The sequence below is a fragment of the Pseudomonas sp. GW821-FHT07F05 genome, assembly GCF_059418765.1.
Map to the genome: position 1 here is coordinate 115,344 of NZ_JBWKQL010000003.1, position 227,602 is coordinate 342,945.

211 protein-coding genes, 3 tRNA genes and 2 pseudogenes (2 of these 216 only partly in view) are annotated in these 227,602 nt (G+C 60.6%); 146 read left to right on the forward strand and 70 right to left on the reverse strand.

What is annotated here, in order from left to right:
• Positions 1-412, reverse strand: the 5' portion of a protein-coding gene (locus AC07RO_RS08275) for an efflux RND transporter periplasmic adaptor subunit (protein ID WP_495085804.1). Its footprint begins 749 nt before the window's first position; the window shows 412 of its 1,161 coding nt (coding positions 1-412); its start codon is at positions 410-412; its stop codon lies off the left edge, out of view.
• Between the two features lie 296 nt (positions 413-708).
• Between AC07RO_RS08275 and AC07RO_RS08280 the strand changes: the two genes are divergently transcribed.
• From AC07RO_RS08280 to AC07RO_RS08310, 7 genes are all read left to right on the forward strand, one after another.
• Positions 709-1,038: a hypothetical protein gene (locus AC07RO_RS08280; protein WP_192170711.1), complete on the forward strand. Its 330-nt coding sequence runs from the start codon at positions 709-711 to the stop codon at positions 1,036-1,038.
• Between the two features lie 341 nt (positions 1,039-1,379).
• A complete protein-coding gene (locus tag AC07RO_RS08285; RefSeq protein WP_282370418.1) occupies positions 1,380-1,964 on the forward strand; it encodes a fimbrial protein in 585 nt (194 codons plus the stop codon).
• Positions 1,965-2,037: 73 nt separating this feature from the next.
• A complete protein-coding gene (locus AC07RO_RS08290) occupies positions 2,038-2,781 on the forward strand; it encodes a fimbrial biogenesis chaperone (protein ID WP_495085805.1) in 744 nt (247 codons plus the stop codon).
• A 285-nt stretch (positions 2,782-3,066) separates the two neighbouring features.
• Entirely contained in the window at positions 3,067-5,487 is a 2,421-nt protein-coding gene (locus AC07RO_RS08295) for a fimbria/pilus outer membrane usher protein (RefSeq protein WP_495085806.1), read from the forward strand.
• Positions 5,484-6,272 carry a fimbrial biogenesis chaperone gene (locus AC07RO_RS08300; RefSeq protein WP_495085807.1) on the forward strand — a complete coding sequence of 263 codons (789 nt, stop codon included), beginning with the start codon at positions 5,484-5,486 and terminating at the stop codon, positions 6,270-6,272. Before AC07RO_RS08295 ends, AC07RO_RS08300 begins: the two co-directional genes overlap by 4 nt.
• Position 6,273: 1 nt before the next feature.
• The gene (locus AC07RO_RS08305; RefSeq protein ID WP_495085808.1) at positions 6,274-7,266 is read left to right on the forward strand and encodes a fimbrial protein; all 993 of its coding nucleotides are present in this window, start codon (positions 6,274-6,276) and stop codon (positions 7,264-7,266) included.
• 110 nt (positions 7,267-7,376) lie between these two features.
• Positions 7,377-7,619, forward strand: a complete 243-nt coding sequence (locus AC07RO_RS08310) for a hypothetical protein (RefSeq protein ID WP_282370408.1) — start codon at positions 7,377-7,379, stop codon at positions 7,617-7,619.
• A gap of 52 nt (positions 7,620-7,671) precedes the next feature.
• On the opposite strand, the gene AC07RO_RS08315 is transcribed toward AC07RO_RS08310, so the two are convergent.
• From AC07RO_RS08315 to AC07RO_RS08330, 4 genes are read right to left on the reverse strand one after another with little or no spacing between them, the layout of a single operon-like run.
• Positions 7,672-8,634, reverse strand: coding sequence for a GlxA family transcriptional regulator (locus AC07RO_RS08315; protein ID WP_495085809.1), 963 nt, complete (start codon positions 8,632-8,634; stop codon positions 7,672-7,674).
• Position 8,635: 1 nt separating this feature from the next.
• Positions 8,636-8,962, reverse strand: a complete 327-nt coding sequence (locus AC07RO_RS08320; RefSeq protein WP_163023052.1) for a hypothetical protein — start codon at positions 8,960-8,962, stop codon at positions 8,636-8,638.
• Positions 8,963-9,011: 49 nt separating this feature from the next.
• Positions 9,012-9,473, reverse strand: coding sequence for a GNAT family N-acetyltransferase (locus AC07RO_RS08325; protein WP_495085810.1), 462 nt, complete (start codon positions 9,471-9,473; stop codon positions 9,012-9,014).
• A 41-nt stretch (positions 9,474-9,514) separates the two neighbouring features.
• Positions 9,515-10,411: a chemotaxis protein CheV gene (locus AC07RO_RS08330; RefSeq protein ID WP_192170719.1), complete on the reverse strand. Its 897-nt coding sequence runs from the start codon at positions 10,409-10,411 to the stop codon at positions 9,515-9,517.
• A 288-nt stretch (positions 10,412-10,699) separates the two neighbouring features.
• On the opposite strand from AC07RO_RS08330, the gene hmpA reads away from it, so the two are divergent.
• The 7 genes from hmpA to cyoE all read left to right on the forward strand — a co-directional run bounded on the left by hmpA (position 10,700) and on the right by cyoE (position 18,037).
• Positions 10,700-11,881, forward strand: a complete 1,182-nt coding sequence (gene hmpA, locus AC07RO_RS08335; RefSeq protein WP_495085811.1) for an NO-inducible flavohemoprotein — start codon at positions 10,700-10,702, stop codon at positions 11,879-11,881.
• Positions 11,882-12,215: 334 nt separating this feature from the next.
• The gene (locus AC07RO_RS08340; protein WP_192170721.1) at positions 12,216-12,725 is read left to right on the forward strand and encodes a disulfide bond formation protein B; all 510 of its coding nucleotides are present in this window, start codon (positions 12,216-12,218) and stop codon (positions 12,723-12,725) included.
• Between the two features lie 469 nt (positions 12,726-13,194).
• On the forward strand, positions 13,195-14,130 hold the full coding sequence (cyoA, locus tag AC07RO_RS08345) for a ubiquinol oxidase subunit II (RefSeq protein WP_192170722.1): 936 nt from the start codon (positions 13,195-13,197) through the stop codon (positions 14,128-14,130).
• Between the two features lie 3 nt (positions 14,131-14,133).
• Positions 14,134-16,152 (forward strand): cytochrome o ubiquinol oxidase subunit I, encoded by a 2,019-nt coding sequence (cyoB, locus tag AC07RO_RS08350; protein ID WP_192170723.1) that lies wholly within the window; start codon positions 14,134-14,136, stop codon positions 16,150-16,152.
• A gap of 3 nt (positions 16,153-16,155) precedes the next feature.
• Positions 16,156-16,788 carry a cytochrome o ubiquinol oxidase subunit III gene (locus tag AC07RO_RS08355; protein WP_074886388.1) on the forward strand — a complete coding sequence of 211 codons (633 nt, stop codon included), beginning with the start codon at positions 16,156-16,158 and terminating at the stop codon, positions 16,786-16,788.
• Complete coding sequence (cyoD, locus tag AC07RO_RS08360; protein ID WP_192170724.1) at positions 16,789-17,136, forward strand: cytochrome o ubiquinol oxidase subunit IV; 348 nt, start codon at positions 16,789-16,791, stop codon at positions 17,134-17,136.
• 10 nt (positions 17,137-17,146) lie between these two features.
• Entirely contained in the window at positions 17,147-18,037 is an 891-nt protein-coding gene (cyoE, locus tag AC07RO_RS08365; RefSeq protein WP_074886382.1) for a heme o synthase, read from the forward strand.
• Positions 18,038-18,116: 79 nt separating this feature from the next.
• Here cyoE and AC07RO_RS08370 read toward each other — a convergent pair whose 3' ends face one another.
• The 4 genes from AC07RO_RS08370 to AC07RO_RS08385 form a co-directional block, all read right to left on the reverse strand.
• Positions 18,117-19,103, reverse strand: a complete 987-nt coding sequence (locus AC07RO_RS08370) for an ATPase (protein ID WP_495085812.1) — start codon at positions 19,101-19,103, stop codon at positions 18,117-18,119.
• 49 nt (positions 19,104-19,152) lie between these two features.
• The gene (locus AC07RO_RS08375) at positions 19,153-19,938 is read right to left on the reverse strand and encodes a transporter substrate-binding domain-containing protein (protein ID WP_495085813.1); all 786 of its coding nucleotides are present in this window, start codon (positions 19,936-19,938) and stop codon (positions 19,153-19,155) included.
• A gap of 67 nt (positions 19,939-20,005) precedes the next feature.
• A complete protein-coding gene (locus AC07RO_RS08380; protein WP_346625599.1) occupies positions 20,006-20,629 on the reverse strand; it encodes a DedA family protein in 624 nt (207 codons plus the stop codon).
• Between the two features lie 143 nt (positions 20,630-20,772).
• Complete coding sequence (locus AC07RO_RS08385) at positions 20,773-21,660, reverse strand: LysR family transcriptional regulator (RefSeq protein WP_495085814.1); 888 nt, start codon at positions 21,658-21,660, stop codon at positions 20,773-20,775.
• Positions 21,661-21,793: 133 nt separating this feature from the next.
• Here AC07RO_RS08385 and AC07RO_RS08390 point away from each other — a divergent pair, with 133 nt between their 5' ends.
• Positions 21,794-22,537, forward strand: a complete 744-nt coding sequence (locus AC07RO_RS08390; RefSeq protein WP_346625597.1) for an SDR family oxidoreductase — start codon at positions 21,794-21,796, stop codon at positions 22,535-22,537.
• Between the two features lie 27 nt (positions 22,538-22,564).
• Here AC07RO_RS08390 and AC07RO_RS08395 read toward each other — a convergent pair whose 3' ends face one another.
• The 3 genes from AC07RO_RS08395 to AC07RO_RS08405 all read right to left on the reverse strand — a co-directional run bounded on the left by AC07RO_RS08395 (position 22,565) and on the right by AC07RO_RS08405 (position 24,234).
• Positions 22,565-22,867 (reverse strand): chorismate mutase, encoded by a 303-nt coding sequence (locus AC07RO_RS08395; protein WP_346630004.1) that lies wholly within the window; start codon positions 22,865-22,867, stop codon positions 22,565-22,567.
• Positions 22,868-22,869: 2 nt separating this feature from the next.
• Positions 22,870-23,709, reverse strand: a complete 840-nt coding sequence (locus AC07RO_RS08400; RefSeq protein ID WP_346625595.1) for a hypothetical protein — start codon at positions 23,707-23,709, stop codon at positions 22,870-22,872.
• A gap of 440 nt (positions 23,710-24,149) precedes the next feature.
• Positions 24,150-24,234, reverse strand: a tRNA-Leu gene (locus AC07RO_RS08405).
• 108 nt (positions 24,235-24,342) lie between these two features.
• On the opposite strand from AC07RO_RS08405, the gene queA reads away from it, so the two are divergent.
• The 6 genes from queA (at position 24,343) to AC07RO_RS08435 (ending at position 30,460) form a co-directional block, all read left to right on the forward strand.
• Complete coding sequence (queA, locus tag AC07RO_RS08410; protein ID WP_495085815.1) at positions 24,343-25,422, forward strand: tRNA preQ1(34) S-adenosylmethionine ribosyltransferase-isomerase QueA; 1,080 nt, start codon at positions 24,343-24,345, stop codon at positions 25,420-25,422.
• 14 nt (positions 25,423-25,436) lie between these two features.
• Positions 25,437-26,552 (forward strand): tRNA guanosine(34) transglycosylase Tgt, encoded by a 1,116-nt coding sequence (gene tgt / locus AC07RO_RS08415; RefSeq protein WP_495086029.1) that lies wholly within the window; start codon positions 25,437-25,439, stop codon positions 26,550-26,552.
• Positions 26,553-26,605: 53 nt separating this feature from the next.
• On the forward strand, positions 26,606-26,944 hold the full coding sequence (yajC, locus tag AC07RO_RS08420; RefSeq protein WP_037012510.1) for a preprotein translocase subunit YajC: 339 nt from the start codon (positions 26,606-26,608) through the stop codon (positions 26,942-26,944).
• Positions 26,945-27,006: 62 nt separating this feature from the next.
• Positions 27,007-28,875, forward strand: coding sequence for a protein translocase subunit SecD (gene secD, locus AC07RO_RS08425; protein WP_346625592.1), 1,869 nt, complete (start codon positions 27,007-27,009; stop codon positions 28,873-28,875).
• Between the two features lie 9 nt (positions 28,876-28,884).
• A complete protein-coding gene (secF, locus tag AC07RO_RS08430) occupies positions 28,885-29,796 on the forward strand; it encodes a protein translocase subunit SecF (RefSeq protein ID WP_192170736.1) in 912 nt (303 codons plus the stop codon).
• 118 nt (positions 29,797-29,914) lie between these two features.
• Positions 29,915-30,460, forward strand: coding sequence for a glycine zipper 2TM domain-containing protein (locus tag AC07RO_RS08435; protein WP_133776208.1), 546 nt, complete (start codon positions 29,915-29,917; stop codon positions 30,458-30,460).
• A 117-nt stretch (positions 30,461-30,577) separates the two neighbouring features.
• Here AC07RO_RS08435 and suhB read toward each other — a convergent pair whose 3' ends face one another.
• A complete protein-coding gene (suhB, locus tag AC07RO_RS08440; RefSeq protein WP_074886357.1) occupies positions 30,578-31,393 on the reverse strand; it encodes a type III secretion system regulator SuhB in 816 nt (271 codons plus the stop codon).
• Positions 31,394-31,628: 235 nt separating this feature from the next.
• Between suhB and trmJ the strand changes: the two genes are divergently transcribed.
• The 23 genes from trmJ to AC07RO_RS08555 all read left to right on the forward strand — a co-directional run bounded on the left by trmJ (position 31,629) and on the right by AC07RO_RS08555 (position 51,411).
• Positions 31,629-32,402 (forward strand): tRNA (cytosine(32)/uridine(32)-2'-O)-methyltransferase TrmJ, encoded by a 774-nt coding sequence (trmJ, locus tag AC07RO_RS08445; protein WP_495085816.1) that lies wholly within the window; start codon positions 31,629-31,631, stop codon positions 32,400-32,402.
• Entirely contained in the window at positions 32,402-33,184 is a 783-nt protein-coding gene (gene cysE / locus AC07RO_RS08450; RefSeq protein ID WP_495085817.1) for a serine O-acetyltransferase, read from the forward strand. Before trmJ ends, cysE begins: the two co-directional genes overlap by 1 nt.
• 168 nt (positions 33,185-33,352) lie before the next feature.
• Positions 33,353-33,844: a Fe-S cluster assembly transcriptional regulator IscR gene (iscR, locus tag AC07RO_RS08455; RefSeq protein WP_172610826.1), complete on the forward strand. Its 492-nt coding sequence runs from the start codon at positions 33,353-33,355 to the stop codon at positions 33,842-33,844.
• Positions 33,845-33,888: 44 nt separating this feature from the next.
• Positions 33,889-35,103: an IscS subfamily cysteine desulfurase gene (locus tag AC07RO_RS08460; RefSeq protein WP_172610828.1), complete on the forward strand. Its 1,215-nt coding sequence runs from the start codon at positions 33,889-33,891 to the stop codon at positions 35,101-35,103.
• A gap of 89 nt (positions 35,104-35,192) precedes the next feature.
• Positions 35,193-35,579 (forward strand): Fe-S cluster assembly scaffold IscU, encoded by a 387-nt coding sequence (gene iscU, locus AC07RO_RS08465; RefSeq protein WP_062383507.1) that lies wholly within the window; start codon positions 35,193-35,195, stop codon positions 35,577-35,579.
• Between the two features lie 51 nt (positions 35,580-35,630).
• Positions 35,631-35,954, forward strand: a complete 324-nt coding sequence (gene iscA / locus AC07RO_RS08470) for an iron-sulfur cluster assembly protein IscA (protein WP_065990022.1) — start codon at positions 35,631-35,633, stop codon at positions 35,952-35,954.
• 8 nt (positions 35,955-35,962) lie between these two features.
• Positions 35,963-36,481 carry a co-chaperone HscB gene (gene hscB, locus AC07RO_RS08475; protein WP_172610830.1) on the forward strand — a complete coding sequence of 173 codons (519 nt, stop codon included), beginning with the start codon at positions 35,963-35,965 and terminating at the stop codon, positions 36,479-36,481.
• A 48-nt stretch (positions 36,482-36,529) separates the two neighbouring features.
• On the forward strand, positions 36,530-38,392 hold the full coding sequence (gene hscA / locus AC07RO_RS08480; RefSeq protein ID WP_495085818.1) for a Fe-S protein assembly chaperone HscA: 1,863 nt from the start codon (positions 36,530-36,532) through the stop codon (positions 38,390-38,392).
• Positions 38,393-38,395: 3 nt separating this feature from the next.
• Complete coding sequence (gene fdx, locus AC07RO_RS08485; RefSeq protein WP_192170739.1) at positions 38,396-38,737, forward strand: ISC system 2Fe-2S type ferredoxin; 342 nt, start codon at positions 38,396-38,398, stop codon at positions 38,735-38,737.
• Between the two features lie 13 nt (positions 38,738-38,750).
• The gene (gene iscX, locus AC07RO_RS08490; protein ID WP_074886338.1) at positions 38,751-38,951 is read left to right on the forward strand and encodes a Fe-S cluster assembly protein IscX; all 201 of its coding nucleotides are present in this window, start codon (positions 38,751-38,753) and stop codon (positions 38,949-38,951) included.
• A gap of 90 nt (positions 38,952-39,041) precedes the next feature.
• Positions 39,042-39,467 carry a nucleoside-diphosphate kinase gene (gene ndk, locus AC07RO_RS08495; protein ID WP_007916882.1) on the forward strand — a complete coding sequence of 142 codons (426 nt, stop codon included), beginning with the start codon at positions 39,042-39,044 and terminating at the stop codon, positions 39,465-39,467.
• 27 nt (positions 39,468-39,494) lie between these two features.
• Positions 39,495-40,643: a dual-specificity RNA methyltransferase RlmN gene (gene rlmN, locus AC07RO_RS08500; protein WP_192170740.1), complete on the forward strand. Its 1,149-nt coding sequence runs from the start codon at positions 39,495-39,497 to the stop codon at positions 40,641-40,643.
• Between the two features lie 26 nt (positions 40,644-40,669).
• Positions 40,670-41,428, forward strand: coding sequence for a type IV pilus biogenesis/stability protein PilW (gene pilW, locus AC07RO_RS08505; protein WP_192170741.1), 759 nt, complete (start codon positions 40,670-40,672; stop codon positions 41,426-41,428).
• On the forward strand, positions 41,428-42,462 hold the full coding sequence (locus tag AC07RO_RS08510) for a RodZ domain-containing protein (protein ID WP_423571733.1): 1,035 nt from the start codon (positions 41,428-41,430) through the stop codon (positions 42,460-42,462). The genes pilW and AC07RO_RS08510 overlap by 1 nt, the downstream gene beginning before the upstream one ends.
• A gap of 3 nt (positions 42,463-42,465) precedes the next feature.
• Complete coding sequence (gene ispG, locus AC07RO_RS08515; protein ID WP_065990008.1) at positions 42,466-43,575, forward strand: flavodoxin-dependent (E)-4-hydroxy-3-methylbut-2-enyl-diphosphate synthase; 1,110 nt, start codon at positions 42,466-42,468, stop codon at positions 43,573-43,575.
• Positions 43,576-43,596: 21 nt separating this feature from the next.
• A complete protein-coding gene (hisS, locus tag AC07RO_RS08520; RefSeq protein ID WP_495085819.1) occupies positions 43,597-44,886 on the forward strand; it encodes a histidine--tRNA ligase in 1,290 nt (429 codons plus the stop codon).
• A gap of 38 nt (positions 44,887-44,924) precedes the next feature.
• Positions 44,925-45,566 (forward strand): tetratricopeptide repeat protein, encoded by a 642-nt coding sequence (locus tag AC07RO_RS08525; RefSeq protein ID WP_192170744.1) that lies wholly within the window; start codon positions 44,925-44,927, stop codon positions 45,564-45,566.
• On the forward strand, positions 45,559-46,710 hold the full coding sequence (bamB, locus tag AC07RO_RS08530) for an outer membrane protein assembly factor BamB (protein WP_495085820.1): 1,152 nt from the start codon (positions 45,559-45,561) through the stop codon (positions 46,708-46,710). The genes AC07RO_RS08525 and bamB overlap by 8 nt, the downstream gene beginning before the upstream one ends.
• Positions 46,711-46,859: 149 nt before the next feature.
• Positions 46,860-48,332: a ribosome biogenesis GTPase Der gene (gene der, locus AC07RO_RS08535; protein WP_065990003.1), complete on the forward strand. Its 1,473-nt coding sequence runs from the start codon at positions 46,860-46,862 to the stop codon at positions 48,330-48,332.
• Between the two features lie 118 nt (positions 48,333-48,450).
• Positions 48,451-49,599 (forward strand): pyridoxal phosphate-dependent aminotransferase, encoded by a 1,149-nt coding sequence (locus AC07RO_RS08540; protein ID WP_495085821.1) that lies wholly within the window; start codon positions 48,451-48,453, stop codon positions 49,597-49,599.
• Complete coding sequence (locus tag AC07RO_RS08545) at positions 49,587-50,378, forward strand: amidohydrolase (RefSeq protein WP_495085822.1); 792 nt, start codon at positions 49,587-49,589, stop codon at positions 50,376-50,378. The genes AC07RO_RS08540 and AC07RO_RS08545 overlap by 13 nt, the downstream gene beginning before the upstream one ends.
• A 58-nt stretch (positions 50,379-50,436) precedes the next feature.
• Positions 50,437-50,877: a hypothetical protein gene (locus tag AC07RO_RS08550; protein WP_495085823.1), complete on the forward strand. Its 441-nt coding sequence runs from the start codon at positions 50,437-50,439 to the stop codon at positions 50,875-50,877.
• A gap of 126 nt (positions 50,878-51,003) precedes the next feature.
• A complete protein-coding gene (locus tag AC07RO_RS08555) occupies positions 51,004-51,411 on the forward strand; it encodes a hypothetical protein (protein ID WP_192170748.1) in 408 nt (135 codons plus the stop codon).
• Positions 51,412-51,492: 81 nt separating this feature from the next.
• Here the strand turns inward: AC07RO_RS08555 and leuA are convergent, their stop codons facing one another.
• Positions 51,493-53,175: a 2-isopropylmalate synthase gene (gene leuA / locus AC07RO_RS08560; protein WP_495085824.1), complete on the reverse strand. Its 1,683-nt coding sequence runs from the start codon at positions 53,173-53,175 to the stop codon at positions 51,493-51,495.
• Between the two features lie 382 nt (positions 53,176-53,557).
• On the opposite strand from leuA, the gene AC07RO_RS08565 reads away from it, so the two are divergent.
• A complete protein-coding gene (locus AC07RO_RS08565; protein ID WP_495085825.1) occupies positions 53,558-53,878 on the forward strand; it encodes a hypothetical protein in 321 nt (106 codons plus the stop codon).
• 83 nt (positions 53,879-53,961) lie between these two features.
• Here the strand turns inward: AC07RO_RS08565 and AC07RO_RS08570 are convergent, their stop codons facing one another.
• The gene (locus AC07RO_RS08570; protein ID WP_495086030.1) at positions 53,962-54,759 is read right to left on the reverse strand and encodes a peptidoglycan DD-metalloendopeptidase family protein; all 798 of its coding nucleotides are present in this window, start codon (positions 54,757-54,759) and stop codon (positions 53,962-53,964) included.
• Between the two features lie 48 nt (positions 54,760-54,807).
• A complete protein-coding gene (gene xseA, locus AC07RO_RS08575; protein ID WP_495085826.1) occupies positions 54,808-56,187 on the reverse strand; it encodes an exodeoxyribonuclease VII large subunit in 1,380 nt (459 codons plus the stop codon).
• Positions 56,188-56,323: 136 nt separating this feature from the next.
• On the opposite strand from xseA, the gene AC07RO_RS08580 reads away from it, so the two are divergent.
• The 3 genes from AC07RO_RS08580 (at position 56,324) to guaA (ending at position 60,144) form a co-directional block, all read left to right on the forward strand.
• Positions 56,324-56,872, forward strand: a complete 549-nt coding sequence (locus AC07RO_RS08580; protein ID WP_346630040.1) for a sugar ABC transporter ATPase — start codon at positions 56,324-56,326, stop codon at positions 56,870-56,872.
• 126 nt (positions 56,873-56,998) lie between these two features.
• On the forward strand, positions 56,999-58,468 hold the full coding sequence (gene guaB / locus AC07RO_RS08585; protein WP_172610855.1) for an IMP dehydrogenase: 1,470 nt from the start codon (positions 56,999-57,001) through the stop codon (positions 58,466-58,468).
• A 98-nt stretch (positions 58,469-58,566) separates the two neighbouring features.
• Positions 58,567-60,144: a glutamine-hydrolyzing GMP synthase gene (guaA, locus tag AC07RO_RS08590; protein WP_122535040.1), complete on the forward strand. Its 1,578-nt coding sequence runs from the start codon at positions 58,567-58,569 to the stop codon at positions 60,142-60,144.
• Between the two features lie 96 nt (positions 60,145-60,240).
• On the opposite strand, the gene AC07RO_RS08595 is transcribed toward guaA, so the two are convergent.
• Complete coding sequence (locus AC07RO_RS08595) at positions 60,241-63,171, reverse strand: membrane-targeted effector domain-containing toxin (protein ID WP_495085827.1); 2,931 nt, start codon at positions 63,169-63,171, stop codon at positions 60,241-60,243.
• A gap of 171 nt (positions 63,172-63,342) precedes the next feature.
• Between AC07RO_RS08595 and AC07RO_RS08600 the strand changes: the two genes are divergently transcribed.
• Together AC07RO_RS08600 and tadA are read left to right on the forward strand one after the other, a co-directional pair.
• A complete protein-coding gene (locus AC07RO_RS08600) occupies positions 63,343-64,716 on the forward strand; it encodes a multicopper oxidase family protein (protein ID WP_346625579.1) in 1,374 nt (457 codons plus the stop codon).
• Entirely contained in the window at positions 64,716-65,198 is a 483-nt protein-coding gene (tadA, locus tag AC07RO_RS08605) for a tRNA adenosine(34) deaminase TadA (protein ID WP_346625578.1), read from the forward strand. Before AC07RO_RS08600 ends, tadA begins: the two co-directional genes overlap by 1 nt.
• Positions 65,199-65,334: 136 nt before the next feature.
• On the opposite strand, the gene mltF is transcribed toward tadA, so the two are convergent.
• Complete coding sequence (gene mltF, locus AC07RO_RS08610; RefSeq protein WP_282370268.1) at positions 65,335-66,795, reverse strand: membrane-bound lytic murein transglycosylase MltF; 1,461 nt, start codon at positions 66,793-66,795, stop codon at positions 65,335-65,337.
• Positions 66,796-67,008: 213 nt separating this feature from the next.
• Here mltF and purL point away from each other — a divergent pair, with 213 nt between their 5' ends.
• Both purL and AC07RO_RS08620 read left to right on the forward strand, forming a co-directional pair.
• Positions 67,009-70,908, forward strand: a complete 3,900-nt coding sequence (gene purL, locus AC07RO_RS08615; RefSeq protein ID WP_495085828.1) for a phosphoribosylformylglycinamidine synthase — start codon at positions 67,009-67,011, stop codon at positions 70,906-70,908.
• Positions 70,909-70,914: 6 nt separating this feature from the next.
• Entirely contained in the window at positions 70,915-71,226 is a 312-nt protein-coding gene (locus tag AC07RO_RS08620; RefSeq protein ID WP_495085829.1) for an NGG1p interacting factor NIF3, read from the forward strand.
• 55 nt (positions 71,227-71,281) lie between these two features.
• On the opposite strand, the gene AC07RO_RS08625 is transcribed toward AC07RO_RS08620, so the two are convergent.
• Complete coding sequence (locus tag AC07RO_RS08625; protein ID WP_495085830.1) at positions 71,282-71,845, reverse strand: L,D-transpeptidase family protein; 564 nt, start codon at positions 71,843-71,845, stop codon at positions 71,282-71,284.
• 50 nt (positions 71,846-71,895) lie between these two features.
• The gene (locus AC07RO_RS08630; protein WP_495085831.1) at positions 71,896-72,447 is read right to left on the reverse strand and encodes an NUDIX hydrolase; all 552 of its coding nucleotides are present in this window, start codon (positions 72,445-72,447) and stop codon (positions 71,896-71,898) included.
• Positions 72,448-72,600: 153 nt separating this feature from the next.
• Between AC07RO_RS08630 and AC07RO_RS08635 the strand changes: the two genes are divergently transcribed.
• The 4 genes from AC07RO_RS08635 to purT all read left to right on the forward strand — a co-directional run bounded on the left by AC07RO_RS08635 (position 72,601) and on the right by purT (position 75,360).
• Entirely contained in the window at positions 72,601-73,212 is a 612-nt protein-coding gene (locus tag AC07RO_RS08635) for a CoA pyrophosphatase (protein ID WP_192170764.1), read from the forward strand.
• A gap of 61 nt (positions 73,213-73,273) precedes the next feature.
• Positions 73,274-73,798, forward strand: a complete 525-nt coding sequence (locus AC07RO_RS08640; protein WP_495085832.1) for a gamma carbonic anhydrase family protein — start codon at positions 73,274-73,276, stop codon at positions 73,796-73,798.
• Positions 73,798-74,061, forward strand: coding sequence for a DUF1289 domain-containing protein (locus AC07RO_RS08645; RefSeq protein WP_495085833.1), 264 nt, complete (start codon positions 73,798-73,800; stop codon positions 74,059-74,061). The genes AC07RO_RS08640 and AC07RO_RS08645 overlap by 1 nt, the downstream gene beginning before the upstream one ends.
• Before the next feature lie 117 nt (positions 74,062-74,178).
• Entirely contained in the window at positions 74,179-75,360 is a 1,182-nt protein-coding gene (purT, locus tag AC07RO_RS08650; RefSeq protein WP_172610874.1) for a formate-dependent phosphoribosylglycinamide formyltransferase, read from the forward strand.
• 83 nt (positions 75,361-75,443) lie between these two features.
• On the opposite strand, the gene AC07RO_RS08655 is transcribed toward purT, so the two are convergent.
• The 3 genes from AC07RO_RS08655 to AC07RO_RS08665 all read right to left on the reverse strand — a co-directional run bounded on the left by AC07RO_RS08655 (position 75,444) and on the right by AC07RO_RS08665 (position 79,146).
• Positions 75,444-76,760, reverse strand: coding sequence for an MFS transporter (locus AC07RO_RS08655; protein ID WP_192171048.1), 1,317 nt, complete (start codon positions 76,758-76,760; stop codon positions 75,444-75,446).
• 322 nt (positions 76,761-77,082) lie between these two features.
• Complete coding sequence (locus AC07RO_RS08660; RefSeq protein WP_192170767.1) at positions 77,083-78,321, reverse strand: transporter associated domain-containing protein; 1,239 nt, start codon at positions 78,319-78,321, stop codon at positions 77,083-77,085.
• Positions 78,322-78,333: 12 nt separating this feature from the next.
• A complete protein-coding gene (locus AC07RO_RS08665; RefSeq protein ID WP_495085834.1) occupies positions 78,334-79,146 on the reverse strand; it encodes a cytochrome C assembly family protein in 813 nt (270 codons plus the stop codon).
• A gap of 291 nt (positions 79,147-79,437) precedes the next feature.
• On the opposite strand from AC07RO_RS08665, the gene ffh reads away from it, so the two are divergent.
• The 11 genes and pseudogenes from ffh to AC07RO_RS08720 all read left to right on the forward strand — a co-directional run bounded on the left by ffh (position 79,438) and on the right by AC07RO_RS08720 (position 90,706).
• The gene (gene ffh / locus AC07RO_RS08670) at positions 79,438-80,817 is read left to right on the forward strand and encodes a signal recognition particle protein (RefSeq protein WP_122535068.1); all 1,380 of its coding nucleotides are present in this window, start codon (positions 79,438-79,440) and stop codon (positions 80,815-80,817) included.
• A gap of 246 nt (positions 80,818-81,063) precedes the next feature.
• A complete protein-coding gene (gene rpsP, locus AC07RO_RS08675) occupies positions 81,064-81,315 on the forward strand; it encodes a 30S ribosomal protein S16 (protein WP_037012442.1) in 252 nt (83 codons plus the stop codon).
• A gap of 5 nt (positions 81,316-81,320) precedes the next feature.
• Positions 81,321-81,857 carry a ribosome maturation factor RimM gene (gene rimM, locus AC07RO_RS08680; protein ID WP_037012440.1) on the forward strand — a complete coding sequence of 179 codons (537 nt, stop codon included), beginning with the start codon at positions 81,321-81,323 and terminating at the stop codon, positions 81,855-81,857.
• Positions 81,858-81,860: 3 nt separating this feature from the next.
• Positions 81,861-82,613 (forward strand): tRNA (guanosine(37)-N1)-methyltransferase TrmD, encoded by a 753-nt coding sequence (trmD, locus tag AC07RO_RS08685; RefSeq protein WP_192170770.1) that lies wholly within the window; start codon positions 81,861-81,863, stop codon positions 82,611-82,613.
• Between the two features lie 43 nt (positions 82,614-82,656).
• Positions 82,657-83,007 carry a 50S ribosomal protein L19 gene (rplS, locus tag AC07RO_RS08690; protein WP_037012438.1) on the forward strand — a complete coding sequence of 117 codons (351 nt, stop codon included), beginning with the start codon at positions 82,657-82,659 and terminating at the stop codon, positions 83,005-83,007.
• Between the two features lie 131 nt (positions 83,008-83,138).
• Positions 83,139-84,035 carry a site-specific tyrosine recombinase XerD gene (gene xerD, locus AC07RO_RS08695; RefSeq protein ID WP_108120893.1) on the forward strand — a complete coding sequence of 299 codons (897 nt, stop codon included), beginning with the start codon at positions 83,139-83,141 and terminating at the stop codon, positions 84,033-84,035.
• A 167-nt stretch (positions 84,036-84,202) separates the two neighbouring features.
• On the forward strand, positions 84,203-84,943 hold the full coding sequence (locus AC07RO_RS08700) for a thioredoxin fold domain-containing protein (protein WP_495085835.1): 741 nt from the start codon (positions 84,203-84,205) through the stop codon (positions 84,941-84,943).
• 132 nt (positions 84,944-85,075) lie between these two features.
• Positions 85,076-86,380, forward strand: coding sequence for a homoserine dehydrogenase (locus AC07RO_RS08705; protein WP_108120894.1), 1,305 nt, complete (start codon positions 85,076-85,078; stop codon positions 86,378-86,380).
• Positions 86,381-86,537: 157 nt separating this feature from the next.
• Positions 86,538-87,947, forward strand: coding sequence for a threonine synthase (thrC, locus tag AC07RO_RS08710; RefSeq protein WP_192170776.1), 1,410 nt, complete (start codon positions 86,538-86,540; stop codon positions 87,945-87,947).
• A gap of 176 nt (positions 87,948-88,123) precedes the next feature.
• Positions 88,124-90,190 (forward strand): annotated as a pseudogene (locus tag AC07RO_RS08715) (transporter substrate-binding domain-containing protein); the annotation flags it as partial.
• 219 nt (positions 90,191-90,409) lie between these two features.
• A complete protein-coding gene (locus tag AC07RO_RS08720) occupies positions 90,410-90,706 on the forward strand; it encodes a DUF3509 domain-containing protein (RefSeq protein WP_282373300.1) in 297 nt (98 codons plus the stop codon).
• A gap of 194 nt (positions 90,707-90,900) precedes the next feature.
• Here AC07RO_RS08720 and AC07RO_RS08725 read toward each other — a convergent pair whose 3' ends face one another.
• On the reverse strand, positions 90,901-91,746 hold the full coding sequence (locus tag AC07RO_RS08725) for a TIGR02285 family protein (RefSeq protein WP_495086031.1): 846 nt from the start codon (positions 91,744-91,746) through the stop codon (positions 90,901-90,903).
• A 251-nt stretch (positions 91,747-91,997) separates the two neighbouring features.
• Between AC07RO_RS08725 and AC07RO_RS08730 the strand changes: the two genes are divergently transcribed.
• The 3 genes from AC07RO_RS08730 to AC07RO_RS08740 all read left to right on the forward strand — a co-directional run bounded on the left by AC07RO_RS08730 (position 91,998) and on the right by AC07RO_RS08740 (position 95,633).
• Positions 91,998-92,540 (forward strand): YaeQ family protein, encoded by a 543-nt coding sequence (locus AC07RO_RS08730; protein ID WP_192170779.1) that lies wholly within the window; start codon positions 91,998-92,000, stop codon positions 92,538-92,540.
• Positions 92,541-92,630: 90 nt separating this feature from the next.
• Entirely contained in the window at positions 92,631-94,340 is a 1,710-nt protein-coding gene (gene recJ / locus AC07RO_RS08735) for a single-stranded-DNA-specific exonuclease RecJ (RefSeq protein ID WP_495085836.1), read from the forward strand.
• Between the two features lie 186 nt (positions 94,341-94,526).
• Positions 94,527-95,633: an NADH:flavin oxidoreductase/NADH oxidase gene (locus tag AC07RO_RS08740; RefSeq protein ID WP_495085837.1), complete on the forward strand. Its 1,107-nt coding sequence runs from the start codon at positions 94,527-94,529 to the stop codon at positions 95,631-95,633.
• A 49-nt stretch (positions 95,634-95,682) separates the two neighbouring features.
• Here the strand turns inward: AC07RO_RS08740 and AC07RO_RS08745 are convergent, their stop codons facing one another.
• The 6 genes from AC07RO_RS08745 to ydcS all read right to left on the reverse strand — a co-directional run bounded on the left by AC07RO_RS08745 (position 95,683) and on the right by ydcS (position 100,369).
• Complete coding sequence (locus tag AC07RO_RS08745; protein WP_192170782.1) at positions 95,683-96,009, reverse strand: type II toxin-antitoxin system HicB family antitoxin; 327 nt, start codon at positions 96,007-96,009, stop codon at positions 95,683-95,685.
• Positions 96,006-96,260, reverse strand: coding sequence for a type II toxin-antitoxin system HicA family toxin (locus AC07RO_RS08750; RefSeq protein ID WP_346625565.1), 255 nt, complete (start codon positions 96,258-96,260; stop codon positions 96,006-96,008). The genes AC07RO_RS08745 and AC07RO_RS08750 overlap by 4 nt, the downstream gene beginning before the upstream one ends.
• A gap of 141 nt (positions 96,261-96,401) precedes the next feature.
• Positions 96,402-97,211 carry an ABC transporter permease gene (locus AC07RO_RS08755; protein WP_495085838.1) on the reverse strand — a complete coding sequence of 270 codons (810 nt, stop codon included), beginning with the start codon at positions 97,209-97,211 and terminating at the stop codon, positions 96,402-96,404.
• Complete coding sequence (locus AC07RO_RS08760) at positions 97,201-98,121, reverse strand: ABC transporter permease (protein WP_495086032.1); 921 nt, start codon at positions 98,119-98,121, stop codon at positions 97,201-97,203. The genes AC07RO_RS08755 and AC07RO_RS08760 overlap by 11 nt, the downstream gene beginning before the upstream one ends.
• Before the next feature lie 31 nt (positions 98,122-98,152).
• Positions 98,153-99,214: an ABC transporter ATP-binding protein gene (locus tag AC07RO_RS08765; protein ID WP_495085839.1), complete on the reverse strand. Its 1,062-nt coding sequence runs from the start codon at positions 99,212-99,214 to the stop codon at positions 98,153-98,155.
• Positions 99,215-99,217: 3 nt separating this feature from the next.
• Entirely contained in the window at positions 99,218-100,369 is a 1,152-nt protein-coding gene (gene ydcS, locus AC07RO_RS08770; protein ID WP_495085840.1) for a putative ABC transporter substrate-binding protein YdcS, read from the reverse strand.
• A 255-nt stretch (positions 100,370-100,624) separates the two neighbouring features.
• Here ydcS and AC07RO_RS08775 point away from each other — a divergent pair, with 255 nt between their 5' ends.
• The 14 genes from AC07RO_RS08775 to AC07RO_RS08840 all read left to right on the forward strand — a co-directional run bounded on the left by AC07RO_RS08775 (position 100,625) and on the right by AC07RO_RS08840 (position 116,998).
• Positions 100,625-101,383, forward strand: a complete 759-nt coding sequence (locus AC07RO_RS08775) for a tellurite resistance TerB family protein (RefSeq protein WP_495085841.1) — start codon at positions 100,625-100,627, stop codon at positions 101,381-101,383.
• A gap of 404 nt (positions 101,384-101,787) precedes the next feature.
• Positions 101,788-103,350, forward strand: coding sequence for a methyl-accepting chemotaxis protein (locus AC07RO_RS08780; protein WP_244655837.1), 1,563 nt, complete (start codon positions 101,788-101,790; stop codon positions 103,348-103,350).
• 9 nt (positions 103,351-103,359) lie between these two features.
• A complete protein-coding gene (locus tag AC07RO_RS08785; protein ID WP_495085842.1) occupies positions 103,360-103,896 on the forward strand; it encodes a chemotaxis protein CheW in 537 nt (178 codons plus the stop codon).
• Entirely contained in the window at positions 103,893-105,248 is a 1,356-nt protein-coding gene (locus tag AC07RO_RS08790; RefSeq protein ID WP_495085843.1) for a CheR family methyltransferase, read from the forward strand. Before AC07RO_RS08785 ends, AC07RO_RS08790 begins: the two co-directional genes overlap by 4 nt.
• Complete coding sequence (locus AC07RO_RS08795) at positions 105,245-105,928, forward strand: chemotaxis protein CheW (protein WP_495085844.1); 684 nt, start codon at positions 105,245-105,247, stop codon at positions 105,926-105,928. Before AC07RO_RS08790 ends, AC07RO_RS08795 begins: the two co-directional genes overlap by 4 nt.
• A complete protein-coding gene (locus AC07RO_RS08800) occupies positions 105,925-108,261 on the forward strand; it encodes a hybrid sensor histidine kinase/response regulator (RefSeq protein WP_192170791.1) in 2,337 nt (778 codons plus the stop codon). The genes AC07RO_RS08795 and AC07RO_RS08800 overlap by 4 nt, the downstream gene beginning before the upstream one ends.
• The gene (locus AC07RO_RS08805) at positions 108,258-109,268 is read left to right on the forward strand and encodes a chemotaxis response regulator protein-glutamate methylesterase (RefSeq protein ID WP_192170792.1); all 1,011 of its coding nucleotides are present in this window, start codon (positions 108,258-108,260) and stop codon (positions 109,266-109,268) included. Before AC07RO_RS08800 ends, AC07RO_RS08805 begins: the two co-directional genes overlap by 4 nt.
• Before the next feature lie 45 nt (positions 109,269-109,313).
• Positions 109,314-110,318 (forward strand): response regulator, encoded by a 1,005-nt coding sequence (locus AC07RO_RS08810; protein ID WP_192170793.1) that lies wholly within the window; start codon positions 109,314-109,316, stop codon positions 110,316-110,318.
• A 159-nt stretch (positions 110,319-110,477) separates the two neighbouring features.
• Positions 110,478-111,573, forward strand: a protein-coding gene (gene prfB, locus AC07RO_RS08815; protein ID WP_108120905.1) for a peptide chain release factor 2 whose coding sequence is annotated in 2 segments (ribosomal slippage) — positions 110,478-110,549 and positions 110,551-111,573 — 1,095 coding nt in all. Because the reading frame shifts where the segments join, the coding sequence is not laid out codon by codon here.
• A gap of 114 nt (positions 111,574-111,687) precedes the next feature.
• Positions 111,688-113,190: a lysine--tRNA ligase gene (gene lysS / locus AC07RO_RS08820; protein WP_065990265.1), complete on the forward strand. Its 1,503-nt coding sequence runs from the start codon at positions 111,688-111,690 to the stop codon at positions 113,188-113,190.
• A 211-nt stretch (positions 113,191-113,401) separates the two neighbouring features.
• Entirely contained in the window at positions 113,402-114,133 is a 732-nt protein-coding gene (locus tag AC07RO_RS08825) for a TetR/AcrR family transcriptional regulator (RefSeq protein ID WP_463583754.1), read from the forward strand.
• A gap of 18 nt (positions 114,134-114,151) precedes the next feature.
• A complete protein-coding gene (locus AC07RO_RS08830; protein ID WP_495085845.1) occupies positions 114,152-114,709 on the forward strand; it encodes a hypothetical protein in 558 nt (185 codons plus the stop codon).
• A gap of 27 nt (positions 114,710-114,736) precedes the next feature.
• Positions 114,737-116,014 carry a flavohemoglobin expression-modulating QEGLA motif protein gene (locus tag AC07RO_RS08835; RefSeq protein ID WP_074892251.1) on the forward strand — a complete coding sequence of 426 codons (1,278 nt, stop codon included), beginning with the start codon at positions 114,737-114,739 and terminating at the stop codon, positions 116,012-116,014.
• Between the two features lie 75 nt (positions 116,015-116,089).
• On the forward strand, positions 116,090-116,998 hold the full coding sequence (locus tag AC07RO_RS08840) for an alpha/beta hydrolase (RefSeq protein WP_495085846.1): 909 nt from the start codon (positions 116,090-116,092) through the stop codon (positions 116,996-116,998).
• A 114-nt stretch (positions 116,999-117,112) separates the two neighbouring features.
• On the opposite strand, the gene lptF is transcribed toward AC07RO_RS08840, so the two are convergent.
• From lptF to AC07RO_RS08855, 3 genes are all read right to left on the reverse strand, one after another.
• Positions 117,113-117,895: a lipotoxin F family OmpA-related lipoprotein LptF gene (lptF, locus tag AC07RO_RS08845; protein WP_192170798.1), complete on the reverse strand. Its 783-nt coding sequence runs from the start codon at positions 117,893-117,895 to the stop codon at positions 117,113-117,115.
• 48 nt (positions 117,896-117,943) lie between these two features.
• Positions 117,944-118,369 (reverse strand): DUF4398 domain-containing protein, encoded by a 426-nt coding sequence (locus AC07RO_RS08850; protein WP_074893253.1) that lies wholly within the window; start codon positions 118,367-118,369, stop codon positions 117,944-117,946.
• A 286-nt stretch (positions 118,370-118,655) separates the two neighbouring features.
• A complete protein-coding gene (locus tag AC07RO_RS08855; protein WP_495085847.1) occupies positions 118,656-118,991 on the reverse strand; it encodes a pilin assembly protein in 336 nt (111 codons plus the stop codon).
• Positions 118,992-119,234: 243 nt separating this feature from the next.
• Between AC07RO_RS08855 and ppc the strand changes: the two genes are divergently transcribed.
• The 6 genes from ppc to AC07RO_RS08885 all read left to right on the forward strand — a co-directional run bounded on the left by ppc (position 119,235) and on the right by AC07RO_RS08885 (position 125,693).
• Positions 119,235-121,871: a phosphoenolpyruvate carboxylase gene (gene ppc, locus AC07RO_RS08860; protein ID WP_495085848.1), complete on the forward strand. Its 2,637-nt coding sequence runs from the start codon at positions 119,235-119,237 to the stop codon at positions 121,869-121,871.
• Between the two features lie 283 nt (positions 121,872-122,154).
• The gene (adk, locus tag AC07RO_RS08865) at positions 122,155-122,802 is read left to right on the forward strand and encodes an adenylate kinase (protein ID WP_346625552.1); all 648 of its coding nucleotides are present in this window, start codon (positions 122,155-122,157) and stop codon (positions 122,800-122,802) included.
• Positions 122,803-122,892: 90 nt separating this feature from the next.
• The gene (tsaB, locus tag AC07RO_RS08870; RefSeq protein ID WP_423571781.1) at positions 122,893-123,567 is read left to right on the forward strand and encodes a tRNA (adenosine(37)-N6)-threonylcarbamoyltransferase complex dimerization subunit type 1 TsaB; all 675 of its coding nucleotides are present in this window, start codon (positions 122,893-122,895) and stop codon (positions 123,565-123,567) included.
• A gap of 218 nt (positions 123,568-123,785) precedes the next feature.
• On the forward strand, positions 123,786-124,076 hold the full coding sequence (locus AC07RO_RS08875; protein WP_192171051.1) for a hypothetical protein: 291 nt from the start codon (positions 123,786-123,788) through the stop codon (positions 124,074-124,076).
• Positions 124,073-124,945, forward strand: a complete 873-nt coding sequence (locus tag AC07RO_RS08880; protein ID WP_495085849.1) for a DUF72 domain-containing protein — start codon at positions 124,073-124,075, stop codon at positions 124,943-124,945. The genes AC07RO_RS08875 and AC07RO_RS08880 overlap by 4 nt, the downstream gene beginning before the upstream one ends.
• A gap of 49 nt (positions 124,946-124,994) precedes the next feature.
• Positions 124,995-125,693 (forward strand): extensin-like domain-containing protein, encoded by a 699-nt coding sequence (locus AC07RO_RS08885; RefSeq protein WP_495085850.1) that lies wholly within the window; start codon positions 124,995-124,997, stop codon positions 125,691-125,693.
• Between the two features lie 24 nt (positions 125,694-125,717).
• Here AC07RO_RS08885 and AC07RO_RS08890 read toward each other — a convergent pair whose 3' ends face one another.
• A complete protein-coding gene (locus AC07RO_RS08890; RefSeq protein WP_495085851.1) occupies positions 125,718-126,347 on the reverse strand; it encodes an energy transducer TonB in 630 nt (209 codons plus the stop codon).
• Positions 126,348-126,445: 98 nt separating this feature from the next.
• Here AC07RO_RS08890 and AC07RO_RS08895 point away from each other — a divergent pair, with 98 nt between their 5' ends.
• The gene (locus AC07RO_RS08895) at positions 126,446-127,237 is read left to right on the forward strand and encodes a class I SAM-dependent methyltransferase (protein WP_423571785.1); all 792 of its coding nucleotides are present in this window, start codon (positions 126,446-126,448) and stop codon (positions 127,235-127,237) included.
• Positions 127,238-127,365: 128 nt separating this feature from the next.
• The gene (locus tag AC07RO_RS08900; protein WP_495085852.1) at positions 127,366-128,454 is read left to right on the forward strand and encodes a catalase family protein; all 1,089 of its coding nucleotides are present in this window, start codon (positions 127,366-127,368) and stop codon (positions 128,452-128,454) included.
• A 310-nt stretch (positions 128,455-128,764) separates the two neighbouring features.
• Here AC07RO_RS08900 and AC07RO_RS08905 read toward each other — a convergent pair whose 3' ends face one another.
• On the reverse strand, positions 128,765-129,397 hold the full coding sequence (locus AC07RO_RS08905; RefSeq protein ID WP_495085853.1) for a TetR/AcrR family transcriptional regulator: 633 nt from the start codon (positions 129,395-129,397) through the stop codon (positions 128,765-128,767).
• 106 nt (positions 129,398-129,503) lie between these two features.
• On the opposite strand from AC07RO_RS08905, the gene AC07RO_RS08910 reads away from it, so the two are divergent.
• Positions 129,504-130,616 carry an efflux RND transporter periplasmic adaptor subunit gene (locus AC07RO_RS08910; RefSeq protein ID WP_495085854.1) on the forward strand — a complete coding sequence of 371 codons (1,113 nt, stop codon included), beginning with the start codon at positions 129,504-129,506 and terminating at the stop codon, positions 130,614-130,616.
• Between the two features lie 4 nt (positions 130,617-130,620).
• Positions 130,621-133,701 carry an efflux RND transporter permease subunit gene (locus AC07RO_RS08915; RefSeq protein WP_495085855.1) on the forward strand — a complete coding sequence of 1,027 codons (3,081 nt, stop codon included), beginning with the start codon at positions 130,621-130,623 and terminating at the stop codon, positions 133,699-133,701.
• 24 nt (positions 133,702-133,725) lie between these two features.
• Here AC07RO_RS08915 and AC07RO_RS08920 read toward each other — a convergent pair whose 3' ends face one another.
• The 7 genes from AC07RO_RS08920 to AC07RO_RS08950 form a co-directional block, all read right to left on the reverse strand.
• The gene (locus AC07RO_RS08920; protein WP_192170810.1) at positions 133,726-134,415 is read right to left on the reverse strand and encodes a DUF4197 domain-containing protein; all 690 of its coding nucleotides are present in this window, start codon (positions 134,413-134,415) and stop codon (positions 133,726-133,728) included.
• A gap of 39 nt (positions 134,416-134,454) precedes the next feature.
• Positions 134,455-134,853 (reverse strand): YbaY family lipoprotein, encoded by a 399-nt coding sequence (locus tag AC07RO_RS08925; protein ID WP_282369274.1) that lies wholly within the window; start codon positions 134,851-134,853, stop codon positions 134,455-134,457.
• A 48-nt stretch (positions 134,854-134,901) separates the two neighbouring features.
• A complete protein-coding gene (gene plsB / locus AC07RO_RS08930; RefSeq protein ID WP_495085856.1) occupies positions 134,902-137,394 on the reverse strand; it encodes a glycerol-3-phosphate 1-O-acyltransferase PlsB in 2,493 nt (830 codons plus the stop codon).
• 97 nt (positions 137,395-137,491) lie between these two features.
• Positions 137,492-137,869, reverse strand: a complete 378-nt coding sequence (locus tag AC07RO_RS08935; RefSeq protein WP_495085857.1) for a hypothetical protein — start codon at positions 137,867-137,869, stop codon at positions 137,492-137,494.
• A 65-nt stretch (positions 137,870-137,934) separates the two neighbouring features.
• On the reverse strand, positions 137,935-138,744 hold the full coding sequence (locus tag AC07RO_RS08940) for a putative RNA methyltransferase (protein WP_495085858.1): 810 nt from the start codon (positions 138,742-138,744) through the stop codon (positions 137,935-137,937).
• Complete coding sequence (dapE, locus tag AC07RO_RS08945; RefSeq protein WP_192170815.1) at positions 138,744-139,895, reverse strand: succinyl-diaminopimelate desuccinylase; 1,152 nt, start codon at positions 139,893-139,895, stop codon at positions 138,744-138,746. The genes AC07RO_RS08940 and dapE overlap by 1 nt, the downstream gene beginning before the upstream one ends.
• Before the next feature lie 103 nt (positions 139,896-139,998).
• On the reverse strand, positions 139,999-142,587 hold the full coding sequence (locus AC07RO_RS08950) for a glycosyltransferase family 2 protein (protein ID WP_346630073.1): 2,589 nt from the start codon (positions 142,585-142,587) through the stop codon (positions 139,999-140,001).
• Positions 142,588-142,819: 232 nt separating this feature from the next.
• On the opposite strand from AC07RO_RS08950, the gene tcdA reads away from it, so the two are divergent.
• Positions 142,820-143,638 carry a tRNA cyclic N6-threonylcarbamoyladenosine(37) synthase TcdA gene (tcdA, locus tag AC07RO_RS08955; protein WP_495085859.1) on the forward strand — a complete coding sequence of 273 codons (819 nt, stop codon included), beginning with the start codon at positions 142,820-142,822 and terminating at the stop codon, positions 143,636-143,638.
• 216 nt (positions 143,639-143,854) lie between these two features.
• Here tcdA and AC07RO_RS08960 read toward each other — a convergent pair whose 3' ends face one another.
• The 4 genes from AC07RO_RS08960 to AC07RO_RS08975 form a co-directional block, all read right to left on the reverse strand.
• Positions 143,855-144,259 (reverse strand): SufE family protein, encoded by a 405-nt coding sequence (locus AC07RO_RS08960; RefSeq protein WP_495085860.1) that lies wholly within the window; start codon positions 144,257-144,259, stop codon positions 143,855-143,857.
• Complete coding sequence (locus AC07RO_RS08965; protein ID WP_495085861.1) at positions 144,256-145,461, reverse strand: aminotransferase class V-fold PLP-dependent enzyme; 1,206 nt, start codon at positions 145,459-145,461, stop codon at positions 144,256-144,258. Before AC07RO_RS08965 ends, AC07RO_RS08960 begins: the two co-directional genes overlap by 4 nt.
• Positions 145,462-145,526: 65 nt before the next feature.
• Positions 145,527-146,561, reverse strand: a complete 1,035-nt coding sequence (dapD, locus tag AC07RO_RS08970; RefSeq protein ID WP_369304386.1) for a 2,3,4,5-tetrahydropyridine-2,6-dicarboxylate N-succinyltransferase — start codon at positions 146,559-146,561, stop codon at positions 145,527-145,529.
• A 31-nt stretch (positions 146,562-146,592) separates the two neighbouring features.
• Complete coding sequence (locus tag AC07RO_RS08975; protein ID WP_133772712.1) at positions 146,593-146,955, reverse strand: ArsC family reductase; 363 nt, start codon at positions 146,953-146,955, stop codon at positions 146,593-146,595.
• Positions 146,956-147,208: 253 nt separating this feature from the next.
• Between AC07RO_RS08975 and AC07RO_RS08980 the strand changes: the two genes are divergently transcribed.
• Complete coding sequence (locus AC07RO_RS08980; protein ID WP_495007856.1) at positions 147,209-148,855, forward strand: Na+/H+ antiporter; 1,647 nt, start codon at positions 147,209-147,211, stop codon at positions 148,853-148,855.
• Between the two features lie 30 nt (positions 148,856-148,885).
• Here AC07RO_RS08980 and dapC read toward each other — a convergent pair whose 3' ends face one another.
• From dapC to map, 3 genes are all read right to left on the reverse strand, one after another.
• Complete coding sequence (gene dapC / locus AC07RO_RS08985) at positions 148,886-150,082, reverse strand: succinyldiaminopimelate transaminase (protein ID WP_495085862.1); 1,197 nt, start codon at positions 150,080-150,082, stop codon at positions 148,886-148,888.
• 96 nt (positions 150,083-150,178) lie between these two features.
• Positions 150,179-152,878 (reverse strand): [protein-PII] uridylyltransferase, encoded by a 2,700-nt coding sequence (locus AC07RO_RS08990; RefSeq protein ID WP_282369294.1) that lies wholly within the window; start codon positions 152,876-152,878, stop codon positions 150,179-150,181.
• An 84-nt stretch (positions 152,879-152,962) separates the two neighbouring features.
• Complete coding sequence (gene map / locus AC07RO_RS08995) at positions 152,963-153,745, reverse strand: type I methionyl aminopeptidase (RefSeq protein ID WP_192170825.1); 783 nt, start codon at positions 153,743-153,745, stop codon at positions 152,963-152,965.
• A 339-nt stretch (positions 153,746-154,084) separates the two neighbouring features.
• Here map and rpsB point away from each other — a divergent pair, with 339 nt between their 5' ends.
• From rpsB to ispD, 23 genes are all read left to right on the forward strand, one after another.
• Positions 154,085-154,825 (forward strand): 30S ribosomal protein S2, encoded by a 741-nt coding sequence (gene rpsB / locus AC07RO_RS09000; RefSeq protein ID WP_037014262.1) that lies wholly within the window; start codon positions 154,085-154,087, stop codon positions 154,823-154,825.
• A 187-nt stretch (positions 154,826-155,012) separates the two neighbouring features.
• Positions 155,013-155,876 carry a translation elongation factor Ts gene (gene tsf, locus AC07RO_RS09005; protein WP_122537362.1) on the forward strand — a complete coding sequence of 288 codons (864 nt, stop codon included), beginning with the start codon at positions 155,013-155,015 and terminating at the stop codon, positions 155,874-155,876.
• A gap of 222 nt (positions 155,877-156,098) precedes the next feature.
• Positions 156,099-156,842 carry a UMP kinase gene (pyrH, locus tag AC07RO_RS09010; RefSeq protein WP_037014256.1) on the forward strand — a complete coding sequence of 248 codons (744 nt, stop codon included), beginning with the start codon at positions 156,099-156,101 and terminating at the stop codon, positions 156,840-156,842.
• Positions 156,839-157,396, forward strand: a complete 558-nt coding sequence (gene frr, locus AC07RO_RS09015; RefSeq protein WP_065989845.1) for a ribosome recycling factor — start codon at positions 156,839-156,841, stop codon at positions 157,394-157,396. The genes pyrH and frr overlap by 4 nt, the downstream gene beginning before the upstream one ends.
• Before the next feature lie 16 nt (positions 157,397-157,412).
• Complete coding sequence (uppS, locus tag AC07RO_RS09020; protein ID WP_074891303.1) at positions 157,413-158,168, forward strand: polyprenyl diphosphate synthase; 756 nt, start codon at positions 157,413-157,415, stop codon at positions 158,166-158,168.
• The gene (locus tag AC07RO_RS09025; protein WP_495085863.1) at positions 158,168-158,986 is read left to right on the forward strand and encodes a phosphatidate cytidylyltransferase; all 819 of its coding nucleotides are present in this window, start codon (positions 158,168-158,170) and stop codon (positions 158,984-158,986) included. Before uppS ends, AC07RO_RS09025 begins: the two co-directional genes overlap by 1 nt.
• Positions 158,983-160,173: a 1-deoxy-D-xylulose-5-phosphate reductoisomerase gene (ispC, locus tag AC07RO_RS09030; RefSeq protein ID WP_265386918.1), complete on the forward strand. Its 1,191-nt coding sequence runs from the start codon at positions 158,983-158,985 to the stop codon at positions 160,171-160,173. The genes AC07RO_RS09025 and ispC overlap by 4 nt, the downstream gene beginning before the upstream one ends.
• Before the next feature lie 87 nt (positions 160,174-160,260).
• Positions 160,261-161,613, forward strand: a complete 1,353-nt coding sequence (rseP, locus tag AC07RO_RS09035) for an RIP metalloprotease RseP (RefSeq protein WP_192170828.1) — start codon at positions 160,261-160,263, stop codon at positions 161,611-161,613.
• 75 nt (positions 161,614-161,688) lie between these two features.
• Positions 161,689-164,076, forward strand: coding sequence for an outer membrane protein assembly factor BamA (gene bamA / locus AC07RO_RS09040; protein ID WP_495085864.1), 2,388 nt, complete (start codon positions 161,689-161,691; stop codon positions 164,074-164,076).
• A gap of 46 nt (positions 164,077-164,122) precedes the next feature.
• Positions 164,123-164,626 carry an OmpH/Skp family outer membrane protein gene (locus tag AC07RO_RS09045; RefSeq protein ID WP_037014235.1) on the forward strand — a complete coding sequence of 168 codons (504 nt, stop codon included), beginning with the start codon at positions 164,123-164,125 and terminating at the stop codon, positions 164,624-164,626.
• Between the two features lie 4 nt (positions 164,627-164,630).
• Positions 164,631-165,686, forward strand: coding sequence for a UDP-3-O-(3-hydroxymyristoyl)glucosamine N-acyltransferase (lpxD, locus tag AC07RO_RS09050; protein ID WP_495085865.1), 1,056 nt, complete (start codon positions 164,631-164,633; stop codon positions 165,684-165,686).
• A 112-nt stretch (positions 165,687-165,798) separates the two neighbouring features.
• Complete coding sequence (fabZ, locus tag AC07RO_RS09055; RefSeq protein ID WP_037014232.1) at positions 165,799-166,239, forward strand: 3-hydroxyacyl-ACP dehydratase FabZ; 441 nt, start codon at positions 165,799-165,801, stop codon at positions 166,237-166,239.
• Positions 166,236-167,012, forward strand: coding sequence for an acyl-ACP--UDP-N-acetylglucosamine O-acyltransferase (gene lpxA, locus AC07RO_RS09060; RefSeq protein WP_192170831.1), 777 nt, complete (start codon positions 166,236-166,238; stop codon positions 167,010-167,012). The genes fabZ and lpxA overlap by 4 nt, the downstream gene beginning before the upstream one ends.
• A 2-nt stretch (positions 167,013-167,014) precedes the next feature.
• Positions 167,015-168,151, forward strand: a complete 1,137-nt coding sequence (gene lpxB / locus AC07RO_RS09065; RefSeq protein WP_495085866.1) for a lipid-A-disaccharide synthase — start codon at positions 167,015-167,017, stop codon at positions 168,149-168,151.
• An 11-nt stretch (positions 168,152-168,162) separates the two neighbouring features.
• Positions 168,163-168,804 (forward strand): ribonuclease HII, encoded by a 642-nt coding sequence (gene rnhB, locus AC07RO_RS09070; protein ID WP_122622967.1) that lies wholly within the window; start codon positions 168,163-168,165, stop codon positions 168,802-168,804.
• A gap of 71 nt (positions 168,805-168,875) precedes the next feature.
• Positions 168,876-172,397 (forward strand): DNA polymerase III subunit alpha, encoded by a 3,522-nt coding sequence (dnaE, locus tag AC07RO_RS09075; RefSeq protein WP_495085867.1) that lies wholly within the window; start codon positions 168,876-168,878, stop codon positions 172,395-172,397.
• 127 nt (positions 172,398-172,524) lie between these two features.
• Positions 172,525-173,472 (forward strand): acetyl-CoA carboxylase carboxyltransferase subunit alpha, encoded by a 948-nt coding sequence (locus AC07RO_RS09080; RefSeq protein ID WP_172610979.1) that lies wholly within the window; start codon positions 172,525-172,527, stop codon positions 173,470-173,472.
• 80 nt (positions 173,473-173,552) lie between these two features.
• Positions 173,553-174,890, forward strand: a complete 1,338-nt coding sequence (gene tilS, locus AC07RO_RS09085) for a tRNA lysidine(34) synthetase TilS (protein WP_495085868.1) — start codon at positions 173,553-173,555, stop codon at positions 174,888-174,890.
• 272 nt (positions 174,891-175,162) lie between these two features.
• Positions 175,163-176,794 carry a CTP synthase gene (gene pyrG / locus AC07RO_RS09090; RefSeq protein WP_192132158.1) on the forward strand — a complete coding sequence of 544 codons (1,632 nt, stop codon included), beginning with the start codon at positions 175,163-175,165 and terminating at the stop codon, positions 176,792-176,794.
• Positions 176,795-176,808: 14 nt separating this feature from the next.
• Positions 176,809-177,654, forward strand: a complete 846-nt coding sequence (gene kdsA / locus AC07RO_RS09095; protein WP_122622970.1) for a 3-deoxy-8-phosphooctulonate synthase — start codon at positions 176,809-176,811, stop codon at positions 177,652-177,654.
• Between the two features lie 170 nt (positions 177,655-177,824).
• Positions 177,825-179,111: a phosphopyruvate hydratase gene (eno, locus tag AC07RO_RS09100; RefSeq protein WP_122537377.1), complete on the forward strand. Its 1,287-nt coding sequence runs from the start codon at positions 177,825-177,827 to the stop codon at positions 179,109-179,111.
• Between the two features lie 159 nt (positions 179,112-179,270).
• Positions 179,271-179,549 (forward strand): cell division protein FtsB, encoded by a 279-nt coding sequence (gene ftsB, locus AC07RO_RS09105; RefSeq protein WP_037014212.1) that lies wholly within the window; start codon positions 179,271-179,273, stop codon positions 179,547-179,549.
• 10 nt (positions 179,550-179,559) lie between these two features.
• A complete protein-coding gene (ispD, locus tag AC07RO_RS09110; RefSeq protein ID WP_495085869.1) occupies positions 179,560-180,270 on the forward strand; it encodes a 2-C-methyl-D-erythritol 4-phosphate cytidylyltransferase in 711 nt (236 codons plus the stop codon).
• A 5-nt stretch (positions 180,271-180,275) separates the two neighbouring features.
• Here ispD and AC07RO_RS09115 read toward each other — a convergent pair whose 3' ends face one another.
• Entirely contained in the window at positions 180,276-181,172 is an 897-nt protein-coding gene (locus AC07RO_RS09115) for a LysR substrate-binding domain-containing protein (RefSeq protein WP_495085870.1), read from the reverse strand.
• A 103-nt stretch (positions 181,173-181,275) separates the two neighbouring features.
• Between AC07RO_RS09115 and AC07RO_RS09120 the strand changes: the two genes are divergently transcribed.
• The 8 genes from AC07RO_RS09120 (at position 181,276) to rpoS (ending at position 188,558) form a co-directional block, all read left to right on the forward strand.
• Positions 181,276-182,388, forward strand: a complete 1,113-nt coding sequence (locus AC07RO_RS09120) for an S-(hydroxymethyl)glutathione dehydrogenase/class III alcohol dehydrogenase (RefSeq protein WP_495085871.1) — start codon at positions 181,276-181,278, stop codon at positions 182,386-182,388.
• A 94-nt stretch (positions 182,389-182,482) separates the two neighbouring features.
• Positions 182,483-183,328: an S-formylglutathione hydrolase gene (fghA, locus tag AC07RO_RS09125; protein WP_122537381.1), complete on the forward strand. Its 846-nt coding sequence runs from the start codon at positions 182,483-182,485 to the stop codon at positions 183,326-183,328.
• A gap of 106 nt (positions 183,329-183,434) precedes the next feature.
• Positions 183,435-183,908 carry a 2-C-methyl-D-erythritol 2,4-cyclodiphosphate synthase gene (ispF, locus tag AC07RO_RS09130; protein ID WP_495085872.1) on the forward strand — a complete coding sequence of 158 codons (474 nt, stop codon included), beginning with the start codon at positions 183,435-183,437 and terminating at the stop codon, positions 183,906-183,908.
• Positions 183,905-184,963, forward strand: a complete 1,059-nt coding sequence (gene truD, locus AC07RO_RS09135) for a tRNA pseudouridine(13) synthase TruD (protein WP_495085873.1) — start codon at positions 183,905-183,907, stop codon at positions 184,961-184,963. Before ispF ends, truD begins: the two co-directional genes overlap by 4 nt.
• On the forward strand, positions 184,951-185,700 hold the full coding sequence (gene surE / locus AC07RO_RS09140) for a 5'/3'-nucleotidase SurE (RefSeq protein WP_495085874.1): 750 nt from the start codon (positions 184,951-184,953) through the stop codon (positions 185,698-185,700). The genes truD and surE overlap by 13 nt, the downstream gene beginning before the upstream one ends.
• 41 nt (positions 185,701-185,741) lie before the next feature.
• Positions 185,742-186,377, forward strand: coding sequence for a protein-L-isoaspartate(D-aspartate) O-methyltransferase (locus AC07RO_RS09145; RefSeq protein ID WP_172610991.1), 636 nt, complete (start codon positions 185,742-185,744; stop codon positions 186,375-186,377).
• A 179-nt stretch (positions 186,378-186,556) separates the two neighbouring features.
• Positions 186,557-187,450: a peptidoglycan DD-metalloendopeptidase family protein gene (locus AC07RO_RS09150; RefSeq protein ID WP_192170840.1), complete on the forward strand. Its 894-nt coding sequence runs from the start codon at positions 186,557-186,559 to the stop codon at positions 187,448-187,450.
• Between the two features lie 103 nt (positions 187,451-187,553).
• Positions 187,554-188,558 carry an RNA polymerase sigma factor RpoS gene (gene rpoS / locus AC07RO_RS09155; protein WP_065989798.1) on the forward strand — a complete coding sequence of 335 codons (1,005 nt, stop codon included), beginning with the start codon at positions 187,554-187,556 and terminating at the stop codon, positions 188,556-188,558.
• A 559-nt stretch (positions 188,559-189,117) separates the two neighbouring features.
• Here rpoS and fdxA read toward each other — a convergent pair.
• Both fdxA and mutS read right to left on the reverse strand, forming a co-directional pair.
• The gene (gene fdxA / locus AC07RO_RS09160) at positions 189,118-189,441 is read right to left on the reverse strand and encodes a ferredoxin FdxA (RefSeq protein ID WP_065989796.1); all 324 of its coding nucleotides are present in this window, start codon (positions 189,439-189,441) and stop codon (positions 189,118-189,120) included.
• 239 nt (positions 189,442-189,680) lie between these two features.
• On the reverse strand, positions 189,681-192,248 hold the full coding sequence (gene mutS / locus AC07RO_RS09165) for a DNA mismatch repair protein MutS (protein WP_346625680.1): 2,568 nt from the start codon (positions 192,246-192,248) through the stop codon (positions 189,681-189,683).
• A gap of 260 nt (positions 192,249-192,508) precedes the next feature.
• Between mutS and AC07RO_RS09170 the strand changes: the two genes are divergently transcribed.
• The 4 genes from AC07RO_RS09170 to recX all read left to right on the forward strand — a co-directional run bounded on the left by AC07RO_RS09170 (position 192,509) and on the right by recX (position 194,869).
• Positions 192,509-192,640: a hypothetical protein gene (locus AC07RO_RS09170; protein WP_265386899.1), complete on the forward strand. Its 132-nt coding sequence runs from the start codon at positions 192,509-192,511 to the stop codon at positions 192,638-192,640.
• Positions 192,641-192,742: 102 nt separating this feature from the next.
• Positions 192,743-193,243 (forward strand): CinA family protein, encoded by a 501-nt coding sequence (locus AC07RO_RS09175; protein ID WP_423571820.1) that lies wholly within the window; start codon positions 192,743-192,745, stop codon positions 193,241-193,243.
• An 85-nt stretch (positions 193,244-193,328) separates the two neighbouring features.
• Positions 193,329-194,393: a recombinase RecA gene (recA, locus tag AC07RO_RS09180; RefSeq protein WP_065989790.1), complete on the forward strand. Its 1,065-nt coding sequence runs from the start codon at positions 193,329-193,331 to the stop codon at positions 194,391-194,393.
• Between the two features lie 8 nt (positions 194,394-194,401).
• Positions 194,402-194,869: a recombination regulator RecX gene (recX, locus tag AC07RO_RS09185; protein WP_122537389.1), complete on the forward strand. Its 468-nt coding sequence runs from the start codon at positions 194,402-194,404 to the stop codon at positions 194,867-194,869.
• Between the two features lie 48 nt (positions 194,870-194,917).
• On the opposite strand, the gene AC07RO_RS09190 is transcribed toward recX, so the two are convergent.
• Together AC07RO_RS09190 and AC07RO_RS09195 are read right to left on the reverse strand one after the other, a co-directional pair.
• Entirely contained in the window at positions 194,918-196,024 is a 1,107-nt protein-coding gene (locus AC07RO_RS09190; protein ID WP_495085875.1) for an LOG family protein, read from the reverse strand.
• Between the two features lie 378 nt (positions 196,025-196,402).
• On the reverse strand, positions 196,403-196,828 hold the full coding sequence (locus AC07RO_RS09195; protein WP_065989783.1) for a quorum-sensing-regulated virulence factor family protein: 426 nt from the start codon (positions 196,826-196,828) through the stop codon (positions 196,403-196,405).
• A gap of 218 nt (positions 196,829-197,046) precedes the next feature.
• Here AC07RO_RS09195 and AC07RO_RS09200 point away from each other — a divergent pair, with 218 nt between their 5' ends.
• Positions 197,047-197,778, forward strand: a complete 732-nt coding sequence (locus AC07RO_RS09200) for a tRNA-uridine aminocarboxypropyltransferase (protein ID WP_346625679.1) — start codon at positions 197,047-197,049, stop codon at positions 197,776-197,778.
• 58 nt (positions 197,779-197,836) lie between these two features.
• On the opposite strand, the gene AC07RO_RS09205 is transcribed toward AC07RO_RS09200, so the two are convergent.
• Positions 197,837-198,721 (reverse strand): DMT family transporter, encoded by an 885-nt coding sequence (locus AC07RO_RS09205; protein WP_495085876.1) that lies wholly within the window; start codon positions 198,719-198,721, stop codon positions 197,837-197,839.
• Positions 198,722-198,896: 175 nt separating this feature from the next.
• On the opposite strand from AC07RO_RS09205, the gene erdR reads away from it, so the two are divergent.
• Both erdR and AC07RO_RS09215 read left to right on the forward strand, forming a co-directional pair.
• Positions 198,897-199,544, forward strand: coding sequence for a response regulator transcription factor ErdR (gene erdR, locus AC07RO_RS09210; RefSeq protein ID WP_065989781.1), 648 nt, complete (start codon positions 198,897-198,899; stop codon positions 199,542-199,544).
• 105 nt (positions 199,545-199,649) lie between these two features.
• Positions 199,650-200,018: a diacylglycerol kinase gene (locus AC07RO_RS09215; protein WP_192170844.1), complete on the forward strand. Its 369-nt coding sequence runs from the start codon at positions 199,650-199,652 to the stop codon at positions 200,016-200,018.
• Between the two features lie 29 nt (positions 200,019-200,047).
• On the opposite strand, the gene AC07RO_RS09220 is transcribed toward AC07RO_RS09215, so the two are convergent.
• A complete protein-coding gene (locus AC07RO_RS09220) occupies positions 200,048-200,974 on the reverse strand; it encodes a LysR family transcriptional regulator (protein WP_192170845.1) in 927 nt (308 codons plus the stop codon).
• Positions 200,975-201,095: 121 nt separating this feature from the next.
• On the opposite strand from AC07RO_RS09220, the gene fpr reads away from it, so the two are divergent.
• Complete coding sequence (gene fpr, locus AC07RO_RS09225) at positions 201,096-201,875, forward strand: ferredoxin-NADP reductase (RefSeq protein WP_065989778.1); 780 nt, start codon at positions 201,096-201,098, stop codon at positions 201,873-201,875.
• Positions 201,876-202,043: 168 nt separating this feature from the next.
• Here the strand turns inward: fpr and tsaA are convergent, their stop codons facing one another.
• The 3 genes from tsaA to AC07RO_RS09240 all read right to left on the reverse strand — a co-directional run bounded on the left by tsaA (position 202,044) and on the right by AC07RO_RS09240 (position 204,009).
• Complete coding sequence (gene tsaA, locus AC07RO_RS09230; protein ID WP_495085877.1) at positions 202,044-202,748, reverse strand: tRNA (N6-threonylcarbamoyladenosine(37)-N6)-methyltransferase TrmO; 705 nt, start codon at positions 202,746-202,748, stop codon at positions 202,044-202,046.
• A 17-nt stretch (positions 202,749-202,765) separates the two neighbouring features.
• Positions 202,766-203,227, reverse strand: a complete 462-nt coding sequence (locus tag AC07RO_RS09235) for a YehS family protein (RefSeq protein ID WP_074891250.1) — start codon at positions 203,225-203,227, stop codon at positions 202,766-202,768.
• 71 nt (positions 203,228-203,298) lie between these two features.
• Complete coding sequence (locus AC07RO_RS09240) at positions 203,299-204,009, reverse strand: rRNA pseudouridine synthase (RefSeq protein WP_122537396.1); 711 nt, start codon at positions 204,007-204,009, stop codon at positions 203,299-203,301.
• A 162-nt stretch (positions 204,010-204,171) separates the two neighbouring features.
• Here AC07RO_RS09240 and AC07RO_RS09245 point away from each other — a divergent pair, with 162 nt between their 5' ends.
• Positions 204,172-205,167: an alpha/beta fold hydrolase gene (locus AC07RO_RS09245; protein WP_495085878.1), complete on the forward strand. Its 996-nt coding sequence runs from the start codon at positions 204,172-204,174 to the stop codon at positions 205,165-205,167.
• A 12-nt stretch (positions 205,168-205,179) separates the two neighbouring features.
• On the opposite strand, the gene AC07RO_RS09250 is transcribed toward AC07RO_RS09245, so the two are convergent.
• Positions 205,180-205,632: a GNAT family N-acetyltransferase gene (locus AC07RO_RS09250; protein ID WP_495085879.1), complete on the reverse strand. Its 453-nt coding sequence runs from the start codon at positions 205,630-205,632 to the stop codon at positions 205,180-205,182.
• Positions 205,633-205,753: 121 nt separating this feature from the next.
• The gene (gene rimO, locus AC07RO_RS09255) at positions 205,754-207,091 is read right to left on the reverse strand and encodes a 30S ribosomal protein S12 methylthiotransferase RimO (protein WP_495085880.1); all 1,338 of its coding nucleotides are present in this window, start codon (positions 207,089-207,091) and stop codon (positions 205,754-205,756) included.
• A gap of 270 nt (positions 207,092-207,361) precedes the next feature.
• On the opposite strand from rimO, the gene AC07RO_RS09260 reads away from it, so the two are divergent.
• Positions 207,362-209,260, forward strand: coding sequence for a potassium transporter Kup (locus tag AC07RO_RS09260; RefSeq protein WP_192170849.1), 1,899 nt, complete (start codon positions 207,362-207,364; stop codon positions 209,258-209,260).
• Between the two features lie 187 nt (positions 209,261-209,447).
• Here AC07RO_RS09260 and AC07RO_RS09265 read toward each other — a convergent pair whose 3' ends face one another.
• The 4 genes from AC07RO_RS09265 to AC07RO_RS09280 all read right to left on the reverse strand — a co-directional run bounded on the left by AC07RO_RS09265 (position 209,448) and on the right by AC07RO_RS09280 (position 214,131).
• Positions 209,448-210,737 carry a virulence factor family protein gene (locus AC07RO_RS09265; protein ID WP_192170850.1) on the reverse strand — a complete coding sequence of 430 codons (1,290 nt, stop codon included), beginning with the start codon at positions 210,735-210,737 and terminating at the stop codon, positions 209,448-209,450.
• Complete coding sequence (gene mprF, locus AC07RO_RS09270; RefSeq protein WP_495085881.1) at positions 210,737-213,379, reverse strand: bifunctional lysylphosphatidylglycerol flippase/synthetase MprF; 2,643 nt, start codon at positions 213,377-213,379, stop codon at positions 210,737-210,739. Before mprF ends, AC07RO_RS09265 begins: the two co-directional genes overlap by 1 nt.
• 330 nt (positions 213,380-213,709) lie before the next feature.
• Positions 213,710-213,786, reverse strand: a tRNA-Met gene (locus AC07RO_RS09275).
• 268 nt (positions 213,787-214,054) lie between these two features.
• A tRNA-Met gene (locus AC07RO_RS09280) sits at positions 214,055-214,131 on the reverse strand.
• A 240-nt stretch (positions 214,132-214,371) separates the two neighbouring features.
• Here AC07RO_RS09280 and dinB point away from each other — a divergent pair.
• The gene (gene dinB, locus AC07RO_RS09285) at positions 214,372-215,430 is read left to right on the forward strand and encodes a DNA polymerase IV (protein ID WP_192170852.1); all 1,059 of its coding nucleotides are present in this window, start codon (positions 214,372-214,374) and stop codon (positions 215,428-215,430) included.
• A 17-nt stretch (positions 215,431-215,447) separates the two neighbouring features.
• On the opposite strand, the gene AC07RO_RS09290 is transcribed toward dinB, so the two are convergent.
• The 3 genes from AC07RO_RS09290 to AC07RO_RS09300 all read right to left on the reverse strand — a co-directional run bounded on the left by AC07RO_RS09290 (position 215,448) and on the right by AC07RO_RS09300 (position 219,699).
• Complete coding sequence (locus AC07RO_RS09290) at positions 215,448-216,404, reverse strand: hypothetical protein (RefSeq protein WP_423571829.1); 957 nt, start codon at positions 216,402-216,404, stop codon at positions 215,448-215,450.
• A gap of 83 nt (positions 216,405-216,487) precedes the next feature.
• Positions 216,488-218,203 (reverse strand): proline--tRNA ligase, encoded by a 1,716-nt coding sequence (locus AC07RO_RS09295; RefSeq protein WP_495085882.1) that lies wholly within the window; start codon positions 218,201-218,203, stop codon positions 216,488-216,490.
• Positions 218,204-218,376: 173 nt separating this feature from the next.
• On the reverse strand, positions 218,377-219,699 hold the full coding sequence (locus AC07RO_RS09300) for an OprD family porin (RefSeq protein WP_122623039.1): 1,323 nt from the start codon (positions 219,697-219,699) through the stop codon (positions 218,377-218,379).
• 987 nt (positions 219,700-220,686) lie between these two features.
• Between AC07RO_RS09300 and AC07RO_RS09305 the strand changes: the two genes are divergently transcribed.
• Both AC07RO_RS09305 and AC07RO_RS09310 read left to right on the forward strand, forming a co-directional pair.
• Positions 220,687-221,112 carry an HIT domain-containing protein gene (locus AC07RO_RS09305; protein ID WP_495085883.1) on the forward strand — a complete coding sequence of 142 codons (426 nt, stop codon included), beginning with the start codon at positions 220,687-220,689 and terminating at the stop codon, positions 221,110-221,112.
• Positions 221,113-221,114: 2 nt separating this feature from the next.
• Positions 221,115-221,321 (forward strand): SlyX family protein, encoded by a 207-nt coding sequence (locus AC07RO_RS09310; RefSeq protein WP_133772807.1) that lies wholly within the window; start codon positions 221,115-221,117, stop codon positions 221,319-221,321.
• Positions 221,322-221,397: 76 nt separating this feature from the next.
• Here AC07RO_RS09310 and AC07RO_RS09315 read toward each other — a convergent pair whose 3' ends face one another.
• Entirely contained in the window at positions 221,398-221,619 is a 222-nt protein-coding gene (locus tag AC07RO_RS09315) for a cold shock domain-containing protein (RefSeq protein ID WP_004667445.1), read from the reverse strand.
• Between the two features lie 108 nt (positions 221,620-221,727).
• Positions 221,728-222,003 (reverse strand): annotated as a pseudogene (locus tag AC07RO_RS09320) (cold shock domain-containing protein membrane protein); the annotation flags it as partial.
• Between the two features lie 424 nt (positions 222,004-222,427).
• On the opposite strand from AC07RO_RS09320, the gene AC07RO_RS09325 reads away from it, so the two are divergent.
• From AC07RO_RS09325 to ruvA, 6 genes are all read left to right on the forward strand, one after another.
• Positions 222,428-222,901, forward strand: a complete 474-nt coding sequence (locus AC07RO_RS09325) for a Dps family protein (protein WP_037014103.1) — start codon at positions 222,428-222,430, stop codon at positions 222,899-222,901.
• A gap of 438 nt (positions 222,902-223,339) precedes the next feature.
• Positions 223,340-223,687 carry a ribbon-helix-helix domain-containing protein gene (locus AC07RO_RS09330; protein WP_192170857.1) on the forward strand — a complete coding sequence of 116 codons (348 nt, stop codon included), beginning with the start codon at positions 223,340-223,342 and terminating at the stop codon, positions 223,685-223,687.
• A 261-nt stretch (positions 223,688-223,948) separates the two neighbouring features.
• On the forward strand, positions 223,949-225,724 hold the full coding sequence (gene aspS / locus AC07RO_RS09335; protein ID WP_495085884.1) for an aspartate--tRNA ligase: 1,776 nt from the start codon (positions 223,949-223,951) through the stop codon (positions 225,722-225,724).
• Between the two features lie 149 nt (positions 225,725-225,873).
• Entirely contained in the window at positions 225,874-226,620 is a 747-nt protein-coding gene (locus tag AC07RO_RS09340; protein WP_282369205.1) for a YebC/PmpR family DNA-binding transcriptional regulator, read from the forward strand.
• 125 nt (positions 226,621-226,745) lie between these two features.
• Positions 226,746-227,270 carry a crossover junction endodeoxyribonuclease RuvC gene (ruvC, locus tag AC07RO_RS09345; protein WP_065989739.1) on the forward strand — a complete coding sequence of 175 codons (525 nt, stop codon included), beginning with the start codon at positions 226,746-226,748 and terminating at the stop codon, positions 227,268-227,270.
• A 61-nt stretch (positions 227,271-227,331) separates the two neighbouring features.
• On the forward strand, positions 227,332-227,602 hold the start of the coding sequence (gene ruvA, locus AC07RO_RS09350) for a Holliday junction branch migration protein RuvA (protein WP_065989737.1). It continues 338 nt past the right edge of the window; only the first 271 of its 609 coding nucleotides appear in the window; the start codon lies at positions 227,332-227,334; its stop codon lies off the right edge, out of view.

Genomic DNA, 227,602 nt, shown 5'->3' on the forward strand with positions numbered 1-227,602 from the left:
TGTTGTCGACGGTCAGCAGCTTGTAGCGCTTGAGGTCGACATTGGCCACGTTCAGCTGCGCCTGGCTCTGGGTCAACAGCGCTTTGGCCTGATCGAGGGCAGCGCGGATCGAACGATCATCGATGGTTGCCAGCAGATCCCCCGCCTTCACCAGCTGCCCTTCCTTTACCAGCACTTTGGTCAGAATGCCGTCCACCTGAGGGCGAATCACCACGCTTTGCAGCGACAGCACCGAGCCGATCCCGGTGACATAACGCGGCACGTCTTCCTGAGTCACGGTGATCACGCGCACCGGTACGGCAACGGGGGCGCTGACTTTTTTCGCTGCGGGGCGAGTCAATGCCCAGACGCCTGTCACTACGAGCACGACCAACAGGGTCGCGAGCATCACGATTTTGTTCTTCTTCTGCATACAGGGACAGGCCAACCAGTGAATGAGGGGCGTAACCGGGAGCGTCCTTTATAACCCTTTGACCCGGTCAGCAAAATGACTGCTGCCTGTCAATATTGTCAGGTGAATAAGGGCAGACGATGAACGTGGGTAAAGAAACAAGGCCGCAGGGCGATACCCAAATAGAAGCCACGAGTTTCGATGAACGAGTTCTACTGTGACGGGGAAAATTCTTACATAAACTTCGTGAGTTCTGAATGCTTGTTCACAGGGCTCTGACTTACGTCGGTAAGCGGCTCTACTCCGGAGTGTGTGTCATGAAAAGCCTCATGGCTGTTTCGTTGTTGTTCTCGGTCGCAGTTCTCGGCGCTGACGCCATAGCGGGGTCCACCGCGTGGGCCGCCCAAGGTGGCCTGATGTTTCATGGCAGCGTGGTGAATGCCGCGTGCGACGCCCAGGTCTTGAGCGCTCCGTCGGCGGCATTACTTCCGACGACCTTGCAGGCCGACCCTGACGTCACCGTGGGCCTGAGTCGCCACAACGACGCCTGCGGCAAAGGCGTTGTGCCCGTGCAGGCACGTTACACCGAACTGGTTTCCGACCCGCAGAGCCCCCGCGCGGGAATTGTCACGCTGACCTACCAGTAGGCACTGTTCCCCCTCGATTCCCGATCCCCGCTGACGACCCCGGTTCCATTGAGCCGGGGTTTTTCGTGGGTGAGACTTTTACATGGGCGCGTTTTTCAGGTCGGCGTTTAGGTGCCAGGCGCGAAGGTTGGTGAAGGTTCTTCGCGAGCGTTACTCCGCAAACCCCCGGTCGGCGAGGGCTCTGAAACAATAGCGTCATCTCCTACCGAAAAGTCCGACGCGCGCCACTGTCCTTTCAATCCACAGGATGTAGAACGCCTGACAGCCGATCCTGGAAGCGCTGCTTATAGTTCCTCTCGTCCTTTTGGGCACACACGAATCGACACAAGGAACGTCGTTATATGAAAAAGCTTTCTCTTACCCTGGCTATCGTGGCCGCAATGGGGCTTGGCATTTCCGGGACCGCGAATGCTGCGAACAACGGCAAACTTGTTTTCACCGGCACCCTGACCAATATCACGTGTGACATCGGCGCCGGGACTGGCGCCACCCCTGGCAACAACCCCGGCGAGATCAATGTCGACCTGGGCAACGTCTCGTTTTCCGACATCGGTCTCTTCGCCGACAACAAACTTGAAACTGCATCGCCCATCCAGCTGCTGGTCAATTGCACAGGCGGCGCCGCTCAATACAACACCGTGAACATGCGCTTCGTCGCCCGTCAGGGCAGCGGTCTGGATAACCTCGACCAGAAACTGCTGCGGGCTACCGGCGCGGCGGACGGCGTGGGCATCGGCCTGCTCAATGCGTCCAACCAGTTGATGGACCTGAGCGGCAACGAAACCATCGACACGCCGCTGGTCAAGGACGGCGCCGATGGTGCTACCGCCGAGATCAACTTCGGCGCCGTTTATGTCCTCAATGGCGCGACGACCAACCCGGGTAATGCCGACGGCTTCCTGCCGTTCGTGATGGATTACGAGTGATGTAGCAGGCGAGCGGGCAATGGCTCGCTCGCCTTCCTGGCTTATCCGCCTCACAGCCCAAGACGGTCTCACCATGTTTCCTGAATTCCTTCGCGGCTCCGCCCTCTGGCTGGGGTTGCTTCTGGCTGCCCCGGCGCAGGCGGGCATCGTGCTCAACACCACGCGTGTCATCTACCAGGCCACGGACAAGGAGGTCAGTTTCGTTGTGAACAACAGCGGCACGGCTGACATCCTCGCCCAGTCATGGCTTGAAGCGCAGAGCGACACCGAGAATCTGCCCTTCGTCGTCACCCCGCCGCTGGCGCGGATGGCAGGCAGTGCCCCGCAAATGATTCGGGTGATCTACGCCGGCGAAGGTTTGCCCAACGACCGCGAGTCGGTGTTCTGGCTCAACGTCCAGGAGATCCCGCAATCGGCGAAGGACAACCAGCTGCAGATCGCGATTCGCCAGCGCATCAAGCTCTTCTACCGGCCCACCGGGTTGAATGGCGATCCCCTCGATGCGGCAAAAAGCCTGGAGTGGCGCGTATACGACGGCCAGCTGGAAGTCAGTAATCCGACGCCTTATCACGTGTCGATGATCCAGATCGACGCCCGGCAGCAGGGCAAGACGCTGTTCAAGGCGGACAGCAGGATGCTGGCGCCAAAGCAGACCGTCCAATTGCCGCTCACCAAACTGGCCAGCGGTCACGCGGTGGACCTGCGGTTCATCAGCATCAACGATTTCGGCGCGCAGGAGCCGTACAGCGCGAAGGTCTCCGGTGGCCAGACGACTCAAGCCATCAATGTCGCCAACGTCATCACCGGCGCCGAGTAGCCACTCAGTCGGGAAGGCTTTCGCCCAGGTTTTCTTCGGTCGCCGTCATGCGGCTCCAGCGTCTTGCGCCTGCCAAACGTGGTTTGCCAGCGCCCTCGGAATCGAGAACACGAGTGAAACCCGCCAATGGAACCCCGAGATCACCAAAAGGGATATGCACGGATGGCAGCATGCTCTTCACACCTCGACCGCAGGCATCCGGCGCATGAGCCGTTTCGGATCAGCCCGGTGGCGAGGATTATCCTTGCATCGGCAGGGCTGGCACTGGCCTCGCCTGCGACTGCAATGACTGATCAAAACAGCGCCGCGACCCATGTGAAATTCAATACCTCGTTCATTCAGGGCACCGATCAGCCCGCCGATCTCGCGACGTTTTTGCAAGGCAACAGCGTGGTCCCCGGAAGCTATCGGGTGGATGTCTACGTCAACCGTGTGTTGAGCGGGCGGCGTGACATCAACTTCGTCTCCAATGCCGCGAAAGGCACTGTTGAAGCCTGTCTCACCCTGGACATGCTCCGCCAGTTCGGCATGAACACCGACGCCGTGCAGGCCGGTGACGCTTCGCCAACAGCCTGTTTCGATCTCCCGGCGCGGGTCGAATTTGCCCGCGTCGATTATCAGCCGGCGAGCCTGCGCCTGAACATCAGCATCCCTCAGGCGATGATGTCGCGCAGCGCTCGCGGTTACGTGCCGCCGGAGTTATGGGACGAGGGCGAGACGGTCGGTTTCGTGAATTACAACTTCAGCGGCGCGCGTCGCTCCCGCAGCGGCCAGGCTCAAGATCAGGATCAGTATTACTTGAGTGTTCGCAACGGCGTGAACCTCGGTGCCTGGCGACTGCGCAACGAGTCTTCGCTGACCTACGGCAATGACCAGCCCTACCGCTTTCGCAGCAACCGGACGTTCATCCAGCGTGACATCACCTCGCTGAAAAGCCAGCTGACCCTGGGCGAGACTTTTACCGATTCGCAGGTGTTCGACAGCGTTCGGTTCCTCGGCGCGATGATGATGTCCGATGAGGGCATGCTGCCTGACAGTGAGCGGATTTTCGCGCCGGTCATTCGTGGTATTGCCGACACCAACGCATTGGTGGAAGTGCGGCAGAACGGTTTCATGCTGTACAGCGGCAACGTCTCGCCGGGCCCGTTCGAAATCACCGACATCTACCCCAGCGGGTCGAACGGCGATCTGGAAGTGACGGTGGTCGAAGCCGATGGCAGCAAGCGCGTCTTCGTCCAGGCCTACGCGTCACTGCCGATCATGGTGCCGAAAGGCGCGTTGCGCTACAGCCTCGCCGCCGGCCAATACGACAGCAACACGGAAGACGCTTTTTCACCCTCGTTCGCCAGCGGCACACTGGTGTATGGCCTGACCGAACGGTTGACGGCAGCGGGCGGCGTGCAAATCGCCGAGGATTACCAGGCCGGGAACATCGGCGCGGGGGTCAACACCGGGCTCGGCGCGGTGTCGCTGGACCTGACCCAGTCCCTCAGCCGCCAGCGCGAGCAACGCTACAGTGGGCAAAGCCTGCGCCTGCGCTACGCCAATACGCTGGACCTGACCAACACCACCCTCGCCGTGGCTGGTTATCGCTATTCAACGGATCAATACCTGACGTTCGACGATCACGTGGATGCGTTGCAAGAACGTGATGGATCAGCCAGCGGGCGCGCCAAAGATCGCATCGAAATCAGCCTGACTCAGGCGCTGCCGGAGCAGTCTGCGTCGCTGAGCTTTACCGGGTCGGAGCAGCGCTACTGGGACCGTGGCAGTAAGACCCGCCAGCTGTATCTGTCGTGGAACTCGGCGTGGCGCAGCCTTAGCTACAACGTGTCGGTCGAGCGTAACCAGACCTTCGCGCGCAGCGGAGAAAGCCAGTCCGACAACCGCATTGCGCTGACATTGAGCCTGCCGCTGGGAAGCGATTCCGGCTCGTCGCGGCTGTTTGCCAATGCCGTTCGTGACAGCTCCGGCGCGTCCAGCCTGCAGTCCGGCTTGAACGGTCAACTGTTCGACGACCGCAACAGCTTCTACTCGCTGCAGGCCGGCCACGACAGTGCGTCGGGCTCATCGGGCTTCGGCAAACTCAGCACCACCACGGCCTACGGGCGTTTCGATGCGGGCTATGGGCAGGGCAGGGATTATCAGGCGCTGAGCATGGGCGCGTCGGGTTCGGTGGTCGCCCACGCGGGCGGGGTGAATTTCGGTCAGCCCTTGGGCGAGACCTTCGCGCTGGTGCAGGTAAAAGGTGTCAGCGGCGCGCGGCTGAACAATTTCAGCAACGTCGAAACGGCCGATAACGGTTACGCCATCCTGCCTTACGCCCAGCCGTATCGAACCAATTGGGTCAACCTCGACACCCGCCAGTTGGGGGCCGATGTCGAGCTGGAGAATGCCGTGGATCAAGTCGTGCCCCGACGCGGCGCGGCGCCCTTGGTCAGCTTTCGCACGGCAATCGGTCGGCGTGTGCAATTCGAACTGGTGCGAGCCGATGGCAGCCGTTTGCCCATGGGCGCAGCGGTGGAAGACGAGCAGGGCAAGCCGCTGGCGACTGTCGACCCCAGCGGGCGAGCGCTGGTGCTGAGCGAGCGGGACAGCGGCGAGCTCATCGTCAAATGGACCGATCAACAATGCCGTGCATCCTTCGCGCTGCCGCCGAAAGAAGCCCATCGCAGCTACGATCGCCTGAAGGTGCAGTGCCAATGAAGCGCGCCTGTCTGTCAGGGCTTTTTCTGGCCGTCATCAGCGGCATGGCCCAAGGCGCCGTCTCACTGTCAGGCACCCGGTTGATCTTCGACGGCCGTTACAACGAGGCGACGATCGAGGTCAGCAACCGCGGTGATTCCGAGGCCCTGATTCAAGCCTGGCTCGATGCACCGCGCGCAGATGATCCACCGGGCCGTGATAAACCCGGCAATGCGCGCGCAGCCGATCTGCCGTTTGCGTTGACCCCGCCCCTGGCGCGCCTGCCAGCCAAGGGCAAGCAGACCTTGCGCCTGCTCTATGAAGGCGTCGGCATGCCCCAGGACCGGGAGTCGATGCTGCACCTGTACATGCTGGAAATTCCTCGGCGCAGCCCGGCGGTTCAGCAGTTGAGCATTGCCATCCGCCAACGCATCAACGTCTTCTATCGGCCAGCAGCGCTGGCCGGCGACCCGGCCGATGCGGCGCAAACGCTGATCTGGCAACGCGCTCCATCAACCGATGCCACGCTTTCCGTGCGCAACCCGACGCCGTATCACGTTTCGCTGCAGGACCTGCGCATCAATGGCATCGAAGTAGCAGACCACCGGTTGCTGCCACCTTTTTCGGACGCCTCACTGACGCTGCCTGTCATTGGTTTGAAGGGATCAGTGGCTGAAACCCTGAGCTTCAAGGCCATGACCGATTACGGCGGACAGCGCGATTACTGCGCGCCGCTTCAGGGTGGGCAGCCGTTCGCAGTGCCGCTGCGCACGTCGGATTCACACTCACTCATAGGGAAATGCTGACATGAAAAGATCCATCATCCGCGGGTGGCTGACGCTGCCGATCACGTTGCTGATGACGCTATTGATGCCCGGTCTCGCCATGGCGCTGACCTGCAAGACCCAGGGCGCAGGCGCGTCGGTGGTTCGTGCGGACCTGAGCAGCACCGTCGCCATTCCCGCTAACCTGCCTGATGGCAGCGCGGTCTGGCGTTCGGAGCGGCTGAACCTTGCGGTCGAGTGCGCCAGGGACGAACCGGGTGGCCCTGAAGAAGTGTTCCTGTATCTGAACCCGGACAACCTGCAGATCGGACAGGGGATTCGCGCCGGACTCACGTTGAGTGGCATTGATTTCGTGCAGACCAGCGGGCGGGTTCCCACGCAACAGCAAGCGCCGGCCTGCACGGACGCAGGTTCGGCCTGTCCGAGCGTCACGTTCAACCTGCCGTTTTCGGTGTTCATCCAGAAATACGGCCCGACCCCGCCTTCCGGCGTCGCGAGCGATTTGCACGACTATCGGATGTTCCAGCTTGATGGCGGCAGCGGGCAAAATCCCGGGCCTGACGCCACGCTCAGCTACGTCATCAACAACCTTGAGGGCCTGCGGTTCGTCGCCTGTGACGCTGAATTGCGGGTCATGCCCGAGACCGTGGATTTCGGTGACGTGGCCATCCGCAACGTGCGAGTAGGGGAGCCGGCCACTTTTCAGCGCTTCGCGCTGGCTACCAGCCGCACCTGCGAATCGCCGTTCAGCCTCAATGCGCGCATCACACCGGTGTCCGGGATACTCAAGGGTGATGTACTGGTGCCGGTCGACAATGACAGCATCGGCATTCGGATTACCCGTGCCCGCGATGACTCGACCGTGCCGTTCCACGAGCCCTTTCACCTGACCGATCTGCTGGAGGGTGATTACTCCGAGACGGCTGACTTCAACGCCCAGTTGCTGTGGCAAACCAGTACGCCGACCGCGGGGCCGTTTTCAGCGGAAGTCATGGTGGATCTGTTCTACAAATAGGCGCGCGCAGTCGGTCTGTTCACAGCAGCGATCCGCCAGCGATTCAGGTATGCTGCGCGGCCCTCGGGCGCCGCCCGTATTCCTCGACTGTCTGCCATTCCGGAGCTTTCATGACCACCCCCGAACACACCCCCGCTCCTGATGCTCGTGAATCGCACGCTTCGGTCGACGCCGACGCTGCCCCGGCGGATACAAAACCTGCGATTCCGGCGTTCAGCTTCCCGTTCAAGCCGGGCGAGCTGTTGCAGGCGAAGAAGGATCAGCAGCACTACAAAGGCTCGGGTAAATCGAACCACGACAAGCGTCCGGGCGTTGCGCCATCAGGCACCCGTCGGTCGATGGGCAAGCGCTGATTACACCGTCGCAGGCGAGGACGCTGCCGGGGGAATCACCCGCCCGCCATGCTCACACTTCTTTGCGAAAGCTGTCCCGATACTGAGTCGGCGTCACCCCCAGACGCTGACTGAAGATCAGCCGCATGCGCGCAGCGCTGCCAAATCCGCAGTGATACGCCACCGCCTTGATCGCCATTTCGCTGCCTTCCAGCAAATGGCGAGCGGCGTCGATGCGCGCACGCTGCACGAACTCCGCCGGTGTGACCTTGGCGTCGCGGGCAAATACCCGAGCGAACGTCCGGGGGCTCATCGCCACCACGTCGGCCAGTCGCTCCACTGAAAAGGGCTCGCCGATGTGCTCCATCACATAGCGCTGTACCTTGGCCACGGGCGAGTCGTCATCTGCCGACGCCGTGAGGTACGGGCTGAATTGCGACTGCCCGCCCTGACGCTGGGCCACCACCAGCAGACGTCTGGCCACCGCCAGGGATATCGCCGGGCCGTGGTCCTCCGCCACCAATGCCAGCGCCATGTCGATGCCCGCCGTGACCCCGGCTGATGTCATCAGCGCACCGTCGCGAACATAGATGCGATCGGGCTCGACCCTCGCGTGGGGGAACTGATCGGCGAGCTGCTCAGCGTGGCTCCAATGGGTAGCGGCCTGCTTGCCATCCAGCAAACCGGCGTGGCCGAGGATGAACGCCCCTGTGCAGATCGAGCCGTAGCGTTGCGCCTGGGGCACGGCTTCCAGCAGCCAGTGAGTGATGGCGGGCATTTCCGCGCCGTTTGGCAATGAGGGACCGCCGGGAATCAGAAGGATGTCGAACTGCTTCGGCGCGTCCGCCAGGGAATACTGCGCACCCAGTGGCATGCCGTTGGACGCAATGATCGGGTAGGGCGCCGCGCCGAGGGTGATGATCTCGTAGCCATCACCGTCGGGCAGGAAACGGTTGGCTTCGGCGAAGACGTCGAGCGGGCCGGCCACGTCCAGGGCCTGCACGTTGGGAAACAGCACAATCGCGACGCGCTTCATCCTACTTCTTTGGCAATGTGGTGACGTTATCCCACTCGGTAATCAGCGCTTTCTTGTTCTTGCGGTCGTAGAGGCACAGCTCGGTGCCGGTCTTGTTCTTCATGAACGCCTGTTTGTACTGACCTTTGATCAACAGTGCGTTGAAGCCGACGCTGTCATCGAAGGCCGCATCGGCGCCGGCCGGCTTGGCGTTTTTCAGGGAACTGGCGCTGACACAACTGTCGACCAGGGTTTTGTTGAAGGCGGTCCAGGCGTCCGGGCTGGAGGCATTGGCCTGGCCGGCAGCGGCAGCGGTGAGAACGAGCAACAGCGCGGTGTGCATCTTCACGGGTACGCATCTCCATGGCGTGAGCGGGTGAACGAGGCTCGGCGCAGATTCAGCGCGGTTCCAGTTCGTGGCGCTGAATATATTGCATACCGGCGCGCTCATACAGCCGGCGTGCGACCAGATTGCTTTCCATCACCTTGAGGTCGACATGGCCTTCATTGCGCTGGCGGAAGGCTATAAACACCTGATTGAGCAGCGTGAGACCCAGGCCTTGACGGTGCGCACGGGGGTGAACCACAAGATTACGGATGAACGCGCTGGTCCAGCATTGCGCAACGGCCACCACACCTTCAGCGTCCTCAAGAACGAAACACAGCGCCGGATCAAACTCGGGATCAGTCTCGAAGGCATCGAGCCAAGTGGCATAGTCTGCAACACGACCGCCGCCGTGCTCGCGACCCAGCACCAGCAACTGGTGAACGGCCGGGGCGTTCTGCCCGGTGAATTCAACCTGACGCACGGCGGCGGGCCAGCACGGATCATGGAGTGCCGGGCCGAGGTCGCGGCGCATCAACCAGTAATGCGCGGTGGAGGCATCGCCTGCGGCCGGTCTCAGATTCCCTGAGCTTCGACCGTGCGGGCGGCTTCGATCAAGCATCGTGTCAGCTCGGGCGAGGAAAACTTGGTCAGAACAGCGTTGGCGCCGGCAGCATCGGCTTTTTCGGCATTCATCGCGCTGTCCAGCGAAGTGTGCAGCAGCACGTACAGTTCCTGAAAGTCCGGCGTCTCCCGAAGCGTGCGGGTGAGCGCGTAGCCGTCCATCTCCGACATCTCGATGTCGGACACCACCACGTTGATCTGCTGTGCGGTGCCTTGCAAATCGAGTAACTGATCAATGGCTTCCCGCGCACTGCGGGCGGTGTGGCATTCGATGCCCAGATTGCGCAGGGTAATCACCGATTGTTGCAGCGCAACCTGACTGTCATCGACCACCAGGATGCGCGCCTTCGCCAGCACTTTGGCGTCATCGGCGCTGAGCTCGGCGCGTTCGGCGACGATCCGTGCGGGCGCGATGCCGTGAATGACCTTCTCGATGTCCAGCACCTGAACCAGCGTCCCGTCCACCTGCGTCACGCCGGTGATGAACGACTTGTTGCCGGAGCCAAAGGGCGGCGGACGAATGTCGGTGGTCAGGCAGTGAACGATCTTGCTGACGGCCTGAACATGCAACCCCTGCTTCGACCGGCTGACATCGGTGACGATCAGGCAGCCGCCATCGGGGTCCACCAACGGGCGCTCGCCGATGGCACGACTCAGGTCAATCACCGACAGCGGGTTGCCACGCAAAGTCGCGACCCCTTTGACGTGTGGGTGGGATTCCGGCAAACGCGTAAGGGGAGGGCAGGGGATGATTTCACTGACCTTGAGCAGGTTGATCGCCATCAGCTTTCCGCTGCGTAACGTGAACAGCAGAAGCGAGAGTGAATCTGCGCGGACGTTCTTGGACATATAAACCTTCTGTGATGCGTTGCCTGGCCGCGTGGGATCGGCCAACAGCTTTCGATGACGGTTTATCGACCTGACGAAGTCAGGCTTTAGCCCTTTCGATTTTACCCGGCCGGCTGGCCTGTCAGCATTGCAGTCAATTTGACCGTAGTCAGGTCATTTTGACCCGCGATTCGACGAGGTCATATTGACTGTGCGTTGGCCAGGCCCTTGATTTCAGGCTTTGGGGTCGCTGGCACGATTCCTGAACAACCGAGGTAACGCTTACTCATCACCTCTCGGGAGTTACTTATGTTGTCCGCATCGGATCGTGCCATCGTCAAGTCAACAGTGCCACTGCTGGAAAGCGGCGGAGAGGCGCTGATTACCCATTTCTACCAAATGCTCCTCGATCGATACCCGCAAGTGCGTCCACTGTTCAACAAGGCGCATCAGGCCAGTGGTGAACAGCCTCGCGCCCTGGCGAACGGGGTGTTGATGTACGCCCGCCACATCGATCAGCTTGATCAACTGGGCGATCTGGTCGCCAAGATCATCAACAAACACGTGGCGCTGCAGATCCTTCCCGAGCACTACCCGCTCGTTGGCGAGTGCCTGCTTGAGTCGATTCGCGAAGTGCTGGGGAAGGAAGTCGCCACTGGCGAGGTCATCACTGCGTGGGGCAACGCCTACGGGCAACTGGCCGACATTTTGATCGGCGCGGAAAAAGCCATCTACGACGAGAAAGCCCAGGCAGCAGGCGGCTGGCGTGGTGAGCGTGAATTCAAAGTGGTCGCCAGAACGCCGGAGAGCGCGGAAATCACCTCGTTCCACTTTGCGCCGGCAGATGACCAGCCGATCCTGCAATTCACCGCCGGCCAGTACATCGGCATGCAACTGCATGTGAACGGCGAAGAGATCCGCCGCAATTACTCGTTATCGGCCCTGGCCGGGAACAATCAATACCGCATCAGCGTGAAACGCGAGCCTGATGGAGTCGCTTCCAATTATCTGCACGATCAGCTGCAGGTCGGCGACAGCATCAATCTGTACCCGCCCTCCGGAGAATTCACCCTGAACGACAGCGACAAACCGCTGGTGCTCATCAGCGGTGGCGTCGGCATCACGCCAACCCTGACCATGCTCGAAGCGGCATTGCCGACTCAGCGGCCGATTTACTTCATCCACTGCGCGCGCAACGGCTCGGTCCATGCTTTTCGCGACTGGATCGAAAGCCTGGCGAGCAAGCATCCTCAGCTCAAACGTTTCTACTGCTACGCCGAAGATGACGGCGTCAGCCCGGCGGCCCATGCGACGGGTCTGCTCGATCAGGCGCGCCTGGAGCAATGGCTGCCGGAGACTCGCGACGTCGATGCGTACTTCCTGGGGCCTAAAGGCTTCATGGCGGCGATCAAGCGTCAACTGAAAGCGGCCGGCGTGCCCGATGCACAGGCGCGGTATGAATTCTTCGGTCCTGCGTCAGCATTGGAATAATCGCTGCGACAATTAGACGCATCCTACATATATAGAAGAATTCCGGGTCGCGACCCATCGCTGCGACAAAAAGCCGCACGCTTCTATATATAGGCAGGAACCAGGAGAGCTCACACTAGCGTTTGAATTGGAATGTTAACGCTCGGCTAATGCAGCCGTGTTCACCATTGCGCGGGTTACGGCGGTGGACCGGAAGACGGCCACGTTCGGTCGCGAATGGCACTGCGTGAACGGGGTGTCGTGACGGTGATAGAATCGCCGCCTTTGCGGGGCGTCCGGGCCGCAACGCTCCACATCCGTCGATCCGGATGACTCCAATTCAAAGGGCATGTGAATGACTGAAGAGATGTTGTACCTGCGGCGTGAAAAGCAGTTTCTGGTGTTGCTGGGCATCATCTGCCTGGCGTTGATCGGCGGCGCCTTGTACATGCAGGTGGTGCTGGGTGAAGCGCCTTGCCCGCTGTGCATCCTGCAGCGGTATGCGCTGTTGTTCATCGCGGTGTTCGCGTTCATCGGCGCGGCAATGCCGGGCCGTCTGAGCCTGACCATCTGCGAAGCGCTGGTGGTGTTGAGTGCCGTGGGCGGGCTGGTTACCGCCGGGCGTCACGTGTACATCCAGACCCACCCGACCGAGAGCTGCGGCATCGATGTGCTGCAGCCGATTGTCGACGGTCTGCCCCTGGCGTCTCTATTTCCGCTAGGCTTTCAGGTAGGTGGTTTCTGCGAGACGCCATATCCGCCAGTTCTCGGTTTGTCTTTGGCGCAATGGGCGTTAGTGGCGTTTGTGCTGACTGTTGTGCTGGTTCCGGCGGGAATTATTCGTAACCGGATGAAAGCACGCTGATTACAAAGTGTTGCGTAACAAAGCCCCGGAAATCCTTCAACAGAACCGGGGCTTTGCCCAGTTTCAGGGTGCGGCATAACACCGCATTTTTACCGAACGTGAAATTAACTGTTGCGCAGAAACTTATAGTCAATAAAACTTTACGTATCTACAATCGCCCCCAATTCACGCCCCCCCTCATTTGCGGGACGGTGTAAATCGAGGTTATGGAGCGTCTTTTCGCTCTAGTAGACGCGGTTCGAATGGCCTCCCGAGTCACGTTCTGAATGTCTGCGCCAAGGGATAGGGTCCGCATTAGCGGGTGCCACCATTCGAATAAGAAACCAAAGCTCAACCCGGATTTGTTGTGAGGCCCCATGCTTCCTGACAGGCCCCTTTTCAATCCAAGCATTTGCCAGCACCTGGCAGGGTGAAGTGTTGGCGGTCGAAACCCAACTGCGATGCGAAAGCTGCTTTTAGAGGTCGTGAGATGAGTAAAAAAAGGTACCCCAGGTTTTTTGGCTTCTTGGCCCTTTTCAGCATGCTCCTGCTCAGCGGGTGCGATTACACCCTGCTGGATCCCAAAGGCCATGTGGGCGTTCAAGAGCGTGACCTGATCATCACTGCTACCTTGCTGATGCTGCTGGTGGTGGTGCCGGTCATTTTCATGACCATCATCTTCGCCTGGAAGTATCGCGCTACCAACAAGAGCGCGACGTACACGCCTGACTGGGCGCATTCGACCCGGATTGAGCTGGTGGTCTGGCTGGTTCCATTGGCCATCATCATCGTGCTCGGCTATGTGACCTACAAGTCGACCCACGCGCTGGACCCTTACCGTCCGCTCGAGTCAGACGTCAAGCCGCTGACCATTGAAGTGGTCGCACTGGACTGGAAATGGCTGTTCATCTATCCGGAACAGGGCATCGCCACCGTCAACAAGATCGTGTTCCCGGCCAACACGCCGATCAATTTCCGCATCACTTCCGATTCGGTCATGAACTCGTTCTTCATCCCTGCACTGGGCGGCCAGATCTACGCGATGGCCGGCATGCAGACCAAGCTGCACCTGATCGCCAATGAAAACGGCGAGTTCGATGGTATCTCCGCCAACTACAGCGGCGCAGGTTTCACCGGCATGAAATTCAAGGCGACTGCCACCTCACAGGCTGATTTCGACGCTTGGGTTGCCGACGTCAAGAATTCACCTAAAACACTGGCAACGGCCGAATACGCCGCGCTGGCCAAGCCTAGCGAACGTAACCCCGTTGAACTCTACTCCTCGGTCACTCCGAACCTGTTCCAGATCATCATCGACAAGTATGAAGGTATGAAGCCGGGCAAGATTGTCCATGAGAAGAAAGAAGTAGCAGGTACGGAAGGGATGGACATGGGTAAGCATTCAGCTGCGCAGGCAGAGGAGTAAACGATGTTTGGTAAATTAAGTCTGGACGCGATTCCGTTCCACGAGCCGATAGTCATGATCACGGTCGCCATGATCGCGATCGGTGGTGCGGCATTGCTGGGTCTGATCACGTACTTCAAGAAGTGGACTTACCTCTACACCGAGTGGCTGACGTCTGTCGACCACAAGAAAATCGGTGTCATGTACATCATCATTGCAATGGTCATGCTGCTGCGCGGCTTTGCCGACGCCGTACTGATGCGTTCGCAATTGGCCATGGCCACTGAAGGCTCACCCGGCTACCTGCCGCCTGAGCACTATGACCAGATCTTCACCGCTCACGGTGTGATCATGATCATCTTCATGGCGATGCCGTTCTTCACCGGCCTGATGAACATCGTCGTGCCTCTGCAGATTGGCGCTCGCGACGTTGCCTTCCCGTTCCTGAACTCCTTGAGCCTCTATCTGCTGATCTCCGGCGTGATTCTGGTCAACGTGTCTCTGGGCGTCGGCGAGTTCGCACGTACCGGTTGGGTGGCCTATCCACCGCTGTCGGAACTGGGCTATAGCCCGGGCGTGGGTGTGGATTACTACATCTGGGCACTGCAGCTGTCAGGACTGGGGACAACGTTAACCGGGGTCAACTTCCTGGTTACCGTGCTGAAGATGCGTACCCCTGGCATGAAACTGATGGACATGCCGATCTTCACCTGGACCTGCACCTGGGCCAACGTCCTGATCGTGGCTTCGTTCCCGATCCTGACCGGCACCCTGGCGTTCCTGACCCTCGACCGTTACCTGGACTTCCACATCTTCACGAACGAGTTGGGTGGTAACCCGATGATGTACGTGAACCTGTTCTGGGCGTGGGGTCACCCCGAGGTTTACATCCTGATTCTGCCGGCGTTCGGGGTCTTCTCCGAAGTCATCTCGACGTTCACCGGCAAGCGTCTGTTCGGCCACCACTCGATGATCTACGCCTCCGGCGCGATCTCGATCCTGGGCTTCATGGTCTGGCTGCACCACTTCTTCACCATGGGTTCGGGTGCGAGCGTCAACGCCTTCTTCGGTCTGGCGACGATGCTGATTTCCATCCCGACGGGTGTGAAGCTGTTCAACTGGCTGTTCACGATCTACCAGGGACGTCTGCGCTTCACCGCGCCAGTCTTGTGGACCCTGGGCTTCATGGTCACCTTCTCAATCGGTGGCATGACCGGCGTACTGCTGGCTATCCCAGGTGCTGACTTCGTTCTGCACAACAGCCTGTTCGTGATCGCGCACTTCCATAACGTGATCATCGGTGGTGCTGTGTTCGGTTACATCGCCGGCTTCGCGTTCTGGTTCCCTAAAGCGTTCGGCTTCAAGCTGAACGAGAAGTGGGGCAAGGCAGCGTTCTGGTTCTGGATATCGGGTTTCTACGTCGCCTTCATGCCGCTGTACGCATTGGGCTTCATGGGCATGACCCGTCGTCTGAACACCACTGACAACCCGGACTGGACGCCATACCTGCACGTCGCGTTCGTCGGTGCGTTGCTGATCGCTGTCGGTATCGCCTGCCAGCTGATCCAGATCTTCGTGAGTATCCGTGACCGCGAGCAGAACCGCGATCTGACCGGTGACCCATGGAATGGCCACACCCTAGAATGGTCCACCTCGTCGCCACCGCCTTTCTACAACTTTGCAGAAATGCCGAAAGCCAACGAGATCGACCCGTGGTATGCCGCCAAGCGTGATGGCGAGGCCTACAAGGTTCCGGCCAAGTACTCCGACATCCACATGCCGAACAACACGGCAACGGGCATGGTGATGGGCCTCCTGCTGACCGTCTTCGGTTTCGCGATGATCTGGCACATCTTCTGGCTGGCGGGCGTCAGCCTGATTGGCACGATCGTTTACTTCGTGATTCACGCGGCACGTGACGATCAGGGCTACATGGTTCCTGCATCCGAAGTGGCACGCATTGAAGGCGAGCAACACGCGATCCTGGCTCGTGTTCGCAATGGTCAGACAAACACTCCTGTCAACAAGCTGGAGCAGGCATAAACAATGTCGAACTTAGTATTTGATGGTGCGAAGGGTCACGACCACGGTCATGACCACGAGCACGACCATGGTCACCATGACGCCGGCGAGATGAAGATCTACGGTTTCTGGATCTACCTGATGACCGACTGCATTCTGTTTGCGTCGATCTTCGCCATTTACGCGGTACTGGTTAACAACGTAGCGGGTGGCCCTGCGGGCCACGACATCTTCGAACTGCCTTACGTGCTCGGCGAAACCGCCTGCCTGTTGCTCAGCTCGATCACCTACGGCTTCGCCATGCTGGCGATGCACAAGGGCAACAAGTCGGGCGTTCTGGGTTGGTTGTTCGTGACCTTCCTGTTCGGCCTGGGCTTCATCGGCATGGAGATCAACGAGTTCCACCTGCTGATCTCCGAAGGTTACGGCCCTAACCGCAGCGGCTTCCTGTCGGCGTTCTTCACGCTGGTCGGCACCCACGGTCTGCACGTGACCAGCGGCCTGATCTGGATGGCGATCATGATGTATCAGGTCTCCAAGCACGGCCTGACCGGGACCAACCAGACTCGCCTGAGCATGCTCAGCCTGTTCTGGCACTTCCTGGACGTTGTCTGGATCTGCGTGTTCACCGTTGTCTATCTGATGGGGACCATTTAAATGGCGAATTCACATCACTCCCATGACGCCGCCAGCCATGAACCTGCCGCCCACGGCAGCTTCAAGTCGTACATGGTCGGTTTCGTACTGTCGATCATCCTGACCGCGGTTCCTTTCGGTCTGGTGATGTTCCCGACGATCTCGAAAGTGGCCACGCTGTGGGTCGTTCTGATCTTCGCAGTCGTGCAGGTTCTGGTTCACCTGGTGTACTTCCTGCACCTTGACCGCTCGGCGGCACAGCGCAACAACGTCATCGCGTTTGCCTTCGCTGGCCTTGTGATCGTGCTGCTGGTTGGTTTGAGCACCTGGATCATGTTCAGCATTCACACCGCCATGATGGCGAAGTGAGGAAAACCTGATGTCACTGAAGCACTTTATCCAAATCACCAAACCGGGGATCATTTTCGGTAACGTGCTTTCGGTGGCAGGTGGCTTTTTTCTGGCTTCCAAGGGGCATGTCGATATCGGCTTGTTCCTGGCAGCCGTGATCGGGACTTCACTGGTAGTAGCTTCTGGCTGCGTGTTCAACAACTGCATCGATCGCGATATCGATGTGAAGATGGAGCGCACCAAGAATCGGGTGCTGGTGCAAGGGTTGGTGTCAGTGAAACTGGCACTGATCTACGCCACTGTGCTGGGTGTTGTCGGCGTCGGTCTGCTGTACACAAAGGCCAACGCACTGGCGGCACTGTTCGCCGTAATCGGCTTCGTGATCTACGTCGGCTTTTACAGCCTGTACCTGAAGCGCAGGTCGGTTCATGGCACGTTGGTCGGCAGCCTGTCGGGCGCGATGCCTCCGGTCATTGGTTACGTCGCGGTCAGCAACACCTTCGACCTCGCGGCGCTGACCTTGCTGGTGATGTTCAGCCTTTGGCAGATGCCTCACTCGTACGCTATCGCGATTTTCCGCTTCAACGACTATCGGGCTGCTTCGATTCCGGTCCTGCCGGTCAAGCGCGGTATCCGGGTCGCCAAGCGGCACATCCTGATCTACATCCTGGCTTTCCTGCTGGCGACCTTGATGCTGACCTTCGGCGGCTACGCCGGGCTCAATTATCTGGCCGTCGCAGCGGCAATGGGCATGTACTGGTTGTACATGGCCTGGACCGGCTACAAAGCCAAAGACGACACTGTTTGGGCACGCAAGCTGTTCGTGTTCTCCATCTTCACGATCACAGCCTTGAGCGTGGCGATGTCGCTGGATTTTCAGGTAACTAAGGAACTGTTGGTGACATACGCAGCGCCTTAGTCGCCTGAAGGAAACGCAAAAAACCCGGTTGCTCGCGAGAGAAACCGGGTTTTTTTTCGAACTGAATAAAGTCTTTGGCTTAGCGGGTTGACCCTTTGGCAGAGGCCTCTTCGGCATCCTTTGCCGGCCCGAGGACAACGGCCAGATGGCGCAAGTCTTCGATCTGCACGCTGACGCTTTTCCCTGAAGGGCTGGCGACCAGTGTGCCCAGGGCAAAGACCGTGAAGAAACGCACCTCATCGGCGTGACTCAGCAGCTCACTGAGGTAGCGGCTGGAGCGGTAGGCCTGCATCTGCGCGGGGGATACGTACAATGTCACCAGCTTGCCTTGCAGGCGATCGAAGAATTTGAATTTGAAGCCGATCCCGTAGCGCTCGACCAGTCCGCCGCCATACAGCACCCGACGCTCGTCATTCAGCTGAGCAAACTTGATATGGCGGAAATAGGCGCGCAAGGACACCTCGCCCTGACCCGGAACGCGAAGGGTCAACAGCGCGAGTTCTTCCTTGGTCAACGAGGCCTGGGCCTGACGGAAGCTGTCGACCAGCCGCTCCAGATCGCTGGTTCGGTTCTGCTTGTCCTGTTTGGCCTTCAACGCGTCAGCTGGGAGCGTGGCGTCTTCGGGCTTATCGGTCGGCTCGGCGTCAGGCTTGTCTGTCGGCGATGCCGGCTTAGCGCGCTCCTTCGGGGTGGGATCAAAGACGTCAATGTAATCATCCAGCTTGCGCTTGACCCTGCGCAGCTCGCTATCGGCCCCGGTTTCGGCTTCCTGGCCAGCCGGCGTTTCGACGGATTCATCCACCCATTCGCAATCGGCGTGATGTTCGTATTTCGGGTTGGCCCGGTAGTGCGCGGCGACGAAGGTCGGATGCTCCTGAGGCTTCACGTCATAGCGAACCCCAGTGATTTTGACACCCAGAGCGCGGCACGACTCGGACGAACACAGAAAGCTGAAGCGCGCACGGGGTAGCTCTTGAGAAAAATACTCGCGTCGCGCCGCCACGATGGACAGCTCTTGCTGCAGCTCGACGCAGAACGCGCGGGTAATGGTTCTGTTGGTTTTCATGGATACGGCGGGGTCCTGTGCCGAAGTCTTCCGGATGTGCTGCGCACTGTCATTCCGTTGGCATCGCCAGCCATTCGCCGACCACTTTCTTGTAAGCCCCGGTGGCTTTGGAGAGGTGCAGCCACTGATCGATATAGGCCTTCCAGGCCACGTCATCCCGGGGCAGCAGATAGGCCTTTTCGCCGTACTGCATGTAGTGCGACGGATTGACCGTGCACAAGCCGGGCATGCGTTTCTGCTGATACAGCGCTTCGGACGCGTCGGTGATCATCACGTCGGCTTGCTTGTCGAGCAGCTGTTGGAAAATGGTTTTGTTGTCGTGGAAGGCCAGGCTGGCATTGGGCAGATAAGCGTGGGCGAAGGCTTCGTTGGTGCCGCCTTGTGGTTCGATCAATCGAACGCCGGGCTGATTGATCTGCTCGAGGGTCTGGTACTTCGACTCGTCTTCGCAGCGCACCAACGGCACTTTGCCGTCGATGTCCAGCGTGCTGCTGAACGCCGCCTTCTTCTGCCGCTCCAGAGTGACCGAGATGCCACCGACGGCGATGTCGCATTTGCCGGCGGTGAAGTCGGGCATCAGGGTTTTCCACGTGGTCGGGACCCACTCAATCTTCACGCCCAGGCTCTGCGCCAGAGACTGAGCCAGCTCGATGTCGATTCCTTCGTACTGGCCGTCGGGCTTGAGAAACGTGTACGGCTTGTAATCGCCGGTCGTGCAAACGGCCAGTTGGCCCTTCTGCATGACGGTGTCCAAATGGGACGGCGCCTCAGCGGCCTGAGCCTGGATGCTGCCGACCATGCTCAACAGCAAACCGGCGGTAATGCGTGTGTTCATCGAGTCGATCCCTCTGCTTCAAATGCCTGTCTGCCGTTATAGAGGCGGTCAGCGCAGATGGGAAGCGTTATCCCGCAGAGGAGGGCGGGACGTCCTTTGCCCGCTTGGCCGCCTGCCTGGCAGGCCGTGTTTTTGCGCGACGATGCCGATACAGCGCGACGGCCGCGCCCACCACGACCACGCCCAGGAAGATCGGCAGCCGATAAGGCTTCAAGTTGCCGAACATAGTCTCAAGAAAGCCCCCCGCCCAGTAGCCGGCCGCGAGAAACAGACTTGCCCAGACTGCGGCGCCAAGCAGGTTGATGATTGCAAAACGAATGGGCGACAAGCGACTCGCGCCGATAACCAGAGGCCCGATCAGACGCATGCCGTAGAGAAAGCGCACCGAGAAAATGGACGCCGTGGGGTAGCGCTTGATCAGGTCGGACACGCGGTCGATGGTCGCTTGCTGGCGGTGCAGGCGCGGCAGCAGGCGTGGCCCGAAGTAGCGCCCGGTCCAGAACAGAATCTGATCGCCGAGCATCCCGCCCAACGTGGCGTAGATGAGCACTTGCTGCCATTGCAGGACGTGCTGGTGCGCCGCCAGCCCGCCGAGGATCAGGATGGTCTCCCCCTCGAGCAGGCAGCCGATGAACACGGCCCAGTACCCGTAGTTTGAAAGCAGATAGTTGAAGTCGATGTGTTCGAACATGGAAGGCCGTGGTTTTCGGTGAATGGGTGCCTGCTGAAACATCCAGCAGCGTGCGCGCCCAGGAGGCGTATCGCTCGGCGTTCGACCGAAGCCGGTCGTCATCGGTTCGGTCGCTTTAGGTCGAATCTTCCTGCGCCATGCCGTCAGGGGAAGGTCTGTAGATCGCTCAGGCAGTGGATCAGGTGATCGTAGACAAGACGTACCCTGCTCGGCACCGGCCCTGACTGCGTCCGGTACACGGAAAGGTCCATGGGCGGCGGCGCGGCATTCGGCAACACCTCGATCAGACGCCCGTTGCGCAGGTAAGCCTCGGCCAGGTAATGGGGCATCTGCGCAAACGTGACGCCCGCCAGTACGAATTCCAGTTCGGTCTCCGGGTCATCACAACTGAATGCGGGGGAGGGTGGCGAGTAGCTTTGGCCTCCGGACAGAAACCACGGCCAGGGTCGTCCATTGTTGCGATCAATCAGCGTCGACAGCGGCAGCTGTTTAAGGTCTTCCAGCGCGGATGGCATGCCCACTGCCGCGATCAAGTCCGGCGACGCGACGATCTTCAACGGCACTTGCGCCACCACTCGCGCGATGTAGCGCCGGTCCCGGACCGTGCCAATGCGAATGCCGATATCGATCCTCGAACCGACGGCATCGGTAAGTTGGTCATCCAGGCTCAACTCGATCCGCAGTCCGGGATGTTGCTGCATCAATGGCTGGAGGAAACCGGCCAGATACAGCTTGCCGATCGAGTGAGGCGCGGTGATGCCTACGCGGCCCACCACATCCGCCGCGGGATTTTTCGTGTGGGCCGCGAACAGTCGATCGAACTGGTCCAGGGTTTCGCGTGCCTGTCGCGCTACTTCGGCGCCGTACGCCGTGACTTGGGCCTGTCGCGTGCTGCGATGAAACAACGGCTCGGCGAAGGTTCGCTCGAGTTCCTTGACTGCACGCGTGACCTTTTGTGGCGAGGTGCCGAGGCGCGTTGCGGCTTCCCGAAACGTGGGCGCGTCCACGGCTACCAAAAAGATACGCAGCATTTCCATTCGGTTAAGCATGTGAGGGCCCGCGTTCCAGAAAGTGGAATTCTCAAAGCCTAACTCTTCCATTTTCTGACAGGAATATCCATCGCAAACTGGCCCTATCAACTTCCCACGCTTCAGGAGAACTGCAATGAGCAATGGCATCCAAGGCAAAGTCGTCGTCATCACTGGCGCCAGCAGCGGACTCGGCGAGGCCACCGCGCGGCACCTGGCAAAACTGGGCGCCAAGGTCGTCCTCGGCGCACGCCGTCAGGAGCGTATGGACGTCATCGTCCGCGACATCAAGGCTACCGGCGGCGAGGCATCGGCCTACACCGTTGACGTCACTCGCCGAGACGACCTGTCGGCGCTCGTCGAAAATGCTGTTCGCGACTTCGGCCGCATCGACGTCATGATCAACAACGCCGGCCTCATGGCCATCGCGCCGATCGCCGAACTGCGGGTCGACGAATGGGACCGCATGATCGACATCAACATCAAAGGCGTCCTTTACGGCATCGCCGCCGCGCTGCCGAAGTTTGAAGCCCAAGGCTCCGGCCACTTCATCAACATCTCATCAGTGGCCGGCATCAAAGTCTTCAGCCCGGGCGGCTCCGTCTACAGTGGCACCAAGTACGCCGTCCGCGCGATCTCCGACGGCCTGCGCCACGAGGTCGGCGGCAAGATCCGCACCACCACCATTGAGCCCGGTGCCGTGGATTCCGAGTTGAAATTGGGCAGCGGCCATCAGCCGAGCGCGGATGTGGTCAAGGAGTTCTACAAACAAGCGATCCCGGCCGAATCCGTCGCCCGCGCCATTGCCTACGCGATCGAACAGCCGGGTGATGTGGATATTAACGAGATCGTGCTGCGGCCTACTTCGCAGGATTTTTGATGGGGGCAGGTATTGCGGCTGGGGTGGTTAGGTCGCAGTACCGCTTCTCAATGCAGCATGAGCTGCCAATTCTTCTTCGATGAACGCTGCAATCATCGCCCGGTATACCTTTTCTACTACCTCGGCAGAGGCCCCGCAGTCCTCTGCGACGGCCCGGACTTTCGCAATCACATCCTCAACCCGTGAGGTAGCCTTAACCTCTGTCGTCGTCTTTTTGAACGCTGCGGCCTGATTAACCAGATTTCCACGACGGGCAAGCAGTGATACAAGATCACGGTCAATGCGGTCGATGTGCTGCCGGACTTCTTCAATCGATGTGCAGGTGACCATAGTCAGTCCTCGTCCTTGATTCGGTATTTCACAAAAGCGATATATTTGGCGAATGCGAAGTTCAGGATCTTCTTTTTTGCAGACCCTGACAGGTGCCCAACCATGATAAATCGTGCACCTGCGAGATCGGTAAGGTCGCTGAGCTTGAATGCTGAAAGCATGTCATCTTCCAAGTCCTTATCCCGAATGAGGATGCTTGGCTCACTCAGATAGTCGCCGCAGTTGAGCCATGCTGAACCGTCCTTTCGGTTGACGTTATTAATTTGTCCCCAGAACAGACGCACGGAGCCCAGCTCAATGTTCGAAAGTTGATATTGGGAGGACAGTAAGCGGCGAATGCTCCCTTCAAGTACTACCCGCCCGTTGTCGGCGGTTATCCTGATGTTGGTTTCATCTTCGGGATACTCAGGGTTACGCATCAGCCTCGACAGGATTTGTCTCAGCGACTTATTGACTGGATAGTCGGCTGCGTTCGCGTATTGCTTTTGGATACTGCCCCACGGTGATCCTGCGGGAGGTGTCGTGGGTGGGGCCGGTGTCAGAATGGTCTGGGGTGTTCGCTTGTCGAGATCCACGACAATGTGCGCAGTATTTTCACCATCGACAATGCCAGGCTCTTCGCCGTCTACGACGAGTACCACCGTTTTGATTTGGCAGCCTTCTTTGTGATGCGCTGCGAAACATGCAGCCCTCTCGCGCAGTCCACCCGTTGAGCCGCGGACAAACCAGGCGCCTGCCTCGCACTCGACACATCTGATATTGCCCGCGTATTTATCCACATCCTGCTGAAACTCGGCCAGCGAGCACAGGCTTAGGTCCACGCGGTAAATGACTGATTGCATCTCTTATCCTTAAGCGCAGCCGATGGTTGAAAACTGGCTAAGTGCCGTCCTGGTTCGATCATACTTAATGTTCGTCGTTATGCTAGCTGAGAGGCTTCTGAGCTGGTTGTCGGACGTTGCCTACAGATAAAACGGCTAAGTGCGAAAGCGGTTATGTGCAGCAGTGGGACAGGTGGGTTTGAACGCCGTTAGAGTTGCGGCGTGACAAGTGGCGGTTTACCGGCTAAAGCCAGTCCTACGAAGTGCGCAAGTTGCGTCAGTGGGACTGGCTTCGATCGGGAGGGGGGCGGTTTGAACATCAGCAGTTTTGCGCCGTGGCGCTCGCCGTCTTTCCGTCCCCTTCACAGCACTCACCAAATCCCGCCCACAAAAAAACCGGCTCAAATCTGGCCGGTTTTTTTGTGCTTCAAGTCACGTAACCACTTGAAGGTGTTGCTGTTTGGTGCCCCGAGGGAGAATCGAACTCCCACTTCTTTCGAAAACGGATTTTGAATCCGCCGCGTCTACCAATTCCGCCATCAGGGCTCAATGGCGGCGAAGTATAGAGATGAGCCTACCGTTGGTCAATCATGTTTCATGGTCAATTTTCACTTATTCGGCTAAACTTCCCGGCCCTGCTAGACGAACCCCATCATGCGTGTCGCTGACTTTACCTTCGAGCTCCCGGATTCATTGATCGCTCGCCATCCTTTGGCGGAGCGACGCAGCAGCCGTTTGCTGACCCTCGACGGGCCAAGCGGCGCGCTGGGACACCGCCAATTCACTGATTTGCTGGAGCATTTGCGCCCTGGCGATCTGATGGTCTTCAACAATACCCGGGTGATTCCGGCGCGGCTGTTCGGGCAGAAAGCCTCGGGCGGCAAGCTGGAAATTTTGGTCGAGCGCGTTCTCGATCAGCACCGTGTGCTGGCCCATGTGCGCTCCAGCAAGTCGCCCAAGCCGGGCTCGACGATCCTCATCGATGGGGGTGGTGAGGCCGAAATGGTCGCGCGCCATGATGCGTTGTTCGAACTGCGCTTTGCCGAGCTGGTACTGCCGCTGCTCGAGCGCGTCGGGCACATGCCATTGCCTCCTTATATAGATCGCCCGGATGACGATGCCGACCGCGAGCGTTATCAGACCGTGTATGCCCAGCGCGCCGGTGCGGTAGCAGCACCGACGGCAGGTCTGCATTTCGATCAGACCATGATGGGCGCGATTGCCGAGAAGGGCGTCGAGACCGCATTCGTGACGCTGCACGTCGGCGCGGGCACCTTCCAGCCGGTGCGTGTCGAGCGCATCGAAGACCACCACATGCACAACGAGTGGCTTGAAGTTACTCAGGAAGTGGTCGACGCCGTGGCGGCGTGTCGCGCACGCGGCGGTCGGGTCATCGCCGTGGGCACGACCAGCGTGCGTTCGCTGGAAAGTGCCGCACGCGATGGCGTGCTCAAGCCCTTCAGCGGTGACACCGATATCTTTATCTACCCGGGCCGACCTTTTCACGTGGTCGACGCGCTGGTCACCAACTTCCATTTGCCGGAATCGACGCTGTTGATGCTGGTCTCGGCATTCGCCGGTTATCCCGAAACCATGGCGGCCTACGCGGCTGCGGTGGAGCACGGTTACCGCTTCTTCAGTTACGGGGATGCCATGTTCATCACCCGCAATCCCGCGCCGACCGCTCCCGGGGAATCCACCCCGACGGACTCGGCCCCAGAGGATCACGCATGAGTCGCACCTGTCGTATGTCTTTCGAGCTGCTGGCCACTGATGGCAAAGCACGTCGCGGTCGTTTGACCTTTCCTCGCGGCGTTGTCGAAACGCCTGCGTTCATGCCGGTCGGCACCTACGGCACGGTCAAGGGCATGCTGCCTCGGGACATCGAGGCCACCGGCGCTCAGATGATCCTCGGCAACACCTTCCACCTGTGGCTGCGTCCGGGCACTGAAGTCATCAAGGGCCACGGCGACCTTCACGATTTCATGCAGTGGAAAGGCCCGATTCTGACCGACTCCGGCGGTTTTCAGGTGTTCAGCCTGGGCGCGATGCGCAAGATCAAGGAGGAAGGCGTGACCTTCGCCTCTCCGGTCGACGGCGCGAAAGTGTTCATGGGGCCTGAGGAATCAATGCAGGTTCAGCGCGACCTCGGTTCCGACGTCGTGATGATCTTTGACGAATGCACGCCGTATCCTGCGGACGAAGAGGTTGCGCGCACCTCCATGGAGTTGTCGCTGCGCTGGGCCAAGCGCTCCAAGATCGCTCACGGCGAGAACACCGCGGCGCTGTTCGGCATCGTTCAGGGCGGCATGCATGAGAGCCTGCGCATGCGCTCCCTCGAAGGCCTGAACGAACTCGACTTTGACGGCCTGGCGATTGGCGGCCTGTCGGTCGGCGAGCCCAAGGACGAGATGATCAAGGTGCTGGACTATCTGCCGGGCCGCATGCCGGCTGACAAACCTCGTTACCTTATGGGTGTAGGCAAGCCCGAGGACCTGGTTGAAGGTGTCCGCCGCGGCGTCGACATGTTCGACTGCGTGATGCCTACGCGCAATGCGCGCAACGGTCATCTGTTCATCGACACCGGTGTGCTGAAAATCCGTAATGCGTTTCATCGTTACGATGAGTCGCCGCTGGATCCGACCTGCGATTGCTACACCTGCAAAAACTTCTCCCGCGCCTATCTGCATCACCTGGACAAGTGCGGCGAAATGCTGGGTAGCATGCTTAATACGATCCACAATTTGCGCCATTACCAGCTGCTTATGACTGGTTTGCGCGAGGCTATTCAACAAGGTACATTGGCCGCCTTTGTCGACACGTTCTATGCCAAACGCGGGCTTGTGACGCCGTTACTGGACTGAGCGACATCCGGTCTTTCGCTTCCTATTATTAAAATATGCAACTGGAGTGTTAAATGAGCTTTTTCATCTCTTCCGCTTTCGCGGATGCGGCTGCCCCTGCTGCTGCAGGCCCTATGGGCGGCGGCTTCGAGTGGATTTTCCTGGTCGGCTTCCTGGTCATCTTCTATCTGATGATCTGGCGTCCACAGGCCAAGCGCGCCAAAGAGCAAAAGAACTTGCTGGGCAACTTGCAGAAGGGCGATGAAGTCGTCACTACCGGCGGTATCGCGGGCAAGATCAATAAAGTGACTGATGACTTCGTTGTTATCGAAGTGTCCGACACCGTAGAGCTGAAGATCCAGAAGGGCGCAATCGCTGCCACCCTGCCCAAGGGCACTCTGAAAGCCATCTGATTCCAGTCTTTTACCAATCGACGGGGCGCGCAAGGCGCCCCGCGTTATAAGCAGGCGGCGTGATGTTGAACAAATACCCTCTGTGGAAATACATCCTGATCCTGGCAGTGCTGGTGATCGGTTTTATTTATTCCGCACCCAATCTCTACCCTGATGACCCGGCTATCCAAGTCAGCGGCGCAAGCACTGCGCTGCAGGTCAACCAGGCTGATCTGGATCGCGTAAGCAAGGCGCTTACCGATGCTGGCATCGCGGTCAAGGGCGCGTCTCTGGCCGAGAATGGCAAGGGCGGTTTGTTGCGTCTGACCAAACAGGAAGACCAGCTGCCAGCCAAAGATGTCGCACGCAAGGCGCTGGGCGATGACTACGTTGTTGCGCTCAACCTGGCTCAGACCACGCCGAAATGGCTTCGCAGCATTGGCGCTACGCCGATGAAGCTGGGTCTCGACCTGTCCGGTGGCGTGCACTTCCTGCTCGAAGTCGACATGGACAAGGCGCTCAGTGCGCGCCTAAATGTCTACGAAGGCGAAGTGAAGAGCCTGCTGCGCAAGGAAAAAGTGCGTTATCGCAGCCTTCCGCAAGATAACGGCGCCATCCAGCTGGGCTTCAGCGATGCTGATACCCGCGAACAGGCCCGTGCGCTGATCCGTAAGGACTACACCGATTTCGATATCACCACAAGCGATCGCGGCGAGATGCCGATCCTGCGCCTGGCCATGACCCCAGCCAAGATCGCTGAAATCCGCGAATACTCGATCAAGCAAAACCTGACCACCGTGCGTAACCGGGTCAACGAGCTGGGCGTCGCCGAACCGCTGGTTCAGCGTCAGGGCGCCAACCGCATCGTGGTTGAGCTGCCAGGTGTTCAAGACACCGCCGAAGCCAAGCGTATTCTCGGCAAGACCGCCAACCTTGAGTTCCGTCTGGGCGCAGGTCCCGACGACAACAAAGCCACTACCGAGATGTTCGAGTTCCGCGAAGGCGGTCGTCCTGCGGCGCCGGTCGAGCGTGGTCTGATCATCACCGGTGACCAAGTGACTGACGCCAAGGCCGGCTTTGACGAGCACGGCCGTCCTCAGGTGAACATCAAGCTGGACGGCCATGGTGGTGATCTGATGAGCCGCGCCACCCGCGCGAATGTCGGTCGCAGCATGGCGGTGATCTTCATCGAGCAGAAGCCGACCACCACCTACACCAAGCAAGTGGTCAACGGCGTTGAAAAAGACGTGCCGGTTCAGACCTTCAAGGAAGAGAAGAAGATCATCAGCCTGGCGACCATTCAGTCGCCGCTGGGTGCTCAATTCCGTATCACCGGCCTGAATGGCGCGGGTGAGTCTTCCGAGCTGGCGCTGTTGCTGCGTGCCGGTGGTCTGGCTGCACCAATGTACTTCGCTGAAGAGCGCACCATTGGCCCGAGCCTGGGTGCCGACAACATCACCAAGGGTATTGATGCATCCTTGTGGGGCATGCTGTTCGTCTCGCTGTTCATCCTCGCCATCTACCGTTTCTTCGGTCTGATCGCGACCGTGGCGCTGGCCTTCAACATGGTCATGTTGCTGGCACTGATGTCGCTGCTGGGTGCAACGCTGACCCTGCCAGGCATCGCCGGTATCGTCTTGACGATGGGTATGGCGGTCGATGCGAACGTGCTGATCTTCTCGCGGATTCGTGAAGAGATCGCCAACGGCATGACGGTCCAGCGTGCGATCAACGAAGGCTTCGACCGCGCGTATACCGCGATCCTCGACGCCAACCTGACGACGCTGCTGGTCGGCGGCATTCTCTTCGCGATGGGCACAGGCCCGGTGAAGGGTTTTGCGGTCACCATGTCCCTCGGGATCTTTACCTCGATGTTCACAGCCATCATGGTGACCCGCGCAATGGTCAACCTGATCTTTGGCGGTCGTGACTTCAAGAAGTTGTGGATTTAAGGGGCTGCCATGAAACGTACGATCAACTTCATGGGCGTTCGCAACATTGCGTTCGCCATTACCATGCTTCTTACCGTTCTGGCGTTGTTCAGCTGGTTCTATAAAGGGCTGAACTTCGGTCTGGATTTCACTGGCGGCACGCTGATCGAGCTGACCTACGAGCGTCCGGCCGACCTGCACAAAGTGCGCGAAGAGCTGGTTGCGTCGGGTTACACCGAAGCCGTCGTGCAAAGCTTCGGTGCGACCACCGATCTGCTCGTTCGTATGCCGGGTGAAGATCCGCAGCTGGGCAGCCAGGTTGCCGAAGCGCTGCGCAAGACAGGTGCCGATAACCCGGTTACCGTCAAGCGCGTCGAGTTCGTCGGTCCGCAAGTGGGTGAAGAGCTTCGCGACCAGGGCGGCCTCGGCATGCTGCTGGCGCTGGGCGGCGTTCTCATCTACCTCGCCTTCCGCTTCCAGTGGAAGTTCGCAGTGGGCGCCATCGTCTCGCTGATTCACGACGTGGTGGTGACGATGGGTATCCTGTCGTTCTTCCAGGTGACCTTCGATCTGACTGTACTGGCTGCAGTGCTGGCGATCATCGGTTACTCGCTCAATGACACCATCGTGGTATTCGACCGGGTTCGCGAGAACTTCCGTCTGCTGCGCAAGGCTTCTCTGATCGAGAACATCAACATCTCCACCACGCAGACGCTGCTGCGGACCATGGCCACCTCGATCTCCACCTTGCTGGCGATCGTCGCGCTGTGGATCTTCGGCGGCGATAGCCTGCACGGGTTCTCGGTGGCGCTGTTCATTGGTGTTCTGGCGGGTACTTACTCGTCTATCTACATCGCCAACGTGGTGCTGATCTGGCTGAACCTGCGTAGCGAAGACTTGCTGCCACCGGTCACCGTCGACAAGGTGGATGACCGTCCGTAACCGATACTGGTAACCGGCCATCACCTAAAAAGGCGCGAGTGTGAACTCGCGCCTTTTTTTATGCTCCAAGGCTGGGAGTAGCGCGAGCAATCGCGCTGAATATCGTCAGGAGGTTCACGTGAACAAGTCGTTGCTTATTGGTGCAGTATTGGGTGCTGTCGGTGTAACCGCCGGTGGTGCTTTGGCCACCTATAGCCTCGTAAAACAAAGCGGCCCAGAGTACGCAGACGTACTTGCCGTCGAGCCTGTGAAAGAACAAATCAAAACCCCGCGCCAAGTCTGCAAGGACGTTGCCGTCACTCACCGCGCCCCGGTGAAGGACGAGCATCAGATCGTGGGGAGTGTCATCGGTGCCGTAGCGGGTGGCCTGCTCGGCAACCAGGTCGGCGGCGGTACTGGCAAGAAGATCGCCACGGTCGCCGGTGCGGTCGGTGGTGGTTACGCCGGTAACAAGGTTCAGGAAGGCATGCAGAACCGCGATACCTACACAACGACCGAGTCGCGCTGCAACACCGTCAACGACATCAGCGACAAGGTGGTTGGCTACAACGTGAAGTACAAGCTCAACGACAAAGTTGGGCAGGTTCGTATGGACCGTGATCCAGGTAGCCAGATCCCCGTCAACAAGGACGGTCAGCTGGAGCTGAGTCAAGCGGGCCAGTAATAGCCTATAGAGCTAATCAAAAAAAGCACCTTCGGGTGCTTTTTTGTTGCCCAGAGCACAGGCGTTCGGGCACAAAAAAACCGGCACATGGCCGGTTTTTTGTACAGCGTGCTCGGCTTAGCGCTTCAGCGAAGCCGGCACGAACGGAGCGATCGAGGTGAGGACCGCTTTGAAGCATTTGGTGTTGCCGGCAACGATGTGGCCTTTTTCAAGGAAGTCGTGACCGCCGTTGAAATCGCTGACCAGACCGCCTGCTTCCTGAATGAGCAGGGCGCCTGCGGCCATGTCCCACTCCGACAGACCCGATTCCCAGAACGCATCGAAACGGCCTGCAGCCACGTAGGCCAGATCCAGGCTCGCAGCGCCGGCGCGACGGATACCGGCAGTCTGGCCCACCAGCGAACGGAACATGTTCATGTAGTTGTCGAGGTTATCGAGCTGGTTCTCGCGGAACGGGAAACCAGTGCCGAGCAGTGCGCCTTCAAGGCTCTTGCGCGGGCTGACACGCAGACGACGGCCGTTCAGGGCAGCGCCACGACCGCGGCTTGCGGTGAACTCTTCCTGGCGGACCGGATCCAGAACAACAGCGTGTTCAAGGCGGCCGCGGTATTTGCACGCGATGCTGACGGCAAAGTGAGGAACGCCACGCACGAAGTTAGTGGTGCCGTCGAGCGGATCGATGATCCAGAGGTAGTCGGTGCCTTCGCCGCTGCCTTCATGCAGGCCGCTTTCTTCGCCAAGGATGCCGTGGGTTGGATACGCCTTGCGCAATGCAGTGATGATGCTCTGCTCGGCGGCGCGATCGATTTCGGTTACGTAATCTTTCGCGTCTTTTTCGTCGACCTTGATGGTATCCAGGCGCTCGATGGAGCGGAAAATCAATTCGCTGGCGCTGCGGGCGGCGCGCAGCGCGATATTCAGCATGGGCTGCATGGATGGATCACCTAGGTCGTTAAAGAGAGCCGGCCATTCTATTGGTTCTCTTGGATGATTTCCAGCGCGAGTGCAGACTTTGCCGCGCGTCCGGTCGGCTTGGCGTGTGCAGGTCAGCGGTGCCCTGTCACCTTTTGGCGGCGCATCCCGTGCGTGAGGCGCAAGGTTCGTGGCGCCGATGGAAGCGCTTCTGTAACATTCGTCCCCCTTTTCACCTGCTAGCGAGACTTCACCAGTGCTGCAAAATATTCGTGTCGTCCTGGTCGGTACCAGTCATCCCGGAAATATCGGTGGCGCCGCGCGTGCCATGAAAAACATGGGCCTTTCGCGTCTGGTGCTGGTTGATCCCGCCATGTTTCCCCACCATGAAGCCGATGCAAGGGCGTCTGGCGCGGGCGACATCCTGGAAGGCGCGCAGGTCGTGGCGACGCTGGAAGATGCGTTGGTAGGCTGCAACCTGGTATTGGGCACCAGCGCCCGAGATCGCCGCATTCCCTGGCCGCTGCTCGACCCTCGCGAAGCGGGCGTCAAGACCGTGGAGCACGCCGCCCTGGGCGAAGAGATCGCACTGGTGTTCGGCCGTGAATACGCCGGCCTCACCAATGAAGAGCTGCAGCGCTGCCATTACCACGTACACATTCCTTCGGACCCGGAATTCAGTTCGTTGAATCTGGCTGCCGCCGTGCAGGTATTGAGTTACGAAACCCGCATGGCCTGGCTCGCGGCGGATGGCCAGGCAAGCAAGGTGGAGAAGTTCGAGGTCAACTCGGTGCGCAGTACCGAGCTGGCCACCATGGATGAGATGGAGAAATTCTATGAGCATCTTCAGTTCACGCTGGTCACCATCGGCTTCCTTGATCCCGAGAAGCCGCGCCATCTGATGGCCCGGCTGCGTCGTTTGTACGGGCGCTCTGCGGTCAATCGATCCGAGATGAGCATCTTGCGCGGCATCCTCACCGAGACCCAGAAAGCGGCCAACGGCGAACCCTACAAGCGGAAGGATCAGTGATGTTCGAGCGTCTGCGGGAAGACATCCAAAGCGTGTTCCATCGTGACCCGGCGGCACGAAATGCCTTTGAAGTGCTCACCTGCTATCCCGGCATGCACGCGATCTGGCTGCATCGGCTGTCCGGCTGGCTGTGGCGCAACGATCTGAAGTGGCCAGCGCGCATGGTTTCCAACTTCGGTCGCTGGCTGACCGGCATCGAAATCCATCCCGGCGCTAAAGTCGGCCGGCGTTTTTTCATCGATCACGGTATGGGCATCGTCATCGGCGAGACCGCCGAGATCGGCGATGACGTGACCCTTTATCAGGGCGTAACGCTGGGCGGCACCAGCTGGAACAAAGGCAAACGCCATCCGACTCTGGAGTCCGGTGTTGTGGTGGGCGCGGGTGCGAAGGTACTCGGGCCATTCACAGTGGGTGCCGGGGCGAAGGTCGGTTCCAACGCGGTGGTGACCAAGCCCGTGCCGGCGGGTGCGACTGTGGTGGGCATTCCCGGACGAATCATCGTCAAGTCTGACGACGAGGCTGAAGCCAAGCGCAAGGCGATCGCCGAAAAGCTCGGCTTCGATGCCTATGGCGTCAGCGAGGACATGCCTGATCCAGTGGCGCGCGCGATAGGGCAGTTGCTCGATCACCTGCAAGCGATGGACGTTCGTGTGGAAGACATGGGCAAGGCATTGAAGAGCCTGGGCGGCGAATATCGCGAGAAGGAATTGCCGGAGTTGCGTCAGGAAGTCTTCGACTGCATGAAAGAGCCTTGTCAGGCTGACGCGCCTCCGAAATGAAGCAGCAGCGCGGCTGCAGACGGCACATGTGCCAATCCCCGCCGCGTTTTGCTATGATGCGGCCGCGATTTTGCGGGTAATCCCGACTGTTCCACTAGGTCTTATAGTTGACTTAAATACTCGGGAATAGCATACTCGCCCTCATTCCGAACCTCCGCGGTACATGCCATGCGACTGACTACAAAAGGCCGATACGCTGTCACTGCCATGCTCGATCTGGCATTGCATGCGCAGCATGGGCCAGTGTCCCTGGCCGATATCTCCGAGCGGCAAGGGATTTCCCTTTCCTACCTCGAGCAACTGTTCGCCAAGCTGCGCCGCGGCAACCTTGTTTCCAGCGTACGCGGTCCCGGCGGCGGTTATCAGTTGTCCCGCGACATGCAGGGCATTCAGGTGGCCCAGGTGATCGACGCGGTCAACGAATCGGTTGACGCGACGCGCTGCCAGGGGCTCGGTGATTGCCATGCTGGCGACACCTGTCTGACCCACCACTTGTGGTGCGACCTCAGTCAGCAGATTCACGAATTTCTAAGCGGTATCAGCCTGGCCGACCTCGTCACTCGCCGTGAAGTGCAAGAAGTCGCCCAACGTCAGGATCTGCGCCGTTGCGGTAGCAAGACGCAGCCACTGGACAAGATTGAAACATCCGCCGTTGAGTGAACGCAGATGAACGCGCGGCGCGCCTGCCCGATAGGAGATATTCAATGAGATTGCCGATTTACCTCGATTATTCCGCAACCACCCCGGTCGATCCGCGTGTTGCGCAGAAAATGAGCGACTGTTTGCTGGTGGATGGCAACTTCGGTAACCCGGCGTCGCGCTCCCACGTCTTTGGCTGGAAGGCTGAAGAGGCGGTAGAGAACGCGCGTCGTCAGGTCGCTGATCTGGTCAACGCCGACCCGCGCGAAATCGTCTGGACTTCCGGTGCCACCGAGTCCAACAACCTCGCGATCAAGGGCGCTGCGCATTTCTATGCCTCCAAAGGCAAGCACCTGATCACCAGCAAAATCGAACACAAAGCCGTGCTCGACACCATGCGTCAGCTTGAGCGTGAAGGCTTTGAAGTCACCTACCTCGAGCCGACCGAAGATGGCCTGATCACTCCGGCCATGATCGAAGCTGTCCTGCGCGACGACACCGTTCTGGTCTCGATCATGCACGTCAACAACGAGATCGGTACGGTCAACGACATCGCAGCGATTGGCGAGATGACCCGTTCCCGCGGTGTGCTCTTTCACGTCGACGCAGCGCAGGCCACCGGCAAGGTTGAAATCGACCTCGCCAACCTCAAAGTTGATCTGATGTCGTTCTCGGCCCACAAGACCTACGGTCCTAAAGGCATTGGCGCACTGTGGGTCAGCCGCAAGCCACGTGTTCGCATCGAAGCCGAAATGCACGGTGGCGGTCACGAGCGTGGCATGCGTTCCGGTACGCTGGCGACGCACCAGATCGTTGGCATGGGCGAAGCGTTCCGTGTTGCCAAGGAAGACATGGCTGCCGAGAACGTTCGCATCAAAGCCTTGAGTGATCGCTTCTATCAGCAGGTTGCGCATCTGGAAGAGTTGTATGTCAACGGCAGCATGACTGCCCGTGTGCCGCACAATCTCAACCTGAGCTTCAACTATGTGGAAGGCGAGTCGCTGATCATGGCGCTCAAGGACCTGGCGGTATCGTCCGGCTCCGCATGCACCTCGGCTTCGCTCGAACCTTCCTACGTGCTGCGCGCCCTGGGTCGTAACGATGAGCTGGCACACAGCTCGATCCGTTTCACTTTCGGTCGCTTCACCACTGAAGAAGAGATCGACTACGCCGCGCAGAAAGTCTGCGAGGCTGTCACCAAGCTGCGCGCCTTGTCGCCGCTGTGGGACATGTTCAAAGACGGCGTCGACATCTCCAAGATCGAGTGGGCGGCGCACTAATTCAAAGTCGCCATTTCATGCGGCACTTTGAAAACCGGGTTTTCCAAGTGTCGTGAGAGCGACGTGTTGTATCTGATGAGGATTGCACCATGGCTTACAGCGAAAAGGTCATCGACCACTACGAAAATCCCCGCAACGTCGGCAAGATGAATGCGGAAGACCCTGATGTCGGCACCGGCATGGTCGGCGCGCCGGCATGCGGCGACGTCATGCGTCTGCAGATCAAGGTCAACGAACAAGGCATCATTGAAGACGCCAAGTTCAAGACCTACGGCTGCGGCTCTGCCATCGCGTCGAGCTCCCTGGCCACCGAGTGGATGAAGGGCAAGACTCTGGATGAAGCAGAGACCATCAAGAACACTCAGCTGGCTGAAGAACTGGCCCTGCCGCCAGTGAAAATCCACTGCTCCGTGCTCGCTGAAGACGCCATCAAGGCTGCCGTTCGCGACTACAAGCAGAAGAAAGGCCTGCTCTAAGCAGAGTCTGTTCCGCTGCGTTAAGTAACTTGCGTGAGGTAAGGAGTTCCGATGGCTATCAGCATGACCGAAGCGGCCGCCAACCATGTACGCCGCTCCCTCGATGGGCGTGGCAAGGGTGACGGCATTCGTCTGGGCGTTCGCACGACCGGTTGTTCAGGCCTTGCCTACGTGCTCGAGTTCGTCGATGAGCCGGAAAGCGAAGACACGGTGTTCGAGTACCACGGCGTCAAGGTGATCATCGATCCCAAGAGCCTGGTCTATCTTGACGGCACCGAGCTCGATTTCGTCAAGGAAGGGTTGAACGAAGGCTTCAAGTTCAACAATCCCAACTCGCGCGGTGAATGTGGCTGCGGCGAAAGCTTCAACGTCTGAGGCTTATTGTGGGTACTCCTTGTCACTTTGCTTTATTCGACCTGCAGCCGGGCTTCAATCTGGATCTCGACCTGCTGGCGACGCGTTACCGTGAGCTTGCCCGGAGCGTGCACCCCGACCGTTTTGCCGACGCCCCCGAGGCTGAGCAACGGGTTGCGCTGGAGCGCTCTGCCAGTCTGAACGACGCCTACCAAACGCTGAAGAATGCGCCCAAAAGGGCGCGTTACCTGCTGGCGCTGAAGGGCGAAGTTCCGCTGGAAGTCACCGTCCAGGATCCCGAGTTTCTGATGCAGCAGATGCAGTGGCGCGAAGAGCTCGAAGATCTTCAGGACGACGCGGATCTGGCGGGTGTCGCGGTATTCAAGCGTCGGCTCAAGGTTGCCCAGGAAGAACTGAACGAAAGCTTCGCGGCTTGTTGGGACGATGCTGCACAGCGAGAGCAGGCCGAAAGGCTGATGCGTCGCATGCAGTTCCTCGACAAGCTCTCCTACGAAGTGCGCCAGCTCGAAGAGCGCCTCGACGATTAACCCCGCGCCGTCCTTTTGGGGCGGCACGCCAGTGATATCAGAAAAGCAATGGCTCTACTGCAGATCGCCGAACCCGGCCAAGCTCCAAAACCTCATCAGCGTCGCCTGGCTGTCGGGATTGACCTCGGCACCACCAATTCGCTGGTGGCTGCCCTGCGCAGCGGCATCAGTGAGCCGCTTCCCGACGTGAACGGTCAGGTCATCCTGCCGTCTGCCGTTCGCTATCACGCCGAGCGCGTCGAAGTGGGCCAGTCGGCCAAGGACGCTGCGGCGACCGATCCGCTGAACACCATCATTTCCGTCAAACGCCTCATGGGTCGCGGGATCTCCGATGTGAAGCATTTGGGTGGGCAGTTGCCCTACCGTTTCACCGGTGGCGAGTCGCATATGCCGTTCATTGAGACGGTGCAGGGCCCGAAGAGCCCGGTTGAAGTGTCGGCTGACATCCTCAAGGTGCTGCGTCAGCGCGCTGAAGAAACACTGGGTGGCGAGCTGGTCGGCGCGGTCATCACCGTTCCCGCCTATTTCGATGACGCTCAGCGTCAGGCCACCAAAGACGCCGCGAAGCTGGCGGGTCTGACCGTCCTGCGCCTGCTCAACGAGCCCACTGCAGCTGCCGTGGCGTATGGCCTGGATCAGAACGCCGAAGGCGTGGTCGCCATTTACGATCTGGGCGGCGGCACATTCGACATCTCGATCCTGCGCCTGACCGGCGGCGTGTTTGAAGTCATGGCCACCGGCGGCGACAGCGCGCTGGGCGGTGATGATTTCGACCACGCCATCGCGACCTGGATCATTGCTGAAGCCGGTCTGTCCGATGACCTCGATCCGGCTGCCCAGCGCCGTTTGATGCAGGCGGCGTGCGCGGCGAAAGAATCCCTGACTGACGCCGACTCGGTCGAAGTCGTCCATGGCGACTGGCAGGGCGTACTGACCCGCGCCGCATTCGATGCCCTTATCGAGCCGATGATCGCCCGCAGTCTCAAAGCGTGCCGTCGTGCCGTTCGTGATTGCGGCATCGAGCTGGATGAAGTCGAAGCCGTGGTCATGGTGGGCGGTTCCACCCGTGTCCCGCGTGTTCGCGAAGCCGTTGCCGAGCTGTTCGGCCGTCAGCCGTTGACCGAGATCGACCCGGATCAGGTAGTCGCCATCGGCGCTGCGATCCAGGCCGATACGCTGGCAGGCAACAAGCGTGATGGCGGCGAGTTGCTGCTGCTCGACGTGATCCCGTTGTCCCTGGGGCTGGAGACCATGGGCGGCCTGATGGAGAAGGTCATTCCGCGCAACACCACGATCCCGGTGGCCCGCGCCCAGGAATTCACCACTTACAAAGACGGCCAGTCGGCCATGATGATCCACGTGCTGCAAGGCGAGCGTGAACTGATCAGCGACTGCCGTTCTCTGGCACGCTTCGACCTGCGTGGCATTCCCGCGATGGTCGCCGGCGCTGCGAAAATCCGCGTCACCTTCCAGGTCGACGCCGACGGCTTGCTCAGTGTGTCCGCCCGCGAGCTGGCCTCGGGCGTGGAATCGAGCATTCAGGTCAAGCCTTCGTATGGCCTGACTGATGGCGAAATCACCCGCATGCTCAAGGATTCGTTCCAGTACGCCAGCGATGACATGGTGGCTCGCGCCCTGCGTGAACAGCAGGTCGACGCTCAGCGTTTGCTCGAGGCGGTCGAAGGCGCGTTGCAGGCTGATGGCGAGCGCTTGCTCGATGCCGAAGAGCGCATGGTCATCGACCTGCAGATGGAAGAACTTCGTGAATTGATGAAGGGCAATGACGGCCCGGCCATCGAGCAGCAGACCAAGCGTCTGTCGCAGGTGACCGATGCGTTCGCCGCCCGCCGCCTTGACTCGACGGTGAAAGCCGCGCTGTCAGGGCGCAACCTGAATGAGATTGAGGAATAACTGATGCCGCAGGTTACATTTCTGCCACACGCCGAGCATTGCCCGGACGGGATGGTTGTCGAGGCTGAAGTCGGCAAGTCGATTCTGGAACTCGCCCACGATCACCACATCGAGATCGAAAGCGCGTGCGGCGGCGTCTGCGCCTGCACCACCTGTCATTGCATCATTCGTGTGGGGTTCAACTCCCTCGAGGAAGCGGACGAGCTAGAAGAGGACTATCTTGATCGTGCGTGGGGTCTGGAAGCGCAGTCTCGCCTGGCGTGCCAGGCCAAGGTCGGTACGGAAGACCTGACTGTCGAGATCCCGAAATATTCGCTTAACCACGCTGCCGAAGCGCCGCACTGATCGAGAAGCTGTCATGAGTTACGGTTGGAATGACGTACAACGCATCGCTGAAGAACTCGCCGAGGCTCATCCCGGTGTTGACCCGTATTCAGTAGGGTTTACCAAGCTGCAACTGATGATCAAGCAACTGCCGGATTTCGACGACACCTCTGGCCGCGTCGGCGAGAAAGTGCTCGAGGCGGTCCAGACGCTCTGGGCCGACGAAATCGACTGAGCAGATTTGCACGTTAGGCAATAACATCAAACCCGCGTATAATTCGCGGGTTTAATTTTTCGCAATAATCACTGCTTCTGGAGTTACACCATGGCTGTTCAACGTACTTTCTCGATCATCAAGCCTGATGCTGTTGCCAAAAACGTCATCGGCGAGATCACCACCCGTTTCGAAAAAGCCGGTCTGCGCGTTGTCGCTTCGAAACTGAAGCAACTGTCCAAAGCCGAAGCAGAAGGTTTCTACGCTGAGCACAGCGCTCGTGGTTTCTTCGGTGATCTGGTTGCATTCATGATCTCCGGCCCGGTTGTCGTGCAGGTTCTGGAAGGCGAAAACGCTATCGCTCTGAACCGCGAACTGATGGGCGCTACCAACCCTAAAGAAGCAGCTGCCGGCACCATCCGTGCTGACTTCGCTGATTCCATCGACGCCAACGCTGTTCACGGCTCCGACTCCGAAGCCGCTGCTGCTCGTGAAATCTCGTACTTCTTCGCTGCTACCGAGGTAACCACTCGCTAAGCTATTGCTGCGAGTGAGGGTGAATCCATGACTGAATCAACTGGCAAAATCAACCTGTTGGGTCTGACCCGGCTGGAAATGGAAAAATTCTTCGAGTCTATCGGGGAGAAACGCTTCCGCGCCGGTCAGGTCATGAAGTGGATTCACCACTTTGGCGTCGATAACTTCGACGCCATGACGAACGTCGGCAAGGCCCTGCGCGAAAAGCTGCAGAGCCGTGCCGAAATTCGCGGTCCTGAAGTCGTCAGCGAGGACATCTCCACCGACGGCACCCGCAAATGGGTCGTCCGTGTCGAGTCCGGCAGCTGCGTCGAGACCGTTTACATTCCGCAAGGCAAGCGCGGCACCCTGTGTGTCTCGTCCCAGGCGGGTTGTGCGCTGGATTGCAGTTTCTGCTCCACCGGCAAACAAGGCTTCAACAGCAACCTCACCGCCGCCGAAGTCATCGGTCAGGTGTGGATTGCCAACAAATCTTTCGGCAGTGTCCCGGCTACCGTCGACCGTGCCATCACCAACGTGGTGATGATGGGGATGGGCGAGCCATTGCTGAACTTCGACAATGTCGTTGCCGCCATGCATCTGATGATGGATGACCTGGGGTACGGCATTTCCAAGCGCCGGGTGACGCTGTCCACCTCCGGCGTGGTACCGATGATCGATGAGCTGTCCAAGCATATCGACGTCTCGCTGGCCCTTTCGCTGCACGCGCCCAATGACGCGCTGCGCAACCAGCTGGTGCCGATCAATAAAAAGTACCCCCTGAAAATGCTCCTCGAGTCCTGCCGCAACTACATGTCTGCGTTGGGCGAAAAGCGTGTGCTGACCATCGAGTACACGCTGCTCAAGGACATCAACGACAAGCCTGAGCACGCCATCGAGATGATCGAGCTGCTCAAGGACACGCCCTGCAAGGTCAACCTGATCCCGTTCAATCCGTTTCCGCATTCGGGCTATGAACGCCCCAGCAACAACGCGATCCGTCGTTTCCAGGATCTGCTGCATCAAGCCGGCTTCAACGTCACTGTGCGTACCACGCGCGGTGAAGACATCGATGCTGCCTGCGGCCAGTTGGTCGGGCAGGTCATGGACCGCACCCGTCGCAGCGAGCGCTATATCGCCGTGCGGGAGCTCAGTGCCGATGCCGACGTGGTGCAGGTCGCTTCCGCTCGCAATTGAATGCGAATTTGACTGAGAGGATCTCTATGTCCCTGCGCGTTGCGCTGCTGCTCTGTTTTGCCACGCTGCTGGTCGGTTGTGTGTCCACCGGCAACGTCGATCCGCTGAGTACCAGCAAGGGACGTGACGAGGCTCGTCAAGCTTATGTGCAGTTGGGGTTGGGCTATCTTCAGCAAGGCCAGATGGAACGAGCCAAGGCGCCTCTGAAAAAGGCGCTCGAGCTAAACGGCTCCGATGCGGACGCCAATGCCGCGCTGGCTCTGGTGTTTCAGGCCGAGATGGAACCGGAACTGGCGAACCAGTATTACGAAAAAGCGTTGTCGGCACGTTCCAAAGACGCGCGAATCCTCAACAATTACGGCAGTTTTCTCTACCAGCAAAAGCGTTACAAGGAAGCTTACGAGCGCTTCGAGCAGGCCGCTGAGGATAACCTCTACGCCGAGCGCGCCCGGGTGTTCGAAAACCTCGGCATGACGGCTGTGATGCTCGGCAATCGCGACGCTGCCCGTGAGCATTTCGACAAAGCGCTGCGCCTGGATCGTCAGCAGCCACGCGCGTTGCTGGAAATGGCTGAGTTGTCGTACGAAGACAGGCATTATGTGCCGGCGCGCGATTACTACGAGCGCTTCAGCCAGTTGAGCGAGCAGAATGCGCGAAGCCTCTTGCTCGGCACGCGGCTGGCGAAGGTGTTTGATGATCGCAACAAGGCAGCCAGTTACGGCTTGCTTCTAAAAAGACTCTATCCCGGTACGCCGGAATATCAGCAATACCTGTCGGAGCAATGATGAAAGCGGCGCATCCCGAAGTTGTAGCAGCCACTCGCACGAACCCAGGCGAAACATTGCGACAGGCCCGCGAGAGCAAGAACTGGTCGCTGCCAGATGTGGCGTTGAGGCTCAACCTCACCGTGACTTCCCTGACTCATCTGGAAGCAGGCGATTTCGACAAGCTCCCCGGTCATACCTTCGCCCGCGGCTATGTCCGTGCCTACGCCAAGCTGCTGGACCTTGATCAAGCTGCATTGGTCAGTGCGTTCGATCAGTACACCGGCACCGACGGCAAGGGCAGCAGCGTTCATGCGCTGGGCCGAATCGAAGAGCCGGTGCGCCTGTCCCACAATATCCTGCGCATCGTCAGCCTCTTGCTGCTCATCGCGTTGATCGGCGGCGGCTTCGTATGGTGGCAGGATCAAGCCACCCTGCGCGGCAAGGAGCCGACCAATCTGGGCATGGAGCACGTCGAAGTCGAAAGCGCCGACGGCACCACCCAGATCCATCCGCTTGACGAGCCGGAAGATCAAGCTGTGGCTCAAGGTCAGACCGCGCTGCCGTTGAATAACGCCGAGCCTGCGTCCGCGCCTGAAGCGCCTGCTTCATCCAGCAGCGCGTCCAGCAGCACGGGCACCGTTGCAGGCGCTGTTGTTCCCCACAGCACATCTACCACCGCTCCGGTAACGCCTGCGCATACCGCGTCGACGCCAACCGCGCCGGTCACGACCGTAGCGCCAACGCCTGCGACAACCGCGCCCGTCAACAGCGCCCCGAGCGCAACCGCTGACGCCGCGACAGTACCGGCAGGTGCCGGCCGCGTGCAGGTTCAGTTTGTGAATGATTGCTGGACCCAGGTCACCGACGGCAATGGCAAAGTGCTGATGAGCGGTCTCAAGAAAAAAGGCGACAGCCTTGACGTCAATGGCAAGCCGCCGCTGACCCTGCGCCTGGGCTTCGCTCGCGGCGCGCAAGTGAGCTACAACGGTCAGCCGGTTGATGTGGCACCTTTCACCAGTGGCGAAACTGCTCGCCTGAAGCTAGGGCAATAAGTCATGCACGGCGAATCTCCGATCAAACGTCGCGAATCTCGTAAAATCTGGGTCGGCTCGGTGCCGGTCGGTGGCGATGCCCCGATCGCAGTGCAGAGCATGACCAACAGCGACACCAATGACGTCGCGGCCACGGTGGCGCAGATCAACCGTCTGGAAGCCGCCGGCGTGGACATCGTCCGCGTCTCGGTGCCGGACATGGACGCTGCCGAGGCCTTTGGCCGTATCAAGCAGTTGGTCAAGGTCCCGCTGGTCGCGGACATCCACTTCGATTATCGAATCGCCCTGCGCGTTGCCGAGCTGGGCGTCGATTGCCTGCGGATCAACCCGGGCAACATCGGCCGCGAAGACCGCGTCCGCGCGGTGGTTGAAGCGGCCCGTGATCGCGGTATTCCGATCCGCATCGGCGTCAACGCCGGTTCGCTGGAGAAAGACCTGCAGAAGAAGTACGGCGAGCCAACGCCGGCTGCCTTGGTCGAGTCCGCGCTGCGGCACGTCGAGCATCTGGACCGTCTGGATTTCCAGGACTTCAAGGTCAGCGTCAAGGCCTCCGATGTGTTCATGGCGGTCGAGGCTTATCGGCTTCTTGCCAAGCAAATCATCCAGCCGTTGCACCTGGGTATCACTGAAGCGGGCGGTTTGCGCTCAGGCACAGTGAAATCGGCCGTCGGCCTAGGTATGCTGCTGGCCGAAGGGATCGGCGATACCATTCGGATTTCGCTGGCTGCCGATCCGGTTGAAGAAGTGAAGGTCGGTTACGACATCCTCAAGTCGCTGCGTCTGCGTTCCCGTGGCATCAACTTCATCGCCTGCCCGAGCTGCTCGCGGCAGAACTTCGATGTGGTCAAGACCATGAACGAGCTGGAAGGGCGCCTTGAAGATTTGCTGGTCCCGCTGGATGTTGCGGTGATCGGTTGCGTGGTGAACGGTCCCGGCGAGGCGAAAGAAGCCCACGTTGGTCTGACCGGAGGCACGCCGAACCTGATCTACATCGATGGCAAGCCGGCGCAAAAGCTGACAAATGACAATCTGGTGGAACAGCTTGAACGCTTGATCCGCCAGAGAGCGGCCGAAAAGGTCGAGGCCGACGCAGCGCTGATCGCGCGCGGCTAACCCAGTTTCCAAGGAATATTTGTGAGTAAGTCTCTGCAAGCCATTCGTGGCATGAACGACATCCTGCCGGATCAAACGCCGCTGTGGCGCTACTTCGAAGGCACCGTATCGCGTTTGCTGGATAACTACGGTTATCGCCAGATCCGCATGCCGATCGTCGAGTTCACCGACCTGTTCAAACGCTCCATCGGCGAAGTCACCGACATCGTCGAAAAAGAGATGTACACCTTCGCCGACCGCAATGGCGATTCGCTGACCCTGCGCCCTGAAGGCACGGCGGCCTGCGTGCGTGCGGTCCTCGAACACGGCATCACCGGCGGCGGTCAGGTGCAGAAGCTTTGGTACATCGGCCCGATGTTCCGCCACGAGCGTCCGCAGAAAGGCCGCTATCGTCAGTTTCACCAGATCGGCGTCGAGGTGTTCAACCTCGATGGTCCGGACATCGACGCCGAGCTGATCGTCCTGACCTGGCGCCTGTGGGGCCTGTTGGGTATCCGCAATGCGGTCAAACTGGAGCTCAACAGCCTGGGTACCATTGAAGCCCGCGGCCGTTATCGTGAAGCGCTGGTCGAGTATCTCTCGGCGCGTCACGAGCAATTGGACGAAGACAGCCAACGCCGTCTGAAAACCAACCCGCTGCGTGTGCTCGATACCAAACATCCTGAAACCCAGGCTGTGCTGGTCGATGCACCCAAGCTGGCCGATTATCTTGACGACGAATCCCGGGTTCACTTCGAAGGCCTGAAGGCGCGTCTCGACGCGGCGGGCATTCCGTACGTGATCAACCCGAAGCTGGTTCGCGGCCTGGATTACTACAGTAAAACCGTATTCGAGTGGGTCACTGACCAGCTCGGCGCTCAGGGCACTGTCTGCGCGGGCGGCCGTTACGACGGACTGGTTGAGCAGATGGGCGGCAAACCGACGTCGGGCGTGGGCTTTGCCATGGGCATCGAACGTCTGGTACTGCTGCTGGAAACCCTTGAGCAGATTCCCGAAGAGATCGCCCGTACGGTCGACGTTTACGTCTGCGCATTCGGCGAGGCCGCCGAGCTGGCAGCGCTGACGCTGTCCGAGCGCTTGCGTGATCTGGCGCCGAACCTGCGTCTGCAAGTCAATGCCGGGGCTGGCAGTTTCAAGAGTCAGTTCAAGAAGGCCGACAAGAGCGGCGCGTTGTACGCGCTGATCCTTGGTGACGAAGAGCTGGCCCGCAAGGAAGTGGGCGTCAAACCGCTGCGTGGCCAGGGCGAGCAACAAAATATTGCCTGGGATGCTCTGTCCGAGCACCTGGCCACCTGCATCTCGCAGGGTTGAAGCAGATAAAAGCCGATTTAGCGAATAGGAGTATTGGGGTGTCGAGTACCGATGATGATGAGCTGGTTGCCGTAAAGGACTGGTGGCAGCGTAACGGCAAGCCTCTGGTGACCGGCGGCCTGCTGGCGGTGATCGTGGTGTTGGGCTGGCAAGGCTGGCAGCGCTATCAGAACAACCAGGCGCAAGGTGCTTCGGCGCTGTATCAGCAATTGCTGGAAACCGCACTGACGCCAAGCGGCCAGGCTGACGCAGGCCGTGTGGCCGAGATCGCCGGCAAGCTGAAAAGCGATTTCGGCGGCACCGCGTATGCGCAGTACGGCAGTCTGTTCGTGGCCAAAGTGGCTGTGGACACCGGCAAGCTGGATGACGCCGCGAACGAGCTCAAATCCGTGACCGACAAGCCGGCCAACGCGACCCTGGGTGAAATCGCCCGTCAGCGTCTGGCTCGTGTGCTCGCTGCACAGAACAAGGCCGAAGACGCGCTGAAGCTGCTCGACGGTCAGGCCGACACGTCGTTCGCGGCCAGCCGAGAAGAGCTGCGCGGTGACCTGCTGGTTCAGCTGGGTCGCACCGATGATGCCTACGCTGCATACAAGAAGGCCAAGGCGGCGCTTTCCGAAGAAGCGGCTGTTGGCGGTCTGCAAATGAAGCTCGACGATCTGGCGAAAGGGGATGCGTGACGTGATTCGTTGGAAACATGCAGCATTGCTGGCTCTGGCCATTCTGGCCGCGGGTTGCAGCAGCAACAGCAAAAAAGAGCTGCCTCCGGCAGAGCTCGTCGACTTCAAACAGGAAGTGACCCTGCAGAAGTTGTGGAGCCGTTCCGTCGGTGACGGTCAGGGCGACATCTACAACATGCTGGTTCCGGCCATCGACGGCGAGAACATCTACGCTGCCGATGCGGACGGTCTGGTCATGGCGATCAATCGCAGCAACGGCGACGTCGTCTGGAAAAAAGAGCTTGAACAACCAGTTTCCGGCGCCGTCGGCGTAGGTTTCGGTCTGGTCATGCTCGGCACGTTGCGTGGCGAAGTCATCGTCCTCGATGAGGCCACCGGCGAGCAGAAGTGGAAAGCCAAGGCGACCAGCGAAGTGCTGTCCGCTCCGGCCACCAACGGCAGTGTCGTGGTTGCCCAGACTCAGGATGACCGGGTTATCGGTTATGACGCCATCACTGGCGATCAGCGCTGGATCTACGAAAGCAGCCCGGCTGTTCTGACGCTGCGTGGCACCGGTGCGCCGATCGCGACCTCGTCGCTGGCCATCGCAGGCTTGTCCACCGGCAAGGTTGTGGCGCTGGACATCAACAACGGCGTCCCGGCCTGGGAGCAGCGCGTTGCCGTTCCGACAGGTCGTTCCGAGCTGGATCGCGTGGTCGACATCGACGGTGGCTTGCTGCTGTCCGGCAACACGCTTTACGTCGCAACCTACCAGGGTCGTGTAGCCGGTCTGGAACTGCAGAGCGGCCGCGTGCTGTGGCAGCGTGATGCCTCGAGCTATTCGGGTGTGGCGCAAGGCTTCGGCAGCGTTTACGTCTCGCTGGCCAACGGCACCGTGGAAGGCATCGATGAGCGCTCTTCCACCGGTCTGTGGAGCAACGACTCGCTGGCCCGTCGCCAACTCGGCGCGCCGGAAGTGTTCTCCAGCTACGTCGCGGTCGGTGACATGGAAGGTTATCTGCACCTGCTGAGCCAGGTCGATGGCCATTTCGTCGCCCGTGAAAAGATTGACAGCGATGGCTTGCGTGCACGCCCGCTGGTCTCCGGCAGCACCATTTACGTCTTTGGCAACAGCGGCAAGCTGGAAGCCCTGACGATCAAGTAGTGGCTGCCTATGCTTGAGGAGGTCGTTTTTCGGCTTCCCCAGGCGGCCCCGGTTTAATGGGGCCTGCGACGCTTCGGTGTCGCTCCGAACTCCGGCCGCTGCCTTGCAGCGGCTTTTGTATTTTCTGAAATAACGAAGTGGAGAGCCGCATGGTTCCCGTAATCGCCCTGGTGGGTCGACCGAACGTCGGCAAGTCTACCTTGTTCAACCGCCTGACCAGGACTCGCGACGCCATCGTCGGCGACTTGTCCGGTCTGACCCGTGATCGCCAATACGGTGAGGCCAAGTGGCAAGGGCGCTCCTACATCCTGATCGACACCGGCGGTATCTCCGGTGATGAACACGGCATGGACGAAAAGATGGCCGAGCAGTCGCTGCTGGCCATCGAAGAAGCCGATGTCGTGTTGTTCCTCGTTGACGCCAAAGCAGGCTTTACTGCCGCCGACCAGATGATTGGCGAGCACCTGCGCAAGCGCAACAAGACCTCTTACGTCGTTGCCAACAAGGTCGACAACATCGACCCTGACATGGCCCGGGCGGAGTTTGCACCGCTGGGTATGGGTGACGCGATTCCGGTTGCCGGCGCTCACGGTCGCGGCATCACGCAGATGCTCGAAATCGCCCTGCGCGATTTCCCGAAAGACGCTGACGAAGTCGAAGAAGGCGAAGAAGAGGAAGTCGTCGCTGAGGGTCAGGAAGCCAAGCGCATTCCTGGACCGAGCGAGAAGGATGGCATCAAGATCGCCATCATCGGTCGTCCGAACGTCGGCAAATCGACGCTGGTCAATCGCATGCTCGGTGAAGACCGCGTTATCGTCTACGACGAGCCCGGCACTACCCGCGACAGCATTTACATCCCGTTCGAACGCAACGAAGAAAAGTACACGCTGATCGACACCGCCGGTGTCCGCAAGCGCGGCAAGATCCACGAAGAAGTCGAAAAGTTCTCCGTGGTGAAAACCCTGCAGGCAATCAAAGACGCCAACGTGGTGATCTTCGTGATGGACGCCCGCGAAGGCGTCGTCGACCACGACCTCAACCTGCTGGGCTTTGCCCTTGAATCCGGTCGGGCCCTGGTCATCGCGCTGAACAAGTGGGATGGCATGGTGCCGAGCGAGCGCGACTACGTGAAGGTCGAGCTGGAGCGTCGGTTGTTCTTCGTCGACTTCGCCGACATCCACTTCATCTCGGCGCTGCATGGCACGGGGGTGGGTAACCTGTATCAGTCGGTGCAGAACTCGTTCAAATCCGCTGTGACCCGTTGGCCAACCAGCCGCCTGACCCAGATTCTCGAAGACGCGGTCAGCGAGCACGCACCGCCAATGGTGGGCAGCCGCCGCATCAAGCTGCGTTATGCCCACCTGGGTGGCGCGAACCCGCCGTTGATCGTGATCCACGGCAACCAAGTCGAGAAAGTGCCGAAGTCGTACGTCCGGTACCTTGAGAACACCTATCGCCGTGTGCTCAAGCTGGTCGGTACGCCTATCCGCATCGAGTTCAAGGGCGGCGAGAACCCGTACGAAGGCAACAAGAACACGCTGACCGACCGCCAGGTCAACAAGAAGCGTCGGATGATGTCGCACCACAAGAAAGCCGACAAGAAGCGCCGCGACAAGCGCTGATCGTGTAACGGTCTTTCTCGGAAAAGGCGCCAGCGGCGCCTTTTTTTGTGCGCGACATCTGGGCTATCCTGCGAGTCCCCGAGCCCTTCAGGTGTCGGGAGTGGAGCAGGAAAACCCCATGATCACCAGCAAACTGCCGAACGTTGGCACCACCATTTTTACTGTGATGTCTCAGCTTGCCGCCGAAACCGGGGCGATCAATCTGTCTCAGGGTTTTCCCGATTTCGATGGGCCTGACGCACTGCGTGAAGCCCTCTGCCGCCGCGTCATGGACGGCAACAACCAATACGCGCCGATGGCCGGCCTGCCTGTGTTGCGCGAGCAAGTCGCGGCCAAGATCGCTCGCTGCTACGGCCGTCAGGTCGGCGTCGACAGCGAAATCACCATCACGCCCGGCGCCACCCACGCCATCTTCTGCGCGATCCAGACCGTTGTGAGCGCCGGCGATGAAGTGATCGTCTTCGACCCGTGCTACGACAGTTATGCGCCGTCGGTGGAACTGGCCGGCGGGCGCACCGTGCATGTGCAGCTCAAAGACGGCGACTTCGCCATCGACTGGGAAAAGCTCGGCGCAGCGTTGAGCCCTCGCACCCGGATGATCGTCATCAACACGCCGCACAATCCCAGCGGCGCGCTCATCACCCGCGACGAACTGGATCGCCTTGCGGCATTGATCCGTGACCGGGACATTTACGTGCTCAGCGACGAGGTCTACGAGCATCTGGTGTTCGACGGCCTGCAACACGCCAGCGTACTGGCCCATGACGAACTGTATCAGCGCGCGTTTGTGGTCAGTTCGTTCGGCAAGACCTACCACGTCACCGGCTGGAAAACCGGCTACCTCGTTGCGCCGCCTGCACTGACCGCCGAAGCACGGAAGATCCATCAGTTCGTCGCATTCTGTGGCGTCACGCCGTTGCAGTGGGCGTTGGCCGATTTCATGGCAGCGCACCCCGAGCACGTCGACGAACTGCCGGCGTTTTATCAGGCCAAACGCGACTATTTCTGCGATCGCCTGGAAGCCTCGCGCTTCACCTTCACACGCGCCAGCGGCACGTACTTTCAGCTCGTTGATTATTCGCAGATCCGTCCGGACCTCAACGATGTGGACATGTCGCTGTGGATGACCCGCGAGCACGGCGTGGCAAGCATCCCCATTTCGGTTTTCTATCAGAATCCGCCTGAAGGCCAGCGCCTGATCCGGCTGTGTTTTCCCAAGCGCGAGGAGACGCTGCGTCTGGCAGCGGAAAAACTATGCGCGATCTGACCACCCTGCCCAATTTGAATATCGCGCTGGTTCAGACCACGCTGGTCTGGCACGACGCCCCGGCGAACCATGCGCATTTTGAAGAACTGCTGGCCCAGGCCAGGGGCGCAGATCTGGTGATCCTGCCGGAGATGTTCACCACCGGGTTTTCCATGGAATCCGAGACGCTGGCCGAGCCCGAAGACGGCCCGACCGCTCAGTGGATACTGGCCCAGGCTAGGCAACTGAATGCGGTGGTGACCGGCAGCGTGATCATTCGCGCCGCTGACGGCAGCCATCGCAACCGCCTGCTGTGGGCGCGGCCGGACGGCGAGCTGCTGCATTACGACAAGCGCCATCTCTTCAGAATGGCCGGCGAGCACGAGCACTACAGCCCGGGCGAGCGTCAGGTGCAGTTCGAACTCAACGGATGGCGAATTCGTCCGCTGATCTGCTACGACCTGCGTTTTCCGGTGTGTAGCCGTGATGCGCACAACACAGATCTGTTGCTCTATACCGCCAACTGGCCGGGCGCGCGCCGTCTGCACTGGAACCGTCTGCTGCCGGCGCGGGCGATCGAGAACTTGTGTTACGTCGCTGCGGTGAATCGCGTGGGAATCGATGGCAAGGGCTTTGCCTACACCGGCGACAGTCAGGTGCTGGATTTCCAGGGCGAGAGCCTGCTCAACATCGGCGAGGCGGATGGCGTGTTCCAGGTCAGCCTGTCAGCGCAGAGTCTGGCGGCGTACCGCGAGAAATTCCCGGCGTGTCTCGACGCTGATACATTCGAGATACAGTAACGTCATAGAGTTAACGGACGGGTGGTCGATAGCGGTTGTACCCAGACAGGAGATCGGTATGACCACCATCAGCACATCCTCATTGAATTCGTATTCCACCAGTTTCACCGTTGCGGTCAAAAAAGACGCCACAACAACGGCGGCTGACAGCGACGCCTCCACCACCACAGATGCCACGTCGGCGTCTGCATCGACCACAGCCACTGCGGCAGGTGGCGCTGGCGGTGCTGGCGGTGCGGGTGGGGCGTCTGATTCTTCCAGCACCAGCGAGCAGGCCATCGCGAAGCTGGAAGAGCAGATCAAGGAAACCCAGAAGCGCTTGCAGGAACAGCAACAGCAACTCGCTGCCGCCCAGGCCAGCTCTGGCACCGACGAGGAGAAGTCGGCGCGGGTGATGGCCATTCAGGGACAGATCTCGTCGACGACCGCCAGCCTGTCGACGGAACAGGCGGCACTCTTGCAACTGCAGAAGTCCGGCAGCATTAACACCACCGCCTGATTCACTGATTCAGAGACAAAACCGCTCCATGACCTCGGTCGTGGGGCGTTTTTGCGTCTGCAATAAATTGGACTTCAGATGTTTGTACGCTGGCCGATACAAAGTGCACCTCATAAGGAGTTCATCATGACCACCATCAACACCAGTTCGTTGGGTGCTTACTCCAGCGTGTTCACGGCCGCCGTCAAAACCGACGACTCCACCAAGAGCGATGCCAAGACCGCCAGCGTCGAGCTGCGTGGCAATGTGTACGGCGACTCCAAGGCGGCAGGCGCCAGTGAGTCAGCCGAAGCGCCGAGCATGAAGGAGGAGATGATCAAACAGTTGCAGGAGCAGATTGAGCAAACCCAGAAAATGCTCCAGCAGCAGCAAGCTCAGTTAGCCGCTGTCCAGGCCAGCAAGACGCCCGATGAGTTGAAGGCCACGCAGGTCATGGCGATTCAGCAGCAGATTTCCGGGACCATGGCTCAGTTGGGCGCACTGCAGGCGTCCCTGTTGAACTTGATGAAAGTCAAAGTCGACACCACGGCCTGATTATCCAGCGCTAAAACGAAAGGCCCTGAAGTGTGCACTTCAGGGCCTTTTGTATCGGGCGCAGCTTTCTATCCCGAAGCGTTAAGCCGCTTTCGTCGCATCAGCCTGGAGCAGGCCACGATTGAGGGCGCTGAACAGTGCCTTGAAGCTGGCCGTGGTGATGTTCTCATCGATGCCGACGCCGTGTACCGCGCGATCGCCATCCACCCGCAGCTCGATGTAGGCAGCGGCTTTGGCCGTGGTGCCTGCGCCAATGGCGTGTTCGTTGTAGTCCATGATTTCAGCGGACACCGGGAGGCCAGCCACCAACGCTTCCAGTGCGCCGTTACCGGTGCCTTTCCAGCGCAGATTGCTCTCGCTGTCGCCCATGCCGGTCACGACTACTTCGACAGCGCTGTTGCCGTTCTCTTCCTGCAAGCGATGGCTGACCAGTGCATACGGCTTGTTGGCCTGCAGGTATTCACGCTTGAACAGCGAGTAGATCTGCTGCGCGGTCATCTCCAGGCCGAGACGATCGGTCTCGCCCTGAACGACCTGGCTGAACTCGATCTGCATGCGACGCGGCAGGGAGATGCCATATTCCTGTTCCAGCAGGTAAGTAATCCCGCCTTTGCCGGACTGGCTGTTGACGCGGATAACCGCCTCGTAGCTGCGGCCGATGTCGGCTGGATCGATTGGCAGGTACGGCACTTCCCACAGCGTGCCTTCCTTCTGCTGAGTGAAGCCCTTGCGGATCGCGTCCTGGTGAGAGCCGGAAAACGCGGTGTGTACCAGGTCGCCGACGTACGGGTGACGCGGGTGCACCGGAATCTGGTTGCACTCCTCGACCACCTTGCGCACACCGTCGATGTCCGAGAAGTCCAGTTGCGGATTCAGGCCCTGGGTGTACATGTTCAGCGCGACGGTCACGAGGTCGACGTTGCCGGTGCGCTCGCCGTTGCCGAACAGGCAGCCTTCAACACGATCCGCGCCCGCCATCAGGCCCAGTTCGGTCGCCGCGACGCCGGTGCCACGGTCGTTGTGGGTGTGCAGGCTGATGATCACGCTGTCACGACGGGAAATGTTGCGGCAGAACCATTCGATCTGGTCAGCGTAAATGTTCGGGGTGGCGACTTCGACGGTGGCTGGCAGATTGAGGATCACCTTGTTCTGCGGCGTCGCGTTCCACACTTCGATGACGGCGTCGCAGACTTCCTTGGCGAACTCCAGCTCGGTGGCGCTGAACGTCTCAGGCGAGTACTCGAACTGCCACTGAGTTTCTGGCTGCAGGGCGGCGTATTTGACGAACAGCTGAGCGGCATTCACAGCGATGGCTTTCACGCCCGCTTTGTCCTGGTTGAAGACGATGCGGCGGAAGGACGGGCAGGTGGCGTTGTAAAGATGGACGATGGCTTTTTTCGCCCCGCGCAGGGACTCGAACGTCCGCGCGATCAGGTCTTTGCGGGCCTGAGTCAGCACCTGAATGGTGGTGTCGTCGGGGATGTGGCCGTCTTCGATGAGCGTGCGCACGAAGTCGAAATCGGTTTGCGAGGCGGAAGGGAAGGAGGCTTCGATTTCCTTCACGCCGACTTGAACGAGGGTCTTCCAGAAACGCAGCTTTTTGACCGCATCCATGGGCTCGATCAGCGACTGGTTACCGTCACGCAAGTCGGAACTGCACCAGATCGGCGCCGCAGTGATGGTCTTGGAAGGCCAGGTGCGGTCAGGCAGGTCGATGACAGGAAAGGCGCGGTACTTGGTCGAGGGATCTTTGAGCATGGTCATGTGAATAATCCTTGTTGTACTCAGGGCCGAAAGAAGGCGGCCAGCCGGTTGATGCGAGAGTAGCACTGCGGGTGAGCGTCGAGGCACCGCGTTCAGCTTTGCAGTCGTGCACTGACGAGGCAGAGGCAGCGATGTTGACGCATCAGAATGAGGGTGTGAGAGGTTTTCATGTCGCCAAACGTAACCAATGGGGTGAAAGCTGGCAAGCGGTTGCGGAAAATTGATGAATAATCTCGCGTAACTGCATTAGCCGGGTTTTAATCGCGATTTTCTCCAGTTTGTCGCTGGTCCGTTGCTCATGCCGTTGACTCCACGCAACGCGTAGCTCCCAATTGCACTCCCACACTCGATCACCACAACAACCCGTGTAGAGGGCCATCCCATGAAAGAAGCAGACTGGAAAATTCTCAGCCGACTAAGACCTCTAGCCGTGGAGCGCCTTTACGAGCGTATCTGGCAGGACATTCTGAAAAAAACAGCGCTAACGGACAAAGATGCTCGAGACCGCGTCCAAGGTGTCAGGGATGTGGCTAACAAGGGCGATAAACTTGTGGCCAAAGTGTTCGATTCCACCAACTTTTCAAGAGGTAATTTCAGTTTTCACCTCTATGCGCTGGTCGCGGAGGATCTGATTACTGATGAGGAGCTGCGGCAGTTCAGCGATGAAGTCCAGGATCGGCTAAAACTGTGGCGCGAGGGGTGAAGCAGAGCTGACTTCATCCCTGTTCGCATGCGGTTCGGTTTGCGTACCTGATGGCACGCCGCTAAGAGTCCCGTCAAAAGGTGTTACGGCTGAAACGCATTGATGAAAATCGCCGGATCTACCCGCGCGTCATTCAGGCTGACGTTCCAGTGCATGTGCGGCCCCGTTGCGCGACCGGTCGAACCCACGCGCCCGACCACACCACCGCGCGGCACAGCATCGCCGACCTTCACGTCGATCTTCGACATATGGCAGAACATGCTGATGAAGCCCTGCCCGTGATCGACGAACACCGTGTTGCCGTTGAAGAAATAGTTGCCGATCAGAATCACCTTGCCCGCAGCCGGGGACTTGATAGGCGTACCGGCCGGAACCGCGAAATCCAGTCCGGCGTGAGGATTCCGCTCCTCACCGTTGAAGAAGCGTCGCACGCCGAACTTGCTGGAGAGCGGCCCGTCCACCGGCTTGTCCAACAGAAGGTTGCTCGGCGTCACGGGACTGAACGTACGGTAGGCGCGAACCTGCACGTCGAGTTCCTGCTCGATGCGCTTGAGGTCGTCCGGGTTCGGATTGACCTGACGCTGGTTCTTCAGGGTGATGCGCTGTTCAGGGTACTTCTTGTTGCCCACCACGAAAGGCAGGTTGCGGCCGCCGCTGCTGACCTGCTGCGCAGTGCCTGGCTTGACGCTCAGCGGAATGCCGACGATGGCCAGCCAGCGCGCGTCCTGATCCTTGACCACCAGCACCGGTTTGCCCTGCCACGTGGCTTTGGGCGCTTGCGGGGCAGGGCCGAGATCGACCACCGCTACGCCGCCCGGTACGGGCTTGTTGAGCAGGCGGGAAATGTAGCTGTCAGCGTAGGCGGGCAGGGCAGCACACATGACCAATGCAGCAGTTGCCAACGAACGGGTTAGAAAAGAAGGCATTGATCAATCCAGAAGTGAAAGGGTGACAGGCGTCAGATGGTTGTCTTCAACGCGCACTTGCAGCTCGCCGTCTGCCAGCTTTGCCGTCAGGCGCTGACCCTGATGCGTCTGCTCGGCAGCGCGAACGGCCCTGCCGCGTTCATCCAGCAAAATACTGTAACCACGGCCAAGGGTCGCCAGCGGGCTGACCACATTGAGCGTCTGCACCTGACTTTGCAGCTGCAAGCGACGGCTCTTGAGGTTCTCCTTGATCGCACGGGGCAGCCGCTCGGCCAATACCGCCAGGCGCTGCCGCAGAAACATCAGCGTGCGTCCCGGATGTTGCGCGGCCAGGCGACTTTCCAGATGGCTCATGCGCACTTGGCGCTTGTGCATCTGCTGCTCGAAGGCCCGGCGCATGCGCATGTCCAGATCGTCGAGGCGCTGGGCGCGCTGGCGTAACCGTTCACCGGGGTGACGCAAGCGGCGGGAAATCCCGTCCAGACGCAATTGCTCGCGCATCAACCGGTCCTGCATGCGGCTGATCAGTCGGCGCTCCAGGCTGTCGACCCGACGATGCAGATCGCTTGAATCCGGCGCCAGCAGTTCAGCGGCGGCGGAGGGCGTCGGCGCGCGCACGTCGGCGACGAAGTCACTGATCGACACATCCGTCTCATGACCGACTGCGCTGACGATCGGCGTCACGCACGCATCAATGGCGCGGGCGACGGCTTCTTCGTTGAAGCACCAGAGGTCCTCCAGCGAGCCGCCGCCCCGGGCGAGGATCAACGCATCAAAACCACGGCCATCCGCGAGTTTCAGGGCGCGGACGATCTGGCCGATGGCTTCGCGGCCCTGCACGGCAGTGGGGATCAGGGTGAGTTCAACTTGGGGCGCGCGACGGCGAAACACGCTGATGATGTCGCGAATCACCGCGCCGGTCGGGGAACTGATGATGCCGATGCGCTTGGGGTGCAGCGGCAGGGCGACCTTATGCTCGGCGCTGAACATGCCTTCGGCGCTGAGCTTTTCCTTCAACGCATCGAAGGCCAGACGCAGCGCGCCATCGCCAGCAGGCTCAACGGTGTCGAGAATCAGCTGATAGTCGCCGCGACCTTCAAACAGCGAGACCTTGCCGCGTACCTTGACCGCCAGGCCGTCCTTCAACGCCTGACGTACCCGCGCTGCGTTGCTGCGAAACAACGCGCAACGCACTTGGGCGCCGGAGTCCTTCAGCGTGAAGTAAACGTGCCCTGAGGCGGGACGCGAGAGGTTGGAAATCTCGCCCTCGACCCAGATGCTGGAAAACACATCCTCCAGCAGCACGCGTGCGCGGCCGTTGAGCTGGCTGACAGTGAGGACGTCCCGGTCAAGGCCGAGTCTTGCGAAGGGGTCTTTGATCATGGCGGCATCATAAAGGCATTGGGGCACGGGTCACCAGATGAGATCGCCGACGGCGCGCGCCCCGACGGCCGTACTTGACGTCACCGACAGCGCGATTAAGCTGCCGCCCCCCGATTACTCGTCAGACAGGCCCTTCATGGACACCCAAAGCATCATCGTCCCGCAAATCTCCAGCTTTCCTGCGCACGAAGCGAAGGCGCGGGCGATCCTGCGCTGGCTGGTGAAGCTGAACGTCGTCGAAGAATCACTGACCACCTGCGGCCGCAGCTTCAATCGCATGGCTTACGCGATTGCGCCCGGCGCGCGACGCTTCGTTGAAAACCCTGACGCCTTGCCGTTCGGTCAGCCGGTCAACGGTCTGGAAATCGTCCTCAAGCGCTGCATCTATACGCCGCAGCAGGGCTTCAAGGAGGAGGCCGGTTGCCCTGAATGCCGGCGCGAGATCGGCGAAGCCCTGTTCGACAGTCTGGAAGACTGGATGCCGGGCCACACCGACAACTTCATGTGCCCCGAATGCCGCCATGAGGACGACATCAACGGATTCCTGTTTCTGGAGCCGTGCGGGTTCTCGAATCTAGGATTCATATTCAATAACTGGCTGGACGCCGGCTTTAAAAGCAGCTTTATCGAGGCGTTTGCCGAGCGCATGGACCGTCCGGTGTCCTATGTCAAAGTCAGGATGTAGATCTTCGCCACCGTGATTGGGCGCATTAATCCGGTTCATTAGTAAATAGCCTGATCTTTACATTGAGATACTGCAGGTGTCTGGGTACAATGGCGCGCTTCCATTTTCCCGCTCGGGAGCCCAGCGATGCTGCGTATCAGCCAAGAAGCCCTTACATTCGACGACATTCTCCTTGTGCCCGGTTATTCCGAGGTGCTTCCCAACGAAGTCAGTCTGAAAACACGATTGACCCGTGGCATCGAACTCAACATCCCCCTCGTTTCCGCCGCTATGGACACCGTCACTGAAGCCCGTCTGGCAATCGCCATGGCTCAGGAAGGCGGCATCGGCATCATCCACAAGAACATGACCGTCGAGCAGCAAGCTGCCGAAGTGCGCAAGGTCAAGAAGTTCGAAGCGGGTGTGGTCAAGGATCCGATCACCATCGAGGCTGACGCCACCGTTCGCGACCTGTTCGAACTGACCCGTCAACACAACATCTCCGGCGTTCCGGTCCTGCATGACGGCGAGCTCGTCGGCATCGTTACTTCCCGCGACGTCCGCTTTGAAACCCGCCTCGATATCCCTGTCCGCGAAGTGATGACGCCGAAAGAGCGTCTTGTCACCGTCCGTGAAGGCGCCGACAAGTACGAAGTGCGCGATCTGCTGCACAAGCACCGTCTGGAAAAAGTCCTGATCGTCGACGACAAGTTCGCGCTCAAGGGCATGATGACCGTCAAGGACATCGAGAAATCCAAAGCCTGGCCTCTGGCGAGCAAGGACGACCAAGGTCGTCTGCGTGTCGGCGCTGCAGTCGGCACCGGTAAAGACACCGGCGAACGCGTCAGCGCACTGGTTGCTGCGGGCGTGGACGTCATCGTTGTCGATACCGCACATGGCCACTCCAAAGGCGTGATCGACCGCGTTCGCTGGGTCAAACAGAACTTTCCTGACGTGCAAGTCATCGGCGGCAACATCGCCACCGGCGCCGCTGCACGCGCACTTGTTGAAGCAGGCGCTGACGGCGTCAAGGTCGGCATCGGTCCTGGCTCCATCTGCACCACCCGTATCGTCGCTGGCGTGGGCGTCCCGCAGATCAGCGCCATTGCCAACGTGGCCTCGGCACTGGAAGGCACAGACGTTCCCCTGATCGCCGACGGCGGCATCCGTTTCTCGGGTGACCTGTCCAAGGCCATCGTTGCCGGTGCGTACTGCGTGATGATGGGTTCGATGTTTGCCGGTACTGAAGAAGCGCCGGGCGAGATCGAGCTGTTCCAGGGTCGTTCGTACAAGGCGTATCGCGGCATGGGTTCGCTGGGCGCAATGTCCCAGGCCCAGGGCTCGTCGGACCGCTACTTCCAGGACTCGTCCGATGGCGCGGAAAAACTCGTACCGGAAGGTATCGAAGGCCGCGTTGCGTACAAGGGTTCGCTGACTGCCATCGTTCACCAGTTGATGGGCGGCCTGCGCTCGTCGATGGGTTACACCGGCAGCGCCGACATCCACGAAATGCGCACCAAGCCTGAATTCGTGCGCATCACCGGTGCCGGCATGGCCGAGTCTCACGTTCACGACGTGCAGATCACCAAGGAAGCGCCGAACTACCGCGTAGGTTGATCGGAACGCGCCTGATGACTCAGGCGCGCTTCACGAATTGTTTACCGGGGCTGTTCATGACAGCCCCGTCTTGTTTCTGATTTTCGACGAGAATGACTATGGCCCTCGACATTCACGCCCACCGCATCCTGATCCTGGACTTCGGTTCCCAGTACACCCAGCTGATCGCCCGTCGCGTTCGCGAAATCGGCGTGTACTGCGAGCTGCACCCGTTCGACATGTCGGACGAAGCGATCCGCGAATTCGCCCCGAAAGGCATCATCCTCGCCGGCGGCCCCGAGTCCGTCCACGTTGCCGACAGCCCGCGCGCGCCCCAGGCCGTGTTCGACCTGAACGTGCCGATCTTCGGGATCTGTTACGGCATGCAGACCATGGCCGAGCAGCTCGGTGGCCGCGTCGCCGGTTCCGAATTGCGTGAATTCGGTTACGCCCGTGTCGACATCGTCGGCAAGAGCCGCGTGCTGGATGGCATCGAAGACCACGTCGACGCCGATGGCGTTTTCGGTCTCGACGTGTGGATGAGCCACGGCGACAAAGTCACTGAAATCCCGGAAGGCTTCCACGTACTGGCCAGCACCCCGAGCTGCCCGATCGCCGGCATGGCCGACGACACCCGCGGCTACTACGGCGTGCAGTTCCACCCGGAAGTGACCCACACCAAGCAGGGCGGTCGCATCCTGTCGCGCTTCATCCTCGACATCTGCGGCTGCGAAGCGCTGTGGACCCCGTCGAAGATCGCTGAAGACGCCATCGCCCAGGTTCGCGCCCAAGTCGGCACCGACAACGTACTGCTCGGCCTGTCTGGCGGAGTTGACTCCTCGGTGGTCGCAGCGCTGCTGCACAAAGCCATCGGCGACCAACTGACCTGCGTCTTCGTCGACAACGGCCTGCTGCGTCTGCACGAAGGCGAGCAAGTCATGGCCATGTTTGCCGAGAACATGGGCGTCAAGGTCATCCGCGCCAACGCTGAAGACCAGTTCCTCAACAACCTGGCCGGCGAAAGCGATCCAGAGAAGAAGCGCAAGATCATCGGGCGCACCTTCATCGACGTCTTCGACGCAGAGTCGACCAAGCTCGACAACATCAAGTACCTGGCCCAGGGCACCATCTACCCTGACGTGATCGAGTCCGCTGGCGCCAAAAGCGGCAAGGCCCACGTCATCAAGTCGCACCACAACGTGGGCGGCCTGCCGGAAGAGATGAACCTGAAACTGGTCGAGCCACTGCGCGAACTGTTCAAGGACGAAGTCCGTCGTTTGGGTCTCGAACTCGGCCTGCCGTACGACATGGTCTACCGCCACCCATTCCCGGGCCCGGGCCTGGGCGTGCGCATCCTCGGTGAAGTGAAGAAGGAATACGCCGACCTGCTGCGTCGCGCCGACCATATCTTCATTGAAGAACTGCGCAAAGCCGACTGGTACCACAAAGTCAGCCAGGCCTTCGTCGTGTTCCAGCCGGTGAAATCGGTTGGCGTCGTCGGCGACGGCCGTCGTTACGCCTGGGTCGTCGCCCTGCGTGCGGTAGAGACTATCGACTTCATGACCGCACGGTGGGCACACCTGCCTTACGAGCTGCTGGAAACGGTGAGCGGCCGGATCATCAATGAGATCGAAGGCATTTCGCGCGTGACGTATGACGTGTCGAGCAAGCCGCCTGCGACGATTGAGTGGGAATGATCAAATTCTGATCTGAACTCGTTATAACGTCGTAGCCTAAAGGCCGGGGGGCATCAACGCATCCCCCGGCTTTTTTGCATTCAAAGCTTCAAAGCCTCACCGCACCAACGTCATCCCCATCAGCTCCAGCGCTGACGTCAAATCCCCCAACGTCTCAAACCGACGTCCGCTCACTCGCTGCCACTTCGGCCGGTCGATAAAGACGCGCTTGCCCTCCCGTTTGATCTCGGTACGAACAGCCAAGCCTTCATTGCTGCGGTGAACGAGGGTCAACTGACCGTCACTGTCATCGAGGGTGAACATGCCCGCTCGAAGCAGTTTGTTCTCCAGGCTGAGCTCAATCCGGGGCGCGGCGACCAGAACCTGCAGACGCAGATCACTCTGCACTCGTCCCGCACGACGGCCCACCGTGTCGGTCGTTTCAATACCGGGGTCTGACGTTATTCCCGCTGACTCTGCCAAACGAACGTCCTCAATGCGCAGCCCTACAACCCCTTCCAGTTCCGCGATACCGGGAACACCCTGGTACGTATTGGCGTGGGAGTTACCCACAAGTGCCACCCAGTTGCCGTCGCTTCTCGCCCCTTGGTCCGCGTCGATGACGCCCTTGGCGTAGTAGTTCATCACCTTCTGCCGCAGCGTTTGCTCCGCGCCTTCCATGCCGTCGACGCGGTAGCTCGCCATGCAGTCGATTGCCCGAATGCGCACGCGGTTTTCTTGCGCGGATTTGAGCACGGCCATGAAGGTGTACTTTCCGGTTGGGTCAGTTCGATGGCCTTTGTCCAGCGTCTTGATGTACTCCTCGAGCTGAGACGACAAAGTGCCGGTTCTCGAAAAAGCATCCAGATCAGCCTGATGGAAGTCGGTGAGCATGTGCTCCATGTAGAGGGTTTTCACCTTGAGCTTGGCGAGTAACGGCATCTGTTCAATGAGAAATTGCTTGCTGCCGATCCCGGCATGACTCTCGCCGATGACCAGGCCCGACGAGCGTTTGAATAGGCTCTTGAGAACGCTTTTGAGCGGCGCGTTGGCAGGCAGTTCGGGAATCTCTGGACGCTTTGGCTGTTCTAGCGTGTTGAAGAATGCGTTGGCGTCGTCTCGCAGATTGCGACGGATGCGCTTGAACTCGTCGTACGGGTCGGGCTTGTCGAAATCGGGACTGCGATAGCGATCGTCGACAAAGCGACCGCCATACTGCGCGCCATCCATGACCTCCGGTTTCAGCGCGTCGGGGATTTCGTATGGGCTGGGAGGGGTGGTCGTCTGCGGAGAAACGCCGACACCACGACCGGGCCACATCCTGCCGAGCACCTTCCCGCCGCCTGACAGGCCCAGGGGTGTGACAGGCTCCCACGTGCCGGCGCTGTTAAGTCGCACAGGCAAGTTTCGGTAAAACGAGAAGGGATTTTCCGGATCAATGATGGCCCAGGATTTGAGCTCGTTGATGTAGCGAACGGCGTAGGCGAAGCCATCGACCTCGATAAACGTCTCGCCCTGATCAGTCAGGTAGATGCCTTTCATACGGCCTTCGCGTATGGGTTCGAAGGCGTCCAGCAGCATGTTGGTCTCGAAGGAGGCCAGCCCATCGTTGCGTTCAAAGGGGTAAACGGATTCTGGTTCGAAGCCCGGCGTTTCCACGAATTGATCAATAGGCTCATCGACTTCGGGTACTGGTTCCCCCTCGGGTTTAGGCCGCAGCAACTCGCCTTCCGATATCGCTTCCCCGCCGACAAGAAAGGTGCTGTTGAACAGGACGTCGATGCTGGCCGTCACAGCGCCGACAACCCCCGCCTTGCGTTGCGCCGTGCTTGCGCCGTTCAGGGCCTGATCGATATTCAGGCCCATGTCGGCGATGCCCGCGCCGACGGCTGCCAGCGCAATCGGCCAGTCAATCGCTGCCAGCGCACCGGAAAGCTGAGAGAACGACCGCAGATAACCAATCCACATCTGTTTGCGCAGATCGCCGTTGGAGTGCAGCGCCAGGTCTGCGTCGGCCAACATCCGCGTGCGGATTGAGTCGCGCAGATGAGTGAACGGGTCGCCCGACACGTGCTGGCTGTGTTGATTGATCACGCCGGGATGCGCCCCGCCCCATGTGGTGTAAAGCACGTCCAGGCCGTGAAACAACCCGATGTTGTCGTCAGCCTCGCCGTAGGCTGACAGCGGGAAGTGACCCATGAAACGCGCGCGTCGCTCCGGGCGGTTGTTTTGCGACAGCAGCCACCAGTGCAGTTCTTCCGGCGTCGCAAAAGCATGAAACGCCTGCACTTCGCCGGGGGTGTAGAGAATCTGTCGGCCGCCGGCGGTCACGATGCGCAGGATATCGCTGGCCTCGTAGCCGATCACGTCGAAGGTCCAGACGCTCGCTTCGGCGCTGGCCGGAGCGCTGGCTTGAAGGGTTTCCAGGCTCGGTGACTCGTACGGTTCAACGTTCGCCGCACATAGAACGCTTCGCAGGTCTTCGTCGCTGAGCCATCCCGCGTGACGGTCTTCAAGGGCGTTGGCGATGAAGTTGGCCTTCGCCATGGTGCGGAAGTGATCGGCGAAGTCGCGCCAGAACGCCTTTAGCTTCTCGTGATAGCGGGATTTGAAATCCACTGACCAAAACTCACCCATGACCTGAGCGGGCAACATCCTGACCTCGTTTCGCTCATCGAAGGCTTCCGCATCGGCGTCTGCGGTGTAGAACCCGCTAAGCATCTGCAGGGTGTCAGCGTTGTCCTGGTCGTGGGGATTGAAACGGTGCATGACCAGCTGCGGGAGGGTCATCGACTGATAGGGCGCGTCGCGGTGCTGCCAGCCATTGAATGATCGCGGACTGCTGACCGCCGTGTGGAAGCGGTGCCAGTAAACCGTGTCGGGTTCGGCGTCGTGACCGGTCTGACGCAGGAGGATTTCCCGGGCGATGCTGCGGGCCATTTCACGCATGTCCGGGCAGGCCTCGACCAGACGCTCACTTATTCTGATGAGGGCGGTTCGATCCTGGTCCAGGGTTGCAGAGGACAGGTGATTAGCTGCGGTGGTCATATTCGTCTTCCTTGATGAACGGGAAGACAAGCTTGGCGGGATTGCCGATTGATTTGGCACTAAATATGTATTGCGTACGCGGTCTTCTTAAATTTCTGTAAGTGCAGGTGTATCGTGTCCGCCCCTCGCATCGTTCAAGGATGCGACCCGTCGTTTGAGGTTTTTTCGTACATGTCTTTTACCCGTCGACAGATACTCGGAGGTCTGGCCGGTCTTGCCGTGGTCGGGCTTGGCGCGGGCGGTGCCTCAAGGTATTGGCTGGGCAAGCGCGGGCCGGGCGAAGGGCACGATTACGAACTGATTGCCGCGCCGCTGGACGTCGAGCTGGTTGCGGGACACCAGACGCCCGCCTGGGCATTCGGCGGTTCGGCGCCGGGCACTGAATTGCGGGTCAGGCAGGGCGAGTGGCTACGGGTGCGCTTCATCAATCACTTGCCTGTAGAAACCACGATTCACTGGCACGGCATCCGGCTGCCGCTGGAAATGGACGGCGTGCCGTACGTCTCGCAATTGCCGGTCAAGCCGGGCGAGTATTTCGACTATAAATTCCGCGTGCCGGACGCCGGCAGTTATTGGTATCACCCCCACGTCAGCAGCAGCGAGGAGCTCGGTCGCGGGCTGGTCGGGCCGCTGATCGTCGAGGAGCGCGAGCCCACCGGGTTTGCCCACGAACGCGTGGTCAGCCTGAAGAGCTGGCACGTTGACGAGGAGGGCGCTTTCACCGATTTCAGCGTCATTCGCGAGGCCGCACGCGAAGGTACGGCGGGGCGATTGTCCACGATTAATGGCGTGCCACAAGGCGTCGTCGAGCTGCCTGCCGGGCAGATCACCCGGGTGCGTATTCTCAACCTGGACAACACGGTGACCTATCGTCTGAACCTGCCGGGCGCTGAGGCGATGATCTACGCCCTGGACGGCAACCCGGTCAAACCGCGCGCGCTGGGCAAGGATTACTGGCTGGGGCCGGGCATGCGCATCTGTCTGGCTATCAAGGCGCCTGCCGTCGGTGAAGAGATATCCCTGCGCAACGGCCCCGTGCGGCTGGGCACCTTTCGCTCGGTCCCCAACAGCGATGCGCCGGGCGAATGGCCGCCTGAGCTGCCGGCGAATCCGGTCGCCGAGCCTGATCTGGCCACTGCCGAGAAGCTCAATTTCAATTTCGAGTGGGTCGGTTCAGTGTCGGTGAATGTCGACAACGGCAAACCGCCCAGCTTGTGGCAGATCAATGGGCAGGCCTGGGACATCACCGACAAGACCTGTGCCGACCGGCCGATCGCCAGGCTTGAGCGAGGCAAGAGTTACATCTTCGAGCTGAAGAACATGACGCAGTATCAGCATCCCATTCACTTGCACGGCATGAGCTTCAAAGTCATCGCCTCCAATCGCAAGGACGTGATTCCGTACTTCACCGACACCTACCTGCTGGGGCGCAATGAGCGCGCGCGCGTCGCTTTGGTGGCGGATAATCCCGGCGTATGGATGTTTCACTGCCATGTGATCGATCACATGGAAACCGGTCTCATGGCCGCTATCGAGGTCTCCTGATGCGTCAGCCGCCTATCATCGATCGCAGCCGCGATCAGCACTTCATGCGTGCAGCCCTGGCGCTGGCAGCGGAGGGTGCGTTGCTGGGCGAGGTGCCGGTCGGCGCGGTGGTGGTGCAGGACGGTGAAATCGTGGGCCGCGGTTTCAACTGCCCCATCAGCGGCAGCGACCCCAGCGCCCACGCCGAGATGGTCGCCATTCGTGCGGCGGCGCAGTCGCTCAGCAATTACCGCTTGCCGGGCAGCACGCTGTACGTGACCTTGGAACCCTGCAGCATGTGCGCCGGTTTGATCGTCCACTCGCGCATCACCCGCGTGGTATATGGCGCGACTGAGCCGAAAGCGGGGGTGGTGCAGAGTCAGGGCCAGTTCTTCACACAGCCTTTCCTGAATCATCGCGTGCTGTTTGAAGGCGGGGTGCTGGGGGAGGAGTGCGGGACGATGCTGAGCGAGTTTTTCAGGATGAGGCGAGCGAAGGGGTAGCTGGAGCTGGGTTTGCTGTCAGGCCGTGTGAGTGAAATCACTACACCTCCAGCGCCTCGGAATCAGTCTTCGTGAGCAAGCTCACTCTCACAAGTCCTGTGTTTTTGAGGCCATCCCGGACAGTTTCTGGCGCTGACTAAAGCGGCGCTTTCTCTTCCGACGGCTTGGTCTTGTCTACCCCGGGCACATGCAACGAGCCCTCCGCGACCTGACCGCCCTCCATCTGTGGCTGCGTCACCCACGTCAGGATGTCGTAATAACGACGGATGTTGGCGACGAAACTGACCGGTTCGCCCCCCCGGGCATAACCGTAGCGGGTTTTGCTGTACCACTTCTTCTGCGACAGACGCGGCAGCATCTTCTTTACGTCCAGCCACTTGTTCGGGTTCAGGCCTTCGCTTTCCGCCAGCTTGCGCGCGTCATCCAGATGGCCTGTGCCAATGTTGTAGGACGCCAGCGCCAGCCAGGTACGATCGGGCTCCTGAATCGAGTCGTCGAGCTGTTCCTTGACGTAGGCAAAATACTTGGCGCCGCCCTGAATACTCTGTTTGGCGTCGAGCCGATTGGACACGCCCATGGCCTGGGCCGTGCTCTGGGTGAGCATCATCAAGCCGCGCACGCCGGTCTTCGACGTCACGCCCGGCTGCCACAAGGATTCCTGATAACCGATTGCCGCCAGCAAACGCCAGTCGACCTGTTCAGCCTTGGCGGCGGTCTGGAAGTGCTTTTCGTACTTGGGCAGGCGTTCCTGCAAGTGCTGGGCGAAGGTGTAGGCGCCAACGTAACCGAGCACGTCGACATGCCCGTAATAGCGGTCTTTGAGCCGCTGCAGCATGCCGTTTTTCTGCATTTTGTCGAGATAGGCGTTGATCTCATTGAGCAGGCTGTTGTCATCGCCTAACGCCACTGCCCAACGCTGATCGCGGCCATCGCCGAGGTCGAAGCCAACGCGCACGTTGGGGAAATACACCTGGTTCATCGCCAGTTCGTTGGAGTCCACCAGGGTCAGATCGATCTGGCCCTCGTCCACCATGCGCAACAGGTCGACGACTTCGACCTGATCGGACTCTTCGTAGTTGATGCCGGGGTACTTGACCTTCAGCGCTGCCAGTTGCTCGGCGTGGCTGCTGCCTTTAAGCACGAGGATGCGCTTGCCGACCAGATCGCCCGGATCGGTGGGGCGCGACTGACCGTTGCGGTAAACGACCTGAGGGGTGACTTCAAGATAGGAGTGGGAAAAACGTACCTGCTTCGCGCGGTTTTCGCTGCTGACCAGACCCGCTGCCGCCAGCACCGGCCCGCCGGGTTTGCCCATCTGATCGAACAGGTCGTCGAGGTTGTCGGCGGCTTCGATTTTCAGTTCAACGCCCAGATCGTCGGCGAAGCGCTTCACCAGTTCGTACTCAAAACCGGTTTCACCGTTGCGGTCCTGAAAATAGGTCGCCGGGCTGTTGCGGGTGACGACGCGCAAAACGCCATCCTCCTTGACTCGTTCCAGCGTGTTGGGTTTCTCCACACACGCGCCGAGCAGCAGGAAGATTCCGGTTGCGATGAGCCACTTGGCACAGCGTGGGCGGAAATCTGATTGGGAAAACATCGGTGCAGTATACGCAAAGCAGCCATACCGCCATATCTCGACAGCGCGGGTCGCGTCTGATAGAGCAGAGGATTTTTTACCTTCCGACGCAGGCAAGCGCCCGGAGCCGACATTCGGGTGCATCCCATGCCGTGGTTTCGGGTGCCGACGGTGAGCGATTAGGCTAGAATGCACGGCCTCAAAGCACACCCCCTTCCCGAGGCTGTCCCGACGATGTTGATCCTGCGTGGTGCTCCCGCCCTTTCCGCCTTCCGCCACAAGAAATTACTTGCGCAGCTGAACGATAAAGTTCCGGCTGTCAGTGGCCTGTACGCTGAATTCGCCCACTTCGCTGAGGTCAATGGCGTCCTGACCGAAGACGAGCAGCAAGTGCTTGCCCGCCTGCTGAAATACGGTCCGAGCGTACCGGTGCAGGAGCCCGCGGGCCGTCTGTTCCTGGTCCTCCCGCGTTTCGGCACCATTTCGCCATGGTCGAGCAAGGCCACCGACATCGCGCGCAATTGCAGCCTGACTAAGATCCAGCGTCTTGAGCGCGGTATTGCCTTTTATGTAGAAGGTCAGTTCAGCGACGCCGACGCACAGCTGATCGCCGACGCGCTGCACGACCGCATGACCCAGATCGTACTGGGCGCGCTGGAAGAGGCCGCCAGCCTGTTCAGCCACGCCGAGCCCAAGCCGCTGATCGCCATCGACGTACTGGGTGGCGGCCGCGCGGCGCTGGAAAAAGCCAACGTCGAACTGGGCCTGGCCCTCGCCGAAGACGAAATCGATTATCTGGTGAACGCGTTCACCGGCCTCAAGCGCAACCCCCACGACATCGAACTGATGATGTTCGCGCAGGCGAACTCCGAGCACTGCCGTCACAAGATCTTCAACGCCAGTTGGGACATCGACGGCCAGAGCCAGGAAAAAAGCCTGTTCGGCATGATCAAGAACACCTATCAGATGCACAACGAAGGCGTGCTGTCCGCTTACAAGGACAACGCTTCGGTGATCGTCGGCAGCGTTGCCGGCCGCTTTTTCCCGAATCCTGAAAGCCGCGAGTACGGTGCGGTTCAGGAGCCGGTGCACATTCTGATGAAGGTCGAAACCCACAACCACCCGACGGCGATTGCTCCGTTTCCGGGCGCAGCCACTGGTTCCGGCGGCGAGATCCGCGACGAGGGCGCAACCGGCCGTGGTGCCAAGCCGAAAGCCGGCCTGACCGGTTTCACGGTGTCCAACCTGAACATTCCGGGTTTCGAGCAGCCTTGGGAAAAGCCGTACGGCAAGCCCGAGCGCATCGTGACGCCGCTGGACATCATGATCGAAGGCCCGCTGGGTGGCGCGGCGTTCAACAATGAGTTCGGTCGTCCGGCCCTGACCGGTTATTTCCGTACCTTCGAGCAGTCGATCAGCACGCCACACGGCGATGAAGTTCGCGGCTACCACAAGCCAATCATGCTCGCAGGCGGCATGGGCAACATTCGCGAAGGGCACGTGCAGAAAGCCGAAATCACCGTCGGCGCCAAGCTGATCGTGCTCGGCGGCCCGGCGATGCTGATCGGTCTGGGTGGCGGCGCAGCTTCCTCCATGGCTACCGGCACCAGCTCGGCTGACCTGGACTTCGCCTCGGTACAGCGTGAAAACCCGGAAATGGAACGCCGTTGTCAGGAGGTCATCGACCGCTGCTGGCAGCTGGGTGAGGCCAACCCGATCGCGTTCATCCATGACGTCGGCGCGGGCGGTCTGTCCAACGCCTTCCCGGAACTGGTCAACGACGGCGGACGCGGCGGCCGCTTCGAGCTGCGCAACGTGCCGAACGACGAGCCAGGCATGGCGCCGCTGGAAATCTGGAGCAACGAGTCCCAGGAACGTTATGTTCTGGCGGTCAGCGCCCCTGATTTCGAACGCTTCAAAGCCATCTGTGAACGTGAGCGTTGCCCGTTTGCGGTGGTAGGCGAGGCGACTGAAGAGCCGCAACTGACCGTCACCGACAGCCACTTCGGCAACAACCCTGTCGACATGCCGCTGGAAGTGCTGCTGGGCAAGGCCCCGCGCATGCACCGTTCGGCCGAGCGTGAAACCGAGCTGGGCGACGACTTCGACCCAAGCGCCCTCGACATCGAAGAAAGCGTGCAGCGCGTGTTGCATCATCCGGCCGTGGCGAGCAAGAGCTTCCTTATTACCATTGGCGACCGCAGCATCACCGGTATGGTCAATCGCGACCAGATGGTCGGCCCGTGGCAAGTGCCCGTGGCGGACGTCGCCGTCACCGCAACCAGCTTTGACGTGTACACAGGCGAAGCGATGGCGATGGGCGAGCGCACTCCGCTGGCCTTGCTGGATGCTCCGGCGTCCGGTCGCATGGCGATTGGCGAGACCCTGACCAACATCGCGGCGTCGAGCATCGGCAAGATCTCCGACATCAAGCTGTCCGCCAACTGGATGTCCGCCGCCGGCCACCCGGGCGAAGACGCGCGTCTGTACGACACCGTGAAAGCGGTCGGCATGGAGCTGTGCCCCGAGCTGGGCATTACCATTCCGGTGGGCAAGGACTCGATGTCCATGAAGACCCGCTGGAGCGACGAAGGCGCCGAGAAAACCGTGACCTCGCCGCTGTCGCTGATCGTTACCGGTTTCGCACCGGTCACCGACATCCGCAAGACCCTGACCCCGCAACTGCGCATGGACAAGGGCCTGACCGATCTGATCCTGATCGACCTCGGCCGTGGCCAGAACCGTATGGGCGCGTCGATTCTCGCCCAGACCCACGGCAAGCTCGGCAGCGTCGCGCCGGACGTCGATGACGCCGAAGACCTCAAAGCCTTCTTCGCCGTCATTCAGGGCCTCAACGCCGATGGCCACCTGCTGGCCTATCACGACCGTTCCGACGGTGGCTTGATGGCGACCGTGCTGGAAATGGCGTTTGCAGGCCATTGTGGCCTGAACCTCGAGCTCGATACGCTGACCGGCAAGCGCGAAAAAGTCGCGGCCATTCTGTTCAACGAAGAGTTGGGTGCAGTGATCCAGGTTCGCCAGGACGCCACGCCGCTCGTGCTTGCACAGTTCAGCGCTGCCGGCCTGGGCGAAGATTGCGTCGCCGTGATCGGCAAGCCGATCAACAACAGTGACGTGATCATCAGCCTGAGCGGCGACACCGTGTTCAAAGGTGATCGCCGCCTGCTGCAGCGCCAGTGGAGCGAAACCAGCTATCAGATCCAGCGCCTGCGTGATAACGCCGATTGCGCCGATCAGGAATTCGATGCGCTGCTGGAAGAAGACAACCCGGGCCTGAACGTCAAGCTGGGCTATGACGTCAACGACGACATCGCTGCGCCTTACATCAAGAAGGGCGTTCGCCCACAGGTGGCAGTGCTGCGTGAGCAGGGCGTCAACGGTCAGGTTGAAATGGCGGCTGCCTTCGACCGCGCCGGTTTCGCCTCGGTTGATGTGCACATGAGCGACATCCTTGCCGGTCGCGTCGACCTCAATGACTTCAAAGGTCTGGTCGCGTGCGGTGGTTTCTCCTACGGCGACGTACTGGGCGCCGGCGAAGGCTGGGCCAAGTCCGCGCTGTTCAACAGCCGTGCACGGGATGCGTTCCAGGGCTTCTTCGCCCGCAGCGACAGCTTCGCGCTGGGTGTCTGCAACGGTTGCCAGATGATGTCCAACCTCAGCGAACTGATCCCGGGCAGCGAGTTCTGGCCGCACTTCGTGCGCAACCGCTCGGAGCAGTTCGAAGCGCGCGTGGCGATGGTCGAAATCCAGAAGTCGGCGTCGATCTTCTTGCAAGGCATGGCCGGCTCGCACATGCCGATCGCCATCGCGCACGGTGAGGGTCACGCCGAGTTCAAGACCCCTGAAGCGCTGATTGAAACCGATCTGTCCGGCACCGTTGCCGTGCGTTTCGTCGACAATCACGGCAAGGTCACTGAAACCTATCCCGCCAACCCGAATGGCTCGCCCCGTGGTATCGCGGGTCTGACCACGCTCGACGGTCGCGTCACCATCATGATGCCGCACCCTGAGCGTGTGTTCCGCGCCGTGACCAACTCGTGGCGTCCGGATGAGTGGGCTGAAGATGGCGCGTGGATGCGCATGTTCCGTAACGCGCGCGTCTGGGTTAACTGACCGCTGATGTACAAGCTGGCCTTCTTTGTGCCACCGAGCCATGTGGAGCAGGTCAAAAGCGCGTTGTTCGCCGCCGGTGCGGGGCGAATCGGCGCGTATGACCGCTGCTCATGGCAGGTGCTCGGGCAAGGCCAGTTTCGCCCGCTGGACGGCAGTCAGCCATTCATCGGGCACGCCGGCGAGGTCGAGCAGGTTCAGGAATGGAAGGTCGAGCTTGTCGTGTCAGATGAGCTGATCGGGCAGGCGGTTGCTGCGTTGAAGGCCAGTCATCCTTACGAAGTACCGGCTTATGACGTGTGGAAACTGGAAGATATCTAGCTTTCCCCGCAGCCTTGCTTTAGACAGATGCGTTCTGCATGACCCCCGCAGCTACTTACGGCCTGATCTCGATCATCGTGCCGTCTTTCACCAGATCCCACACCTCACGAATATCGCTGTTGCGCATCGCGATGCAGCCGTTCGTCCAGTCGAGCGTGTGGAAATACCACTCCGGGTAATCGTCATTGATCGGCGTACCGTGGATCATGATCATGCTGCCGGGCTTCAGGCCTTCGCGACGGGCGCGTGCGGCATCGGAAATGTTGGGGTAGGAAATGTGCATCGACAGGTTGTAGGCGTCGCTGGTCTTGCGCCAGTCGAGCCAGTAGAAACCTTCCGGTGTGCGCTGGTCTCCCTCTTGCAGTTTCGGTCCGATGGGCGCTTTGCCCAGTGAGATTCGATAGGTCTTCAGCGCCTCGCCACGGCTGATCAGCTGCAGCTGATGCGCGGATTTGAGCACCAGCACCTTATCGATGGTCCGGTCCGCGATGTTCTGGGTGTCGACAACCTTACCGCCGACGAACTTCTGTTCGCTGCCTTTGGGCACGATGGTCTGAGTGAACGCAGCCTGGGACATCGGCACAACCGACAGGCATAAAACGGCAAGCAACCAACGCATGAAAAGGGTATCCCTGAAGCCTGCGCGGCAATCGCGCGCCGTCGTCTTGATCAAGTGGTTTTATGAGGAGGTGTGACGGACAGGCAATCGGTGTGCACCTGGAAATCCTGCTGCCGCCGGTCGCGGAAAAAGCATTCTAGGGTACGTCTGACGGTCTGGAAAGCCAGCTCCGACCACGGGATATCGGCTTCGTCGAACAACTTCACTTCCAGGCTTTCGATGCCGGCCGCGAACTCCGGTCTGACCAGCTTCGAGCGGTAGAAGATGTGCACCTGGTTGATGTGCGGCACATCGATCATTGAATACAGCTGCAGGTCCTCGACCTCCGCGCAGGCTTCTTCAAGTGTCTCGCGGCGCGCGGCCTGCTCGACACTTTCGCCGTTTTCCATGAAACCGGCGGGTAACGTCCAGTAACCCAGTCGTGGTTCGATGGCGCGACGGCACAGCAACACTTTCTCGCCCCACACCGGCACGACGCCGGCCACGATGTTGGGGTTCTGGTAGTGAATGGTGTCGCAATGTTCACACACGTAACGCGGGCGGCTGTCGCCCTCGGGGATACGCTGGATGACCTGTTCGCCGCAGTTGCTGCAGAATTTCATGATCGAATCGGGTTCCTGTTGGCAGCGGCTATCTTGAGCTGTAGCGCGGGTGGACGGCAAGAGGCGTCTTGCGCGGGCGGGTTGTCCTACAAGACTTGGGCGCATCGTCGCTTTGGTGCATGATGCCGGGCAGGCAACCGATCGAGAATTCCCATGCTGGATGAGCTACTTCACCGTATGAGCAGCCACACGCCGGTGATGCTGGAAACGGACGCGCGCTTTCCCGAGGCCGCCGTGCTTCTGCCCATCACTCGCAGCGCAGAGCCCGAACTGGTGCTGACCCTGCGCGCCAGCGGCCTGTCGACCCACGGCGGCGAAGTGGCCTTTCCGGGCGGACGGCGTGATCCGGAAGACCCTGACCTGATCTTCACGGCGCTGCGCGAAGCCCAAGAGGAAATCGGTTTGCCACCGGGTCTCGTGGAGGTGATCGGCCCGCTGAGTCCGTTGATCTCCAAGCACGGCATCAAAGTGACGCCCTACGTCGGCGTTATTCCCGACTTCGTTGAATACACCCCTAATGATGGCGAGATCGCGGCGGTCTTCAGCGTGCCGCTGGATTTCTTCCGCCAGGATGCGCGCGAACACACCCACCGCATCGACTATCAAGGGCGCAGCTGGTACGTGCCGAGTTACCGCTTCGGCGAGTACAAGATCTGGGGCCTGACCGCGATCATGATCGTCGAGCTGATGAACCTGTTGTTCGACAGCGGCATCGACCTCAACGAACCGCCCAAACGATCAATCATCCACACGCTGAAATCCTGAGCCACGGCCGCGCCGAGCGATGAGAACCGAGCCATGAGAACCGAGCCATGAGGAGCAGACCATGAAGTACCGCCTGGGCGATGCCCGCGTCGACGCGCACGTCAGCAGCTGGATCGCGCCGACAGCGACTGTCATCGGCAATGTGCGCTTGCAGGCCAACGCCAGCGTCTGGTTTGGCGCCGTGCTGCGCGGCGACAACGAGCTGATCGACATCGGCGAAAACAGTAACGTGCAGGACGGCACCGTCATGCACACCGACATGGGCTCGCCGCTGACCATCGGCCGCAACGTGACCATCGGCCACAACGCGATGCTGCATGGTTGCAGCGTGGGTGACAGCACGCTCATCGGCATTAACTCGGTCATCCTCAACGGCGCGAAGATCGGCAAACACTGCATCATCGGCGCGAATTCACTGATCGGCGAAGGCAAAGTCATTCCTGACGGTTCACTGGTCATGGGCTCGCCGGGCAAGATTGTCCGCGAGCTGACTGACGCACAGAAGCAGATGCTCGACGCCAGCGCCGCCCACTACGTCCACAACGCCCAGCGCTACGCGCGTGACCTGGCCCCGCAGGAAGATTGATGTCCAGCGCCGAACCCCCCATCCATGCAGCACCCGTCGATGAACAGCCGATCCGTGAAAAGCCGGTCCGCTCGCCCTGTGTGAGCATTTGCGCACTGGACGACGCCGACATCTGCACCGGTTGCCAGCGCACCGTGGCCGAGATCACCGGCTGGAGCCGAATGGACAACCAGGCGCGCCATGCCGTGTTGCTCGCCTGCGATGAGCGGGCGAGGGCGAGTGGGATGATGTTTCAGGTGAGTGGCAACAGCCCTCGACGTTGAATCAACCCTGCGCCGCTGCATCCCATTCCCCGGCCTTCATGGTAAATTGCGCGCCTTTCTACCTGCGGTTGCTTGCACACGGCGAGCAACCCTCGACCTGCTCCACGAGGACCTGAGATGACTCAAATCGGAACTCCACTGTCGCCGACCGCGACCCGCGTTTTGCTCTGCGGTTGCGGCGAGCTTGGCAAGGAAGTGGTGATCGAGCTGCAACGCCTGGGCGTTGAAGTGATCGCCGTCGACCGTTACGCCAACGCTCCGGCGATGCAGGTCGCGCACCGCAGCCACGTGATCAATATGCTCGACGGCGCCGCCTTGCGTGCGGTCATCGAATCCGAGAAGCCCCATTACATCGTCCCGGAAATCGAAGCCATCGCCACCGCGACCCTGGTGGAGCTGGAGTCCGAAGGCTTCACGGTCATTCCGACGGCCCGCGCTGCGCAGCTGACCATGAACCGCGAAGGTATTCGTCGTCTGGCCGCTGAAGAGCTGGACCTGCCGACCTCGCCGTATCACTTCGCCGACACCTTCGAAGACTACAAAAAAGCCGTCGAAGACCTGGGCTTCCCGTGCGTGGTCAAGCCGGTGATGAGTTCGTCGGGCAAAGGCCAGAGCCTGCTGAAAACCGACGCTGACATCCAGAAGGCCTGGGACTACGCCCAAGAAGGCGGTCGTGCCGGCAAAGGCCGGGTGATCATCGAAGGCTTCATTGATTTCGATTACGAAATCACTTTGCTGACCGTGCGTCACGTCGGCGGCACCACCTTCTGCGCGCCGGTCGGGCATCGTCAGGAGAAGGGAGACTATCAGGAATCGTGGCAGCCCCAGGCCATGAGCCCGGTCGCATTGGCCGAGTCCGAGCGCGTCGCCAAAGCGGTAACCGAAGCGCTGGGTGGCCGTGGCCTGTTTGGCGTCGAGCTGTTCATCAAAGGCGATCAGGTCTGGTTCAGCGAAGTCTCGCCGCGTCCCCACGACACCGGTCTGGTCACGCTGATTTCCCAGGACCTGTCGCAGTTCGCGCTGCACGCCCGGGCCATTCTCGGTCTGCCGATCCCGCTGATTCGCCAGTTCGGGCCATCGGCGTCGGCGGTGATTCTGGTGGAAGGTCAATCGACCCAGACGGCGTTCGCCAACCTGGAACAAGCCCTGAGCGAACCGGACACCGCGCTGCGCCTGTTCGGCAAGCCCGAGGTCAATGGTCAGCGCCGCATGGGCGTGGCTCTGGCCCGTGACGAGTCGATCGAAGCGGCCCGTCGCAAGGCCACTCGCGCTTCGATGGCGGTGAAGGTCCAGTTGTAAGCTTTACGCTGAATAGAAACGGCGCCCTCAGGGGCGCCGTTTTTGTTTGGCTGTTGCGTCGCTAAAAAAGAGATCCGGTGTGATCAGGCAATCGTATCCAGGTCTGCGTGCCGGGTTTCTTTCAGGCACAGCACGGCGATCACGCTGATCAACGCCGCCGCCGAGACATACCCACCGACCCAGCTCAGGCCGCCCATTTCCACCAGCTTCTGTGCGAAGAACGGCGCGACCGAGGCACCGACAATGCCACCGATGTTGTAGGCCGCCGACGCGCCGGTATAACGCACCCGCGTAGGAAACAGCTCCGGCAACATCGCCCCCATCGGCGCGAACGTAACGCCCATCAGAAACAGCTCGATCGACAGGAACAGCGTCACCGCCCAAGTCGTGCCGTGGGTCAGCAAGGGCTCCATCAGAAAGCCCGACAGGATCGCCAGCACGCCGCCGATCACCAGCACCGGCTTGCGACCAAATCGATCACTCGCCAATGCCGAAAGCGGCGTCGCCAGGGCCATGAACAGCACCGCAAAACACAGCATGGCGAGAAACGACTCGCGGCTGTAACCCAAGGTTTTCACCCCGTAGCTTAGCGAGAAGACGGTGGAAATGTAGAACAGCGCGTAGCACACCACCATTGACGCTGCCCCCAGCAGCATCGGCTTCCAGTACTGACCGAACAGTTCGGCAATTGGCAGTTTCACACGCTCATGGCGGGCGATGGCCTTGGCGAAAACAGGCGTTTCCTCAAGCTTCAGCCGCACGTACAGCCCGATGATGACCAGCACGGCGCTGAGCAGAAACGGCACGCGCCAGCCCCAGGAGCGGAATTGCTCGTCGTCCAGCGTCATCGCCAGCGTCAGAAACAGCCCGTTTGCTGCAAGGAAACCGATGGAAGGACCCAACTGCGGAAACATGCCGAACCACGCACGTTTGCCCTTGGGCGCATTCTCGGTGGCCAGCAGCGCCGCGCCGCCCCATTCGCCGCCCAGTCCGAGGCCTTGGCCGAAGCGCAGCACGCAGAGCAGAATCGGCGCCCATGAGCCGATGGCGTCGTAACCCGGCAACACGCCGATCAGCGTGGTGCAGACACCCATGAGCAACAGGGAGGCGACCAACGTCGATTTGCGGCCGACACGGTCACCGAAGTGGCCGAACAGCGCCGAGCCCAGCGGACGTGCGAGAAAGGCGATCCCGAACGTTAGAAACGCCGACAGCATCTGTGCGGTGCTGGAAGTTTGCGGAAAGAACACCGGGCCGATCACCAGCGCGGCGGCTGTGGCGTACACGTAGAAATCGTAGAATTCGATCGCGGTGCCGATGAAGCTGGCGGTGGCGACGCGGGCCGCAGAGTTGGCGGGGCGGGTTTCGCTTTCGTCGCGGGTTGGACAGGCAGAAGTCATGGTCATGCGGATATCCCTGGCAGTCGTATCGCCTGTCAGCGGGAGACGAAATTTCGTGCGCGCGCTGCGGCAATCGTAATTGTTGTTTTGGGTCCAGCGCTGAACAGATTAGCCCGGATGCGGGCAAAGGCGCGTGGCGTGCTCGGGATGGGAGCGAAGGCCAGGGTGTCGCGTGAGCGGTCAGGCTGTGTGACTGGCCGGATCGCGCGTTGTGCGGGTAGCACGCGGATCGGCGGGGCTGGGTAAGCGGATCGATTATAGGAAGGGGATTGGCGCGGAAACAAGTGTTTCAGGGCGCCGCCTGCCTGTTTATATCACGTCTTCAGATCACGTCTTTGGTGCGGGTGTTCAGCCACATCAGCACCCGGCTCACCCGGTTGTCCTCGGTCTCGAGGATTTCCAGGCGGTAGGGCCCGATCTTCAGGCAGACCGCGCTGTTGGGGATCGTCTCCAGCGCTTCGGTGATCAGCCCGTTGAGGGTTTTGGGGCCATCGGAGGGCAGATGCCAGGCGAGGCTTTTATTCAAATCGCGAATCGAAGCCGCCCCATCAATCACCAGACGCCCGTCAGGCTGCGGCTGTATGTGCGGGTTATCGAGGGCTTGCTCGCTTTCGAATTCACCGACGATCTCTTCGAGAATGTCTTCGAGGCTGACGATGCCCAGCACCTCGCCGTATTCATCGACGACCACGCCCATGCGCCGCTGCTGCTTATGGAAGTTGAGCAGTTGCATCTGCAGTGGCGTGCTTTCCGGCACAAAGTACGGCTCGTAGCAGGCGGCTTGCAGTGCCTCTTTGGTCAGTTCGTTGCGCGGCAGCAGGTGGCTGATCATCCGCGTGTTGAGCACGCCTTCCACCTGATTGATGTCGTTGTGGTAGACCGGCAGACGGGTGTGCCGGGAGATGATCAGCTTGTCGATGATCTCTTCGATGGTGTCGTCGAGGTTGATGCCGTCGACTTCGCTGCGCGGCACCAGGATGTCGTTCACGGTCATGCGGTCCAGCGCGTGGATTCCGGAGATCACGTGGGCGCGGCCATACTGGCTTTCGTTGTCCTGATAGACCGTCGGGTGCGCGTCGTCATCGTCATCGACGCTGTCTGGCCGACGCTTCGACAGAAAAGGGCGCAACAGCGTTTTAGCGATGTTCTTATAGATCCAGGTCAGCGGCTGCAACAGGCGAACCGGGATGCGCAGCACGTTGTTGCCCAGCAGCAGAATGGATTCGGGGCGACGCGCCGCCAGCTTTCGCGGAATGAATTCGGTCACCACCACCAGCACGCTGGCGACGCCCAGCCAGGCAATCAGCGGACCGTGGAAATACCAGTGGCCGATGGCAAGTAACGTGGCGAGGACGGTAATCAGCGCCTTGAGCAGCGTGTTGCCGAGGATGAGGCTGTTGAGGTTGAACGCCAGAACAGGCTTCGGTGGTTCGTTGGAGCGGGGGTTGACCGGCATTGCCCTGAGATTGTGGTGCGCAGCCTCGACCGCACTGAATAGCCCGGACCACAGGGTGAGCAGGGCAAGCAGCGTGAGCATTGTGCCGACCGGCAGATTATCCATGATCAACGCCCGTCAGATGTGCAGGATGTATTCACGAACGAGCTTGCTGCCGAAATAGGCGAGCATCAGGAGCAGGAACCCGCCCAGGGTCCAGCGGATCGCCTTGTGGCCGCGCCAGCCCAGATGATGGCGTCCCCACAGCAGCACACTGAAGACGATCCACGCCAGGATCGACAGCAGGGTTTTGTGCACCAGATGCTGGGCAAACAGGTTTTCGACGAACAGCCAGCCGGAAATCAGCGACATCGATAGCAACACCCAGCCGGCCCAGAGGAAGCCGAAGAGCAGGCTTTCCATGGTTTGCAGCGGCGGGAAGCTTTTGATCAGGCCAAGGGGGTGTTTGTTTTTCAGTTGATGATCCTGCAACAACAGGAGCAGCGACTGGAACACCGCAATGGTAAACATCCCGTAAGCGAGGATCGACAGCAGGATATGGCTGATGATGCCGTGTTCTTCAATGATCGGCTGCAGCGTACCGGAGGGCGCAAACTGCGCCATCAGGGTCGTCAGCAGCCCCAGCGGGAACAGGAGGATCAGCAGGATTTCCACCGGGAGACGAATGCACGCGAGCATGGTCACGATGATCACGGACACAGCGATCAGGCTGGCGGCACTGAAAAAGTCCAGACCCAGGCCGATAGGGCGCACCAGTTGGCCGAACAGGGCACTGGCCTGGCAGGCAACGGCAAGGGTGCCGATCAGGCACAGCAGCCATTTGTCGGCGTTTTGGCCCTGACGCAGGCGCATACCCTGGTAGACGGTCGCAGCGGCGTAAAAGACAGCGGCGGCGAGGCTGAAGAGCAAACTCGGTGACAAGGGGGACATAGATCCTGTTGGGCGTGCCCGAAAGCGGGTGAGTTTGGCATATAACGCGCATTCCACGAAAGACCAGAGAAGCAGACGCCGTGGTGTCCGTGCGCCGGAGTCTTCGCTATAATCCGCGACCTGCTCAAGCCACAGGCTCGCCGATCGCTGTTTCAGCCGCCTTTATAGCGTCGCTATTATTAGTAGCCATCCTGTAAAGCGCAGGCGTCGCGATGTCGGCAGCCGACTGAAAAGGCCGCTACGGGCCGGGCCGCATCAATCGGGGTTCAGCACGAACCTAAAGGATCACGCATGTTTGAAAATCTGACAGATCGTCTCTCGCAGACGCTGCGCCAGGTCACTGGCAAGGCCAAGCTGACCGAGGACAACATCAAGGACACACTGCGTGAAGTGCGTATGGCGCTGCTTGAAGCCGACGTCGCCTTGCCGGTTGTCAAAGACTTCGTCAATCGCATCAAGGAGCGCGCCGTCGGCACCGAGGTGTCGCGCAGCCTGACGCCGGGCCAGGCGTTCGTGAAGATCGTCCAGGCCGAGCTGGAAGAGATGATGGGGGCGGCCAACGAAGAGCTGACCCTCAACGTCACGCCGCCGGCGGTCATCCTGATGGCCGGTCTGCAAGGTGCGGGCAAGACCACTACTGCCGGCAAGCTCGCCCGCTTCCTGAAAGAACGCAAAAAGAAAACCGTGATGCTGGTGTCGGCGGACGTTTACCGTCCCGCCGCGATCAAGCAGCTGGAAACCCTGGCCAACGACATCGGCGTGACGTTCTTCCCGTCCGACATCAGCCAGAAGCCGGTCGACATCGCCGAAGCGGCTATTAAAGAAGCCAAGCTCAAGTTCATCGATGTCGTGATCCTCGACACCGCCGGTCGTCTGCACATCGACGCGGAAATGATGGGCGAGATCCAGGCGCTGCACGCGGCGGTCAAGCCGGCCGAGACGCTGTTCGTGGTCGACGCCATGACCGGCCAGGATGCCGCCAACACCGCCAAGGCCTTCGGTGACGCGCTGCCGCTGACCGGCGTGATCCTGACCAAGGTCGACGGTGACGCCCGTGGCGGTGCTGCGCTGTCGGTGCGCGCCATCACCGGCAAGCCGATCAAGTTCATCGGTATGGGCGAGAAGAGCGAGGCGCTGGAGCCGTTCCATCCCGACCGTATCGCATCGCGCATCCTGGGCATGGGCGACGTGCTCAGTCTGATCGAGCAGGCCGAACAGACCCTCGACAAGGACAAGGCCGACAAACTGGCCAAGAAGCTGAAGAAGGGCAAGGGCTTCGACCTCGAAGACTTCCGCGATCAGTTGCAACAGATGAAGAACATGGGCGGCCTGGGCGGGCTCATGGACAAACTGCCAAGCATCGGCGGCGTTAATCTGTCGCAGATGGGCAACGCGCAAAGCGCCGCCGAGAAGCAGTTCAAGCAGATGGAAGCCATCATCAACTCGATGACCCCGGCCGAGCGTCGCGACCCTGAGTTGATCAGCGGTTCACGCAAACGCCGTATCGCCATGGGTTCCGGCACCCAGGTGCAGGACATCGGTCGTCTGATCAAGCAGCACAAACAGATGCAGAAGATGATGAAAAAGTTTTCGACCAAGGGCGGCATGGCCAAGATGATGCGCGGCATGGGCGGAATGCTGCCCGGCGGCGGCGGTATGCCCAAAATGTAAATTGCATCGCGCGGGCGTTATTCCCGCGCGTTCTTCATTGGGGCAACCGTCCCGGTGGCCTGCTCAGGCAGGCACTCACTGCCGTCATACCTGACGGCTCCATGGCAGATCTAGGTGGCCCGACGGCGTACGCCGGAAAAAGTCATTTGCAAAAATCCGGATATTCCTTAGAATATGCGGCCTTTCGGGCACCCATGCCCGCTGTGCATCTTAGATTTGCAGCACCGACTACAGGAAAATTGTTCAATGCTAACAATCCGTCTTGCCCTTGGCGGCTCTAAAAAGCGCCCGTTCTACCACCTGACTGTCACCGACAGCCGCAACCCACGTGACGGTTCCCACAAGGAACAAATCGGTTTCTTCAACCCGGTTGCCCGTGGTCAGGAAATCCGTCTGTCCGTGAACCAAGAGCGTCTGGCCTACTGGCTGAGCGTTGGTGCACAACCTTCTGAGCGTGTTGCTTCGCTGTTGAAGGAATCTGCTAAGGCTGCGGCCTGAGCAATATGAACGCGACGCCAGCTTCCGCCGACGATCTGATCGTCATCGGCAAGATTTACTCGGTACACGGCGTTCGCGGCGAAGTGAAGGTGTATTCCTTTACTGATCCAACCGAAAACCTGTTGCAGTACAAAACCTGGACGCTCAAGCGCGAAGGCAATGTGAAACAGGTCGAGCTGGTCAGTGGACGCGGGAACGACAAGTTCCTGGTCGCTAAGCTCAAGGGTCTTGATGATCGTGAAGAAGCTCGTCTTCTGGCCGGTTACGAGATCTGCGTGCCACGCAACCTGTTCCCTGAATTGACCGACGGCGAGTACTACTGGTACCAGCTTGAAGGTCTGAAGGTCATTGACGGTCTTGGGCAATTGCTCGGGAAGGTCGATCATCTTCTGGAAACCGGCGCCAACGATGTAATGGTGGTCAAACCCTGCGCAGGCAGTCTGGACGATCGCGAACGCCTTTTGCCCTATACGGAGCAATGCGTGTTGGCAGTTGATCTGGTTGCAGGCGAGATGAAGGTGGAATGGGACGCGGATTTCTAAGCAATGGCCAGCCTGCGCATAGAAGTCATCACGCTGTTTCCCGAGATGTTTTCCGCCATCAGCGAATACGGCATTACCAGCCGTGCGGTGAAACAGGAGCTGTTGCAGCTCACCTGTTGGAATCCGCGGGATTACACCACTGATCGACATCACACTGTGGACGATCGCCCGTTTGGCGGTGGCCCTGGCATGGTGATGAAGATCAAGCCCCTCGAAGATGCTCTGGTTCAGGCCAGGCAGGCGGCGGGGGATGCGGCGAAGGTAATTTACCTGTCGCCACAAGGCCGCAAGCTGGATCAGTCTGCGGTACGCGAACTGGCGCAGGAAGAAGCACTTATCCTGATTGCCGGTCGTTACGAAGGCGTCGACGAGCGTTTCATTGAAGCTCATGTCGATGAAGAGTGGTCGATTGGCGACTATGTGTTATCTGGCGGTGAGCTGCCGGCCATGGTCCTGATAGATGCGGTTACGCGACTGCTGCCTGGAGCTTTAGGGCATGTAGATTCCGCGGAGGAAGATTCCTTCACGGATGGTCTGCTGGATTGCCCGCACTACACCCGACCGGAGGTGTATGCGGATCAGCGTGTTCCCGACGTATTGCTTAGTGGCAATCACGCACACATCCGGCGTTGGCGTTTACAGCAGTCCCTCGGGCGGACCTATGAACGACGCGCCGATCTTCTGGAAAGCCGCTCGCTTTCTGGAGAAGAGAAGAAGCTGCTGGCGGAATACCTCCGCGAGCGGGACGATAGTTAACGTATCGATGGTAAATCAGACCGGTTTACCTTAGGAGCACAGCATGACTAACAAAATCATCCTTGCACTCGAAGCAGAGCAGATGACCAAAGAGATCCCTCCCTTTGCCCCGGGCGACACCATTGTCGTTCAGGTGAAAGTGAAGGAAGGCGACCGCGCTCGTCTGCAGGCGTTCGAAGGCGTTGTTATCGCCAAGCGTAACCGTGGTGTGAACAGTGCTTTCACTGTTCGTAAAATCTCCAACGGTGTTGGCGTTGAACGTACTTTCCAGACCTACAGCCCGCAAATCGACAGCATGGCTGTGAAACGTCGCGGCGACGTTCGCAAGGCCAAGCTGTACTACCTGCGTGACCTGTCCGGTAAAGCAGCTCGCATCAAGGAAAAACTGGTTTAATCCCAGTCTTCCCATGCGAATGAAGAAGCAGCCTACGGGCTGCTTTTTTGCTTTCTGGCATTTGGTTTTGTCCCGCCTGTGCAGGTATGAAAAACTGCCCCCCCCGCTTTTCACCACACAAGTCAGAACCCATGCCCGCCATTGACCATCCCATGATCGACCGCTTTCTCGACGCCCTGTGGCTTGAGAAAGGGCTGTCGGACAACACGCGCGATGCCTATCGCAGCGACCTCGCGCTGTTCAACGGTTGGTTGCAGGAAAAGGGCGTGGACCTGATGAGTGTCAGTCGGGAAGCGATTCTCGACCACCTGGGGTGGCGGGTCGACAACGGCTACAAGCCTCGCTCCACGGCGCGTCTGCTTTCCGGCGTGCGCGGCTTCTATCGTTACTTGCTCAGAGAAAAGCTGATCGCGGTCGACCCGACGTTGCAGGTCGATATGCCGCAGCTGGGTAAGCCACTTCCCAAATCCTTGTCCGAAGCCGATGTCGAAGCGTTGCTCGCCGCGCCCGACCTGAGCGACGCCATTGGTCAACGCGACCGGGCCATGCTTGAAGTGCTCTATGCCTGCGGCCTGCGGGTGACCGAGCTGATCAGCCTGACGCTTGAGCAGGTCAACTTGCGCCAGGGCGTGTTGCGCATCATGGGCAAGGGCAGCAAGGAACGTCTGGTGCCGATGGGGGAGGAAGCCATCGTCTGGGTCGAGCGTTACATGCGCGACGCTCGCCACGAATTGCTCAACGGTCGGCCCAGCGACGTGCTGTTTCCCAGTCAGCGCGGTGAACAGATGACCCGCCAGACCTTCTGGCACCGCATCAAGCACCAGGCCAAAGTCGCCGGCATCGGCAAATCGCTGTCGCCCCATACTCTGCGTCACGCCTTCGCCACCCACCTGCTCAACCACGGCGCCGACCTGCGCGTCGTGCAGATGCTCCTCGGCCACAGTGACCTGTCTACGACGCAAATCTACACCCACGTCGCCCGCGCGCGGTTGCAGGAAATGCACACGAAGCACCATCCTAGGGGATAGAGGACTTCAGTAATTTACGATGTGTCGTACATCAGCGGGCGTCGGCCTCGCGAGCCTTATGTGATAGGCTTTGCCGGTTTCGCAGATCAAGGCCCTGAAAACATCCCGGTGCTTTTCCGCCACCCGTTTTCAGCCCGGCCCGTCTGCTCACCGCTCGAGGAGTTTTCATGCGCGTCACTCGTTTTCTCGGTGCTGCCGTTGTAGCGCTGGCCAGCTCTTTCAGCCTGTTTGCCCACGCCGAAGAGGCGTCCGACAAAGCCATTCGCAAGACCCTGGAATCGCTGAATCTGGAGATTCCCGTCGAGAGCATTTCCAGCAGTCCGTTGAACGGCCTCTACGAAGTGAATCTGAAGGGCGGTCGAGTGCTGTATGCCAGCGGCGACGGCCAGTTCGTTATGCAGGGCAACCTTTATCAGATGCAGGCCGGCAAGCCGGTCAACCTTACCGAGAAGGTCGAGCGTCAGGCGATTTCCAAGACCATTAATGGCATTCCTGCTGCTGAAATGGTCGTCTACCCAGCCGTGGGCGAGACCAAATCCCACATCACGGTGTTCACCGACACCACTTGCCCGTACTGCCACAAACTGCACGCCGAAGTGCCGGAGCTGAACAAGCGCGGCATCGAAGTGCGTTATGTGGCGTTCCCGCGTCAGGGTCTGGGCTCGCCGGGTGACGAACAACTTCAGGCCGTCTGGTGCTCCAAGGACCGCCGCGGTGCAATGGACCGCATGGTCGATGGCAAGAATATCCAGGCGCCCAAGTGCGACAACCCGGTCACCAAGCAGTTTGAAATCGGCCAGTCCATCGGCGTGAACGGCACACCGGCCATCGTGTTGGCCGACGGTCAGCTGATTCCGGGCTACCAGCCGGCGCCACAAGTGGCCAAACTCGCGCTGAGTGCCAAGTAATTTCGTTTATCGCAGCCTCCTGCGGTAAACATTGAAGCGGCCTGTCCGTAGCGCTTCATCAATAGCGAGCCGTGCTGAATGCGGCTGATTCCACGGCCGGCCTCGCGTCGGCCGTTTTATGGGGAGTTCATAGTGAAACCGGTCAAAGTAGGCATCTGTGGGCTGGGTACTGTCGGTGGCGGTACCTTCAATGTGCTAAAGCGTAACGCCGAGGAAATTGCCCGCCGTGCCGGGCGTGGAATCGAAGTGGCGCAAATTGCCATGCGTACACCAAACCCCAATTGCCAGATTACCGGTACCCCGACCACGACCGACGTGTTCGACGTGGCAAGCAACCCTGAAATCGACATCGTCATCGAGCTGATCGGTGGCTACACCATCGCCCGCGAGCTGGTGCTCAAGGCCATCGAAAACGGCAAGCACGTGGTCACCGCCAACAAGGCGCTGATCGCCGTGCACGGCAACGAGATTTTCGCCAAGGCCCGGGAGAAGGGCGTCATCGTGGCTTTCGAAGCGGCGGTGGCGGGCGGTATCCCGGTGATCAAGGCCATTCGTGAAGGCCTGTCGGCCAACCGCATCAATTGGGTCGCCGGCATCATCAACGGCACCGGCAACTTCATCCTCACCGAGATGCGTGAAAAGGGCCGTACCTTCCCGGACGTCCTCGCTGAAGCGCAGGCGCTGGGCTATGCAGAAGCCGATCCGACCTTCGACGTCGAAGGCATCGACGCGGCGCACAAGCTGACCATTCTGGCGTCCATCGCCTTTGGCATCCCGCTGCAATTCGACAAGGCCTACACCGAAGGCATCACCAAGCTGACCACCGCCGACGTGAATTACGCCGAAGCGCTGGGCTACCGCATCAAGCACCTGGGCGTCGCCCGCAGCACGCCGAGTGGTATCGAGCTGCGCGTTCACCCGACCCTGATCCCGGCGGACCGTCTGATCGCCAACGTCAATGGCGTGATGAACGCCGTGATGGTCAACGGCGACGCCGCCGGCTCGACATTGTTCTACGGCGCAGGTGCCGGCATGGAGCCGACCGCTTCATCCGTCGTGGCGGATCTGGTCGATGTGGTCCGTGCCCTGACCACCGACCCTGAAAACCGCGTTCCGCATCTGGCCTTTCAGCCCGATTCGCTGTCCGCCCACCCGATCCTGCCGATCGACGCGTGCGAAAGCGCCTACTACCTGCGCATCCAGGCCAAGGATCATCCCGGTGTGCTGGCCCAAGTGGCAAGCATTCTGTCCGAGCGCGGCATCAACATCGAATCGATCATGCAGAAAGAAGTCGAAGAACATGACGGCCTGGTGCCGATGATTCTGCTGACCCACCGCGTGGTCGAGAAACGCATGAACGATGCGATCGAAGCGCTGGAAGCGCTGGAAGACGTTGCCGGACCGGTTGTGCGCATCCGCGTCGAGCATCTGAACTGAGACGAGCCGCAAGCGTTAAGCGGCAAGCTGCAAGCTGCAAGTAACAGCAAACTTATATCGCGGTGAGCTTCGGGCCCCGGGCTGCAGGTCAAAGACAAAGCGTTTTGACTTGCAGCTGGCCTCTTTGAGCTTGCCGCCCAAACCGAAGGTTTGAAAAATGCGCTATATCAGTACCCGCGGCCAGGCACCGGCCCTGAATTTCGAAGATGTGCTGCTGACCGGTCTGGCAAGCGATGGCGGTCTGTATGTGCCGGAAAACCTGCCGCGCTTTACGCAGGAAGAGATCGCGTCCTGGGCCGGCCTGCCTTACCACGAGCTGGCTTTTCGCGTGATGCGTCCGTTCGTGACGGGCAGCATTCCCGACGCGGATTTCAAGAAGATTCTCGAAGAAACCTACGGCGTGTTTTCCCACGCTGCGGTTGCGCCGCTGCGTCAGCTGAACGGCAACGAGTGGGTATTGGAGCTGTTTCACGGGCCGACCTTGGCGTTCAAGGATTTCGCCCTGCAACTGCTGGGTCGTCTTCTGGATTATGTGCTCGAGAAGCGCGGCGAACGCGTGGTCATCATCGGCGCCACCTCGGGTGACACCGGCTCGGCCGCCATCGAAGGCTGCCGTCGTTGCGATAACGTCGACATCTTCATTCTGCACCCGAACAACCGCGTGTCCGATGTTCAGCGCCGCCAGATGACCACCATCTTCGGCGAGAACATCCATAACATCGCGATCGAAGGCAACTTCGACGACTGCCAGGAAATGGTCAAGAACAGCTTCGCCGACCAGAGCTTCCTCAAGGGCACGCGTCTGGTGGCGGTGAACTCGATCAACTGGGCGCGGATCATGGCCCAGATCGTTTACTACTTCCACGCGGCGCTGCAGTTGGGCGGCCCGGCGCGTTCGGTGGCGTTCTCCGTGCCGACCGGCAACTTCGGCGACATCTTCGCCGGTTACCTCGCTCGCAACATGGGCTTGCCGATCAGCCAGCTGGTGGTTGCCACCAACCGCAACGACATCCTGCACCGCTTCATGAGCGGCAATCAGTACGTCAAGGAAACCCTGCACGCCACGTTGTCGCCGTCGATGGACATCATGGTGTCGTCCAACTTCGAGCGTCTGCTGTTTGACATGCACGGTCGCAACGGCGGCGCAATTGCTGAACTCATGGCCAACTTCAGGCAGGGCGGCGGTTTCAGCGTTCAGGAAGAGCGCTGGACCGAGACCCGCAAGCTGTTTGACTCGCTGGCGGTCAGCGACGAAGACACCTGCAAAACCATCGCTGAAGTGTTCGCCAGCACCGGCGAGCTGCTCGATCCGCACACCGCGATCGGCGTGAAAGCCGCGCGGGACTGCCGCCGCAGCCTGGACACGCCAATGGTGATCCTGGGAACGGCGCATCCGGTCAAGTTCCCGGACGCGGTGCTGAAAGCCGGTGTAGGAAAAGCGCTTGAGCTGCCTGCACATTTGTCTGATTTGTTCGAGCGAGACGAGCGCTGCACTGTTCTGCCAAATGACCTCAAAGCCATGCAGGCCTTTGTCAGCCAGCACGGTAATCGTGGCAAACCTCTCTGACCGTATCGCCGTGTAACAACTAAGGCCCGCCTCGCAGCGGGCCTTGTTTTTTCTGCGTGCCACACTTCCGAAGAATTTTCTTTTTTCGGTATAAGCCCGTGGTTGTTAAACATTTTTACTCAGCGGCATTTTGCAGCCGCATCCCGAATCTCCAACCGGCGCTGTGGGCGTTGCTGATGCTCATGTGCATCTGCAGTCGCGCAGGCCATGCAGCTGAGAACTTGCGGTTCGGCCTGAGCGCGCCCTTCGTGGCGCAGCAGCCGCTTGTTCTTGACGAGGCGGACCGCCAGTGGCTGAACGCACGGAAGGTGCTGAGAGTCGGCATTTCCGTTGCTGACCATGAGCCCATCGACATCACCACCGACCATAATCGCTATCAGGGCATCAGCGCGGATTACCTGAGCCTGATCAGTGCGCGGCTTTCCATGCCCGTGCAGATACGCGGGTTCGCAAAGCGCGCCCAAGCGGTCAACGCATTGCTGGCCGGAGAAATCGACTTGCTGACCAGCGCCAACGGTTTCGAGCGAGAAACGTCCGGACTGGCATTCAGCCGGGACTACATTCCTGACCGAACAGTGGTATTTGGCAGAGGCAACGACGCTGACCTGCACCCTTCGCTGAGAGGAAAGCGCGTGTTGCTGCTGGACGGTTATGCGGACGAAGCGCAGGTTCAGCGGCTCTATCCGGACAGCGAGATCGTCGTCGCGCCCACGCTGTACAGCGCGATGGAGGCACTGGCGAACGACTCCGCCGACGCATTCATTGCCAATGAGCTGACGGTGCGGTCTTACAGCCTGTTGCGGCCTTACCTCGGTTTACAGACCAAGTTCGACAGCCTGCTGCCATCCACAGGCTTTTCATTTGCATTCCGGGAGCAAGACTCGACGCTGCGGGCGCTCTTCGACCGAGCGCTGGAAGGCGTGGACGACGCTGTCATCCGTGAAATCCAGGGGCGCTGGACCCTCGGGTTGGGCGCCGATCTTGCCCGACGGCAGGTGAACATCAACGCGATCGAACGGCGGTGGATTCGCAGACATCCGCAGGTCATCGTCGCCTCCACCCAGCACCCTCCCTACGTCTACAAGGATGCTCAAGGTCGCTGGGTGGGTTTGAACGTGGATGTGCTCGCGCGTATTTCGCGAATGACCGGTTTGCAGTTCGTGTATCAGGAATCGGCCTCGACCGAAGATTTGCTGGAGACGTTGACGGACGGCAGTGCACACATGAACACCACGCTGGCCGAAAACCCGGAACGCAAAGGGCTGTTGAATTTCACCTACGCATTTGGCGGCAACAACTGGGTCTTTCTCGTGCACGCTGACAGTAACCCGTCCTTCCAGCTGTCGGACATGACCGGCAAGGTGCTGGCGCTTCCCGCACGACACGCGTTGCTCGGGTTCATTCAGCAACGCTATCCGCATATCCAGCTCAAGCTTGTGGCGACCTATGAGGATGCCCGCCGACTAGTGGAGAAGGGCGACGCCGACGCGACCATCCAGAACGAGGCCGGCGCGTGGTTGTATCCATTGGGCGAGCTGAAGGTCGGACGCAGCGTCGAGGGCATGTGGTCGCCGGACAAATTTTCGGTCGTCAGAAGCCAGCCCGAATTGCTCGGCATACTCAACAAGGCTCTGGAGGAATTCCCGGTGGCTGAAATGCGTGCGATCCGCCTGAAATGGCTCGGCGCGGCGAATCCTCACCCCTCGGTCTGGAACCGCATTCCCGCCTGGATATACTGGCTCACTGGCGCTTCCTTACTGCTGGGGCTGGTGTCACTGGCCTGGAGCAGCCGCCTGAAGTTTCAGATTCACCAGCGGCAGCGCGCCGAGGCGCAACTGGGTGACCAGCTTGCCTTCAAGCGGATACTGCTCGACGGCATCCCCAATCCGATTTACGTGCGTGATCTTCAGGGCCGTCTTGTCGCCTGCAACCGCAGTTATGAGGAAATTTTCGGCATCAGTTACGAGCAATTGCAGGGTCGTCGCCTGATCGATGTTGACCTCATTCCCGGCGACCTCGCCCAGCAGATGCACGCTGACTACATGAAAATGCTGGAGACGCGGGAGCGTGTGTTTACCGAGAGGGTACTGCGGCTGGGCGGACGCCAGATCGACGTCTCGGAATGGACTGCCCCTTACCACCGCGCGGACGGTCAGCTGCAGGGCTTGCTCGGCGGATGGATGGACATCAGCGAACGCAAGCGTCTTGAAGGTGAGTTGCACGATGCCCGTCTAGCGGCCGAGCAGGCGGCAGGCCAGTTGAAGGCGCTGCTCGACGACCTGGAGCAGGCGAAGACGTCAGGGGCGTGAATTCTGCCTGTCACATTCGGCAGGCATGCTCCGGAATCAAACTGCGGCAGGCAGTGCGCATGTGTCAACTCGCCACAGTGCGCAGAACTTTCCGCTGCTGCCAATGGTCATTGGTTAGCACCTTTGCATTCAAATTGTTGAGTGGTGATCCGGATGGAAAATATCAGCTTGCTACTGAGCGAAGCGCTGTCCCCTTATCAGGTGAGCATTGGCCCTGCCGGTATTCTGGGCGAGCGTCTGGTGACGCTGAAAAATCCAGCGGGTGCGATAGTGATCGAGCGTGTTTTTTCTGCGTCGCAACTGGGCGACAAGCGCCAGCTGACTGACGTGGTAGATGGTCTTCACCGTGATTTGATGGTGGCAGAAGGGCGCATTGAGCCTTGTGTCATCGCAGCCATGCGCAATGTGTCCCAGTCCGTTGCTTACGCTGCAGCTCGACCTTTCGTCTGAGCTGCGGGGAACCTTCTCGATTCAGTAGGCTCCTATCAGTTACGGCAGGCGCAGGCATTGTGCTCCGATGTTCATGCTGCCTGCCGTACGGGTCCAAGATGGACCACGGTTGACCCCGAGTAGTCTCCCCGCTGCTCGGGGTTTCTTTTGTCTCAAATTCGGCTTTTCGCTCCAGGCCGCGGGTCTATGCCGGGTCAGTTCGGCGGCTCCTCAAAGAATGTCTGGGCGTCGCGCAGATACTCCTCCTTCTTGACCATCCACTCCGCATAAAACCCGATCAGCCGCGTCACCCGCAGCACACGCATTTCCCGGTTGATGATCTCCATCGCCGCGCGTCCCTTCTCGGTCTTCGAACAGGCAATGTGAGCAAACTGGTATTTGGGCACGCCCTTGACCGGGAGAAATTCCAGCGCATTCAGGGGAATGCCTTGTTGCTGAGCGTGAAATCGGGCTTCCGGCCAGTAACTGATAATCGCTTGAAAGCGATCAAGCCGCTCCATCTCCAGCATGCTGCCCACCGCCGTGTTGCCGTAGTGCAGGATCAGACGTTTGGGGCGAGTGGTCTCGCGCAACACTTTATCGATGACCGGGCCGTAGCTGCGTTCGCCGACGATGCCGACATCAACGCTGTCGCTGGCCAGCAGGGCGGCGAGGTCGAGGCGGCCGTCGGCGTCGATGAAAGGTGCGAACAGCGCATGGCGGCTGCGCTCGATCGTCACGCCATTACTGGGCGTGGCATAGGAGGGGATGGAAAACAACATGGTTTTGTCGCGCTCGGGCGTCCACAGCAGGGTCGGGTCGCAAGCGAACACGTCAGGGTCATTGAGCATCTGCGTTCCGCGCGCGCGATTGACGTGCATGATCTGGTGATCGTATTCCGGCATCCGGGCGGTCAGCTCAGGCATCAGCTTGTCGATGGCGCCCTGGCCCGCCAATGGGCCCGAAAATATAGTCAGGGGCGGGAAGTCGCGCAGCAGCCAGATCAGCGTTTCACGTGCCGACGCGGTACCGGGCAGGCTAATGAGCAGAGCAGCGAGCAGCACGGCGCGCATTCGGGAACCGGTGACATGCATGGAAGCGTTGACCCTCATCGACAGCGTCTCGCAGCAAGGAATCGGTGATGTGCCTCATTTATTTAACACATGTCATGGGGGCATGAGTAACGCCTCGCGAACGTTGTGCCCCAGCTCCGATCTGAAGGGCGAGCCGCATCGCTCATCGAGTTCGGTCGTTCAACGGGGCTGCATCGGGTAGACTTGCCGCCTTTCCCGTCTCTACTAGAAGCCCGTTCATGGCCCAACCGTCCACGACCTACAAGTTCGAACTCAATCTCACCGACCTTGATCGCGGGGTCTACGAAACCGTCAAGCAGACCATCGCGCGTCACCCTTCGGAGACCGAAGAGCGCATGACCGTGCGCCTGCTGGCCTACGCCTTCTGGTACAACGAGCATCTGTCGTTTGGCCGTGGTCTGTCGGACGTCGACGAGCCTGCGTTGTGGGAAAAGAGTCTGGACGATCGCGTGCTGCACTGGATCGAAGTGGGCCAGCCCGACGCCGACCGCCTGACGTGGTGCTCGCGCCGCACCGAACGCACCAGCCTGCTGGCCTACGGCAGTCTGCGGGTGTGGGAAGGCAAGGTCATACCGGCGATCAAGACGCTGAAGAACGTCAATATCGCCTCGGTCCCCCAAGAGGCACTGGAGATCCTGGCCAAGGACATGCCCCGGGTGATCAAGTGGGACGTGATGATCAGCGAAGGCACGATCTTCGTCACCGATGATCGCGGCCAGCACGAAGTGCAACTGCAGTGGCTGGCAGGCGAGCGGGGCTGATTCAGTCCTGCATTGCGACGCTACAACAGCGGCATCGCGTTGACATCGCAACACCCAACCGGCCCCAACGAGAACACCAGCGGAACCCGAATGCGCATCGAACCACGCGAGTTACCTGACACCCTGCCTTTTCTCGGCGATCTGCCGCCTTTGCTCACCCGGTTATACGCAGCGCGCGGTGTGGCCTCGGAGGAAGAGCTCGACAAGGGCCTCGCCCGGCTGATTCCCTACCAACAGCTCAAGGGCATCGAGGCCGCCGTCGATTTGCTGGTGACTGCATTGCAGCAGCGTCAGCGTATCCTCATCGTCGGCGACTTCGATGCCGATGGCGCGACGGCCAGTACGGTGGGTGTACTGGGGCTGCGTCTACTCGGTGCGGCGCATGTGGACTATCTGGTGCCGAACCGTTTCGAATTCGGCTACGGCCTGACACCGGAAATCGTCCAGGTCGCCCTTGAGCGCCAGCCTGATTTGCTCATGACCGTGGACAACGGCATTTCCAGCGTTGAAGGCGTCGCAGCAGCGAAGGCGGCGGGCTTGCAGGTATTGGTCACCGATCACCACTTGCCCGGCCACGAATTGCCGGCGGCCGATGCCATCGTCAACCCGAACCAGCCCGGTTGCACCTTCCCGAGCAAGTCGCTGGCCGGCGTTGGCGTGATTTTTTATGTGTTGATGGCCTTGCGCGCACGACTGCGGGACATCGGCTGGTTCGAGGGCCGCGCTCAACCCAATCTGGGCGAGTTGCTGGATCTGGTGGCGTTGGGCAGTGTCGCCGACGTCGTGCCGCTGGACGCCAATAACCGGATTCTGGTGCACCAGGGGCTGATGCGCATCCGCGCCGGTCGTGCCCGTCCGGGGTTGCGCGCCATTCTCGATGTCGCCCGTCGCGAGGCCTCGCGCATCACCTCCACCGACCTGGGGTTCATCATCGGCCCGCGTTTGAATGCGGCGGGGCGTTTAGATGATATGAGCCTGGGCATCGAATGCCTGCTCTGCGATGACGAGACCGAGGCTCGGGAAATGGCCGTGCGTCTGGACGAGCTCAATCAGGACCGCAAATCCATCGAGCAGGGCATGCAGCGCGAGGCGCTCGCCCAGCTCAAGGACCTGCCGCTGGAGTCGATGCCGTTTGGTCTGTGTCTGTTCGAACCCGAATGGCACCAGGGCGTGATCGGCATTCTGGCCTCGCGTTTGAAAGAGCGTTATCACCGCCCGACCATTGCCTTCGCCAGCGCAGGCGAGGGGGTGCTGAAGGGGTCGGCGCGTTCGGTGCCGGGCTTTCACATCCGCGACGCGCTCGATGCCGTGGCGGCTAAACATCCGGAGCTGATCAGCAAGTTCGGCGGTCATGCGATGGCGGCCGGGCTGTCGCTGCCGGAAGGCAACTTCCCGGCATTCGCCGAGGCCTTCGATGCTGAAGTGCGCCGCCAGCTCAAGGAAGAAGACCTGACCGGCCGGCTGCTGTCCGACGGCACACTGGCCGTCGAAGAGTTTCACCTGGAACTGGCCCGTGCGCTGCGCAACGCCGGCCCGTGGGGGCAGCACTTTCCCGAGCCGTTGTTCCATGGTGTGTTCCAGCTGGTGGAGCAGCGAGTGGTCGGCGAGCGCCATCTGAAGATGGTACTCAAGACTGAATGCGGCAGCGTCAAGCTCGAAGGCATCGCCTTCAGCGTTGATCGCGACGTATGGCCCAACCCGACCGTGCGCTGGGTCGAGCTGGCGTACAAGCTGGACCTGAACGAATTCCGCGGCAACGAAACCGTGCAACTGATGGTGGTTCATCTTTCACCGCGCTGAACTGTGATCAGCGTGCGGTGTGGCCACTGACGCCTTCCCGGCTAAAGCCAGTCCTACAGGTGAACGCGTTGTTTCAGGATGTCTGGCTTACGCCGGGAAATGAGTGAACCCTCACTTAGCTCGGGTTGTCGACTAGGCTCAAGGTTCGCAACGTATGGAACCTGCCACACGACCTGAGAGGTGCCCATGAGCCTGCTGCTTGAACCCTACACCCTTCGCCAGCTGACCCTGCGCAATCGCATTGTGGTTTCGCCGATGTGTCAGTACAGCTGCGCCGACGGCCTGGCCAATGACTGGCATCTGGTCCATCTGGGCAGTCGCGCGGTCGGCGGCGCCGGGCTGATTTTCACCGAAGCGGCGGCGGTAACCCGGGACGGGCGCATCACCCCGGAAGATCTCGGCCTCTGGAACGACGAGCAAATCGAGCCGCTCCAGCGCATCACTCGATTCATCAACGCCCAAGGCGCGGTGGCCGGCATTCAGCTGTCCCATGCCGGACGCAAGGCCAGTACATGGCGGCCGTGGGTGAGCCAGAGTGGCGCCATTCCTGCCGACCAAGGCGGCTGGGCGACCTGGGGCCCCTCGAAGATCGCTTTCGACCCGACCTACACCGTGCCTACGGCGCTGGATGAAGCCCAGATTCAGGACATCATCAAGGCCTTCGTCGATGCTGCCAAACGTGCTTTGACCGCAGGTTTCAAAGTGGTCGAAATCCACGCTGCCCACGGTTATCTGCTGCATCAGTTCCTGTCGCCGCTGAGCAACCAGCGTCAGGATCAATACGGTGGCTCTTTCGAAAACCGCATCCGCCTGACCCTCGAAATCACCAAGGCCGTGCGTGAAGTCTGGCCCGCAGACCTGCCGTTGTTCGTGCGCGTCTCGGCCACCGACTGGGTGGAAGGCGGCTGGAACGCGGACGAAACCGTCGAGCTGGGCAAACGCTTGAAAGAGCTGAGCGTCGACCTGGTTGATGTGTCTTCCGGCGGCACTGCGGCCAAAGCCGAGATTCCGGTGGGCCCGGGCTATCAAACCGAATTCGCCGCTCGAGTGCGCAGCGAATCCGGCATTGCCACCGGCACCGTGGGCATGATCACCGAACCCACCCAGGCCGACACCATTCTGCGGACGGGCCAGGCTGACCTGATCTTCCTCGCCCGCGAACTGCTGCGCGATCCGTACTGGCCGCTGCGTGCCGATGAACATCTGGGCGGACGCCAAGCCACATGGCCCGCGCAATACCAGCGGGCAACGCACCGCGACCAGCCGATTCATGAGTCGGATTTACGGGATTGAGGCGCAGGCGCGGAACGCCTGTATAGGCTATTCGCTTATAAATATGGGGTCAGATGGCTTGCCGAAGCAGGTCACTGACCCATTGGTTGATGCTTTTATGCGCCAACTCCGCTTGTGACGCCACGCTTGCATGCAACTCAGGTTCCAGCCGTAAGCTCAGTTTTCCGGAATAGGTTTTCTGTGGCTCACGGCCCAAGCGTTCGCAGACTTCAAGATAGTCGTCCACCGCCTCTTCAAACGCCGATCGTAGCTCTTGTACCGACTGGCCATGAAAGCCAATCACGTCTTTGATCCCCGCGACATGCCCTACGAAGAGGCCGTCTTCATCGCTGTAGTTGATCCGGGCTGAGTAGCCTTTGTAGTTCATGATGTTCATGGAGTAACTCCTGCGTGCTCAAGGAACGCTCGCGCGTCACGAACCTGGTACGGCTTCGCACCCTTGTCCGGGTGCGGCCGGTGAAAGGTCGCCACTACGCCATTGAGTTCGAACCTGACCCTTGAGCCACTGCCTTCTATGGTTTTTGCGCCTAACGCCGCGAAGAGCGACTCCAGTCGACTCCATTCCAGGTTATGGGGGACGGGTTTGGAGAACACGATTTTTAAGGTGCCAGCTTGTCGATTATTCATGGTATCAAAATATGATACTGACAAGCCCGAGCCTAGTGCGATGTTGTAGGAAAAGGAGACACGTCAGGGCTCCTGCGTCTTAATCCTCCCCAGCTCGCCCTATCTGCCTCCCGTCGTGGGAAGCACGCTGCCCCAACCCGCTCACTTCCCCCCACTCCCCGCCACGCTTTCCCCGCCCCGCGTCAGGTAGTACGCGCCGAGGATCGGCAGCATGGTCACTATCATCACGAGCATCGCCACGACATTGGTTACCGGCACGTCCCGTGGGCGGCTGAGTTGGTTGAGCAGCCAGATGGGCAATGTGCGCTCATGCCCGGCGGTGAAGGTGGTGACGATGATTTCGTCGAACGACAGGGCAAACGCCAGCATGCCGCCGGCCAGCAGCGCCGAGCCCAGGTTGGGCATGATGATGTAGCGGAAGGTCTGCCAGCCATCGGCGCCGAGGTCCATCGAGGCTTCGATCAAGCTGTGGGATGTGCGGCGCAGGCGGGCGATAACGTTGTTGTAGACGATCACCACGCAGAAGGTCGCGTGGCCGACGATGATGGTGAACATGCCCGGCTCGATCCCCAGGGTCTTGAACGCCGACAACAAGGCCAGCCCGGTGATGATGCCGGGCAGGGCGATGGGCAGAATCAGCATCAGCGAGATGCCGTCCTTGCCGAAGAAGTCCCGCCTGTACAACGCTGCCGAGGCCAGCGTCCCGAGCACCAGTGCGATCAGCGTGGCGACGCAGGCGATTTGCAGCGAAAGCTTGATCGACTCCAGCACGTCAGGCCGCGCGAATGCCACGCCGATCCACCTCAGGGTGAAGCCTTTCGGCGGGAAGCTGAAGGCGGCGTCTTCGGTGTTGAAGGCGTAGACGAAGATGATCAGGATCGGAAAGTGCAGAAACACCAGACCGCCCCAGGCTGCGATCTTCAGGGCCCACGACGCTTTATCAGAGTGCATCGAAAGCCCCCAGTCGTTTGACGATGGCGAGATAAACCGCGATCAGCACGATCGGCACCAGCGTGAATGCCGCCGCCATGGGCATATTGCCGATGGCGCCTTGCTGGGCGTAGACCATGCTGCCGATGAAGTAGCCCGGCGGGCCGATCAGTTGCGGCACGATGAAATCCCCCAGGGTCAGCGAAAACGTGAAGATCGAGCCCGCTGCAATGCCCGGCACCGACAGCGGCAGAATCACCTGCATGAACGTCTGCCGGGGCGTGGCGCCCAGGTCGGCGGAGGCGTGCAGCAGTGAGGGCGGCAAGCGCTCGAGGGAGGCCTGAATCGGCAGGATCATGAACGGCAGCCAGATGTAGACGAACACCATGAATCGCCCCAGGTGGGAGGTCGACAAGGTGCTGCCACCGATGCCAGGCACGCTCAACAGCCCCTGCAACACCGGCGCCAATCCCAGATGCTGAACGAACCATTGCGCGACGCCGCCCTTGGCCAGCAGCAGCGTCCACGCGTAGGCCTTGACGATGTAACTGGCCCACATCGGCATCATCACCGCGATGTAAAAGAACGCCTTGGTTTTGCCGGTGGTGTAGCGCGCCATGTAATACGCGATGGGGAAGGCGATGATGGCGCTGGCGATGGAAACTGCGAACGCCATGGTCAGGGTGCGGCGGATGACGTCGAAGTTGGCCGGGTTGAACAGCGCGCCGAAGTTCGCCAGGGTCAGGTCCGGCGTCACGGTCATGCTGAAGTCGTCGAAGGTGTAGAAGCCCTGCCACAACAGGCCCAGCAGCGAGCCGAGGTAAATCGCGCCGAACCACAGCAGCGGCGGGATCAGCAGCAGCGCCAGGTACAGATTCTGGCGGCGATAGAGCAGGTTGGAAAAGCGTCGGAGTGGCGATTGCCGTTGCATCGGTGCGGAGCCAGTGAACGTCTGACCCATCTCAAGGCGCCTCGCCCGTCGCGATTTCTGGCGACTCACGTGGCGCGTCATGTAGCGCAACCATCGCTTCCCGCGCCCAGCATGCCGTCAGGCGTTGCCCCGGCTGATAGCGCGGCCCGGTGTCCAGCCATTGGCTATTGGCCTGGCTGACAGTGAGCGTCTGGCCGTTGTCCAGTTTGACCTCGTAGCGGGTGGCACTGCCCTGATATTGAATGTCGTGCAGCACGCCGCTGAGCTGAATGTCGTGCGTCGCAGTGCCGCTCTCGGCAAAACGGATGTGCTCGGGCCGAATCGAAAAAGCGCCCGGGCTGCCGGTCAATGCTTGCGCCAGTTCGCCGTGCACAACGTTGGAGGTGCCCACGAATTCCGCCACGAAGGTCGTCGCCGGTTTCATGTACAGATTGCGCGGCGTATCGACCTGCTCGATGCGGCCTTTGTTGAACACCGCGACCCGGTCCGACATCGACAGCGCTTCGGTCTGGTCGTGGGTGACGAAGATGAAGGTGATGCCCAGCTGGCGCTGCAGTTTCTTCAGCTCGCTCTGCATCTGTTCGCGCAGCTTCAGGTCGAGGGCGCCGAGGGGCTCGTCGAGCAGCAGCACCCGCGGCCGATTGACCAGTGCACGCGCCAGGGCCACACGCTGGCGCTGTCCGCCGGACAGTTGCACGGGTTTGCGCGCGCCATAGCCGTCGAGCGCCACCATGTTCAGGGCCTCGTCGGCCCGCTTGATCCGCTCGGCTTTGCCGACGCCTTTGACTTTCAGGCCATAGGCAACGTTGTCCCGCACGTTCATGTGCGGAAACAGCGCGTAGTCCTGAAACACCGTGTTGACGTCACGCTGGTACGGCGGCAGGCCGGCGGCTTCCTGGCCATGAATGCGAATCGAGCCGGCGCTGGGTTGCTCGAAGCCTGCGATCAGGCGCAGGCAGGTGGTCTTGCCGGAGCCCGAAGGGCCAAGCATGGAAAAGAACTCGCCGTCCTCAATGTCGATGGACACCCGGTCCACGGCTTTCACCTCGCCGAACAGCCGCGAGACCTGGGTGAACTGGACAGCGTGGGTCATGGCTTAACGCCCGCCCATGATCGCAATGTAATCCTGCGTCCAGCGGCTGTACGGTACGTATTTGCCGCCCTCGGCCTGGGGTGTTTTCCAGAAAGCGATCTTGTCGAACAGGTCAAACCCGTTGGTCTCGCAACCCTCGGCGCCGAGCAGCTCGTTGCCCTTGCACGCGTCAGGCACCACCGGCAGGGAGCCGAACCAGGCCGCAACGTCGCCCTGAACTTTCGGTTGCAGCGACCAGTTCATCCATTTGTAGGCGCAGTTGGGGTGTTTGGCCTCGGCGTGCAACATCGTCGTGTCGGCCCAGCCGGTGGCGCCTTCCTGGGGGATGGTCGAGGCGACGGGCTGCTTGTCGGCGACCAGCCCATTGACCATGTAACCCCACGAACTCGACGCTGCCACACCTTCGTTTTTCACGTCGCTCATCTGCACCGTCGCGTCATGCCAGTAGCGGTGAATCAGCGGCTGCTGAGCGCGAAGCAGGTCGAGTACCGCCTTGTACTGGGTCTCGGTGAGCTGGTAAGGGTCGACGATGTTCAGTTCCGGTTTGGCGGTCTTCAAATACAGCGCGGCGTCGGCGATGTAGATCGGCCCGTCGTAGGCCTGGACCCGGCCCTTGTTCGGTTTGCCGTCGGGCAAATCCCGCGGCTCGAACACCACGCTCCAGCTGACCGGCGGCGTCTTGAACACGTTGGTGTTGTACATCAGCACGTTCGGCCCCCACTGGTACGGCGTGCCGTACGTTTTGTTCTCGACCGTGTACCAGGGGCCGTCTTTCAGGCGCGGGTCAAGGGTCTTCCAGTTCGGGATCAGCGTGGGGTCGATGGGCTGCACACGCTTGCCGGCGATCAGGCGCAACGACGCATCGCCCGACGCGGTGACCAGGTCGTACCCGCCCTTGGTCATCAGGCTGACCATCTCGTCGGAGGTTGCGGCGGTCTTGACGTTGACCTTGCAGCCGGTTTCCTGCTCGAAGCCGGTCACCCAGTCGTAGGCCTTGTCGCTTTCGCCGCGTTCGATGTAGCCCGGCCACGCCACGATATCCAGTTCCCCCTCGCCATCGCCCACCGCCGTGAGTGCTTCGGCGGCCTGCACCGCGCCGCTGGTGAATAGGGCGGTGATCACGGCGCTCAGAATCGCAGTCTTGTGCACGGACATGGTGGGTTTGCCTCATGGTGGTTGTTTGGGCAGAGATCGGTGGTGCAGAGCGTAGTGCCCCGTTCGAGCCTCGACAAACTTGGCGCAGCAAATACCGAGCCCATTCGTGCAGGGCGGATGCGGTGGAGCGAAAACCATCCGGCCTCTGGACGCTCAGTCGCCGCAACATTCAGAAGCAAACCCGCCCGGCGCGCGTCGGTGCCTTCGCCTTAACCTGCGGGTCGAATCGTCTGTCCCCCTTCTGAAGGTGAAGTCATGAACACGCGCGGTTTACTCGATCAACTGTTGAAATCCGGCCAGGACCTGCTGCAAAACAAGGCCGGCGCTCACGACAAGAGCGGCAAAAGCGGGCAAAACGGGCAGGGCGGTCTTGGCGATCTGCTCGGCAAAGTCGGTGGCAGCGGCCTGGGCGGCAAGCTGGGCGGGAGCCTTGGCGGGCTGCTCTCCGGGGCCGGTGGCGGCGCGTTGGCAGCGGGCGCGATGGGCTTGCTGATGGGCAACAAAGGCGCACGCAAAATGGGCGGCAAAGCGCTGACCTATGGCGGGCTCGCAGCGTTGGGCGTGCTGGCGTACAAGGCCTACGGAAACTGGCAGACGAGTCAGGGTGTGGCTCAACCGGTTGAGCCGCAAACCGTGGACCGCGTGCCCCCGGCCCAGGTCGAGCAGCACAGCGAGGCCATCCTGCGGGCGCTGGTGGCAGCGGCCAAGGCCGACGGCCACGTTGACGACCGTGAACGCGAACTCATCGAAGGCGAGTTCACCCGCATCACCGGCGACAACGAACTGCAGCAATGGCTGCACGCTGAACTGAACAAGCCGCTGGACCCGGCCGATGTCGCCCGCGCGGCGCAGACCCCGGAAATCGCCGCCGAGATGTACCTGGCCAGCGTGATGATGGTCGACGAAGAACACTTCATGGAGCGCGCTTACCTGGACGAACTCGCCAAGCAGCTGAAGCTCGATCCCGCCCTCAAGACCGAGCTTGAGCACCAAGTGCGTCAGGCGCAGCCTTAAACCGTCAGCCTGTCCAGCCACCCGTCCCGGATACACCATCCGACACCCGCAAATCTGCGGGTCAGGCCCAACAACCGTTGGGGCCTGACCCGCATTTCTCCCCCGTGCGCTGAACGTCCGCTGCAGACATCCGCCAACAACGCACTCGTACCATCAAGCAACGTCGCATCAAGCCGATAGCGTGTAAGACACTTCCGATCTGGCTGTGTGATATGGCGTTTTCCTTGTCGGAAACAGCCCGTTTATTGGGAAGTCACTAGGCTATACTCCCGCTCGCTTTGGACCGTCCGTCGGTCCGCTTCTTGAACCCGGTCATGCCGGCGTTGAACCCTTGAGGGCTGACTGTGAAGAACTGGACGTTGCGTCAACGGATTTTGGCGAGCTTCGCTGTCATCATCGCCATCATGCTGTTGATGGTGATCGTGTCGTTCAATCGCCTGCTGGTGATCGAGAGCAGCGGCGATGCCGTACGACTGGACGCGCTGCCCGGCGTTTTCTACAGCAGCACCGTGCGCGGCGCCTGGGTCGAAAGCTACGTAGCCACCCAGCATTTGCTCAGTGAAGGCGCCGGTCGCGACCTCACCAGCGCTGAAGAAGACCAGTACAAAGAATTCGAAGACCGCCTGCAGGCGCAGATCGTCAATTACCAGAAAAGCATCTTCGACGAATCGGATCGCAACGACTTCGCCCAGTTTCTGCAATTGCGCGAACGCTACCAGCTCGTGCTCAACGGTGTGCTTGCGGCTTATCAGGGCGACAACTACGCGCTGGCCCAACGGATTTTCGCCGAGCAACTCACCCCCACGTGGTTTGAGGGTCGTAAACAGCTGAACGCACTCGGCGCCAAGAACAAGGTGGTCGCCGACAAGGCGTCCGACGCCATTCAAGCCGCCGTCTCCAGCGCCAAAATCACCCTCGGCATTTCGTTGATCATTGCCTTGCTGGCGGCGGCGGCGTGCGGCCTGTTGCTGATGCGCGCGATTCTGGCGCCGATGAACCGCATCGTGCAGATTCTCGAGACCATGCGCACCGGCGACCTGAGCACGCGGCTGGCGCTGGATCGCAACGATGAATTCGGATCGGTCCAGACTGGCTTCAACGACATGGTCGCCGAACTTGCGGCATTGGTGTCCCAAGCGCAGCGCTCGTCGATTCAGGTGACCACGTCGGTGACCGAGATTGCTGCCACCTCCAAGCAGCAACAGGCGACGGCCACAGAGACTGCTGCGACCACCACGGAAATCGGCGCCACATCGCGGGAAATTGCCGCAACGTCCCGGGATCTCGTGCGCACCATGACCGAAGTAACCTCAGCGGCGGATCAGGCTTCGGTCCTGGCGGGCTCCGGTCAGCAAGGCCTGGCGCGCATGGAAGAAACCATGCACTCGGTCATGGGCGCGGCCGATCTGGTCAACTCCAAGCTGGCGATCCTCAATGAGAAGGCCGGCAACATCAATCAGGTCGTGGTGACCATCGTCAAGGTCGCCGACCAGACCAACCTGCTGTCGCTCAATGCCGCCATCGAAGCGGAAAAAGCCGGCGAATACGGCCGTGGTTTCGCCGTGGTCGCCACCGAAGTCCGGCGTCTGGCCGACCAGACCGCCGTGGCCACCTACGACATCGAGCAGATGGTTCGCGAGATCCAGTCTGCGGTGTCGGCGGGCGTCATGGGCATGGACAAGTTCTCCGAAGAAGTGCGTCGCGGCATGTACGAAGTGACCCAGGTCGGCGAGCAGCTTTCGCAGATCATCCATCAAGTGCAGGCCCTGGCGCCGCGTGTGTTGATGGTCAACGAAGGCATGCAGGCTCAGGCCACTGGCGCCGAACAGATCAACCAGGCGCTGGTGCAGTTGGGTGATGCCAGCAGCCAGACCGTCGAATCCCTGCGTCAGGCCAGCTTCGCCATCGACGAGCTCAGCCAGGTGGCGGTGGGGCTGCGTAGCGGCGTTTCGCGTTTCAAGGTCTGAGTCAGGCCCATGATCGAGCATTCAGCCAAGCGCAGCGCTGCGGTGTTGCCGAAGAACAAGCTGTTTCTGCTGTTCCGCATCGGCGCGGAACGCTATGCGCTGCAAGCGACAGAAGTCGCCGAAGTGCTGCCACGGCTGATGCTCAAGCCCATCGCCCAAGCGCCGCACTGGGTCGCGGGTGTGTTTGCCCACCGAGGTGCGATCGTCCCGGTCATCGATCTCAGCGCGCTGACCTTCGGCCATCCCGCCCCGTTGCGTACCAGCACACGGCTGGTGTTGGTGCACTACCGCCTCGGCGGCGATCGCCCGCCGCGTGAGTTGGGCCTGATCCTCGAACAGGCGACCGACACGTTGCGCTGCTCGCCCCATGAATTCAAAGCCTATGGTCTGGACAACTCACAGGCGCCGTACCTGGGCCCGGTGCGCGAGGACGAACACGGCCTGCTGCAATGGATACGTGTGGATGACTTGCTCAGTGACGCCGTGCGCGAACTGTTGTTTCCCGAGGAGCCCATGAGCCCGGATGCCTTCGAGGCGGCGCCATGAGCAGCGACGCGCGTTTCTTCGCCTTTCTCAAGGACCGCATCGGGCTGGACGTCGCGTCGGTGGGCGAGGCGATCATCGAGCGCGCCGTGCGTCAGCGCTGCACGCTGTCCAAGGCGCGGGACCACGACGACTACTGGCAGACGCTGCTGGTTTCGGCGGACGAGCAACAGGCGCTGATCGAAGCGGTGATCGTCCCCGAAACCTGGTTTTTCCGTTACCCGGAATCCTTCGCCACCCTCGGCAAGCTGGCCAACGCCCGGTTGGCGCAGCTCAATGGCGTGCGTCCGCTGCGGATTCTCAGCCTGCCGTGCTCCACCGGCGAAGAGCCTTATTCCATCGCCATGGCGCTGTTCGACGCCGGTCTGCGCGGGCCGCAGTTCAGCGTCGAGGCAGTGGACATCAGCCCGCTTTCGATACAGCGCGCGCGCCAGGGCGTGTATGGCAAAAACTCCTTTCGCGGCGACCAGCTGGGTTTCCGGGAACGTTTTTTCAGCGCGGTCGAGGAGGGCTATCGACTGGAGGAGCGGGTCCGTGATCAGGTCCGCTTTCAGTCCGGCAACCTGCTCGATCCCTCCATGCCGGTGGCGCAGTCGGCCTACGATTTCGTGTTCTGCCGCAACCTGCTGATCTACTTCGACGTCGACACCCAGCGTCAGGGTTTTGATGCGCTGAAACGCATGACCCGCGACGACGGCGTGCTGTTCATCGGTCCCGCCGAGGGCAGCCTGCTCGGGCGCATGGGCATGGTGTCGATTGGCATTCCCCAATCGTTCGCCTTTCGTCGGCGTGACGAGGCTACCACCGAACCCCACAGCGTCTGGACTGCCCCAGCCATGGCGCCGTCGCGAAGCGATTCATCGCCTGCTCAGCCAACGTCTGCTTACCCAACATCGGCCCTGTCGCGCGGCGCTCGTAAACCGCAGCCCTTTGCGCCGAGGTTGTTGAATGATCCTGCGCTGACCGAAGAACGCAGGGCTGCTCTCAGACCCGACATCAAAGCGGTGGCGGCGCCGGGCGCGGGCAACGGCGACGCTACCGAGTTATTGCACAGCATCGCGGCCCTTGCCAATGAAGGCCGCAGTGCCGAGGCGAAGGTGGCCTGTGAGCAGTACCTCAAGCGCTTCGAACCGGTCGCCCCGGTGTTTTACTGGCTGGGCCTGCTCAGCGAAGTGGCGGGGGACGCGAGCGCGGCACAAGGGTTTTATCGCAAGGCGTTGTATCTGCAGCCGCAGCATCCGGAAACCCTGGCGCAACTGGCCGCGCTGCTCGCCGCCCAGGGCGACAGCGCAGGGGCCCGGCGGCTGCAGGAGCGCGCGGCACGGGGTGTCACTAAAGAAGGACGCAGCGGATGAGTCGCGTACACACAGAGCTGGTCAGCGACACCGCCGAGGCGATCGACGACTGCTGGAACCGCATCGGCATCCATGGCGACCGGTCCTGCCCGCTACTTGCCGATCATATTCATTGCCGCAACTGCTCGGTGTACTCGGCAGCGGCAACACGCTTGCTCGACCGTTACTCGCTGGCCCAGGAGCAGCGCGTGTCGATGCACACCGATGCGCTGGCCGTCGACGTCGAAACCCGCTCGACCGTGGTGTTTCGTCTCGGCGAAGAGTGGCTCGGCCTGCCGACCCGGTGTCTGGTGGAAGTGTCGCCGGTGCAAGCCATTCATTCGCTTCCGCACCAGCGTTCACGAGCCTTGCTGGGCGTTGCCAATGTGCGCGGCGCCCTGGTGGCCTGCCTGTCGTTCGTCGAACTGCTCGGACTGGACCCTTCAGTCGCGCCGGTCGGGGATGCCCGCACAATGCCGCGCATGCTGATTGTTTCGGCAGACGGCGGTCCGGTGGTGGTGCCGGTGGACGAGGTTGACGGCATTCATGCCATCGAAGCGCGCCTGCTGGACAACGCCTCGGCGTCGGCACAGAACAGCAACGCACGCTTCACCCGAGGCGTCGTGCAATGGAAGAACCGCAGCCTGCGCCTGCTCGATGAAGACCAGCTCTTGTCGGCCGTGAACCGGAGCCTGACATGACGCCCGATCAAATGCGCGACGCGTCGCTGTTCGAACTCTTCACCCTGGAGGCGGAAGCCCAGACTCAGGTGTTGAGCGCGGGCCTGCTGGCCCTTGAGCGCAATCCGACTCAGGCTGATCAACTGGAAGCGTGCATGCGCGCGGCCCATTCGCTGAAAGGCGCGGCGCGGATTGTCGGGGTCAACGCGGGCGTCAGCGTTTCCCACGTCATGGAAGACTGCCTGGTCAGCGCCCAGGAAGGCCGATTGCACCTGCTGCCCGAGCACATCGACGCCTTGCTGATGGGCACCGATTTGCTGATGCGCATCGCCACGCCCGGCGCCAGCGTGCCTCAGGCGGATGTGGACGGCTATGTGGCGCTGATGAACAACATGGTCAGCGCCGATCCGGCCATGAAAGCCATGCTGGTGCCCACCGCGTTGCCTTCCCTTGAAGACATCCTGCTTGCCAACGCGCAGTCGCTGGTCACCTCGCTTCAGTCTGCGCAGGATTCGGCCGCCGAAGAACTGGCCGCCGCCGTCGTCGAGCCCGTTGCCGACCTGGCGCCTAAAGCAGATGGCCCCGGTGAACGACGTGTGGCCGAGACCGGGGAAAGGGTCCTGCGCGTCACTGCCGAACGCTTGAACAACCTGCTGGACCTGTCGAGCAAGTCGCTGGTCGAGACCCAACGGTTGAAGCCTTATCTGGCCGCGATGCAGCGGGTCAAACGCACTCAGACCGGCGCCACCCGAGCACTGGACAGTCTTGAAGCCTTGCTCGGCGCCAACACCGATCCCGACGCGCAAAAGGCGCTGGAGGAAGCGCGGCGTCTGCTCGGCGAAGCGCAGCATTTGCTGATTCAACAGACGGCCGATCTCGATGAGTTCGGCTGGCAGGCGTCGCAACGCGCGCAACTGCTCTACGACACCGCGCTGGCCTGCCGCATGCGCCCGTTTGCCGATGTGCTGGTGGGTCAGGCGCGCATGGTCCGGGATCTGGGGCGCTCGCTGGGCAAGCAGGTGCGCCTGGAAATCGACGGCGAAAAGACTCAGGTTGATCGCGATGTGCTGGAAAAACTCGAAGCACCGCTGACCCACTTGCTGCGCAATGCGGTCGACCACGGCATCGAGCTGCCCGCACAGCGCCTCGCCTGCGGCAAGCCGGCCGAGGGGCTGATTCAACTGAAGGCGTCGCACCAGGCCGGGCTGCTGGTGGTCGAGCTGATCGATGACGGCGCCGGCGTCGACCTCGAGCGCCTGCGCCTGAATATCATTGAGCGCAAACTCTCGCCCGCCGAAACCGCTGCGCAGCTGAGCGAAGAAGAACTGCTGAGCTTCCTGTTCCTGCCCGGTTTCAGCATGCGCGACACGGTCACCGAAGTGTCTGGCCGAGGCGTCGGGCTGGACGCGGTTCAACACATGATTCGGCAACTGCGTGGCGGCGTCGAAATGGACCAGCGCGCCGGGCAGGGCAGCCGTTTCCATCTGGAAGTGCCGCTGACCTTGTCGGTGGTGCGCAGTCTAGTGGTGGACGTTGGCGGCGAAGCGTATGCCTTTCCGCTGGCGCACATCGAGCGGATGCGTGACGTGCGCGCCGACGAGATTGTGCAGCTGGAAGGGCGTCAGCATTTCTGGCACGAGGAGCGACATGTCGGGCTGGTGGCCGCCACGCAGTTGCTTAACCGCCCGGCCAGCCAGCACAGTGAAGACGTGCTCAAAGTGGTGGTCATTCGCGAGCGCGATGCCGTGTATGGCGTCGCCGTGGAACGCTTCATCGGCGAACGCACGTTGGTGGTTCTGCCGCTGGATCCGCGCCTGGGCAAGGTTCAGGACATTTCCGCGGGCGCCTTGCTCGACGATGGCTCGGCGGTGTTGATCATCGACGTTGAAGACATGCTGCGATCGGTGGAGAAACTGCTCAATACCGGACGCCTGGCGCGCATTGACCGGCGCAGCCAGCAGGCGGACACCCAAGCCCGCAAGCGCGTGCTGGTGGTCGATGATTCGCTGACGGTGCGCGAGCTGGAGCGCAAGTTGCTGGCCAGCCGGGGTTACGAAGTCGCCGTGGCCGTGGATGGCATGGACGGCTGGAACGCCTTGCGCGGTGAGGATTTCGACTTGCTCATCACCGACATCGACATGCCGCGCATGGACGGCATCGAACTGGTGACGCTGGTGCGCCGCGACAGCCGCCTGCAATCGCTGCCAGTGATGGTGGTGTCGTACAAGGACCGTGAAGAAGATCGCCGTCGCGGCCTGGACGCTGGCGCCGATTACTATCTGGCCAAGGCCAGTTTCCATGACGACGCGCTGCTCGATGCGGTCGTTGAGTTGATAGGAGATGCGCAGGGATGAAGATTGCCATCGTCAACGACATGCCCATGGCAGTGGAGGCGTTGCGCCGCGCGCTGGCCTTTGAGCCGGCGCACCAGATTGCCTGGGTGGCCAGCAATGGCGCCGAGGCGGTGGAGCGTTGCGCGCAGCTGACGCCCGACCTGATCCTGATGGACCTGATCATGCCGGTGATGGACGGCGTGGAGGCCACTCGACGTATTATGGCGGCGACGCCGTGCGCCATCGTCATCGTCACCGTGGACCGCGAGCAGAATGTGCATCGGGTGTTCGAAGCCATGGGCCATGGCGCGCTGGACGTCGTCGATACGCCCGCGCTGGGTGCCGGCAACCCCAAGGATGCCGCCGCGCCTTTGTTGCGCAAGATACTTAATATAGGCTGGCTCATTGGCGAGCGGGACACGCGGGTTCGCCCTGTGCCGCCACCGGTGCGCGAGTCGGCACAGCGTCAGCGGTTGATCGCGATCGGCTCATCGGCCGGCGGCCCCGCTGCACTGGAAATACTGCTCAAGGCGCTGCCGACGGATTTCCCGGCCGCCATCGTACTGGTGCAGCATGTGGATCAGGTGTTCGCCGAAGGGATGGCGCAATGGCTGAGCAGCTCTTCGGGGCTGGAGGTCAGGCTGGCGCGCCATGGCGAGCCGCCGCAAGTGGGCACGGTGCTGCTGGCAGGCACCAACCACCATATTCGTCTGCTCAGGAACGGCACGCTGGCGTACACCGCAGAGCCGGTTAACGAAATTTACAGGCCCTCCATCGACGTGTTTTTCGAAAGTGTGGCCAGCTATTGGAATGGTGACGCAGTGGGTGTTTTGTTGACCGGCATGGGCCGTGATGGTGCGCAGGGACTCAAGCTGATGCGTCAGCGGGGCTTTCTCACCATCGCCCAGAATCAGGAAAGCTGTGCGGTGTATGGCATGCCCAAAGCGGCCGCGGCCATCGACGCCGCCACGGAAATTCGCTCTCTGGAATCGATTGCACCTCGCTTGAAGGAGGTATTCACCCAATGAATTTCCAGGTGATTTCACAGCCGACCTGTGACCAGGAGACCCCGAATGCATGATTTGCAACTGGACGATCTGCACGCCACGGATGAAAACGCTGCCATGGTGTTGCTCGTCGACGATCAGGCCATGATCGGCGAGGCCGTCCGACGTGGGCTGGCACAGGAAGAAAACATCGACTTCCATTTCTGCGCGGACCCCCATCAGGCGATTGCCCAAGCGATCCTGATCAAGCCGACGGTCATTCTTCAGGACCTGGTCATGCCCGGCCTCGACGGCCTGACGCTGGTGCGTGAGTACCGCAGCAATCCGAAGACCCGGGACATCCCGATCATCGTGCTTTCGACCAAGGAAGACCCGCTGATCAAGAGCGCCGCCTTTGCCGCCGGGGCCAACGATTACCTGGTCAAACTGCCGGACAACATCGAACTTGTCGCACGCATTCGTTACCACTCGCGCTCGTACATGACGCTGCTGCAGCGCGATGAAGCCTATCGTGCGTTGCGCGTCAGCCAGCAACAGCTGCTCGACACCAACCTGGTGCTGCAACGCCTGATGAACTCCGACGGCTTGACCGGCCTGTCCAACCGCCGTCACTTCGACGAGTACCTGGAGCTGGAATGGCGCCGTTCTACCCGTGAGCAGACGCAGATCTCGCTGTTGATGATCGACGTGGATTACTTCAAGGCCTACAACGACGCCTTCGGGCATCTCGAAGGTGACGAAGCCCTGCGTCAGGTCGCCAAGGCCATCCGCGCCAACTCCAGCCGTCCCTCCGATCTGCCCGCACGTTACGGCGGCGAAGAGTTCGCGCTGGTGCTGCCCAATACCTCCCCGGGTGGCGCACGTTTGCTGGCGGAAAAACTGCGCCAGACCATCGCCAGCATGAACATTCCCCACGTCGCGCCCAGCCAAGGCTCCAGCCTGACGGTCAGCATCGGTCTCGCCACTGTCGTCCCGCAAGTGGGCAGCCACAGTCGCCAGCTGATCCAGACTGCGGATCAGGGGCTGTACGCGGCGAAGCATAACGGGCGCAATCAGGTGGCGATGGGGTAGGGCGAGGACCCACATTCCTGCGCGCTCTGGGCGTAACCAGGTGATGTCCCCGCAAAGAACGACGATCACGACCCAGCCCTGCCCAACGGGCTGCCATCGGGGGGTTCGCTGCGCTATACTCGCCGGCTTTGTGAAAATCGCCTGCGAGTGCTGCCCACCATGGAAATCAACCCGATCCTAAACAGCATCAAGGACCTGTCCGAGCGCTCCGAAACCATTCGGGGGTATCTTTGACTACGATCACAAACATGATCGTCTGACCGAAGTTAACCGCGAGCTCGAAGATCCAAACGTCTGGAACAACCCGTCGTACGCCCAGGAACTGGGCCGCGAGCGTTCGCTGCTGGCGCAGATCGTCGACACCCTCGACGAAATGAGCACCGGCCTGGTGGATGCCAAGGACCTGTTGCTGATGTCCGCCGAAGAAGAAGACCAGGCCGCCGTCGACGACGTTGCCGCTGAAGTCGAGCGTCTTCGCGAGGCCCTGGAAAAACTGGAATTCCGTCGCATGTTCAGCGGCGAGATGGACCAGAACAACGCCTACCTGGACATCCAGGCCGGTTCCGGCGGCACCGAAGCCCAGGACTGGGCGAACATCCTGTTGCGCATGTATCTGCGCTGGGCTGACAAGCGCGGCTTCGACGCGACCATCATGGAACTGTCGGCCGGTGAAGTCGCCGGCATCAAAGGCGCCACGGTGCACATCAAGGGCGAATACGCATTCGGCTGGCTGCGCACCGAAATCGGCGTACACCGTCTGGTCCGCAAGAGCCCGTTCGACTCCGGCAACCGTCGCCACACCTCGTTCTCGGCCGTGTTCGTGTCGCCGGAAATCGATGACAACATCGAAATCGACATCAACCCGTCGGACCTGCGCATCGACACCTACCGCTCCTCGGGCGCCGGTGGTCAGCACGTCAACACCACTGACTCGGCGGTCCGGATCACCCACGTGCCGACCAACACCGTGGTCAGCTGCCAGAACGAACGTTCCCAGCACGCCAACAAAGACACCGCGATGAAGATGCTGCGGGCACGCTTGTACGAGCAGGAAGTGCAGAAACGCAACGCGGCCTCGCAAGCGCTGGAAGACACCAAGTCGGACATCGGCTGGGGTCACCAGATCCGTTCGTACGTGCTCGATGCCTCGCGCATCAAGGACCTGCGCACCAGCGTCGAACGCAGCGATTGCGACAAGGTGCTCGATGGCGACATCGACGAATACCTGATCGCGAGCCTCAAACAGGGCCTGTAATCGCCACACCACTGTTGCGGGTCGGGCGCGTCATCATGACGTCGCCGCCCGCGATCCTTCGTCGCGCTTCCCGGCCAGACGAAGGGCCACGAATCTGTGATGGATAATCAAGACATGAGCGACCAACAACTCGACCCGCAAGCCCAGCAACAGGAAGAAAACAGCCTGATCGCCCTGCGCAAGGAAAAACTTGCGGCCGAGCGCGCCAAGGGCAACGCCTTCCCGAACGACTTCCGTCGCGAAAACTACTGCAACGACCTGCAGAAACAGTACGCGGACAAGACCAAGGAAGAGCTGGCTGAAGCGGCGATTCCGGTCAAGGTTGCCGGGCGCATCATGCTCAACCGTGGCTCGTTCATGGTGATTCAGGACATGACCGGTCGCATCCAGGTCTATGTCAACCGCAAGACCCTGCCGGAAGAAACCCTGGCCTCGGTGAAAACCTGGGACATGGGCGACATCATCGCAGCCGAAGGCACCCTGGCCCGTTCCGGCAAGGGCGACCTCTATGTCGAAATGACGAACGTGCGCCTGCTGACCAAATCCTTGCGTCCGCTGCCCGACAAGCACCATGGCCTGGTCGATACCGAGCAGCGTTATCGCCAGCGTTACGTCGACCTGATCGTCAACGATGACGTGCGTGAAACCTTCCGCGTTCGCTCGAAAGTCATCGCCCACATCCGCAGCTTCCTGATGCAGCGCGACTTCCTTGAAGTCGAAACGCCGATGCTGCAGACCATCCCGGGCGGCGCAGCGGCCAAGCCGTTCGAGACTCACCACAACGCGCTGGACCTGGAAATGTTCCTGCGCATCGCGCCTGAGCTGTACCTCAAGCGTCTGGTTGTGGGTGGCTTCGAGAAAGTGTTCGAGATCAACCGCAACTTCCGTAACGAAGGCGTTTCGACCCGGCACAACCCCGAGTTCACCATGCTCGAGTTCTACCAGGCCTACGCTGATTACGAAGACAACATGGACCTGACCGAGGAGCTGTTCCGTGAGCTGGCCCAGCTGGTGCTCGGCAGCACCGACGTGCCGTACGGCGACAAGGTGTTCCACTTCGGCGAGCCGTTTGCGCGTCTGTCGGTGTTCGACTCGATCCTCAAGTACAACCCCGAGCTGACCGCCGATGACCTGAACGACATCGACAAGGCCCGCGCCATCGCCAAGAAAGCCGGCGCCAAGGTGCTGGGCTTTGAAGGTCTGGGCAAGCTGCAGGTGATGATTTTCGAAGAGCTGGTTGAGCACAAGCTGGAGCAGCCGCACTTCATCACCCAGTACCCGTTCGAAGTGTCGCCGCTGGCCCGTCGCAACGATGACAACCCGAACGTCACCGACCGCTTCGAGCTGTTCATCGGCGGCCGCGAAATCGCCAACGCCTATTCCGAGTTGAACGACGCGGAAGACCAGGCCGAGCGTTTCATGGCTCAGGTGGCGGACAAGGATGCGGGCGACGACGAGGCCATGCACTACGACGCAGACTTCGTCCGTGCGCTGGAATACGGTATGCCGCCGACCGCGGGCGAGGGCATCGGCATCGACCGTCTGGTCATGCTGCTGACCAACTCGCCGTCCATACGTGACGTCATCCTGTTCCCGCACATGCGGCCGCAAGCCTAAGCGTCAAAACAAGCCGCCTGCGCAGGGCGGCTTTTTTTTGTCTGTTCGTAGTGCGCGGCTGCATTTGGAAATGCTATCGCGAGCAAGCTCACTCCTACAGGGGCACTCCGCCGATTATAGGAGTGAGCTTGCTCGCGATGACGTCGGCGCAGACACCGCCGTAAGCTGACGTTGCTGTGATGTGAATGACTCGAAAAAAGGAAATCCAGTTGTGAACCGCACGATCGCTCAAAAGGGAGCCGCTGGCCTGGCCACGGCAGTCGCACAGAGTGTTCAGTACCAGGGCCGCAAGGCGAGTCGACAGGGAAGTGAACAGCGTCGCCAACAGATCCTCGATGCGGCCATGCGCATCCTCATCCGTGACGGCGTCCGGGCCGTGCGGCATCGCGCGGTCGCAGCCGAGGCGCAAGTGCCGCTCTCTGCCACCACCTACTATTTCAAAGACATCGATGACCTGCTCACCGATGCCTTCGCGCAATACGTTGAACGCAGCGCGGCGTACATGGCCAAGCTGTGGACCAACACCGAAGCGCTGCTGCGCGAGATGGTCGCGCGCAATGACGGCAGTGCCGAGGCCCGCGCCCGGCTGGCGGATGAGATCGCGCGCATGACCATGGAGTACGTGCGTCATCAATTGCTGACCCGTCGCGACCAGCTCATTGCCGAGCACGCCTTCCACCTCGAAGCGCTGATCAACCCGCGTCTGGCGCCACTGGTGAGTGCCCATCAGCAGATTTTGCTGCAGGGCAGCGCCCAGTTTCTTGAAGTCATGGGCTCGGTCCAGCCGCAACTGGACGCCCAAGTGTTGACGGGGCTCATCTGCCGGATGGAATATCAGGGGCTGCTCAACGGGCCTCTGCCCGGTGCAGACGAAGAAATGCTCGCTATTCTTACTCGCCAGATGCATCTGGTACTGGGCACTGCCAAGCCGATGGCTGGCTGATACCTCAAGGAGAACCCGATGAGAGTCTGGAGCGTATTGCTCGCCCTGTCGTTCGCGCTGTTGAGCGGATGCCTGGTGACGTTCAAGGACCCGATTCCGGTCAGCAACACCGCCCCGCCCAAATTGCTCGGCACCTGGAGCAGCAAAAATGCCTGGGGCGAGCCGCTCGAACTGGAAATCAGCCGCGCCGGCCCCGACCGCTACAAAGCGGTCAGCTACCGTAAGGGCGATCGCAAAAACCGTGACGAGTACGCCTTCACGGTGTCGCGCCACGGCAGTCGCTGGTACGTGTCCGCCGCGCTGCCTGAAAAATACGGCGGCAATTACGTCATCGCCGGTTTCGACCTGATCGACAATGAGAACGGCGCCGACGAACTGGTGGTCTATGACCTGGACCTGGAGCGGTTTCAGCAGTTGGTCGAGCAGAAGAGTCTCGACGGCGAGCGGGTCGATACGGTGAAGGGCGACGGTATGCTGATCTCAAGTCCCATGGACAAGGTCTTTGCCTACCTCGACGACCCGGCCAATTCCGACGTCTTTCTCAAAGCAGCTCAATATCAGCGCATGACCAAATAGCGCAAACGGTTCAATAAGGGGTACCGGGTGGACGAATACCAACAGACTATTCGCACGTTGTCCGATCGTATCGTGGTGGCGCAGACGCCGATTCGAATCCTTGATGCCGTGAAATGGGATGACAACATCCGCAAGACCTTCCTCGACGGCAAAGGCAAACACCTGCCGGAAGTCGACCGCGCGTACTACGAAAATCGCCCGCTGGGGTTTGATTCCGGCGCGGTGAAGCTGGAGTTCCAGAACATCGAGCGTGACATCACCCGGCAGTTGGGCCAGTTCAACCCGGTCGGGCAGATCATGCGGCGCATGTGCAAAGAGTACCGGATGGTCATCCGGATGCTTGAAGCCCGCGGCACTCCGGACTTCGGCCTGATCTCCCAGGAGCTGTACGGCGCGGCGTCCGATGCCTTCCACGCTGGCGACCCGACGCTGTCCGACCTCGGCATGATGCTCTCCGATTACCTGAACAACATCGCCGGTCGCGGGGACCTCAAGGATGAGCCGAAAATCCTGACGGCCAAAGACGCCGTCGCCATGCTGCAGACCCGGCTTAATCGCACGTTTGGCGAGGCTGAAGAGACGATCCGGGTGTTCGAATCCGACGGCATTGTGGCGGACGCTGCGGCCGGCGCCGATTACATCAAGATTCGCAGCGACGCGATGTTCAACGAACGTGATGTTCGGGCGCTTGAAGTCCATGAAGGCCTGGTCCACGTCGGCACCACGCTCAATGGGCAGAATCAGCCGATCTGCACCTTCCTGTCCAAAGGCCCGCCCTCGTCGACCGTGACCCAGGAAGGCCTGGCGATTCTGATGGAGATCATCGGTTTTGCGTCCTACCCGAGCCGCCTGCGCAAGCTGACCAACCGCACCCGCGCCATTCACATGGCCGAGGAGGGCGCCGATTTTTTGCAGGTGTTCGACTTCTACCGCGAGCAAGGCTTCGGCATGTCGGAAAGCTACGGCAACGCCAGTCGGGTATTCCGGGGCTCGGTACCGAATGGGCTGCCATTCACCAAGGATCTGTCCTACCTCAAGGGCTTCATCATGGTCTACAACTACATCCAGTTGGCCGTGAGAAAGGGCAAGCTGGAGCAGGTGCCGCTGCTGTTCTGCGGCAAGACCACGCTGGAGGACATGCGCACGTTGCGTCAGCTGGTGGACGAAGGCCTGGTGGTGCCGCCCAAATACCTGCCCGACCAGTTCCGCGACATGAACGCGCTGTCGGCGTGGATGTGCTTCTCCAACTTCCTCAACCACCTGAGCCTGGACCGGATCGAAGCGGACTACTCGAATATTCTGTGAGTCTGTGGGCGCTGATGAATCGGCGCCTCTGTCAGGTCTCCCGTCGTGTGCAAATCCAGAATCGAAGGACATCGCTTGAAGCGTCTTCTTACCTTGCTCCTGGTCATCTCCCTCAGCGGCTGCAGCGAATGGCTGTTCTACCCGGAACGCGGTCTGCCGCTGACGCCGGACAAAGCCCACCTCGCCTGGCGCGATGTCACCCTCACGGCGGCCGACGGCACCAAACTCAACGCATGGTTTCTGCCGGCCAAGCCCGGCGTGCCGGTGAAGGGCACGGTGCTGCACCTGCATGGCAACGGCGGCAACATGGCCTGGCATCTGGCGGGGAGTTGGTGGTTGCCGGAGCAGGGCTACCACGTGCTGCTGGTGGACTATCGCGGTTATGGCCGGTCCGAAGGCGAGCCGAGTCTGCCGGCGATTTATCAGGACATCGATGCGGCCTTTGACTGGCTGAACGCTGCGCCCGAGGTACAGGGCAAACCGCTGGTGGTACTCGGGCAAAGCATCGGCGGGGCGCTGGCCGTGCATTACCTGTCCGAGCACCCGCAGCAGCGCGCGCGGGTCAAGGCGCTGGTGCTCGATGGCGTGCCGGCGAGCTATCGTGAGATGGCGCGCTATACCCTCAGCACGTCGTGGCTGACGTGGCCCATCAAACGGCCGCTGTCGTGGGTAATCCCCGACGGCGACAGCGCCATCAACGGCATGCCGCAGCTCAAGGGCACGCCGATGCTGCTGTTCCAGAGCCTGGACGACACGCTAGTGCCGCTTCACAACGGCATCAGCCTGTATCAGGCCGCACCGCCGCCGCGTGTGCTGCAGCTGACACGCGGCCCTCACGTCCAGACCTTCGGCGACCCCACATGGCGCGAGGTCATGGTTCGCTATCTGGATGATCCGCAGCACTTCAACGGCCTGCGCAGGCTGGGGGAAATTCCGAATTATCCTGACCCTCAAACCGGCAAGTCGGCGCCATCCTCTCCATAGCCTGCGGAGCAGCACCGCGAGCGATACTTCGTATCACTCGCATTTTAAAACTGCCACAAAAAAGCCCCGCCTGTTTCGCAACAGGCGGGGCTCTTTATTTGCGCTACAACCGCATTACTTCATCGAAGAGCGCGGTGCTACTGGCTGGTTGTCGTTGGAAATGGTGACTTCCACGCGACGGTTCATGGCACGGCCCGAGGCGCTGGTGTTGTCAGCAACCGGGTACTCCTTGCCATAACCCTGGGCAACGATACGCTCTGGGCCTACGCCCATTTTGATCAGAGCCATGCGCACGGAGTTGGCGCGGCGCTCGGACAGGGAGTCGTTGTAGGCCGCGGAACCGGTGCTGTCGGTGTAGCCTTCAACGATGACTTTGCGATCAGGGTTTTCCTGAAGGAACTGGGCCAGCTTGTTGACGTTGACCAGACCCGAAGACTTCAGCTCAGCCTTATTCAGGTCAAACAGTACGTCGCCGAAAGTCACCAGCGTGCCGCGTTCGGTCTGCTTGGCGTTCAGGCTGTTCTGCAGGGCCTTGATCTGAGCGTCGCGAGCATCCAGACGAGCCTGGGCACGTTGGGCCGCAGCGCCTTTCAGATCGTTTTCAGCGGTCTTCAGGTTGATGGTCTGCTTGGCCAGCTCAACGCGCTGGTTGGTCAGATAAGCCAGTTGGTCGACCTTTTTCTGGTCATCGTTGTTGCGGTACGCGGCATCTGCCTTGTCCAGCCACTCGCTGGCGTCTTTGGTTTCCAGCGCAGCCAGTTCAGTGGCTTTAGGGTTGCTTTGCAGCGCCGAGTAGTTGGTGCGGGCTTGTTCCAGGTTTACGTTCGGCTGCGACGAGCACGCCGCCAGACCAACGCTCAAAGCCAGCAGGGCAGGAATAAGTACTTGTTTACGCATAATATTTTCGTCCTTTAACTCAATGGCCAATGCTTGAACTGCGAAGCGTTACTGTGTGACAGGCTGAACCTGACGCATGCCTTCTTCACGCAGCTCATTGACGCCCTGACGAGCATCCTGCACCGCTTTCTGTGCCTTCGCGGCCTGAGCCTTACGCTCGGCTACACGTGCATCCCACTCGGCCTGCTCGGCGTATTTACGAGCTTCGTCGTATTTCTTTTCCTGCATCGCCAGTTCGGCTTGCTTGAACTTGTCCTGAGCGGACTTCATTTCAACGGCAGCGTATTCGGTAGCGCCGGCGGTGACAGCGGCATTGACGGCCGACTGGGTCACGGCGTACTGCTCGCTTGGAGGATTGCCTGCGCAACCAGCCAGAAGAACGCTGGTGCCCAGCGCCAGTGCAGCCATCTTCAGCCCGCGCAGGCGATTGAACGTTGGTTTGGCAGTGCTGGTGTTCATGGTGGTCAACTCCATTTCTTAACTCCTGAAAACTGGTTGTTCCATTTCAGCAACAGCCCACGCGGATGGATGGTGTTGCGTCGCTTCCGCAGTCATCTGACGGCTTTACTGGAATGGCTAACTGCTCGGACCGCTGCGTTTTTTGATTAGTTCAGACATTTTTCTAAACATGCGGTCAGCTTTTGTTACGTGTTGTAAAATTGACGCGAGAAAAATGACGTCGATTTGCCTGCGTGAAAACCGGCCCGAGAGGCCCGCAGAAAAATCTGACGTAGCAAAAACGACGTCGCCCATGCACTCGTCACAGGTCTTCCCGATCGGAAATTTCCTGCAGATGGCGACGCGATAGCTCGAGAAACCGGGGCGTGGGGCCGACGTCCTCGTAAAGCGGATTGCCTTCCTCGTCGGTGGCGACCACATGCTGACCGCGCACGTAAGGGAAGCTTGCCTCCAATTCTTCCAGGGCGGCACCGATCAGTTCGCCGAGCAATTCTTCAGGCGTGCGCTTGGGGTACATCTCGGCAATCGCCGCAAGCCGCGCGGCCGCCTCAACATCCAAATGAATAGCATAGGCGGTCTCGGTCAGACGTCCCTTGGCATTTCGTTCCCACTGTTCGGCGAGCTCTCGGATCTTCATACATACCTCATCGGTTCCCGCGCCAGGGCGGGCGTTGGACATGTGGCTGAGCCACGGTCAGGCGTGACTGAGACGGGCTTCCCCGGCGGTGAAAGTGCGTCGAGGGTTGCGTATGGACATCAATTTGTCGCTCTATACACACCAATAGAAACGAAACCCCGCAGGGCGTTCCGTTCGGCAGCAGCGAATGGACCCCTGCAAGGACTCGCCGGTAAAAACAATAAAGCTGAAGGAGAGAGCTGGATGGCTGATATCGATGCACGATTGCGCGAGGACGTTCACCTGCTGGGTGAGCTGTTGGGCAACACCATTCGTGATCAGCACGGCGCTGATTTCCTCGAGAAGATCGAGCGCATCCGCAAAAGCGCGAAGGCTGACCGGCATGCGTCGACCCAAGGCACCGAGCAACTGAGTTCCAGTCTTGAAGGCCTGGGCGAAGATGAGTTACTGCCGGTCGCGCGCGCGTTCAACCAATTCCTCAATCTGGCCAACATCGCGGAGCAGTATCAGCTGATTCATCGTCGTGATGACAGCAAGCCGCAGCCGTTTGAATCCCGTGTGCTGCCCGAACTCTTGGAGCGCCTGAAGCAAGCCGGGCAGACCCCCGAGGCGCTGGCGCAGCAATTGACCACGCTGGAAATCGAACTGGTGCTGACCGCGCACCCGACCGAAGTTGCGCGACGCACTCTGATTCAGAAGTACGACGCCATCGCCGCGCAGCTTGTCGCCCTCGATCATCGCGACCTGAACCGTCACGAGCGCGAGCAAATCACCGAACGCTTGCAGCGGTTGATCGCCGAGGCGTGGCACACCGAAGAAATCCGCCGCGTCCGACCCACGCCCGTCGACGAGGCGAAGTGGGGGTTTGCGGTCATCGAAAATTCCCTGTGGCAAGCGATCCCCAACTACCTGCGCAAGGCCGATCAGGCGCTGCACGCTGCGACCGGCCTGCACCTGCCGCTGGACGCGGCGCCGATTCGTTTCGCTTCCTGGATGGGCGGCGACCGCGACGGCAACCCCAACGTCACCGCTGCCGTCACCCGCGAGGTGCTGCTGCTGGCGCGCTGGATGGCGGCCGACTTGTATTTGCGCGACGTCGATCAGCTGGCCGCCGAGTTGTCGATGCAGCAGGCCAGCCCGGCGTTGATGGAAGCCGCGGGCGACAGCGCCGAGCCTTATCGCAGTGTGCTCAAGCAGCTGCGTGAGCGGCTTCGGGCCACGCGCAATTGGGCCCACGCCTCACTGAGTGTCACCCAGGTCGCACCGGAAGACGTGTTGCACGACAACCGCGAACTGCTCGAGCCCCTGCAGCTGTGTTTCGACTCGCTGCATGAATGCGGCATGGGCGTGATCGCTGATGGTCCGCTGCTCGACTGTTTGCGTCGCGCGGTGACGTTCGGCCTGTTCCTGGTGAAGCTCGACGTGCGCCAGGATTCCACGCGGCACAGTTCGGCCATGAGCGAGATCACCGAATACCTCGGGCTAGGCCGCTATGACGAGTGGGATGAGCCGACGCGCATCGACTTCCTGCTGCGAGAGCTGGACAACAAGCGACCGCTGCTGCCGGCCCATTTCAGCCCTGAAGCGGACACGGCCGAAGTGCTGGCGACCTGCCGCGAAGTGGCGGCTGCGCCGGCGGCATCGCTCGGTTCCTACGTGATCTCCATGGCCGGCGCAGCCTCGGATGTGCTCACCGTTCAACTGTTGTTGAAGGAAGCCGGGCTGCAGCGCTCCATGCGCGTGGTGCCGCTGTTCGAAACCCTTGCTGACCTGGACAATGCCGGCCCGGTGATCGAGCAGCTGTTGAGCATTCCTGCCTACCGCCGAGGCCTGGAAGGTCCTCAGGAAGTCATGATCGGCTACTCGGATTCGGCGAAGGACGCCGGCACCACGGCTGCGGCTTGGGCGCAGTACCGGGCCCAGGAAAAACTGGTTGAAATCTGCCGCGCGCAAGAGGTTGAGTTGTTGTTGTTCCACGGTCGCGGCGGTACGGTCGGTCGCGGTGGCGGCCCGGCACACGCGGCGATTCTGTCGCAGCCGCCGGGTTCTGTGGCAGGGCGCTTCCGCACCACCGAGCAGGGCGAGATGATCCGCTTCAAGTTCGGCCTGCCCGACATCGCCGAACAGAATCTCAACCTTTATCTGGCCGCCGTGCTGGAAGCCACTTTGCAACCGCCGCCGATGCCGCAACCGGCCTGGCGTCAGGTGATGGACGAACTGGCGGCAGACGGCGTGAAAGCCTATCGCGCCGTGGTGCGGGAAGACCCGGAGTTCGTCGAATACTTCCGCCTGGCCACGCCGGAACAGGAGCTGGGCAGATTGCCGCTGGGCAGTCGTCCGGCCAAGCGCCGCGAGGGCGGGGTCGAGAGCCTGCGCGCGATTCCGTGGATTTTCGCCTGGACCCAGACGCGCCTCATGCTGCCCGCGTGGCTGGGCTGGGAAAACGCGTTGAGCAAGGCGCTGGAACGCGGTCAGGGTGATCTGCTCGCCGAGATGCGTGAGCAATGGCCGTTTTTCCGCACTCGCATCGACATGCTGGAAATGGTGCTGGCCAAGGCCGACAGCGACATCGCCCAGCTCTACGACGAACGTCTGGTGGAGCCCAGACTGCTGCATTTAGGCACGCATTTGCGCGGCCTATTGTCGCAGGCGTGTGACGTGGTGCTTGGCCTGACGGGCCAGTCCCGGCTGTTGGCCCACAGCCCTGAAACGCTGAAGTTCATCAGCCTGCGCAACACCTACCTCGACCCTCTTCATTTATTGCAGGCGGAGTTGCTGGCGCGCTCCCGTCAGCAGGAGGCGAGTCTGGACAGTCCGCTGGTGCAGGCGCTGCTGGTGTCTGTTGCAGGCATCGCCGCCGGATTGCGCAACACCGGCTGACGGCCAGGCAACCCGGCCGAATGAACACGACGCCTTTCATTCGGCCGCACCTCGATCGTCGCGAGTGATGCGGCGTCACCCAGTTGCACGAGGTCTCACCCTTGTGCAGATCGATGCCAAGCTACTGGTTTTTCGCGGGTTACTGCGACTTTCGGCGTCTTGTGCGGCATGAATCGGCTGTGTATCTTGATCAGCCTTTGGCCGTTGGGTCAGTAAAATTTTGCGATTGGCCCCATTTAGGCGAATCCGACGATATCTCTATAAAAATTTGAGGAGCACAACAATGCGCGTGATTCTGCTGGGAGCTCCCGGGGCCGGCAAAGGTACTCAGGCAAAGTTCATCACTGAGAAATTCAACATTCCGCAGATCTCCACCGGCGACATGCTGCGCGCTGCGGTCAAGGCCGGTACCGAGCTGGGCCTGAAAGCCAAAAGCGTCATGGATAGCGGCGGCCTGGTCTCCGATGACCTGATCATCGGCCTGATCAAGGATCGCCTGTCCGAGCCTGATTGCGCTGGCGGTTGCCTGTTCGACGGCTTCCCGCGCACCATTCCTCAGGCAGAAGCCCTGAAGAAAGCCGGCCTGGCCATCGATCACGTCATCGAGATCAAGGTCGATGACGAAGAGATCGTCAAGCGCATCTCCGGTCGCCGCGTTCACGAAGGCTCCGGCCGCGTTTACCACACCCTGTATAACCCGCCGAAGGTTGACGGTGTGGACGACGTTACCGGCGAGCCACTGGTTCAGCGCAAGGACGACGTCGAAGCCACTGTTCGCCATCGCCTGTCGGTCTACCACTCTCAGACCAAGCCGCTGGTAGATTTCTACACCAAGCTGCAGACGCAGGACGGCACACCGAAGTGCAGCCACATCGAAGGCGTGGGCACGGTCGAGCAGATCACCGCCAAGGTGCTTGAAGCCCTGAGCTGATTCGCGTCTCACGGCATTGAACAACGGCCCGCTTGCGGGTCGTTGTTGTTTATAATGCGGCACTTTTTTCGCACAACGATGGAAACCCCGATGACCACCTTGCTGGCCCTGGACACCGCCACTGAAGCCTGCTCAGTCGCTTTGCTGCATGACGGCAAAGTGCTGACTCACTACGAGGTGATCCCGCGCCTGCACGCGCAAAAACTCCTGCCGATGATCAAGGACCTGCTGGCCGAGGCGGGCATTGGCCTGTCGGCGCTGGACGCCATCGCATTCGGCCGGGGCCCGGGCGCGTTTACGGGCGTGCGCATCGCCATCGGGGTGGTGCAGGGGCTGGCCTTCGGTCTGGATCGCCCGGTGCTGCCGGTGTCCAATCTGGCGGCGCTGGCGCAACGGGCCTTTCGCGAGCAGGGCGCTACTCAGGTCGCGGCCGCCATCGACGCGCGGATGGACGAAGTCTATTGGGGCTGCTATCGAGAAGTGGCGGGGGAGATGAAGCTGATGGCTGAAGAGGCCGTCATGCCACCGGAAATGGCTGCTTTGCCAAGTGGAGCGACGGGCGATTGGTTCGGGGCCGGCACCGGCTGGGGTTACGCCGAGCGCATTGCCGCCGTTGTCAGTGCCCAGGACGCCACACTGTTGCCCCACTCGCAGGACCTGCTGACTCTCGGCGCTTTCGCCTGGCACCGTGGCGAAGCCGTCGTCGCTGACGACGCCCAGCCGGTTTACCTTCGCGATAAAGTGGCCACGCCAAAGGCGCGTTGAGGGATGGCCACGGAATGCAGAAACGGTCATGACTTTACTGTGCTACGCCCGAGATGCGACGCAGGTCACACTGCAGATGACCGTTCGGCGACAAAACTGCATAATCTCCCGGCTGCTTTAAACAATTCGCAATAAGTGTGGTCTAGTTATCGTTCGCATGTTTGCTTAACGGCTTACTGTGAGATTAAATTGCCACTATCAAACGCCGAGTAAGCATGATGCGAATCACCGGTCCTTCACCGCGTACCTACCCGATCAAGCGCAAGACGCGCAAGGATTCTGCGGCGCTGGAAGGCACGTTCGAGGAGGTGAACGATGAGGTCGAAGTGGTTCCGCAGGCAGCCCGTCGCCAGACGGGTACCACGGCAAACGTGCCCGCGCGTCAGCAGGACATTATTTTCCCCCGTGCCATGAGCACTCGCGTCGCCCACGCGCTGAGCAGCTACCTGACGACTTCGACCTTCGTCGACTGGGACCTCGAAGTCTCCGGGCTCGACCTTCACGTTTGAACCTCGCCCACCCGCCTTACTACATCGGTTGCCCGTCCTGGAGCGAAAAAGCCTGGCGTGAGTCGCTGTACCCGCCCGACGCCCCGGACCTGGATTTGCTTGGGTTGTACGCGCAGGTCTTCAATGCCGTCGAAGGCAACACCACGTTCTACGCCCGTCCCAAACCCGAGATCGTCCAGCGTTGGGCGGACGCCTTGCCCGAGCACTTCCGCTTCAGCGCCAAAATTCCCCGTGACATCAGCCATGCCGGCGACCTGCGCGAGCACTTGGGCGCGGTGGAGGATTTCCTGCAACTGCTGGCGCCACTGGGATCGAGGCTTGAACCGCTGTGGCTGCAGCTGTCGGCCAGCTTCGGTCCCCATCGGCTGAATGAGCTGGCCGCGTTCATTGACGCACTGGAAGGCCAGCCTTTGGCGGTGGAAGTGCGCAACATGGCGTTTTTCAGCAAGGGCGAAGACGAGCGGCAGCTCAACCGTCTGTTGCTCGACCGCGGCGTGGAGCGCATCTGTCTGGATTCCCGGCCGCTGTTCAGTTCTGTCTCCACTGACCCAGCCGTGCTTCATGCGCAATCGAAGAAGCCCAAAGTCCCGCCGCGTCCGGCGGCGCTGACGTCCTTTCCGCAGGTTCGCTTCATTGGCGGGCCGGATGAGGACATCAACCAAGGCTTCATCGTGCAGTGGGCGGAAAAAGTGGCCGGCTGGATCGAGGAGGGGCGCACGCCTTCGGTGTTCCTGCACACGCCTGACAACATCGCCTCGCCCCAACTGGCTCGTCGCTTTCATCATCAATTGATGACCCTGCTGCCGGGATTGCCCGATCTGCCGCAACTGGATCGCGGTCGGCAAGTGGAGCAACTCGGGCTGCTCTGAGGTCGACATGAGGTAGATTTTTCCCTACGTCAGACGAGAACACTCCTGCATGCGTGGCTCGACCTTCTTTCTTCTTCTGGTTTTGATCAGCGCGGCGGTCGCGGTGTCGATCTGGCGTGGCTGGCTGCCTGTCGCTGACCGCTGGAATCCGTGGGCCCCGCTGAACGTGCGCGACGAACCCAACCTCATCACTCCTTTCAAGCTCTGGCGATTGCAGGAGGATCCGGCGTTGTGCGATGCCGCGCTGCAAACCTCGACCCTGCGTTACACGCACCAGGCGGACAGCGCCGCCGACGCCAAATGCCCGCTGACCAACACGCTGCGCATCCAGGGCGGCGACGTTGCGCTGAGCAGCAGTTTTCTGTCCAGTTGTCGCCTTGCCGTGGCCTATGCGCTGTTTGATATCCACCAGTTGCAGCCGGCGGCCCAGTCGGTGTTCGGGCAGAAGGTCACCCAGGTTGATCACCTTGGCAGCTTTGCCTGCCGCAACATCTACAACCGCAGCGAAGGCCGTCTGAGCCAGCACGCCACCGCCAACGCGCTGGACATCGCCGGGTTTCGACTGGCAGACGGACGCAGGATCTCGGTGCTCAAGGACTGGAAAGACGAGGGCGACGCGGGGCGTTTTCTGCGATTGGTGAGGGATGGCGCCTGCCAGCAATTCAATACGGTGCTGAGCCCGGACTACAACGCCGCGCACCGAAACCACTTTCACCTGGACATGGGACGCTGGCGGGTGTGTCGCTGAGGCGTGACAAACGCGGGATCAGTCTCAGGCAGCGAGACGAAGGTTCTGCAGCACGATCGGGCGCGCCCAGCCGTTATCGAAGGCCAGATGACGCTGCTGCTCGGTCATCTCTTCCGCGCTGAACGGTGTCGCAGGCTTGTCGGCCAGGTCCCATTCGAATTCGGCAATCGGCAGGAACAGCGGACGAGGCTGAGGGCCCGGGCCGGGTTCAATGCTGTCATCGTAGGGGTTGAGCACGGTCGGGCGAACCCAGTTGTCATCGAATTCGAGGTTACGTTGCTGCTCGATCATTTCCATCGCGGTGAACGGCTTGGCGGGCTTGTCGGCCAGGTCCCATTCGAACTCGGCGATCGGCAGGAACAACGGCTCCGGCGGCGCGATTTCCTTGTCCTGAACCGGGCACTCACGTTGTTCGACGATCTTGCCCAGTGCGCTTGCGCCGGCAATCGGTTCGCCGGTCAGGTGGTCCGTCGTGGCGACGGCGCTGTATTCCGGGGTTTCGCCAGCGTTGTCATCGACCTGCTGAGCCATCGCACGGGCAAACGCATCCTGCCAGAGCTGCGTGACGCCGCTAAGGGTTTGGGTATTGCGTACGCTGTAGTCGCCTGCGTACGTCAAATAGCCTATCGAGGAGGTTTGCTGAATGTCTGACATAAGCGCTCAGTACAGCCCGTGGGTCTGGCAAAATGACGGATACTTTTGTTATCGGCAGATCCTGCCAATCATTAAGATTATTTGAGCGCGTAGAGACAATGACTGAGCAGCACGCGGGCAGCCGCATTCGGGTCGACAGCCTGACCCCTGACGGGCAGGAAACCGCAGCGCAGTGGGCGCAGCGACTGGGTTTGCCGCTGGAGGATGCCGACGCGGATTTCGCCCTGCAAGTGGCCGAAGACGGCCTGCAGTTGCAGCAACTGGGTGACGACGCGCCGGGCCCGGTGCGTGTAGATTTCATCGAAGGCAAGGCGGCCCATCGGCGTCTGTTTGGCGGCGGCAGCGGGCAAATGATCGCCAAGGCCGTGGGCATTCAGCCGGGCGTGCGCCCTCGGGTGCTGGATGCCACGGCGGGGCTGGGCAAGGACGCCTTTGTGCTGGCGAGTCTGGGCTGCGAAGTGAGCCTGATCGAGCGGCAGCCGATCATCGCCGCGCTGCTTGAAGATGGCCTGGCGCGTGGGGTGAGGGACCTGGAGGTGGGCGGGATCATCGCGCAGATGCGCCTGTTGACCGGCAATTCCATTGAGCTGATTCGCCAATGGGAAGGCGAGCCGCCCCAGGTCATTTACCTTGATCCGATGTTTCCTCATCGGGAAAAAACCGCGCTGGTGAAAAAGGAAATGCGCCTGTTCCGGCCTCTGGTGGGCGATGACATGGACGCTCCGGCGTTGCTGGAAGCGGCGCTGGCGCTGGCCAGCCACCGCGTCGTGGTCAAACGCCCTCGCAAGGCGCCAAGCATCGAAGGCGCCAAGCCGTCCTACGCGCTGGACGGCAAATCCAGCCGCTACGACATTTACCCGATCAAGGCGTTGAAAATCGCGCGGCCGTGAACTTCATCCGATTAGATGAACCCGGCAATCATCGGCGCAGTCATCTGCTGTGCCGATGCCAGAAAATCCACCGTATGAGTGGGCTCGTCGGAGACAAACCTGACCTGATCCGTAGCCGGAGATAACCGATGAGTACTTCCCCTTTGTCCGTAACGCCTTTGCCGTTCGAGCCGCACTTCGAGCAGATACCCGATGACGAGGCTCAGACGAGCAAAGAACTCGCCGAGGCCATGCACAGTATTCTGGAAACCACCTACAAAGATGGCGGCCATGCCGTCCGCAGCGTGCATGCCAAAGCCCATGGATTGCTGCATGGGCAGATCCACATTCTGGATAATCTGCCGCCGGAGTTGGCGCAGGGTGTCTTCGCCCACCCCGGCACGCTGGACGTGAAGATGCGCTTTTCAACCAATCCTGGGGATGTGCTCGACGACAAGGTGTCAACGCCACGCGGTCTGGCCATCAAGCTGGTCGGTGTGCAGGGCGCACGCCTGCCGGGCAGTGAAGGGCAGGTCACCCAGGATTTTGTGATGCAGAACGCCAGGGCGTTCACGGCTGCCACGCCGAAGGATTTTCTCAAGACCTTGAAGTTGCTGGCCAAGACCACCGACAAAGTGCCCAACATGAAGAAAGCGCTGTCGGCGTTGTTTCGTGGTCTGGAGTCGACGGTCGAAGCGATGGGCGGGGAGAGTGGCACGCTGAAATCGCTGGGTGGGCATCCGATGACCCATGTACTGGGTGAAACTTTTAACACCGTGGTGCCGTTTCTCTATGGCCGCTATTACGCCAAGTTGAGCGTGGTGCCTGTTTCCCCCGAACTCACCGCGTTGACTGACCAGAAGGTCGACCTGAATGGCCATCCCGACGGTTTGCGGGAAGCGGTGCGCAGTCACTTTTTGAGCAAGGGAGGGATGTGGGACGTGCGGATCCAGCTCGCTACCGACCTTGAAAAAATGCCGATCGAAGACGCATCGGTGGAATGGTCCGAAGAGCTGAGCCCGTTCGTGACCGTGGCCCGTATCGAAGTGCCGACACAGGACAGCTGGTCAGAAGAACGTCAGCAGGAAATCGACGACGGCATGGCCTTCAGCCCTTGGCACGGCGTTGTTGAACACCGGCCACTCGGCGGCGTCATGCGTGCGCGCAAACCGTCCTACGAGCTGTCTTCAGGCTTCCGCGCCAGCCACAACGGCTGCCCGATGCACGAGCCTCGCTGACAAGCTGGTAGTCAAATTCTGTGGTGTCTTCCACTCCGCATTCTCGGCTAAAGCCGGTCCCACTATGAGTACGCGGTCGATTAGTGGGACTGGCTTCAGCCGGGAAGAGGCCGCAGTGATCGCTATCGGATTTGTGGTGTGTCGTCCGACGCCTTCCCGGCTAAAGCCGGTCCACTATGAGTACGCGGTCGATTAGTGGGACCGGCTTCAGCCGGGAAGGGGCCCGTGTTAGCACCATCAATTCTATGTTGTGGCGCCTGACGCTTTCCCGGCTAAAGCCAGTCCCACAGTGAGCACTGCCCGTCAGCGTCTAAACCCGATACGCCTTCAAAAACAGCGCCACCACCTCCCTGGCATGGTGGTCGGCAGCTTGCTCGTCCGGTATTTCCCCGGTGCCGATGAGAAGCCTGAAATGGTGCACGCCTTTGATCAAGCTCAAAAAATGGCCTGCCGCATTAAGCGGCGATTCAAAATGCAGCCCGTTTTTACCGCTCAGCTTACTCAAAAACCGCGCAAGTTCGTGGAGGACCCGCTGCGGTCCTGCTTCGAAGAACACTTGAGTCAGTGATGATTCCTGAGGCCCCAAAGCGATGATCAAACGGTTCAGGTCGATGGACTCAGGGCTGTTGATCAGCGTTTGAAACCCTCTGGCAATACCCAGTAATACCTTTTCAACGTGATCATCAGCGGGCACGTCCACGAACAGCTCCGGCACCTGCTCCTCGCAGCGAGCAACCACCGCGCAGGAAAACAACGTCTCCTTGTCGGTGAAGTGGCTGTAGACGGTGAGCTTGGAGACCCCGGCTTCAGCGGCAACGGCATCCATGCTGGTGTTGGCGTAACCGTTGCGAATGAACAGGTTCTTGGCCGCTTCGAGAATGGCCTGGCGCTTGGCCAGATCCTTGGGGCGGCCGGGTCCGGCGGGGGAGGTTGAGTCGGTCATGGAGTCGTCAGGCATCTTCGTCGAATTAGTGGACTGTTCAGTTCGGTAATTTTAAATATACTCGCCGGTACAATTATTCAAAGCTCTACTGCCAAGGTGCCTCATCATGCTCCGCGACGCCCTGCTTCGTGCCCAGCTCCTTGCGCTGCCGGTCGGCTTGATCGCTGCACTCGCCGGTTGTCGTCAGGAGGCGCCGGTGACCGCCGCCGTGCGGCCCGCCATGGTGGTGCAACCGCAGCCAGCTGCCCAGTCCATGGACAGCTATCCGGGGGAAGTGCATGCCCGTTTCGAGCCGGAACTCGCCTTCCGCATCCCCGGCAAGGTCAGTAAGCGCCTGGTCGAGGAGGGCGAGCGGGTCAAGGCCAACCAGCCGCTTGCCGAACTTGACGCCCAGGACGTGCGCCTGCAACAGGACGCCACCCGCGCGCAAGTTGCCGCCGCCGAAGCCAACCTGCAGACGGTCCGCTCCGAGCGCGACCGCTACAAAACGCTGATGGACCGGCAGATGGTCAGCAAGTCGCTGTACGACAACGCTGAAAACACCTACCGCGCCGCAGACGCCCGGCTTAGACAGCTCAAGGCTGAATCGACCGTCGCTGACAATCAGACCGGCTACGCCGTGCTTCGTGCGTCGCAGGAGGGTGTCATCGCCAGACGACTGGTGGAAGTCGGTCAAGTGGTAGCTGCCGGACAAACCGTCTTCACCCTGGCCGCCGACGGCGAGCGCGAAGTCTCGATCAGTCTTCCGGAGCAGAATTACGGCCGCTTCAAGATCGGCGACCCTGTTTCCGTCGAACTCTGGACTCAGCGCGAGCAGCGTTTCCCGGGGCGTATCCGCGAGCTGTCGCCGGCTGCCGATCCGCGGTCGCGCACCTTTGCCGCACGCATTGCCTTCGCCGGCGGGAAAGTCCCGGCTGAGCTGGGCCAGAGCGCCCGGGTGTACATCCAGTCCGAACGCGCCGTGCCGTTGTCCGTGCCGCTGTCGGCGCTGACAGCCGAAAACGGCGTGACCTACGTCTGGCGTCTGCAAAGCGACTCCACCCTGAAACGCACGCCGGTGCAGGTCGGCGCTTACGGGCAGGAAACCGTGACGGTGCTCAGCGGCTTGCAGACCAGCGACTGGGTCGTCGCAGCGGGTGTGCACGTGCTGCACGAAGGCGAGCAGGTGCGGCCGGTCGACCGCAGTAATCGGGCGGTCAAGCTGGCGGCGAAGGAGTAGCGGGATGCGTTTCAATCTGTCCGAATGGGCGCTGCGTAATCGGCAGATGGTCCTGTATCTCATGATTCTGCTGGCCGCAGTCGGCGCGCTTTCCTACACCAAGCTGGGTCAGAGTGAAGATCCGCCCTTCACTTTCAAAGCCATGGTCATTCGCACCCTCTGGCCGGGCGCGAGTGCCGAAGAGGTGTCGCGGCAAGTCACCGACCGCATCGAGAAGAAGCTGATGGAAACCGGCGATTACGAGCGCATTGTCTCGTTCTCCCGCCCCGGTGAATCCCAGGTCACGTTTGTCGCGAGGGACTCGCTGGTCTCCGCCCGACTGCCGGAACTCTGGTATCAGATCCGCAAGAAGATCAGCGACATCCGTCAGAACCTTCCGACCGGTGTGCAGGGCCCGTTCTTCAACGATGAATTCGGCACCACGTTCGGCAATATCTATGCGCTCACGGGGGAGGGTTTCGACTACGCGGTGCTCAAGGATTACGCCGACCGCATCCAGATCCAGCTGCAGCGGGTCAAGGATGTTGGCAAGGTCGAGCTGCTCGGTCTGCAGGACGAGAAGATCTGGATCGAACTCTCCAACGTCAAACTCGCCACCCTTGGCCTGCCGATGCAGTCGGTGCAGCAGGCGCTGGAAGCCCAGAACGCGGTGGTGGCGGCGAGCTTTTTCGAGACGCCCAGCGAGCGCGTTCAACTGCGCGTGACCGGGCGTTTTCAGACCGTCGACGAGATCCGCAGCTTCCCGATCCGCGTCGGTGATCGCACGTTCCGTATCAGCGATCTGGCCGATGTGCGCCGTGGCTTCAACGACCCGCCCGCACCGCAGATGCGCTTCATGGGTCAGGATGCCATCGGGCTGGCCGTCGCCATGAAAGACGGTGGCGACATTCTGGTGCTGGGCCGGGCGCTGGAGGGCGAGTTCGCCCGTTTGCAGAACAACCTTCCGGCCGGCATGCAGCTGCGCAAAGTCTCGGACCAGCCTGCGGCGGTGAAAACCAGCGTCGGCGAATTCGTTCAGGTGCTCGCCGAGGCGTTGGGCATCGTGCTGCTGGTGAGCTTTTTCTCTCTCGGCGTGCGCACCGGAATGGTGGTGGCGCTGGCAATTCCGCTGGTGCTGGCGATGACCTTCGCCTGCATGTATTACCTCGGCATCGGCCTGCACAAGATCTCCCTCGGGGCGCTTGTGCTGGCGCTGGGATTATTGGTGGACGACGCAATCATCGCCGTGGAAATGATGGCGATCAAAATGGAACAGGGTTACGACCGGCTAAAGGCCGCGAGCTTCGCCTGGACCAGCACGGCGTTCCCGATGCTTACCGGCACGCTCATTACCGCAGCCGGTTTCCTGCCCATCGCCACCGCGCAGTCGAGTACCGGGGAGTACACCCGCTCGATCTTTCAGGTGGTGACCATCGCGCTGATCGCCTCATGGATTGCCGCCGTGGTATTCGTGCCGTATCTGGGCGCACGGCTGTTGCCGGATCTGGCGAAGATCCATGCGGCTAAACATGGCACCGGGGCACACGCTCCTGACCCTTACGGCACGCCGTTCTACCGACGTGTTCGCGGGCTGGTCGGCTGGTGCGTGCGGCGCCGCAAGACGGTCATCGTGTTGACCATTGCGTTGTTCGCCCTGTCGATTTTCATGTTCCGCTTTGTGCCGCAGCAGTTTTTCCCGGCGTCCGGTCGACTGGAGCTGATGGTTGACCTGAAGCTCGCCGAAGGTGCCTCGCTCAGCAGCACCGCCGAGCAGGTCAAACGGCTGGAAGCGATGATCAAGGAACACGCCGGCGTTGAGAATTACGTGGCCTATGTCGGCACCGGTTCGCCAAGGTTTTACCTGCCGCTGGATCAGCAACTGCCCGCGGCAAGCTTTGCCCAGTTCGTCGTGCTGGCGAAAACCATTGAGGACCGCGAAGCACTGCGCACCTGGCTGATCCAGACCCTCGATGAGCAGTTTCCGATGCTGCGGCCTCGCGTCACCCGCCTGGAAAACGGCCCTCCCGTGGGCTATCCGGTGCAGTTCCGCGTCACCGGCGAGCACATTGATGAAGTGCGTGCGCTGGCTCGCAAGGTGGCCGCAAGGGTCAGGGAAAATCCCCATGTGGTCAACGTGCATCTGGACTGGGAAGAGCCGAGCAAAGTCGTTTATCTCAACGTCGATCAGGACCGGGCCAGGGCGCTGGGCGTGACCACGGCGGACCTGTCGCGCTTTCTGCAAAGCCAGCTGACCGGGTCGAGCGTGAGCCAGTACCGCGAGGACGACGAGTTGATCGAGATCCTCCTGCGCGGGACGGAGCAGGAACGCCATGAGCTGGGCAGCCTCGCCAGCTTGTCAGTGCCCACCAACAATGGCGGCAACGTCGCCTTGTCACAGGTGGCGACGCTTGAATACGGCTTCGAGGAGGGCATCATCTGGCACCGCAACCGCTTGCCGAACGTGACGGTGCGCGCCGACATCTATGGCAAGGAGCAGCCGGCAACGCTGGTGAAACAGATTTTGCCGACGCTGGAAGACGTGCGCGCGCAGTTGCCCGATGGGTACTTGCTGGAAGTGGGCGGCACGGTGGAGGACTCGGCCCGCGGGCAGAACTCGGTGAACGCCGGGGTGCCGCTGTTCATCGTGGTGGTGCTGACCTTGCTGATGATCCAGCTGCGCAGTTTCTCCCGTACGTTCATGGTGTTTCTCACGGCGCCGCTGGGGCTGATCGGTGTGACGCTGTTTCTGCTGCTGTTCAATCAGCCGTTCGGCTTCGTGGCAATGCTCGGCACCATCGCTCTGTCGGGGATGATCATGCGTAACTCGGTGATTCTGGTTGACCAGATCGAGCAGGACATCGCGGCAGGTCTGGATCGCTGGCAGGCGATCATTGAAGCAACGGTGCGGCGCTTCAGGCCCATCGTGCTCACCGCGCTGGCGGCGGTGCTGGCGATGATCCCGCTGTCACGCAGCGTGTTTTTCGGCCCCATGGCCGTCGCCATCATGGGCGGCCTGATCGTCGCCACTGCACTCACCCTGCTGTTCCTGCCCGCGCTGTATGCGGCGTGGTTCAGGGTGAAAAAGGATGAGCGGGTCGAGGTTTGATCGCTTAACCCGCTACGGCGCGTTTCACAACGCGCCGAATACCTTCTTCGCCAGACCGGTCGCCGCCGCTGCCGGGTTGGCGCGGATGCTTTCTTCCTGTTTGGCGATCATTTCGAACAGGCCGTTCAGCGCCTTCTCGGTGACGTAGCCTTCGATATTCGAGCTCTTGGCGTCCAGCACGCCCAGCGTTGCGGCCTGACCGGCGAAGGCGTTGTATTTCTGCGCCAGGCCGACTTTGTCAGTGGCCTGTTTGACGATGGGCAGGAACTTGGCGCGGATCTGTTCGCGGCTGGAGGTGCTCAGGTACTGGGTGGCCGAGTCCTTGCCGCCGCTGAGGATGGCCTTGGCGTCCGACACGCTCATCTTTTTCACCGCATCGACCAGCAACGTCTGCGCCTGGGGCATCGCCGCTTCCGCTGCCTGGTTCATGCTGGTTTCCAGCTGATCGACCTGGGCGCCCATGCCGAACTGCTTCATCTTCTTGGCGACCTTGCCCAGGTTGCCGGGCAGTTCGATGCGCACGTCCTTGTTGTTGCTAAAGCCACCCGGCACGCCCAGTTGCTTGACGGCTACTTGCGCGCTCTGGGTCAGGGCATCCTTCAGCCCGCCGGTGGCGTCCGATTGCGACAGATCATTGAGCGACAACGCGAAGGCACTGGCCGACAACAGCAGGCCGGCGCAGACGCCAGTGAACGAGAGGGAGCGACGCAACATGGTTAATGTCCTTTTCAGCGGTCTGTGATGCACGCCCGATTAACGGGCCGGGCTCAAACGAATTTTGACGGGCGGTTTTTCGTCCAGCGTCAGGTCCACCGTGTAGCGCTCGGTGCTGATCATCAGCAGCTTGCCGTCCACCTCGATGCGCGCGCTGACCGAGTAAGTGTGCCCCGGCTGGACCTGCTTCTGATCGTAGGTCAGATGAAACGGCAGCGGCACCTGGCCTTTGATCGGGCCGTTCTGGCTGGCGAGGATCTGCGCGGGTGCGTCCGCCAGCGATACGTCCTGGAGCGTGACCTTCAGCGTAGCCGTCGGTGGAAGCGCCATGCGCTGCAGGTAAAACACCTCGCCGTCCACCGAGCCCGGCAGGTTGTCCGGCGCATGGGCGCAAGCGGCCAGCACGGTGGTCATGAGGGTGAGCAGGATGTGTTTCATGTGATTGTCCTTGTCAGGTGAAACGTTAGGTAGGGCGTGCTTCGTCGCTTAGGCGATCGGCGCGGCCCCGACGACTTCATCACTGCGGTGCAACGCCACCTGGCGAATCGACAGCCTGATTTCCGCTGGCAATACGCGCTTGGCGGCGCCTTCCGCCAGATCCCCCAACATATCGTGATAGCTCAGTTTGCCGGCGGCGTCGGTGCGCAGGACACCCTGATCCAGCAGCGTCTGAATGAAATGCCGGAACAGGCTCTTGTCGAAAAACTCCGGCGCATTCAGGCCGTGCAGGATCGACAACCGCTGGGCCATCGTCGTGCACAACTCCTCAAGCCCTTCGGCGCTGAGGGTGTGCTGGCCGCTGTTGAGCAGCAGGGAAATCGCCATGTAGAAACGCTGCAGGGTCTGGGCAATCGCCCGCGACAACACCGTCAGCAGCACGAAGGCCCGCGAGCTCGGCGCAGGGCGCAGGTAAACGCCGTTCTCGAATCGCAGCAAACCCTGTTCGACAAACGCCGCCAGCCACTGATCGATGACCTCATCCAGATCGTCCAGCGACCAGCGGATGAACAGCTCCGATTGCAGGTACGGGTACAGCGCCCGGGTGTACCGCAGAATCTGCTCGCGGCTCATGCGCGACGAGCTCTGGAAGAAGCACGCGAGCAACGAGGGCAGCGCGAAAATGTGCAGCACGTTATTGCGGTAGTAAGTCATCAGGACGGCATTTTGCTCGTCCAGGTACAGAATCTTGCCCAGCGCATCGCTGAGTTCCGAGAGCAGATTCATGCCTTTGACGTGCTCGATCAGTGCCCTGCCATCGCCGTCCGGCAGCGTGGTATGGGGCGAGTAGGGCACGGTGCGCAACAGCGTCAGGTACAGGTCCAGCACCCGCGCCAAGGCTTGATCGTCCAGCGCATGTTTGGCCGTCGACAGCAACGCCAGCGCCACCAGATTCACCGGATTGATCGCTGCGGCTTCGTTCAGGTGGCGGGCCACGCGTTCGCCCAGACGGTGGGTGGTCTCGTGGAGCCAGTCCGGTTTGAACACCGGGCCCAGTTCCTGAGTGCGCCAGTCCGGCTGCTCATGGTCGAGAAACTCGGTCAGCTTGATCGGCTCACCGAAGTTGACCGAGACCTGGCCGAAGCGCTGCTTCAGCGCGCCGATGACTTTGAAGATGTCGAAGATTGACTCTTTCTTCTTCGCCGCACCGCGCAGCTCCCCCAGATAGGTCCGGCCTTCCAGCACCCGTTCGTAACCGATGTAGACCGGCACGAACACGATGGGCATGCGCGAATTGCGCAGGAAGCTGCGCAAGGTGATCGCCAGCATTCCGGTCTTCGGCTGCAGCATGCGCCCGGTCCGCGAACGTCCGCCTTCGACGAAGTACTCCACCGGGAAGCCCTTGGTGAACAGCGTGTGCAGGTATTCGTTGAACACCGCGGTGTACAGCGGATTGCCCTTGAACGTACGGCGCATGAAAAACGCGCCGCCGCGCCGCAACAGGCCGCCGATGACCGGCATGTTGAGGTTGATGCCCGCGGCAATGTGCGGCGGGGTCAGGCCGTTGCGAAACAACAGGTACGACAGCAGCAGGTAGTCGATGTGGCTGCGGTGGCACGGCACGTAAATGATCTCGTTGCCCTGGGCGACGTTCTGCACGCCCTCCAGGTGACTGACCTTGATGCCGTCGTAAATCTTGTTCCAGAACCAGCTCAGCACCACTTCCAGGAAACGGATGGCGGTGTAGGTGTAGTCCGAGGCGATCTCGTTGCCGTAATGCAGGGCTTTTTCCCGGGCCTTGGCTTCGGTGATTTTCTCCCGTGCGGCCTCGTCGAGAATGGCCTGCCTGACCAGCGGATCCGCCACTAACCCTTTGACCAGATGGCGACGGTGCGAAAGGTCCGGGCCGATCACCGACGTTTTCAGGTTGCGGAAATGCACACGCAGCAGGCGTTGAGCCATGCGCACCGTGCGCTCGTAACCCTTGTTCTGATCGACCAGCTCGCGCAGATGAACCGGCGCCGAAAACTGCACGCGGGTCTTGCGGCCCAGGATCAGAATGGTCACGAAGCGACGTAGACGCCCGGTCACCGCCCAGCTGTCGGCAAACAGCAGTTTCCACGGACTGTCTTCCTTGTCCGGGGACTGGCCCCAGAACACGCTGACCGGAATGATTTGCGCGTCTTCCGTAGCGTTTTGCGTGACCGCGCTGACCAGACGTTCAAGGGTCGGCGGTGCGCCGCGTTTGTCGTGGCGTCCGAGCCAGTCAGGCTCTGGCGTCAGGTAGAAAAACGCGGCCGGCTCGGTCAGATTGCCAACGGCCACCGACAGCACCGGGCGCGGCAGACCGGCCTTGCGGCATTCGGTGTCGAGGACCGCGAGATCGCTCATCGAAGGGTTTTGCAGCGCATAGAAAACCGGGCGGCTGCGGTCGAGATTGAGGGTGAAGGACGACTGGTTGATCGTCTCCGAGCGCACCCACAGGTAAAGCAGGCGGCGCACGGTGCCGAATACAAGACGGCGAAACGGGGAACGGGTCATAGAATTCTGCTGAGAGGGGCGACGCCCGCGAGGCCGCCAGTTTGCCGCATCTGGTGGGGATGGGCAAAGCGGCGCGGGCGCCCGTCAGGATGACGTCTCAGGACGTATGCCAAGTGATTTCTTCTTCGCCATCAACGCTGATGCGAATCCATTGATCGGCTTCGGCGTCACTCTCTTCCTCGACCCACGTCCCCGGCGCGCAACGCACTTCAACGTTCAGCGCGGCAAAGGCGGCGCGGGCGCAGACGATATCGTCTTCCCACGGGGTTTTGTCGCTGTCCAGGCACAGGCTGTTCCACTTGCCGACGGCCTTGGGAATCCAGGTGACGGGCACGTCGCCCGCCTGGCATTTCCAGGTCTGGCCTTTCTGCGTCCATTCGGTGCAAGGGCCGATGGCCGCGGTCAGCCAGGCAGTGATCGCCTTGTGGTCAACGTCAGCGTCTTTCAGGTAAATCTCGATATCGGGTTGGCGCATGGATGCCTCTTGGTTGTGCTGGAAAATCCACTCGCGGATTCAGTCTGTTCGGGTGCTTCGAGCCGTCAGTTCAGGACGAAATAATCGTAGCGCATGGACACCGTGACCTCGAACGGCTCGGCCTCCTCGATCACGTTCGCACGACGTTCGGCACTGGCGCGCCAGCCGTGGGGCGTCATGGCCAGCAGATTGGCACGGGCCTGGCCGTCCACCAGTGTCAGGGTGAAACGCAACGTTTCACTGTGCTGCAGACTCATCCCTTCCGGCACCAGCGCCAGGTGCTTGTCATCGCTGTAATCGCGGACTTCGTCGTACAGGCGCTGTCGCAATTCCATCAGGTGATCGTTGGTCGGTCCTACACGCATCAAGCCGCCGCCCGGCGACAGCAGACGCTTGGCCTCGGCCCAGTCCAGCGGGCTGAACACGCTGGCGATGAACTGCATGCTCGCCTCCGGCAGTGGCACGCGCGCCATGCTGGCAATCAACCACGTGATGTTCGGGTCACGCTTGCAGGCGCGCTTCACCGCTTCGCGGGAGATGTCCAGCGCGTAGCCGTCTGCGTCGGGCAGACCCTGGGCGATCTGGGCGGTGTAATAGCCCTCGCCGCACCCGATGTCGAGCCAGTGCGCGGGGGCACGCTCGGCAGCCAGTTCGGCGAGACGCTTGGCAACTGGCGCGTAATGCCCGGCGTTGAGGAAGTCGCGCCGCGCCTCGACCATGGCCTGATTGTCGCCAGGGTCGCGGCTGTTCTTGTGCTGCACGGGCAGCAGATTCAGATACCCCTGACGGGCGCGGTCGAAGCGGTGCCCGGCGGGGCACACAACGCCGTTATCCGCTGAATCGAGCGGGGCGGAGCAGATCGGGCAGGTCAGCATCAGGCGAGCAACTTGACCAGGGTCTGGTAGTAGATCTCGGTCAGCACGTCGAGATCGCTGGCGAGGATGCGTTCATTGACCTGATGGATCGTCGCATTGACCGGCCCCAGTTCGACCACTTGGGTGCCGAGGGTGGCGATGAAGCGACCGTCCGACGTACCGCCGCTGGTGGAAGCGCGGGTCTCGCGGCCGGTGACGTGTTTAATGCTCGCCGACACCGCGTCCAGAAGCGCGCCCGGTTCGGTGAGGAACGGCAGGCCGGACAGCGCCCATTCCACGTGCCAGTCCAGGTCGTGCTTGTCGAGAATCGCGGCGACGCGTTGCTTGAGGCCTTCGACGGTGGATTCGGTGGAGAAACGGAAATTGAACACCGCCACCAGATCCCCCGGGATCACGTTGGTGGCGCCGGTGCCGGAATTCAGGTTGGAAATCTGGAAGCTGGTCGGCGGGAAGAAGTCATTGCCGTTGTCCCAGTGCTCGGCAGCCAGCTCAGCCAGCGCAGGCGCTGCCAGATGAATAGGGTTCTTCGCCAGATGCGGGTAGGCGACGTGGCCCTGAATGCCTTTGACGGTGAGGGTTGCGCCCAGTGAGCCGCGACGGCCGTTCTTGACCACATCGCCCACCAGCGTCGTGCTCGACGGTTCGCCAACGATGCACCAGTCGAGACGTTCCTTGCGCGCCGCCAGACGCTCGACCACCGCTTTGGTGCCGTGGTGGGCCGGGCCTTCTTCATCGCTGGTGATCAGGTAGGCCACTTTGCCCTTGTGGTTCGGGTGATCGGCGACGAAACGCTCGGTGGCGACAATCATCGACGCCAGGCTCCCTTTCATGTCCGCCGCGCCACGGCCGCAGAGCATGCCGTCTTCGTCGATCAGCGCGCTGAACGGATCATTCTGCCAGGCCTGAACCGGGCCGGTCGGCACCACATCGGTGTGACCGGCGAAGCACAACACCGGACCGTCCTGACTGCCGTGGGTGGCCCAGAAGTTGTCCACATCCTGAATGCGCATCGGCTCCAGGGCAAAACCGGCATCGCTCAGGCGTTTCATCATCACGGCTTGGCAGTCGGCGTCCAGTGGCGTGACGGATGGGCGACGGATCAGGTCGCAGGCGAGTTGCAGCGTGGGCGAGAGGTCGGCTGGGGCTGTCATGAAAGGTCCGAGATATTGAGTGAAGGCAAGGCGATAAACCGGCGAATAGCTTAAAGCAAAACGGCGACCCGAAGGCCGCCGTTTAGTACAGCGCCCCATTGTTTCAGGCGGTAGCGGGTTCGTCTGCCGGTTTTGGTTTCGGCAGTGAAGACAGAAACGCCATGACCAGCGCCGCCAGATACGGCAGCGATTGCACCAGCAGCATGATGACCCAGAAGCGCATATCGTTGCTCGGCAGACCCTGCACCAGACAGATGCCCAACGCGGCGCCCCACAGCATCAGCATGATGAACAGCTCTTCGCGGGCCTCGGAAATCGCCACCAGCAAGCCATGGCTTTCGGCGTTTTTCGGGGTGCGGAAGAACGGGATGCTGGTGGTGAAGAACCCGTACAGCACCGCTTTGGCGATGGTGTGGGATAACGCCAGTCCCGCAAGCGCCGCATAGAACGCGTCCGTGAGGTTCACGCCCACGGCGCGACGGTACAGAAAGATGATCTTGCCGACCTTGAAGAAGAACAGCGCCAGCGGCGGAATCGCGAAAATAAGCAGCGGCGGGTCAACACGGTTGGGCACGATGATCATCGCCGACGACCAGAGCAGTGCGCCGACCGTAAAGAAGATATTCATGCCATCGGCCACCCACGGCAGCCAGCCCGCGAGGAAGTGATAACGCTGGCCGCGGGTCAGCTCGGTGTCCTTGCCACGCAGCAGGCTGGCGGCGTGACGCTTGATGATCTGAATGGCGCCATAGGCCCAGCGGAAACGCTGCTTCTTGAAGTCGATGAAGGTGTCGGGCATCAAGCCCTTGCCGAAGCTGTTGTGGGCGTACGCGGCCGAATAGCCTTTTTCGAACACGCGCAGGCCCAGCTCGGCGTCTTCACAGATGCACCAGTCCGCCCAGCCCAGTTCTTCCAGGACCGATCGACGGGTCATGGTCATGGTGCCGTGCTGAATGATCGCATCGCGGTCATTGCGGGTGACCATGCCGATGTAGAAGAAGCCTTTGTATTCCGAGTAGCAGAGCTTCTTGAACGCACTTTCGTGCTGATCGCGGTAGTCCTGCGGCGACTGCACCACGGCGATTTTCGGATCGGCGAAGTGCGGAACCATGTGCTTGAGCCAGTTGCGGTCGACGCAGTAATCCGAGTCGATGACGGCAATTACTTCGGCGTCTGGCGCGGTGTGCGGGATCAGGTAGTTCAGGGCGCCGCCCTTGAACCCGGCCAGCGGTGCGACGTGGAAAAACTTGAAGCGCGGGCCGAGCATTTCACAGTGGGCCTTGACCGGCTCCCACACGGCGGGGTCCTTGGTGTTGTTGTCAATCAGCAACACTTCGAAATCCGGGTAATCCAGCGCGGCCAGCGCGTTGAGGGTCTGTTTGACCATCTCCGGCGGCTCGTTGTAGCAGGGCACGTGAATTGACACTTTCGGTCTGTAGGCCGAATCCCCTTCAACGGGCAGGAATTCGCGACGACGCTTGTGCGTCCACACCGCTTCGGCCAGTTCGTGGGCCTCCGTCAGCAGCACGATGAACACGCCGAACGCGCCCAGCGCCAGTAAAAATCCTACGAGCAGACTGAACCAGGTGCTGTATTGCTGGCTGTAGTCGTAGCCGATCCAGACCAGAACCGAACCGCAGAGGAAGGCGATAAAGGTCAGGAATGTGCGGCCACGCTGACGCAGCGCCGAGCCGTCAATCAGCAGCAAGGCGAGGGCCAGCATTGCCAACACTGCCGAGCCGATTGCCAGCACGCGCCACTGTGGGATCGCGACTACCGGGCCTTCGAAATTGAATTTCTGCTGGCGGGCGGCGTTGTACACGCCCCAATAGGCACCAACCGATCCTTCGTCGCTGGCTTTCCACGGCTGATCGAAGGCCTCGATCACGAAGTAGTTGAAGCCCTGACGGTTGAGCTTGTTGACCAGCGTGCGCAGGTAAACCGCCTGATCCGCCTGGGTGGCGTCCGCACCGCCGCGCATGTGGCCATTGCTCGGCCAGCCGACCTCAGAGAGCAGCAGCGGCTTTTTCGGGAACATGCGTTTCAGTTCGCGGGCGCGGTCGAGCACGTACTGCCCGGCTTTATCCATCGGGATGTATTCCCAGTACGGCAGGATGTGCGCGGCGATCAGGTCAACGTGCTTGGCCAGTTCCGGGTACTTCTCCCAGATATGCCACTGCTCGGACGTGGTCACCGGGACTTTGACGGCGGCGCGCACGCGATCGAGCGCGGCCATCAGGTCTTTGGGTTTGATCTCTTCGCGGTACAGCGCTTCGTTGCCGACCACCACGCGAACCACACTGCGCGTTGTATTCGCCAGCTCGATCGCCGTGGTGATCTCGCGTTCGTTGCGCTCCAGGTCCGGGCTGATCCAGATACCGAGGGTCACCCGCAGGCCGAATTCCTCGGCCAGCTTGGGGATGTCCTTGAGCGTGCCGTCCACCGAGTAGATACGGATGTTGTCCGTCTGCTTGCTCATCAACTCCAGGTCCTGACGCATTTCTTCGTCGGACGGGTAGAGATCTTTTTGTGGATTCTGGCCCAGCCGGAAAGGCGAATAGGAAAAGCCGGAGATCTGCTCCGGCCAGTTGGGCGCGGTGACGGGGCGGTTGATCAGCGCCCAGAAGCCGGTAAACAGCGCAGCAATCGCCACGACGACCACGAGGTTGAGTCCAAATTTACGCGATGACATAGATGCTTCAGGTTCCAAGAGGGGAACGGGGAGGAGTGACAGGGTACAGCGGGCCAGAACTTTGGCAACCGACACGTGTTGAAGTTCTGTTCGGCCATGCCTGTAGGGCTTTGCGTGTTCGTGGGTGGCTTGTGGGGAACGGGGCGACTTTCAGACCAAACGAGTGCCACTCAGCGCTTTGCGAATCGCCGCCATGGCCTATAATGCGCGCCGGTTTTTTGGGGTATTGGTCATGAGCACAGAAGATCCGCGTTTCGCTGGCGTTGCCCGTCTGTACGGCATCGAGGGCCTGGAACGCCTGCGCGCGGCCCATGTGGCGGTGGTCGGCATCGGCGGCGTGGGTTCCTGGGCGGCGGAAGCCATGGCGCGCTGTGGCGTGGGCGAGATTTCCCTGTTTGATCTGGACGACGTCTGCGTCAGTAACAGCAACCGCCAGTTGCACGCACTGAGCAGCACCGTTGGCCGCGCCAAGGTCGAGGTCATGGCCGACCGCCTGCGTGAGATCAATCCCGATTGCGTCCTTCATGCCGTCGCCGACTTCGTCACTCGCGACACCATGGCCGAATACATCACGCCGGACATTGACTGCGTGCTCGACTGCATCGACAGCGTCAACGCCAAGGCCGCGCTGATCGCCTGGTGCAAACGGCGCAAGATCCAGATCATCACCACCGGCGGCGCAGGCGGGCAGATCGACCCGACCCTGATTCAGGTCTGCGACCTCAACCGCACGTTCAACGACCCGTTGGCGTCGAAGGTGCGCTCGACCCTGCGCCGGGACTACGGCTTTTCCCGCACCGTCACCCGCCATTACAGCGTGCCGTGCGTGTTCTCCACCGAGCAACTGCGCTACCCCAAGCCGGACGGCAGCATCTGCCTGCAGAAAAGCTTCGTCGGCGACGGCGTGAAGCTGGACTGCGCAGGTGGTTTCGGCGCGGTGATGATGGTCACTGCCACATTCGGGATGGTCGCCGCGACCAAAGCCGTGGACAAAATCGTCGCCGGCGTGCGACGGCCGTCGGAGCGCGCCAAGGCGCAGCCAACGGCCTGAAGGTCGAGGCGTGGGAGCAATCTTGCTGACGCCTTCTTTGTGAACCGCCGCCGATAGTCCTGCAAATGAACGACCTGTGGGAGCGAGCTTGCTCGCGAAGAGGCCGGTACATCCGCTATATATCCAGCAGTTGAACGATTCTTTCGTGAGCAAGCTCGCTCCACCAAGTCTCATGTTTGCTGCGCAACAGCGCGGCGCCTGGACGACGGGGAATTTCTACCGTGCGAGCTGCCGCATCTTCTGCAGCACCGCATTCAGCCCGTTGCTGCGGGATGCCGACAGCTGACGGCTCAAGCCCAGCTGCGTGAACCACTCAGCCAGATCCACCTGCTGCAGTTCTTGCAACGACAGGCCGTTGACCCGGGCCAGCAGCAACGCCACCAGACCCCGAATCAAGCGCGCGTCACTGGCGGCGCGGAACTGCCAGTGGCCGTCGATCACGTCGCCCACCAGCCAGACCTTGCTCTCGCAGCCGTCTACCAAATGCTCGTCGGTCTTTTCATCGTCGCTCATGGGGGGAAGGCGGTCTCCCCATTGCATTAGCAATCGTGCGCGCTGCTCCCAGCTCAGTGACCCGTTGAAGGTTTCCAGCGCGGTGCGGGCATCGGTCGGCAGGCTCATCGCAACAACTCCAGCGCTTGATCCAGTGCGGTGAAAAATCGCTCCAGGTCCCCGGAATCGTTGTACAGCCCCAGCGACACCCGAATCGCGCCTGAGAGGCCCAAGCCACTGATCAACGGAATGGCGCAGTGGTGACCGGCGCGAACCGCGACGCCTTGCTCGGTCAGCAGGTGCGCAAGATCGGCGTTGTGCACGCCCTCGACCACGAAACTCACCAGCGCCACATGGGGATCCCCCAGCACCTGCACACCGTCGCGCAGCATCAATCCGGCGCGCAACCGCTCATGCAGGCACGCTTCGTATTCGGCGACGGCGGACTGATTGAGGCCATTGAGGTAGTCCAGCGTGGCACCGAGGCCGATCACCGCGCTGATGGGCGGCGTGCCCGCTTCGAAGCCCAGCGGCGCAGGGCGAAAGGTTGCCGTCTGATAGCCGGTCTGCAGGACCATCTCGCCGCCGAACTGCCAATGCTGCAACTGCGCCAATGCGTCCTGTCGCCCGAACAGCACGCCCACGCCATCCGGGCCATAGAGCTTGTGGCTGGAAAACACATAGAAGTCGCAGCCGATGTCCTGCACATCGTGTCGGCCATGGACGACACCCTGGGCGCCATCAATCACCGTCAGCGCGCCCTGGGCCTGGGCCAGCGCGACCAGTTGCCGAACCGGCTGCCAGGTGCCGAGCACGTTGGACAACTGACTGACCGCCAGCAAACGGGTGCGTGAAGTGATCAGCCCGGCGGCGGCCTCTACATCAATCACGCCGGCCTCGGTGACGGGCAGCACCACCAGCTTCAGGTCGCGACGCAGGGCCAGTTGCTGCCAGGGCAACAGATTGGCGTGATGCTCCAGGGCGCTGATGACAATCTCGTCGCCGGCCTGAAACACGTGCTCCAGGCCGTAAGCGAGCAAGTTGAACGCGGACGTGGCGCCGTGGGTGAAAACGATCTGCCCGGACGCTCCGGCATTCAGCCATTCGCCGGCCTTGCGTCGCGTGTCCTCGAAGCCCTGGGTCGCCATGGCGCCCGGCAGGTGCTGGGCGCGATGCACATTCGCTGCGCCGTTGGCGTAGTAATGCACCGTGGCGTCGATCAGGGCGTGGGGCTTTTGTGCGGTGGCGGCGCTGTCCAGGTAGGTCTGGCCTTGCCGTTGCAGGGCGTCGATGGCCGGAAAGTCAGCGCGCCAGGGAGAAATGAGGGGCATATCAGTCACGCTCGTTGAGGCGGACTCGGAGCCCCGAGGGACACCGAACCCGCACGCAGCATCGATCAGTTGTGAGCGTGCAGCGCTTCGTTCAGCTCGATGGCCGACTTGTGGGATTTGCACTCCACCGCGCCGGTCTGCGAGTTGCGACGGAACAACAGGTCCGGTTGACCGGCCAGCTCACGAGCCTTGACGACCTTGACCAGCTCGTTTTTGTCGTCCAGCAGCGCCACTTTGGTGCCGGCGGTAACGTACAGACCGGCTTCAACGGTGTTGCGATCGCCCAACGGAATGCCGATGCCGGCGTTCGCGCCGATCAGGCAGCCTTCGCCGACCTTTATCACCATGTTGCCGCCGCCCGACAGCGTGCCCATGGTCGAGCAACCGCCGCCCAGGTCCGAACCCTTGCCGACGAACACGCCAGCCGACACGCGACCTTCGATCATGCCCGGGCCTTCGGTGCCGCCGTTGAAGTTGACGAAACCTTCGTGCATCACGGTGGTGCCTTCGCCGATGTAGGCGCCCAGACGTACGCGCGCGGTGTCAGCGATGCGCACACCGGCCGGCACGACGTAGTCAGTCATTTTCGGGAATTTGTCCACCGAGAAGACCTCTAGAAAATGGCCTTTCAGGCGGGCTTCCAGCTGACGCTCGGCCAGTTCGCCCAGGTCGATGGCGCCCTGGCTGGTCCACGCGACGTTCGGCAGCAGCGGGAACACGCCGGCCAGGCTCAAACCGTGGGGCTTGACCAGTCGATGGGACAGCAGATGCAGCTTGAGGTAAGCCTCGGGGGTGGAGGTCAGTGCGGTGTCTTCGGCCAGCAGCGTGGCAACCAGAGGGTTGTGGCTCTCGGCGAGTCGGGTCAGCAGCGCGGCCTGGGCGTCGTCGACGCCTTTGAGGGCATTGGCCAGACGCGAGGACAGATCGGTGTTGAATGCGATGGCCTGATTGCCACCGGTGTAGCCCAGGATCGGCGCGATGGCGGCGACGATTTCAGCCGACGGGTTGAGCAGCGGCAGGGCGTAGAAAACTTCCAGCCAGGTGCCTTGACGGTTTTGTGTGCCAACGCCAAAGGCCAGGCTGAACAGAGAAGTGGACATGCAGATACCTCGTTATTTAGGGCTATCTCAATCAGGCGATAGCCGCAGCGTACAGTTCGGGTTTGAAGCCAATCAGGGTTTTGTCGCCAAGATCCAGCACCGGGCGCTTGATCATCGAGGGCTGAGCGAGCATCAGCTCAATGGCCTTTTCCTGATCGAGGTCGGCTTTCTGCGCCTCGTCCAGTTTGCGAAAGGTCGTGCCGGCGCGGTTGAGTACCGTCTGCCAGCCATGCTCATTGCACCAACGGGTCAGGTGGTCGCGATCGATGCCTTGGGTCTTGTAGTCGTGGAAATCGTAATTCACCGATTTTTCATCGAGCCAGGTGCGCGCCTTCTTCATCGTGTCGCACGCCTTGATCCCAAACAGGTGCAACGTGTGGGTTTCCTTGGCCATGGGCCTGCTCCTTTCGGGACGGTTGAAAAAAACGGTGGAGGATTATGCCACGTACACGCCGGGTAAGCGCGGCGGGCCGACGCTTTGTCCATTTGAGGCAGGTTTACGGGCGATGAACGCTGGCGACGCCGGCCGACCACGACTGATGTATCAACACCCCATGACCATCACAGCCGCCAAGAGGGGCACTTTGCCGGACGCATCGGGTCTGTTGCCGATGTCAGTCATGAGTCAACGCTTGGGGAAACACGCAATGCAAACAGCCTATACCGTCCTTATCTTGTTGACGCTGGTAGGTGTCTCGCGATTGCTCGCCCGGTTGATTCCGCTGCCGTTGCCGCTGGTGCAGATCGCCGCGGGCGCCTTGCTGGCCTGGCCGACCCTGGGCCTGCACGTGGCGCTCGACCCTGAGCTGTTCCTGTTTCTGTTCCTGCCGCCGCTGCTGTTTTCCGATGGCTGGCGGATGCCCAAGCGCGACCTCTGGCGCTACCGCGGCGCGATTCTGACCCTCGCGGTCGGGCTGGTGATTTTTACGGTGATCGGCGCCGGTTACTTCATCCACTGGCTGCTGCCTTCAATTCCCTTGCCCGTCGCGTTTGCGCTGGCGGCCGTGCTGTCGCCGACGGACGCCGTAGCGGTCTCGGCCATCGCCCAGGACCGGCTGCCCGCGCCGATCATGCGCATGCTCCAGGGCGAAGCATTAATGAATGACGCGACCGGCCTGGTCACTTTCAAGTTCGCGCTGGCAGCCGCCATCACCGGGGTGTTTTCCCTGACCGATGCCAGCCTGAATTTCGTGCTGGTCGCCTGCGGCGGTCTGGCCGTGGGCGTTGCGCTGAGTTGGGTGGTGGGTCGCCTGCGCAGCTGGATGATCACCCGGGGCTGGGATGATCCAGCGACCCACGTCGTCTTCATGTTGCTGCTGCCGTTCGCCGCTTACGTGCTGGCCGAGCGCCTTGAGCTGTCCGGAATTCTCTCGGCGGTGGCGGCAGGGATGATGCAAAGCTGGGTCGATCTGCTGCCGCGCCAGACCACCACCCGATTGCTGAATCGCAGCGTGTGGACCCTCTTGGAGTTTGCGTTCAACGGCCTGATCTTCCTGCTGCTGGGCTTGCAGTTGCCGGACATCATCACCGCCGTTACCCATCACGAAGCCACCCTGTGGCCGACCCTGTTGTGGCGGTGCCTTGACGTGCTGGTAATCTTCGTCGTGCTGGCGGCGCTGCGTTTCATCTGGGTGCAAAGCGTCTGGCGGCTGATGATCCAGATCCGGCGCTGGCGCGGCAGGGGCGACGGCACCCTGGATCTGTCGACCCGGTCGTCATTGCTGCTGACCGTGGGCGGGGTGCGCGGTGCTGTCACGCTCGCGGGTACGTTGTCGGTGCCGATGCTGATCAGCGCCGGCGTCGACTTTCCCGAGCGGGACTTGCTGATTTTCATTGCCGCCGGGGTGATTCTGCTGTCGCTGGTGTCGGCGAGCATTGGCTTGCCGGTGCTCCTGCGTGGGCAGGTCAGTGAGCCGGACATGCGCATGAAGCGCGAAGTGCGAGAAGCCTGGAAGCGCACGGCTCAGGCGGCGATTCAGACACTGGAGAACGAGGCGATCCCGGCAGCGACGGATTCGCCCGACGCCGCGCAAGCGGTCCTCGCCATGGAAGTGAAGGCGCGGATCATGTCCGAATACCGCCAGCGTCTGGATATCTTCAATGACACCGCCGAGGCTCAGGCCCTGGCGTTTCAAATGGATCAACTGGAAAAGCGCATGCGCCTTAACGCCCTGCGTGCTCAGCGCCTGAAGCTGTACGACCTGCACCGCCATCACCAGATCGGCGACGACGTGCTGCGCCTGGTGCTGGCAGAACTCGATTTGAACGAAGCCAATCTGGGTCTGGCGCACTGAAGCTGCAGGCTGGCCTCAGTGCGCCAGGTATCACCGGCTCGTCACGAAATCCCGGATGCGCTGCGCGGCTTCGATGCACTCGGCCAGCGGTGCAACCAGTGCCATGCGCACCCGACCGGCGCCGGGATTGAAGCCTTCGACCTCGCGGGACAGGTAGGAGCCTGGCACCACCGTCACGTGCTGGGTGACGAACAGGTCCCGGCAGAACGCCGCGTCATCAGTCCCGACGCTGGGCCACAGATAGAAACCGCCGTCCGGGTGTTGCACGTCCATGACCGGGCTAAGGATTTCCAGCACGGCGTCAAACTTTTCCCGGTACAGCGTGCGGTTGGCGCGCACGTGTTCTTCATCGCTCCAGGCCGCGATGCTTGCCAGTTGCGTCTGCACCGGCATCGCGCAGCCGTGGTAGGTGCGGTAGAGCAGAAACGCCTTGAGAATCTCGGCATCGCCGGCGACGAAACCCGAGCGCAGGCCCGGCAGATTCGAGCGCTTTGACAGGCTGTGGAAGACCACGCAGCGCTTGAAATCCTGGCGACCCAGTTCGGCGCAGGCGCTAAGCAGGCCGGGCGGCGGGGTCGCTTCGTCGAAATACAACTCGCTGTAGCACTCGTCCGCGGCAATCACGAAATCGTGCTTGTCGGCCAGGGCGATGAGCTTCTTCAAGGTTTCCACCGGGATCAGCGCACCGGTCGGGTTGCCCGGCGAGCACAGGAACAGAATCTGGCAGCGGTCCCAGACATCAGCGCTGACCGCGTCGAAATCCGGGTTGAAACCGTGCTCGGCCAGGCACGGCAGATAGTGCGGAGTGGCGCCGGCCAGAAACGCCGCGCCTTCATAGATTTGGTAGAACGGGTTGGGGCTGACCACCAAGCCGTTGTCAGCGCGGTTGACGACCGTCTGGGTAAAGGCGAACAGCGCCTCACGGGTGCCGTTGACGGGCAGCACGTGTTTCGCTGCATCCAGCCAGCCGGCAGGCACGCTGAAACGGCGCTCGCACCATGTGGCGATGGCTTCACGCAACGCAGGAAGTCCGGCCGTGGTCGGGTAGACCGCCATCTGATCGAGGTTGTCGGCCAGCGCCTTGGCGACGAACTCCGGCGATTTGTGCTTGGGTTCGCCGATCGACAGGGCGATCGGACGTTTGTCCGGATTCGGCGTAACGGCACCGAGCAACGCGCGAAGTTTCTCGAAAGGGTAGGGCTGAAGCTGCTGCAGGGCGTTATTCATGTCGAATCGTTCTCAAGGCTGGGCGCCCGCACTCGTGTACACGATGTGGCAGGGCGCCGTTGAATCAAGTCGTTAAGTCGTGCCGTCCTGGCGGATTCAAATGCTGATGCGCAACTCGCTGCCGGGCTCGGGATTGACGCTGAGCTGCTCGACGATTTCATCCTGCAGGCGTCGGCACAGCTGTGGGTCGGACAGCGGCTGGTGGTTTTCATCGGTCAGGAAGAACACGTCTTCCACGCGCTCGCCCAACGTGGCGATCTTGGCGTTCTGCAACGACAGATCGAACTCCAGGAAGATCTTGCCCAGTCGCGCCAGCAGTCCAGGTCGATCCGGCGCACTGAGTTCCAGCACCGTGACCGGCCGTTGTGCGTCGTTGGAAATCGTCACCACGGGCGCGAAGGCAAAGTGCTTGAGCTGACGCGGTACGCGGCGCTTGATGATGGTCGGGTAATCGTCGGGGTTGCGCAGCGCCTCGGTCAGGCCCTCGCGAATGGCCTTGATGCGCTCCGGATTGTCACCGATCGAACCGCCTTCGCTGTCGAGCACGATGTAGGTGTCGAGGGTGAACTGGCTGGTGGACGTGATGACCCGGGCGTCGTGAATGTTCAGGTTCAGCTGGTCCATGGCCGCCACGGTCACGGCGAAGAAGTCGTGCTGGTCGGGCGCATAGATGAAGATCTGCGTGCCGCCTTCGAACTCGCGCTGGGTGGTTTCCTTGATCAGCACCAACGGGCCGCCATCGGCTGGCTGCTGCAAAATCGCGTCGCTGTGCCAGGCCACGTCGCCGGCGGTGTGACGCAGGAAATAGTCATCACCCAGTTGCGACCACAGTTGCTCGACGTCGTCGGGATCAGTGCCGCTGCGCACCAGAATATCCAGGGCGGCGCTTTGCGTGCGACGGATCTGCTCCTCGCGGTCGACCGGGTTCTCCAGCCCACGCTTGAGCGCGCGCTTTGTCTCGGTGTACAGCTGGCGCAGCAGGCTGGCCCGCCACGAGTTCCACAGCGTCGGATTGGTCGCGTTGATGTCGGCGATGGTCAGCACATAGAGGTAGTCCAGGTGCACTTCATCGCCGACGAACTGGGCGAAGTCGTGAATCACCTGCGGGTCGGACAAGTCCTTGCGCTGGGCGGTGGTCGACATCACCAGATGGTTCTGCACCAGCCAGACAATCAGCTGGGTGTCCCAATTGGGCAGGTGATGACGAATGCCAAACGCTTCGGCATCCACCGCGCCCAGTTCCGAGTGATCGCCGCCGCGGCCCTTGCCGATGTCGTGATAAAGCCCGGCCAGGTAAATAAGCTCGGGCTTGGGCAGCTTGGCCATAAGCTTGCTGGCCAGCGGGAATTTCTCTGACACCTGCGTGTATTGCAGCTTACGCAGGTGCTTGATCAGGTTCAGCGTGTGGGCATCGACCGTGTAGATGTGGAACAGGTCGTGCTGCATCTGCCCGACGATATGGCCGAACTCCGGCAGGTACAGGCCGAGAATGCCGTAGCGGTTCATCCGCCGCAGATTGCGATGGATGCCGATCTCGCATTTGAACAGCTCGATGAACAGGCTGGTGTTGCGGATATCGTTGCGGAAATCGTCGTTGATCAGGTAGCGGTGTTCCCGCAGCAGCCGGATGGTGTCGGCCCGCACGCCTTTTATTTCCGGGCGCTGCGCCATCAGCACGAAGATCTCGATCATCGCGAAGGGCGTACGCTTGAAAACGTTCGGATGGGTCGCTTCGATGTAGCCGTCATGCAGCTGGAAGCGCGAGTTGATGGTCTCGGTGACCGTGCCTTCGTCGTCCGCCAGGATGACTTCTTCGAAGTGCTGAATGATCAGGTCGCTGAGCTGCGCGATGCTCATGACCACCCGGTAGTACTTCTGCATGAAGCGTTCAATGGCCAGCTTGGCGTCGCTGTCTTCGTAGCCCAGCAGGCGCGCGATACTGGTCTGGTAATCAAACAGCAGACGGTCTTCGGAACGACCGGCGAGCATGTGCAGCGCGTAACGGACCTTCCAGAGAAATTCCTGGGAGGACGCCAGCAGCGCGTTTTCGCTCTCCAGCAGAAAACCCTCGTCGGCCAGTGCGTGCAGATTCAGCGTGCCGTACTGGCGACGGGCAACCCAGAGAATGGTCTGGATATCCCGCAGGCCGCCGGGCGAGCCTTTGACGTTGGGTTCGAGGTTGTATTCGGTGTCGAAATACTTGTGATGGCGGTTCTTCTGCTCGGCGCGTTTGGCCAGGAAGAACTCTTTGCTCGGCCACATTTCGCGGGTGCTGGTGACGGCGAGCATGCGCTGACGCAGTCGCTCGGGACCGGCAATCGTGCGGCTTTCCATCAGATTCGTGATGACGGTCAGATCGGCGCGGGCTTCGGTGGCGCATTCGTCCACCGAGCGCACGCTCTGACCGACTTCCAGGCCGATGTCCCACAGCAACGTCAGAAAACGCTCGATGGAATCGCGGAAAACCTCATGATCGGCGCTGTCCAGCAGGATCAGCAGATCGATGTCGGAGTAGGGGTGCAGTTCGCCGCGACCGTAGCCGCCAACCGCCAGCAAGGCGATGTCGGCGTCTTCGCTCCAGTCGAACTGATCCCAGGCCTGCTGCAGGATGTTATCGACAAACCAGGCACGGTCTTCGATCAGCCGACGAATTTCCCGGCCGGACTTGAAGCGTCCGTCCAGCACTTCGCGCGCCTGACGGATGGCTTTCTTGAAGGCGGGTATGGGGCTGGCCTTCAGTGCCAGCTCGGCCTGAAACTGGCCGCGATCGAACAAATCTGGGTCCACCTGCGGCATCGAACTGCTTTCCTTCTATCTATACCGACCGTGCTAAACCGACCGTGCTGGCTGTACGGACCATGATGGCGAAAGACTCTGCGATCAGGCCGAGGTGCGGGCGATGGTGTCATCGCTGCGCAGGGTGAAGATCTCATAACCGGTCGCGGTCACCAGAATGGTGTGCTCCCACTGCGCCGAAAGCTTGCGATCCTTGGTGATGGCTGTCCAGCCGTCGCCCAGCAGACGCGTGTCGGCCTTGCCCTGGTTGATCATCGGCTCGATGGTGAAGGTCATGCCTTCTTTCAGCTCCACACCGTCCCCGGCCTTGCCGTAGTGCAGCACTTGTGGCTCTTCATGGAAGACCTTGCCGATGCCGTGGCCGCAGTATTCGCGGACGACCGAGAAGCCGTTCTTCTCGGCATGCTTCTGGATCACTTCGCCGATATCGCCCAAATGCGCGCCGGGCTTGACCACTTCGATGCCTTTATAAAGGCACTCCTGGGTGACGCGGGACAGACGCTCGGCCCATTCAGGCACCTGGCCTACGTGGAACATCTTGCTGGTGTCGCCGTGGTAGCCGTCCTTGATGACGGTCACGTCGATGTTCAGCACGTCACCATTCTTCAGCGGCTTCTCGTTCGGAATGCCGTGGCAAACCACGTGGTTGATCGAGGTGCAGATGGATTTCGGGAAACCCTTGTAATTCAGCGGCGCCGGAATGGCCTTCTGCTCGTTGACGATGTAATCGTGGCAGATGCGGTCCAGTTCTTCGGTGGTCACGCCAGGCTTTACATAGTCGCCGATCATTTCCAGCACGTCCGCAGCCAGGCGGCCGGCAATGCGCATCTTCTCGATGTCTTCGGGGGTTTTCAGTGTCACGGTCATTAAACAGGCTCTCTCGGCGCGGCGGGGCCACGGCTTGATACGGAAAAAACGCGATTCTACCAGACCGTCGTCAGGCGGGTTATCATCCCGTCCCCGATCGCGGAGGACAGGGTGCCTGACCGTTAACGCGAGGAGGACAAAAGCGTCGGAAAAACAGGCTCTTATTTCGAGTTCCGTTATCCAGTCTTTTGTGATATAAAATGCGCCGCTTTACGGGGTCTGCCCCGAAAGCTCTAACCCACACACGTGTCGACACGATGACCTGGGTGCCTTCGGCTCAAGCCGCTGGTTGGTCATTGGGATACGTGGAGGCCTAACCCGACTTATCAAGGAACTATCATGTCCCAAGTCAACATGCGCGATATGCTGAAGGCCGGTGTGCACTTCGGTCACCAGACCCGTTACTGGAACCCGAAAATGGGTAAATACATTTTCGGCGCGCGCAACAAGATCCACATCATCAACCTTGAAAAAACCCTGCCTATGTTCAACGAAGCTCTGACTTTCGTTGAGCGCCTGGCTCAGGGCAAAAACAAGATCCTGTTCGTCGGCACCAAGCGTTCCGCTGGCAAGATCGTCGCTGAAGAAGCAGCACGTTGCGGTTCGCCGTACGTCGATCACCGCTGGTTGGGCGGCATGCTGACCAACTTCAAGACCATCCGCGCTTCCATCAAACGTCTGCGTGATCTTGAAATCCAGGCAGAAGACGGCACTTTCACCAAGCTGACCAAGAAAGAGGCGCTGATGCGTACTCGCGATCTGGAAAAGCTGGATCGTAGCCTGGGTGGTATCAAGGACATGGGCGGTCTGCCAGACGCTCTGTTCGTTATCGACGTTGATCACGAGCGCATCGCGATCACCGAAGCCAACAAGCTGGGTATCCCGGTCATCGGCGTTGTCGACACCAACAGCAGCCCTGAAGGCGTTGACTACATCATCCCGGGCAACGACGACGCAATCCGCGCCATCCAGTTGTACATGGGTTCGATGGCTGACGCTGTGATCCGTGGTCGCAACAACAATGCTGGCGGCACCGACGTTTACGCTGAAGAAGCTCCAGCGGCAACTGTTGAAGGCTGAGTAACAAACGCCTGGCGTTGACTCAGTACGCAAAAAGGGGGCTTGGCCCCCTTTTTGCCACCTCGAAAACCATCTGACGTTGCCATCGATCTTATTGTCATGTGCAGCAGTCACCATGGATTTTCAAGAATTTGAACGCCCGTCTTGCGGGTGGAATGGTTGAAGACCTATCCAAGAGGATTTTGAAATGGCAGAGATTACTGCAGCGTTGGTCAAAGAACTGCGCGAGCGTACCGGCGAAGGCATGATGGATTGCAAAAAGGCCTTGACCAAGGCTGGCGGCGACATCGAAAAAGCCATCGACGATATGCGTGCTTCGGGCGCAATCAAGGCAGCCAAGAAAGCAGGCAACGTTGCTGCTGAAGGCGCCATCTCCATCAAGGACGACGGCAAAGCTGCTGTCCTGATCGAAGTCAACTCCCAGACCGACTTCCTGGCTCTGCAGGACGACTTCAAGGCATTCGTCGCTAAAAGCGTCGAGAAAGCCTTCGCTGACAAGCTGACCACCGTTGAGCCTCTGGTTGAAGCGATGGAAGCTGATCGTCTGGTGCTGGTCGGCAAGGTTGGCGAGAACGTCAACATCCGTCGTCTGGCGCGCATCGAAGGCGACGTGCTGGGTTCGTACCTGCACGGCAACAAGATCGGCGTGGTTGTCGTCCTCAAGGGCGGCGATGCAGAGCTGGCGAAAGACATCGCCATGCACGTAGCAGCGACCAACCCTGAGTTCCTGCTGCCGTCGGACGTTTCGCCAGAAGCGATCGAACGCGAGAAGAATGTCTTCATGCAGTTGAACGAAGACAAGCTGAAAGGCAAGCCTGCTGAAATCGCCGAGAAGATGGTTGGCGGTCGTATCAGCAAGTTCCTGGCGGAAGCGAGCCTGGTTGAGCAAGCGTTCGTCAAGAACCCGGAAATCAAGGTCGGTGAACTGGCCAAGAAAGCCGGCGCTGAAATCGTTTCCTTTACCTACTTCAAAGTGGGCGAAGGCATCGAGAAGCCAGTCGACAACTTCGCTGAAGAAGTCGCTGCTCAAGTAGCTGCAAGCAAGCAATAAGACGGTTTTCCAACTGTCGCCCCGAAGAGGCTGCCCGCTAACGCGCGCAGCCTCTTTGTCAAAGCGGTACGCGGAATTGTTATTGCTGCACTGAATTTGTTTTTGCAGGGGGCTGGGCCTACGAGGCTGCATTTCCCTGAAGCAGTGACCTAGAGTTAGCGCAGGCCGAAAACGGCCCGCAACTCGAACGATTTTTTTCAAACGCCGCAGGAGAGATTCGCAATGGCTCAGCAGGGCAGTGGCTATCAAGCTCGCTATAAACGCATTCTACTCAAGCTCAGCGGCGAGGCCCTGATGGGGTCGGAAGAGTTCGGCATCGACCCCAAGGTGCTGGATCGCATGGCGCTGGAAGTCGGTCAACTGGTCGGCATCGGTGTTCAGGTCGGTCTGGTCATCGGCGGCGGCAACCTGTTCCGCGGCGCAGCGCTGAGCGCGGCCGGCATGGATCGGGTCACGGGCGACCACATGGGCATGCTGGCCACCGTGATGAATGCGCTCGCCATGCGTGACGCGCTGGAGCGGGCCAACATCTCGGCCATCGTGATGTCAGCCATTTCCATGGTGGGCGTTACTGATCACTACGACCGGCGCAAGGCCATGCGTCACCTGAATGCCAAGGAAGTCGTGATCTTCGCGGCCGGTACCGGCAATCCGTTCTTCACCACGGATTCCGCAGCGTGTCTGCGCGCGATCGAGATCGACGCTGATGTCGTGCTGAAAGCAACCAAGGTCGATGGTGTGTACACTGCCGATCCATTCAAGGACCCGCATGCCGAGAAGTTCGATCGTCTGACCTATGACGAAGTGCTGGATCGCAAGCTGGGTGTGATGGATCTGACAGCCATCTGTCTGTGTCGTGACCACAAGATGCCACTGCGTGTCTTCAATATGAACAAGCCCGGCGCCCTGCTGAACATTGTGCATGGCGGCGCGGAAGGTACTTTGATCGAGGAAGGCGAACAATGATCAACGAAATCAAGAAAGACGCTCAAGAGCGGATGAAGAAATCCCTTGAGTCCCTGGCCCATGCATTCGGCCAGATCCGTACCGGCAAGGCGCACCCGAGCATTCTCGGCAGCGTGATGGTGCCGTACTACGGTTCCGACACTCCGTTGAGCGGCGTCGCCAACGTGACCGTGAAGGACTCCCGTACGCTGCAGGTCGTGGCGTTCGAGCGCAACATGCTGTCTGCAGTCGACAAAGCGATTCAGAGCGCTGGCCTGAACCTCAACCCGACCAACCTGGGCGAGATGCTGTTGATCTCCATGCCTGCCTTGACGGAAGAGACCCGCAAGGGGTTCACCAAGCAGGCTCGCAGCGCCGCCGAAGACGCCCGCGTTGCCGTGCGTAACATCCGCCGTGACGCGTTGGGTGAACTGAAGAAGCTGGTCAAGGACAAGGAAATCAGCGAAGACGAAGAGCGCCGCGCCGCTGCCGACATCCAGAAGCTGACGGACAAGGCTGAGGCGGACATCGACGCCGCGACCAAGTCCAAAGAAGCGGACCTGATGGCCGTATAAGGGCCGGGAAGCTTTCATGGATAAGACAAAGCTGGCTGCGCCGGCATCGGTGCCGCGTCATGTCGCGATCATCATGGATGGGAACAACCGCTGGGCCAAGAAGCGCCTGCTGCCCGGTGTAGCAGGCCACAAGGCCGGCGTCGACGCTGTTCGTGCGGTGATTGAAGTCTGCGCCGAGGCCAAGGTCGAGGTGCTGACCTTGTTCGCGTTTTCCAGCGAGAACTGGCAGCGCCCGGCGGAAGAAGTCGGCGCGCTGATGGAGTTGTTTTTCACGGCGCTGCGTCGCGAGACCAAGCGCCTGAACGAGAACGGCATCAGCCTGCGCATCATCGGCGACCGTTCGCGGTTTCATCCCGAGCTGCAGGCTGCCATCCGCGAAGCCGAGCAGCGTACGGCTGAGAACAGCCGCTTCGTCCTGCAGATCGCCGCCAACTACGGCGGTCAGTGGGATATCGCTCAGGCTGCGCAGCGGCTGGCCCGTGAAGTTCAGGCCGGCCATCTGCGCCCGGAGGACATCACTCCGGAGCTGCTGCAAACGTGCCTGGCCACCGGCGACCTGCCGTTGCCCGACCTCTGCATCCGCACGGGCGGCGAGCACCGCATCAGCAATTTCCTGCTGTGGCAGCTGGCCTATGCCGAGCTGTATTTCTCCGACCTGTTCTGGCCGGACTTCAAACACGATGCCATGCGCACTGCGCTGGCCGATTTCGCTTCTCGCCAACGCCGCTTCGGGAAAACCAGCGAGCAGGTAGAAGCTGGAGCCCGCGCTTAATGCTCAAACAACGAATCATCACTGCGCTGATCCTTGCGCCGCTGGCCCTGTGCGGCTTCTTTCTGCTGGCAGGCGGCAGCTTCGCGTTGTTCATCGGCGCGGTCGTCGTACTCGGCGCCTGGGAATGGGCGCGTCTTTCCGGCTTCGAAGCCCAATCGGCCCGCGTTCTGTACGCCGTGGTGGTCGCTGCGCTGCTGTTTCTGTTGTACCTGCTACCCGACCTCGCGCCCTGGTTGCTGGTGGCGGCGCTGATCTGGTGGCTGGTGGCAACCTGGCTGGTGCTCACCTATCCCGAGTCCAGCGAGCATTGGTCCAGTGCCCTCTGCAAACTGCTGATCGGTTTGCTGATATTGCTGCCGGCCTGGCAGGGCCTGGTGCTGATCAAGCAGATGCCGCTGGGCAACTGGCTGATCCTGTCGGTGATGATTCTGGTGTGGGGTGCCGACATCGGCGCCTACTTCTCCGGCAAAGCATTCGGCAAGCGCAAGCTGGCCCCGAAAGTTAGCCCGGGTAAAAGTTGGGAAGGTCTCTACGGCGGTTTGGCGGCGTGTCTGCTGATCACGGCGGCGGTGGGCGTCTATCGCGGCTGGTCGCTGAGCGAAATCATCTTCGCTTTGGTGTGCGCGGCGATTGTCGTGCTCATTTCGGTCGTCGGTGATCTCACCGAGAGCATGTTCAAGCGCAAATCCGGGGTCAAGGACAGCAGCGACCTGCTGCCGGGCCACGGTGGTGTGCTGGATCGCATCGACAGCCTGACTGCCGCCATTCCGGTGTTCGCCTTGCTGCTCTGGGCCGCCAAAGACTGGGGCGTGATGTGAGTACGCCTCAGCTCATTACCGTGCTCGGCGCAACGGGCTCGGTGGGTTTGAGCACGCTCGACGTCATCGCGCGGCATCCGGCGCGTTATCAAGTGTTTGCCCTGACGGGGTACACGCGCCTGGCCGAGCTGTTGGCGTTGTGCGTTCGCCATACCCCGCAGTTTGCCGTAGTGCCGACGACGGCCGCCGCCCGCCAGTTGCAGGACGACCTGCGCGCAGCCGGTCTCGATACCCGCGTGCTCGTGGGGGAGGGCGGTCTCTGCGAAGTGTCTGCTCACCCTCTGGTGGATACCGTGCTGGCCGCCATCGTCGGTGCCGCCGGTTTGCGCCCGACCCTTGCCGCTGTTGAGGCGGGCAAGAAAGTTCTGCTGGCCAACAAGGAAGCGCTGGTCATGTCCGGCGCCCTGTTCATGCAGGCTGTTCGCCGCAGTGGCACGGTACTGCTGCCGCTCGACAGCGAGCATAACGCGATCTTCCAGTGCCTGCCCCGTGATTACGAAAGTGGTCTCGAGAAGGTCGGCGTCAGACGCATTCTGCTGACCGCATCCGGTGGCCCGTTCCGTCAGACACCGCTCGCCGAGCTGGAGCACGTCTCCCCGGATCAGGCCTGTGCCCATCCGAACTGGTCCATGGGTCGCAAGATTTCCGTCGATTCAGCCAGCATGATGAACAAGGGCCTCGAGCTGATCGAAGCCTGCTGGCTGTTCGACACGACGCCTGCGCGGATTGAGGTGGTGATTCACCCTCAGAGCGTGATCCATTCAATGGTCGATTACGTCGACGGCTCGGTGCTGGCGCAGTTGGGTAATCCCGACATGCGCACGCCGATTGCCCACGCGCTGGCCTGGCCCGAGCGCATCGACTCGGGCGTCGCGCCGCTGGATCTGTTCAGCATCGCGCGACTGGACTTCGAAGCACCGGACGAAGTGCGCTTCCCATGCCTGCGTCTGGCGCGGCAAGCTGCCGAGGCGGGTGACAGTGCGCCTGCGGTTCTGAACGCAGCCAATGAAGTCGCGGTCGCTGCGTTTCTGGACAAGCGCATTCGCTATCCGGAAATCGCGAGTATGATCGACGAGGTTCTGAACCTTGAGCCTGTCGTCGCCGTGTCCGAGCTGGAGACAGTGTTCGAGATCGACGCACGTGCCCGCGCGTTGGCCGAGCAGTGGCTCGGTCGCAATGGTCGCTAGGTGGTCGGTTCAGGCAGTCGTGTTTTTGATGATTTGCATGCAATGTGGGCTTCAACGCACCGCTAGATCGGTACCCGGAGAGCAGCGATGAGCGCGCTATATATGATTGTCGGCACCCTGGTTGCGCTGGGCGTGCTGGTGACGTTCCACGAGTTCGGTCACTTCTGGGTGGCGCGTCGCTGTGGCGTCAAGGTCCTGCGTTTCTCGGTGGGCTTCGGCATGCCGCTGCTGCGCTGGCGTGATCGCAAGGGCACCGAGTATGTCGTGGCGGCGATTCCCCTCGGCGGCTACGTGAAAATGCTCGACGAACGGGAGGGCGACGTTCCCCCCGAGCTGGCTGACCAGTCCTTTAACCGCAAGTCGGTTTATCAGCGCATCGCCATCGTGATTGCCGGCCCGGTCGCCAACTTTTTGCTGGCGATTGTATTTTTCTGGGTACTCGCCATGCTGGGCAGCCAGCAGGTTCGGCCCGTCGTAGGCGGTGTCGAGCCAGGCAGTATTGCAGAGAAGGCCGGGCTCAGTTCCGGTCAGGAAATCGTCTCGGTTGATGGCGAGGCCGTTACCGGATGGGCGGGTGTGAACCTGCAACTGGTGCGTCGCCTGGGTGAGAGCGGCAGCATCGCATTGAAGGTTCGCGAGCAGGGTTCTGACGTGGAAACCCCACGTTCGCTGGTGCTCAACGACTGGCTCAAGGGCGCAGCTGAGCCGGACCCGATTCGTTCGCTGGGTATTAGACCGTGGCGTCCGGCGCTACCGCCGGTGCTGGCAGAGCTCGATCCGAAAGGCCCCGCACAAACCGCCGGGCTGAAAACCGGCGACCGACTGCTGGCACTTAATAACGAGCCTGTCGACGAATGGCAAAAGGTCGTGGACTGGGTTCGTGTCCATCCCGATACGCGGATTTCGGTGCGCGTCGAGCGTGATGGCGCACAGCTTGAGGTGCCTGTCGATTTGGTGACACGTGGCGAGGGCACCACGGCGACCGGGTATCTCGGTGCCGGCGTGAAAGGCGTGGATTGGCCGCCGGAGATGTTGCGCGAGGTCAGCTATGGCCCTGTAGCCGCCGTCGCAGAAGGCGCGCGGCGTACCTGGACCATGAGCGTGCTGACCCTCGATTCGCTGAAGAAAATGTTGTTCGGCGAGCTCTCGGTAAAAAACTTGAGCGGACCGATAACCATTGCTAAAGTGGCGGGCGCTTCGGCCCAGTCAGGCGTAGGTGACTTCCTGAATTTCCTCGCTTATCTGAGCATAAGCCTGGGCGTTCTCAATTTGCTGCCCATACCAGTGCTGGATGGGGGGCACTTGCTGTTTTATCTGATCGAGTGGGCGCGTGGTCGACCACTGTCGGAGAAGGTGCAGGGCTGGGGGGTTCAGATCGGTATCAGTCTGGTGGTTGGAGTGATGTTGCTCGCACTGGTCAACGATCTGGGACGACTGTAAAAGCTACGCCGAATTGTGAATCTGCCGCATTTTGCGGCAGTTTGTTTATTGCCAGTTGGAATAAGAAAGGACTTCATGAAACGTCTGCTGCTAACTGCGGTTCTTGCCGTACTGATGATCGCCGAAGTTCACGCCGAGTCCTTCACTATCTCCGATATCCGGGTCAACGGTCTGCAGCGGGTTTCCGCCGGCAGCGTGTTTGGCGCGCTGCCGTTGAACGTGGGTGAGCAGGCCGATGATGGGCGTCTTGTCGACGCAACTCGCGCGCTGTTCAAAACCGGATTTTTCCAGGACATCCAGCTGGGCCGCGACGGTAACGTCCTGGTCATCACAGTTGTGGAGCGTCCGTCGGTCTCGAGTATCGAAATCGAAGGCAACAAAGCGATCACCACTGAGGACCTGATGAAAGGTCTGAAGCAGTCCGGTCTGGCCGAAGGCGAAATCTTTCAGCGCGCTACGCTGGAAGGCGTCCGCAACGAGCTGCAACGTCAGTACGTTGCCCAGGGCCGCTATTCTGCAGAAGTCGCCACCGAAGTCGTGCCGCAGCCGCGTAACCGTGTGGGTCTGAAGATCAACATCAACGAGGGCGCAGTTGCCGCCATCCAGCACATCAACGTGGTGGGTAACTCGGTCTTCCCTGAAGACGATCTGGTCGATCTGTTCGAACTGAAAACCACCAACTGGCTTTCCTTCTTCAAGAACGACGACAAGTACGCCCGTGAGAAACTCTCCGGCGACCTGGAACGTCTGCGTTCGTACTACCTCGACCGCGGCTATATCAACATGGATATCGCCTCGACCCAGGTATCCATCACGCCCGACAAGAAAAGCGTGTACATCACCGTCAACATTCATGAAGGCGAGAAGTACAGCGTCAAGTCGGTCAAGCTGAGCGGTGACCTCAAGGTCCCTGAAGATCAGGTCAAATCGCTGCTGCTGGTCAAGCCGGGCCAGGTGTTCTCCCGCAAGGTGATGACCACCACCTCCGAGCTCATCACCCGCCGTCTGGGTAACGAGGGTTACACCTTCGCCAACGTCAACGGTGTGCCGACGCCGAACGATGAAGACCACACCGTCGATATCACTTTCGTCGTTGATCCGGGCAAGCGTGCTTACGTCAACCGTATCAACTTCCGTGGCAACACCAAGACAGCGGACGAAGTGCTGCGTCGTGAAATGCGCCAGATGGAAGGCGGCTGGGCTTCCACTTACCTGATCGACCAGTCCAAGACCCGTCTTGACCGTCTGGGCTTCTTCAAGGAAGTGAACGTTGAAACGCCTGCGGTGCCTGGCACTGACGATCAGGTTGACGTGAACTACGCCGTTGAAGAGCAGGCGTCCGGTTCGATCACCGCCAGTGTCGGCTTTGCGCAGAGCGCCGGTCTGATCCTGGGTGGTTCCATCAGCCAGAACAACTTCCTGGGTACGGGTAACAAGGTCACCATTGGTTTGACCAAAAGTGAATACCAGACCCGCTACAACTTCAGCTACGTCGATCCGTATTTCACGCCAGACGGTGTGAGCCTTGGTTACAGCGCGTTCTACCGCAAGACCGACTACGACGACCTCGACGTCGACGTGGCGAGCTACTCGGTTGACAGCCTGGGTGCCGGTATCAACATGGGCTACCCGATCAGCGAGACTTCTCGCCTGAACTTCGGCCTGTCGGTACAGAAGGATGAACTGAGCACCGGTAAGTACACCGTTGACGAGATCTTTGACTTCATCGAGAAAGAGGGCGACAGCTTCACCAACTTCAAGGCATCGGTGGGCTGGTCCGAATCGACGCTGAACAAAGGCACACTGCCGACCCGTGGTAGCTCCCAGAGCCTGACGCTGGAAACGACTATTCCGGGCAGCGACCTGTCGTTCTACAAACTTGATTATCGCGGTCAGCTGTTCCACCCGATCACCAATAACTACACCCTGCGTCTGCACTCGGAACTGGGTTATGGCGACGGTTACGGCTCGACTTCCGGTCTGCCGTTCTACGAGAACTACTACGCCGGTGGCTTCAACTCGGTTCGGGGCTTCAAGGACAGCACGCTGGGCCCGCGCAGTACACCAAGTCGTAGTCTTGAGAACGGCGGTAAGCCAGGGACCATTGCTGACCCGGATCAAGACCCGCTGCCGTTCGGTGGTAACGTTCTGATCACTGGCGGTGCCGAGATCCTGTTCCCGCTGCCGTTCATCAAGGACCAGCGTTCGCTGCGTACCTCGATCTTCTGGGATGTGGGTAACACCTTTAACACCAACTGCGGTCCCCAAAAAACTACGACCGATGGTCAGAAGGTTCAGTGCAACGGCCCCGATCTGTCCGGCCTTGCAAGCTCCGTCGGTGTTGGCGTGACATGGGTCACTGCGTTGGGTCCGTTGAGTTTTGCCCTGGCGATGCCGGTCAAGAAACCGGACGACAGCACCGAAACCCAGGTCTTCCAATTCTCTCTCGGTCAGACCTTCTAAGGGTCTGATCACTGCTAACGACAACGGATTCTGTAGGAGTTACATCGTGCGTAAGTTGACCCAATTGGCATTGCTGGCAACGGTTCTGATCGCAGGCCCGGCATTTGCTGACATGAAAATCGCAGTACTGAACTACCAGATGGCCCTGCTCGAATCCGATGCAGCCAAACGGTACGCGGTGGATGCAGAGAAGAAATTCGGTCCTCAGCTGACCAAGCTGAAAGCGCTGGAAAGCAGCGCCAAAGGCATTCAGGATCGTCTGGTTGCTGGTGGCGACAAGATGGCCCAGCCTGAGCGCGAGCGTCTGGAACTGGACTTCAAGCAAAAAGCCCGTGACTTCCAGTTCCAGTCCAAAGAACTGAACGAAGCCAAGGCTGTTGCTGACCGCGACATGCTCAAGCAACTCAAGCCGAAGCTGGACCAGGCGGTAGAAGAAGTCATCAAGAAAGGCGGCTTTGACCTGGTGTTCGAGCGCGGTGCCGTGATTGACGTCAAGCCGCAATACGACGTCACTCGCCAGGTTATCGAGCGCATGAATCAGCTGAAGTAAGTTAATGACCGCGACCATCACACTCGGCCAATTGGCCGAGTTCCTCGGCGCCACCCTGCGTGGCCCGGCGGACAAGCAAATCACAGGACTGGCAACCTTGCAGGAAGCCGGTCCTGATCAGGTCAGCTTTCTGGCCAATCCTAAGTACCGAAAATTCCTCGCGACCACCCAGGCCGCTGCCGTGCTGCTCAAGCCGGCGGATGCTGAAGGGTATGCCGCTGATGCATTGCTGGTGCCTGATCCGTATCTGGCCTACGCCCGTATTTCCCATCTGTTCGATCCCAAGCCCAAGGCTGCCGTCGGTGTACACCCGACCGCCGTGGTAGCGCCGGATGCGTTCGTCGACCCGGCGGCCAGCGTTGGCGCTTATGCGGTCATCGAAAGCGGCGCGCGGATTGCGGCCGGTGTGACCATTGGCGCCCATTGCTTCATCGGCGCTCGCAGCGTGATTGGCGAGGGCGGCTGGCTTGCCCCGCGCGTCACGCTGTATCACGACGTCCGTATCGGGCAGCGGGTGGTCATCCAGTCCGGTGCGGTGCTGGGAGGTGAAGGTTTTGGTTTTGCCAACGAGAAAGGCGTCTGGCAGAAGATCGCGCAGATTGGCGGTGTGACCATCGGTGACGATGTCGAGATTGGCGTGAACACCGCCATCGACCGCGGCGCCATGGATGACACCCGCATCGGCAATGGCGTAAAGCTGGATAACCAGATTCAGATCGCTCACAACGTCCAGATCGGCGACCACACGGCCATGGCCGCGTGCGTCGGCATCTCGGGCAGCGCGAAGATCGGCAAGCATTGCATGCTCGCAGGCGGTGTCGGGCTGGTGGGCCATATCGAGATCTGCGACGGGGTTTTCGTCACCGGCATGACCATGGTCACCCGGTCGATCACCGAGCCTGGATCGTATTCTTCGGGGACGGCGATGCAGCCGGCGGCGGAGTGGCGCAAGAGCGCGGCACGAATGCGTCATCTCGATGACATGGCGCGACGTCTGCAGCATCTGGAAAAGATTGTCGAGGCAGTGACCTCAGGCGGTAAAGCTTCATCTGATGGCTGATACTTTTTTCTTATCAAGCGTGCACAGCCGATAAACTGCCTCCTTGATTTGCTAGAGGAGTGACGCGCGTTAGTCGCGCCCTCCCACTCTTTACTACAGGCTTCCCTTCGAAATGATGGACATCAACGAAATCCGTGAATATCTGCCGCACCGTTACCCGTTCCTGCTTGTGGACCGTGTGGTGGAGCTGGATGTCGAGACCAAGAGCATTCGTGCCTACAAGAATGTCAGCATCAACGAGCCTTTCTTCAACGGTCACTTTCCTCAGCACCCCATCATGCCGGGCGTGCTGATCATTGAGGCCATGGCTCAAGCGGCCGGCATCCTGGGCTTCAAGATGCTCGATGTGAAGCCTGCCGACGGCACCCTGTATTACTTCGTCGGTTCCGACAAACTGCGCTTTCGCCAGCCCGTGCTGCCGGGTGATCAGTTGATCCTCGAAGCGAAATTCCTGAGCTGCAAGCGTCAGATCTGGAAGTTCGAATGCCAGGCATCGGTAGATGGCAAGCCGGTCTGCTCGGCTGAAATCATCTGTGCGGAACGCAAACTATGAGTTTGATTGACTCTCGCGCAATCATCGATCCGACGGCCGTGCTGGCCGACAATGTGGAGGTCGGCCCGTGGTCGATCGTCGGACCTGGTGTGGAAATCGGCGAGGGTACAGTGATCGGACCGCATGTGATCCTGCGCGGCCCGACCAAAATCGGCAAACACAACCACATCTACCAGTTTTCCTCGGTAGGTGAGGACACGCCTGATCTGAAATACAAAGGTGAAGCGACACGTCTGGTGATCGGTGACCACAACGTCATCCGTGAAGGCGTGACCATCCACCGTGGCACCATTCAAGACCGCGCCGAAACCACCCTCGGTGATCACAACCTGATCATGGCCTACGCGCACATTGGTCATGACAGCGTCATCGGCAATCACTGCATTCTGGTCAACAACACCGCACTGGCCGGCCATGTGCACGTGGATGACTGGGCCATTCTGTCGGGCTTCACCCTGGTGCATCAGTATTGCCATATCGGCGCGCACAGTTTTTCCGGCATGGGCACGGCCATCGGCAAGGACGTTCCGGCGTTCGTCACCGTGTTCGGCAACCCGGCCGAAGCCCGCAGCATGAACTTCGAAGGCATGCGCCGTCGCGGCTTCTCCGAGGAAGCGATCCATGCGCTGCGCCGCGCCTACAAGACCGTTTACCGTCAGGGCCTGACCGTGGAGCAGGCGATCGTCGAGCTGAGCGAACCCGCTGCGCAGTTCCCTGAAGTCGAGCTGTTCCTCAAGTCCATCCAGTCTTCGACTCGCGGCATCACCCGCTGACCATGGCCCGCTTGCGTATTGCGCTGGTGGCCGGAGAGGCCTCCGGCGACATTCTCGGCTCCGGCTTGATGCGTGCAATCAAGGCGCGGCATCCGGACGCCGAATTCATCGGTGTCGGCGGGCCGCTCATGGAAGCCCAAAGCATGACGTCGTATTTTCCGATGGAGCGCCTGTCGGTCATGGGCCTCGTGGAAGTGCTGGGCCGTCTGAAGGAGCTGCTCGCCCGTCGCAAGTTGCTGATTCAGACCCTCATCGACGAAAAGCCCGACGTGTTCATCGGCATTGATGCGCCGGATTTCACCCTCAATATCGAGCTCAAACTGCGTCAGGCCGGGATCAAGACCGTTCATTACGTCAGCCCGTCCGTATGGGCGTGGCGGCAGAAGCGTGTTCTGAAGATCCGCGAAGGCTGCGACCTGATGCTGACGTTGCTGCCGTTCGAAGCCCGTTTCTATGAAGAGCAAGGTGTGCCAGTGCGTTTCGTCGGGCATCCGTTGGCCGACACCATTCCACTGCAGGCGGATCAACTGGCGGCGCGCGCCGAACTTGGCCTGGGCGAAGGCCCGGTGGTCGCGTTGATGCCGGGCAGTCGCGGTGGTGAAGTCGGGCGTCTCGGTGCGCTGTTTTTCGACGCGGCCGAACGCCTTCTCGCCGCGCGTCCCGACATCCGTTTCGTGCTGCCCTGTGCCAGCCCTCAACGCCGTGAGCAGATCGAACAACTGCTGCAAGAGCGCGATCTTCCACTGACGTTGCTCGACGGCCGGTCCCACGTAGCGTTGGCAGCCTGCAATGCCGTGCTGATCGCTTCCGGGACCGCGACCCTCGAAGCGCTGCTGTACAAACGACCGATGGTGGTTGCCTATCGTCTGGCACCACTGACCTACTGGATACTCAAGCGGATGGTGAAAAGCCCGTACGTGTCGCTGCCGAATTTGCTGGCCCAGCGCTTGCTGGTTCCGGAGCTTCTGCAGGACGCGGCGACCGCCGAGGCCCTGGCGCAGACGCTGTTGCCGTTGCTGGAAAACGGCGACGCACAGACGGCCGGCTTCGACGCGATTCACCGAACCTTGCGTCGCGATGCTTCCAATCAGGCCGCCGAAGCGGTGCTGAACCTGATTGGCGCAACGCCTTCACAATGAGCAGGCAATCAATGCAAATGGGTCTGGACTTCAATCTTGTCGAGGATCTGGTCGCCGGTGTCGACGAAGTCGGTCGCGGCCCACTGTGTGGCGCCGTGGTCACTGCGGCGGTCATTCTTGACCCCAAGCGCCCGATTCTGGGCCTGAACGATTCGAAGAAACTCACCGAAGCCAAGCGCGAAAGACTGTTCGACGAGATCTGCGAGAAGGCGTTGTGCTGGCACATCGCGCGGGCTGAAGTCGAAGAGATCGACGAGCTGAATATTCTTCACGCCACCATGCTGGCGATGAAGCGTGCGGTAGAAGGCTTGATCATCACGCCGAAACTGGCGCTGATCGACGGCAACCGCTGCCCGCAGCTGTCGGTGCCCAGCGCGCCTGTCATTCAGGGTGACGCCCATGTGCCGGCCATTGCCGCCGCGTCGATTCTGGCCAAGGTCAGTCGCGACCGGGAAATGGCGCGCATGGAGCTGCTCTATCCGGGCTACGGCATTGGCGGCCACAAGGGTTATCCCACGGCCGTGCACCTTGAGGCCCTGGCGCGTTTGGGTCCGACGCCCATTCACCGGCGCTCCTTCGGCCCGGTCCGTCAGGCCTGGGCGGCGCGGGACATGATGGTCTCCACCGGCTTCATGTCGCTGCCGCTCAGTTGATCGCGGGCTGATGTTTTTCTGAATGGCCGGTACAATCCGGCCTTCGTTTTTTCTGCACCATAGGATCAACCATGCCGGCTTCTTTCGTTCATCTACGCCTGCACACCGAATACTCCCTCGTTGATGGTCTGGTCCGTGTAAAACCCTTGGTCAAGGCGCTCACGGCCATGAACATGCCGGCCGTGGCGGTGACCGACCAACACAACATGTGTTCGTTGGTGAAGTTCTATAAAGCCGCCATGGGTGCGGGGATCAAGCCGATCTGCGGCGCCGACATCTGGCTGGCGGGGCGTGATCGCGATGCACCGCTCAGCCGTCTGAGCCTGCTGGTGATGAACCCCAAAGGCTACCTGAACCTCACCGAACTGATTTCCCGTGGCTTCATGCATGGCCAGCGCAATGGCCTGGTCGTCATCGAGCGGGAGTGGGTCGCCGAAGCCAGCGAAGGGCTGATTGCCCTGTCTGCGGCGAAGGAAGGCGAGATCGGCATGGCCCTGCTCGGTGGCAATCCGGCCGAAGCCGACGAGCTGCTGAAAGAGTGGCTGACGGTTTTCCCGGACCGCTTCTACATCGAAGTCCAGCGCACCAACCGCATCAACGACGAAGAACACCTGCACGCCGCCGTTGCCCTGGCCGAGCGCCATGGCGTGCCGCTGGTGGCCAGCAACGACGTGCGTTTCATCAAGCAGGAAGATTTCGAAGCCCACGAAACCCGCGTGTGCATCGGCGAAGGCCGGGCGCTGGACGATCCGCGCCGCTCGCACAACTACAGCGATCAGCAGTACCTGAAGAGCGCGGAGGAGATGGCTGAGCTGTTCAGCGATCTGCCGGACGCCCTCGCCAACACCGTCGAGATCGCCAAGCGTTGCAATATCGACGTCAAGCTGGGCACGCACTTTCTGCCCAACTTCCCGATCCCCGATGGCATGACCATCGACGAGTATTTCCGCAAGGTGTCGTTCGAGGGCCTGGAAGAGCGCCTCGCGGTGCTTTGGCCGAAAGAGACCACGCCGGACTACGAGGCCAAGCGCCAGGTCTACGTCGACCGCCTGAATTTCGAGCTGGATATCATCATCCAGATGGGCTTCCCCGGTTACTTCCTGATCGTGATGGACTTCATCCAGTGGGCCAAGAATAACGGCGTGCCGGTGGGTCCGGGCCGGGGGTCGGGTGCCGGCTCGCTGGTGGCCTATGTGCAGAAGATCACCGACCTCGACCCGCTGCAATACGACCTGCTGTTCGAACGTTTCCTCAACCCCGAGCGGGTCTCCATGCCCGACTTCGACGTCGACTTCTGCATGGACGGTCGCGACCGGGTCATCGAGTACGTGGCCGAGAAATACGGCCGCAACGCGGTCAGCCAGATCATCACCTTCGGTTCCATGGCCGCGAAGGCCGTGGTCCGTGACGTGGCGCGGGTACAGGGCAAGTCCTACGGATTGGCCGATCGTCTGTCGAAGATGATCCCCTTCGAAGTCGGCATGACCCTGGAAAAGGCCTACGAGCAGGAAGAGATTCTGCGCGACTTCCTCAAGGTGGACGAAGAAGCGGCAGAAATCTGGGAGATGGCGCGCAAGCTCGAAGGCGTTGTGCGTAACGTCGGCAAGCACGCCGGTGGTGTGGTTATCGCGCCGACCAAGCTGACTGACTTCTCGGCGATCTACTGCGATGAAGAGGGCGGCGGCCTGGTCACCCAGTTCGACAAGGATGACGTCGAGGCAGCCGGTCTGGTGAAGTTCGACTTCCTCGGACTGCGTACCCTGACCATCATCGACTGGGCGCTGAAGACGATTAACCGCGACCGCGCCAAGGTCGACGAAGAGCCCCTCGACATTGCGTTCATCCCGCTGGATGACATGCCGACCTACGAGCTGCTCCAGCGCGCTGAAACCACGGCCGTGTTCCAGCTTGAATCCCGTGGCATGAAAGAGCTGATCAAAAAGCTCAAGCCCGACTGCCTGGAAGACTTGATCGCACTGGTGGCGCTGTTCCGTCCCGGCCCGTTGCAATCGGGCATGGTTGACGACTTCATCAACCGCAAGCACGGCCGTGCCGAGCTGTCGTACCCCCACGTCGATTACCAGTACGAAGGCCTCAAGCCGGTGCTTGCGCCAACGTACGGCATCATCCTGTATCAGGAACAGGTGATGCAGATTGCCCAGGTCATGGCCGGCTACACCCTCGGCGGTGCTGACATGCTGCGTCGGGCGATGGGCAAGAAGAAGCCCGAAGAGATGGCCAAGCAGCGCGGCGGTTTCATCGAGGGCTGCAAGACCAACAATATCGACCCGGACCTGGCCGGTAACATTTTCGACCTGGTAGAGAAGTTCGCCGGTTACGGCTTCAACAAGTCGCACTCGGCGGCCTACGGGCTGGTGTCGTACCAGACCGCCTGGCTCAAGCGTCACTACCCGGCGCCGTTCATGGCAGCGGTGCTTTCAGCGGATATGCACAACACCGACAAGGTCGTGACCTTGATTGAAGAAGTGCGGATCATGAAGCTGCGCCTTGATGCGCCGGACGTGAACAACTCTGAATTCAAGTTCACCGTGAACGACGACGGCCGTATCGTCTATGGCCTCGGCGCGATCAAGGGTGTGGGCGAAGGCCCGGTGGAAGCCATCACCGAAGCGCGACAGGAAGGCCCGTTCGCCGACCTGTTCGATTTCTGCGCCCGCATCGACCTCAAGCGCGTCAACAAGCGCACCCTCGACGGCCTGATTCGCAGCGGTGCGCTGGACCGGCTGGGCCCGTTCTTCTATGACGAGCCAAAACAGTATCAAGCCAATATCGACCGTAACCGCGGCGTCCTGTTGGCCGCGCTCGAAGAAGCCATTCAGGCGGCCGAGCAGACCGCGCGCAGTCACGACAGCGGCCATGCCGATCTCTTCGGCGGCCTGTTCGTCGAAGCCGACGCCGACGTGTACGCGAACCATCGCAGCGCCAAAGAGGTCACGCTCAAGGAGCGGCTGCGTGGGGAGAAAGAAACCCTGGGCCTGTACCTGACCGGGCATCCGATCGATGAATACGAAGGCGAGATCCGCCGGTTCGCGCGTCAGCGCATCGTCGATCTGAAGCCCTCGCGGGAAACCCAGACCATCGCCGGCCTGATCATCGCGCTGCGGGTGATGAAGAACAAAAAGGGCGACAAGATGGGCTTCATCACCCTGGACGACCGTTCGGGGCGTATCGAAGCGTCGCTGTTTGCCGATTCGTTCCAGGCTGCCCAGTCGCTGCTGCAGACCGACGCGATGGTGGTGGTGGAAGGGGAGGTCAGCACCGACGATTTCTCCGGCGGCCTGCGGTTGCGGGCCAAACGGGTGATGAGCCTGGAAGAGGCGCGCACCGGGCTGGCAGAGAGTCTGCGCCTGAACGTGCGTGCCGAAGCGCTCAAGGGCGATCGGCTACGCTGGCTGGGCGAGCTGTGCAAGAAGCATCGCGGCGCGTGCCCGATCACCCTCGACTACACCGGGCAGGAAGCCAAGGCACTGCTGCAGTTCGGCGAAGCGTGGCGGATCGATCCCGCGGACAGCCTGATTCAGGCGCTGCGTGACCAGTTCGGACGAGAGAACGTCTTCCTGCAGTATCGCTGACACCGATCAGCTCAACATTTGTGACTCGACACTTTAAACTCGACCGAAAGGCGCCCGCTCCATTAAGGTAGGGCGCTTATCGGATCAACCGGCCGGCCTCTTGGCCGTCGACCCAAGACGGATGCCTATGAACCCGAATTTTCTGGATTTCGAACAGCCGATTGCTGACCTGCAAGCCAAGATTGAAGAGCTGCGTCTGGTAGGCAATGACAACTCGCTGAACATCGGCGACGAAATCTCTCGACTGCAAGAGAAGAGCAATACGCTCACCGAAAGCATTTTCGGCAACCTGACCAGTTGGCAGATCGCGCGCATGGCGCGTCATCCGCGTCGTCCGTACACGCTGGACTACATTCAACACATCTTCACCGAGTTCGACGAGCTGCATGGCGATCGCCACTTCTCCGACGACGCTGCCATCGTCGGCGGCATTGCCCGCCTGAACGAGCAGCCGGTGATGGTGATCGGTCATCAGAAAGGCCGCGAAGTGCGCGAGAAGGTTCGCCGCAACTTCGGCATGCCGCGTCCTGAAGGCTACCGCAAGGCCTGCCGCCTGATGGAAATGGCCGAGCGCTTCAAAATGCCGATCCTGACCTTCATCGACACGCCGGGCGCTTATCCTGGCATCGACGCCGAAGAGCGTAACCAGAGCGAAGCCATCGCCTGGAACCTGCGGGTCATGGCGCGCCTGAAGACCCCGATCATTGCCACCGTGATAGGCGAAGGCGGTTCGGGCGGCGCACTGGCCATTGGCGTGTGCGATCAACTGAACATGCTGCAGTACTCGACTTACGCGGTGATCTCGCCGGAAGGCTGTGCTTCCATCCTGTGGAAAACCGCCGAAAAGGCGCCGGATGCGGCCGAAGCGATGGGCATTACTGCCGAGCGTTTGAAGGGCTTGGGCATCGTTGACAAGGTGATCAGCGAGCCTCTGGGTGGCGCGCACCGTGATCCGGCCGCTGCCGCTGCATTGATCCGCGAAGAATTGAGCAGCCAACTGAGCATGCTCCAGAAGTTCGATAACGATGCGCTGCTGGCCCGTCGTTACGACCGCCTGATGAGCTATGGCCTTTAACCGGACCGTTCTGCAACAGGAGCGTCACCGAACCCGGTGATGCTCACCGGTCCGGCGAGCTTTAAGCAGGGTTAACCAGCATGAGCAAACCGGACAGCATCACACTTGCACTCTCCAGACGTCTGCTGTCGCGCCTCGAACCCTGGCGCGCTGCAGTCGCCTGGCGCGTCGCATTCTCAGGTGGGCTCGATTCCACTGTCCTGCTTCACCTGCTGGCGGAACTTGCCAGGGTTCACGCGCTTCCTCCGCTGACCGCTGTTCACGTCAACCATGGCCTTCAGGCGGTGGCTGCTTCGTGGCCGGTGCATTGCCGGCAGATGTGTCAGATTCTGGGGGTGCCGATGGAGGTCATCGACGTCCAGGTGCGCCCCGGCGCGAGCCTCGAACAAGCCGCGCGTGACGCTCGTTACGCCGCGTTCAACTCAACCCTCGGGCCCGGCGAGGTGCTGCTTACCGCCCAGCACCGTGACGATCAGGCCGAGACGCTGCTGTTCCGTCTGCTGCGTGGCGCCGGGGTGCGCGGGCTGGCCGCGATGCCGGCGCAGCGTCCTTTGGGCGCAGGACAGTTGTTTCGGCCGCTGCTGGATGAATCTCGCGCCACCCTCGAGGCTTATGCCCGGGAACAGGGGTTGAGCTGGATCGAGGACCCGAGCAACAAAGACAGCCGCTTCTCGCGCAACTACCTGCGCAGTCATGTACTGCCGCTGGTGACAACGCGCTGGCCGCAAGCGATCGCAAGCATGGCCCGCAGCGCCGCGCATCTGGCCGAAGCCCAGCAGTTGCTGGACGAGCTGGCGGTGCAGGACCTCGCACTCGCTGACACGCCATGCCCCTGGCCGTGGCTCGACATGCCCTCCCTTGAACTGGCGCCGCTCGAAGCGCTGTCACCCGCCCGACAACGCAACGCACTGCGCCACTGGCTGGCGCCGCTCACTCGATTGCCGGACACCGATCACTGGGTGGGCTGGGATTCGTTGCGCGACGCCGGGCCGGACGGTCGCCCCATCTGGCGACTGGCCGAGGGTCAGATGCACCGAGCCGAAGGGCGTATCTGGTGGCTGTCGGGGATCTGGCTGAAAAACGTCGCCGGCTCGCAGCACTGGTCCATGGCGTCGCAACCTCTCGCGCTGCCGGGCAACGGCATGCTGCAGATCCTCGGCGCTGCGCCTGCGGGTGGCTTGCATGTGCACTACCGCCAGGGCGGCGAAACTTTCGATGTGCCGGACAGAGGCCGACGCGACCTGAAAAGGCTGCTCAACGAGAAGGGCGTGCCGGTTTTTCTGCGCGGCCGATTGCCGCTGTTGTACCGCGGCGAGCAATTATTGGCCGTGGCAAACCTTCCGGGACTGGACGCCAGCCCCCGTGGCGACTGGCGATTGCACTGGTTGCCACCGACGAATGACCAAAGTTTGAGCTGAAAGGGCCTTTCCGGTAGACTACGCTCCCTTCTTGATACAGCTTATGTCGATCCTTCCGGAACGACGCAAGTTGCCGATTACCAGCCAGTTTTTACTGGACGATTCTCAAAAATGTGGCAAACCACGGACAGACCTTTTCAAGGCCGGTCGCTGACTTGGGCGCGACAGATTCGAAGATCCACAGTGAAACACGCAGGTTGTCGGGGGCTTCGGCCTTCCTTCGCTTTCCCCGGCGGCTCTGACCGCTTTAACGCAGACTTCTAGGGTTTTTCATGACGCGCTACATCTTCGTCACGGGCGGTGTTGTTTCTTCATTGGGGAAAGGCATCGCCTCGGCTTCATTGGCGGCCATCCTGGAGGCGAGGGGACTTAAGGTCACCATGCTCAAGCTGGACCCCTACATCAACGTCGATCCCGGCACCATGAGCCCGTTCCAGCACGGTGAGGTGTTCGTCACCCACGACGGCGCCGAGACTGACCTGGACCTGGGTCACTACGAGCGTTTCATTCGCACCACCATGACCCAGAACAACAACTTCACCACCGGCCGTGTGTACGAACACGTCCTGCGCAAAGAGCGCCGTGGTGATTATCTGGGCGCGACCATTCAGGTGATCCCGCACATCACCGACGAAATCAAGCGTCGCATCATCAAGGGCGCCGGCGATGCCGACGTCGCCATGGTCGAAATCGGCGGCACCGTGGGCGACATCGAGTCGCAACCGTTCCTCGAGGCGATCCGTCAGCTGCGTTTCGAAGTGGGCGCCAAGCGCGCCATGCTTATGCACCTGACACTGGTTCCGTACATTGCCACCGCGGGCGAAACCAAGACCAAACCGACTCAGCATTCGGTCAAGGAACTGCGTTCGATCGGCCTGCAGCCAGACGTACTGGTCTGCCGTTCCGACCACCCGATCGACATTTCTTCGCGCCGCAAAATCGCGCAGTTTACCAACGTTGAAGAGCGCGCGGTCATCGCCCTCGAAGACGCCGACACCATCTACAAGATCCCGGGCATCCTGCATTCCCAGGGCCTTGACGATTTCGTCGTCGAGCGCTTCGGCCTGCAGTGCGGCAGTGCCGACCTGTCCGAGTGGGAAAAGGTCGTCGACGCCAAACTCAATCCGGAACACGAAGTCACCATCGCGATGGTCGGCAAGTACATGGAGCTGCTGGACGCTTACAAGTCGCTGATCGAAGCGATGAGTCACGCCGGCATCAGCAACCGTACCAAGGTCAATCTGCGCTACATCGATTCCGAAGACATCGAGAATCAGGGCACCGGCCTGCTCGAAGGCGTCGACGCGATTCTCGTCCCGGGCGGCTTCGGTCTGCGCGGCGTCGAGGGCAAGATCACGGCCGTGCAGTTTGCTCGCGAAAACAAGGTGCCTTACCTGGGCATCTGCTTGGGCATGCAGGTGGCAGTCATCGAGTTCGCACGTAACGTGCTGGGCTGGAAAGACGCCAACTCCACCGAGTTTGATCGCGCCAGCCAGCACCCGGTCGTCGGTCTGATCACCGAATGGGAAGACGCCACCGGTGCTGTCGAAACCCGTACCGAAACCTCGGACCTGGGCGGCACCATGCGTCTGGGCGCGCAGGAATGCCTGCTGGAACCGGGTTCTCTGGTGCACGATTGCTACGCCAACGACGTCATCGTCGAGCGCCATCGCCACCGTTATGAAGTGAACAACAATCTGCTGCCGCAACTGGTCGAGGCCGGTCTGAAAATCTCCGGTCGTTCCGGTGACGGCGCGCTGGTTGAAGTGGTCGAGTCCCCTGACCATCCTTGGTTCGTGGCCTGCCAGTTCCACCCCGAGTTCACCTCTACGCCGCGCGATGGCCACCCGTTGTTCAGTGGTTTCGTCAAGGCAGCGCTTGCTCAACACCAGAAGAACGGCTGATAGGGATTTATCACATGGCACAGAAAATCATCCGCGTCGGCTCGATCGACATCGCCAACGACAAGCCTATGGTTCTGTTCGGCGGCATGAACGTCCTCGAGTCGCGTGACATGGCGATGCAGGTCTGTGAAGAATACGTGCGAGTGACCGAGAAACTCGGCATTCCGTACGTGTTCAAGGCCAGCTTCGACAAGGCCAACCGTTCCTCGGTGACCTCCTATCGCGGCCCGGGCCTTGAAGAAGGCATGCGGATTTTCCAGGACATCAAGCAAGCCTTCGGCGTGCCGATCATCACCGACGTGCACGAGCCTGAGCAGGCCGCTGCCGTGGCGGAGGTCTGCGACATCATTCAGTTGCCGGCTTTCCTGTCCCGTCAGACCGATCTGGTCGTGGCCATGGCCAAGACCGGCGCCGTGATCAACATCAAGAAAGCCCAGTTCCTCGCGCCCCACGAGATGAAACACATCCTGGCCAAGTGCGTCGAAGCGGGTAACGATCAGTTGATCCTCTGCGAGCGCGGTTCGAGCTTCGGCTACAACAACCTGGTTGTCGACATGCTCGGTTTCGGCATCATGAAATCATTCGAATACCCGGTGTTCTTCGACGTGACCCACGCCCTGCAGATGCCAGGTGGTCGCTCCGATTCCGCCGGTGGCCGTCGTGCCCAGGTGACCGATCTGGCCAAGGCCGGCATGAGCCAGGGCCTGGCCGGTCTGTTTCTGGAAGCCCACCCGGATCCGGACAACGCCAAGTGCGACGGTCCCTGCGCCCTGCGCCTGGACAAGCTGGAGCCGTTCCTGGCCCAGCTCAAGGCGCTCGACGAACTCGTTAAAAGCTTCCCGACGATCGAAACGGCGTAAAACCCGCTTCTCCGGCGCCGAGCCCTCCGGTAGAGTGCCGTTCGTTGTTTTCCCGACCAAAGGGTCGGGAAAATTGTCGTTTCAGGGCCTGCCCGTTGTCCTAGAGCCCTGAGACGCCGAATCGTTTTCCCAGCTGCGTCGTTTTCGTCAATCTTGGAGTGTTAACAACAATGGCAAAAATCGTCGACATCAAAGGTCGTGAAGTTCTCGACTCCCGTGGCAATCCCACCGTGGAAGCAGACGTGCTCCTCGACAACGGCATCATCGGCAGCGCTTGCGCGCCGTCCGGTGCTTCCACCGGCTCGCGTGAAGCGCTCGAGCTGCGTGATGGCGACAAGAGCCGTTACATGGGCAAGGGCGTTCTGAAAGCCGTGGCCAACATCAATGGCCCGATCCGCGACCTGCTGCTGGGCAAAGACCCGGTTGACCAGAAAGCCCTGGATCACGCGATGATTCAGCTGGACGGCACCGAGAACAAAGCCAGCCTGGGCGCCAACGCGATCCTCGCCGTGTCCCTGGCCGCTGCCAAGGCCGCCGCTCAGGACCAGGATCTGCCGCTGTACGCGCACATCGCGAATCTGAACGGCACGCCGGGTGTTTACTCGATGCCGGTCCCGATGATGAACATCATCAATGGTGGCGAGCACGCTGATAACAACATCGACATCCAGGAATTCATGATTCAGCCGGTGGGCGCCAAGACCTTCTCCGAAGGCCTGCGCTGGGGCACCGAGATTTTCCACCACCTCAAAGCGGTTTTGAAAGCACGTGGCCTGAACACTGCCGTGGGTGACGAAGGTGGCTTCGCGCCGAACCTGAACTCCAACGGCGACGCGCTGGACGCCATCGCCGAAGCCGTTGCCAACGCGGGCTACAAACTGGGCACCGACGTGACCCTGGCGCTGGACTGCGCCGCGAGCGAGTTCTACAAGAACGGCAAATACGTGCTGAGCGAAGAAGGCGAGTACGATTCTGCCGGTTTCGCCGACTACCTAGCTGACCTGGTCAGCAAGCACCCGATCATCTCCATCGAAGACGGTCTGGACGAGTCGGACTGGGATGGCTGGAAAGTCCTCACCGACAAGATCGGCGACAAGATCCAGCTGGTGGGCGACGACCTGTTCGTGACCAACACCAAGATCCTGAAAGAAGGCATCGACAAGAAGATCGGTAACTCGATCCTGATCAAGTTCAACCAGATCGGTACGCTGACCGAAACGCTGGAAGCTATCCAGATGGCCAAGGCCGCGGGTTACACCGCCGTGATCTCGCACCGTTCCGGCGAAACCGAAGACTCCACCATTGCCGACCTGGCCGTGGGTACTGCGGCTGGCCAGATCAAGACCGGTTCGTTGAGCCGTTCCGACCGTATCGCCAAGTACAACCAGCTGCTGCGTATCGAAGAGCAACTGGGCGCCAAAGCGGTGTACCGTGGTCGCGGCGAGTTTCGCGGCTGATCGCAAAGATGGTAAAAAGGCAGCAGGCGTTGTAGGAGAAGTCACTGAAGCGTGACCTCTCTTGTCGTCCTGATCCATGAGCCCGGTGACCACCGGGCTTATGGGCATTTGAAATGGTCGGTTTTGCTGTCTTTATTCGCCGGGTAACAGATATTCACAATGCGCAGTCCTAACTGGTTGTTCCTCGTTCTGCTTTTGATGCTCGCTGGCTTGCAGTATCGCCTATGGGTAGGTAATGGCAGTCTCGCGCAGGTGGCCAGTCTGACTCAGCAAATCGCCGATCAACATGCCGAAAACGATGCTCTGCTGGAGCGCAACCGAGTCCTCGACGCGGAAGTGCTGGAGCTGAAAAAAGGCCTCGAAACCGTTGAAGAGCGTGCCCGTCATGAATTGGGCATGGTCAAGGACGGCGAAACCCTTTATCAGTTGGCACAGTGACGTTGGTGTAATGACTCAATCCCTTCCTGCCTTCTGGGCAGTGATTCCCGCAGCGGGCGTTGGCGCGCGCATGGCGGCAGACCGCCCCAAGCAATACCTGCAACTGGGCGGCCTCACGATTCTTGAACACAGCCTGCTTTGCTTTCTCGATCACCCCCAGCTCAAGGGCCTGGTGGTCAGTCTGGCTGTGGATGACCCTTATTGGCCGACGTTGCCTTGCGCGCTGGATTCCCGCATCCAGCAGGTCGCAGGCGGCAAGGAGCGTGCGGACTCGGTGCTCAATGCGCTGCTGCACCTGCACGCCAACGGCGCCGATGACAACGATTGGGTGCTGGTGCATGACGCCGCGCGCCCGAATCTGGCGCGTTCGGACCTCGATAATCTGCTGGGCGAGCTGGCGCATGATCCGGTCGGCGGCCTGTTGGCGGTGCCGGCAAAAGACACCCTCAAGCGCGCCGATGCCAATGGCCGCGTCACCGAAACCGTGGATCGCAGCCTGATCTGGCAGGCCTATACGCCGCAGATGTTTCGTCTGGGTGCGCTGCACCAGGCGCTGGCGGACAGCCTGGTGTCGAATGTGGCGATCACCGATGAAGCCTCGGCGATCGAATGGGCCGGGCAATCGCCGCGTCTGATTGAAGGGCGCGCCGACAACATCAAGGTCACCCGCCCGGAAGACCTCGAGTGGCTGCGCCAGCGAAGGGTCGAATTCAACGGCTGATCCGCCTACAGGCTGTATTCCTCCCGCGACGCCAAGCCCGCCTTCAGATAATCCACCAGCTTTCTCACCTTGGGCGACAGATGCCGCTGCTGCGGGTACAGCGCCCAGACGGCGGTGTTCGGCGGCTGGTGGGCATCCAGTAACGACACCAGCGCACCGCGCTTGAGATGCTCCAGCACGTAGTAATCCGGGAGCTGACACAGCCCGACCCCGCGCAATGCCGCATCCAGCACCGCCTGCCCGCTGTTGCAGCGCCAGTTGCCCTGCACCCGCTGGGAAAATTCCCGCCCGTTTTGTTGCAACTGCCAGCTGTCCGAGCTGCCGATCAGGCAATTGTGTCGTGCCAGTTCCGACACGCTGTGGGGCCGGCCATACCGTTCGAGATAAGCGGGGGAGGCGCACAGGTACATCTTGCGCGGCGCCAGTCGTGCAGCCACCAGTCGTGATTCCTGCAAGCGGCCCAGACGGATCGCCAGGTCCAGGCCTTCATGCACCAGGTCCAGCGTGTTGTTGGTCAGCTCGATGTCAACGCGCAGTTGCGGGTATTCCTCCATGAAACGTGTCACCAGCGGGGCGATGAACCTTTCGCCGTACGCCACGGCGCAGGTCATCCGTAGCAGCCCCTTCGGCTCGCTGGTCAGGTCGGTGACCGCACGCAGCGCTTCTTCGCGTCCGTCCTGCAAGCGCTGGCAGTGATGCAGAAACGTCTGACCGGCTTCGGTCAGAGCGACTTTTCGGGTGCTGCGATAGAGCAGTCGCGTCTGCAAGCGCTCTTCCAGTCGCGCGATCTGGCGGCTGATGTGCGATGACGACACCCCAAGCCGCTCAGCCGCGGCGGTGAACTGCCCGCACTCGGCAACGGCGACGAACTCGTCCAGACCTTCCCAGCGACTGACCTGCATCAATTGTCCCTACACAGCATTAATGTTTTGCTTTCAGGTGGATTATTCATCAGTCAGCACTGCATTACACTCCGGGCTCGTATTTATTTAGCTGGAGATCATGATGATCAAGTCACGTGCTGCCGTTGCCTTCGCGCCCAATGAACCACTGCAGATCGTCGAAGTGGACGTTGAGGCCCCGAAAGCCGGCGAAGTGTTGATCCGTACCGTCGCATCCGGCGTGTGCCACACCGATGCCTACACCTTGTCCGGTGCGGATTCCGAAGGCGTCTTCCCGTGCATCCTCGGTCACGAAGGTGGGGGCGTCGTCGAGGCTATCGGTGAGGGCGTGACCTCCCTCGCCGTGGGCGACCACGTCATTCCGCTGTACACCGCCGAATGCCGCGAGTGCAAATTCTGCAAGTCCGGCAAGACCAACCTCTGCCAGAAAGTCCGCGCTACCCAAGGCAAAGGCCTGATGCCCGACGGCGCCACCCGCTTCAGCTACAACGGCCAGCCGATCTACCACTACATGGGCTGCTCGACGTTCTCCGAATACACCGTAGTGCCGGAAATCTCTCTGGCAAAAATCCCCAAAGAAGCGCCGCTGGAGAAGGTCTGCCTGCTGGGTTGCGGTGTCACCACCGGTATCGGTGCGGTCCTGAACACGGCCAAGGTCGAAGAGGGCGCCACTGTGGCAGTCTTCGGCCTCGGCGGTATCGGCCTGGCGGCGATCATCGGCGCAAAAATGGCCAAGGCCTCCCGCATCATCGCGGTCGACATCAACCCGTCCAAATTCGATGTAGCCCGTGAACTGGGGGCGACCGAGTTCGTCAATCCCAAAGATCACGACAAGCCGATTCAGGAAGTGATCGTCGAAATGACCGACGGCGGCGTGGATTACAGCTTCGAGTGCGTAGGTAACGTGAACTTGATGCGTGCGGCGCTGGAATCGTGCCACAAGGGCTGGGGCGAATCAGTGATCATCGGCGTCGCTGGCGCAGGTCAGGAAATCTCCACCCGTCCGTTCCAGCTGGTCACCGGTCGCGTCTGGCGCGGTTCGGCCTTCGGCGGCGTCAAAGGCCGCACCGAACTGCCGAGCTACGTCGAAAAAGCGCAGACCGGCGAAATCCCGCTGGACACCTTCATCACCCACACCATGGGCCTGGACCGGATCAATGAAGCCTTCGACCTGATGCACGAAGGCAAAAGCATCCGTACCGTCATTCATTTCTGAGGAGCAGCGGCAAGCTCCAGGCTGTAAGCCGCAAGAACGTCGTGTCATGACCTCTTGCCGCTCGAGGCTTGAAGCTTGCCGCCCGGAGAAGCCCATGAGTCTGGAAAACATCTCGTGCCAGAAAAGCTTCGGCGGCTGGCACAAGCGTTACAAACATCACTCCGATGTGCTCGGCTGCGACATGGTGTTCGCGGTGTATCTGCCGCCGCAGGCAGAGCAGGGCGGCAAGCTGCCGGTGGTCTACTGGCTGTCGGGGCTGACCTGCACCGATGAGAACTTCATGCAGAAGGCCGGTGCGCTGCGCGTGGCGGCGGAACTGGGGCTGATCATCGTGGCGCCAGACACCAGCCCGCGCGGCGCCGACGTGCCAGATGATCCGGACAAGGCCTACGACTTCGGCCTGGGCGCCGGCTTTTATCTGAACGCCACCGAGCAGCCGTGGGCGCGGCACTATCGCATGTACGATTATGTGATCAGCGAGCTGCCCGCGTTGATCGAGGCGCACTTTCCGGCCTCGGACAAGCGCAGCATCAGCGGGCACTCCATGGGTGGCCATGGCGCGCTGGTCGGTGCATTGCGCAATCCCGGCCGCTACCAATCGGTGTCGGCGTTCTCGCCCATCTGCAACCCGATGGATTGTCCTTGGGGACAGAAGGCCTTCTCTCGCTATCTGGGCGAAGACCGTTCGCGCTGGCGTGAATGGGACGCCAGCGTGCTCATTGCCGAGGCCACCGAGCGCTTGCCTCTGCTGGTGGACCAGGGCGATCGCGACGATTTCCTCGGCAATCAGCTCAAGCCGGAATCGTTGGTTCAGGCGGCGAAGGCGGCCGGTCATCCTCTGGAATTGCGCATGCAGCCGGGGTACGACCACAGCTATTACTTCATCGCCAGCTTCATCGAAGACCACTTGCGCCATCACGCCCGAGCCCTGGCCGGCTGAAGTCCTCGCCCTCAATTGCAGCGTCACGGGCAATTGAGCGCGGGCCGACCCTAATGTCGGTCAAAGTAGGTAGAATCACGCCCTGACTTTTTCAGGGCGTTTTTTTATGCGTATTGGCCACGGCTACGATGTGCACCGTTTCGCTGAAGGCGATTTCATTACCTTGGGCGGCGTGCGGATTGCGCACACGTCGGGTTTGCTCGCGCATTCCGATGGCGATGTAGTGCTGCATGCGCTGAGCGATGCCCTGCTGGGTGCTGCCGCGCTGGGCGACATCGGCAAGCATTTCCCGGACACCGATCCGCAATTCAAGGGCGCCGACAGCCGGGTTCTGCTTCGTCATGTGCTCAAGCAAGTGCAGGCAAAGGGCTGGAATGTCGGCAACGTCGACGCGACGATCGTTGCCCAGGCGCCGAAGATGGCCCCCCACATCGAAAGCATGCGCGCCTTGATTGCCGAAGACCTGCAAGTCGACATCGACCAGATCAACGTCAAGGCGACCACCACTGAAAAGCTGGGCTTCACCGGCCGCGAAGAAGGCATCGCCGTGCACGCCGTCGCGTTGTTGATCAGCGCATGACCGAGCTCGAACTTCTGGGCCCGAGAGCTTACGGCGACCCACTGGGTACTGCTGTGCTGAAGGCCACTGCCGAAGACTTTCAGGTCGATGAAGTCCTCGACATTCCGCTGTCCGGGGATGGCGAGCACCTGTGGTTGTGGGTTGAAAAACGCGGCTTGAATACCGAGGAAGCCGCCCGGCGTCTAGCCAAGGCGGCCGGCGTGCCGTTGCGAACCGTCGCCTACGCCGGTTTGAAGGATCGCCAGGCGTTGACCCGTCAGTGGTTCAGCATTCAGCTGCCGGGCAAGGCCGATCCGGACATGTCAGTGGCTGAAAACGATTCGCTGAAGATCCTCGATAGCAAACGCCACAAGCGCAAGCTGCAACGGGGCGCCCACGCCGCCAATGGCTTCACGTTGCGTTTGACACAGTTGCAGGCCGACAAGGCCGGGCTCGACGCACGTCTTGAATCGATCAAACAACACGGCATCCCCAACTATTTCGGTGCCCAACGCTTTGGCTACGAGGGCGGGAATCTGGGTGAGGCCCGTCACTACGCTGAGCGTCAGGCCCTGCCCGAGCAGCGCAATGTGCGCTCTCGACTGTTATCCACTGCGCGCAGTTACCTCTTCAATCAGGTCTTGGCGGCGCGGGTCGCCGATGGCAGCTGGCAACGGGCGCAAGTGGGCGATCTGCTGGCCTTCACCGACAGCCGCAGTTTCTTCCCTGCTGGCGAAGCCGAGTGCAGTGACCCGCGACTGGCGATCCTCGATCTGCACCCGACCGGGCCGCAGTGGGGCGAGGGCGATTCCCCGGCTGCAGGCGCCACCGCAGCGCTTGAAAACAGCATCGCCGCGCGGGAGGCGTCGCTCTGTAACTGGTTGATAAAAGCGGGAATGGAGCACGAACGGCGCATCCTGCGACTGCCCATCGGGCGGTTGACGTGGCATTATCCCGAGCCTGACATTCTGCAACTGGAATTCGTCCTGCCGGCCGGATGCTTCGCCACCGCATTGGTGCGTGAACTCGTCGATCTCGCGCCGGCAGGGCAGACGGACAGCTCATGCATATTCTGATTTCAAATGATGACGGGGTTATGGCCCCCGGGCTGGCTGCGCTGCATGGCGCGCTGGCCGGGTACGCCGAGTGCGTGGTGATTGCGCCCGATCAAGACAAGAGCGGCGCGAGCAGTTCGCTGACGCTGGACCGGCCCTTGCACCCGCACACCCTGGACAACGGCTTCATCAGCCTCAACGGCACGCCCACCGATTGCGTCCACCTCGGACTCAACGGCTTGCTGCCCGATGAGCCGGACATGGTTGTTTCGGGGATCAACCTCGGCGCCAACCTGGGTGACGATGTGCTGTATTCGGGCACCGTTGCTGCGGCGCTGGAAGGTCGTTTTCTGCAACGCCCGTCATTTGCCTTTTCATTTTTGTCACGTCAGGTCGATAACCTGGCAACCGCTGCGCATTACGCGCGGCTTCTGGTCGAAGCCCATGAACGCCTCGACCTTCCACCCCGTACCGTATTGAATGTGAATATCCCTAACCTGCCGCTGGCACATGTGCGCGGAATTCAGCTGACCCGTCTTGGCCATCGCACCCGTGCGGCGGCGCCTGTGCGCGTGGTCGATCCGCGCGGGAAGGCCGGTTACTGGATTGCTGCCGCAGGAGATGCCGAAGACGGCGGGCCGGGCACCGATTTCCACGCCGTGATGCAGGGTTATGTGTCGATCACCCCGTTGCAGCTGGATCGTACTTATCAGGACGGTTTCAACAGCCTGAACGCATGGCTGGAGGGAATGGCCTGATGTCGCGTGAGCAAGATGATCTGTTACGACGTGGCGTGGGAATGACTTCCCAGCGTACCCGCGAGCGTCTGATTCAACGGTTGTGCGAAGAAGGTATCGCCAACACCCAGGTGCTGGACGTCATTCGCAAGACCCCTCGACACCTGTTTGTCGACGAGGCCCTCGCGCACCGCGCGTACGAAGACACCGCGCTGCCGATCGGCAACAACCAGACGATCTCCCAGCCTTACATGGTGGCGCGCATGAGCGAGCTGCTGTTGGCGGCGGGCCCGCTGGATAAAGTGCTGGAGATCGGCACCGGCTCGGGTTACCAGACCGCCGTGCTGGCGCAACTGGTGGAGCGGGTTTTCTCCGTTGAGCGGATCAAGGTGCTGCAGGATCGCGCAAAGGAACGCCTCGTCGAGCTGAACCTGCGCAACATGGTGTTTCGTTGGGGCGATGGCTGGGAAGGCTGGCCGGCGCTCGCGCCTTACAACGGGATCATTGTCACCGCGGTTGCTACCGACGTGCCTCAGGCCTTGCTGGACCAACTGGCACCCGGCGGTCGTCTGGTGATTCCGGTGGGGTCGGGTGAGGTGCAGCAACTGATGCTGATCATTCGTGAGGAAAACGGTTTCTCTCGCCATGTGCTGGGCGCCGTTCGTTTCGTCCCGTTGCTCAACGGACCATTGGCTTAATCGCTATTTTGCGAAGGCAATGAATTCCACAAGACGCAGCCGGTCTACAGGCTGGCGTTTTGCAACGATGCTTCGGCCTACTGCCGCAGCGCCGTCTCACACCAAGTTTTTCATGGCTGCCTGGTCTTTTCACGACGCAGGGCAGTTTCTTCTTCAGTCACCGGTAAAGGGAGTGGCGGGTGAGTCTCACAGTCATTCGGCAGCGTAGTTCTTCAACAAGTTTTCAGCGTCTGGTGATTGGAGTTGCCCTGAGTATCCTTCTGGTCGGCTGCTCCAGCACGCCATCGGGCGGCGTGCGGGTTGTCGACCGAAACGGCAAGTCGACGGTGCCGACACGTCAGCCGGTCACCACAGGTCAGTACGTCGTGAAGCGCGGCGACACGCTGTTTTCCATTGCATTCCGTTACGGCTGGGACTGGAAAGCGCTGGCCGCACGCAACAATATCCCAGAGCCATTCACCATTCATGTGGGTCAGACGATCCGTTTCGACGGGCGCGCCAGCTCGCCGTCCACGGCCGTGGCTTCTGGCTCGGCCAGCGTTCCGCAGACCACCACGAGCAGTTCGACATCGCCTTCCGGGTCGCTGAAAACCACCGTGATTTCAAGGCCCGTAGGCGCTGTCGCCGCCACGACGCCACCGCCGACCAGCAACTCGACGACCACGCCGGTCAACACAACCGTGGTCACCGGCGCCCGCTCTCCGAGCGGCTGGACATGGCCAACAAGCGGCGTTTTGATCAGCAAGTTCTCTTCAAACGGTAGTTTGAATAAAGGAATTGATATCGCTGGTGATTTGGGACAGCCTGTTTTGGCCGCGTCTGATGGGACCGTGGTATACGCCGGGAGTGGATTAAGGGGCTACGGCGAGTTGGTCATCATCAAACACAGCGATACCTACGTCAGTGCATACGGACATAACCGTCGGCTCTTGGTTCGGGAGGGACAACAGGTCAAGGCAGGGCAAAGTATTGCCGAGATGGGCTCAACGGGGACTGACCGGGTGAAACTGCATTTCGAGATTCGCCGCCAGGGTAAACCAGTAGATCCACTGGAATTCTTGCCACGTCGCTGATCGGTTGTCAGCCTGTTCCTGCGTAGAGGGGACAGGCTCAAGTGCTGCCATGGAAGAAGGCGTCACTGGAGCTTGAGGTCGAACTCACCAAAGGACTATAACAATGGCTCTCAGCAAAGAAGTGCCGGAGTTTGACATAGACGACGAGGTCCTCCTGATGGAGCCCGTAATCGTCCTGGATTCTGCAACGGATGAGAAGCCAGCTACACCTTCTGTTCGTGCAAAACCGAAAAACTCTGCAGCGCTCAAACAGCATAAGTACATTGACTACACGCGGGCACTGGATGCTACGCAGCTGTATCTCAATGAAATCGGTTTTTCCCCCCTGCTCTCCCCGGAAGAAGAAGTCCACTTTGCGCGACTGTCGCAAAGCGGCGATCCGGCTGGGCGCAAACGCATGATTGAGAGCAATCTGCGGCTGGTCGTGAAAATCGCCAGACGCTACGTCAATCGTGGTCTGTCATTGCTGGACCTGATCGAGGAGGGCAACCTGGGCCTCATTCGAGCGGTCGAAAAATTCGATCCGGAGCGCGGATTCCGGTTCTCTACCTACGCCACCTGGTGGATCCGTCAGACCATCGAGCGCGCGATCATGAACCAGACGCGCACGATCCGCCTGCCGATTCATGTGGTCAAAGAGCTCAACGTCTACCTGCGCGCCGCGCGGGAGCTGACGCAGAAGCTGGACCACGAACCCTCTCCCGAAGAAATCGCCAACCTGCTGGAGAAGCCGGTCGGTGAGGTCAAGCGCATGCTGGGCCTCAACGAGCGCGTGTCCTCGGTAGATGTGTCTCTGGGGCCTGACTCCGACAAAACGCTGCTCGACACGCTCACTGACGATCGTCCTACCGACCCGTGCGAGTTGCTTCAGGACGATGATCTCTCCCAGAGCATCGATCAGTGGCTGTCCGAGTTGACCGACAAGCAGCGTGAAGTCGTTGTTCGTCGTTTCGGGCTGCGCGGGCATGAAAGCAGCACGCTGGAAGACGTCGGACTGGAAATCGGCCTGACCCGCGAGCGTGTACGCCAGATTCAAGTGGAAGGGTTGAAGCGCCTTCGCGAGATTCTCGAGAAGAATGGCTTGTCCAGCGAGTCACTCTTTCAATAAGCGTAGAAACTTGGCGTAAGTTACATCGAGCAACACGAAAGCCCCGACGAGTCGGGGCTTTTTTTATGTCGGTTGAAGGTGGTTTTGATGGAGTTCCCATGACAGCGATTTGATGGGCCAACGTTCGTTTTCACAATCAGGTAAGTGATGCTTACTCAGGCTGTAAGCCGTTTCTTACGCGTAATGTGAGTTATCGTCTCTTCTTTGGCGGATCATGTCTCCGTCAGTTGCAAGTCAGTCGCTATCTCTCTGATTCAATTGATAATTTTAAGAGAGTGTCAGCCAGTGTCTGAATTTTCCTGAAAACTCTCGGGCCTTGCCCTGACGGTTTAAATCACTAAGATCAGTCCTGTACCGACGGATTGGTACAGGCGGTCAAGGACGACTGCTCAAGGACATCGCAGGATGCGATTCATCAGGATGATGAAAAAGGATTGAAGGGATTATGGAAAAAATGTGGGCGGGTCAAACCGCCCCTTTTTTTCGCCTGCTGAAAAGTGAGGCCGTTTGGAGGCCCAACGCAAAAAGGCCCCGAAGGGCCCTTTTTATCAGCAAGCGCTTAGCGCTCCAGATCGGCTATCTTGCCGGTCTTGCCATCCCACTGCGCCGCATCCGGCAGCGCGTCTTTGCGTTCCGTGATGTTGGGCCAGACGTCAGCCAGCTCTGCGTTCAGCTGAATGAAATTCTCCATACCGGCCGGAATCTCGTCTTCCGAGAAGATCGCGTTCGCAGGGCATTCAGGCTCGCACAGGGCGCAGTCGATGCACTCGTCCGGGTGAATCACCAGGAAGTTCGGGCCTTCGTAAAAGCAGTCCACCGGACAGACTTCTACGCAGTCGGTGTACTTGCACTTGATGCAGTTGTCGGTGACGACGAAGGTCATTTCTAATTCTCTCCTCAGGCGGCGGCAGCAAGGCCGTTCAGTCCGGCTTGCCAGGTACGGGACGTCCCCCGGCCGTAAAACTCAGCTTCTCGAGCAACGCGGCAGGCAAGGTGTCCTGCGCGGCGATGTCCGACCTTGGTTCGCTGCGTTCAAACGCGGCCAGGTGCGCTGTAAAGCCAGGCTAAAAGCTCACAGCGTCCCGAACCGCGCGGGATTCTAACAGCTTGTTACGAATGACGTTAGATGCGTGTCTTCATCGAATACAACAACTCAAGCGCCTGTCGCGGCGTCAGGTCGTCGATCTTCAGGTTCGACAACTCGTCCAGAACAGGGTGCGGCAAACTTGCGAACATATCGCTCTGCATCGGCAGCGGCGGTTTGCCCGGCTTGGCCTTGGGCTGTTCGTGGGGCAGGCTGGTGGTCTCCAGACGCAACAGATGCTCCTTGGCCCGCGTGATGACGCGCCCCGGCACGCCCGCCAGTTGCGCCACGGCAAGACCATAACTCTGACTCGCCGGGCCCGGCAGCACGCGATGCAGGAACACAATGCGCTCGTTGTGCTCGGTGGCATTCAGATGCACGTTAGCCACCAGCGGCTCGCTCTCCGGCAACACGGTCAGCTCGAAGTAATGCGTCGCGAACAGCGTGTACGCGCGCAGCTGGGCGAGGCATTCCGCCGCAGCCCACGCCAGGGAAAGCCCGTCGAAGGTGCTGGTGCCGCGTCCGACTTCATCCATCAGCACCAGACTTTTGTCGGTGGCGTTGTGCAGGATGTTCGCCGTCTCGCTCATCTCCACCATGAAGGTGGAGCGTCCGCCGGCCAGGTCATCACTTGAGCCGATACGCGTGAAGATACGGTCGACCAGCGAAAGCTCGCAGCTCGCCGCCGGCACGAAGCTGCCGATATGCGCCAGCAACACGATCAAAGCGGTCTGGCGCATGTAGGTGGATTTACCGCCCATGTTAGGACCGGTGATCACCAGCATGCGCGTGTTGTCATTGAGGTCCAGGTCGTTGGCCACGAACGGCGACGACAAGACCTGCTCCACCACCGGGTGACGACCTTGCTCGATGCGCATGCACGGCTCGTCGGTGAAGCGCGGACGGTTGAGGTCCAGGTTCAGCGCGCGCTCGGCCAGGTTACTCAGCACATCCAGCTCCGCCAGCGCGGCGGCGGTGTCCTGCAGCGGCGCCAAGTGACCGATCAAGTCTTCCAGCAGCGTCTCATAGAGCATCTTTTCCCGAGCCAGCGCGCGGCTCTTGGCCGATAACGCCTTGTCTTCGAATTCCTTGAGCTCCGGGGTGATAAAGCGCTCGGCACCTTTAAGCGTCTGGCGGCGGATGTAATCGGCCGGCGCCTGCTCCGCCTGCTTGCTCGGCAGTTCGATGAAGTAGCCGTGCACGCGGTTGTAGCCGACCTTGAGGTTAGCCAGCCCGGTGCGCGCCTTCTCCCGGGTTTCCAGATCGATGAGGAACTGCCCGGCGTTCTCGCTCAGGGACAGCAACTCGTCGAGCTCGGCGTCGTAACCGGTTTTCAGTACGCCGCCGTCGCGAATCACCGCAGGCGGGTTGTCAATGATCGCGCGTTGCAGAAGGTCGGCCAGCTCCGGGTAAGTGCTCGCGGTTTTCGCCAGTTGCTGGATGTGCGGCGCTTCAAGCTCGGCCAGTGCCAGCTGCAACTCGGGCAGTGCGCTTAGGGCATCACGCAGCCGCGCCAGGTCTCGCGGGCGGGCGTTGCGCAGGCCGATACGCGCGAGAATGCGCTCGATGTCGCCAATCTCTTTCAGCTGCGGCTGCAGGTTCTCGAAGCGGTAGCGCTCAAGGAAGCAGCCAATCGACTCTTGGCGGGCCTGCAGGATATTTAGATCGCGCAGTGGGCGGTTCAGCCAGCGGGTCAGCAGGCGCGTGGCCATGGCGGTCTGGCAGCGATCCATCACCGACTGCAGCGTGTTGTCGCGCCCGCCCGCCAGGTTGGTGTCGAGTTCCAGATTGCGGCGGCTGGCGCCGTCCAGAATCACCGTGTCGTCGAGACGCTCATGGCGCAGGCTGCGCAGGTGCGGCAAGGCCGTGCGCTGGGTTTCCTTGGCGTAACCCAGCAGGCAGCCGGCCGCGCCGATCGCCAGGGTCAGGTTCTCGCAGCCGAAGCCTTTCAGATCTTGGGTGGAGAACTGCTGGCACAGGCTTTTGTGCGCCGAATCGCGTTCGAAATCCCAGGGCGCGCGACGACGGGCACCGCGGCGTTTTTCCGCCGGTAGCCCTTGCGGCCAGTCATCGGGAATCAGCAGCTCCACCGGGTTGATACGCTCAAGTTCGGCCAGCAGGTTTTCCCAGCCCTTGATTTCCAGCACGGTGAAATTGCCGCTGGTGATGTCCAGCACGGCGAGCCCGAACAGGCGCTCGTCGCCCAGTACGGCGGCGATCAGGTTGTCCCGACGCTCGTCCAGCAAGGCTTCGTCGCTGACGGTCCCCGGCGTGATGATGCGCACCACCTGACGATCAACCGGTCCTTTGCTGGTCGCCGGATCGCCGATCTGTTCGCAGATGACCACCGACTCGCCCAGTTTCACCAGCTTGGCCAGATAGCCTTCCGCCGCGTGATAGGGGATGCCGCACATGGGAATGCTTTGCCCCGCTGACTGGCCGCGCGCGGTCAACGTGATGTCGAGCAGCTTGGCCGCCTTCTTGGCGTCTTCGTAGAAGATCTCGTAGAAGTCACCCATGCGATAGAACATCAGCTGGTCGGGGTGCTGATTTTTCAGCCGCCAGTATTGCTGCATCATCGGGGTGTGCGAGGAGAGGTCGGAAATTGCTTTATTCATCAGTTATTTAGGCAAATTCTGTAGGAGGTTGAGGCAAGTTTCGGGCGACAAAAGGGATTCCACCTACGTGGCCCGACGTCATATCCGATTGCTTTTGCGATGGCGGCAAGGTTACCACGCACGCTCTCGGGCCGCAGGTCCGGCTGATTCGTCACGGCGCGTTTCCGAACCGACACGAAGCGCTTCGAGCTGGCTAGGATGTCGAGCACCGCCCGACTGGAGGCGGCATCATCGACAAGGATTGCCCTATGCAACGCAAGCGAGGACGAGATTCAACCAACGGCCGTTTCATCCCTCTGGAGGAGGCCAAGCGACGTCCACGGGAGACCATCGTGGAAACCGTCAAGAAACCCTGCCCCGAAAAACCGGAGCGCAAATAAGTGTCTTGCAGGCGTGATCCGGATTCAGGTCGCGTCTGTGTTGCACATCCATCCTGCTGGTGTAGCGTGTCTGCTTTGCCTCGACCGATACGGAGAACCCCTTTGGACGATATCACCCACCTGGCAGCAACCCTGGGTCAGCAACTGTTGGCAGCGGGCGCGCAGGTCAGTACGGCCGAATCCTGCACCGGAGGCGGCATCGCTGAAGCCATCACCCGTATCCCCGGAAGTTCGGCCTGGTTCGAGGCCGGGTATGTCACCTACTCCAACCGGCAGAAGACCCGACAACTGGCGGTGCCGGAAGCGTTGTTCGCCCAGGTCGGCGCCGTCAGCCGCGAAGTGGTCGAAGCCATGGCCAGGGGTGCGCAGGCCAACAGCGGTGCGCAGTTTTCGGTCGCGGTCAGTGGGGTGGCCGGGCCGGACGGGGGCTCCGCGGAGAAACCTGTCGGTACGGTGTGGGTCTGCTGGGGCGTGGCGGAACGATTGATCGCCGAGCGCTTTCTATTTGCAGGTGACCGTGATGCGGTCCGCCGACAAACGGTGAGCGCCGCGCTAGAGGGGCTTGTACGCCTCTCTCGCGGAGAAATACCAAATCAGGGGTAGGCGCGCGTCAGACCCTGTGGAATAATACTGGCTACTTATACAGTTATATCGGCCGTCAAGGCCTAACCTATTACGAGAGGATTCAATGGACGACAACAAGAAGAAAGCCTTGGCTGCGGCCTTGGGTCAGATCGAGCGTCAGTTCGGCAAAGGTGCCGTAATGCGCATGGGTGACCATGACCGCCAGGCTATTCCTGCTATCTCCACCGGCTCGCTGGGTCTCGATATCGCACTCGGTATCGGTGGCCTGCCAAAAGGCCGGATCGTTGAAATCTACGGCCCGGAATCTTCGGGTAAAACCACCCTCACTCTGTCCGTCATCGCAGAAGCCCAGAAAATGGGCGCCACCTGCGCATTCGTCGACGCCGAGCACGCGCTCGATCCAGAGTACGCCGGCAAGCTGGGCGTCAACGTCGATGACCTGCTGGTTTCCCAGCCAGATACCGGCGAACAGGCCCTCGAAATCACCGACATGCTGGTGCGCTCGAACGCGATCGACGTCATCGTCGTCGACTCCGTGGCCGCTCTGGTACCAAAAGCTGAAATCGAAGGCGAAATGGGCGACATGCACGTCGGCCTGCAAGCCCGACTGATGTCCCAGGCGCTGCGCAAGATCACCGGTAACATCAAGACAGCCAACTGCCTCGTTATCTTCATCAACCAGATCCGTATGAAGATCGGCGTGATGTTCGGCAGTCCGGAAACCACTACCGGCGGTAACGCATTGAAGTTCTACGCGTCGGTTCGTCTGGACATCCGCCGTACAGGCGCGGTCAAGGAAGGCGACGAAGTCGTCGGTAGCGAAACCCGCGTCAAGGTCGTCAAGAACAAGGTGGCCCCACCGTTCCGTCAGGCTGAGTTCCAGATTCTCTACGGCAAGGGCATCTACCGTAACGGCGAGATCATCGACCTCGGCGTGCTGCACGGTCTGCTGGAGAAGTCCGGCGCCTGGTACAGCTACCAAGGCAGCAAGATCGGTCAGGGTAAAGCCAACTCCGCGAAGTTCCTGGCTGACAACCCGGAAATCGGCACCACCCTCGAAAGGCAGATTCGCGAGAAACTGCTGACTGCAGCGCCTGATGTGAAGGCTCAATCGTCCCGCGTAGCGGCAGACGATGTGGCTGAAGTCGAAGCTGACGCGGACATCTGATCCCCGCCATGCCGGCTGTGCTTGATACGCCCGTCGCTGTAAGGCGTACTGCAATGGACCTGCTCGCACGACGCGAGCATGGTCGTGTCGAGCTGACGCGCAAACTGCGTCAGCGCGGCGCTCCCCCCGAATTGATTGACGCAGCGCTCGACCGTTTGACGGAAGAGGGGCTGCTGTCCGAATCCCGATACCTCGAAAGCTTCGTTTCCTACCGTGCCCGTTCTGGCCACGGCCCTTTGCGAATTCGCGAAGAGCTGGGGCAGCGCGGTTTGCCGCGTCCGGACATTGAACAGGCGTTGCGTGAGTGCGGCGTCGACTGGTGGGAGAAGCTGGAAGCGCTGTGGCAGCGCAAGTTCAGCGGCCAGTTGCCCAGAGATGCCCGCGAACGTGGGCAGCAGATGCGCTTTCTGAGTTATCGCGGATACCCGCCCGAGCTGATTGGTCGTTTGCTGAGTGGCAAGGGCAACGACGACTGACGCTTGATCTGCCTGAAGGCGCGCAGACGCGCCCTCAGGCATTCACCCTCACATCGATTTCACAGGCTGGGTATGCTGAGAAGGTGCAGGTGTCGCCCAGTTCTCCTCCAGATTTATGCAGTCCACCAATTCGCGCAAGCGGCCATGGTTGCGGCCGTTGAACGCGAACGCCAGACGCGTGAGATGGCTGAACTGCGCTTCGTCATATTCGTCCTGATGGCCGTATTGTTGGAAGTCCCCACTTAACCGCAGATCGGCAAACCTGTCCTGCAGGGCTTCCAGCGCCTGTTCGCTCAAGGCGTGATGCATGCGGATGACAAAGGTATTCTTCAGCCAGCGGCTGGAGTGGAAGTTGCTGTAGAAGCGGTTGATCTCGGCGACGGCCTCATCGGCGCTGTACACCAGCTTCATCAGGTTCATGTCCGTGGGCAGAATGTATTTGTTCGCCTCCAGCTCACTTTTGATGAAACCGAGAGCGCCTTCCCAGAACGTGCCGCCCGGAGCATCCAGCAGCACGATGGGAACCAGCGGGCTTTTGCCGGTCTGGATCAGCGTCAGCACTTCCAGTGCTTCATCAAGGGTGCCAAAACCACCGGGGCAGAGCACCAGCGCATCGGCCTCTTTGACGAAAAACAGCTTGCGCGTGAAGAAGAAGTGGAACGGCAGCAGATTCCCGGTGCCATCCACGGTCGCATTGGCGTGCTGCTCGAACGGCAGGGTGATGTTGAAGCCCAGGCTGTGATCCAGGCCGGCGCCTTCGTGGGCCGCGGCCATGATCCCGCCACCGGCGCCGGTGATGACCATCAGGTCGGAGGCTGCCAGTTGCTTGCCCAGTTCACGGGCCAGCGCATAAACAGGATGTTCCAAAGGGGTACGGGCGGAACCGAACACGGTGACCTTGCGCCGGCCTTTGAATCGTTCGAGCACCCGGAAGGCATTCTCCAGCTCGCGCAGCGCTTGCAGGGTGATTTTGGCATTCCAGCGATTCAGGTCGTCCTGGGCCATGCGCAGGACGGTCAGAATCATGTCGCGGTAGAGCGGAAGGTTGGGGCTTTCCGGGGCGACCGAACCGAGGAGTTCTTCGACTTTGGGGGTGAGGTCGATTCCGTTGCTCTGAAAGTGTTGAGACAACGCGTCACTGGGTACGTACGGCATTCACGCTTTCTCCTTCTGCAGAATCATTGACCGCCGCTAGGTGGCGGGATCGCGACGCGTCATGCGTCGGCGTGCGCAGCGCATCCGAAGGAAAGGGAGGCATCAGACCTGCGCGGCGCCCGATTCTGGGCTAATCCGTGGTTGAAAAGAGAAAACATTGATGGCAACCGGCGCCGCAGGCAACCCTTTCTTGCATGCAAAATGTGATGAGGCATCAGGGGCACGGCGAAACGAAAAGCAGGCACCAGGATCAGCGATCAGGCGGCGCGCGAAAAGTGCTGAGTGGCGGGGATTTGAATAGTGGAAGTATCGGGGAGGGGAGAGCAAGACTGCGCGTTGAAAGGATTTCGAAACGCGCAGCCCATAAAGCGCGTTACATCACTTCTTGTGGGCAGGGGGCTTGGCAGCGCAATCCGCCGCTTTGATTTCCTGCGTCGTGATGAGCTTGTTGGTTTTGTATTCGGTGAACTGGTAACGCAGGATCGCGCCCTTGGCCATCAGCTGACGATAACCGGCATTGCGGCACACGCTACCGCCCAGCTGACCGCGGACGTCGTCAGGGTTTTCGCGCATCTGAGCCGCCTGGCCAGACTGCACGCTCAGGTGGTTGATCAGCATCTTGCCTTCAACGGTGTAGCCTTCGTCGAGGATGTCTTCGTTGATGGCGCGTGGCGTACCGACACTGCTTTCCTTCGCGACTTTATCAAGCATCTGGCTCAGTTCGTAATCCTGTTTGGACGCCGCGTTGGCGCACAGTGGAGCGACGAGCAAAAGCGTGAGAGTGGGGGCGATGAGGCGCAGCATTGAATTCTCCTGGTGCGTGGACGGGTGATGCAGAGGCTGGCCGTTGGACCGGCGACATCCCGAGGCGTTCACTGGGGGAGTGAGCTCTCAAGGCCGGGCAGTATAGGGGAGGAGCCTTGGCGGACACCAGAGAACACGGCGCGTCGGGCGGGTCTGATAGAATGCCGCGACTTTTCGACCTGCCGGATACCCTCGTGTCACTGCCTTCTTACCCTTCGATGACCCCGACTCTTTTTCACAGAAACTCTGTCGCATGTCTGAGAGATGAGCGGGAGGAGGAGAGTACCAAGCCTTACCTTGCTCGCGGATCACGTGCGCCCAGGTGCCCGTACTGTCGAGTGATCGAAAGTCACTGCCTGTGCAGGTGGCGTCCCAAGGTCGAGGCAAAATCAGGGGTGTGCCTGATCATGACGACAAAAGAGGTCTTCAAACCCAGCAATACGGGTTGGCTGATCGCAGACGTGATCAAGGATAACCATGCGTTTGTGTGGTCACGCACCGAAGTCGATGAGAAGCTGATTGCATTGCTCAACGATCCGCAGTGGCAACCGTATCTGGTGTTTCCGGGGGAATATGTAGCGGCCGAGCGCGTCACCAATACCGTGACGATTAATCCGAATAAGAGACCGCTGTTCGTGCTGCTTGACGCTACATGGACTGAAGCGAGGAAAATCTTCCGTAAAAGCGCTTATTTTGACTCCATCCCCATTTTGAGCCTGATCCCTGAAAAGCTTTCACGGTACAAGCTAAGACGTTCCACGCGCAGCGAACATCTCTGTACCGCTGAAGTGGCCGCACTGTGTTTCGATCTGGCCGGCGACACTGAAGCAGCTTCGGCTCTAAGCTGCTACTTCGATGTGTTCAGTCAGCACTATCTAGGTGCCAAAAATCAGTTGCCCCTCGACTTGCTGAGCGATGCTCATCAAGAGCTCAAGGGCTATCTTGAGTAGTCATCAGTAAGGCTGGCGCCAGTGAGCCGTATCAAGACGGCTCGCATAGCAGCAGATATCAGACGAGGGTTTTCTTCGGCCACAACTGCGCCAGCAGCATCCCGGCCAGCATCAATCCGCAGCCGATATAGCCGCGCAGTTGCAACGCCTCGCCGAGAATCCAGGCGCCGGCGATGGCGGCGAAAACTGCTTCCAGCGAAAGGATGATGGCGGCGTGGGAGGCAATGGCGTGTTTCTGCGCGACCACTTGCAGCGTGTAGCCGACGCCGACCGCGACGATGCCGCCGTAGAGCAGGGCAGGGGCCGCGTCGATGATCGCGCTGAGGGCAATCGGTTCGAAGAGGACTGCCAGCAACAGGCTCACCACCGAACACGTGGCGAACTGTAAGAAGGCCAGACGGATCGGGTCGTGGCGACTGGCAAACAAGCTGACCAACACCACATGCCCGCCCCACACGAACGCGCCGATCAACTGCAGCCAATCACCTGAGGCGACGTGAAAGTTATCGCCAATACTGAGCAGGCACATGCCGACCACGGCCAACAGGCAGCCCAGCCAGGTGCCCAGCCCGGTTTTATGGCCGAGCAGCAAGCCCAGCAGCGGAACGACAATCACGTACAGACCGGTGATGAAGCCGGAATTGGTCACGCTGGTAAACAGCAGGCCAACCTGTTGCAGGTTGATGCCCAGTGCCAGCGCCAGGCCCATGATGATGCCGGCGCGTAACATGCCACGATTGAGCAGAGGTTCCGGCACTCGGACCGTCTTGGCGTTGCGCAGAATCAGCGGCATCAGGCAGAGGGAGCCCAGCGCAAAACGCAGCCCCGAGAACAGGTACGGACCGATATGATCCATCCCGGCGGTCTGAGCAACAAAGCCGGTGCCCCAGATCAATGCGGTCAGGAGCATGAGCAAGTCCGCTCGCAGGGCATGGTTTGGCATGATGGCACTCGTCAGGTCGGGGGCGCAGACTTTGCCGTAAAGCGTCAGGCTTGACCACCCCGACTTCGCTGGGCATCCTTGGCGCCGCTCACGCACGGTCCCTGTGTCAAGATGTCGCGGGCTGCCTCATTAGGTGTTGAATTCGTCGGCGCTGAGTCACTTAAAGGATCATGAAATGCCATACGAAATCCTGATTGCCGACGACCATCCCCTGTTTCGCAGCGCATTGCATCAGGCGCTAAGCCTGGGGCTCGGGCCGGATGCAAGGCTGGTCGAGGCCGAGAGCATCGCCGATCTCGAAGCGCGACTGACCGAAAAGTCCGATTGGGATCTGGTCCTGCTGGACCTGAACATGCCCGGCGCCTATGGCTTTTCGGGCCTGGTGCTGTTGCGCGGTCAGTACCCGCAGGTGCCGGTGGTGATGGTCTCTGCCCAGGAAGAGGCTGCGGTGGTGGTCAAGTCCCGGGAATTCGGCGCCAGCGGTTTCATCCCGAAATCCAGTTCCCTCGAAACCATCCAGAAGGCCGTGCGAACGGTGCTGGATGGCGATGTCTGGTGGCCCCCGCAGGTCAACGAAAGCATCAGCGTGTCACCGGAGGCCAAGGCTGCCAGTGAAGGGCTTGCCAGCCTGACGCCCCAGCAGTTTCGCGTGCTGACGATGGTCTGTGAGGGGCTGCTGAACAAGCAGATCGCCTACGAGCTGAGTGTGTCGGAAGCAACGATCAAGGCCCACGTCACGGCGATCTTTCGCAAGCTCAATGTGCGCACGCGAACTCAGGCGGCCTTGCTGCTGCAACAATTGGAATCCATTCCGCAGAGCTGATTCCCCTGAATCAGGCTGAACCCGGGCTGTACGCGGTCGACCTTCACACTTTTTTGACCGTCGCCGCACTAGCCTCCACCGCTTTCATTCATCAGTAGTTTCCCTATGACGTCCCCATTCAAAGGCCAGACCGGCCTGAAACGTATTCTCAACGCATCTGGCTACTCCTTCGACGGCCTGACCGCTGCATTCAAAGGCGAAGCGGCGTTCCGTCAACTGGTGCTGCTCAACGTCGTGTTGATCCCGCTGTCGTTCATGTTTCACGTCAGCCGCGGCGAGCGCGCGATCCTGATCGCGGTGTGCCTGTTGGCGCTGATCGTTGAGCTGCTGAACTCGGCGATCGAAGCCGCGATTGACCGGATCTCTCTGGACCGTCACCCCTTGTCCAAAAACGCCAAAGACATGGGCAGCGCCGCACAGTTCGTGGCGCTGAGCATGATTGCTGTGGTCTGGGGCCTGATTCTGCTGGGCTGACAGTCGCCGTCAGACAGCCGGGCGGCGCCTCAGGCGATGCTCGGCAGGACGATCTCGTCGCTGCGATTCACGCCGGCGGTGAATGAGCGGCAGAGGTCGAGGAATTCGCGAATGGCCGATGTCTGGTATTTCTGCTTGTGCCAGATGAAGTAGAACTGCCGCACCAGATCCAGCTCCGGCGTTTCAACGGCCACAAGGCTGCCCCGGCGGAAAGCGTCACGCAGGGCCAGACGCGAAATGCAGCCGATCCCCAGCCCGGACTCGACGGCGCGTTTGATCGCTTCGGTGTGTTCCAGCTCCAGCCTCACGTTCAGGCTGTTCAAGTGATGACGCATGGCCTGATCGAAAGTCAGGCGCGTCCCCGAACCCTGTTCCCGCAAGATCCACGCCTCGTGCGTCAGTTCCTCAAGGGACGCCCGGCCCTTTTTGGCCAAGGGATGCTGAGGGGCGCAAAACACCACCAGCTCATCCTCGACCCAGGTCTGCACTTCGATGTCGGGGTGGCTACAGTCACCTTCGATCAAACCCAGATCAATCTCGTAATGAGCGACCTGCTGAACGATGTTCGCCGTGTTTTGCACGTGCAGCTTCACCTGGCTCTCGGGGTGGCGCTGCATGAAGCTGCCGATCAACAGCGTGGCGAGGTAGTTACCAATGGTGAGGGTCGCGCCGACTGCCAGCGAACCAAAGCCGGACTTGCCGTTGAGCAGGTCTTCGATCTCCTTGGCCTGATCCAGCAGCGCGACGGCCTGTGGCAACAGCTGCCGGCCGGTCGCGTTGAGGCTCAGCCGTTTACCGGCGCGGTCGAACAGCTGGCAACTGGACTGGCGCTCCAGTTCGGTAATGGACGTGCTCGCCGCAGATTGCGACAAGGACAACAGGACCGCCGCGCGGGAAACGCTTTCCTGCTGGGCGACCGCGACGAAAACCTGGAGCTGACGGAGAGTAAATCGCATATCTATATAACCGATAACCTATATCTTGATAATTCAGTTAACAGATATTGTGTCTGCCACTAGAATGTCGCGCAATGGCGCACTGACCCGCGCAAGAATTTATCAGGAGCTCCCACGTACCATGAGCAACATGAATCACGAGCGTGTCCTCAGCGTTCATCACTGGAACGACACCCTCTTCAGTTTCAAGTGCACCCGTGATCCTGGCCTGCGCTTCGAGAACGGTCAGTTCGTCATGATCGGTCTGCAGCAGCCAAACGGGCGCCCGCTCATGCGTGCCTACTCCATTGCCAGCCCGAACTGGGAAGAGCATCTGGAGTTCTTCAGCATCAAGGTGCCGGACGGCCCGCTGACCTCGCAGTTGCAGCATCTGAAGGAAGGCGACGAGATCATCATCAGCAAGAAGCCTACGGGCACGCTGGTGCTGGACGACCTCAAGCCAGGCAAACACCTTTATCTGCTCAGCACCGGCACCGGGCTGGCGCCGTTCATGAGCGTCATTCAGGACCCTGAAACTTACGAGCGTTTCGAGAAGGTCATCCTCTGCCACGGCGTGCGTTACGTGAACGAAGTCGCCTACCGCGAGTTCATCACCGAGCACTTGCCGCAGAACGAGTTCTTCGGCGAGATGCTGCGCGACAAACTCATCTACTACCCGACCGTGACCCGCGAGCCATTCGAGAACGAAGGCCGCCTGACCGACCTGATGCGCAGCGGCAAGCTGTTCAGCGATATCGGCCTGCCGCCGATCAACCCGCAGGACGACCGCGCCATGCTGTGCGGCAGCCCGAGCATGCTCGACGAAACCAGCGAAGTGCTCAACAGCTTCGGCCTGACCGTTTCGCCACGCATGCGCGAGCCGGGTGATTACCTGATCGAGCGCGCGTTCGTCGAGAAGTAATCGCGTTCGGATAAGACCCAATCGCCGATGAATCATCCTCGCAGCACCGCGAGGGCGACGTCATCGGCGAATAGGTCAGTACAGGCACCCGCCTTTTTGGGGTCTGAAAAAAACCGCCTGGAGGTCACGGACCAGGCGGTTTTTTTGTGGGCGGGTGTAAGCGGTTTATCAACCGGCGGCGGGGACGACTTCCAGCACGCGAATGACGCCGGGCTGCGGATAATGCCAGCGCACGTCCAGGTCCCAGAACTGCGCGCCGTAGCGTCGCTCTGGCGTGGGTGTCTGGTAGGCCGGTCGCGGGTCTTGGGCCAGGCACTGCTCGATCAGCTCGATCAGCGGTTCTTCGAGGCGCAGCCCCTGTTCGCGAGCCTGGGCCAGCGCCGCGTCTGCCCATTGCACCGGAATCATCTCCGGCGCGGCGGCGGCCATGCTGTTGCGCGCATCAACGATCACATCGGCATAAGGCACGTAGGGTTTGACGTCCAGCACCGGCGTGCCGTCCAGCAGGTCGATGCCTGACAGCCACAGGCGCCCGGCTTCGACCTTGTCCAGCTTGACCACCGACTGACCGATCCCGTTCGGCCGATGGGTCGCGCGCGTGGCGAATACGCCCATCGACTGATTGCCGCCCAGACGAGGAGGGCGCACCTTGAGTCGCGGCTTGTCCTCCAGGGCCTGATGAAACAGAAACAGCAGCCAGACATGGCTGACCTGTTCGAGGCCCTGCACGGCGTCACCCTGATCAAAAGGTGCGACCAGCTCCAGCACGCCCCGCGCGGCAGGCGCCAGTTGCGGCTGCCGGGGAATGGCGAACTTCTCTTTGAAGCACGAGCGCATGAAGCCGATCGGCAAGACGCTGTAGGCCTGGGTCATCGACGGCTCTGCAGTGCTTAGCCGCGGACGCGCAGGGTCAGGCCGCGCAGGAAGTTGCGCAGCAGCTGGTCGCCGCAGACGCGGTAGTTGGTGTGACCGGCCTTGCGGAACAGGGCGCTGAGTTCAGGCTTGGACACCGGGAACTCGGACGCCTTGAGGATGGCGTGCATGTCGTCTTCTTTCAGCTCGAAGGCCACACGCAGCTTTTTCAGGACGATGTTGTTGGTGATGGGCAGTTCGACAGGCAGCGGCGGGCGGCTCTCGTCTTTGCCACGCTTGAAGAACACCAGGCCGTCGAGGAAGTGCGCCATGACCTCGTCACTGCACGGCACGAAGCCTTCTTCTTCGTCTTTCTTCATGTAGGCCGCGACATCGGCTTTGGTCGCGTCGAACCCGCCGAGCTTGATGATATCGACCACTTTGGCGTCGTTGATATCAAGCATGTAACGGATGCTGCGCAGTACATCGTTGTTCATCATGGTGCGTGTATTTCCTGGAGATTCACAGATGAGCGCACGCAGGGTTGGATGCGGCGCTCATAAAGGGGGATTCAGAATTTTTCTTTGTCGGTCATGTAGCGCCACTGGCCTTCAGGCACCTTGCCGATGGATACGCCGCCGATACGGATGCGCCGCACCGATACAACCTTCAGGCCTACTGCCTCGCACAGTTGGGCAATGACGCCGGGCTGCGGGTTTTTCATGGCGAAGCGCAGGCGGTTTTCGTTCTGCCAGCTGGCTTTGACCTTCGGCAGTTCCTTGCCCTTGTAGGTCATGCCGTGGTTCAGGCGGTTGAGGCCGTGGGCAACCATGTCGCCCGAAATCTCGACGACGTATTCCTGCTCGATCTTGCTGCGGTCGTCGGTGAGTTTGCGCAGGATTTTCCAGTCCTGGCTGAACACCATCAGGCCGCTGGCGTTGGCTTGCAGCGTGGAAATCGCTTCCAGGCGCAGAAAGTGGCCCTTGAGGGGACGTCGACCGATGCTGTGGTCCGCCGACAACGTGCCGGGCGTAATCAGCGCCAAGGCACTTTCAGGGGCCATGCCTGCAGGTGCGTTAAACAAAAGGGTAACGGATTCAGGCGTATCAGCTTTCGCTTCCGCGTTCAGCACCACGGTCTGGTTTTCGACCTTGAACTGCGGCTCGTCGACGACAACGCCGTCCACCGTGACCCAGCCACCTTCGATGAACAACTCGGCTTCGCGGCGGGAGCAGCCGACCAGCTCGATAAGGCGTTTGGAGAGGCGAATGGGGTCAGTCATGAGAAAAGCCGTAACAAAATGGAAAGGCGCCTATTGTACCCGCGCAGGCACCGTTAATCGCGGCCACATTGAAATTGCCTGGCGAATAAGCCTCCACTCGATGGATTTTTCCGGGAGCGATGCAGGTCTGCTCTCTATTCCCACATCGTCTGGAGCGAATTCATGACCAAATGGCTACCCGCACTGCTGATGACTGTCAGTCTGCCCCTGCTCGCTGCGCAACCACCGTCTTACGGCCCACAGCTGGAAGGGTTTCAGTATCCGTTCCCGGCGCAGAATTACAGCTTCGAATCCCAGGGTGCGCCCGTGCAGATGGGTTACATGGACATCAAGCCGGCCGGCACTGCCAATGGTCGTAGCGTCGTGTTGCTGCACGGCAAGAACTTTTGCGGCGCTACGTGGGAAGGGACCATCAAGGCGCTGACGGGCGCGGGCTATCGTGTGGTCGCGCCGGATCAGCTCGGTTTCTGCCGCTCCAGCAAACCGGCGGATTATAAGTACTCGTTTGAGCAACTCGCGCAGAACACCAAAGCGCTGCTGACCCAACTGGGCATCGATCACGTCACCGTGGTCGGGCATTCAATGGGCGGCATGCTGGCGACCCGGTTTGCGCTGATGTACCCCGACCAAGTGGATCAGCTGCTGCTGGTCAACCCTATCGGTCTGGAAGACTGGAAAGCCAAAGGTGTCCCGGATCGCAGCTTCGATGACTGGTACGCCCGTGAGCTGAAGACCAGTGCCGAGAGCATTCGCAAGTATCAGCAGTCGACCTATTACGCCAATGAATGGCGGCCCGAGTTCGACCATTGGGTCGACATGCAGGCCGGGATGTTCAACGGCAAAGGCAAGGAGGAGGTGGCGCGGGCGTCAGCGCAGACCTACGGGATGATCTTCAATCAGCCGGTGTTCTACGACTTCGAGAAGCTGAAGATGCCGACGGTGTTGATGATCGGGCAGAAGGACAACACCGCCATTGCCAAGGACGCGGCGCCCGAAGCGTTGCGCAAGACGCTGGGCAATTACCCGGAGCTCGGCAAGGCCACCGCCAGGCGCATTCCCCAGGCGACACTGGTGGAGTTCGCTGGGTTGGGCCATGCGCCCCAGATTCAGGATCCTCAGCAGTTCAACAAGGTGCTGCTGGAAAGTCTGAAGCGCTGATGCAGGGTTGCTTCAGATGACCTTGAGCCGCATCCGCAATATCGGATGCGGTCGGCCGAGCCCGTCCAGCTCGGTCCGACCCACCACTTCAAACCCCTGCCGTTCGTAAAACCCCCGCGCCTGAGCATTTTGTTCGTTCACGTCCAGCTCGGTGATGTGGAATTGCTCCATCGCGTAGTCCAGCAGTTGCTTGCCCAGGCCCGTGCCACGCTGGTCGGGGGCAATGAACAGCATTTCGAGTTTGCCCGGGGTGGTGCCGGCGAAACCGGTGATGCGCAGGTGCGAGTCGCGGGTGCAGAACAGGTTTATGGCGCCCAGGTACTGGGTTTCCAGCAGATGCCGGAGCAGCGTGATGTAGTTCTCGGGCAGAAAGTCATGGGTCGCGCGCACGGACGCCTCCCAGACCCGGGTGAGTTCGGCGAAATCGTGCTGCCTGGGCAGATAAATGACCGAGTTCCGGGTCATGTGGCCGCTGCTCCCTGGGTAGTGATCCTGATGTGGGGACGATAGCCAGAAAAAACAAACCCCGCCGTTTTACGGGCGGGGCTGGTGGAGGCGAAGCGGCGTGCGAGCCAGGGATTGAGCGTTAGATTGGCTCAGCCCACAGGTCGTACTCATCGGCATCCGCTACGCGGCACATGACCTTGTCGCCTGGCTTGAAGTCACGGTCGCTTTCCACGAAGACGTTGCCGTCGATTTCCGGCGCGTCGAAGAAGGAACGACCGACGAAACCCTGCTCGTCCACTTCGTCGATCAGCACTTCGATTTCCTTGCCGATTTTCATCTGCAGGCGTGCGGCGCTGATGGCTTGCTGGTGCGCCATGAAGCGATCCCAGCGATCCTGCTTGATGTCGTCCGGAACAATCGGTGCATCCAGCAGGTTCGCCGGCGCGCCCTCGACAGGGGAGTACTGGAAGCAGCCAACGCGATCCAGCTGGGCTTCAGTCAGCCAGTCCAGCAGGTACTGGAAGTCTTCTTCGGTCTCGCCTGGGAAGCCGACGATGAAGGTCGAGCGGATGATCAGGTCCGGGCACTGTTCGCGCCAGTTCTTGATGCGCGCCAGGGTCTTGTCTTCGAAGGCCGGGCGTTTCATCAGCTTGAGGATCTTCGGGCTGGCGTGCTGGAACGGGATGTCCAGGTACGGCAGGATCTTGCCCGCCGCCATCAGCGGGATGATCTCGTCGACGTGCGGATACGGGTAAACGTAGTGCAGGCGTACCCACACACCCAGCGAACTCAGGGCCTGACACAGCTCGGTCATGCGCGTGCGGACCGGCTGGCCGTTCCAGAAACCGGTGCGGTACTTGATGTCGACGCCGTAGGCGCTGGTGTCCTGGGAAATCACCAGCAGTTCTTTCACGCCGGCTTTGACCAGACGCTGCGCTTCGTCGAGCACATCGCCAATCGGGCGGCTGACCAGCTTGCCGCGCATGGACGGGATGATGCAGAAGCTGCAGCTGTGGTTGCAGCCTTCGGAAATCTTCAGGTACGCGTAATGGCGTGGGGTCAGCTTGACCCCTTGCGGCGGCACCAGATCGATCAGCGGGTTGTGATCGAGCTTCGGCGGGGCGGCGTCGTGGACGGCATTGACCACTTGCTCGTACTGCTGCGGACCGGTGACGGCCAGCACGCTCGGGTGCACGCTGCGAATCACGCTTTCATCCACGCCCATGCAGCCGGTGACGATCACTTTGCCGTTTTCGGCCAGCGCCTCGCCAATGGTCTCGAGGGACTCGGCCTTGGCGCTGTCGATGAAACCGCAGGTGTTGACCACGACCACGTCAGCGTCCTGGTAGGTCGGCACGACCTGATAGCCTTCCATGCGCAGCTGGGTCAGGATGCGCTCGGAATCGACCAGAGCCTTCGGGCAACCGAGGCTGACAAAGCCGACCTTGGGGGCGGCAGACGTGGTGACGGTGGACATTGACTAACCTCGGCGTAGGATGCCCGGCGTTTGGCCGAAGCATCGACTGGGCGCTTGGGGCGCCTCTGATCAAAAAGTGCGCAATTCTAGCGGCGCGTCGAACGATTGACCAGTGTTATACAGAGAATTACGACGAGTGCTGCGCTATGCTTCGCGGCGTTACGCCCGGCACCCCAAGTGGGCCGGGCGCATCGGAATTTACCGGTGCGGCGTGGGTCAATCCGACAACGCCGGATCGCGGTGCTCGAGTCATGGTTTCAGGAGTGGTAAATGGGTCACGCAACGAGTCAGGCAGAGGTCGGGCATTCTTCGGCGAAACCGTTGAGTCTGCTGGTGGGCGCGGTGGGTGTAGCCTATGGCGACATCGGTACCAGCCCGCTTTACACCATTAAAGAGGTCTTCGTCGGCGGCTATGGCGTGCAGGCCGGCCACGATGCCGTGCTGGGCATTCTGTCGCTGATCTTCTGGTCACTGATCTGGGTGGTCTCCTTCAAGTACATGGCCCTGGTGCTGCGCGCCGACAACGAAGGCGAAGGCGGCATCATGGCGCTAACGGCGCTGGCGCGAAGGGCTTCAGCCAAATACCCGAAGCTGCAGGCGAGCATGATCGTCTTCGGCCTGTTCGGCGCGGCGCTGTTTTACGGCGACAGCATGATCACCCCGGCAATTTCCGTGCTGTCCGCGGTCGAGGGCATGGAGCTGGCCTTTGACGGACTGGAGCACTGGGTGGTGCCGATTGCATTGGTCGTGCTGGTGGCGCTGTTTCTGATTCAGCGTCACGGCACTGCGCGCATTGGCGTGATGTTCGGCCCGATCATGGTGCTGTGGTTCGTGACCCTCGGCGTGCTTGGCGTTCACGGCATCCTGCAACAGCCGGAAGTGCTGCATGCCGTCAACCCGGTGTGGGCGGTTCGCTTCTTTATTGATCATCCCGGCATTGGCGTTTCGGTGTTGGGCGCTGTGGTGCTCGCACTGACCGGTGCCGAGGCGCTGTATGCGGACATGGGTCACTTCGGTCGCAAGCCGATCTCCCGCGCGTGGTTCGCGCTGGTCCTGCCGGCACTGGTGCTGAACTACTTCGGTCAGGGCGCCCTGGTGATTCAAGACCCTGAAGCGGTACGCAACCCGTTCTACCTGCTGGCGCCGAGTTGGGCCCTGTTGCCTTTGATTGCCCTGTCGACGCTGGCGACCATTATTGCTTCGCAGGCGGTGATTTCCGGGGCGTTCTCGATGACGCTGCAGGCGATTCAGCTCGGCTACATCCCGCGCATGTACATCCAGCACACCTCGAGCGACGCCCAAGGGCAGATCTACATCGGTGCGGTGAACTGGGCGCTGATGGTCGGGGTCATCCTGCTGGTGCTGGGATTCGAATCCTCCGGCGCGCTGGCCTCGGCCTACGGCGTGGCGGTGACCGGCACGATGCTCTGCACAACGATTCTGGTGGCGTCGGTCATGCTGCTGGCCTGGAAATGGCCGCCGCTGATCGCGGTGCCGATTTTGGTCGGATGTCTGTTCGTGGACGGTATGTTCTTCGCGGCCAACGTGCCAAAAGTCATTCAGGGCGGGGCGTTCCCGTTCCTGGCGGGTATCGCGCTGTTTATCCTGATGACCACCTGGAAGCGCGGCAAGCAGCTGTTGGTAGATCGCATCGACGAGGGCGGTCTGCCGCTGCCGATCTTCATCAGCAGTATTCGCGTGCAGCCGCCCCATCGCGTTCAGGGCACGGCCGTGTTTCTCACGGCCCGTGCGGACGCCGTTCCCCATGCGCTGTTGCATAACCTGCTGCACAACCAGGTGCTCCATGAGCAAGTGGTGCTGCTGACCGTCGTGTACGAAGACACCCCGCGCGTGCCAACGGCCCAGCGCTTCGAGGTCGAGGCGTTTGGCGAGGGCTTCTATCGCGTGATTCTGCATTTCGGCTTCATCGACGAGCCGGACGTGCCGGCAGCGCTGAGCCTGTGTCACCTGAAGGAACTGGACTTCAGCCCGATGCGCACGACCTACTTCCTCAGCCGCGAAACCGTGGTCTCGTCGAAACTGGTGGGCATGGCCCGCTGGCGCGAGGGCCTGTTCTCGTTCATGTTGAAGAACGCCAACGGCAATTTGCGTTTCTTCAAACTGCCGTTCAACCGAGTGATCGAGCTGGGCACGCAGGTGGAGATGTAAGCAGCTCCGCTTCGGCGGGGTTTAACCGGGAATGTGCCGGGTGTCACGCCGTGAGATTGATGGCGTATGCACTGGCCTCTTCCCGGCTGAAGCCGGTCCAACAGAGGTTGGCCTCACGTCAGCGAGTAGCTGAAACAAAAAAATCCCCGCAATCGCAAGAGAGCAGGGATTTTTTATGGGCGGGCGATTACTCCGCGGCGGGTTCTTTGCCCTTCCACTTGTCGATCACCGCACTCAGGCGCTTGGCCAGGGCCGGGTAGTCTTCGTCGAAGTGATGGCCCCCTGGCAGTTGCATCTTCTCGCCAGGTGCTGTGGTTTCCGTACAGCCGCTTTCATCCTTCTCTTCGATGCCGTAGACGCACAGCACCTTGTCGCCGGGCAGCTTGGCCATCTCAGGGCCTGTCGCCGCTTCCTTACCAGCTGCGCCCAACCAGCCTTCGACTGCAATCTCGAAGCTGCCGGTGCGGGCGAAGGCCAGCAGGATGATGCCGTCGACCCGCGCCTTGTCTTCTTCCGGCAAGCGGTTGTAGATCGCTGGCAACACGTCGGCGCCGAAGGAATAGCCCGCCAGGACGAAATGCTTGGCGCCCCATTTCTGCCGGTAATGGGCCATCAGCTCGCTCAGATCAGCGGCGGTCTGTTCTGGCGATTTGTGCTCCCAGTAGTAACGAAGGGTGTCGATGCCGACGACCGGGTAGCCACCCATTTTCGCCATGTCGCCCGCCACGTCCTTGTCCAGGTCGCGCCAGCCACCGTCGCCGGACAGGAACAGCGTGACCGTGTCAGAGGGCTGGGAAGACGGCACCTCAACCACCGGAATGTTCAGACCACCGTTGTCGTCACCCCCAATCAGGCGACGGCGCACTTCGTTGTTCAGCACCTGCGGGTACTTGATGTCGTAGTCGCTGATGCTGGTTTCGGTATTGGGTGCGTCACGGACCAGTGTGGCGCTTTCGTCGTCGGGGCCGTCGTTCCAGGCGACCGTCCACTTGCCGTGGGCGGCGGCCTTCGGCACAGGGTCGGTGCAACCCGGCTGATCGCGGACGAAGCCAACCGAGATGGCCCGGGCATTGTCGTTGTCCTGACCGGCCAGCCAGCGCCAAGCCAGGGAAGCACCCGCACCGACACCGGCAACCAGATCAGGCGCGCCGTCGAGCTTCTGCAGCGCGGCATTGAAGGTCTTCGCCTGAAGCTGACAATCGTCCTTCGGCAGCGTCACTTGTACGACCCGGGCCGAAGCGTCGTAGCTCAAGGCGAGCAGTTGTTTCTCGGTCAATGATTCTTCAGTGGTAACGGCGAGCGCGACCTGGGTTTTCACCTTGGTCGAAGGCACCACACGGATCAGCGCAGAGCCGTCATCCAGGGTGATGTGTTCAAGCGTCGGTTGCGCGGCGGGGCGGTTCCACAGCCAGAAACCCAATGCCACCACCAGAATTACCAGGGCTGCGAGCAAAAAGCGCCAGTAGCGTTGAATCATCAGCGTTTCACCAATCCAGTCAGGCCGCCCGCAATCAGGGCGGCGGTATCTGCCAGTGCCACGAGCGGATCAAGTCCTGCGGGCACGGCCATATAACGAGGTTCCCAGTCAGGCTGGAATTTGTCTTTGAAACGGCGCAGCCCCTGGAAGTTGTAGAGCTGCTCGCCACGGCTGAACACCATCGAACCCAGACGTTGGGTCAAGGGCGCGCCACGTCGCGGTTGCAGCCCGGACAACGGCACCATGCCGAGGCTGAAGCGGGAGTAACCTTCTTTTTTGTAATGCAGGATCAGTCCGACCATCATGAATTCCATGGTCAGCTTCGGCGCTTCCGGGTGCGAGCGCATGAGGTCCAGGCTCGCCAGATCATTGCGCGAGGTCTCCAGCAAATTGGAGAACGCGACCGGCTTGCCCTGGAAGTGCACGATGGCGATGCGGAAATGCTTGAGGTAATCCAGGCTGAAGCGGCCGAGGGAGAAGCCTTTCTCGCGCACGTTCTTGCCCATCAGCCACGCATCGGAAATCACTTTGAGCTCGTCCATGGGCGCTTGACCCACTTCGTAGATTTCAAGCGACAGACCGTCGCGCCCACCCCGATTCCAGGTGTAGCGCAGGTCCTTCATTTCCTTGCCCTTGGCTTCGATGTCGAACTTGTGCAAATCGACCCGGGCCTCTTCGCCCAGCTTGATCGCAGTCAGGCCGATGTCCATGTAGAACGGCAGGTTCTCCGCACGCACCTGATAGAACACCGGGCGGGCATGGTGAACGTCACACAGATCGCGGAACTGCCAGATCAGCTCGGCCCGCTGCTGGGTCGGGCCGATCGGATCGTACAGCGCAACCAGGCTGCGGCCGCGATGGGCGTACATCAGAAACGCATTGCCGTCAGGGTGCATCAGCACGGCCTTGTCGCCGGTCAGCACCAAACCGCCATCGGGCTGGCTGGATGCTTTGATGATCTCCGCGGCTTTGGCCAGCTGTGCCTCGTCTGGCAGGTTGATCACAGGGCGCGCGGTGCGCAGCAGCCAGGTCAGCGAGACGATCAGCAGCAACACCGCGCTTCCGAGCGCCGAGCGCAGACCCCGTGGGGCATCGGCGTCAAGAGTGAACTGCCACCACAGCTGGTGGCTGTAGGGCACGTCTTGATAGGCGAACAGCAGCAGCCAGACCGAAGCACCCAGCACGCAGACACTGGCTACCAGATACAGCGGTGAAAACGGCAGTTCGAGCAAGCGACTAGGGCGGTAGAACGAGCGACGGAAGATGGTCAGCAGGCACGCGGTCAGCAGCAGCAGACTCGCTTCTTCCCAGTCGAAACCCTTGAGGATCGACAGAATGGAGCCCACAAACAGCAGAATCGTGGTCAGCATCCACGCCGCGGACAGGCGACGACGCAGGCCCTGCGCGAGCAACAGGCAGAGCACGCCGATCAGGCTGGCGCCGAAGTGAGAGGCGTCGATCAGTCGATGGGGAATGAGGAAGCCGAGGCTCTCCAGGCGGGTGTCGATCTCGGGCGTCGAGCCGGAAAACAGCAGCACCACGCCGGAGAGAAATACCAGCAACGCCAGAATCGGAGCGCCAAGGCCTGACGCAACGCGCATGGCTTGTTGCGCAAACAACAGTCGCTTGGCCTCGCTGTAAAGCAGTACCAGACAAGCGATCAGCAGCGGCATCACCACGTAGATCAGGCGGTACAGCAGCAGCGCGGCGGCCAGCGGTGCGGCGCCCAGCTCGTCGGCAAAGGCGGCGAGCAGAATGGCTTCAAAGACGCCGACGCCACCGGGCACGTGGCTGAGGACACCTGCGGCCAGGGCCAGCAGGTAAACCAGCAGAAATGCGCCGAAGGGCGGGGCGGAGGGCAGCAACAGATAGAGGACGGCAGCAGCGGCGGCGACGTCCAGCGCAGTGATCACCAACTGCATCAGGGTCAGGCGTACGCCAGGCAGACGCAGGGTGCGGCGTCCGGCGCGGACCAGCAGGTTATGCGGGATCGTTTGTTCCGGCAGGCGTCGGCGATAGATGGCATAACCCAGAATCAGACTGAACGCGAGCACGGCGACTGCAACGGTTGCCAGTACGGGCACTGATACATGCAGCGCCAGCGAAGCGGCGGGCAGGTCGCTCAAGGTCGCGAGCGCAGCCAGCGGGGGAAGTGCGCAACCCAAGGACAGGCTGGCAAACAGGGTCATGTGGGCAACTTCGCCCGCACCCAGTCCCAAGCGCGAGTAAAGGCGGTAACGAACCGAGCCGCCGGACAACATCGACAGGCCTACGGCGTTGCCGATGGCGAACGCGCAAAACCCGCCCATGATCAGCGACTTCGGCGGCAGATCGACATTGGCGTAGCGACTGGCGGACCACTCGTAGCCCAGCAGAATCACGAATCCGATGGCAGTCGCCAGCACTGCGCCTGCCAGAGAAGGCAGCGGCACACTGAGCAGCGAATCCTGCAGAGCGTAGATATCCAGCTCGGTCAGCATGTGCCGACAGGCGATCAGGGCGATGGCGAACAGCAGGATGGTGACGCCTAACCCAATGGGTTGACGGTACTTGCTCACCAGTTCGCGTAGACGCAGTCGTTTCGGGGGAGCCGGAGGATGCTCCGTCACTGCTTCGTTTGTGTCGGACGGGTTGGCGCGCATCAATCACTCCTTGGATCGTGCGCGACAGGATGGAGGTATACAGCCAAGTTACCAATCCCTACGCAAAAAATAATTCAGGATGTTAGCGCTTGAACGTCTAACGGGCGAATACCACGGATACGTATCGGTGACCGTTCAGTCTAGGTTCAGTCGCTGGCCAGCGTATCGGCAGGGGAGATCAAAACTATCGCTCCCGGCAACATACAGTAACAAGACCTCTCGGATGAACGCACCCCGGTAATGGGATGTGACAAGGATTCCGGCCCGCTGTTCGAGCGCTTTCAGCGAGGCAAAAAAAAGGCCACTCTTTCGAGTAGCCTTTTTAGATGTTGGTTGCGGGAGCCGGATTTGAACCGACGACCTTCGGGTTATGAGCCCGACGAGCTACCAGACTGCTCCATCCCGCGTCTGTGTGGCGGCATTCTACAGTCGAACGACGAAGTGTCAACCTTTAATGCCAGGGATCGACAAAATAACCGCATCGGGAGCGTTGGGGCGCCTAAGTGGCGGTTGGACAAGGCTTTTATCGCAATCCGCGCCTGACGGCAGGTCGCAATCATCCAAGTGCCTTGTTTCATTTATATGAAGCGCTGGGAGGAGAGGGCGGCGGGATCGCGCTTCCCCAAATGACAGCCACAAAAAAGGCCACTCTTTCGAGTAGCCTTTTTTGATGTTTGGTTGCGGGAGCCGGATTTGAACCGACGACCTTCGGGTTATGAGCCCGACGAGCTACCAGACTGCTCCATCCCGCCGCGTCTGTGTGGCGGCATTCTACAGAGGATCGCCGGGCTGTCAAGCAATGGGCAGAAAAAAAGGCTTTTTCTTCAATCGGTTAGCGTGAACGTGTCGCGGAGGGCCATGGCGCGTCTCGCTTTCGGGACTTTCAGGGGCGGTTTCGTGGAGTGGCATGGCCGTAGGGGACGAGGCTTATTCAGTGTCAGAAAGTCGCGTGAATGAGATACTGCTCGACCGTTTTCCTACGACCCTATGTGATGCCGCAGCGCAAAATCATCCATATCGACTGTGATTGCTTCTACGCCGCTATTGAGATGCGCGACGACCCGCGTCTGGCCGGCAAGCCGTTGGCAGTCGGCGGGTCGGCTGAACGGCGGGGTGTCATTGCGACCTGCAACTATGAAGCTCGGGCCTACGGCATCCGCTCCGCGATGTCATCCCGCCATGCGCTGACGCTGTGCCCGGATCTCACCATCGTCAAACCGAGAATGGATGCCTATAAAGAAGCATCGAAAGAGATCCAGACGATCTTCCGTGACTACACCGATCTGATCGAGCCGCTGTCGCTGGATGAGGCTTATCTGGATGTCACGGAATGCGAGCACTTTTCCGGCAGTGCGACGCGGATCGCCCAGGACATTCGGCGGCGCGTTTCCAATCAGTTGCACATCACGGTTTCCGCCGGCGTCGCTCCGAACAAGTTTCTGGCCAAGATCGCCAGTGATTGGAAAAAGCCCAACGGGTTGTTTGTCATTACCCCGGATCAGGTGGAAGACTTTGTCTCCGAATTGCCGGTGTCCAAGTTACACGGCGTTGGCAAAGTAACGGCCGACAAGCTGGGCCGCCTCGGCATCATCACCTGCGCCGATTTGCGCGGCTGGAGCAAGCTTTCGCTGGTGCGGGAATTCGGCTCATTTGGCGAGCGGCTGTGGAATCTGGCCCATGGTGTGGATGAGCGGCCCGTGCAGAACGACAATCGCCGCCAGTCGGTCAGTGTCGAAAATACCTATGACACTGATCTGCCGGACCTCGCCAGTTGCCTGCTGATGCTGCCGGCATTGCTGGAAACGTTGAACGACCGCATCGCGCGGATCGACACCCTTTACCGCCCTGGCAAACCGTTCGTAAAGGTCAAGTTTCATGACTTCACCCAGACAACGCTGGAGCAGGCGGGGGCAGGGCGGGACTTGAGCAGTTATGAGCAACTGTTGACCCAGGCGTTCGCACGGGGCGGCAAGCCGGTGCGATTGCTTGGGATTGGTGTACGTCTGCATGACCTTCGGGCTGCCCATGAGCAGCTCGAGTTGTTCAGCTGAGGCTGGTTCAGGCCAGGCTATTCGCTGCCCGGCGGTACCGCGACCAGGCGACCAGCATCTTTTGCAAGTGCCCGAAGGAATTCGTGCTGCAACTGCGGATCGTTGCGGGTCAGCTCGATCAATGACTGTTCCAGCTCACTGGCTTCCTCTTCCAGTCCCAGCTCGGACAGGCGCTTGACGCGATGCACCCACTGGCTGACTTCGTCATCTTCCAGATCGTCGTAGATCAGGTCGTGGGCTTCAATCAGCTTGCCGCGCAGTGATTTGCTCAGTGGCAACGTGGCAGTTGCCTGGACGTTGCTCTGGTCATCCTGCACTTTGATGTTCAGTTGCGTGACATAGCTGAGGTTCTGCTCGGCGAACGGGCTGTCCAGCAGATTCACGCGCAGCACGCCGTTACGGTCCGTATTCAACTCGTGGGTCTCTTTGCCCGCGGTGACTTCAACCGGCGCTTCACTCCACGGCAGACTCGAATGCTCGACGCGGTGATCGCGCTGTACTTCGTCGATACCGGCCAGGTTCTGTTGAGCGCGACCATGGGAGGGTGCGTTCATGAACGGGTTGACCCCCGCGACGCCGTAAGTGAGCCAGTCCTTGGTGACACTGTCGGGCAGACTGCCAAACGTCAGTACGTTGACCACATTGGCGCCGATGCCCGCGACGATGGCCACCGCGCCCAGTGGGATTTCATAGACTTCCCGCCACGGCTGATACGGCGTGTACCGGTCGTAGTGCCGGGTGACTTCGAATTCGGTAATGTCGAAGGTTTTCAGCTCGTGGATGCGTATCCGGCGCTGGGGCAATTCCAGCGTCTTGGGTTCGCCAAGGTCGACCTGAAAACTGTGGTCGAGCAATTTGCGCTCGACACGTTCTTCATGCTCGCTGCGTTGAGACAGATGATTGGCACAGCCGCCGAGAAACAGGCTGGTGCACAACACAGCGCCTGCGAGACGTGAGGGATTTCGCTTGAACATGAGATCTCTAGGTGCAGGTAAGGCGCATAGCAGAGGCGTGGCGGATGAAAGCGCGCCTGCACAATCGCAGGCGCGCAATCCGGTCAGCGCTTGATCCGGTCCTTGATGAAAGACAACACATCGGCGACAGGCAGGGCCTGCGCTTCGGCTTCGGTGCGGCTCTTGTATTCGAGGTTACCCTCGGCAAGACCACGGTCACTGACCACGATGCGATGCGGAATGCCGATCAGTTCCATGTCAGCGAACTTGATCCCCGGGCTGGTCTTCTTGTCGCGGTCATCCAGCAACACTTCGAAGCCGGCAGCCGTCAGTTCGGCGTACAGCTTGTCGGTTGCCTCTTTGACCGCTTCGGTTTCGTAGCGCAGCGGCACGAGGGCGATCTGGAAAGGCGCGAGCGCGTCGCTCCAGATGATGCCGTTTGCGTCGTTGTTCTGCTCGATCGCGGCAGCCACAACGCGCGACACACCAATCCCGTAGCAGCCCATGGTCAGTGTGACCGGCTTGCCGTTCTCGCCCAGCACCTGGCACTTCATCGCGTCGCTGTACTTGGTGCCCAGCTGGAAGATGTGCCCGACTTCGATGCCGCGCTTGATGATCACGTTGCCCTGACCATCCGGGCTCGGGTCGCCGGCGACGACGTTACGCAGGTCAGCGACGGTCGGAACAGGCAGGTCCCGCTCCCAGTTGACGCCGAAGTAGTGCTTGTCGTCGATGTTCGCGCCAATACCGAAGTCGCTCATCAGCTCAACCGAGCGGTCGATGATGCACGGCAGCGGCAGATTCAGCGGGCCGAGGGAACCCGCGCCGGCGCCAATGGCATCGCGCAGTTCGGCTTCGGAGGCCATGACCAGCGGGCTGGCGACTTGCTCCAGATTCGACGCCTTGATTTCGTTGAGTTCGTGATCGCCACGGATAATCAGCGCAATCAGCTTGCCTTCTTCAGCGGCATGCACAACCAGCGTCTTGAGGGTCTTTTCGATCGGCAGATTGAACTGCTCGACCAGGGCCGCGATGGTCTTCGCGTCAGGGGTGTCGACAAGGCGCAGCTCTTCTGTCGGCGCAGGGCGGCTGGCCTCGCGCGGAATGGCTTCAGCCTTTTCAATGTTCGCGGCGTAGTCGGAGGTGTCGCTGAACACGATGTCGTCTTCGCCGGACTCGGCCAGCACGTGGAACTCATGGGAGCCCGCGCCACCAATGGAGCCGTTGTCGGCCACGACCGGGCGGAAGTTCAGGCCCAGACGAGTGAACACGTTGCAGTACGCCTGATGCATACGGTCGTAGGTTTCCTGCAGGGAATCCTGGGTCGCATGGAAGGAATAGGCGTCCTTCATGATGAACTCGCGGCCGCGCATCAAACCGAAGCGCGGGCGGATTTCGTCACGGAATTTGGTCTGGATCTGATACATGTTGATGGGCAGCTGTTTATAGCTATTGAGTTCGTTGCGGGCCAGATCGGTGATGACCTCTTCGTGGGTCGGGCCCGCGCAGAAATCGCGATCGTGACGGTCTTTCAAGCGCAACAGCTCAGGGCCGTACTGTTCCCAGCGGCCCGACTCCTGCCAGAGCTCTGCCGGCTGAATGCCCGGCATCAACACTTCCAGCGCGCCCGCTGCGTTCATCTCTTCGCGAACCACCGCTTCGACCTTGCGCAGTACCCGCAGGCCCATGGGGAGCCAGGTGTACAGACCGGAGGCAAGTTTGCGGATCATGCCGGCACGAAGCATCAGCTGATGGCTGATCACGACCGCATCGGATGGCGTTTCTTTCTGTGTGGCGAGCAAATATTGACTGGTACGCATGGTCGGCCGTTGTCGGTTGCGGTGACTGGGAAATGACCCGGCATTGTACGGTGGTGGTATCGCTGAGTACAGGCCGGGCGGGCGCCGCAGGAGGAGGGATTGTCAACCGCGCGCCCATGAAAAAGCCCGGCGCGAGGGCCGGGCTTTTCTATAACGAGTGTCAGACAGTGCGATTACAAGACCGAAATCGGGTAGTCGACGATCAGACGGAACTCGTTGACATCGCCTTCGCCCTCGTCCGTGTTGGCACGGTGGAATGCTTGACGGATGCGGAACGACAGGTCTTTGGCTGGGCCAGTTTGAACAACGTACTTGGCCTCGACGTTGGTCTCGTGGTGGCTGCCATCAGAACCGTACAGGCCGGTGTAGGTGCTGTTCGATGGAGTGTGAGTCCCGTCGATGTCAGTACCGGTCACGTAGCGAGCCATGAAGCTCAGGCCTGGAACACCGTAGGTGGCCATGTTCAGGTCGTAGCGGGCTTGCCAGGATTTCTCACCCGGGGCGTTGAAGTCGGAGTATTGAATCGAGTTCGCCAGGAAGATCGAGTCGCCACCGCGGTTGTTGTCGCCGATACCGATGTAGTCGAACGGTGTATCACCGTTAACTTTCTGGAATGCCAGGGTCAGGGTATGAGCGGCCAGGAACGAGTAGGCTGCAGACAGGGAGAAAGCGTTGTTGTTGATGTCGCCTGCTTTCTTGCTGCCGGTGTCCTGGGTGTTGTAATAGTTGAAGTCAAACGCCAGCGCCTGGTCGTCAGTCAACGGCAGTGCGTAGTTCACGTTGCCGTAGTACTGGTTCCACACGTCTTCCAGTTTGTTGTAGTAGAAACCAACACCCAGGTTGTCGGTGATCGAGTACTTGCCGCCGCCGTAGGTAGCGGACTTGGAAGTCACGCCAGCGTAGGTGGCCCAGATATCGCCGTTGCGATTGGTCTCATCCTGGCTGGTGCCCGAAGTGAAGCGGCCTGCTTCTACGTCGAGACCTTTGATCTCGCTGCTCTGCAAGGTCACGCCAGTTGCTGTTTGTGGCAGCAGGCGGGAGCCGCCGACTGCGAAAACCGGGTTCTGCGGCTGCATGTCACCGATTTTCAGTTCAGTCTTGGAAACACGGAATTTAACAGCGCCACCGGCCTTGCCGAAGCTGTCTTCGTTTTTACCCTGGCTATCGGTCACCAGGTTGCCCGAACCCGAATACTTGTCCGAACCATCAAGCTTGAAGCCGGCATAGCCAAACGCGTCAACACCGACACCAATCAGGCCTTGGGTGTAACCGGAGCTGTAGTTAGCCCAGAAACCTTGAGTCCAGTCTTTGTCGTCTACCGCGCCATTCTTTTTGTCGCGATTGTAGTAGTAGTTACGAGCCTTGACGTCGAGCTTGCTCCCCTCTACAAAACCAGTTGCTTCGGACTGATCGCTTACGAATGCCGCAGCCGATGCCAATTGGGTGCTGGCTGCAGTAACTGCCAGTGCGATTGCGCTCCACTTCATCACTCTCATCGTGACTTTGCTCCTTTGGTTTTTAAGAAGAGTACTGCCGTCCACCTGTTTTTTTATCTGGCCGGCTTCTTTCTTTTTGGTGTCGGCGAAATTTATAGCACGCTGACATTAATGGCGATAGTTACGAACCTATCCTTTCAATCTCTTTACGGCCTTGTCGCCGCCAGCTCTGTCCATGTCGCTACTGAACAGCTCCTGATTCGTTAAACCGTGCAACTACCGGGTTACTTTGAACGCTGGATTCATTCACACCTTCATTGAATCCAGACGCTCCAGCTACCTTGTCAAACGCCGTTGCATCCCTTCGGTCCCGGCCTGTCTCTCGACACGCTCGTCTTCAAGCTTGTGTGTGACAAAGCAACAACCGTGCACAAAATTTCGACGAATATGAAAAAAATGTCGGAAGCGTTGTAAAAACATTCGATGTCGACTCCAAGATACTGAATCAAAAAGATAAAAATATTTTCGATAGCCTGCTTTGCAACCCGAATTTTCTTGAGACTAGCGCGATGAAATGTCACTAACGTTACCTGTTACCCCTTGGCAGTGGGTAAATCGCGGATAGCTGTCACATATTCGGGCCTCATCTGAGTCGTTTTGGTGCGTCACGCCGCAAAATTGCCTGCGTTTGGTTCTTCCGATTCGGTTTCGCTGCCATCCCAGGAATCATGACTGCAGCCGCACCCAGGAATATCGTCCGTGAGGCCCGGATTAACTGGGTGCACCCGAAATCCGTTGCCTGGTTCTGCCAGGCCTGGGGCGGCGGCTGCCCGCTTCATGAAAGTGCGTGGCGGTATTTTTCGCGCGTTTCTGGTGCGAGGCGGACGTGTAGTGCCTACCGATCAACACCAGATCCGCAAAATGCCCAGAATCACAGTGCCGGATGAATCGTCCGGAATTCGCGAGTATCCTTCCCGCTACCCACGACTTCTTTATCGGGCCAGTCAATCGGCTCAGCCTATCTAATCCGCGATCAGGAGTATTTACGTGTTTGTTCTAGATCCGCGCTTGCTGCAAGACACACTACCGATCGGCGACTTCCCGCTGTGCACGCTGCTGCTGTCCAATGATTCCAATTACCCATGGTTCATTCTGGTGCCGAAGCGTCCGGACATCAGTGAAGTGTTCCAACTGTCCGAAGCGGAGCAGGCGCAGTTGTGGAAAGAAACCACCTACCTCTCGGCCGTACTTGATCTTACGTTTCACGCCGACAAGATGAACGTCGCTGCGCTGGGTAATGTGGTCAGTCAGCTGCATATGCATGTCATTGTTCGCCGGGTCGGCGACGCGGCCTGGCCTGCGCCGGTGTGGGGAAAGCATCCCGCCAAGCCTTATTCACCGGATGAGGTTGCCCGGATCACCTCGCAACTGAAGTCCGGATTGACCGAAGCATTCACCTTTAAGGAGGACTGACCATGGATCTCGAATCCCGTGTCATGGAGCTGGAAAGTCGACTGGCCTTTCAGGACGATACGATTCAGGCCCTCAACGACGTATTGGTCGCCCAGCAGCGCAGCCTTGATCGTCTGGAACTACAGATCGCTGCCCTGATCAAGCGTCAGGAGGAAATGGGCGGGCAGGGCGACGGCTTCGCTGAAGACTCGCGTCCCCCTCACTATTAAGGGAGAAAGAGCTGAGGGCAGGAATTTCAGTCAAAAAAAACCGCGCCTGTGAGCGCGGTTTTTTTATGCGGCAACGTTAGCGGCGCGGGAGCGCAGCGATGACGTCTTCCGCTTGCAGGCCTTTGTCGCGGTTCATCACCGAAAACTCGACGCGCTGGCCTTCGACCAGAACGCGGTGGCCTTCTCCGCGAATGGCGCGAAAGTGCACGAAGATATCGTCGCCCGAATCACGGGAAATGAATCCGAAGCCTTTGGAGGTGTTGAACCACTTCACCGTGCCTGTATCGCGGTTGCCCAGATCCTGGGACTGTGCGGCAGGCGCAGGAGAGGAACGGTAGAAGCTGACCGCCAGGTGCAACGCCACGGCAATAACGACGGCGAGCAGGCTGACCAGGACGGCTGGCTGGCCGGCAATGGTTTCCAGTGGAACGACCAGCGTGAGGATTTGAAGCACGACAGCCAGCACGAGCAAGCCGCTGACCAGGTTTTGCAGTTGATGACGTGGACCTTTGTTCCAGTAAGGAATCACTGGCGCAAGCACCAGGTTGATGAGGCCGAAGAGCGCCAGGTACAGCGCATCCGGTTGGGACAGGTAAGAAGACAGCGCTTCACTACGCAGGCTAGGGATGAAAGACAGCAGCAGGGCAGCTGCGCCCGTTAGCAGGTGGACTATTTTCAACATTTCGATGACTCACATTAAGATGGATCACAAGGAAATAGCGGGTGACCTTCGGTACGCTTCGGGAGAAAAGGGAGGCGTGATGCACGAGTGTCGGTCCCGCCTACGCACTGCCGCCGGACGGCACTTTGGCGGCAGCGCGCCTGTATTTAACAGCAAAGCCGAGAGCTACTCAAATCAAGTGCTTAGCGCATGTGTTCGCGGGTGATAGTGGCGGTATGTCGGTTTTTTTCGATTCTGGTAAGAGGCTCGTTCCAGAGCGGCCGGGATAAACAAACCGTTACGCTGATCGTTGCTATTAAAGGAAGCGGGCCTGACTGCGGCCCCGTGACTGAACTAATCCCGACAGATGGCTGCGCAGGGTCCATGGTCTTGGTAGAGTGGTCGGCAGTCGTTTGAAAAAAACCATCATTGAAGAGGGCTGAACATGGCAATCGATATCGGCATCAGCGAAGAAGATCGCAAGTCCATCGTGGACGGTCTTTCCCGCCTGCTGGCAGACACCTACGTGTTGTATCTGAAAACCCATAACTTTCACTGGAACGTGACTGGCCCGGCTTTTCGTACCCTGCACCTGATGTTTGAAGAGCAATACAACGAACTGGCGCTGGCGGTGGATCAAATCGCCGAACGTATCCGCGCACTGGGCTTCCCGGCGCCGGGCACCTATTCGACCTATGCACGCTTGTCGTCGATCAAGGAAGAAGAGGGCGTACCCGCTGCCGAGGACATGATTCGTTCGCTGGTTCAGGGGCAGGAAGCAGTCACCCGTACGGCCCGTGGCATTTTCCCGTTGCTGGACAAAGTAAGCGACGAGCCAACGGCGGATTTGCTGACCCAGCGCATGCAAGTGCATGAGAAAACGGCCTGGATGCTGCGCTCGATGCTGGAAACCCAATAATCAGAAGCTCAGTCATCCACAGCTGATCAACGCAATACAGGTGCGGGCAACGTAACGAGTGCCCGCTCCCCACTGCTTTCACCCGCCGCGCGCAACAATTCCCTCCTGATCACACCCTCTGTGTGAAATCCTTTGGCTCACAACGCTCACCTGTGAAACGCGTTCGCCCTCTTTTTCCGAGTCACGCTGACGTCCGCAATCGGGTGAGCGGGAAGAAATAAACCAGCGAAAAATACATATTTAACACCCCGACTAGGATCGGGTCTGAGTCGTTTGCTCACTCTCGAAAATCACCCCTGCAGCGTGGTGATCTCCTACAGGTTCAGAGTGCTCCTTCTGCTGGTTGCGCCCTTTGGAATACGGCTTGATAGACACCTCTTTTCAACTGATTGCGAAGGTGCCGATGCCATATCCGTAATCGCAACGAGGGGGACCTGCATGAACCTGAATATTGCCCGAGAGGGATGGGAGCCGACCCAGTGTCTGAACGCCCGGGGCGACCCGTTTATCGAAAATTTCAACATGAGCCTGGCCCAGCCGCACTCCAGGTCGGTGAGGCTCAATGGGCTGGCCACATGCCTGCGACTTGAGGAGGTGTACTGGAATATTCTGTCCGAAATGGCACGATTCAACGATTGCTCCATCAACGCCGTGCTGTCCTACGTCGATCGCGAGGTCCACCTGCGTTACGGCGGCGTCAAGAATTTCAGCGGGCTGATCCGCGTCGTGTGCGTGGCGCACGTCTTGAGTGCCGAGGGCCTGCGGCTGACGCCGTCGCCGACCTGACCTGATTTCAGCGGGCCCGTTGCGGCGGGCCTGCATTCCCTGGCGGCACTGCGGCATCCACGCCGTGTGCCGACATCTTCTTGCCCGGTATCGGGCTGGGCGGCTGCACAGCGATGATTATCCCTATATAATCCCCCGCCTTACTGTGGGAGGCAGGATTGACCGTCAGGTTGGACTGCATGCCAAAGCTTGCGCACCCTTGCACCGGCGACGGGCGAAAGCTCCATCGAATTCCGAATTACGAGAAGTGAACACACGATCATGATGCGCAGCCATTATTGCGGCCAACTGAACGAGAGCCTGGAAGGTCAGGAAATTACCCTTTGCGGATGGGTCCATCGCCGTCGCGACCACGGGGGGGTGATTTTCCTCGATATTCGCGATCGTGAAGGTCTGGCCCAGGTGGTTTTCGATCCGGATCGTGCTGACACCTTCGCCATCGCCGACCGCGTTCGCAGCGAATACGTGGTCAAGCTGACCGGTAAAGTGCGTGCGCGTCCTGCCGGCGCCGTCAACCCGAACATGGCGTCGGGCGCGATCGAAGTGCTGGGCTATGAGCTGGAAGTGCTCAACGAGTCGGAAACCCCGCCGTTCCCGCTCAACGAGTACTCCGACGTCGGTGAAGAAACCCGCCTGCGTTATCGCTTCATCGACCTGCGTCGTCCGGAGATGGCTGAAAAGCTGCGCCTTCGCTCGCGCATCACTTCCAGCATCCGTGGCTTCCTGGACGGCAACGGCTTCCTCGATGTCGAGACGCCGATCCTCACCCGCGCCACGCCGGAAGGCGCCCGTGATTACCTGGTACCAAGCCGTACCCACCCAGGCACCTTTTTCGCCCTGCCGCAATCGCCTCAGTTGTTCAAACAGCTGCTGATGGTTGCCGGTTTCGACCGCTATTATCAGATCGCCAAGTGCTTCCGTGACGAAGACCTGCGTGCCGATCGTCAGCCTGAATTCACTCAGATCGACATCGAGACCAGCTTCCTCAACGAGACCGACATCATGGGCATCACCGAGACCATGGTCCGCAAGCTCTTCAAGGAAGTGCTGGATGTGGAGTTCGCTGACTTCCCGCACATGACCTTCGAAGAAGCCATGCGTCGCTACGGTTCCGACAAGCCAGACCTGCGTAACCCGCTTGAGCTGGTTGACGTTGCCGATCAGCTTCAGGCCGTGGATTTCAAGGTGTTCAGCGGTCCGGCAAACGATCCGAAGTGCCGTGTCACGGCGCTGCGCGTTCCCGGTGGTGCGAGCATGCCGCGTAGCAAGATCGACGACTACACCAAATTCGTCGGTATCTACGGCGCCAAAGGTCTGGCCTACATCAAGGTCAACGAGCGCGCCAAAGGCGTCGAAGGCCTGCAGTCGCCGATCGTCAAGAACATCCCTGAAGCCAACCTCAACGTGATCCTTGATCGCGTGGGTGCAGTGGACGGCGACATCGTGTTCTTCGGCGCCGACAAATTCAAAATTGTCAGCGAAGCATTGGGCGCCCTGCGCATCAAGCTGGGCCACGACTTGAACCTGCTCACCTGTGAATGGGCGCCGATGTGGGTCGTCGACTTCCCGATGTTCGAAGAAAACGACGACGGCAGCTTCTCTGCGCTGCACCACCCGTTCACCGCGCCGAAATGCTCGCCTGAAGAGCTTGAGGCCAACCCTGCGACCGCGCTGTCCCGCGCGTACGACATGGTGCTGAACGGCACAGAGCTGGGTGGCGGTTCGATCCGTATCCACCGCAAGGAAATGCAGCAGGCCGTGTTCCGTCTGTTGGGTATTTCCGAAGACGAACAGCAAGAGAAGTTCGGCTTCCTGCTCGACGCACTGAAGTACGGCGCGCCGCCCCACGGCGGCCTGGCGTTCGGTCTGGATCGTCTGGTCATGCTGATGACCGGTGCTCAGTCCATTCGTGAAGTCATTGCCTTCCCGAAAACCCAGAGCGCTGCGGACGTGATGACCCAGGCACCGGGCGTGGTTGATGCCAAGGCACTGCGCGAGCTGCACATCCGCCTGCGCGAGACGCCGAAGGCTGAGTAAGCCGTGTAGGCCTTGTAGAACATGGGGCTCGGCGGACTGACGATTCGGTCCGCCCTGATCCCCGCCCATACCGGGCACAGATTCGAGTGAAGCGTCTGCGTTTGAGCGATCAAGCGCGGGCGTGCGTGTTTCAAGGTTTGGAGCGTGTTATGGCTGGTCATTCCAAGTGGGCGAACATCAAGCACCGCAAAGAGCGTCAGGATGCCAAGAAAGGCAAGATATTCACCAAGTGGATCCGCGAACTGACCGTCGCTGCCCGTCAGGGCGGAGGTGATCCGGCGTCGAACCCGCGTCTGCGTCTGGCCCAGGACAAGGCCCTTGGCGCGAACATGAGTCGCGACATCATCGACCGCGCCATCGCTCGCGGTGCCGGGGCTGCCGATGCCGATGACATGGTTGAACTGGGTTATGAAGGCTACGGCCCGGGTGGCGTTGCGGTGATGGTCGAAACCATGACCGACAACCGCAACCGGACCGCTGCGGCAGTGCGCCATGCGTTCAGCAAATGCGGTGGCAACCTGGGGACTGACGGTTCGGTCTCCTATCTGTTCGAACGCAAGGGGCAGATCTCCTTTGCACCGGGCGTTGACGAAGACGCGCTGATGGAAGCTGCGATGGAAGCGGACGCTGACGACGTGGTCACCCACGAAGACGGCTCCATTGACGTATTCACGTCGTTCTCTAGTTTCTATGCCGTGCGCAACGCCCTGGAAGCCGCTGGTTTCACGCCCGCCGATGCGGAGATTGTGATGCAGCCGACCACCAGTGCGGTGCTCGATCTGGACATGGCGGAAAAGGTCCTCAAGCTGATAGATATGCTGGAAGACCTGGATGACGTGCAGAACGTCTATTCCAACGCCGAAATCCCGGACGAGGTGCTGGAGCAGCTCGGCTGATCGTTTGCCCGTTCGGAACTTGAGGCCGGAGCGCACGAAGCGTTGATGATCAACGCTATCGGCCTCCGGCTTCTGCCTTTATGCTGCGTCCAATTGTTCGCGTTACCTCTCAAGCTGCAGGCGTTATGACTCTTATTTTAGGTATCGACCCCGGTTCACGAATTACCGGGTTTGGCGTAGTGCGTGATACCGGGCGCGGCTGCGAGTACGTGGCCTCGGGCTGCATTCGCACGGGCACAGGCTTGCTCCATGAGCGGCTGCAGATTGTATACCGCGGCGTACGCGAGGTCATTCAGACGTACGGTCCCGTGACCATGGGCATCGAAAAGGTGTTTATGGCGCGCAACCCCGACTCGGCCTTGAAGCTGGGTCAGGCCCGGGGTGCAGCGATCGTTGCAGGCGCCGAAGAAGGCCTGGAGATCGCCGAGTACACCGCGACCCAGGTCAAGCAGGCCGTCGCAGGGACGGGAGGCGCCAACAAGGATCAGGTGATGATGATGGTCATGCATCTGCTCAAGCTGACCACCAAACCCCAGGTGGATGCGTCGGATGCACTGGCAATTGCCATGTGTCACGCGCATACCCGATCCAGCCTCATCCCTCACGGCCTCAATACCGCGCGCAGTCGTGGCGGTCGTCTGCGGCTCTGATGGCATTATTTGCGTTAGCACGGCCCGTCGCAGCAACGGGCCTCTGGAAAGGATTTGATTCGTGATTGGACGTCTACGCGGTACGTTGGTCGAGAAGCAGCCGCCGCATCTGGTACTGGATGTCAACGGCGTGGGTTACGAAGTCGAAGTGCCCATGACCACGCTGTATCGCCTGCCTCATCTGGGCGAAACCGTGACACTGCATATTCATCTGGTGGTTCGCGAGGATGCGCACCTGCTGTTCGGGTTCTACGAGAAGCGTGATCGCGAGATGTTCCGCGAGCTGATTCGTCTGAACGGGGTCGGGCCGAAACTGGCCCTGGCCCTGATGT

What these genes read in the sequence shown, in the direction of transcription:
- AC07RO_RS09170 (WP_265386899.1), top strand. Translation starts at nt 192,509, where the DNA reads ATGCAACGCAAGCGAGGACGAGATTCAACCAACGGCCGTTTCATCCCT.
- ppc (WP_495085848.1), top strand. Translation starts at nt 119,235, where the DNA reads ATGGCTGATATCGATGCACGATTGCGCGAGGACGTTCACCTGCTGGGT.
- AC07RO_RS08665 (WP_495085834.1), bottom strand. Translation starts at nt 79,146, where the DNA reads ATGTCCCCCTTGTCACCGAGTTTGCTCTTCAGCCTCGCCGCCGCTGTC.
- bamB (WP_495085820.1), top strand. Translation starts at nt 45,559, where the DNA reads ATGCGTGACGTGATTCGTTGGAAACATGCAGCATTGCTGGCTCTGGCC.
- AC07RO_RS08940 (WP_495085858.1), bottom strand. Translation starts at nt 138,744, where the DNA reads ATGCTGACCTGCCCGATCTGCTCCGCCCCGCTCGATTCAGCGGATAAC.
- lysS (WP_065990265.1), top strand. Translation starts at nt 111,688, where the DNA reads ATGAGCGACCAACAACTCGACCCGCAAGCCCAGCAACAGGAAGAAAAC.
- AC07RO_RS09235 (WP_074891250.1), bottom strand. Translation starts at nt 203,227, where the DNA reads ATGATGAACAACGATGTACTGCGCAGCATCCGTTACATGCTTGATATC.
- AC07RO_RS09025 (WP_495085863.1), top strand. Translation starts at nt 158,168, where the DNA reads ATGCTCAAACAACGAATCATCACTGCGCTGATCCTTGCGCCGCTGGCC.
- AC07RO_RS08635 (WP_192170764.1), top strand. Translation starts at nt 72,601, where the DNA reads ATGCTGGATGAGCTACTTCACCGTATGAGCAGCCACACGCCGGTGATG.
- AC07RO_RS08400 (WP_346625595.1), bottom strand. Translation starts at nt 23,709, where the DNA reads ATGCAATCAGTCATTTACCGCGTGGACCTAAGCCTGTGCTCGCTGGCC.
- suhB (WP_074886357.1), bottom strand. Translation starts at nt 31,393, where the DNA reads ATGCAGCCCATGCTGAATATCGCGCTGCGCGCCGCCCGCAGCGCCAGC.
- AC07RO_RS08620 (WP_495085829.1), top strand. Translation starts at nt 70,915, where the DNA reads ATGTACAAGCTGGCCTTCTTTGTGCCACCGAGCCATGTGGAGCAGGTC.
- AC07RO_RS08885 (WP_495085850.1), top strand. Translation starts at nt 124,995, where the DNA reads ATGCGTGGCTCGACCTTCTTTCTTCTTCTGGTTTTGATCAGCGCGGCG.
- bamA (WP_495085864.1), top strand. Translation starts at nt 161,689, where the DNA reads ATGAAACGTCTGCTGCTAACTGCGGTTCTTGCCGTACTGATGATCGCC.
- AC07RO_RS08355 (WP_074886388.1), top strand. Translation starts at nt 16,156, where the DNA reads ATGTCGAACTTAGTATTTGATGGTGCGAAGGGTCACGACCACGGTCAT.
- fpr (WP_065989778.1), top strand. Translation starts at nt 201,096, where the DNA reads ATGAGCAACATGAATCACGAGCGTGTCCTCAGCGTTCATCACTGGAAC.
- frr (WP_065989845.1), top strand. Translation starts at nt 156,839, where the DNA reads ATGATCAACGAAATCAAGAAAGACGCTCAAGAGCGGATGAAGAAATCC.
- AC07RO_RS08960 (WP_495085860.1), bottom strand. Translation starts at nt 144,259, where the DNA reads ATGAGCCTGCCGACCGATGCCCGCACCGCGCTGGAAACCTTCAACGGG.
- AC07RO_RS08830 (WP_495085845.1), top strand. Translation starts at nt 114,152, where the DNA reads ATGAGAGTCTGGAGCGTATTGCTCGCCCTGTCGTTCGCGCTGTTGAGC.
- dapD (WP_369304386.1), bottom strand. Translation starts at nt 146,561, where the DNA reads ATGTCCACTTCTCTGTTCAGCCTGGCCTTTGGCGTTGGCACACAAAAC.
- AC07RO_RS08460 (WP_172610828.1), top strand. Translation starts at nt 33,889, where the DNA reads ATGAGATTGCCGATTTACCTCGATTATTCCGCAACCACCCCGGTCGAT.
- AC07RO_RS08790 (WP_495085843.1), top strand. Translation starts at nt 103,893, where the DNA reads ATGAGCAGCGACGCGCGTTTCTTCGCCTTTCTCAAGGACCGCATCGGG.
- ruvC (WP_065989739.1), top strand. Translation starts at nt 226,746, where the DNA reads ATGACTCTTATTTTAGGTATCGACCCCGGTTCACGAATTACCGGGTTT.
- AC07RO_RS08600 (WP_346625579.1), top strand. Translation starts at nt 63,343, where the DNA reads ATGTCTTTTACCCGTCGACAGATACTCGGAGGTCTGGCCGGTCTTGCC.
- AC07RO_RS09260 (WP_192170849.1), top strand. Translation starts at nt 207,362, where the DNA reads ATGGGTCACGCAACGAGTCAGGCAGAGGTCGGGCATTCTTCGGCGAAA.
- AC07RO_RS09300 (WP_122623039.1), bottom strand. Translation starts at nt 219,699, where the DNA reads ATGAGAGTGATGAAGTGGAGCGCAATCGCACTGGCAGTTACTGCAGCC.
- AC07RO_RS09120 (WP_495085871.1), top strand. Translation starts at nt 181,276, where the DNA reads ATGATCAAGTCACGTGCTGCCGTTGCCTTCGCGCCCAATGAACCACTG.
- AC07RO_RS08900 (WP_495085852.1), top strand. Translation starts at nt 127,366, where the DNA reads ATGAGTACTTCCCCTTTGTCCGTAACGCCTTTGCCGTTCGAGCCGCAC.
- secD (WP_346625592.1), top strand. Translation starts at nt 27,007, where the DNA reads ATGTTGAACAAATACCCTCTGTGGAAATACATCCTGATCCTGGCAGTG.
- AC07RO_RS09220 (WP_192170845.1), bottom strand. Translation starts at nt 200,974, where the DNA reads ATGCGATTTACTCTCCGTCAGCTCCAGGTTTTCGTCGCGGTCGCCCAG.
- secF (WP_192170736.1), top strand. Translation starts at nt 28,885, where the DNA reads ATGAAACGTACGATCAACTTCATGGGCGTTCGCAACATTGCGTTCGCC.
- dapE (WP_192170815.1), bottom strand. Translation starts at nt 139,895, where the DNA reads ATGACAGCCCCAGCCGACCTCTCGCCCACGCTGCAACTCGCCTGCGAC.
- rpsP (WP_037012442.1), top strand. Translation starts at nt 81,064, where the DNA reads ATGCTAACAATCCGTCTTGCCCTTGGCGGCTCTAAAAAGCGCCCGTTC.
- cyoB (WP_192170723.1), top strand. Translation starts at nt 14,134, where the DNA reads ATGTTTGGTAAATTAAGTCTGGACGCGATTCCGTTCCACGAGCCGATA.
- AC07RO_RS08910 (WP_495085854.1), top strand. Translation starts at nt 129,504, where the DNA reads ATGCTCCGCGACGCCCTGCTTCGTGCCCAGCTCCTTGCGCTGCCGGTC.
- ndk (WP_007916882.1), top strand. Translation starts at nt 39,042, where the DNA reads ATGGCTGTTCAACGTACTTTCTCGATCATCAAGCCTGATGCTGTTGCC.
- plsB (WP_495085856.1), bottom strand. Translation starts at nt 137,394, where the DNA reads ATGACCCGTTCCCCGTTTCGCCGTCTTGTATTCGGCACCGTGCGCCGC.
- AC07RO_RS08630 (WP_495085831.1), bottom strand. Translation starts at nt 72,447, where the DNA reads ATGAAATTCTGCAGCAACTGCGGCGAACAGGTCATCCAGCGTATCCCC.
- guaB (WP_172610855.1), top strand. Translation starts at nt 56,999, where the DNA reads ATGCTGCGTATCAGCCAAGAAGCCCTTACATTCGACGACATTCTCCTT.
- der (WP_065990003.1), top strand. Translation starts at nt 46,860, where the DNA reads ATGGTTCCCGTAATCGCCCTGGTGGGTCGACCGAACGTCGGCAAGTCT.
- tsaA (WP_495085877.1), bottom strand. Translation starts at nt 202,748, where the DNA reads ATGACCCAGGCCTACAGCGTCTTGCCGATCGGCTTCATGCGCTCGTGC.
- lptF (WP_192170798.1), bottom strand. Translation starts at nt 117,895, where the DNA reads ATGCGTAAACAAGTACTTATTCCTGCCCTGCTGGCTTTGAGCGTTGGT.
- AC07RO_RS09190 (WP_495085875.1), bottom strand. Translation starts at nt 196,024, where the DNA reads ATGCCGTACGTACCCAGTGACGCGTTGTCTCAACACTTTCAGAGCAAC.
- adk (WP_346625552.1), top strand. Translation starts at nt 122,155, where the DNA reads ATGCGCGTGATTCTGCTGGGAGCTCCCGGGGCCGGCAAAGGTACTCAG.
- AC07RO_RS08755 (WP_495085838.1), bottom strand. Translation starts at nt 97,211, where the DNA reads ATGCACTCTGATAAAGCGTCGTGGGCCCTGAAGATCGCAGCCTGGGGC.
- kdsA (WP_122622970.1), top strand. Translation starts at nt 176,809, where the DNA reads ATGGCACAGAAAATCATCCGCGTCGGCTCGATCGACATCGCCAACGAC.
- iscU (WP_062383507.1), top strand. Translation starts at nt 35,193, where the DNA reads ATGGCTTACAGCGAAAAGGTCATCGACCACTACGAAAATCCCCGCAAC.
- AC07RO_RS08370 (WP_495085812.1), bottom strand. Translation starts at nt 19,103, where the DNA reads ATGAAAACCAACAGAACCATTACCCGCGCGTTCTGCGTCGAGCTGCAG.
- map (WP_192170825.1), bottom strand. Translation starts at nt 153,745, where the DNA reads ATGACCGTGACACTGAAAACCCCCGAAGACATCGAGAAGATGCGCATT.
- lpxA (WP_192170831.1), top strand. Translation starts at nt 166,236, where the DNA reads ATGAGTTTGATTGACTCTCGCGCAATCATCGATCCGACGGCCGTGCTG.
- AC07RO_RS08510 (WP_423571733.1), top strand. Translation starts at nt 41,428, where the DNA reads ATGAAAGCGGCGCATCCCGAAGTTGTAGCAGCCACTCGCACGAACCCA.
- AC07RO_RS08565 (WP_495085825.1), top strand. Translation starts at nt 53,558, where the DNA reads ATGAAAGAAGCAGACTGGAAAATTCTCAGCCGACTAAGACCTCTAGCC.
- AC07RO_RS08655 (WP_192171048.1), bottom strand. Translation starts at nt 76,760, where the DNA reads ATGACTTCTGCCTGTCCAACCCGCGACGAAAGCGAAACCCGCCCCGCC.
- cyoD (WP_192170724.1), top strand. Translation starts at nt 16,789, where the DNA reads ATGGCGAATTCACATCACTCCCATGACGCCGCCAGCCATGAACCTGCC.
- AC07RO_RS08315 (WP_495085809.1), bottom strand. Translation starts at nt 8,634, where the DNA reads ATGAAGCGCGTCGCGATTGTGCTGTTTCCCAACGTGCAGGCCCTGGAC.
- AC07RO_RS09340 (WP_282369205.1), top strand. Translation starts at nt 225,874, where the DNA reads ATGGCTGGTCATTCCAAGTGGGCGAACATCAAGCACCGCAAAGAGCGT.
- fdxA (WP_065989796.1), bottom strand. Translation starts at nt 189,441, where the DNA reads ATGACCTTCGTCGTCACCGACAACTGCATCAAGTGCAAGTACACCGAC.
- recJ (WP_495085836.1), top strand. Translation starts at nt 92,631, where the DNA reads ATGCGCATCGAACCACGCGAGTTACCTGACACCCTGCCTTTTCTCGGC.
- hmpA (WP_495085811.1), top strand. Translation starts at nt 10,700, where the DNA reads ATGTTGTCCGCATCGGATCGTGCCATCGTCAAGTCAACAGTGCCACTG.
- aspS (WP_495085884.1), top strand. Translation starts at nt 223,949, where the DNA reads ATGATGCGCAGCCATTATTGCGGCCAACTGAACGAGAGCCTGGAAGGT.
- dapC (WP_495085862.1), bottom strand. Translation starts at nt 150,082, where the DNA reads ATGAATAACGCCCTGCAGCAGCTTCAGCCCTACCCTTTCGAGAAACTT.
- fdx (WP_192170739.1), top strand. Translation starts at nt 38,396, where the DNA reads ATGCCGCAGGTTACATTTCTGCCACACGCCGAGCATTGCCCGGACGGG.
- AC07RO_RS09265 (WP_192170850.1), bottom strand. Translation starts at nt 210,737, where the DNA reads ATGATTCAACGCTACTGGCGCTTTTTGCTCGCAGCCCTGGTAATTCTG.
- AC07RO_RS08290 (WP_495085805.1), top strand. Translation starts at nt 2,038, where the DNA reads ATGTTTCCTGAATTCCTTCGCGGCTCCGCCCTCTGGCTGGGGTTGCTT.
- AC07RO_RS08895 (WP_423571785.1), top strand. Translation starts at nt 126,446, where the DNA reads ATGACTGAGCAGCACGCGGGCAGCCGCATTCGGGTCGACAGCCTGACC.
- AC07RO_RS08740 (WP_495085837.1), top strand. Translation starts at nt 94,527, where the DNA reads ATGAGCCTGCTGCTTGAACCCTACACCCTTCGCCAGCTGACCCTGCGC.
- AC07RO_RS08310 (WP_282370408.1), top strand. Translation starts at nt 7,377, where the DNA reads ATGACCACCCCCGAACACACCCCCGCTCCTGATGCTCGTGAATCGCAC.
- cyoE (WP_074886382.1), top strand. Translation starts at nt 17,147, where the DNA reads ATGTCACTGAAGCACTTTATCCAAATCACCAAACCGGGGATCATTTTC.
- AC07RO_RS08850 (WP_074893253.1), bottom strand. Translation starts at nt 118,369, where the DNA reads ATGGAGTTGACCACCATGAACACCAGCACTGCCAAACCAACGTTCAAT.
- AC07RO_RS08730 (WP_192170779.1), top strand. Translation starts at nt 91,998, where the DNA reads ATGGCCCAACCGTCCACGACCTACAAGTTCGAACTCAATCTCACCGAC.
- AC07RO_RS09115 (WP_495085870.1), bottom strand. Translation starts at nt 181,172, where the DNA reads ATGCAGGTCAGTCGCTGGGAAGGTCTGGACGAGTTCGTCGCCGTTGCC.
- tsaB (WP_423571781.1), top strand. Translation starts at nt 122,893, where the DNA reads ATGACCACCTTGCTGGCCCTGGACACCGCCACTGAAGCCTGCTCAGTC.
- queA (WP_495085815.1), top strand. Translation starts at nt 24,343, where the DNA reads ATGCGTGTCGCTGACTTTACCTTCGAGCTCCCGGATTCATTGATCGCT.
- lpxD (WP_495085865.1), top strand. Translation starts at nt 164,631, where the DNA reads ATGACCGCGACCATCACACTCGGCCAATTGGCCGAGTTCCTCGGCGCC.
- rpsB (WP_037014262.1), top strand. Translation starts at nt 154,085, where the DNA reads ATGTCCCAAGTCAACATGCGCGATATGCTGAAGGCCGGTGTGCACTTC.
- pyrH (WP_037014256.1), top strand. Translation starts at nt 156,099, where the DNA reads ATGGCTCAGCAGGGCAGTGGCTATCAAGCTCGCTATAAACGCATTCTA.
- AC07RO_RS08395 (WP_346630004.1), bottom strand. Translation starts at nt 22,867, where the DNA reads ATGGTCACCTGCACATCGATTGAAGAAGTCCGGCAGCACATCGACCGC.
- guaA (WP_122535040.1), top strand. Translation starts at nt 58,567, where the DNA reads ATGGCCCTCGACATTCACGCCCACCGCATCCTGATCCTGGACTTCGGT.
- tilS (WP_495085868.1), top strand. Translation starts at nt 173,553, where the DNA reads ATGAGCAAACCGGACAGCATCACACTTGCACTCTCCAGACGTCTGCTG.
- pyrG (WP_192132158.1), top strand. Translation starts at nt 175,163, where the DNA reads ATGACGCGCTACATCTTCGTCACGGGCGGTGTTGTTTCTTCATTGGGG.
- AC07RO_RS08375 (WP_495085813.1), bottom strand. Translation starts at nt 19,938, where the DNA reads ATGAACACACGCATTACCGCCGGTTTGCTGTTGAGCATGGTCGGCAGC.
- tsf (WP_122537362.1), top strand. Translation starts at nt 155,013, where the DNA reads ATGGCAGAGATTACTGCAGCGTTGGTCAAAGAACTGCGCGAGCGTACC.
- AC07RO_RS08925 (WP_282369274.1), bottom strand. Translation starts at nt 134,853, where the DNA reads ATGAAACACATCCTGCTCACCCTCATGACCACCGTGCTGGCCGCTTGC.
- AC07RO_RS08285 (WP_282370418.1), top strand. Translation starts at nt 1,380, where the DNA reads ATGAAAAAGCTTTCTCTTACCCTGGCTATCGTGGCCGCAATGGGGCTT.
- AC07RO_RS09290 (WP_423571829.1), bottom strand. Translation starts at nt 216,404, where the DNA reads ATGTTCAAGCGAAATCCCTCACGTCTCGCAGGCGCTGTGTTGTGCACC.
- AC07RO_RS09310 (WP_133772807.1), top strand. Translation starts at nt 221,115, where the DNA reads ATGGATCTCGAATCCCGTGTCATGGAGCTGGAAAGTCGACTGGCCTTT.
- yajC (WP_037012510.1), top strand. Translation starts at nt 26,606, where the DNA reads ATGAGCTTTTTCATCTCTTCCGCTTTCGCGGATGCGGCTGCCCCTGCT.
- AC07RO_RS08905 (WP_495085853.1), bottom strand. Translation starts at nt 129,397, where the DNA reads ATGACCGACTCAACCTCCCCCGCCGGACCCGGCCGCCCCAAGGATCTG.
- dinB (WP_192170852.1), top strand. Translation starts at nt 214,372, where the DNA reads ATGCCGCAGCGCAAAATCATCCATATCGACTGTGATTGCTTCTACGCC.
- AC07RO_RS08595 (WP_495085827.1), bottom strand. Translation starts at nt 63,171, where the DNA reads ATGACCACCGCAGCTAATCACCTGTCCTCTGCAACCCTGGACCAGGAT.
- AC07RO_RS09245 (WP_495085878.1), top strand. Translation starts at nt 204,172, where the DNA reads ATGACCAAATGGCTACCCGCACTGCTGATGACTGTCAGTCTGCCCCTG.
- ispG (WP_065990008.1), top strand. Translation starts at nt 42,466, where the DNA reads ATGCACGGCGAATCTCCGATCAAACGTCGCGAATCTCGTAAAATCTGG.
- AC07RO_RS08920 (WP_192170810.1), bottom strand. Translation starts at nt 134,415, where the DNA reads ATGTTGCGTCGCTCCCTCTCGTTCACTGGCGTCTGCGCCGGCCTGCTG.
- AC07RO_RS08975 (WP_133772712.1), bottom strand. Translation starts at nt 146,955, where the DNA reads ATGGCCAAGGAAACCCACACGTTGCACCTGTTTGGGATCAAGGCGTGC.
- tcdA (WP_495085859.1), top strand. Translation starts at nt 142,820, where the DNA reads ATGAGCACAGAAGATCCGCGTTTCGCTGGCGTTGCCCGTCTGTACGGC.
- thrC (WP_192170776.1), top strand. Translation starts at nt 86,538, where the DNA reads ATGCGCTATATCAGTACCCGCGGCCAGGCACCGGCCCTGAATTTCGAA.
- AC07RO_RS08800 (WP_192170791.1), top strand. Translation starts at nt 105,925, where the DNA reads ATGACGCCCGATCAAATGCGCGACGCGTCGCTGTTCGAACTCTTCACC.
- AC07RO_RS08810 (WP_192170793.1), top strand. Translation starts at nt 109,314, where the DNA reads ATGCATGATTTGCAACTGGACGATCTGCACGCCACGGATGAAAACGCT.
- AC07RO_RS08795 (WP_495085844.1), top strand. Translation starts at nt 105,245, where the DNA reads ATGAGTCGCGTACACACAGAGCTGGTCAGCGACACCGCCGAGGCGATC.
- AC07RO_RS08745 (WP_192170782.1), bottom strand. Translation starts at nt 96,009, where the DNA reads ATGAACATCATGAACTACAAAGGCTACTCAGCCCGGATCAACTACAGC.
- AC07RO_RS08640 (WP_495085832.1), top strand. Translation starts at nt 73,274, where the DNA reads ATGAAGTACCGCCTGGGCGATGCCCGCGTCGACGCGCACGTCAGCAGC.
- AC07RO_RS08325 (WP_495085810.1), bottom strand. Translation starts at nt 9,473, where the DNA reads ATGCGCCGCGACCTCGGCCCGGCACTCCATGATCCGTGCTGGCCCGCC.
- AC07RO_RS08915 (WP_495085855.1), top strand. Translation starts at nt 130,621, where the DNA reads ATGCGTTTCAATCTGTCCGAATGGGCGCTGCGTAATCGGCAGATGGTC.
- ftsB (WP_037014212.1), top strand. Translation starts at nt 179,271, where the DNA reads ATGCGCAGTCCTAACTGGTTGTTCCTCGTTCTGCTTTTGATGCTCGCT.
- AC07RO_RS08775 (WP_495085841.1), top strand. Translation starts at nt 100,625, where the DNA reads ATGAACACGCGCGGTTTACTCGATCAACTGTTGAAATCCGGCCAGGAC.
- purL (WP_495085828.1), top strand. Translation starts at nt 67,009, where the DNA reads ATGTTGATCCTGCGTGGTGCTCCCGCCCTTTCCGCCTTCCGCCACAAG.
- iscX (WP_074886338.1), top strand. Translation starts at nt 38,751, where the DNA reads ATGAGTTACGGTTGGAATGACGTACAACGCATCGCTGAAGAACTCGCC.
- cyoA (WP_192170722.1), top strand. Translation starts at nt 13,195, where the DNA reads ATGAGTAAAAAAAGGTACCCCAGGTTTTTTGGCTTCTTGGCCCTTTTC.
- ffh (WP_122535068.1), top strand. Translation starts at nt 79,438, where the DNA reads ATGTTTGAAAATCTGACAGATCGTCTCTCGCAGACGCTGCGCCAGGTC.
- dnaE (WP_495085867.1), top strand. Translation starts at nt 168,876, where the DNA reads ATGCCGGCTTCTTTCGTTCATCTACGCCTGCACACCGAATACTCCCTC.
- AC07RO_RS09325 (WP_037014103.1), top strand. Translation starts at nt 222,428, where the DNA reads ATGGCAATCGATATCGGCATCAGCGAAGAAGATCGCAAGTCCATCGTG.
- AC07RO_RS08760 (WP_495086032.1), bottom strand. Translation starts at nt 98,121, where the DNA reads ATGCAACGGCAATCGCCACTCCGACGCTTTTCCAACCTGCTCTATCGC.
- pilW (WP_192170741.1), top strand. Translation starts at nt 40,670, where the DNA reads ATGTCCCTGCGCGTTGCGCTGCTGCTCTGTTTTGCCACGCTGCTGGTC.
- AC07RO_RS08980 (WP_495007856.1), top strand. Translation starts at nt 147,209, where the DNA reads ATGCAAACAGCCTATACCGTCCTTATCTTGTTGACGCTGGTAGGTGTC.
- mprF (WP_495085881.1), bottom strand. Translation starts at nt 213,379, where the DNA reads ATGCGCGCCAACCCGTCCGACACAAACGAAGCAGTGACGGAGCATCCT.
- AC07RO_RS08570 (WP_495086030.1), bottom strand. Translation starts at nt 54,759, where the DNA reads ATGTGTGCTGCCCTGCCCGCCTACGCTGACAGCTACATTTCCCGCCTG.
- rlmN (WP_192170740.1), top strand. Translation starts at nt 39,495, where the DNA reads ATGACTGAATCAACTGGCAAAATCAACCTGTTGGGTCTGACCCGGCTG.
- rseP (WP_192170828.1), top strand. Translation starts at nt 160,261, where the DNA reads ATGAGCGCGCTATATATGATTGTCGGCACCCTGGTTGCGCTGGGCGTG.
- rimO (WP_495085880.1), bottom strand. Translation starts at nt 207,091, where the DNA reads ATGTCCACCGTCACCACGTCTGCCGCCCCCAAGGTCGGCTTTGTCAGC.
- ydcS (WP_495085840.1), bottom strand. Translation starts at nt 100,369, where the DNA reads ATGTCCGTGCACAAGACTGCGATTCTGAGCGCCGTGATCACCGCCCTA.
- tadA (WP_346625578.1), top strand. Translation starts at nt 64,716, where the DNA reads ATGCGTCAGCCGCCTATCATCGATCGCAGCCGCGATCAGCACTTCATG.
- fghA (WP_122537381.1), top strand. Translation starts at nt 182,483, where the DNA reads ATGAGTCTGGAAAACATCTCGTGCCAGAAAAGCTTCGGCGGCTGGCAC.
- AC07RO_RS08950 (WP_346630073.1), bottom strand. Translation starts at nt 142,587, where the DNA reads ATGTCATCGCGTAAATTTGGACTCAACCTCGTGGTCGTCGTGGCGATT.
- recA (WP_065989790.1), top strand. Translation starts at nt 193,329, where the DNA reads ATGGACGACAACAAGAAGAAAGCCTTGGCTGCGGCCTTGGGTCAGATC.
- AC07RO_RS08340 (WP_192170721.1), top strand. Translation starts at nt 12,216, where the DNA reads ATGACTGAAGAGATGTTGTACCTGCGGCGTGAAAAGCAGTTTCTGGTG.
- mltF (WP_282370268.1), bottom strand. Translation starts at nt 66,795, where the DNA reads ATGTTTTCCCAATCAGATTTCCGCCCACGCTGTGCCAAGTGGCTCATC.
- recX (WP_122537389.1), top strand. Translation starts at nt 194,402, where the DNA reads ATGCCGGCTGTGCTTGATACGCCCGTCGCTGTAAGGCGTACTGCAATG.
- AC07RO_RS08875 (WP_192171051.1), top strand. Translation starts at nt 123,786, where the DNA reads ATGCGAATCACCGGTCCTTCACCGCGTACCTACCCGATCAAGCGCAAG.
- AC07RO_RS09250 (WP_495085879.1), bottom strand. Translation starts at nt 205,632, where the DNA reads ATGACCCGGAACTCGGTCATTTATCTGCCCAGGCAGCACGATTTCGCC.
- AC07RO_RS08330 (WP_192170719.1), bottom strand. Translation starts at nt 10,411, where the DNA reads ATGTCCAAGAACGTCCGCGCAGATTCACTCTCGCTTCTGCTGTTCACG.
- rimM (WP_037012440.1), top strand. Translation starts at nt 81,321, where the DNA reads ATGAACGCGACGCCAGCTTCCGCCGACGATCTGATCGTCATCGGCAAG.
- AC07RO_RS08645 (WP_495085833.1), top strand. Translation starts at nt 73,798, where the DNA reads ATGTCCAGCGCCGAACCCCCCATCCATGCAGCACCCGTCGATGAACAG.
- xerD (WP_108120893.1), top strand. Translation starts at nt 83,139, where the DNA reads ATGCCCGCCATTGACCATCCCATGATCGACCGCTTTCTCGACGCCCTG.
- hscA (WP_495085818.1), top strand. Translation starts at nt 36,530, where the DNA reads ATGGCTCTACTGCAGATCGCCGAACCCGGCCAAGCTCCAAAACCTCAT.
- AC07RO_RS08785 (WP_495085842.1), top strand. Translation starts at nt 103,360, where the DNA reads ATGATCGAGCATTCAGCCAAGCGCAGCGCTGCGGTGTTGCCGAAGAAC.
- AC07RO_RS09330 (WP_192170857.1), top strand. Translation starts at nt 223,340, where the DNA reads ATGAACCTGAATATTGCCCGAGAGGGATGGGAGCCGACCCAGTGTCTG.
- ispF (WP_495085872.1), top strand. Translation starts at nt 183,435, where the DNA reads ATGCGTATTGGCCACGGCTACGATGTGCACCGTTTCGCTGAAGGCGAT.
- AC07RO_RS08660 (WP_192170767.1), bottom strand. Translation starts at nt 78,321, where the DNA reads ATGGATAATCTGCCGGTCGGCACAATGCTCACGCTGCTTGCCCTGCTC.
- AC07RO_RS08295 (WP_495085806.1), top strand. Translation starts at nt 3,067, where the DNA reads ATGACTGATCAAAACAGCGCCGCGACCCATGTGAAATTCAATACCTCG.
- rplS (WP_037012438.1), top strand. Translation starts at nt 82,657, where the DNA reads ATGACTAACAAAATCATCCTTGCACTCGAAGCAGAGCAGATGACCAAA.
- AC07RO_RS08380 (WP_346625599.1), bottom strand. Translation starts at nt 20,629, where the DNA reads ATGTTCGAACACATCGACTTCAACTATCTGCTTTCAAACTACGGGTAC.
- AC07RO_RS08550 (WP_495085823.1), top strand. Translation starts at nt 50,437, where the DNA reads ATGACCACCATCAGCACATCCTCATTGAATTCGTATTCCACCAGTTTC.
- AC07RO_RS08990 (WP_282369294.1), bottom strand. Translation starts at nt 152,878, where the DNA reads ATGCCGCAGGTGGACCCAGATTTGTTCGATCGCGGCCAGTTTCAGGCC.
- AC07RO_RS08300 (WP_495085807.1), top strand. Translation starts at nt 5,484, where the DNA reads ATGAAGCGCGCCTGTCTGTCAGGGCTTTTTCTGGCCGTCATCAGCGGC.
- surE (WP_495085874.1), top strand. Translation starts at nt 184,951, where the DNA reads ATGCATATTCTGATTTCAAATGATGACGGGGTTATGGCCCCCGGGCTG.
- AC07RO_RS09215 (WP_192170844.1), top strand. Translation starts at nt 199,650, where the DNA reads ATGACGTCCCCATTCAAAGGCCAGACCGGCCTGAAACGTATTCTCAAC.
- lpxB (WP_495085866.1), top strand. Translation starts at nt 167,015, where the DNA reads ATGGCCCGCTTGCGTATTGCGCTGGTGGCCGGAGAGGCCTCCGGCGAC.
- eno (WP_122537377.1), top strand. Translation starts at nt 177,825, where the DNA reads ATGGCAAAAATCGTCGACATCAAAGGTCGTGAAGTTCTCGACTCCCGT.
- AC07RO_RS09295 (WP_495085882.1), bottom strand. Translation starts at nt 218,203, where the DNA reads ATGCGTACCAGTCAATATTTGCTCGCCACACAGAAAGAAACGCCATCC.
- rpoS (WP_065989798.1), top strand. Translation starts at nt 187,554, where the DNA reads ATGGCTCTCAGCAAAGAAGTGCCGGAGTTTGACATAGACGACGAGGTC.
- iscR (WP_172610826.1), top strand. Translation starts at nt 33,353, where the DNA reads ATGCGACTGACTACAAAAGGCCGATACGCTGTCACTGCCATGCTCGAT.
- purT (WP_172610874.1), top strand. Translation starts at nt 74,179, where the DNA reads ATGACTCAAATCGGAACTCCACTGTCGCCGACCGCGACCCGCGTTTTG.
- AC07RO_RS08555 (WP_192170748.1), top strand. Translation starts at nt 51,004, where the DNA reads ATGACCACCATCAACACCAGTTCGTTGGGTGCTTACTCCAGCGTGTTC.
- AC07RO_RS08855 (WP_495085847.1), bottom strand. Translation starts at nt 118,991, where the DNA reads ATGAAGATCCGAGAGCTCGCCGAACAGTGGGAACGAAATGCCAAGGGA.
- AC07RO_RS08750 (WP_346625565.1), bottom strand. Translation starts at nt 96,260, where the DNA reads ATGAATAATCGACAAGCTGGCACCTTAAAAATCGTGTTCTCCAAACCC.
- AC07RO_RS09195 (WP_065989783.1), bottom strand. Translation starts at nt 196,828, where the DNA reads ATGCTGCGCCTCATCGCCCCCACTCTCACGCTTTTGCTCGTCGCTCCA.
- AC07RO_RS09205 (WP_495085876.1), bottom strand. Translation starts at nt 198,721, where the DNA reads ATGCCAAACCATGCCCTGCGAGCGGACTTGCTCATGCTCCTGACCGCA.
- AC07RO_RS09145 (WP_172610991.1), top strand. Translation starts at nt 185,742, where the DNA reads ATGACTTCCCAGCGTACCCGCGAGCGTCTGATTCAACGGTTGTGCGAA.
- AC07RO_RS08780 (WP_244655837.1), top strand. Translation starts at nt 101,788, where the DNA reads ATGCTGTTGATGGTGATCGTGTCGTTCAATCGCCTGCTGGTGATCGAG.
- AC07RO_RS08765 (WP_495085839.1), bottom strand. Translation starts at nt 99,214, where the DNA reads ATGACCCACGCTGTCCAGTTCACCCAGGTCTCGCGGCTGTTCGGCGAG.
- AC07RO_RS08580 (WP_346630040.1), top strand. Translation starts at nt 56,324, where the DNA reads ATGGACACCCAAAGCATCATCGTCCCGCAAATCTCCAGCTTTCCTGCG.
- AC07RO_RS08700 (WP_495085835.1), top strand. Translation starts at nt 84,203, where the DNA reads ATGCGCGTCACTCGTTTTCTCGGTGCTGCCGTTGTAGCGCTGGCCAGC.
- AC07RO_RS08545 (WP_495085822.1), top strand. Translation starts at nt 49,587, where the DNA reads ATGCGCGATCTGACCACCCTGCCCAATTTGAATATCGCGCTGGTTCAG.
- cysE (WP_495085817.1), top strand. Translation starts at nt 32,402, where the DNA reads ATGTTCGAGCGTCTGCGGGAAGACATCCAAAGCGTGTTCCATCGTGAC.
- tgt (WP_495086029.1), top strand. Translation starts at nt 25,437, where the DNA reads ATGTCTTTCGAGCTGCTGGCCACTGATGGCAAAGCACGTCGCGGTCGT.
- AC07RO_RS09080 (WP_172610979.1), top strand. Translation starts at nt 172,525, where the DNA reads ATGAACCCGAATTTTCTGGATTTCGAACAGCCGATTGCTGACCTGCAA.
- AC07RO_RS08390 (WP_346625597.1), top strand. Translation starts at nt 21,794, where the DNA reads ATGAGCAATGGCATCCAAGGCAAAGTCGTCGTCATCACTGGCGCCAGC.
- AC07RO_RS09200 (WP_346625679.1), top strand. Translation starts at nt 197,047, where the DNA reads ATGACCCCGACTCTTTTTCACAGAAACTCTGTCGCATGTCTGAGAGAT.
- fabZ (WP_037014232.1), top strand. Translation starts at nt 165,799, where the DNA reads ATGATGGACATCAACGAAATCCGTGAATATCTGCCGCACCGTTACCCG.
- AC07RO_RS08280 (WP_192170711.1), top strand. Translation starts at nt 709, where the DNA reads ATGAAAAGCCTCATGGCTGTTTCGTTGTTGTTCTCGGTCGCAGTTCTC.
- AC07RO_RS08720 (WP_282373300.1), top strand. Translation starts at nt 90,410, where the DNA reads ATGGAAAATATCAGCTTGCTACTGAGCGAAGCGCTGTCCCCTTATCAG.
- AC07RO_RS08625 (WP_495085830.1), bottom strand. Translation starts at nt 71,845, where the DNA reads ATGCGTTGGTTGCTTGCCGTTTTATGCCTGTCGGTTGTGCCGATGTCC.
- xseA (WP_495085826.1), bottom strand. Translation starts at nt 56,187, where the DNA reads ATGATCAAAGACCCCTTCGCAAGACTCGGCCTTGACCGGGACGTCCTC.
- truD (WP_495085873.1), top strand. Translation starts at nt 183,905, where the DNA reads ATGACCGAGCTCGAACTTCTGGGCCCGAGAGCTTACGGCGACCCACTG.
- iscA (WP_065990022.1), top strand. Translation starts at nt 35,631, where the DNA reads ATGGCTATCAGCATGACCGAAGCGGCCGCCAACCATGTACGCCGCTCC.
- uppS (WP_074891303.1), top strand. Translation starts at nt 157,413, where the DNA reads ATGGATAAGACAAAGCTGGCTGCGCCGGCATCGGTGCCGCGTCATGTC.
- AC07RO_RS08805 (WP_192170792.1), top strand. Translation starts at nt 108,258, where the DNA reads ATGAAGATTGCCATCGTCAACGACATGCCCATGGCAGTGGAGGCGTTG.
- leuA (WP_495085824.1), bottom strand. Translation starts at nt 53,175, where the DNA reads ATGACCATGCTCAAAGATCCCTCGACCAAGTACCGCGCCTTTCCTGTC.
- AC07RO_RS08305 (WP_495085808.1), top strand. Translation starts at nt 6,274, where the DNA reads ATGAAAAGATCCATCATCCGCGGGTGGCTGACGCTGCCGATCACGTTG.
- AC07RO_RS08935 (WP_495085857.1), bottom strand. Translation starts at nt 137,869, where the DNA reads ATGCGCCAACCCGATATCGAGATTTACCTGAAAGACGCTGACGTTGAC.
- AC07RO_RS08385 (WP_495085814.1), bottom strand. Translation starts at nt 21,660, where the DNA reads ATGCTGCGTATCTTTTTGGTAGCCGTGGACGCGCCCACGTTTCGGGAA.
- ispD (WP_495085869.1), top strand. Translation starts at nt 179,560, where the DNA reads ATGACTCAATCCCTTCCTGCCTTCTGGGCAGTGATTCCCGCAGCGGGC.
- AC07RO_RS08965 (WP_495085861.1), bottom strand. Translation starts at nt 145,461, where the DNA reads ATGCCCCTCATTTCTCCCTGGCGCGCTGACTTTCCGGCCATCGACGCC.
- AC07RO_RS08540 (WP_495085821.1), top strand. Translation starts at nt 48,451, where the DNA reads ATGATCACCAGCAAACTGCCGAACGTTGGCACCACCATTTTTACTGTG.
- erdR (WP_065989781.1), top strand. Translation starts at nt 198,897, where the DNA reads ATGCCATACGAAATCCTGATTGCCGACGACCATCCCCTGTTTCGCAGC.
- AC07RO_RS09240 (WP_122537396.1), bottom strand. Translation starts at nt 204,009, where the DNA reads ATGACTGACCCCATTCGCCTCTCCAAACGCCTTATCGAGCTGGTCGGC.
- rnhB (WP_122622967.1), top strand. Translation starts at nt 168,163, where the DNA reads ATGCAAATGGGTCTGGACTTCAATCTTGTCGAGGATCTGGTCGCCGGT.
- AC07RO_RS08890 (WP_495085851.1), bottom strand. Translation starts at nt 126,347, where the DNA reads ATGTCAGACATTCAGCAAACCTCCTCGATAGGCTATTTGACGTACGCA.
- trmD (WP_192170770.1), top strand. Translation starts at nt 81,861, where the DNA reads ATGGCCAGCCTGCGCATAGAAGTCATCACGCTGTTTCCCGAGATGTTT.